Origin of the sequence: Massilia sp. BKSP1R2A-1 (genome assembly GCF_050586525.1) — a bacterium.
Classification (GTDB): Bacteria; Pseudomonadota; Gammaproteobacteria; order Burkholderiales; family Burkholderiaceae_D; genus Telluria.
On the sequence record NZ_JBOBRE010000005.1, the window covers coordinates 1 to 226,508 of the forward strand.

General features: G+C 67.9%; 194 protein-coding genes and 1 pseudogene (1 of these 195 running past the window's edge). 97 read left to right on the forward strand and 98 right to left on the reverse strand.

Features of this window, described 5'->3' with window-relative positions; translation table 11 throughout:
- Positions 1 to 75 precede the first annotated feature (75 nt).
- The 5 genes from ACQ7JA_RS09210 to ACQ7JA_RS09230 all read right to left on the reverse strand — a co-directional run bounded on the left by ACQ7JA_RS09210 (position 76) and on the right by ACQ7JA_RS09230 (position 4,682).
- Entirely contained in the window at positions 76 to 879 is an 804-nt protein-coding gene (locus ACQ7JA_RS09210; protein WP_430896841.1) for an SPFH domain-containing protein, read from the reverse strand.
- A 141-nt stretch (positions 880 to 1,020) separates the two neighbouring features.
- A complete protein-coding gene (locus ACQ7JA_RS09215; RefSeq protein WP_430896843.1) occupies positions 1,021 to 1,914 on the reverse strand; it encodes an alpha/beta fold hydrolase in 894 nt (297 codons plus the stop codon).
- 13 nt (positions 1,915 to 1,927) lie between these two features.
- Entirely contained in the window at positions 1,928 to 2,728 is an 801-nt protein-coding gene (locus ACQ7JA_RS09220) for a hypothetical protein (RefSeq protein ID WP_430896845.1), read from the reverse strand.
- 23 nt (positions 2,729 to 2,751) lie between these two features.
- Positions 2,752 to 3,465 (reverse strand): hypothetical protein, encoded by a 714-nt coding sequence (locus ACQ7JA_RS09225; RefSeq protein ID WP_430896847.1) that lies wholly within the window; start codon positions 3,463 to 3,465, stop codon positions 2,752 to 2,754.
- The gene (locus tag ACQ7JA_RS09230) at positions 3,465 to 4,682 is read right to left on the reverse strand and encodes an exo-alpha-sialidase (protein ID WP_430896849.1); all 1,218 of its coding nucleotides are present in this window, start codon (positions 4,680 to 4,682) and stop codon (positions 3,465 to 3,467) included. The genes ACQ7JA_RS09225 and ACQ7JA_RS09230 overlap by 1 nt, the downstream gene beginning before the upstream one ends.
- Positions 4,683 to 4,918: 236 nt before the next feature.
- Here ACQ7JA_RS09230 and ACQ7JA_RS09235 point away from each other — a divergent pair, with 236 nt between their 5' ends.
- Complete coding sequence (locus ACQ7JA_RS09235; RefSeq protein WP_430896851.1) at positions 4,919 to 6,019, forward strand: sensor histidine kinase; 1,101 nt, start codon at positions 4,919 to 4,921, stop codon at positions 6,017 to 6,019.
- Positions 6,016 to 6,807, forward strand: coding sequence for a LytR/AlgR family response regulator transcription factor (locus ACQ7JA_RS09240; RefSeq protein ID WP_430896853.1), 792 nt, complete (start codon positions 6,016 to 6,018; stop codon positions 6,805 to 6,807). Before ACQ7JA_RS09235 ends, ACQ7JA_RS09240 begins: the two co-directional genes overlap by 4 nt.
- A gap of 12 nt (positions 6,808 to 6,819) precedes the next feature.
- On the opposite strand, the gene ACQ7JA_RS09245 is transcribed toward ACQ7JA_RS09240, so the two are convergent.
- Together ACQ7JA_RS09245 and ACQ7JA_RS09250 are read right to left on the reverse strand one after the other, a co-directional pair.
- Positions 6,820 to 6,954, reverse strand: a complete 135-nt coding sequence (locus ACQ7JA_RS09245) for a hypothetical protein (protein ID WP_430896855.1) — start codon at positions 6,952 to 6,954, stop codon at positions 6,820 to 6,822.
- 43 nt (positions 6,955 to 6,997) lie between these two features.
- Positions 6,998 to 7,594 carry a cysteine hydrolase family protein gene (locus ACQ7JA_RS09250; RefSeq protein ID WP_430896857.1) on the reverse strand — a complete coding sequence of 199 codons (597 nt, stop codon included), beginning with the start codon at positions 7,592 to 7,594 and terminating at the stop codon, positions 6,998 to 7,000.
- 168 nt (positions 7,595 to 7,762) lie between these two features.
- Between ACQ7JA_RS09250 and ACQ7JA_RS09255 the strand changes: the two genes are divergently transcribed.
- The 7 genes from ACQ7JA_RS09255 (at position 7,763) to ACQ7JA_RS09285 (ending at position 18,292) form a co-directional block, all read left to right on the forward strand.
- A complete protein-coding gene (locus ACQ7JA_RS09255) occupies positions 7,763 to 8,563 on the forward strand; it encodes a ferritin-like domain-containing protein (RefSeq protein WP_430896859.1) in 801 nt (266 codons plus the stop codon).
- A 7-nt stretch (positions 8,564 to 8,570) separates the two neighbouring features.
- Entirely contained in the window at positions 8,571 to 10,976 is a 2,406-nt protein-coding gene (locus ACQ7JA_RS09260; RefSeq protein WP_430896861.1) for a DNA polymerase II, read from the forward strand.
- Positions 10,977 to 11,176: 200 nt separating this feature from the next.
- The gene (locus tag ACQ7JA_RS09265) at positions 11,177 to 13,483 is read left to right on the forward strand and encodes an ATP-binding protein (RefSeq protein WP_430896863.1); all 2,307 of its coding nucleotides are present in this window, start codon (positions 11,177 to 11,179) and stop codon (positions 13,481 to 13,483) included.
- 203 nt (positions 13,484 to 13,686) lie between these two features.
- On the forward strand, positions 13,687 to 14,205 hold the full coding sequence (locus ACQ7JA_RS09270; RefSeq protein ID WP_430896865.1) for a Csu type fimbrial protein: 519 nt from the start codon (positions 13,687 to 13,689) through the stop codon (positions 14,203 to 14,205).
- The gene (locus ACQ7JA_RS09275) at positions 14,205 to 14,945 is read left to right on the forward strand and encodes a fimbrial biogenesis chaperone (RefSeq protein WP_430896867.1); all 741 of its coding nucleotides are present in this window, start codon (positions 14,205 to 14,207) and stop codon (positions 14,943 to 14,945) included. The genes ACQ7JA_RS09270 and ACQ7JA_RS09275 overlap by 1 nt, the downstream gene beginning before the upstream one ends.
- 15 nt (positions 14,946 to 14,960) lie before the next feature.
- Complete coding sequence (locus tag ACQ7JA_RS09280) at positions 14,961 to 17,303, forward strand: fimbria/pilus outer membrane usher protein (RefSeq protein WP_430896869.1); 2,343 nt, start codon at positions 14,961 to 14,963, stop codon at positions 17,301 to 17,303.
- Complete coding sequence (locus ACQ7JA_RS09285) at positions 17,300 to 18,292, forward strand: Csu type fimbrial protein (protein WP_430896871.1); 993 nt, start codon at positions 17,300 to 17,302, stop codon at positions 18,290 to 18,292. Before ACQ7JA_RS09280 ends, ACQ7JA_RS09285 begins: the two co-directional genes overlap by 4 nt.
- Before the next feature lie 4 nt (positions 18,293 to 18,296).
- On the opposite strand, the gene ACQ7JA_RS09290 is transcribed toward ACQ7JA_RS09285, so the two are convergent.
- From ACQ7JA_RS09290 to ACQ7JA_RS09320, 7 genes are all read right to left on the reverse strand, one after another.
- Positions 18,297 to 18,560, reverse strand: coding sequence for a hypothetical protein (locus ACQ7JA_RS09290; protein ID WP_430896873.1), 264 nt, complete (start codon positions 18,558 to 18,560; stop codon positions 18,297 to 18,299).
- 298 nt (positions 18,561 to 18,858) lie between these two features.
- Positions 18,859 to 19,227, reverse strand: coding sequence for a response regulator (locus tag ACQ7JA_RS09295; RefSeq protein ID WP_430896875.1), 369 nt, complete (start codon positions 19,225 to 19,227; stop codon positions 18,859 to 18,861).
- The gene (locus ACQ7JA_RS09300; protein ID WP_430896877.1) at positions 19,224 to 20,798 is read right to left on the reverse strand and encodes an ATP-binding protein; all 1,575 of its coding nucleotides are present in this window, start codon (positions 20,796 to 20,798) and stop codon (positions 19,224 to 19,226) included. The genes ACQ7JA_RS09295 and ACQ7JA_RS09300 overlap by 4 nt, the downstream gene beginning before the upstream one ends.
- 9 nt (positions 20,799 to 20,807) lie before the next feature.
- Positions 20,808 to 21,443: a response regulator gene (locus ACQ7JA_RS09305; protein WP_430896879.1), complete on the reverse strand. Its 636-nt coding sequence runs from the start codon at positions 21,441 to 21,443 to the stop codon at positions 20,808 to 20,810.
- A gap of 152 nt (positions 21,444 to 21,595) precedes the next feature.
- Complete coding sequence (locus tag ACQ7JA_RS09310) at positions 21,596 to 23,098, reverse strand: tripartite tricarboxylate transporter permease (RefSeq protein WP_430896881.1); 1,503 nt, start codon at positions 23,096 to 23,098, stop codon at positions 21,596 to 21,598.
- Between the two features lie 3 nt (positions 23,099 to 23,101).
- The gene (locus ACQ7JA_RS09315; RefSeq protein ID WP_430896883.1) at positions 23,102 to 23,566 is read right to left on the reverse strand and encodes a tripartite tricarboxylate transporter TctB family protein; all 465 of its coding nucleotides are present in this window, start codon (positions 23,564 to 23,566) and stop codon (positions 23,102 to 23,104) included.
- An 85-nt stretch (positions 23,567 to 23,651) separates the two neighbouring features.
- Positions 23,652 to 24,629, reverse strand: a complete 978-nt coding sequence (locus tag ACQ7JA_RS09320) for a tripartite tricarboxylate transporter substrate binding protein BugD (protein WP_430896885.1) — start codon at positions 24,627 to 24,629, stop codon at positions 23,652 to 23,654.
- A 348-nt stretch (positions 24,630 to 24,977) separates the two neighbouring features.
- Here ACQ7JA_RS09320 and ACQ7JA_RS09325 point away from each other — a divergent pair, with 348 nt between their 5' ends.
- Together ACQ7JA_RS09325 and pbpC are read left to right on the forward strand one after the other, a co-directional pair.
- Positions 24,978 to 30,614 (forward strand): alpha-2-macroglobulin family protein, encoded by a 5,637-nt coding sequence (locus tag ACQ7JA_RS09325; protein ID WP_430896888.1) that lies wholly within the window; start codon positions 24,978 to 24,980, stop codon positions 30,612 to 30,614.
- Positions 30,614 to 32,689, forward strand: a complete 2,076-nt coding sequence (pbpC, locus tag ACQ7JA_RS09330) for a penicillin-binding protein 1C (protein ID WP_430896890.1) — start codon at positions 30,614 to 30,616, stop codon at positions 32,687 to 32,689. Before ACQ7JA_RS09325 ends, pbpC begins: the two co-directional genes overlap by 1 nt.
- A gap of 210 nt (positions 32,690 to 32,899) precedes the next feature.
- Here the strand turns inward: pbpC and ACQ7JA_RS09335 are convergent, their stop codons facing one another.
- The 3 genes from ACQ7JA_RS09335 to ACQ7JA_RS09345 are packed head-to-tail and all read right to left on the reverse strand — an operon-like array spanning position 32,900 to position 36,758.
- A complete protein-coding gene (locus ACQ7JA_RS09335; protein WP_430896892.1) occupies positions 32,900 to 35,221 on the reverse strand; it encodes a xanthine dehydrogenase family protein molybdopterin-binding subunit in 2,322 nt (773 codons plus the stop codon).
- Positions 35,218 to 36,228 (reverse strand): FAD binding domain-containing protein, encoded by a 1,011-nt coding sequence (locus ACQ7JA_RS09340; protein WP_430896894.1) that lies wholly within the window; start codon positions 36,226 to 36,228, stop codon positions 35,218 to 35,220. Before ACQ7JA_RS09340 ends, ACQ7JA_RS09335 begins: the two co-directional genes overlap by 4 nt.
- The gene (locus ACQ7JA_RS09345) at positions 36,225 to 36,758 is read right to left on the reverse strand and encodes a (2Fe-2S)-binding protein (RefSeq protein ID WP_430896896.1); all 534 of its coding nucleotides are present in this window, start codon (positions 36,756 to 36,758) and stop codon (positions 36,225 to 36,227) included. Before ACQ7JA_RS09345 ends, ACQ7JA_RS09340 begins: the two co-directional genes overlap by 4 nt.
- A gap of 222 nt (positions 36,759 to 36,980) precedes the next feature.
- On the opposite strand from ACQ7JA_RS09345, the gene ACQ7JA_RS09350 reads away from it, so the two are divergent.
- Positions 36,981 to 39,818 carry a M16 family metallopeptidase gene (locus ACQ7JA_RS09350; protein ID WP_430896898.1) on the forward strand — a complete coding sequence of 946 codons (2,838 nt, stop codon included), beginning with the start codon at positions 36,981 to 36,983 and terminating at the stop codon, positions 39,816 to 39,818.
- Between the two features lie 68 nt (positions 39,819 to 39,886).
- Here ACQ7JA_RS09350 and ACQ7JA_RS09355 read toward each other — a convergent pair whose 3' ends face one another.
- The 6 genes from ACQ7JA_RS09355 to ACQ7JA_RS09380 all read right to left on the reverse strand — a co-directional run bounded on the left by ACQ7JA_RS09355 (position 39,887) and on the right by ACQ7JA_RS09380 (position 45,897).
- Positions 39,887 to 40,675 (reverse strand): DUF2145 domain-containing protein, encoded by a 789-nt coding sequence (locus tag ACQ7JA_RS09355; protein ID WP_430896900.1) that lies wholly within the window; start codon positions 40,673 to 40,675, stop codon positions 39,887 to 39,889.
- Positions 40,675 to 41,070, reverse strand: coding sequence for a hypothetical protein (locus ACQ7JA_RS09360; RefSeq protein WP_430896902.1), 396 nt, complete (start codon positions 41,068 to 41,070; stop codon positions 40,675 to 40,677). The genes ACQ7JA_RS09355 and ACQ7JA_RS09360 overlap by 1 nt, the downstream gene beginning before the upstream one ends.
- A gap of 125 nt (positions 41,071 to 41,195) precedes the next feature.
- Positions 41,196 to 42,365 (reverse strand): diguanylate cyclase, encoded by a 1,170-nt coding sequence (locus tag ACQ7JA_RS09365; RefSeq protein ID WP_430896904.1) that lies wholly within the window; start codon positions 42,363 to 42,365, stop codon positions 41,196 to 41,198.
- 466 nt (positions 42,366 to 42,831) lie between these two features.
- A complete protein-coding gene (gene purU, locus ACQ7JA_RS09370; protein WP_430896906.1) occupies positions 42,832 to 43,725 on the reverse strand; it encodes a formyltetrahydrofolate deformylase in 894 nt (297 codons plus the stop codon).
- Positions 43,726 to 43,927: 202 nt separating this feature from the next.
- Positions 43,928 to 44,674: a LytR/AlgR family response regulator transcription factor gene (locus ACQ7JA_RS09375; protein WP_430896909.1), complete on the reverse strand. Its 747-nt coding sequence runs from the start codon at positions 44,672 to 44,674 to the stop codon at positions 43,928 to 43,930.
- Complete coding sequence (locus ACQ7JA_RS09380) at positions 44,671 to 45,897, reverse strand: sensor histidine kinase (protein ID WP_430896911.1); 1,227 nt, start codon at positions 45,895 to 45,897, stop codon at positions 44,671 to 44,673. The genes ACQ7JA_RS09375 and ACQ7JA_RS09380 overlap by 4 nt, the downstream gene beginning before the upstream one ends.
- A 186-nt stretch (positions 45,898 to 46,083) precedes the next feature.
- Here ACQ7JA_RS09380 and ACQ7JA_RS09385 point away from each other — a divergent pair, with 186 nt between their 5' ends.
- On the forward strand, positions 46,084 to 46,566 hold the full coding sequence (locus tag ACQ7JA_RS09385) for a GNAT family N-acetyltransferase (RefSeq protein ID WP_430896913.1): 483 nt from the start codon (positions 46,084 to 46,086) through the stop codon (positions 46,564 to 46,566).
- A 5-nt stretch (positions 46,567 to 46,571) separates the two neighbouring features.
- Here the strand turns inward: ACQ7JA_RS09385 and ACQ7JA_RS09390 are convergent, their stop codons facing one another.
- From ACQ7JA_RS09390 to ACQ7JA_RS09400, 3 genes are all read right to left on the reverse strand, one after another.
- A complete protein-coding gene (locus tag ACQ7JA_RS09390) occupies positions 46,572 to 47,030 on the reverse strand; it encodes a hypothetical protein (RefSeq protein WP_430896915.1) in 459 nt (152 codons plus the stop codon).
- An 89-nt stretch (positions 47,031 to 47,119) separates the two neighbouring features.
- Positions 47,120 to 49,015: a putative bifunctional diguanylate cyclase/phosphodiesterase gene (locus ACQ7JA_RS09395; protein ID WP_430896917.1), complete on the reverse strand. Its 1,896-nt coding sequence runs from the start codon at positions 49,013 to 49,015 to the stop codon at positions 47,120 to 47,122.
- A 111-nt stretch (positions 49,016 to 49,126) separates the two neighbouring features.
- On the reverse strand, positions 49,127 to 49,648 hold the full coding sequence (locus tag ACQ7JA_RS09400) for an ankyrin repeat domain-containing protein (protein ID WP_430896919.1): 522 nt from the start codon (positions 49,646 to 49,648) through the stop codon (positions 49,127 to 49,129).
- A gap of 235 nt (positions 49,649 to 49,883) precedes the next feature.
- On the opposite strand from ACQ7JA_RS09400, the gene ACQ7JA_RS09405 reads away from it, so the two are divergent.
- The 3 genes from ACQ7JA_RS09405 to ACQ7JA_RS09415 all read left to right on the forward strand — a co-directional run bounded on the left by ACQ7JA_RS09405 (position 49,884) and on the right by ACQ7JA_RS09415 (position 52,097).
- Positions 49,884 to 50,585: a pirin family protein gene (locus tag ACQ7JA_RS09405; RefSeq protein WP_430896921.1), complete on the forward strand. Its 702-nt coding sequence runs from the start codon at positions 49,884 to 49,886 to the stop codon at positions 50,583 to 50,585.
- Between the two features lie 61 nt (positions 50,586 to 50,646).
- Positions 50,647 to 51,030 carry an OsmC family protein gene (locus ACQ7JA_RS09410; protein ID WP_430896923.1) on the forward strand — a complete coding sequence of 128 codons (384 nt, stop codon included), beginning with the start codon at positions 50,647 to 50,649 and terminating at the stop codon, positions 51,028 to 51,030.
- A gap of 104 nt (positions 51,031 to 51,134) precedes the next feature.
- Positions 51,135 to 52,097, forward strand: coding sequence for a class I SAM-dependent methyltransferase (locus ACQ7JA_RS09415; RefSeq protein WP_430896925.1), 963 nt, complete (start codon positions 51,135 to 51,137; stop codon positions 52,095 to 52,097).
- Here ACQ7JA_RS09415 and ACQ7JA_RS09420 read toward each other — a convergent pair.
- Positions 52,076 to 53,026, reverse strand: a complete 951-nt coding sequence (locus ACQ7JA_RS09420) for a LysR substrate-binding domain-containing protein (RefSeq protein WP_430896927.1) — start codon at positions 53,024 to 53,026, stop codon at positions 52,076 to 52,078. The two genes, ACQ7JA_RS09415 and ACQ7JA_RS09420, sit on opposite strands and share 22 nt — an antisense overlap.
- A gap of 137 nt (positions 53,027 to 53,163) precedes the next feature.
- On the opposite strand from ACQ7JA_RS09420, the gene ACQ7JA_RS09425 reads away from it, so the two are divergent.
- Together ACQ7JA_RS09425 and ACQ7JA_RS09430 are read left to right on the forward strand one after the other, a co-directional pair.
- The gene (locus tag ACQ7JA_RS09425; protein ID WP_258829872.1) at positions 53,164 to 53,766 is read left to right on the forward strand and encodes a DedA family protein; all 603 of its coding nucleotides are present in this window, start codon (positions 53,164 to 53,166) and stop codon (positions 53,764 to 53,766) included.
- 113 nt (positions 53,767 to 53,879) lie between these two features.
- A complete protein-coding gene (locus tag ACQ7JA_RS09430) occupies positions 53,880 to 54,896 on the forward strand; it encodes a hypothetical protein (protein WP_430896929.1) in 1,017 nt (338 codons plus the stop codon).
- Between the two features lie 235 nt (positions 54,897 to 55,131).
- On the opposite strand, the gene ACQ7JA_RS09435 is transcribed toward ACQ7JA_RS09430, so the two are convergent.
- Entirely contained in the window at positions 55,132 to 55,377 is a 246-nt protein-coding gene (locus tag ACQ7JA_RS09435) for a hypothetical protein (protein WP_430896931.1), read from the reverse strand.
- Between the two features lie 147 nt (positions 55,378 to 55,524).
- Between ACQ7JA_RS09435 and ACQ7JA_RS09440 the strand changes: the two genes are divergently transcribed.
- Entirely contained in the window at positions 55,525 to 56,925 is a 1,401-nt protein-coding gene (locus ACQ7JA_RS09440) for a PLP-dependent aminotransferase family protein (protein ID WP_430896933.1), read from the forward strand.
- A 2-nt stretch (positions 56,926 to 56,927) separates the two neighbouring features.
- Here ACQ7JA_RS09440 and ACQ7JA_RS09445 read toward each other — a convergent pair whose 3' ends face one another.
- From ACQ7JA_RS09445 to ACQ7JA_RS09470, 6 genes are all read right to left on the reverse strand, one after another.
- Positions 56,928 to 57,845 (reverse strand): diguanylate cyclase domain-containing protein, encoded by a 918-nt coding sequence (locus ACQ7JA_RS09445; protein WP_430896935.1) that lies wholly within the window; start codon positions 57,843 to 57,845, stop codon positions 56,928 to 56,930.
- On the reverse strand, positions 57,842 to 61,384 hold the full coding sequence (locus ACQ7JA_RS09450) for a response regulator (RefSeq protein WP_430896937.1): 3,543 nt from the start codon (positions 61,382 to 61,384) through the stop codon (positions 57,842 to 57,844). Before ACQ7JA_RS09450 ends, ACQ7JA_RS09445 begins: the two co-directional genes overlap by 4 nt.
- Before the next feature lie 75 nt (positions 61,385 to 61,459).
- Positions 61,460 to 62,413, reverse strand: a complete 954-nt coding sequence (locus tag ACQ7JA_RS09455) for a diguanylate cyclase (RefSeq protein ID WP_430896939.1) — start codon at positions 62,411 to 62,413, stop codon at positions 61,460 to 61,462.
- Positions 62,410 to 65,883 carry a response regulator gene (locus tag ACQ7JA_RS09460; RefSeq protein WP_430896941.1) on the reverse strand — a complete coding sequence of 1,158 codons (3,474 nt, stop codon included), beginning with the start codon at positions 65,881 to 65,883 and terminating at the stop codon, positions 62,410 to 62,412. The genes ACQ7JA_RS09455 and ACQ7JA_RS09460 overlap by 4 nt, the downstream gene beginning before the upstream one ends.
- Positions 65,880 to 67,244, reverse strand: a complete 1,365-nt coding sequence (locus ACQ7JA_RS09465) for an oxygenase MpaB family protein (RefSeq protein WP_430896943.1) — start codon at positions 67,242 to 67,244, stop codon at positions 65,880 to 65,882. The genes ACQ7JA_RS09460 and ACQ7JA_RS09465 overlap by 4 nt, the downstream gene beginning before the upstream one ends.
- Before the next feature lie 39 nt (positions 67,245 to 67,283).
- Positions 67,284 to 69,530, reverse strand: coding sequence for a TonB-dependent receptor (locus ACQ7JA_RS09470; protein ID WP_430896945.1), 2,247 nt, complete (start codon positions 69,528 to 69,530; stop codon positions 67,284 to 67,286).
- Between the two features lie 352 nt (positions 69,531 to 69,882).
- On the opposite strand from ACQ7JA_RS09470, the gene ACQ7JA_RS09475 reads away from it, so the two are divergent.
- Complete coding sequence (locus tag ACQ7JA_RS09475; protein WP_430896947.1) at positions 69,883 to 71,679, forward strand: family 43 glycosylhydrolase; 1,797 nt, start codon at positions 69,883 to 69,885, stop codon at positions 71,677 to 71,679.
- Here the strand turns inward: ACQ7JA_RS09475 and ACQ7JA_RS09480 are convergent.
- Positions 71,602 to 72,609: a DMT family transporter gene (locus ACQ7JA_RS09480; RefSeq protein WP_430896949.1), complete on the reverse strand. Its 1,008-nt coding sequence runs from the start codon at positions 72,607 to 72,609 to the stop codon at positions 71,602 to 71,604. The genes ACQ7JA_RS09475 and ACQ7JA_RS09480 overlap by 78 nt on opposite strands.
- 148 nt (positions 72,610 to 72,757) lie before the next feature.
- Here ACQ7JA_RS09480 and ACQ7JA_RS09485 point away from each other — a divergent pair, with 148 nt between their 5' ends.
- From ACQ7JA_RS09485 to ACQ7JA_RS09515, 7 genes are all read left to right on the forward strand, one after another.
- Positions 72,758 to 74,053 (forward strand): extracellular solute-binding protein, encoded by a 1,296-nt coding sequence (locus tag ACQ7JA_RS09485; protein WP_430896951.1) that lies wholly within the window; start codon positions 72,758 to 72,760, stop codon positions 74,051 to 74,053.
- 30 nt (positions 74,054 to 74,083) lie between these two features.
- Positions 74,084 to 74,944 (forward strand): carbohydrate ABC transporter permease, encoded by an 861-nt coding sequence (locus ACQ7JA_RS09490; protein ID WP_430896953.1) that lies wholly within the window; start codon positions 74,084 to 74,086, stop codon positions 74,942 to 74,944.
- Positions 74,941 to 75,774, forward strand: coding sequence for a carbohydrate ABC transporter permease (locus ACQ7JA_RS09495; RefSeq protein ID WP_430896955.1), 834 nt, complete (start codon positions 74,941 to 74,943; stop codon positions 75,772 to 75,774). Before ACQ7JA_RS09490 ends, ACQ7JA_RS09495 begins: the two co-directional genes overlap by 4 nt.
- A 25-nt stretch (positions 75,775 to 75,799) precedes the next feature.
- Complete coding sequence (locus tag ACQ7JA_RS09500) at positions 75,800 to 76,915, forward strand: ABC transporter ATP-binding protein (RefSeq protein WP_430896957.1); 1,116 nt, start codon at positions 75,800 to 75,802, stop codon at positions 76,913 to 76,915.
- Between the two features lie 35 nt (positions 76,916 to 76,950).
- Positions 76,951 to 77,970, forward strand: a complete 1,020-nt coding sequence (locus tag ACQ7JA_RS09505; RefSeq protein WP_430896959.1) for a LacI family DNA-binding transcriptional regulator — start codon at positions 76,951 to 76,953, stop codon at positions 77,968 to 77,970.
- A gap of 156 nt (positions 77,971 to 78,126) precedes the next feature.
- Positions 78,127 to 80,952, forward strand: a complete 2,826-nt coding sequence (locus ACQ7JA_RS09510) for a TonB-dependent receptor (protein WP_430896961.1) — start codon at positions 78,127 to 78,129, stop codon at positions 80,950 to 80,952.
- 7 nt (positions 80,953 to 80,959) lie between these two features.
- Entirely contained in the window at positions 80,960 to 81,928 is a 969-nt protein-coding gene (locus tag ACQ7JA_RS09515) for a glycoside hydrolase family 43 protein (protein WP_430896963.1), read from the forward strand.
- Here the strand turns inward: ACQ7JA_RS09515 and ACQ7JA_RS09520 are convergent.
- The 3 genes from ACQ7JA_RS09520 to ACQ7JA_RS09530 all read right to left on the reverse strand — a co-directional run bounded on the left by ACQ7JA_RS09520 (position 81,920) and on the right by ACQ7JA_RS09530 (position 85,256).
- Positions 81,920 to 82,870, reverse strand: coding sequence for an alpha/beta hydrolase (locus ACQ7JA_RS09520; RefSeq protein ID WP_430896965.1), 951 nt, complete (start codon positions 82,868 to 82,870; stop codon positions 81,920 to 81,922). The genes ACQ7JA_RS09515 and ACQ7JA_RS09520 overlap by 9 nt on opposite strands.
- A gap of 3 nt (positions 82,871 to 82,873) precedes the next feature.
- A complete protein-coding gene (locus ACQ7JA_RS09525) occupies positions 82,874 to 83,821 on the reverse strand; it encodes a 2-hydroxyacid dehydrogenase (protein WP_430896967.1) in 948 nt (315 codons plus the stop codon).
- Positions 83,822 to 83,891: 70 nt separating this feature from the next.
- On the reverse strand, positions 83,892 to 85,256 hold the full coding sequence (locus ACQ7JA_RS09530) for a serine hydrolase domain-containing protein (RefSeq protein WP_430896969.1): 1,365 nt from the start codon (positions 85,254 to 85,256) through the stop codon (positions 83,892 to 83,894).
- Positions 85,257 to 85,341: 85 nt separating this feature from the next.
- Here ACQ7JA_RS09530 and ACQ7JA_RS09535 point away from each other — a divergent pair, with 85 nt between their 5' ends.
- Positions 85,342 to 86,319 carry a GlxA family transcriptional regulator gene (locus ACQ7JA_RS09535; protein WP_430896971.1) on the forward strand — a complete coding sequence of 326 codons (978 nt, stop codon included), beginning with the start codon at positions 85,342 to 85,344 and terminating at the stop codon, positions 86,317 to 86,319.
- Positions 86,320 to 86,342: 23 nt separating this feature from the next.
- Here ACQ7JA_RS09535 and ACQ7JA_RS09540 read toward each other — a convergent pair whose 3' ends face one another.
- From ACQ7JA_RS09540 to ACQ7JA_RS09550, 3 genes are all read right to left on the reverse strand, one after another.
- Positions 86,343 to 89,117 (reverse strand): EAL domain-containing protein, encoded by a 2,775-nt coding sequence (locus ACQ7JA_RS09540; protein WP_430896973.1) that lies wholly within the window; start codon positions 89,115 to 89,117, stop codon positions 86,343 to 86,345.
- Between the two features lie 113 nt (positions 89,118 to 89,230).
- On the reverse strand, positions 89,231 to 91,042 hold the full coding sequence (gene kefC / locus ACQ7JA_RS09545; RefSeq protein WP_430896975.1) for a glutathione-regulated potassium-efflux system protein KefC: 1,812 nt from the start codon (positions 91,040 to 91,042) through the stop codon (positions 89,231 to 89,233).
- Entirely contained in the window at positions 91,032 to 91,577 is a 546-nt protein-coding gene (locus tag ACQ7JA_RS09550) for an NAD(P)H-dependent oxidoreductase (protein WP_430896977.1), read from the reverse strand. Before ACQ7JA_RS09550 ends, kefC begins: the two co-directional genes overlap by 11 nt.
- A 145-nt stretch (positions 91,578 to 91,722) precedes the next feature.
- Between ACQ7JA_RS09550 and ACQ7JA_RS09555 the strand changes: the two genes are divergently transcribed.
- Positions 91,723 to 94,938 (forward strand): PAS domain S-box protein, encoded by a 3,216-nt coding sequence (locus ACQ7JA_RS09555; protein WP_430896979.1) that lies wholly within the window; start codon positions 91,723 to 91,725, stop codon positions 94,936 to 94,938.
- Positions 94,939 to 95,036: 98 nt separating this feature from the next.
- Positions 95,037 to 95,417: a hypothetical protein gene (locus ACQ7JA_RS09560; protein WP_430896981.1), complete on the forward strand. Its 381-nt coding sequence runs from the start codon at positions 95,037 to 95,039 to the stop codon at positions 95,415 to 95,417.
- Positions 95,418 to 95,454: 37 nt separating this feature from the next.
- On the opposite strand, the gene ACQ7JA_RS09565 is transcribed toward ACQ7JA_RS09560, so the two are convergent.
- From ACQ7JA_RS09565 to ACQ7JA_RS09580, 4 genes are read right to left on the reverse strand one after another with little or no spacing between them, the layout of a single operon-like run.
- Positions 95,455 to 95,982 carry a GNAT family N-acetyltransferase gene (locus ACQ7JA_RS09565; RefSeq protein ID WP_430896983.1) on the reverse strand — a complete coding sequence of 176 codons (528 nt, stop codon included), beginning with the start codon at positions 95,980 to 95,982 and terminating at the stop codon, positions 95,455 to 95,457.
- Positions 95,983 to 95,990: 8 nt separating this feature from the next.
- Positions 95,991 to 96,962: an alpha/beta fold hydrolase gene (locus tag ACQ7JA_RS09570; RefSeq protein WP_430896985.1), complete on the reverse strand. Its 972-nt coding sequence runs from the start codon at positions 96,960 to 96,962 to the stop codon at positions 95,991 to 95,993.
- Positions 96,959 to 97,768 (reverse strand): SDR family NAD(P)-dependent oxidoreductase, encoded by an 810-nt coding sequence (locus ACQ7JA_RS09575; RefSeq protein ID WP_430896987.1) that lies wholly within the window; start codon positions 97,766 to 97,768, stop codon positions 96,959 to 96,961. Before ACQ7JA_RS09575 ends, ACQ7JA_RS09570 begins: the two co-directional genes overlap by 4 nt.
- Positions 97,765 to 99,294: a flavin-containing monooxygenase gene (locus ACQ7JA_RS09580; protein WP_430896989.1), complete on the reverse strand. Its 1,530-nt coding sequence runs from the start codon at positions 99,292 to 99,294 to the stop codon at positions 97,765 to 97,767. The genes ACQ7JA_RS09575 and ACQ7JA_RS09580 overlap by 4 nt, the downstream gene beginning before the upstream one ends.
- An 82-nt stretch (positions 99,295 to 99,376) precedes the next feature.
- Between ACQ7JA_RS09580 and ACQ7JA_RS09585 the strand changes: the two genes are divergently transcribed.
- Complete coding sequence (locus ACQ7JA_RS09585) at positions 99,377 to 99,991, forward strand: TetR/AcrR family transcriptional regulator (RefSeq protein WP_430896991.1); 615 nt, start codon at positions 99,377 to 99,379, stop codon at positions 99,989 to 99,991.
- Positions 99,992 to 100,038: 47 nt separating this feature from the next.
- Here the strand turns inward: ACQ7JA_RS09585 and ACQ7JA_RS09590 are convergent, their stop codons facing one another.
- The 6 genes from ACQ7JA_RS09590 to ACQ7JA_RS09615 all read right to left on the reverse strand — a co-directional run bounded on the left by ACQ7JA_RS09590 (position 100,039) and on the right by ACQ7JA_RS09615 (position 106,986).
- Complete coding sequence (locus ACQ7JA_RS09590) at positions 100,039 to 100,545, reverse strand: outer membrane beta-barrel protein (protein WP_430896993.1); 507 nt, start codon at positions 100,543 to 100,545, stop codon at positions 100,039 to 100,041.
- Between the two features lie 181 nt (positions 100,546 to 100,726).
- The gene (locus ACQ7JA_RS09595; protein WP_430896995.1) at positions 100,727 to 101,215 is read right to left on the reverse strand and encodes an outer membrane beta-barrel protein; all 489 of its coding nucleotides are present in this window, start codon (positions 101,213 to 101,215) and stop codon (positions 100,727 to 100,729) included.
- Positions 101,216 to 101,937: 722 nt separating this feature from the next.
- Positions 101,938 to 103,341 (reverse strand): dihydrolipoyl dehydrogenase, encoded by a 1,404-nt coding sequence (gene lpdA / locus ACQ7JA_RS09600; RefSeq protein WP_430896997.1) that lies wholly within the window; start codon positions 103,339 to 103,341, stop codon positions 101,938 to 101,940.
- 6 nt (positions 103,342 to 103,347) lie between these two features.
- On the reverse strand, positions 103,348 to 104,700 hold the full coding sequence (locus tag ACQ7JA_RS09605) for a dihydrolipoamide acetyltransferase family protein (protein WP_430896999.1): 1,353 nt from the start codon (positions 104,698 to 104,700) through the stop codon (positions 103,348 to 103,350).
- A 4-nt stretch (positions 104,701 to 104,704) separates the two neighbouring features.
- Entirely contained in the window at positions 104,705 to 105,715 is a 1,011-nt protein-coding gene (locus ACQ7JA_RS09610; RefSeq protein WP_231060417.1) for an alpha-ketoacid dehydrogenase subunit beta, read from the reverse strand.
- 38 nt (positions 105,716 to 105,753) lie between these two features.
- Positions 105,754 to 106,986: a 3-methyl-2-oxobutanoate dehydrogenase (2-methylpropanoyl-transferring) subunit alpha gene (locus ACQ7JA_RS09615; protein WP_430897001.1), complete on the reverse strand. Its 1,233-nt coding sequence runs from the start codon at positions 106,984 to 106,986 to the stop codon at positions 105,754 to 105,756.
- Positions 106,987 to 107,204: 218 nt separating this feature from the next.
- On the opposite strand from ACQ7JA_RS09615, the gene ACQ7JA_RS09620 reads away from it, so the two are divergent.
- Positions 107,205 to 108,797 (forward strand): EAL domain-containing protein, encoded by a 1,593-nt coding sequence (locus tag ACQ7JA_RS09620; protein ID WP_430897003.1) that lies wholly within the window; start codon positions 107,205 to 107,207, stop codon positions 108,795 to 108,797.
- 12 nt (positions 108,798 to 108,809) lie between these two features.
- Here ACQ7JA_RS09620 and ACQ7JA_RS09625 read toward each other — a convergent pair whose 3' ends face one another.
- Both ACQ7JA_RS09625 and ACQ7JA_RS09630 read right to left on the reverse strand, forming a co-directional pair.
- A complete protein-coding gene (locus ACQ7JA_RS09625; protein WP_430897005.1) occupies positions 108,810 to 109,655 on the reverse strand; it encodes a PEP-CTERM sorting domain-containing protein in 846 nt (281 codons plus the stop codon).
- A gap of 175 nt (positions 109,656 to 109,830) precedes the next feature.
- Entirely contained in the window at positions 109,831 to 111,723 is a 1,893-nt protein-coding gene (locus ACQ7JA_RS09630) for a CocE/NonD family hydrolase (RefSeq protein ID WP_430897007.1), read from the reverse strand.
- A gap of 277 nt (positions 111,724 to 112,000) precedes the next feature.
- Here ACQ7JA_RS09630 and ACQ7JA_RS09635 point away from each other — a divergent pair, with 277 nt between their 5' ends.
- Positions 112,001 to 115,033: a sensor histidine kinase gene (locus tag ACQ7JA_RS09635; RefSeq protein ID WP_430897009.1), complete on the forward strand. Its 3,033-nt coding sequence runs from the start codon at positions 112,001 to 112,003 to the stop codon at positions 115,031 to 115,033.
- On the opposite strand, the gene ACQ7JA_RS09640 is transcribed toward ACQ7JA_RS09635, so the two are convergent.
- The 10 genes from ACQ7JA_RS09640 to hmgA all read right to left on the reverse strand — a co-directional run bounded on the left by ACQ7JA_RS09640 (position 114,962) and on the right by hmgA (position 126,780).
- Positions 114,962 to 116,344 (reverse strand): amino acid permease, encoded by a 1,383-nt coding sequence (locus ACQ7JA_RS09640; protein WP_430897011.1) that lies wholly within the window; start codon positions 116,342 to 116,344, stop codon positions 114,962 to 114,964. The two genes, ACQ7JA_RS09635 and ACQ7JA_RS09640, sit on opposite strands and share 72 nt — an antisense overlap.
- 403 nt (positions 116,345 to 116,747) lie before the next feature.
- Positions 116,748 to 117,890: a DUF3616 domain-containing protein gene (locus ACQ7JA_RS09645; protein WP_430897013.1), complete on the reverse strand. Its 1,143-nt coding sequence runs from the start codon at positions 117,888 to 117,890 to the stop codon at positions 116,748 to 116,750.
- 69 nt (positions 117,891 to 117,959) lie between these two features.
- Positions 117,960 to 118,679 carry an amidohydrolase family protein gene (locus ACQ7JA_RS09650; protein WP_430897014.1) on the reverse strand — a complete coding sequence of 240 codons (720 nt, stop codon included), beginning with the start codon at positions 118,677 to 118,679 and terminating at the stop codon, positions 117,960 to 117,962.
- A gap of 74 nt (positions 118,680 to 118,753) precedes the next feature.
- Complete coding sequence (locus ACQ7JA_RS09655) at positions 118,754 to 119,458, reverse strand: hypothetical protein (RefSeq protein WP_430897015.1); 705 nt, start codon at positions 119,456 to 119,458, stop codon at positions 118,754 to 118,756.
- A 128-nt stretch (positions 119,459 to 119,586) separates the two neighbouring features.
- A complete protein-coding gene (locus ACQ7JA_RS09660) occupies positions 119,587 to 119,997 on the reverse strand; it encodes a secondary thiamine-phosphate synthase enzyme YjbQ (RefSeq protein ID WP_430897017.1) in 411 nt (136 codons plus the stop codon).
- 10 nt (positions 119,998 to 120,007) lie between these two features.
- Positions 120,008 to 122,314 carry a putative bifunctional diguanylate cyclase/phosphodiesterase gene (locus ACQ7JA_RS09665; protein WP_430897019.1) on the reverse strand — a complete coding sequence of 769 codons (2,307 nt, stop codon included), beginning with the start codon at positions 122,312 to 122,314 and terminating at the stop codon, positions 120,008 to 120,010.
- A 136-nt stretch (positions 122,315 to 122,450) separates the two neighbouring features.
- On the reverse strand, positions 122,451 to 123,152 hold the full coding sequence (locus ACQ7JA_RS09670) for an MBL fold metallo-hydrolase (RefSeq protein ID WP_430897021.1): 702 nt from the start codon (positions 123,150 to 123,152) through the stop codon (positions 122,451 to 122,453).
- Between the two features lie 58 nt (positions 123,153 to 123,210).
- Complete coding sequence (locus ACQ7JA_RS09675) at positions 123,211 to 124,020, reverse strand: redoxin family protein (RefSeq protein ID WP_430897023.1); 810 nt, start codon at positions 124,018 to 124,020, stop codon at positions 123,211 to 123,213.
- Positions 124,021 to 124,031: 11 nt separating this feature from the next.
- Positions 124,032 to 125,357, reverse strand: a complete 1,326-nt coding sequence (locus ACQ7JA_RS09680) for a hemolysin family protein (protein ID WP_430897025.1) — start codon at positions 125,355 to 125,357, stop codon at positions 124,032 to 124,034.
- Positions 125,358 to 125,472: 115 nt separating this feature from the next.
- Positions 125,473 to 126,780, reverse strand: coding sequence for a homogentisate 1,2-dioxygenase (gene hmgA / locus ACQ7JA_RS09685; RefSeq protein ID WP_430897026.1), 1,308 nt, complete (start codon positions 126,778 to 126,780; stop codon positions 125,473 to 125,475).
- Between the two features lie 168 nt (positions 126,781 to 126,948).
- Between hmgA and ACQ7JA_RS09690 the strand changes: the two genes are divergently transcribed.
- From ACQ7JA_RS09690 to ACQ7JA_RS09705, 4 genes are all read left to right on the forward strand, one after another.
- Positions 126,949 to 127,854, forward strand: coding sequence for a LysR family transcriptional regulator (locus ACQ7JA_RS09690; protein ID WP_430897028.1), 906 nt, complete (start codon positions 126,949 to 126,951; stop codon positions 127,852 to 127,854).
- 60 nt (positions 127,855 to 127,914) lie between these two features.
- A complete protein-coding gene (gene hppD / locus ACQ7JA_RS09695) occupies positions 127,915 to 129,003 on the forward strand; it encodes a 4-hydroxyphenylpyruvate dioxygenase (RefSeq protein WP_430897029.1) in 1,089 nt (362 codons plus the stop codon).
- A gap of 134 nt (positions 129,004 to 129,137) precedes the next feature.
- Positions 129,138 to 129,491, forward strand: a complete 354-nt coding sequence (locus ACQ7JA_RS09700) for a CidA/LrgA family protein (RefSeq protein WP_430897030.1) — start codon at positions 129,138 to 129,140, stop codon at positions 129,489 to 129,491.
- Positions 129,484 to 130,221: an LrgB family protein gene (locus ACQ7JA_RS09705; RefSeq protein ID WP_430897031.1), complete on the forward strand. Its 738-nt coding sequence runs from the start codon at positions 129,484 to 129,486 to the stop codon at positions 130,219 to 130,221. Before ACQ7JA_RS09700 ends, ACQ7JA_RS09705 begins: the two co-directional genes overlap by 8 nt.
- 148 nt (positions 130,222 to 130,369) lie before the next feature.
- Here the strand turns inward: ACQ7JA_RS09705 and ACQ7JA_RS09710 are convergent, their stop codons facing one another.
- Complete coding sequence (locus tag ACQ7JA_RS09710; RefSeq protein ID WP_430897033.1) at positions 130,370 to 130,966, reverse strand: hemerythrin domain-containing protein; 597 nt, start codon at positions 130,964 to 130,966, stop codon at positions 130,370 to 130,372.
- Positions 130,967 to 131,300: 334 nt separating this feature from the next.
- On the opposite strand from ACQ7JA_RS09710, the gene ACQ7JA_RS09715 reads away from it, so the two are divergent.
- The 5 genes from ACQ7JA_RS09715 to ACQ7JA_RS09735 all read left to right on the forward strand — a co-directional run bounded on the left by ACQ7JA_RS09715 (position 131,301) and on the right by ACQ7JA_RS09735 (position 135,601).
- On the forward strand, positions 131,301 to 132,323 hold the full coding sequence (locus tag ACQ7JA_RS09715; protein WP_430897034.1) for a manganese catalase family protein: 1,023 nt from the start codon (positions 131,301 to 131,303) through the stop codon (positions 132,321 to 132,323).
- A 64-nt stretch (positions 132,324 to 132,387) separates the two neighbouring features.
- Entirely contained in the window at positions 132,388 to 133,311 is a 924-nt protein-coding gene (locus ACQ7JA_RS09720) for a ZIP family metal transporter (RefSeq protein ID WP_430897035.1), read from the forward strand.
- Between the two features lie 63 nt (positions 133,312 to 133,374).
- Complete coding sequence (locus ACQ7JA_RS09725; protein WP_430897036.1) at positions 133,375 to 133,965, forward strand: TetR/AcrR family transcriptional regulator; 591 nt, start codon at positions 133,375 to 133,377, stop codon at positions 133,963 to 133,965.
- Between the two features lie 115 nt (positions 133,966 to 134,080).
- A complete protein-coding gene (locus ACQ7JA_RS09730; RefSeq protein ID WP_430897038.1) occupies positions 134,081 to 134,782 on the forward strand; it encodes an SDR family oxidoreductase in 702 nt (233 codons plus the stop codon).
- A gap of 12 nt (positions 134,783 to 134,794) precedes the next feature.
- Entirely contained in the window at positions 134,795 to 135,601 is an 807-nt protein-coding gene (locus tag ACQ7JA_RS09735) for an alpha/beta fold hydrolase (RefSeq protein WP_430897040.1), read from the forward strand.
- An 83-nt stretch (positions 135,602 to 135,684) separates the two neighbouring features.
- Here the strand turns inward: ACQ7JA_RS09735 and ACQ7JA_RS09740 are convergent, their stop codons facing one another.
- Entirely contained in the window at positions 135,685 to 137,028 is a 1,344-nt protein-coding gene (locus tag ACQ7JA_RS09740; protein WP_430897041.1) for an MFS transporter, read from the reverse strand.
- Between the two features lie 170 nt (positions 137,029 to 137,198).
- Here ACQ7JA_RS09740 and cyoA point away from each other — a divergent pair, with 170 nt between their 5' ends.
- Genes cyoA through ACQ7JA_RS09785 form a run of 9 tightly spaced genes read left to right on the forward strand, consistent with a single transcriptional unit; the run spans position 137,199 to position 145,117 of the window.
- Positions 137,199 to 138,239, forward strand: coding sequence for a ubiquinol oxidase subunit II (cyoA, locus tag ACQ7JA_RS09745; RefSeq protein ID WP_430897043.1), 1,041 nt, complete (start codon positions 137,199 to 137,201; stop codon positions 138,237 to 138,239).
- A 2-nt stretch (positions 138,240 to 138,241) separates the two neighbouring features.
- Complete coding sequence (cyoB, locus tag ACQ7JA_RS09750; protein ID WP_430897045.1) at positions 138,242 to 140,245, forward strand: cytochrome o ubiquinol oxidase subunit I; 2,004 nt, start codon at positions 138,242 to 138,244, stop codon at positions 140,243 to 140,245.
- A 7-nt stretch (positions 140,246 to 140,252) separates the two neighbouring features.
- Positions 140,253 to 140,888, forward strand: a complete 636-nt coding sequence (gene cyoC / locus ACQ7JA_RS09755; protein WP_430897047.1) for a cytochrome o ubiquinol oxidase subunit III — start codon at positions 140,253 to 140,255, stop codon at positions 140,886 to 140,888.
- Complete coding sequence (cyoD, locus tag ACQ7JA_RS09760; protein ID WP_258830478.1) at positions 140,885 to 141,286, forward strand: cytochrome o ubiquinol oxidase subunit IV; 402 nt, start codon at positions 140,885 to 140,887, stop codon at positions 141,284 to 141,286. The genes cyoC and cyoD overlap by 4 nt, the downstream gene beginning before the upstream one ends.
- An 11-nt stretch (positions 141,287 to 141,297) precedes the next feature.
- Positions 141,298 to 142,101 (forward strand): SURF1 family protein, encoded by an 804-nt coding sequence (locus tag ACQ7JA_RS09765; RefSeq protein ID WP_430897049.1) that lies wholly within the window; start codon positions 141,298 to 141,300, stop codon positions 142,099 to 142,101.
- 12 nt (positions 142,102 to 142,113) lie between these two features.
- Positions 142,114 to 143,478, forward strand: coding sequence for an ATP-binding protein (locus ACQ7JA_RS09770; RefSeq protein ID WP_430897050.1), 1,365 nt, complete (start codon positions 142,114 to 142,116; stop codon positions 143,476 to 143,478).
- Positions 143,462 to 144,004 (forward strand): response regulator transcription factor, encoded by a 543-nt coding sequence (locus ACQ7JA_RS09775; protein ID WP_430897051.1) that lies wholly within the window; start codon positions 143,462 to 143,464, stop codon positions 144,002 to 144,004. Before ACQ7JA_RS09770 ends, ACQ7JA_RS09775 begins: the two co-directional genes overlap by 17 nt.
- 6 nt (positions 144,005 to 144,010) lie before the next feature.
- Positions 144,011 to 144,376, forward strand: coding sequence for a c-type cytochrome (locus ACQ7JA_RS09780; RefSeq protein ID WP_430897053.1), 366 nt, complete (start codon positions 144,011 to 144,013; stop codon positions 144,374 to 144,376).
- A gap of 3 nt (positions 144,377 to 144,379) precedes the next feature.
- Positions 144,380 to 145,117 carry an MOSC domain-containing protein gene (locus tag ACQ7JA_RS09785; RefSeq protein ID WP_430897054.1) on the forward strand — a complete coding sequence of 246 codons (738 nt, stop codon included), beginning with the start codon at positions 144,380 to 144,382 and terminating at the stop codon, positions 145,115 to 145,117.
- Between the two features lie 125 nt (positions 145,118 to 145,242).
- On the opposite strand, the gene ACQ7JA_RS09790 is transcribed toward ACQ7JA_RS09785, so the two are convergent.
- Positions 145,243 to 146,004 (reverse strand): ZIP family metal transporter, encoded by a 762-nt coding sequence (locus ACQ7JA_RS09790; RefSeq protein ID WP_430897055.1) that lies wholly within the window; start codon positions 146,002 to 146,004, stop codon positions 145,243 to 145,245.
- Between the two features lie 95 nt (positions 146,005 to 146,099).
- Here ACQ7JA_RS09790 and ACQ7JA_RS09795 point away from each other — a divergent pair, with 95 nt between their 5' ends.
- The 4 genes from ACQ7JA_RS09795 to ACQ7JA_RS09810 all read left to right on the forward strand — a co-directional run bounded on the left by ACQ7JA_RS09795 (position 146,100) and on the right by ACQ7JA_RS09810 (position 150,315).
- Complete coding sequence (locus tag ACQ7JA_RS09795) at positions 146,100 to 146,534, forward strand: acetyltransferase (RefSeq protein ID WP_430897056.1); 435 nt, start codon at positions 146,100 to 146,102, stop codon at positions 146,532 to 146,534.
- Between the two features lie 289 nt (positions 146,535 to 146,823).
- Positions 146,824 to 147,879, forward strand: coding sequence for a hypothetical protein (locus tag ACQ7JA_RS09800; RefSeq protein ID WP_430897057.1), 1,056 nt, complete (start codon positions 146,824 to 146,826; stop codon positions 147,877 to 147,879).
- A complete protein-coding gene (locus ACQ7JA_RS09805) occupies positions 147,872 to 149,116 on the forward strand; it encodes a cation:proton antiporter (RefSeq protein WP_430897058.1) in 1,245 nt (414 codons plus the stop codon). The genes ACQ7JA_RS09800 and ACQ7JA_RS09805 overlap by 8 nt, the downstream gene beginning before the upstream one ends.
- Positions 149,113 to 150,315 (forward strand): YbdK family carboxylate-amine ligase, encoded by a 1,203-nt coding sequence (locus ACQ7JA_RS09810; protein WP_430897059.1) that lies wholly within the window; start codon positions 149,113 to 149,115, stop codon positions 150,313 to 150,315. Before ACQ7JA_RS09805 ends, ACQ7JA_RS09810 begins: the two co-directional genes overlap by 4 nt.
- Here ACQ7JA_RS09810 and ACQ7JA_RS09815 read toward each other — a convergent pair.
- On the reverse strand, positions 150,312 to 150,812 hold the full coding sequence (locus ACQ7JA_RS09815) for a MarR family winged helix-turn-helix transcriptional regulator (RefSeq protein ID WP_430897060.1): 501 nt from the start codon (positions 150,810 to 150,812) through the stop codon (positions 150,312 to 150,314). The two genes, ACQ7JA_RS09810 and ACQ7JA_RS09815, sit on opposite strands and share 4 nt — an antisense overlap.
- A gap of 142 nt (positions 150,813 to 150,954) precedes the next feature.
- Here ACQ7JA_RS09815 and ACQ7JA_RS09820 point away from each other — a divergent pair, with 142 nt between their 5' ends.
- Complete coding sequence (locus ACQ7JA_RS09820) at positions 150,955 to 153,774, forward strand: bifunctional diguanylate cyclase/phosphodiesterase (protein WP_430897061.1); 2,820 nt, start codon at positions 150,955 to 150,957, stop codon at positions 153,772 to 153,774.
- 81 nt (positions 153,775 to 153,855) lie between these two features.
- Positions 153,856 to 156,348 carry a transglycosylase domain-containing protein gene (locus tag ACQ7JA_RS09825; protein WP_430897063.1) on the forward strand — a complete coding sequence of 831 codons (2,493 nt, stop codon included), beginning with the start codon at positions 153,856 to 153,858 and terminating at the stop codon, positions 156,346 to 156,348.
- On the opposite strand, the gene ACQ7JA_RS09830 is transcribed toward ACQ7JA_RS09825, so the two are convergent.
- Positions 156,341 to 156,886: a M23 family metallopeptidase gene (locus tag ACQ7JA_RS09830; RefSeq protein WP_430897065.1), complete on the reverse strand. Its 546-nt coding sequence runs from the start codon at positions 156,884 to 156,886 to the stop codon at positions 156,341 to 156,343. The genes ACQ7JA_RS09825 and ACQ7JA_RS09830 overlap by 8 nt on opposite strands.
- Positions 156,887 to 156,959: 73 nt before the next feature.
- A complete protein-coding gene (locus ACQ7JA_RS09835) occupies positions 156,960 to 158,816 on the reverse strand; it encodes a sensor histidine kinase (protein WP_430897067.1) in 1,857 nt (618 codons plus the stop codon).
- A gap of 161 nt (positions 158,817 to 158,977) precedes the next feature.
- On the opposite strand from ACQ7JA_RS09835, the gene ACQ7JA_RS09840 reads away from it, so the two are divergent.
- Positions 158,978 to 159,397, forward strand: a complete 420-nt coding sequence (locus tag ACQ7JA_RS09840; RefSeq protein ID WP_430897069.1) for a hypothetical protein — start codon at positions 158,978 to 158,980, stop codon at positions 159,395 to 159,397.
- 6 nt (positions 159,398 to 159,403) lie between these two features.
- Here the strand turns inward: ACQ7JA_RS09840 and ACQ7JA_RS09845 are convergent.
- From ACQ7JA_RS09845 to ACQ7JA_RS09855, 3 genes and pseudogenes are all read right to left on the reverse strand, one after another.
- Positions 159,404 to 159,970, reverse strand: a pseudogene (locus ACQ7JA_RS09845) (SDR family oxidoreductase); the annotation flags it as partial.
- Positions 159,971 to 160,042: 72 nt separating this feature from the next.
- A complete protein-coding gene (locus tag ACQ7JA_RS09850) occupies positions 160,043 to 161,233 on the reverse strand; it encodes a mechanosensitive ion channel family protein (RefSeq protein ID WP_430897071.1) in 1,191 nt (396 codons plus the stop codon).
- Positions 161,234 to 161,438: 205 nt separating this feature from the next.
- Entirely contained in the window at positions 161,439 to 161,618 is a 180-nt protein-coding gene (locus tag ACQ7JA_RS09855; protein ID WP_430897073.1) for a DUF3606 domain-containing protein, read from the reverse strand.
- Positions 161,619 to 161,804: 186 nt separating this feature from the next.
- Here ACQ7JA_RS09855 and ACQ7JA_RS09860 point away from each other — a divergent pair, with 186 nt between their 5' ends.
- Both ACQ7JA_RS09860 and ACQ7JA_RS09865 read left to right on the forward strand, forming a co-directional pair.
- Positions 161,805 to 162,122, forward strand: a complete 318-nt coding sequence (locus tag ACQ7JA_RS09860) for a thioredoxin family protein (protein WP_430897075.1) — start codon at positions 161,805 to 161,807, stop codon at positions 162,120 to 162,122.
- A complete protein-coding gene (locus ACQ7JA_RS09865; protein ID WP_430897077.1) occupies positions 162,119 to 163,417 on the forward strand; it encodes an MFS transporter in 1,299 nt (432 codons plus the stop codon). The genes ACQ7JA_RS09860 and ACQ7JA_RS09865 overlap by 4 nt, the downstream gene beginning before the upstream one ends.
- Positions 163,418 to 163,453: 36 nt before the next feature.
- Here ACQ7JA_RS09865 and ACQ7JA_RS09870 read toward each other — a convergent pair whose 3' ends face one another.
- Together ACQ7JA_RS09870 and ACQ7JA_RS09875 are read right to left on the reverse strand one after the other, a co-directional pair.
- Complete coding sequence (locus tag ACQ7JA_RS09870; RefSeq protein WP_430897079.1) at positions 163,454 to 164,257, reverse strand: DUF481 domain-containing protein; 804 nt, start codon at positions 164,255 to 164,257, stop codon at positions 163,454 to 163,456.
- 133 nt (positions 164,258 to 164,390) lie between these two features.
- Complete coding sequence (locus ACQ7JA_RS09875) at positions 164,391 to 165,683, reverse strand: NCS2 family permease (protein ID WP_430897081.1); 1,293 nt, start codon at positions 165,681 to 165,683, stop codon at positions 164,391 to 164,393.
- A gap of 140 nt (positions 165,684 to 165,823) precedes the next feature.
- Between ACQ7JA_RS09875 and ACQ7JA_RS09880 the strand changes: the two genes are divergently transcribed.
- Together ACQ7JA_RS09880 and ACQ7JA_RS09885 are read left to right on the forward strand one after the other, a co-directional pair.
- The gene (locus ACQ7JA_RS09880; protein ID WP_430897083.1) at positions 165,824 to 167,029 is read left to right on the forward strand and encodes a hypothetical protein; all 1,206 of its coding nucleotides are present in this window, start codon (positions 165,824 to 165,826) and stop codon (positions 167,027 to 167,029) included.
- Positions 167,030 to 167,431: 402 nt separating this feature from the next.
- Positions 167,432 to 168,577, forward strand: a complete 1,146-nt coding sequence (locus tag ACQ7JA_RS09885) for a glycosyltransferase (protein ID WP_430897085.1) — start codon at positions 167,432 to 167,434, stop codon at positions 168,575 to 168,577.
- Positions 168,578 to 168,665: 88 nt separating this feature from the next.
- On the opposite strand, the gene ACQ7JA_RS09890 is transcribed toward ACQ7JA_RS09885, so the two are convergent.
- Positions 168,666 to 169,745 (reverse strand): mechanosensitive ion channel family protein, encoded by a 1,080-nt coding sequence (locus ACQ7JA_RS09890; RefSeq protein WP_430897087.1) that lies wholly within the window; start codon positions 169,743 to 169,745, stop codon positions 168,666 to 168,668.
- A gap of 161 nt (positions 169,746 to 169,906) precedes the next feature.
- Here ACQ7JA_RS09890 and ACQ7JA_RS09895 point away from each other — a divergent pair, with 161 nt between their 5' ends.
- Positions 169,907 to 170,332 carry an NUDIX hydrolase gene (locus tag ACQ7JA_RS09895; RefSeq protein ID WP_430897089.1) on the forward strand — a complete coding sequence of 142 codons (426 nt, stop codon included), beginning with the start codon at positions 169,907 to 169,909 and terminating at the stop codon, positions 170,330 to 170,332.
- 12 nt (positions 170,333 to 170,344) lie between these two features.
- Here ACQ7JA_RS09895 and ACQ7JA_RS09900 read toward each other — a convergent pair whose 3' ends face one another.
- Positions 170,345 to 172,684, reverse strand: coding sequence for a hybrid sensor histidine kinase/response regulator (locus ACQ7JA_RS09900; protein WP_430897092.1), 2,340 nt, complete (start codon positions 172,682 to 172,684; stop codon positions 170,345 to 170,347).
- Between the two features lie 231 nt (positions 172,685 to 172,915).
- Here ACQ7JA_RS09900 and ACQ7JA_RS09905 point away from each other — a divergent pair, with 231 nt between their 5' ends.
- Complete coding sequence (locus ACQ7JA_RS09905) at positions 172,916 to 173,752, forward strand: phytanoyl-CoA dioxygenase family protein (RefSeq protein ID WP_430897094.1); 837 nt, start codon at positions 172,916 to 172,918, stop codon at positions 173,750 to 173,752.
- Between the two features lie 35 nt (positions 173,753 to 173,787).
- On the opposite strand, the gene ACQ7JA_RS09910 is transcribed toward ACQ7JA_RS09905, so the two are convergent.
- From ACQ7JA_RS09910 to ACQ7JA_RS09925, 4 genes are all read right to left on the reverse strand, one after another.
- Entirely contained in the window at positions 173,788 to 174,045 is a 258-nt protein-coding gene (locus ACQ7JA_RS09910; RefSeq protein ID WP_430897096.1) for a hypothetical protein, read from the reverse strand.
- A 66-nt stretch (positions 174,046 to 174,111) separates the two neighbouring features.
- Positions 174,112 to 174,381: a DUF5985 family protein gene (locus tag ACQ7JA_RS09915; protein WP_430897098.1), complete on the reverse strand. Its 270-nt coding sequence runs from the start codon at positions 174,379 to 174,381 to the stop codon at positions 174,112 to 174,114.
- Between the two features lie 4 nt (positions 174,382 to 174,385).
- Positions 174,386 to 174,643, reverse strand: a complete 258-nt coding sequence (locus ACQ7JA_RS09920; RefSeq protein WP_430897100.1) for a DUF5985 family protein — start codon at positions 174,641 to 174,643, stop codon at positions 174,386 to 174,388.
- Complete coding sequence (locus ACQ7JA_RS09925) at positions 174,644 to 175,036, reverse strand: hypothetical protein (RefSeq protein ID WP_430897102.1); 393 nt, start codon at positions 175,034 to 175,036, stop codon at positions 174,644 to 174,646.
- 183 nt (positions 175,037 to 175,219) lie between these two features.
- Here ACQ7JA_RS09925 and ACQ7JA_RS09930 point away from each other — a divergent pair, with 183 nt between their 5' ends.
- The 4 genes from ACQ7JA_RS09930 to ACQ7JA_RS09945 all read left to right on the forward strand — a co-directional run bounded on the left by ACQ7JA_RS09930 (position 175,220) and on the right by ACQ7JA_RS09945 (position 178,849).
- On the forward strand, positions 175,220 to 176,008 hold the full coding sequence (locus tag ACQ7JA_RS09930) for a DNA/RNA non-specific endonuclease (RefSeq protein WP_430897104.1): 789 nt from the start codon (positions 175,220 to 175,222) through the stop codon (positions 176,006 to 176,008).
- A gap of 15 nt (positions 176,009 to 176,023) precedes the next feature.
- Positions 176,024 to 176,284: a hypothetical protein gene (locus ACQ7JA_RS09935; RefSeq protein WP_430897106.1), complete on the forward strand. Its 261-nt coding sequence runs from the start codon at positions 176,024 to 176,026 to the stop codon at positions 176,282 to 176,284.
- A 62-nt stretch (positions 176,285 to 176,346) separates the two neighbouring features.
- Entirely contained in the window at positions 176,347 to 176,649 is a 303-nt protein-coding gene (locus ACQ7JA_RS09940; protein ID WP_430897108.1) for a hypothetical protein, read from the forward strand.
- Between the two features lie 178 nt (positions 176,650 to 176,827).
- Positions 176,828 to 178,849 carry a hypothetical protein gene (locus ACQ7JA_RS09945; protein ID WP_430897110.1) on the forward strand — a complete coding sequence of 674 codons (2,022 nt, stop codon included), beginning with the start codon at positions 176,828 to 176,830 and terminating at the stop codon, positions 178,847 to 178,849.
- A 75-nt stretch (positions 178,850 to 178,924) separates the two neighbouring features.
- Here the strand turns inward: ACQ7JA_RS09945 and ACQ7JA_RS09950 are convergent, their stop codons facing one another.
- The 3 genes from ACQ7JA_RS09950 to ACQ7JA_RS09960 form a co-directional block, all read right to left on the reverse strand.
- Positions 178,925 to 181,798: a M16 family metallopeptidase gene (locus tag ACQ7JA_RS09950; RefSeq protein ID WP_430897112.1), complete on the reverse strand. Its 2,874-nt coding sequence runs from the start codon at positions 181,796 to 181,798 to the stop codon at positions 178,925 to 178,927.
- A gap of 85 nt (positions 181,799 to 181,883) precedes the next feature.
- A complete protein-coding gene (locus ACQ7JA_RS09955; RefSeq protein ID WP_430897412.1) occupies positions 181,884 to 182,846 on the reverse strand; it encodes a sensor domain-containing diguanylate cyclase in 963 nt (320 codons plus the stop codon).
- A gap of 166 nt (positions 182,847 to 183,012) precedes the next feature.
- On the reverse strand, positions 183,013 to 183,948 hold the full coding sequence (locus ACQ7JA_RS09960) for a sensor histidine kinase (RefSeq protein ID WP_430897114.1): 936 nt from the start codon (positions 183,946 to 183,948) through the stop codon (positions 183,013 to 183,015).
- Between the two features lie 145 nt (positions 183,949 to 184,093).
- On the opposite strand from ACQ7JA_RS09960, the gene queE reads away from it, so the two are divergent.
- The 9 genes from queE (at position 184,094) to ACQ7JA_RS10005 (ending at position 191,753) form a co-directional block, all read left to right on the forward strand.
- Positions 184,094 to 184,729 carry a 7-carboxy-7-deazaguanine synthase gene (queE, locus tag ACQ7JA_RS09965; protein WP_430897116.1) on the forward strand — a complete coding sequence of 212 codons (636 nt, stop codon included), beginning with the start codon at positions 184,094 to 184,096 and terminating at the stop codon, positions 184,727 to 184,729.
- 13 nt (positions 184,730 to 184,742) lie between these two features.
- Positions 184,743 to 185,189: a 6-carboxytetrahydropterin synthase QueD gene (queD, locus tag ACQ7JA_RS09970; protein ID WP_258829925.1), complete on the forward strand. Its 447-nt coding sequence runs from the start codon at positions 184,743 to 184,745 to the stop codon at positions 185,187 to 185,189.
- Positions 185,182 to 185,718: a tRNA adenosine(34) deaminase TadA gene (tadA, locus tag ACQ7JA_RS09975; RefSeq protein WP_430897119.1), complete on the forward strand. Its 537-nt coding sequence runs from the start codon at positions 185,182 to 185,184 to the stop codon at positions 185,716 to 185,718. Before queD ends, tadA begins: the two co-directional genes overlap by 8 nt.
- A 118-nt stretch (positions 185,719 to 185,836) precedes the next feature.
- Positions 185,837 to 186,763 (forward strand): alpha/beta fold hydrolase, encoded by a 927-nt coding sequence (locus ACQ7JA_RS09980; RefSeq protein WP_430897121.1) that lies wholly within the window; start codon positions 185,837 to 185,839, stop codon positions 186,761 to 186,763.
- The gene (gene ldcA / locus ACQ7JA_RS09985; RefSeq protein WP_430897123.1) at positions 186,760 to 187,701 is read left to right on the forward strand and encodes a muramoyltetrapeptide carboxypeptidase; all 942 of its coding nucleotides are present in this window, start codon (positions 186,760 to 186,762) and stop codon (positions 187,699 to 187,701) included. The genes ACQ7JA_RS09980 and ldcA overlap by 4 nt, the downstream gene beginning before the upstream one ends.
- A 75-nt stretch (positions 187,702 to 187,776) precedes the next feature.
- Positions 187,777 to 189,378 (forward strand): ABC-F family ATPase, encoded by a 1,602-nt coding sequence (locus ACQ7JA_RS09990; protein WP_430897125.1) that lies wholly within the window; start codon positions 187,777 to 187,779, stop codon positions 189,376 to 189,378.
- A gap of 16 nt (positions 189,379 to 189,394) precedes the next feature.
- Positions 189,395 to 190,555 (forward strand): quinolinate synthase NadA, encoded by a 1,161-nt coding sequence (nadA, locus tag ACQ7JA_RS09995; RefSeq protein ID WP_430897127.1) that lies wholly within the window; start codon positions 189,395 to 189,397, stop codon positions 190,553 to 190,555.
- Positions 190,552 to 191,433: a carboxylating nicotinate-nucleotide diphosphorylase gene (gene nadC, locus ACQ7JA_RS10000; protein ID WP_430897129.1), complete on the forward strand. Its 882-nt coding sequence runs from the start codon at positions 190,552 to 190,554 to the stop codon at positions 191,431 to 191,433. Before nadA ends, nadC begins: the two co-directional genes overlap by 4 nt.
- Positions 191,430 to 191,753, forward strand: coding sequence for a hypothetical protein (locus ACQ7JA_RS10005; RefSeq protein WP_430897131.1), 324 nt, complete (start codon positions 191,430 to 191,432; stop codon positions 191,751 to 191,753). The genes nadC and ACQ7JA_RS10005 overlap by 4 nt, the downstream gene beginning before the upstream one ends.
- Positions 191,754 to 191,868: 115 nt before the next feature.
- Here the strand turns inward: ACQ7JA_RS10005 and ACQ7JA_RS10010 are convergent, their stop codons facing one another.
- The 4 genes from ACQ7JA_RS10010 to nadB are packed head-to-tail and all read right to left on the reverse strand — an operon-like array spanning position 191,869 to position 196,423.
- Positions 191,869 to 192,912 carry an alpha/beta fold hydrolase gene (locus ACQ7JA_RS10010; protein ID WP_430897133.1) on the reverse strand — a complete coding sequence of 348 codons (1,044 nt, stop codon included), beginning with the start codon at positions 192,910 to 192,912 and terminating at the stop codon, positions 191,869 to 191,871.
- On the reverse strand, positions 192,909 to 193,802 hold the full coding sequence (locus tag ACQ7JA_RS10015) for an NAD-dependent protein deacetylase (RefSeq protein ID WP_430897135.1): 894 nt from the start codon (positions 193,800 to 193,802) through the stop codon (positions 192,909 to 192,911). Before ACQ7JA_RS10015 ends, ACQ7JA_RS10010 begins: the two co-directional genes overlap by 4 nt.
- A 52-nt stretch (positions 193,803 to 193,854) precedes the next feature.
- On the reverse strand, positions 193,855 to 194,754 hold the full coding sequence (locus ACQ7JA_RS10020) for a DMT family transporter (RefSeq protein ID WP_430897137.1): 900 nt from the start codon (positions 194,752 to 194,754) through the stop codon (positions 193,855 to 193,857).
- A gap of 40 nt (positions 194,755 to 194,794) precedes the next feature.
- A complete protein-coding gene (nadB, locus tag ACQ7JA_RS10025) occupies positions 194,795 to 196,423 on the reverse strand; it encodes an L-aspartate oxidase (RefSeq protein WP_430897139.1) in 1,629 nt (542 codons plus the stop codon).
- A 159-nt stretch (positions 196,424 to 196,582) separates the two neighbouring features.
- On the opposite strand from nadB, the gene ACQ7JA_RS10030 reads away from it, so the two are divergent.
- Entirely contained in the window at positions 196,583 to 197,083 is a 501-nt protein-coding gene (locus tag ACQ7JA_RS10030) for a pyridoxamine 5'-phosphate oxidase family protein (protein ID WP_430897141.1), read from the forward strand.
- 3 nt (positions 197,084 to 197,086) lie between these two features.
- On the opposite strand, the gene ACQ7JA_RS10035 is transcribed toward ACQ7JA_RS10030, so the two are convergent.
- Positions 197,087 to 197,431, reverse strand: coding sequence for a hypothetical protein (locus tag ACQ7JA_RS10035; RefSeq protein WP_430897143.1), 345 nt, complete (start codon positions 197,429 to 197,431; stop codon positions 197,087 to 197,089).
- A gap of 74 nt (positions 197,432 to 197,505) precedes the next feature.
- Positions 197,506 to 197,949 carry a DUF411 domain-containing protein gene (locus tag ACQ7JA_RS10040; RefSeq protein ID WP_430897145.1) on the reverse strand — a complete coding sequence of 148 codons (444 nt, stop codon included), beginning with the start codon at positions 197,947 to 197,949 and terminating at the stop codon, positions 197,506 to 197,508.
- Positions 197,950 to 198,056: 107 nt separating this feature from the next.
- Here ACQ7JA_RS10040 and ACQ7JA_RS10045 point away from each other — a divergent pair, with 107 nt between their 5' ends.
- Entirely contained in the window at positions 198,057 to 199,223 is a 1,167-nt protein-coding gene (locus ACQ7JA_RS10045) for a tyrosine-type recombinase/integrase (RefSeq protein ID WP_430897147.1), read from the forward strand.
- A gap of 12 nt (positions 199,224 to 199,235) precedes the next feature.
- On the opposite strand, the gene ACQ7JA_RS10050 is transcribed toward ACQ7JA_RS10045, so the two are convergent.
- The gene (locus tag ACQ7JA_RS10050; RefSeq protein WP_258829911.1) at positions 199,236 to 199,514 is read right to left on the reverse strand and encodes a hypothetical protein; all 279 of its coding nucleotides are present in this window, start codon (positions 199,512 to 199,514) and stop codon (positions 199,236 to 199,238) included.
- 101 nt (positions 199,515 to 199,615) lie between these two features.
- Positions 199,616 to 201,151, reverse strand: coding sequence for a hypothetical protein (locus ACQ7JA_RS10055; RefSeq protein WP_430897149.1), 1,536 nt, complete (start codon positions 201,149 to 201,151; stop codon positions 199,616 to 199,618).
- A gap of 295 nt (positions 201,152 to 201,446) precedes the next feature.
- On the opposite strand from ACQ7JA_RS10055, the gene ACQ7JA_RS10060 reads away from it, so the two are divergent.
- From ACQ7JA_RS10060 to ACQ7JA_RS10070, 3 genes are all read left to right on the forward strand, one after another.
- Positions 201,447 to 202,349, forward strand: coding sequence for a protein phosphatase 2C domain-containing protein (locus ACQ7JA_RS10060; RefSeq protein WP_430897151.1), 903 nt, complete (start codon positions 201,447 to 201,449; stop codon positions 202,347 to 202,349).
- 318 nt (positions 202,350 to 202,667) lie between these two features.
- Positions 202,668 to 205,727 (forward strand): TonB-dependent receptor, encoded by a 3,060-nt coding sequence (locus ACQ7JA_RS10065; protein WP_430897153.1) that lies wholly within the window; start codon positions 202,668 to 202,670, stop codon positions 205,725 to 205,727.
- A gap of 59 nt (positions 205,728 to 205,786) precedes the next feature.
- Entirely contained in the window at positions 205,787 to 205,993 is a 207-nt protein-coding gene (locus ACQ7JA_RS10070; RefSeq protein WP_430897155.1) for a DNA-3-methyladenine glycosylase I, read from the forward strand.
- Positions 205,994 to 206,166: 173 nt separating this feature from the next.
- Here ACQ7JA_RS10070 and ACQ7JA_RS10075 read toward each other — a convergent pair whose 3' ends face one another.
- Entirely contained in the window at positions 206,167 to 207,750 is a 1,584-nt protein-coding gene (locus tag ACQ7JA_RS10075; protein ID WP_430897157.1) for a hypothetical protein, read from the reverse strand.
- A 226-nt stretch (positions 207,751 to 207,976) separates the two neighbouring features.
- Here ACQ7JA_RS10075 and ACQ7JA_RS10080 point away from each other — a divergent pair, with 226 nt between their 5' ends.
- The 8 genes from ACQ7JA_RS10080 to ACQ7JA_RS10115 all read left to right on the forward strand — a co-directional run bounded on the left by ACQ7JA_RS10080 (position 207,977) and on the right by ACQ7JA_RS10115 (position 214,568).
- Entirely contained in the window at positions 207,977 to 208,969 is a 993-nt protein-coding gene (locus ACQ7JA_RS10080) for a tyrosine-type recombinase/integrase (RefSeq protein ID WP_430897159.1), read from the forward strand.
- Between the two features lie 46 nt (positions 208,970 to 209,015).
- On the forward strand, positions 209,016 to 209,942 hold the full coding sequence (locus tag ACQ7JA_RS10085) for an ROK family protein (RefSeq protein ID WP_430897161.1): 927 nt from the start codon (positions 209,016 to 209,018) through the stop codon (positions 209,940 to 209,942).
- Complete coding sequence (locus ACQ7JA_RS10090; protein ID WP_430897163.1) at positions 209,935 to 210,666, forward strand: copper homeostasis protein CutC; 732 nt, start codon at positions 209,935 to 209,937, stop codon at positions 210,664 to 210,666. Before ACQ7JA_RS10085 ends, ACQ7JA_RS10090 begins: the two co-directional genes overlap by 8 nt.
- A gap of 90 nt (positions 210,667 to 210,756) precedes the next feature.
- Positions 210,757 to 211,416 (forward strand): amino acid ABC transporter permease, encoded by a 660-nt coding sequence (locus ACQ7JA_RS10095; RefSeq protein ID WP_430897165.1) that lies wholly within the window; start codon positions 210,757 to 210,759, stop codon positions 211,414 to 211,416.
- A complete protein-coding gene (locus ACQ7JA_RS10100) occupies positions 211,416 to 212,087 on the forward strand; it encodes an ABC transporter permease subunit (protein WP_430897167.1) in 672 nt (223 codons plus the stop codon). Before ACQ7JA_RS10095 ends, ACQ7JA_RS10100 begins: the two co-directional genes overlap by 1 nt.
- 1 nt (position 212,088) lies before the next feature.
- On the forward strand, positions 212,089 to 212,823 hold the full coding sequence (locus ACQ7JA_RS10105; RefSeq protein ID WP_430897169.1) for an amino acid ABC transporter ATP-binding protein: 735 nt from the start codon (positions 212,089 to 212,091) through the stop codon (positions 212,821 to 212,823).
- Between the two features lie 3 nt (positions 212,824 to 212,826).
- Entirely contained in the window at positions 212,827 to 213,753 is a 927-nt protein-coding gene (locus ACQ7JA_RS10110) for an isoaspartyl peptidase/L-asparaginase (RefSeq protein WP_430897171.1), read from the forward strand.
- Positions 213,750 to 214,568 carry a substrate-binding periplasmic protein gene (locus ACQ7JA_RS10115; protein WP_430897173.1) on the forward strand — a complete coding sequence of 273 codons (819 nt, stop codon included), beginning with the start codon at positions 213,750 to 213,752 and terminating at the stop codon, positions 214,566 to 214,568. The genes ACQ7JA_RS10110 and ACQ7JA_RS10115 overlap by 4 nt, the downstream gene beginning before the upstream one ends.
- A 91-nt stretch (positions 214,569 to 214,659) precedes the next feature.
- Here the strand turns inward: ACQ7JA_RS10115 and ACQ7JA_RS10120 are convergent, their stop codons facing one another.
- The gene (locus ACQ7JA_RS10120) at positions 214,660 to 215,088 is read right to left on the reverse strand and encodes a DoxX family protein (protein WP_430897175.1); all 429 of its coding nucleotides are present in this window, start codon (positions 215,086 to 215,088) and stop codon (positions 214,660 to 214,662) included.
- A 314-nt stretch (positions 215,089 to 215,402) separates the two neighbouring features.
- On the opposite strand from ACQ7JA_RS10120, the gene ACQ7JA_RS10125 reads away from it, so the two are divergent.
- Positions 215,403 to 216,575 carry a hypothetical protein gene (locus ACQ7JA_RS10125; protein WP_430897177.1) on the forward strand — a complete coding sequence of 391 codons (1,173 nt, stop codon included), beginning with the start codon at positions 215,403 to 215,405 and terminating at the stop codon, positions 216,573 to 216,575.
- 1 nt (position 216,576) lies between these two features.
- Here ACQ7JA_RS10125 and ACQ7JA_RS10130 read toward each other — a convergent pair whose 3' ends face one another.
- Complete coding sequence (locus tag ACQ7JA_RS10130; RefSeq protein ID WP_430897179.1) at positions 216,577 to 217,827, reverse strand: lipopolysaccharide biosynthesis protein; 1,251 nt, start codon at positions 217,825 to 217,827, stop codon at positions 216,577 to 216,579.
- Between the two features lie 488 nt (positions 217,828 to 218,315).
- On the opposite strand from ACQ7JA_RS10130, the gene ACQ7JA_RS10135 reads away from it, so the two are divergent.
- On the forward strand, positions 218,316 to 219,875 hold the full coding sequence (locus ACQ7JA_RS10135; protein WP_430897181.1) for a DUF4394 domain-containing protein: 1,560 nt from the start codon (positions 218,316 to 218,318) through the stop codon (positions 219,873 to 219,875).
- Between the two features lie 45 nt (positions 219,876 to 219,920).
- Here ACQ7JA_RS10135 and ACQ7JA_RS10140 read toward each other — a convergent pair whose 3' ends face one another.
- The 3 genes from ACQ7JA_RS10140 to ACQ7JA_RS10150 form a co-directional block, all read right to left on the reverse strand.
- The gene (locus ACQ7JA_RS10140) at positions 219,921 to 220,610 is read right to left on the reverse strand and encodes an anti-sigma factor (RefSeq protein WP_430897183.1); all 690 of its coding nucleotides are present in this window, start codon (positions 220,608 to 220,610) and stop codon (positions 219,921 to 219,923) included.
- An 11-nt stretch (positions 220,611 to 220,621) separates the two neighbouring features.
- Positions 220,622 to 221,179 carry a sigma-70 family RNA polymerase sigma factor gene (locus tag ACQ7JA_RS10145; protein WP_430897185.1) on the reverse strand — a complete coding sequence of 186 codons (558 nt, stop codon included), beginning with the start codon at positions 221,177 to 221,179 and terminating at the stop codon, positions 220,622 to 220,624.
- 101 nt (positions 221,180 to 221,280) lie between these two features.
- Positions 221,281 to 221,760: a YybH family protein gene (locus ACQ7JA_RS10150; protein ID WP_430897187.1), complete on the reverse strand. Its 480-nt coding sequence runs from the start codon at positions 221,758 to 221,760 to the stop codon at positions 221,281 to 221,283.
- A gap of 189 nt (positions 221,761 to 221,949) precedes the next feature.
- On the opposite strand from ACQ7JA_RS10150, the gene ACQ7JA_RS10155 reads away from it, so the two are divergent.
- The 4 genes from ACQ7JA_RS10155 (at position 221,950) to ACQ7JA_RS10170 (ending at position 225,969) form a co-directional block, all read left to right on the forward strand.
- A complete protein-coding gene (locus ACQ7JA_RS10155; protein ID WP_430897189.1) occupies positions 221,950 to 223,803 on the forward strand; it encodes an AI-2E family transporter in 1,854 nt (617 codons plus the stop codon).
- Positions 223,804 to 223,963: 160 nt separating this feature from the next.
- Positions 223,964 to 224,923, forward strand: a complete 960-nt coding sequence (locus ACQ7JA_RS10160) for a chemotaxis protein (protein WP_430897191.1) — start codon at positions 223,964 to 223,966, stop codon at positions 224,921 to 224,923.
- A gap of 225 nt (positions 224,924 to 225,148) precedes the next feature.
- Positions 225,149 to 225,346: a hypothetical protein gene (locus ACQ7JA_RS10165; RefSeq protein WP_258829600.1), complete on the forward strand. Its 198-nt coding sequence runs from the start codon at positions 225,149 to 225,151 to the stop codon at positions 225,344 to 225,346.
- 74 nt (positions 225,347 to 225,420) lie between these two features.
- Complete coding sequence (locus ACQ7JA_RS10170; RefSeq protein WP_430897193.1) at positions 225,421 to 225,969, forward strand: putative glycolipid-binding domain-containing protein; 549 nt, start codon at positions 225,421 to 225,423, stop codon at positions 225,967 to 225,969.
- Here ACQ7JA_RS10170 and ACQ7JA_RS10175 read toward each other — a convergent pair.
- Entirely contained in the window at positions 225,966 to 226,376 is a 411-nt protein-coding gene (locus ACQ7JA_RS10175) for a MarR family winged helix-turn-helix transcriptional regulator (protein WP_430897195.1), read from the reverse strand. The genes ACQ7JA_RS10170 and ACQ7JA_RS10175 overlap by 4 nt on opposite strands.
- A gap of 90 nt (positions 226,377 to 226,466) precedes the next feature.
- Here ACQ7JA_RS10175 and ACQ7JA_RS10180 point away from each other — a divergent pair, with 90 nt between their 5' ends.
- On the forward strand, positions 226,467 to 226,508 hold the start of the coding sequence (locus tag ACQ7JA_RS10180; protein ID WP_430897197.1) for a siderophore-interacting protein. 687 nt of this gene lie beyond the right edge of the window; 42 of the gene's 729 nt are visible here — the first part of the coding sequence; the start codon lies at positions 226,467 to 226,469; its stop codon lies beyond the right edge, outside the window.

A 226,508-nucleotide genomic window follows, 5' to 3' on the forward strand; every position in this document is an offset into this window, starting at 1 on the left:
ACAGCGGACACTCAGGTCGGCTCAGTTCACGACCTTATAGCGCTTGCAGCAAGAAGCGGGTTTTGTTAGTCAGGCTTACTTCGCGGTCACATTGACCATGCCTTTGAAGTCGTAAGGGATCACCACCGTCTGCACCTTGCCTTCAGCGATGCCCTCGGCGATCTTCATCTGCGCCTGGGCCTGCATATAGCTGATCGCGCCGGCGTTCGCATTCAGGGCCGCGATACGCTCGGCTTCCTTCTTCGCGATCTGGACCTCGACTTCCTTGGTCTTCTCTTCGTTCTTGGCGCGCACCAGGTTGTCTGCGCTGGCCTTGACCGCGTCGCTCGGCATCATGCTCCCAACGCGCACCTGCGAGATCACGATGCCGTTGAGCTTCTCGGCATTCAGGGTGGCGGCCATGATTTCCTGGATTTCCTGCTCGATCTGGGCGCGGTTGTCGTTCATGTTCAGCGCCTCGTACTTGCGGGCGGTCTTGTACACGGCATTGCGCGCGGTCTGGTAGATGTAGGCGTGCATCAGGTAGATGTCGCCGCTGTCGTCCACCGTGTGAAAGGAGCGGCTCTTGTTGATGTACAGGTCCGACACCGACGAGGGCGTGATGTTGTAGATCACGCTGATGTCGAAGTCCTTCATGGTCGAGTTGTCGGCGGCCAGCGGGGTCAGGTTCTGCACGTCCACGGTGACATCCTTGACCGGGAAGGTCAGGATCTTGCCGATGACGGTCTGGTTGAAGCTGCCGGCGACGCGCTCTTCGGCTTCGATGGTCTTGTCGAAATTCACGCGCAGGCCAACTTCGCCGGTGTCGACGATGGTGCAGCCGGTGGCGAGGGTGCCGACGGCGATGGCGACGGCAATGGCGAGGATGATCTTTTTCATTGATTTCTCTTCTAGTGGCTCGTTCAGGACAAGGCACGCCTGAGCGGGCGGCGTGCGTGCTGCACGATAGCATTTTTAGTAGAGAAAAAATCCACCCATTGTCACGGTCGTCGATACGGATCTGCGCCGTGTCAAGGTGGCTTAGCCCAGCAGGAAGGGAAGTGCTTGCGCCAGCAGTGCGTCCGGCGCTTCCTCGGCGATGTAGTGCCCGCAAGGGAGGGCCTCACCCTCGACCCGTGCCGCCAGCCGGCGCCACTCGCGCAGCGGATCGAAGCAGCGCCCCACCACGCCGTCCGCACCCCACAGCACCAGCAAGGGCGTGTCGAGCAGGCGCCCGGAATCCCGGTCGATCCGGTCGTGTTCCAGGTCGATGCCGGCCGCGGCCCGGTAGTCCTCGCAGATGCCGCGCGCCGTCCCCGGCAAGGCCAGGCAGCGCGTGTATTCCGCAAGGGCGCGCGGATCGAAAGGCGCCAGCCCCGCGCTCCTGCGTCCCATCACGTCGCGCACATAGGCTTGCGGGTCGGCCTCGATCAGGCGCTCCGGCAGCGGCGCCGGCTGGATCAGGAAGAACCAGTGCCAGTAGGCGCGCGCAAACATGTCGCCCGTCTGCTCGTACATGGCCAGGGTCGGCGCGATGTCGAGCAGCACGGCGCGTTCGATCGCGTGCGGGTGGTCGGCCAGCAGGCGGTGCGCGACCCGGGCGCCGCGGTCGTGCGCCATCACGGCGAACCGTTCGAAGCCCTGTGCCCGCATTACCGCCAGCATGTCGGCCGCCATGGTGCGCTTGCTGTAACTGGCGTGTTCCGCTTGGGCTTCCGGCTTGGACGAATCGCCATAGCCGCGCAGGTCGCAGGCCACCACGGTGAAGTGCCTGGCGAGGGTCGGCGCGACCTTGTGCCAGATGGCGTGTGTCTGCGGGTGGCCGTGCAGGAGCAGCAGGGGCGGCCCTTCGCCGCCGACGACGCCATGGATCGCGACCCCGCCGGCCACCTCGGTGGAGAACGATGTGAAGCCGGGGAAGAGGGAGTCAAGCATTGGGTGAATTGGCTTAGTCGCCCGACATCACGCCGGAAAGGTCGGCGCCCGCGCCCGCGCTCAGCAGCCAGCCCATGAACAGCATGAAGACCAGGAACATGCAGAACAGGGTAGTCAAACGCCCCGCCTCCGGCTCGCGGTCGAAGATCGGCTTGCGGCCATAGGACACGCCGACGAAGTAGGCGGCATAGACGGTGGCCAGGTAGTGCATGGCGCCGAACATCTCGCCCAGCTCGCCCTTGCGCGGGTGGTCGATCAGGACGTGCGACAGGGCGACCAGCACCAGGTAGGGAACCGAGGCCGACAGCGGCGGCAGGTAGAGGCCGAGCGACTCGACCCAGCGCTGCACGCCGGGTTTGGCGCGCGCCACCAGCGGCAGGATCAGGTTGTGGGTGATGCCGGCGACGAAGATGAGCTTGAGCAGCACGTTCTTGTGCAGGCTGCCCGAGCCGACCGCCAGGTTGTGCAGATTGGTCTCGCCCTGGCGGTTATTCTGCAGGAAGAATTCCGAGGACTGCACCTGCAGGATGCGCTGGAACCAGCTGATCTCTTCCAGCGCGGCCAGCGCGCACAGGGCGCTCAGGCCGCCGAGGGCCAGCAGTTCGAGGATCGAGGCGCCGCCCGCCTTGACGCGCTGGACGAAGGTATAGCCGAGCAGGCCGGCGATCGCGCTGAAGCAGAGGAACTGCGACCACTCGACGATGCCGTCCTCGACCAGCAGGCGCGACAGCTCCCTGGGGTCGCCCGACCAGAACACGGCCAGGGCCAGCACGAACACATTGATGGCGATCCCGGTGGCGATGGCAGGATGCATGAAGGACTTCTTGTGACTCAAAACTACTCCTTGATGGGTGAAAACGGTTCGGCACCGAGAGCGTGCAGGGCCGGTTCGGACGCCGTGACAGGCGCTTCCGGCTGAAGCAGACTGCGGCGGGCGCGGCGCAGGCGGCGCACTGCGGCGACCAGCAGGGTGCCCAGCGCCCAGGCCCACAAGAGCGGGTCGAGCACGGCATCCCACAGGTTCCCGGACGGCAGGCGCGCCAGCGAGAACAGGGCGCAGGCGCCGAGCAGGGCCGCGCCCTGTTCGCGCGCGCGGCCCGTGGCGATGGCGAAGGCGCAGCCGGCGGCCAGCAGCACCGCCACCAGCGGCGCGGCGTTCGGCCCGAAGCCGGCATAGTAGTAGCCGCGCGAGAGCAGGCCGAAGGCGTCGAGATACAGCACGGCGCCCACCAGAGCGATGAACGCGGCGGCGCGCAGCGGCAGCAGCGGTGCGTCCACCGTGGTGCCCCCGCGCCAGCGGCGCAGCAGGGCGCACACGGCCAGGCCGAGCAGCAGGCCGCTCGGGTACTGGAAGGCCAGGCTCAGGTGCCAGGCGCCGGACGCCTCGCCCGGCAGCGCCACCAGCACGCCGCAGGCCGCCACGATGGCGACCAGCACACGGCGCGGCAGGCGCCAGGCGCCCGGCCAGCTGCCCACGACCAGCGCGGCCAGCACCAGTGCCCAGGCCATGCGGCCGTACAGGAATTGCCAGGACAGTTCAGGCAGGATCATCAGATGCGCTCTCCAATGGTGACACGGTACCGGTGATGGGCGATCGCCTGGCGCTGGAAGGTATAGGTGACATGCAGCTCGCTGCCGACCAGCTGCATGGTCGGATACGAGAACTCGTCGCCGGCCGGGCCGCTGGCCACGTCGGCGATGGTGCGCCAGGTATGGCCGTCCTTCGAGAGCGACAGGCGCAGGGTGCTGCGCGAGGAGCCGCCCTTCACCGCGTCATTGTGCAGCATCAGGAAGTCGCCGTTGGCCAGGCGCAGCGCGGCCACCGAGGTGCTTTCGTTGTGCAGGCTGAGGGGCGGCAGGTCTTCCCAGTTGGCGCCGCCGTCGCGGCTGAGCGCATGCTGCACGCGGCGCTCGTCGCTGGCGTCGCGCATCCAGGCGCGCACCTCGGTGCGCGAGACCGGTACGATGGCCGGCTGCAAGGTGGTGGTGCGGGCGCCGATGCGGCCCACCCAGGTCGGATCGCCGTCGGCGTCGAAGGACATCAGCATCGGGTACTTGATGCCCAGTTCGAAGTACAGCGGCAGCCACCAGCCGCCATCGGTCAGGCCGACCGCCGAGGTGCGCACCAGGGTGCTGGTGTTGAACAGGGGCGAGGCCGGCAGCACGCGGCGCACCGAAAAGTGAATACCGTCGTTGGCGGCGGGCGCCGGCATGGCGCCGTGGCCCGGCTTCCCGGGCACGGGATCGTCGCTCGACACCATGTGCACCACGCGCGACGCGGCCCAGCCACCCAGGCCGGTGGCGACGACGAAGAGGTGGATGCGGCCGTCACGGCCGGTCCAGGCGACCGGATTGCCGATGCGGCGCACGCCGAAGCCGAGGGCCTTGCCGAGCGAATCGCGGCTCGCAACGATCCAGGGCTCGCCCCACTTGCCGTTGCTCCAGCGCGAAGCGTAGACCTTGACGTCCGGGCCGCTCTCGCGGCTGCCGGCCCACCAGAAGGCCACCATGCGGTCGCCCGGCAGCGTGGCCAGGGCGCTGGCGTGGGCGGACGGGGTATTCTTCGGCATCGGGACCAGCGAACGCGACAGCTCGGACAGGGTCAGTTCGCCCGGTACGAGGGCCTCGACCGAGGACGGGGCGGCGGCGGCGCGCGCGGCGCGGGCCCAGCGTCCGCCTTCGACAAGGGCGAGCGCCAGCACGATGGCCGCGCAGGCGAAGACGGTGCGGCGGCTGGCTGTGCCGCGAGCGGGCGGGGTACGCTGCATAAGCATCCTGGGCAGGACCCGGCGCGAACCCGGTCCGTCTTGAGCAAAGCCATTATCCTACAGGAAAGGTCATCAATTGGACACATTGAATATGCATCTGCGCCCAACTTTGCGACAGTTCACGCCCTGAGGAAGCCGCTTGACGGCGCCGCCGGGGGACCTCGTCGCAGCCGCCTTGCCCGCAAAATGGTGGCGGGGCAGAATGCCGGCTGTTGATACAAACACCACGCTCCCACATGATGCTTGCCGACCATCCTCCCTCGCACCCCGCCGCGCCGATCGCCCCCAGGGTGCTGCGCGACCTCGGCCCGGCAGCAGCGGTCAGTGCGCTCGCCGCCCTCGTCATCGTGTTGACGGTCGGCCTTCCGGAAACCCTGTACGAACAGCTGGTGTATTCGCTGTGCATCGGCGTGAGCGGCTTCGCCGTCGTCGATGCGGTGCGTCTGCGCTGGTATGCGGCTCCGACAGCGACCCGCCTGCGCTGGCCGGCGCTGGTCGGGCTGATGCTGGTGGTGGCGCCGGTCGCACACTTCTGCGGCATCCACGCCGGCGCCGTCGTGCTTGGCCACCGGCCGCCGCCGCTGGCCGAGTACCTGACGACGGGCCGGGTCAGCATGATCGTGTTCACCTTCATGGGGCTCATCGTCATGACCTTGCTGGTCGAGCACCGCGAGCGCATGGCGCGCGTCGAGCGCGAGAACAACGAGGCGCGGCTGCGCGCCGAGACCATCGAGCGCCAGGCGCTGCAGGCCAGGCTGCGCCTGCTGCAGGCACAGATCGAGCCGCACATGCTGTTCAATACCCTGGCCAACCTGCAGGGCCTGATCGCGCTCGACCCGGCCCGCGCCGACACCATGCTCGACCAGTTGATCCAGTACCTGCGCGCCACCCTGGGCGCCACCCGCGCCGACACCACCACGCTGGGCGAGGAATTCGCCGCGATGGAAGCCTATCTAGGACTGATGCAGGTGCGCATGGGCGAGCGCCTTGCCTACCGCCTCGCGCTGCCGCCGGAACTGCGCGGTGCGCGCCTGCCGCCCATGCTGCTGCAGCCGCTGGTGGAGAACGCCATCGTGCACGGGCTGGAACCGGCCATCGACGGCGGCGAAGTGCTGCTGAGCGCGGAAGCGCGCGATGGCCTGCTCGACATCAGGGTGTGCGACACCGGCATCGGCGTGGATACCGCCGGCAGTCGGCGCAAGGGCGGCGGGGTCGGCATGGACACCACCCGCGAGCGCCTGCGCGTCCTCTACGGCGAGCGCGCCGCCCTCATCCTCACGCCCGGACAGCCGAGCGGCACGCAGGTCCGGCTCACCCTTCCCATGGAGACCACATGAACATCCGCGCCCTGATTGCAGAAGACGAACCGATCCTCGCGGCGACCCTCGCGCGCATCCTCGGGAAGCTGTGGCCGGAACTCGAGATCGTCGGGACGGCCGTCAACGGCGTCGCCGCGGTGGAGCAGGCCCTCCGCCTGCGCCCGGACGTGCTGTTCCTGGACATCCGCATGCCGGGCCAGAGCGGGATCGAAGCGGCCGAGGAACTGGCCGAGCGCTGGGAAGGTCCGTCACCGTTCCCGCACGTGGTCTTCGTGACCGCCTACGACGACTATGCGGTGCAGGCCTTCGAACAGGCGGCGGCCGACTACGTGCTCAAGCCGGTGAACGAGACACGCCTGGCGCGCACCGTCGAGCGCCTGCAGGGATTGCTGGCGGAGCGGCGGCACGACGCCGATCCCCTGGCGCACCTGGTCGAACGCCTGCAGGCCTTGCTGCCGGCGGGCGCGGCGCCCGCGGACCAGCGGCTGGACTTCGTGCGCGCCGCCGTGGGCAATGTGGTGCGCATGATCCCGGTGCAGGATGTCGTCTATTTCCAGGCCGCCGACAAATACGTCAGCGTGGCGACCGCCGACAGCGAGGTCCTGATCCGCGTGCCGCTGCGCGAACTGCTGCCGCAGCTCGACCCGGCGCGTTTCCGGCAGGTCAACCGCAGCACCGTGGTCAACCTGGCATGCGTCGCCAGCGCCGCGCGCGATCACCTGGGCAAGCTGCAGCTGAACCTGCGCAACCGTCCGGAAAAGCCGCGCGTCAGTCCCGTCTACGCCCACCTGTTCCGGCAGATGTAAGACGGCGGGGCCTCAAGGCAGGCCGGCGCCGCGCACCGGCCAGCCGCGGGCCAGCCGCACCAGGGTGCCGAACATCAGGCGCGCCAGCCAGGCGAACAGAGCGATCACCCCGCCCACCAGCACCGGCAGCACGGCGCCGAAGGTCATGCCGAGCGCGAAGCCGAGCAGGCATTCGCGGCGGGTAATGGCGCTACGTCGTTTGCAGGATTGTTGCCAGCAGCTGCTTCGTGCTCGCGACCGTTGCGTATTCGCCCGCCATGTTCGACAGCGACATCGCATGCACCTCGCTCGCGCTGCGCGCCACGCCTGCGTAGTCGCTGCGCGCGAAGGTGAAGGTCGCATCCTCGACGGCCGTGACCGCGAAGCCGAGGTTGCCCGCGCTGCGCACGCTGCATTCGACCGAGATGTTGGTGCTGACCCCGACGACGACCAGCCGGTCGATCCCGCGCACCCGCAGCCAGCGTTCCAGCGTCGAGCTCACGAAGGCGTCCGGCACGTTCTTCTCGACCACGTGCTCGCCCGCGCGCGGGGCGAAGGCCGGCTGGAACAGTGCGCCCGGCTGGCCCGGCGCGAAGCCGGAGTCCGGCGAGCGCGAGATGTGGCGCACGTGGACGATGGGGGCGCCGCGGCCGCGCCACGCATCGAGCAGGGCCGCGATGTTCGCTTCGGCGCCAGGGTTGTTGCGTTGGACCGCATCAAGGCTGGCCATGCATTGCTGCATATCGATGAGGATCAGGGCGGGAGAGTCGGGCGTCACGGCGTGTCCATGGCAGATGGGAAGGTGCATGGTAGAGCACGGCGTCGGCCATTGGCAATGCGTTGCGAGGGGAATAGCCGCCGTCTTCCACCGGCCATCTGCCGGTGCGCGACGTTACCGCAGCACCGCGGCCGATGCCCACTCCTGCGGCATGCCTTTGGTACACTAGCGCCTTTGCTTCCTACCTTGATTGACGAGATGGCGAACCCGCCTGAACTTCGCGCATGCGCATTGCAGGCCCTGCTGGAAACCGATCCCGCCCGCAAGACCGCCGCCGTGGCCGCGCTGGCCGCGGCAGTGCGCAGCGGAGACTGGACGGTCGACCCCGCTGCCGGCCTGCAGGCGCCTGAGGGCATACCGGGCCGCCCGGCAAAACCCGAGCTGGTGCCGCCGCGCCTGGTCGGCCGCCGCTCCATGGCCACCGTGGAGGGGCGCGCCATGCTGGTGCACGCGCTGGCCCACATCGAATTCAATGCCATCAACCTGGCGCTCGACGCCCTGTGGCGCTTCCCCGGCATGCCGCTTGCGTACTATACGGACTGGCTGCGGGTGGCGAGCGAGGAAGCGCTGCACTTCACGATGCTGTGCGCCCACCTGGAGACGCTCGGCTACCGCTATGGCGATTTTCCCGGCCACGACAGCCTGTGGGAGATGGTCGAGAAGACCCGCGGCGACGTGCTGGCGCGCATGGCCCTGGTGCCGCGCACGCTCGAGGCGCGCGGGCTGGACGCGATTCCGCCGCTGCGCGCCAAGCTGGCGCAGGCCGGCGACCAGGCCGCCGCCGCCATCCTCGACGTGCTGCTGGTCGATGAAGTCGGTCATGTGGAGATCGGCAACCGCTGGTATGTCCAGCTGTGCGAGGAACGCGGCCTGGAACCGGTTTCCACCTATGCCGCGCTGACGGTCGAGTACAAGGCCCCGGTCCTGAAGGGGCCGTTCAACCTCGATGCGCGGCGCGAGGCGGGCTTCAGCGAAGCGGAGCTGGCGCGCTTCGCCTGAGCCGGCCATGAGCGACATCGTAGAAGACTCAAGGGAAGCGCGCGGCTTCCTGCTCACGCGCCACTGGCGCGATACGGACGCGGGTTGCGAAGTCGAATACTGGCTCGCCACCGACGATGGCCCGCGCTGCCTGCGGCTGCCGCCGCAGCCGGCGCTCGCCTTCATCCCGCTCGAACAGCGCGAGGCGGCCGAGCAGCTGCTGCACCAGGATGCGAAGGCGCGCGGGGGCTGGGAGCTGCGCGACCTGAACCTGCGCGACTTCCGCCACCGCCCCGTCGTGGGCCTGTACTGCCGCCACTATCGCCAGCTGCTGCGCTTCGAGAAGCGCCTGCGCGAGGCCGGCATCGACGTCTACGAGGCCGACGTCAAGCCCACCGAGCGCTACCTGATGGAGCGCTTCGTGACGGCGCCGGTCCTGTTCCAGGGGCGGCCCGACCCGGCGCACCCGGCGCTGCTGCAAGCGGCCCAGCTGCGCCCGGACGGCGACTACCGCCCCGTACTGCGCCTGGCCTCGCTCGACATCGAGACCAACCAGCATGGCGAGCTGTATTGCATCGGCCTGGAAGGCTGCGGCCAGCGCCAGGTGTATATGCTTGGCGCGCCCAACGGGGACATGCCGCCGGCGGGCGCCGACGACTTCGCGCTCGACTACTGCGCCAGCCGGGGCGAACTGCTCGACCGCCTCGAGGAGTGGGTCGCGCGCCACGATCCCGACGCCATCATCGGCTGGAACGTGATCCAGTTCGACCTGCGCATGCTAGTGCAGGCGGCCGAGCGCCAGGGCCGGCCGCTGCGCCTGGGCCGCGATGGCAGCGCCATCGAGACGCGCACCCACGGCCGCTCCGAACACTTTTTTGTGAATATCGCCGGCCGCCTCGTCATCGACGGGATCGAGTCGCTGCGCTCGGCCACCTGGAGCTTTCCGTCCTTCAGCCTGGAGTCGGTCGCGCAGACCCTGCTGGGCGAAGGCAAGGCGATCGACAATCCCTACAGCCGGATGGACGAGATCAACCGCATGTTCGCGGAAGACAAGCCGGCCCTGGCCTGGTACAACCTCAAGGACTGCCAACTCGTCACCCGCATCTTCGAGAAGACGGGGCTCATCCGCTTCCTGCTCGAACGCGCCAGCGTCACCGGGCTCGCGGTCGACCGCAGCGGCGGCTCGGTGGCGGCCTTCGAGCACCGCTACCTGCCGCTGATGCACCGCCAGGGCTTCGTTGCACCGAATATCGGCGACGTGCCGGCTGCCGACAGCCCTGGCGGCTTCGTGATGGATTCGCGTTCCGGCCTGTACGACTCGGTCGTGGTGCTCGATTATAAAAGCCTGTATCCCTCGATCATCCGCACCTTCCTGATCGACCCCGTGGGCCTGGTCGTGGGCCTCGAAGAGCCGGAACAGGAAACGGTGCCGGGTTTCCGTGGCGGGCGCTTCTCGCGCACCCGACACTGCCTGCCCGGCATCGTGCGCGCGGTGTGGGAGGGGCGCGACGCGGCCAAGCGCGAGAACAACGCGCCGCTCTCGCAGGCCCTGAAGATCATCATGAACGCTTTCTACGGCGTGCTGGGTACGACGGCCTGCCGCTTCTTCGACCCGCGCCTGGCCTCGTCGATCACCATGCGCGGCCACGAGATCATGCACCGCACCCGCGCGCTGATCGAGGAGCAGGGCTACCAGGTCATCTACGGCGACACCGATTCCACCTTCGTGTGGCTGGGGCGCGCCCACGAGGAAGACGCGGCGGAGGCGATCGGCCGCCGCCTGGTCGAGCAGGTCAACGCCTGGTGGCGCGCGCACCTGGCCGAGGAATACGGGATCGAGAGCGCGCTCGAGCTGGAATTCGACACCCACTACCGGCGCTTCCTGATGCCGACCGTGCGCGGCTCGGACGAGGGCAGCAAGAAGCGTTATGCGGGCCTGGTGCTGCTGCCGGACGGCAGCGAGGACGTGGTCTACAAGGGCCTGGAAACGGTGCGCACCGACTGGTCGCCGCTGGCGCAGCGCTTCCAGCAGGAGCTCTACCGGCGCATCTTCAAGGGGGAGGCATTCGAGGCCTGGGTGGCGGACTATGTGGCGGCCACCCTGCGCGGCGAACTCGATGAATTGCTGGTCTACCGCAAGCGCCTGCGCCGCCCGCTGGACGACTACGAACGCAATGTGCCGCCACACGTGCGCGCGGCGCGCATGGCCGACGCCTACCACGTGGGCCAGGGGCGCCAGCCGCAATACCGCAACGGCGGCTGGATCCGCTATGTGATGACGACGGCGGGGCCGGAACCGCTGGAACTGCGCCGCGCCGCCATCGACTACGAACACTACCTGAGCAAACAGCTGGAGCCGATCGCCGACGCGATCCTGCCCTTCCTGGGCGACAGCTTCGCGCGTCTTACCAGTCCGCAGCGAGACCTGTTCTAGTTCGCCCCGACGTCTTGTCCAGGTTCATCGGTGTTGCCGTCGGCTGCGACGACCCTGACGACGCGCGTACGGCATGCAATCCTCCGTCATGGCGCAGTGCAGCGAGCATGCGCTGCGCATAGAGTGGACAGGCAAGCGCCAAGCGCGGCCGTGCGTATTGTAGACTCCGCTAAACAGAAGAAACGAGAGACTACCCGTCCATGCCGACCGTTCAATCTGCGATCAGATCCCTCCTGCCCAGCGGGCTGTCGAGCTACATGGCGCTGGCCTCGTCAGTTCTGTCCATCGTCCTGACCGTCATCCTCGTCGCCCTGGTGCACCGACAGGCCACCGAGCACGTCAAGGAAAACATCGGGAACGGGCTCGGCGAACTGGCCCAGCAGACAGCCGACAAGCTCGACCGCGGCATGTTCGAGCGCTACCGCGAAGTCGGCCTGGTGGCCAAGCGCCTGGCCGAACTCGACCCGGTGCGCGAGGCGGCCCAGCGCCGGCGCATGCTTGACGACGCCGTGCGCAGCTACGGCTACTACAGCTGGCTGGGAATTGCCGGAGTCGACGGTACCGTGCAAGCCGCCGCGCGCGGCCTGCTGGAAGGTGCGAACGTGGCCCAGCGCCCCTGGTTCGGCAACGCCCTGAAGGGCATTTACGTCGGCGACGTTCACGAGGCGGTCAAGCTGGCCAAGCTGCTTCCCTCGGAGGACGGCCAGCCGCTGCGTTTCGTCGACGTGGCCTTCCCGGTCGCAGGCAACGCGGGCGGGCCGTCCGGCGTGCTCGGCGCCCATCTTTCCTGGCAATGGGCGCGCGACGTCGAGCGGTCGGTGATCCAGCCGATCCAGTCCGGCCGGCAGGTCCAGGCGCTGATCGTCAGCCGCGACGGCACCGTCTTGCTGGGACCACCGGAGCTGCTGGGCGATAAGCTGGAGCTGCGCAGCCTCGACCAGGCGAGGGGTGACAAGGGGGTCGGCTATCAGCTCGAGACCTGGCGCGACGGCAAGGACTACCTGGTCGGCTACAGCCAGACCCGCGGCTACGCCGACTATCCGGGCCTGGGCTGGGTGGTGCTGCTGCGCCAGGATGCGGACAACGCCTATGCGCCCGTACGCAAGCTGAGCCAGTATGCACTGTGGACCGGCGTCAGCCTCGCGGTGCTGTTCTCGCTGGCGGGCGGCCTGGTGGCCAACTGGATCACCCAGCCGATCAAGCAGCTGCAGCACGATGCCGACCGGATCCGCCAGGGCGAAGCCGCCGCCATCACCCCGGCGGGGCGGTCCTACGATGAAGTCCAGAGCCTGTCGGGCGCGCTGAACACCCTGCTGGACGACCTGCTGCGCCGCAGCCGCCAGCTCGAGACGCTCAACGAGACCCTGGAGCAGCGGGTCGACGAGCGCACCCGCGAACTGGCCGGCGCGCTGGCGACCGTCCAGCAGACCGCCCAGCGCATCCAGACGATCGTCGAGAGCGCCCAGGACGCCTTCATCGGCATCGACCGCTCGGGCGTGATCACCGACTGGAATTCCCAGGCCGAGCTGCTGCTCGGCTGGACCCGGGAGGAAGCCATCGGCCGTTCGCTCGGTGCGCTGGCGCTGCCGCGCCGCTACCAGGCCGGCTTCGAGCGCGCGCTGCAGGAATACCGCAACACCGGCATCGCGCGCGACCTCAGCGGGCGCATCGAGCGCATCGTGGTCGACCGCCATGGCAACGAGCTGCCGGTCGAGCTGTCGGTCGGCAGCGCGGGGCAGGGCGAGCGCGGCTTCTTCAGCGTCTTCATGCGCGACATCGCTCAACGCAAACGCGTCGACCAGATGAAGAACGAGCTGGTCGCCACCGTCTCGCACGAGCTGCGCACGCCGCTGACCTCGATGCGCGCCTCCCTTTCCCTGCTGCAGTCGGGCGCCGCCGGCCACCTCGACGACGAGGCCCAGGAACTGGTCGGCATCGCGCACCGTCACTGCGAACGCCTGGTGCGCCTGGTAAGCGACATGCTCGACATCGAGAAAGTTGCCTCCGGAAAGGTGGCGGTGCAGCCACAGCCCGAGCGCCTGCTGCCGGTGGTGCTCGACGCGCTCGCGGCGATCCGGGTCCAGGCGGCGGATGCGGGCGTGACCCTGGCGCCCTCCTGGACGCCGGAAGTGGAACAGCTCGTCGTCGAACTCGACCGCGACCGCATCACCCAGGTCCTGCTCAACCTGTTGTCGAACGCGGTGAAGTTCGCGCCCGGCGGCAGCAGCGTCGACGTCACCATCGCCGACGGCGGCGGGCAGGTGAGAATCGGCGTGGCGGACCGCGGACCCGGCATTCCGCCGGCGTTTCGCACCCGGGTGTTCCAGCGCTTCGCCCAGGCAGATCCGGAGGCCGACCAGAAGACCAGTACCGGTCTGGGCCTTGCGATCAGCCGCCAAATCGTCCTCGAACACGGCGGCCAGCTGCGCTTCGAGGACCGGCCGGGAGGCGGCACGGTGTTCCATATCGAGCTTCCGCTGCAACAGGCGACCCGGTCCGTCTCTTGAGCGGGGCGGCCGCGCGATCGACACCCCAATTCCCCATTCAGGGTCATGCTAACTGCATGATTTCGTCATATTGTTGTTCTCAGGCATCAGAAATCACGCGAAATCGGTAAAAACAGCAATACCGGCTTTACCGATTTTGCCGGATTATGCGATTATTTCGTTACGGCAATGCCGCCGGCTTTTTCGATAACAGGAGCTCAACAATGAAATCGCGTACCCGTCATTTCGCCGCCATCATCCTCGCTGCTACGGTCGCGCCCGGCTTGGCCGGCGCCGCCGTCTACAGCAATGGCGTGCCGAAGGCGGCTTCGTTCGACGTGACCATGCGCATCATTGCCGACTGCACGATCTCGGCCACCGGCATCGACTTCGGCCAGAACCAGGGCATCCTGAACCAGGCGGTCACCGGCAACTCGAACATCAATGTCACCTGCACCAATACGACTCCCTATAACATCGGCCTGAACGCCGGCACCGGCGCGGGCTCGACCGGGACCACCCGTTACATGAGCGGCACCGGGGCCAACACCGGCACCGTTCGCTTCAACCTGTACCAGACCTCGGGCGGTGGGCAGTGGGGCAATACCCAGGGCACCGACACCCTGGGCGGCACCGGCACCGGCAGCGCCCAGACCCTGACCGTGTATGGCGAAATCCCGGTTCAGGCCACCCCGGCCCCGGACGCCTACAAGTCGACCATTACCGCCACGGTCTACTTCTGATGAGCGACCGCGTCCGCCGTCCCGCCGCCCTCGCGCCCGTGCTGGCGATCCTGCTCTCCACCGGTGCGGCGCCTGGCGCGGTCCAGGCGGCCAACCTCCAGATCTCGCCGGTCTCGATCAGCTTCCGGGCGGCCCAGACGGCGGCCGGCGTCACCCTGCAGAACCTGGGCGAGCAGGCGCTGCACGGCCAGGTGAGGGTGTTCGTCTGGGACCAGAAGGATGGCGAGGACGTGCTCACGCCCGCCACCGACGTCGTGGCCAGTCCGCCGATCATGGAGGTCGCGCCGAACAGTACCCAGACCGTGCGCCTGGTGCGCCGCAACGGCGCGCCGCCAACCGGCGAGCAGACCTACCGCATCCTCATCGACGAGATTCCCCGCGGCGACGCGTCCGGGGGCGGCGTCGCCATCCGGCTGCAGTATTCGGTGCCGGTGTTCGTGCTGCCGCCGGACGACCGGGCCGCGCCGGTCCTGCGCTGGTCGCTGCGCCAGAAGGACGGCGCCTGGTTCCTGCAAGTGAGTAACGACGGCGCCCTGCATGCGCAGTTGGGCGCCACCACGCTGCGTGGCGCAGGCGGCAAGGAATTTCAGCTCAGCAAGGGATTGCTCGGCTACGCCCTGCCGGGCCGCAGCCGCGCCTGGCGCTTGCCGGCCGAGAGCGCGGCCCTGGTCCAGGGGGCGGTGTCCGTGCATACGACGGTGAACGCGCAAGCGGTCCAGGCGGCCGCCGTCCGCGAATAGACGTGCAGGGCAGGCATGAGATTGCACCGCAGGTCGCGCCGTGCGCGCTGGCTGGCGACGCCTCTGCTGGCGCTGGCGGCAACCGCGTTTGCGCAGGATGCTGCGCAAGAACTCTATTTGGAAGTCCGCATCGATGGCCGCCCGACCGGCGCGGTGCTGCCATTCCGGCGCCTGCCGGACGGCCGCCTGGTCGGCGATGCCGCATCCCTGCGCGAAGCGGGCCTGGACACGGCCCGGCTCGGCCTGCCGGCCTCGGGCAGCGTTGAGCTGGATGCCGTGCAAGGCCTGCGTTTCGCCTTCGATGCCGCCGCCCAGAGTGTCGACCTGCGCGTGGAAGACGCCCTGCGCGACCCCACCGTCCTGCGCCCGCGGCCCTTGCGGCAAGCGCAGCAGGGCAACGCCAGCCCCGGCCTGCTCCTCAACTACGACCTGTATGCGCGCTTCGGCGGGCAGCGCGGCCTGTCGGCCTTGAACGAAGTGCGCTGGTTCGGCGGCCATGGCGTGCTCACCAGCAGCGGCAACGCGGTCCTGTACGGCGGACAACGCCGCTACATCCGCTACGACACCTCCTGGACCCGCTCCGATCCGGCCACCCTGTCCACGCTGCAGGTGGGAGACTTCGTCACGCCATCCCTGAACTGGTCGCGTTCCTACCGCATGGCGGGCGTCGAATGGCGCAGGAATTTCGAACTGCGGCCGGACCTCCAGACCTATCCGGTGGCGGCGATCACGGGCTCGGCCGTGGTGCCCAGCAACGTCAGCCTGTACGTGAACGGGGTCCAGCAGATGGCGCGGGAGGTGCAGGGCGGCCCCTTCGTGGTCGACGGCGTTGGCGGCCTGAACGGCGCGGGCCAGGCCACGCTGGTGACCCGCGATGCGCTCGGCCGCAGCGTGTCGCGCTCGGTCCCGCTGTACGTCGATACCCGCCTGATGGCCGCCGGCCTGTCCGACTTCGCCGTCTCGGCCGGCGTGCTGCGGCGCGACTATGGCATGGAATCCTTCCGTTACGCTGGCACGCCCGTCGCCAGCGCCTCGCTGCGCCACGGCGTGAGCGAGGCCCTGACCGTCGAGGCCCATGCGGAAGCGGGACGCTCGCAGGCGACGCTCGGAACCGGCGCGCTGCTGCGCCTCGGCATGGCCGGCGTGGCGAGCGCCGCGCTTGCGGGCAGCGCCGGACGCCAGCGCGGCGCCCAGCTGCAGCTGGGCTACCAGTACGTCTCGCAGCACATCGCCATCGATTTGCAGGGTACGCGCGCAAGCGCCGGCTTCGGCGACCTGGGCAGCCTGGAGGGCCAGCCGGTCAGCCGCGCGAGCGACCGCGCCGCCCTGGCCTGGTCGCTGCCCGCGCTGGGAAGCCTGAGCGCGAGCTATATCCGCTACACGCTGCCGGCGACGGGCCGGGCGACCGATGCAAGTGGCGCGGCAGGCAGCGCGCGCCTGGCCTCGCTTGCCTGGTCGCGCGCGCTCGGCCTGGGGGCCTACCTGAGCGTCAGCGCCTACCGCGATCTGGACCGTCGCGAGGCGCGCGGCATGATGGCCTCGCTGAGCTTCGCGCTGGGCAGCCGGGTGTCGGCGAGCGCCAGCGGCGGACGCCAGAACGGGGCTGCCAGCCGGGTGGCCACGGTGACGCGTGCGCCGGATTTCGAAGGCGGCTTCGGGTGGAGCCTGCAGTCCGGCGGCAGCGGCGACCAGCGGTTCGAGCAGGGCCAGCTCCAGTATCTGGGCGCGCACGGCATGGTCAACGCCAGCGTGCTGCGCGCCGGCGGCGTACAGGCCGCCGGCGCCGGCTTGTCGGGCGCGCTGGTCGCGATGGATGGCGCGGTGGTGCCGGCGCGCCAGGTCGGCGCCGCTTTTGCCCTGGTCTCGACCGGCCAGCCGGGCGTGCCGGTATTGCAGGAGAACCGCCCGATCGGCGTGACCGATGCGAACGGACGCATCCTGCTGCCCAACCTGATTCCCTACGCCGCCAATCAGGTCTCGATCGACACCGCCGGCCTGCCGGCCGACATGCGGGTACGCAGCACCAGCATGCAAGTGGTGCCGCAAGCCCTGGCCGGGGTGCAGGCGCTGTTCGCCGTCGAACGCTACCGCGCTGCGACCGTGATCGTGCACGACGCCGCCGGCAAGCCGATCGCGCCGGGCGTGCGCGTCGCGGTCGCGGGCGGCATCGACACCGTCGCGGGATTCGACGGTGTGGTGTTCGTCGAGGGACTGAGCGGACGCACCCGCCTGCGCATCGGCGCCGGGCGCGACGCCTGCGAAGCGGCCTTCGACGATCCCACTCCCGGCAAGGCAGGCGACGCCTTGCCCCAGATCGGACCGGTTCGCTGCCTCCCCATCGAGGAAAACACACCATGACCCGCATGCTCCGCCTGCTTGCCCTGCTGTTCCTCCTGAGCAGCGCCGCCGTGGCGCGCGCCGACACCTGCGAGGCGAGCATGACCGACATCGACTTCGGCGCCGTCAATCCGGTCGCCGCAAGCGACGCCTATGCCAGCGGCACCCTGACCGTGACTTGCACCTGGACCCTGCTGAACCTGCAGCCCCCGCTACTCCTGCTGCCGGCGGTGACCGTATGCGTGGATCTCGGGGCCGGCAGCGGCGGCGGGGGCATCCCGCGCTACCTGGTCAACGGGGGGAGGCGCATGGGGTTCAATCTCTACACCGACACCAGCTATGCGAACGCCGCGATCTGGGGCGGCCCGGCGATTCCGGGGACGGCCGGCATCCCGGTCCAGTTCGCGGGCCTGCTCAAGCTCGGCTCGGTGTCGCGCTCCTTCCCGATCTACGCCAGGATCCCCGCCGCCGCGATGGCCGGCGTGGGCACGACGGGAGGCGCCAGCACGGTCTATGCAAGCAACTTCAGCGGAGCGGGGACGGTGTTCTATGCCTTCAGCGGCATCCAGACCCAACCCTGCACCGCCGGCGGCAGCACCACCTTTTCCTTCCAGGCGCGGGCCACGGTGGCGAACGATTGCATCATCAGCGCGGGGAAACTCGACTTCGGCAGCAACAGCATCCTCAGCGACACCCGGCGCGCGACGTCCTCGCTGAACGTGCAGTGCACCGCCAACAATCCCTACCAGATCGCGCTCAACGGCGGCCTGCACGGCAGCGTCGCCGGTCGCCGCATGAAGAACGCGGCGACCGGCGAGACGGTGGCGTACACGCTGTCGAGCACGCAGGACGGCCTGCCCTGGGGCGACGGCAGCGCCGGCACGGCAATCTACGGGGGCGTGGGGAGCGGGGCGGTGCAGGCGCTTCCCCTGTATGGCGCAGTGCCGGCGCAGCGTTCTCCGTCACCCGGCAACTACAGCGACACCGTGACGGCGACGCTGTACTTTTGAATTCCTAGAAAATAATCTGCCAGGCCTCACCCGACTGGGCGCTGCCGGCTGGCGCCTGCATGGCTGGCGCCGGTGCGGCTTGCGGCCGCACGACCTGGTAGCCGGTGCCCTGCGAGCACGCGACCTGCGGTGCGCCGGCGTCGGCCTGCACGGTGCAGGCGGCGCGGATCACGAACGTCACTTCCATCGTCGCAGACGACGAGCCGCCAGCCTGGACCCCGCCGCAAGCGCTTGCCAGCAGCAGAGCTGCCATCGCCAGTTTGTTCATCGACCGCTCCTTATCCGTGTGATGTTCGTCGTTGTCACATCATACAAGGGAGTTGCTTTGAATAAACTAGTCGCTGCTAGTAACGGTAAGCATGGTCTTTCCGGCAAGTAGTTGCACTGAGATTAAGTCAATGTTCGGTTTCACCGATTTGGCTGTACCCGGGGAGGGGATTCGGCAGAGCATCGAAGGCATCGCCGGCTGCCGTGGGCGCAGCGGTTTCGATTTTGCTGGAACGTCCAGCAACAAGAATCGCTAGAGGGTCCACTCTAAAGTGGAGGGGGTGGCGGGAATACGACAGTCAGGATGCCAGCAGGCGGCTGGCGGCGGCCAGAAGTCCTTCCGGACTGAAGGGCTTGACGATATAGTCGTCGGCGCCGGCCGCCAGCCCCGCCGCAATGTCGGATTGCTGCCCATTGGCGGACAACAGGATGATGCGCAGGCCGCTCGTGCCCGGGTCGGCGCGCAGGCGGCGACACAGCTCGATGCCGCTCTGGCCATGGCCGAGCCAGACGTCGAGCACCACCAGCTCGGGCCGGGCCGCGGCGATCACCGCCAGGGCCTGCTCGGCCGATTCGGCCTGGACTACTTCGCCGAGCTGGCGCAGGGTGAGACGGATCAGGAGGCGCAGGTCGGGCTGGTCGTCGACGACGAGGATGCGCTTGCTCATCGTGCGCCTTCCGCCGCGTCCTGTGTCGCCGGCAGCCATACGGTGACGGTGGTCCCGGCGCCGGGACGCGAGGCGACCTCGATCGCCGCGCCGTGGGCGCCGAGCACCTCGCGCACCAGGGTCAGGCCGAGGCCGTGTCCTTCCAGGTCGGGCCGCTCGCCGGCGCGGTAGAAAGCGTCGAACATGCGCGCCTGGTGGGCCGGCGCCATGCCGATGCCCTGGTCGCGGATCGCGAGCATGGCGCCGGCACGGCCTTCGCGGACGGCGGGCGCCATCGCCACGGTCACCGCGCTGCCCGGCTGGGAAAAGCGCAGGGCGTTGGCGAGCAGCTGCTCGAGTGCCTGCTGCAGGCGCTGCGGGTTGGCGAGGATCGGCGCCAGCGGCGCGTCGGCGCCGCGCACCGCGAGGTCGGCGGCGCGTTCCGGCGCCCGCGTGGCCGCCGCCGAGACCGAGGCGGCAACCAGCGCCGGCAAGGCAATGACGGCGCGCCGCTGTTCGTCCGGACCGCCGGCATCCAGGCGCGCCAGTTCGAGCATCTGGTTGATCAGGTCCACCAGGCGGGTCGACTGGGTGTGGATGATGCCGAGCAGCTCGCGCCCGGTGGCGGGATCGAAGTCGCGTTTCACCAGCAGTTCGGAAAAGCCCAGGATGCTGGCCATCGGCGTGCGCAGCTCGTGGGTCGCGGTGCGGAAGTAGGCGCGGCGCCGCTCCTCGGCGGCCTGGGCCGCTTCCAGGGCGGCGCGGCGCGCACTGACGTCGTGGATGGCGAGGACCAGGTGTGCCCGCCCATCGATCTCGAGGCGGCTGAGTGCGGCCTCGACCTGGCGCGGGCCGCCAGGGCCGGCGACGGTGCAGTCCAGCCGCAGCGGTCCGGCGCCCGGCTCAGGCTGCAGCCGCTCGGCCGGCACGCCCAGCAGTGCGGCCGCCGCTTGGCCGGACAGGGCAGCCGCATCCATGCCGAACAGGGCCTCGGCGGCCGGATTGCCCGCCACCACGGCGCCGGCTCCGTCGAGCAGCAGCACGCTGTCGGGCAGGTGCTCGAGCAGGGTGCGCAGGGCGGCCTCGCTGCTGCGCTGGCGGGCCTGCGCTTCCTGCAGCGCGGTGGCGGCGACTTCATTGGCGACCACGGCGGCGAGGTCGCGCAGCATCGCCCGGTCTTCCTCGGCGAATTCGCGCGCGACGGTGTCGACCAGGCAGAAGGTGCCGATGCAGGCGCCATTGACCGCGATCGGCATGCCGGCGTAAAAGCGCACCTGCGGAAAGCCCGTTACATGGGGACTGGCGGCGAAGCGCTCGTCGGCCCGGGCGTCGCACACGACCAGCATCCCGTCCTGCTGGACAGCGTGCAGGCAGAAGGACTTGTCCGAAGGCGTTTCGCTGAAGGGGAAGCCGACTTGCGACTTGAACCACAGGCGGTCGGCGTCCACCAGGCTCACGAACGCCATCGGTACGCCGAACAGCCGGGCGGCCATGCGGGTGATGCGGTCGAAGCGTTCCTCGGCGGCGGTATCGAGGATGTTCAGGTCGAGCAGCACCCGCAGGCGCCGCGCTTCATCGAGGGAAGTCGACATGCCGGGAGCTCAGGCGGCGGCCGGCGCCAGCGCTTCTTCGACGGCGCGGCGCAAGGCCGCGAACGGCGCCGGCTTGGGGAAGAAAGGAACGTCTTCCGGCAGGCCCATGGCTTGCACCGTGGGGCGATCGAGGCCGCTGACGACGATGATCGCCATGCCTGCGTAGGCCGGATCGCCGCGCAGGGTGCGGATCATGCGGAAGCCATCCATGCCCGGCATGGACAGGTCGCTGACCAAGATGTCGGGGCGTTGCTCGCCGATGCGGATCAGGGCTTCGAAGCCGTTGGCGGCCTTGACGATGTCGAGGTTCATGTCCCAGGTCGACATCTCGAGCTCGTACAGGCGCAGCAGCGAGGCTTCGTCGTCGACGATCAGAACCCGGCGGCGGCCGGCGGCGACGGGTTCGGACGCGGCGGGCGGCGCCGCCACTGCCGCGCGGCGCTGGTCCAGCAGCTTCTGGATCGAGGCCATGGTGATGCGGCGGTGCCCGCCGGCGGTCTTCCACGCCTGCAGGGCGCCGTTCTCGACCCACAACTGGATGGTCCGGTGCGATACACCGATGAGATCGGCAGCCTGGCGCGTGGAACAGAAGGCGCTGGGATCGTAAGGCGCCTCGGCGAGGGCGTGGTCATCGGTCGGTTTCATATTTACCGATTTTACTGTTTCAATGGCGGGAGTCAAGCGATTTCCATGAAGAAATAAGTGGAAACACTTAACGGCGCTGCGATGGCAGCGATCTCACCACAAATGGGGCAGGGAGGCGGGTGGCGCGGCCGATGTCGCGCCACCCGGGAGCCTTACTCTTCGTGGAATGCTTCTTCGCGCTTCTTGCGCAGCGACGGCAGCAGCACGACGATCAGGGCGATGGCGGCCATGGCCAGCATGGTGGCGCTGATCGGACGGGTGACGAAGACCATCGGGTCGCTGTGCGAGAGCAGCAGGGCGCGGCGCAGGTACTCTTCCATCATCGGTCCGATGATGTAACCGAGCAGCATCGGCGCCGGCTCCGCGCCCAGCTTGGCGCAGATGTAGCCGAACAGGCCGAACAGCGCCATCAGGTAGACGTCGAACTCGTTGTTGTTCAGGCTGAACACGCCGATCGCGCAGAACATCAGGATCGCCGGGAACAGGCGGTGGTAGGGCACCAGGATCATCTTGATCCACAGGCCGATCATCGGCAGGTTCAGCACGACGAGGAAGAGGTTACCGAACCACATCGAGACGATCAGGCCCCAGAACAGGGCCGGCTGCTCGGTCATCACGGCCGGACCGGGCTGGATGCCCTGGATGATCATCGCGCCGATCATCAGCGCCATCACCGGGTTCGACGGGATGCCGAGGGTGAGCATCGGGATGAAGGAGGTCTGGGCGCCGGCGTTGTTCGCCGCTTCCGGCGCCGCCACGCCTTCGATCGCGCCCTTGCCGAATTCCTTGGCGTTGGGCGAGATCTTCTTCTCGATCGAGTAGGATGCGAACGAGGCCAGCATGGCGCCGCCCCCCGGCAGGATGCCGAGGGCCGAGCCGAGCGCGGTGCCGCGCAGGACCGGTGCGACGATGCGCTTGAAGTCGTCCTTGGTCAGCATCAGGCCCTTGACCTTCTTCATCATCAGGCTGCGGTCCTCGTCGTGCTCGAGGTTGCGGATGATTTCGCCGATGCCGAACATGCCCATCGCGACGATCACGAAGTTGATGCCGTCGGCCAGTTCAGGCAGGTCGAAGGTGTAGCGCTGGGCGCCCGAGTTGACGTCGGTGCCGATCAGGCCGAGCAGCAGGCCCAGCAGCACCATGCCGATCGCGTTGAGCAGCGAACCACTGGCCAGCACGACCGAGGCCACCAGGCCCAGCACCATCAGCGAGAAGTATTCGGCCGGGCCGAACTTCAGGGCCAGGTCGGCCAGCGGCGGCGCGAACAGGGCCAGCAGGACGGTAGCGACGGTGCCGGCGAAGAACGAGCCGAGGGCCGCGGTCGCGAGGGCCTTGCCGGCCTGGCCGTTGCGCGCCATCCTGTAGCCATCCAGCGCCGTCACCACCGAGGATGACTCACCCGGCAGGTTGACGAGGATGGCGGTCGTGGAGCCGCCGTACTGCGCGCCGTAGTAGATGCCGGCCAGCATGATGAGGGCCGAGATCGGCGGCAGGCCGAAGGTGGCCGGCAGCAGCATCGCGATGGTCGCGATCGGGCCCAGGCCCGGCAGCACGCCGACGGCGGTGCCGACGAACACGCCGATCAGGCAGTAGAACAGGTTCTGGAGGGTGAAGGCCGTTTCGAGGCCCAGTCCGAGGTTGGCGAAGATTTCCATGGCTTAGCTCCCCGACAGCCAGGGTCCGACCAGGGGCATCGGCAGGCCGAGCACCTTGACGAACAGGATCGCCGCGAAGGCCGTCAGGCCGATCGCGATCAGGAGCGTCGGCAGCAGCTGAAACTTCTTGCTCGCCCAGGAGCTCAGCATGATCAGCACGAAGGCCGCCACGATCAGGCCGGCGCCGCGCATCAGGAAGCCGAACAGCAGCACCGCGGACAGAATGATGACGATGTCCTTGATGTGGAAGGTGCCCACGCTGTCGCCGTGTCCGATGAAGGAGCGCACCACGCCGATCAGGCCGACGAGGGCCAGCATCCAGCCGAGGGCGACGGGGAAGTAGGCCGGACCCATGCGGCCGGCAGTGCCCATTTCGAGCTCCCAGCCGAGATACACGGCGGCGAGCCCGAAGAACATGAAGATGATGCCGATCCAGAAATTCTTCGGATGGCGGACGATGGAAGTCAAGCGAACCCCTTGTTGCGGTTGGTATGTGAAGAAGCTGCGCGGGCCGTGAGGGCGCCGCGCAGCCGGTATGGCGCCGGGCGCAGGCTCAGTCTGCGTACTGGCCGGCCTTGGTGATGATCGGACCCCAGCGGTCGATTTCCGACTTCAGGTGGGCGCGCAGGGCTTCCGGACGTGCGCGGTTCTCGGCCACAGGCTCCGTGCCGAGGTCGGCGAAGCGCTGCTTGACGGTCGGGTCCTTGAGCGCCACGCGCAGGGCGTTCGAGAGCTGGTCGACGACCGGCTTCGGCGTGCCCTTCGGCGCGTACAGGCCGTGCCAGACGGCGACTTCGAAGCCCGGCAGGCCGGCTTCGCTCATGGTCGGCACGTTCGGCATCGAGGCCAGGCGGGCCTTGGTGGTGACGCCGTAGACCTTGACCTTGCCACCCTTGATCTGGCTGGTGGTATTGGTGGTCTGGTCGCACATGATGTCGACCTGGCCGCCCAGCATGTCGTTCATCGCCGGGCCCGTGCCCTTGTAGGGCACGGTGGTGAGGTCGGTGCCGATGGCGGTCTGGAACAGCATGCCGCACAGGTGCGAGGCCGAACCCAGGCCGGCGTTGGCGTAGGTGACCTTTTCCTTGTTGGCCTTCACGTAGGCCAGCAGCTCCTTGAAGTCCTTGGCCGGGAAGTTGGCGCGCGCGATCAGGGTCATGGGCACGTCGGTGACCAGGCCGATCGGCTCGAAGCTGTCGATGGCGTTGTAGCTCAGCTTGCGGTACAGGGCCGGGGCGGTCGAGTGGCCGATGTGGTGCAGGAAAATGGTGTAGCCGTCGGGCGCTGACTTGGCCACGCGGGCCGCGCCGATGGTGCCGCCGGCGCCGCCGACGTTCTCGACGATGATCTGCTGCTTGAGGGTGGCGCCCATGGACTGTGCGACCAGGCGCGCCACGGTGTCGGTCGGTCCGCCGGCCGCGAAGGGCACGACCATCGTGATGGTTTTCGTCGGATAGTTCTGCGCCTGGGCGCCGAAGGCGGCGCCCGCAAGGGCGATGGCTGCGACGGAGCGCAGGAAGGTGGTTTTCATCGGTGTCATCCTCTAACTCGTGTTGTACGACGGTTTTTTATAGAGCGACGCAGGGTCCGCATTGCCGGCCGCGACGAATTCCAGCCTGCTGCCAGGAGCGTGCATACGCAGGGCTCGTTGTACCAGCAAATAGTCAGTATTGCAACTACGTGGAAATGCGTATTGCATGCTTGCCAAGAATGATCTTGAACGGTTGACGGTGTCGTGCAGATGCAGCGTGCATGGGGTGGCGTCACAATATTGACAGGAAACCAATCGGCCGACACACTCGTCTTGCCTGTTGACTTAGGCCAAGCACGCGCCGTGCGCGCCGCCTTGGGTTGGCAGTTTTGTCCGCGAGGGGGCGAGATGCGTGTTCTGGAACGGTGGGCCCTGGGCCTGTGCTTGCTGGTGTGCGCCGCGACTGCGCCGGCGCAGGAGGCCGGAGTCGAAGACTTTACTCCGCAGGGCCAGGCGAAAGCGGTGCGCCAGGTGACGGCCCGCTTCGCCACGCCGATGACGGCATTCGGCGACCTGCGCGGACCAATGCCCTTCGAGGTCGACTGCAGCGCGCCCGGCGCCGGCCGCTGGGTCGACGCCCGTACCTGGAGCTACGACTTCGAACGCGACCTGCCGGGCGCCAGCAGCTGCCGGTTCACGGTGCGCGCCGGGCTGCGCGACCTGGCCGGCCAGCCCCTCGGGGGCAGGCAGGAGTTCGCCTTCGGCACCGGCGGCCCCGCCGTCCTGCGCGCCCAGCCGCGCGAAGGCGACAGCATCGACGAGCAGCAGGTCTTCCTGCTCGGCCTCGACGCGCCGGCCACGGCGGCGTCGGTCGTGCGCGAAGCCTGGTGCCGCGCGGACGGCATCGTTGAAAAGATCGGCGTGCGCATCCTCCAGGGCGAAGAGGCGGGGCCGCTGCTGGAAGCGCGGCGCGACTTCGTGAAACGCCACAAGGCCGTGATCGCCCTGCAGTGCCGGCGCACCCTGCCGGCCGGCGCCAGGGTCGCGCTGGTCTGGGGCAAGGGCATCGCCGCGCCCAACGGCATTGCCGTCGCCGAGGACCAGGAACTGGCCTATCGCGTGCGGCCCGACTTCACCTTGTCCATGCGCTGCGACCGGACCAATGCGCGCGCCGGCTGCATTCCCTTCCTGCCGGTGCGCGTCGAATTCAGCGCGCCGGTGGCGCTGGCCCAGTTGCGCGGCCTGGTGCTGCAGGAGTCCGGCGGCAAGCGCCACCTGCCGGAGTTCGACGAAGAGGCGAAGGGCGGTTTCGCGAGTTCGGTGCGCTTTGCGGGGCCTTTCGCGGAGCTGGCGACCTTGAGCCTGCGCCTGCCCGAGGGCTTGCGCGACGACGCGGGTCGCGCGCCGGAGGTGGCGAAGAAAAAGCTCAGCCTGAAGGTCGACCGCCAGCCGCCCCTGATCAAGTTCGCGGCGCCCTTCGGCATCATCGAGTCGAAGGGCGAGCGGCTGCTGCCCGTCACCGTGCGCAATGTGGAAGCGGCGATCGCCACCGCGGTAAGGAGCAGCGGCGCCAGCCTGCGGGTGGAGGGCGAGCAGGACGTGATGCGCTGGCTGGGCCGTCTGAATGCTCCGGGCAAGGACCCGTGGTACCAGTCGGATCAGTCGGGGGGCAGCCTCGATGTCTCCATCCTGAACCGCAAGGCCGAGGGCCAGGTCGAGCGTTTCGCGCTGCCGAAACCGAGCGGGCGCCGCGCCTTCGAGGTGATCGGCATCCCCCTGAAGAAGCCGGGCTTCTACGTGGTGGAGCTGGGCAGCCCCATGCTCGGCAAGGCCCTGAACGCGAAGCCGCGCACGGCCTACGTGCGCAGCGCCGCCCTGGTGACCAACCTGGCGGCCCACCTCAAGCGCGGCGCCGAGTCCTCGCTGGTATGGATCACCTCGCTGGACAAGGGCCGGCCGGTAGCCGGGGCCCAAGTGGCTGTGCGCGATTGCGCCGGGAAGGTCTTGTGGCGCGGCGAGACGGCTGCCGACGGCGTGGCCCGGATACGCCAGGAGCTGCCCCCGGCCGCCTGCGGCGAAAACCTCTTCGTCAGCGCCCGCAGCGGCGGCGACTTTACCTTCACCCTGTCGACCTGGCAGAAAGGCATCGAGCCCTGGCGCTTCCAGCTTCCCCAGGGAAGCCTCGACGACGACAGCCGCATCGTCGCCACCGTCTTCGACCGCACCCTGCTGCGCGCCGGCGAGACGGTGCACATGAAGCACTTCCTGCGCCGCAGGGTGGGAGAGGCCGGGCTCGCGCTGGTCTCCACGCGGGACAAGGCGCCCAAGCCCGGCTATGCCTGGCTGGGCGAGGAGACGGTGGAGCACACGCCGGTCCCAGGCAAGGCCTGGGTCGTCCACCAGGGCAGCGGCGACAAGATCGCGCTCCCCCTGGACTGGGATGCGGGCGGCCAGGCGCACGGCGAATGGAAGATTCCGGCCGAGGCCAGGCTGGGCAGCTACCAACTGGTGGTCGGCGGCCAGGTGGCGGGCGAATTCCGTGTCGAGCAGTTCCGCGTGCCGACCATGAAGGCCATCCTCAAGCCGCCCGCGACGCCCGCGGTGGCGCCGAAGCTTGTCACGATCGACGCCCAGGTCAACTACCTGAACGGCGGGCCGGCCGGGCTGGCGCCGGTCACCCTGCGCAGCGCGGTCGAGGAACGGGGCGTCGACTTCGACGGCTACGAGGGCTTCAGCTTCGGCGGCGCCGACGTGAAGGAAGGCGTCGAGCAGGGCCCGGAGAACCCCTTCGGCATGGAGGAGGTCGAGGCGGAGGCCGATGAGGAAGCGGTATCGGAAGGGATGCGCCATGGCGATGCGCCGCGCACGCAGAAACTGACGCTCGACGCCGGCGGCGCCGCGCGCATCGCCATTTCGGACCTGCCGGTGCTCGACCGGCCCCGCAGCCTGCTGGCGGAGCTGAGCTGGCAGGATGCGAACGGCGAAACCCTGAGCGCCTCCACGCGGGTGCCGCTGTGGCCTTCCGGCGTCGCGGTGGGGATCAAGACGGGCGACTGGATGAACCGCGAGCGCATCCGCTTCGAGGTCGTGGTGCTGAACGTGGATGGCAAGCCGGCGGCAGGCGTGGATGCGGCGGTCGACTTCTTCCAGCGCTCGACCAGTTCGCACCGCCGGCGCCTGGTCGGCGGCTTCTACGCCTATGAGTCGAGCACCGAGGTCAAGCGGCTCGAGGGCGCCTGCAGCGGGCGCACCGATGCGCGTGGCCTGCTGGCCTGCGATCTGCCGGCGCCCGGCCAGGGCAACATCATCCTGCGCGCCCGGGCGAGCGATGCGCAGGGACGCGTCTCGCTGGCGCGGCAGGACATCTGGGTGGCCGGCAAGCGCGACAACTGGTTCGACGTCTCCGACAACGACCGCATCGACCTGCTGCCGGCCAAGCCGCGCTTCGAGCCGGGCGAGGAGGCCCGCTTCCAGCTGCGCACGCCGTTCCGCGACGCGACCGTGCTCGTCACCGTCGAGCGCGAAGGCATCCTCGACAGCCATGTGCGCCGGGTGAGTGCGAGCGACCCGACGGTCACGATCCCGGTCAAGGCGAATTACGCGCCGAATGTCTTCGTGTCGGCCATGGTGGTGCGCGGCCGGGTGGCCGGAATCAAGCCGACGGCGCTGGTCGACCTGGGTAAACCCGCCTATAAACTCGGCATCGCGCCGATCAAGGTGGGCTGGGCGGCGCACGAGCTGCAGGTCGCGGTCCTGCCCGATCGCCAGGTGTACAAAGTGCGCGAGCGCGCCGCGGTCCGGGTCAAGGTGACGCGCGCGGACGGCAAGGCCTTGCCCGCGGGCGCGGAAGTGGCGCTGGCGGCGGTCGACACGGGCCTGCTTGAGCTGATGCCCAACGATTCCTGGAAGCTGCTCGATGCCATGATGCGGCCGCGCAGCCAGCAGGTGGAGACCTCGACCGCGCAGATGCAGGTGGTGGGCAAGCGCCACTTCGGCCGCAAGTCGGTGGCGCACGGCGGCGGCGGCGGACGCGGCGCCAGCCGCGAGCTGTTCGACACCCTGCTGCTGTGGAAGGGCAAGGTGGTGCTGGACGCGAACGGCGAGGCGGAGGTGGCGGTGCCGCTGAACGATTCCCTGACGGGTTTCCGCATCGTGGCGGTCGCCAGCGCGGGCGCGGGGCTGTTCGGCACCGGGGCCAGCGACATTCGCAGCACACAGGACCTGATGCTGCTTTCCGGCTTGCCGACGCTAGTGCGCGAGGGCGACAGGCTGCGCGCCGGATTCACCGTGCGCAATGCCTCGCAATCCGCGTTGGAGGTGCGCCTGGCCGCCCGCATGGCGGTCGACGCCGCCGCCGCGCTGGCCTTGCCGGCGCAAAACGTGACGCTGGCGCCGGGCGCCGCGCGGGAAGTGTTCTGGGACGTGACGGTCCCTGGCGCGCGCAGCCTGCGCTGGCAGATCGATGCGAGCGCCGGGGCGGCGAAGGACAGCCTGCGCGTCACGCAGTCGGTCGCCGAGGCGGTGCCGGTGCGCACCTTGCAAGCCACCCTGGTCCAGCTCGACGCGCCGAAGAGCATCACGGTACAGCGCCCGCAGGATGCGCTTCCGGGCAAGGGAGGCGTGCGCACCACGCTCAGCCCGCGGCTGGCCGGGAGCTTGCAGGGCGTACGCGACTACATGGCCCAGTACCCGTATTCCTGTTTCGAACAGCGGACCTCGAAAGCCGTGGCGCTGGGCGAGTCGGCGATGTGGGAGCAGGTGGCGGCGACCCTGCCGGCCCACCTCGACGGCGACGGCCTGCTGAAGTATTTCGCCAGCATGGGGCAGGGCGACGATGCCCTGACGGCCTATGTGCTGTCGGTGACGGCGGAAGCCGGCTACGCGATTCCGGATGAGCAGCGCGAGCGCATGGAGAGCGCCTTGCTCGCCTTCGTCGAAGGCCGCATCGTGCGCGGCAGCGGCCTGCGCACGGGCGAACTGGCGGTGCGCAAGCTCGCCGCCCTGGAAGCCCTGTCGCGGCGCCAGCCGGTGCGCGAGAACTGGCTGCAATCCTTCCGCATCGAGCCCGACCTGTGGCCGACCTCCGCCGTGATCGACTGGTACCTGATCCTGAGCCGGTCACCAACGCTGGCGCGCCACGATGCGCTGCTGGCGCAGGCCCAGGCCATCCTGCGCACCCGCCTGAACCTGCAGGGCACGGCCATGGGCTTCTCGACCGAACGCAGCGACGACTGGTGGTGGCTGATGGCCTCGCCGGACGTCAATGCCAACCGCCTGCTGCTGGCCATGCTCGACAACCCCCAGTGGCGGCCCGACATCGGCCGGCTGGCGCGCGGCGCCCTGGGCCGCCAGCAGCGCGGGCGCTGGAACACGACCCTGGCCAATGCCTGGGGCGTGCTCGCCATGCAGAAGTTCTCGCAGACCTTCGAGGCGACGCCGGTCAGCGGCAGGACCGTCGTCGAACTGGGCGGCAATCGCTGGAACGGCACCGTACCGTCGACGGTCCTGCAGGCCTGGCCGGGAGGCGCCGCGACGCTCGCGCTGCGCCACGAAGGCGCGGGCAAGCCCTGGGCGACGGTGCAGAGCCTGGCGGCCGTGCCGCTCAAGGCGCCGCTGGGCTCCGGCTACCAGATCCGCCGTACCGTGACGCCGGTCAGCCGGCAGGCGGCGGGCGCCTGGTCGCGCGGCGACGTGTATCGCGTGCGCCTCGACCTGGAGGCGCAGGCGGACATGAACTGGGTGGTGGTCGACGACCCGATCCCGGCCAGCGCCAGCATCCTCGGCACCGGCCTGGGCGGCGACTCGCAGGTCGCCACCGGCGGCGAGCGCCGCAGCGGCTGGGTCCAGCCCGACTTCGAGGAGCGCACGAGTGGCGCCTTCCGCGCCTATTACTCCTGGGTCCCGAAAGGCAAGTGGCGCATCGAATACACGGTCCGCCTGAACAACGACGGCCGCTTCAGCCTGCCGCCGACGCGGGTGGAGGCCATGTACAACCCCGAGATGTTCGGCGAGGCGCCGAACGCGCCGGTGGTCGTGGGCCGCTGATGCGCCGTGCTGTTGCCGTCCTGCTGCTCGCCCCGGCACTGGCCTGGGCCGCGATGCCCACGCCCGCCGAGGTGCGCGCGCTCTGGCGGCCATCGGACGCGCGCCTGCTGGACCGCCACGGCGTGCCGCTCGAGTCGGTGCGGGTCGACCTGCGGGCGCGCCGCGGCGGCTGGGTGCCCCTGGCCGACATCTCGCCGGCCCTCGGCGCGGCCGTATTGCAGGCGGAAGACCAGCGCTTCATGCAGCATGGCGGCATCGACCTGCGCGCCGCCGGCCAGGCCGCCTGGGACAATCTGTTTCGGGGACGGCCGCGCGGCGCCTCTACCATCACGATGCAGTTGGCCGGCCTGCTGGACCCCGGGCTGCGCGCGGCCAGGGACGGCCGCAGCTGGACACAGAAGTTCGACCAGGCGCTGGCCGCGCGCGAGCTCGAAGCGGGGTGGAGCAAGGCGCAGATCCTGGAAGCCTACCTGAACCTCGTCACCTTCCGCGGCGAGCTGCAGGGCGTGGGCGCGGCGTCGCATGCGCTGTTCGGCAAGGCGCCGTCCGGCCTGGACGTGGCCGAGTCGACGATCCTGGCGGCCCTGCTGCGTGCCCCGTCCGCCCGCCCGAAGCAGGTGGCGCAGCGCGCCTGCCAGCTGGCGGCGGAGCTGAAATCGGCCACCGGCTGTGCGGCCGTCGAATGGCGCGCGGCGGTGGCCCTGGCGCGCTCCGGCAACGCCGCCAAGCCCGGGGCGCCGCAGGCCTGGCGCGCGCTGCTGGGCGCGAGCGGCGCGAACGTGCGCACCACGCTGGATGCGGCGGTGCAGGGCGCGGCCGTGGATGCGCTGCGCCGCCACGTGCGCGAACTGGCCGCGCGCAATGTCGGCGACGGCGCCGTCGTCGTGATCGACAATGCGAGCGGCGAGCTGCTGGCCTGGGTGGCGAACCTGGGCGCCAGCGAGGTCGATGGCGTGCTGGCGCCGCGCCAGGCAGGTTCCACGCTGAAGCCCTTCCTCTACGAACTCGCCCTCGAGCGGCGCCTCCTGACCGCCGCGTCGCTGCTCGACGACAGCCCGCTCGACGTCGCGGTCGGCAGCGGCAGCTACGTGCCGCAGAACTACGACCGCGCCTACCGTGGCCATGCCAGCGTGCGCACCAGCCTGGCCAGCTCGCTCAACATTCCCGCCGTGCGCACCCTGCTGATGGTGGGCGAGGAGCGCTTCCACGGGCGTCTGCAGGCGCTCGGCCTGAGCACGCTCACCGAAGAGGCGGATTTCTACGGCCCTTCGCTGGCCCTGGGATCGGCAGACGTGACCCTGCTGGCGCTGGCCAATGCCTACCGGACGCTGGCCAACGGCGGCCGCTTCGGCCCGGTGACCCTGCGTCCTGTGGCAGCCAGGCCTTCGACGCGCGTGCTGGATCCGGCAGCAAGCTGGATCATCGGCGACATCCTGTCCGACCGCGGCGCGCGCAGCCCCACCTTCGGCCTGCGCAATGACCTCGCCACCGCCTACTGGAGCGCGGCCAAGACCGGCACCAGCAAGGACATGCGCGACAACTGGTGCGTCGGCTACAGCGACCGCTATACGGTCGGGGTCTGGGTCGGCAACTTCAATGGCCAGCCGATGTGGGATGTGTCGGGCGTCTCCGGCGCCGCGCCGGTCTGGCGCGACGTGATGGACTACCTGCACCGCGAGCGCCCCGGGAAGCAGACCGCGGCACCGGGTGGCCTGTCGAGGCGCAAGGTGAGCTTCGCGCCGGCCCACGAACCGGCGCGCGAGGAATGGTTCCTGAAGGGCACCGAGACGGCCCTCGTCGAAGCGGTGCCGGCGGCGCGGCGTTCGCCCCGGATCGTGTATCCGCCAGACGGCAGCATCCTGGCGGTCGATCCGGACATTCCCGCCAGCGTGGAACGCGTACTGTTCCGCGCCGAGGGCGTGCAGGCCCACCGCTGGCGCCTGGACGGCGCCGAACTCGGAATCGCCGCCGAGCCTTTGGCATGGCGCCCGCTGGCGGGCGAACACGAACTCCAGCTGGTGGACCCTGGCGGCAAGGCCGTGTCCACCAGCCGCTTCGAGGTGCGCGGCGACTAGACAGAGACTACTTCGCCTGCGGCGGCTCCCAGACCGCGATTTCACCGAAAAACCTGGGTGTCAGGTCTGACATTCAGACACGAGCTCAGCCGTTGTCGGCCGATACAGTCGAGCCCGTGTCCGTTTGTCAGACCTGACACCTGGGTGTTGTTTGTCAGACCTGACACCTGGGTGTTGATTTGTTTGTCAGATCTGACGCCGGTTTGCCGCTCACTTCGCCTGTGGCGGTTCCGCGACCGGGATCTCGCGATCGCCCAGTAGCACCTTGTCCGGCGTGATCGGCGTGCTGCGCAGGCGTTTTCCGGTCGCATGGAAGATCGCGTTGCTGACCGCCGCCGACACGCCCACGAGACCGATCTCGCCGACGCCCTTGGCGCCGAGCTGCTTGCTGACGATGCGGTCGTCCTCCTGGGCGAAGATCACGTCGATGTCGTGGATGTCCGCATTCACGGCCACGTGGTAGTCGGCGTAGTTGTGGTTCATGAAGCGGCCGAGCTTGTGGTCGGTGAAGCTCTCCTCGTGCAGGGCCTGGCTGATGCCCCAGACGACGGCGCCGCTGACCTGGCTGGCCGCCGTCTTGCCGCTGATGATGCGGCCGGCCGCCACCGCGCTGACCACGCGCGTCACCCGCACGATGCCGAGCTTCTCGTTCACGCGCACCTCGCAGAACACCGCCGAGTGCACCGCGCGGGTGAACTTGCGCTGCTTGAGCATCTGCGGGGTCATGAAGTACTTCTCTTCGATGCGGTCGACCCCTTTCGCCGCGAGCACCTCGGACAGGCGTAGCGACACGTCCGGCCGGTTACGCAGCTGCATGGCGCCGTCGGTGAACTCGATGTCCTTCGGCTTCGCCTTGGCCAGCGGCGAACCGGGCATGGCCCTGGCGATCTTGATGAGGGTTTTCTGCAGCTTCTCGCAGGCGCCGTGCACGCCGCCGCCCACCGTGGTCACGTGCGAGGAGCCGCCTTCGATCGGCGCCATCGGCAGGGTCGAGTCGCCCAGCTGGAAGGTGACTTTTTCCAGCGGCAGGCCCATGCACTCGGCGGCAATCATCGACATGACGGTATAGGTGCCGGTGCCGATGTCCGAGGCCGCGCTGCTCACCACCAGGCGCCCGTCCGCATGCAGCACCGCGCTGACGCGCGCCATCATCACCAGCGAGTCCCAGATGCCGGTCGCCATCCCCCAGCCGACCAGCTCCTCGCCCTCGACCATCGAGCGCGGCTCGAGCGGCCGCTTGTCCCAGCCAAAGCGGGCGGCGCCCTTGTCGTAGCACTGGTGCAGCTCCTTGGTCGAATAGGGCTTGTCGTCGAGCGGATTCACGCTCGCGTAATTCAGGCGGCGCAACTGCAGCGGATCGATCTTGAGCTTGTAGGCCAGTTCGTCCATCGCCACCTCCAGCGCATGCACGCCGTGGGCGGCGCCGGGAGCGCGCATGTCGATCGGCGAGTGGCGGTCGTGCGCCACCAGCTTGTAGCCCAGCTTGATGTTGTCGCAGGCGTAGAGCTGGCCGGACCAGTTGACCACCACCTCCACATAGTCTTCCAGGCGCGAGGTCTCGTGGATGGCTTCGTGCCTGATCGCCTGCAGCTTGCCGTCCTTGTCGGCGGCGAGCGAGACCTTCTGCCAGGTCTCGGGGCGGTGGCCGAAGCTGAACATCTGCTGGCGCGTGAGCACCACGCGCACCGAGCTTTTCAGCTGGAGCGCCGCCATCACGGCCAGGGTCAGCTGGTATTGGGGACGCAGGCCGGAACCGAAGGCGCCGCCCACGAAGGGATTGCGCACGGTGACCTTGTCCTTGGAGAGGCCGAAGGCGCGCGACACATACCAGCGGTTGTTCTGCGAGCTCTGGGTCTTGTCGTAGATGGTCAGGTGGCCGTCCTCGCCGCGGATGACGGTAGTGGCGAACATCTCCATCGGATTGTGGTGCTCGACCCCGTGATAGAACTGCGATTCGATCTTGATCGGGGCTTCTTCGAATGCCTTGTCGGCGTCGCCCTTGGAACTGGGCGGCGTGAAACCGGCCTTCATGGGGCGCGGCTTGTAGGCCTGGTCGAGGGTGGCCAGCAGGTCGGTCTCGTGCTTCTCCTCTTCGTAACTCACCTTCACCAGCTGGGCCGCGTAGCGCGCCGCCTCGAAAGTCTCGGCGACCACCAGGGCGACCGGCTGGCCGCTGTAGAAGATCCGGTCGCTGACCAGGGGCCGGAAGGGCGAACCGCCCGGCGCCGTCATGTCCTTGTAGGCCAGGTCCCAGGAGCGGATCTTCGGCCGGTTCAGGTGGGTCAGCACCTCGATCACACCGGGCGCCTTCAAGGCCTCGCCGGTATCGATGGCGGTGATGCGGCCCCTCGCGATGGTGCCACTCACCACCACGCCATAGCGCAGGCCGGGCGCCTGCTCTTCGGCGGCGTAGCGGGCGGCGCCGGTCACCTTGGCGCGGCCATCCACGCGCGAGACCGGCATGCCGCCCTTGACGCGGCCAGTGCCTTCGGGCGCGGTCGGCGTGCGCAGTTCTGGAATCAGGTCGGTCATCGTTGTTCTCCCCTTGCATAGTCGGTGCCGCGTGCCGCGGTGGTCAAGGCCTGGACGATGGCGTTGCGCGCCAGCGTGAGCTTGAAGTCGTTCTGGCCATAGCCCTGCGCGCCGCGCAGGAGGATGTCGGCGGCAGCGCCGAAGGCGTTTTCATCGGGCGACTTGCCAGTCAAAGCGCTTTCCGCCTCCTCGACGCGCCAGGGCTTGTGGGCCACCCCGCCCAGCGCGATGCGTGCCGCGCGGATCGTCTTGCCATCCATGTCGAGGGCAGCCGCGACCGAGACCAGGGCAAAGGCATAGGACAGGCGGTCGCGCACCTTGATATAGGCGGAGTGCGCCTTGAAGCGGTCGGCGTCGGGCAGGTCGATGTGGGTGATCAGTTCACCCGGCTCCAGGGTCGTGTCGATGTCGGGACGGTCGCCCGGCAGGCGGTGGAAATCGGCGATGGCGATGTCGCGCTCCCCCTTGGCCGAGCGCACGTGCACGACGGCGTCCAGGGCGCGCAGGGCCACGCACATGTCGGACGGGTGGGTGGCGATGCAGTGTTCGCTGGTGCCGAGGATGGCGAGCTGGCGGTTCAGGCCTTCCTTCGCAGGGCAGCCCGTGCCCGGTTCGCGCTTGTTGCAGGGCGTGCCGACATCGTAGAAGTAATGGCAGCGGGTGCGCTGCAGCAGGTTGCCGCCATTGCTGGCCATATTGCGCAGCTGGGGCGAGGCGGCGGCCAGCATGGCGGCGCTCAGCAGCGGATAGCGGCTGCGCACGGTCTCGTGGTAGGCGGTATCGGCATTGCGGGCCAGGGCGCCCAGGCGCAGGCCGCCATTCGGGCCGTCCTCGATACGGTCCAGGCCAAGGCCGTTGATGTCGACCAGCCGGCCGGGGCGCATGACCCCTCCCTTCATCAGGTCGATCAGGTTGGTGCCGCCGGCGATGGCACGGGCTTCGCCGCTGGCCAGCTGGCTGAGTGCGGCGTCGATGTCGCGCGCCTGGGTAAAGGTAAATGGATTCATGCGAGCACCGGTCCCGTGGTGAAGGGTTTCTCTCCCTCGCCGGCGCGCTTGCCGCCGTCGAGGCCCATCACCCGGACCACGGCCTCGGTGATCTGCGGATAGGCGCCGCAGCGGCAGATGTTGCCGCTCATGAGTTCGCGCACGTCGTCGATGCTCTTCGCTTCGCCCTCGGCGATCAGGCCGGCGGCCGAACACAGCTGGCCGGGGGTACAGTAGCCGCACTGGAAGGCGTCGCAGTCGATGAAGGCCTGCTGCAGCGGATGCAGCTGCTCGCCATCGGCCAGGCCCTCGACGGTGGTGACCTCGCGGCCGTCGTGCATGACGGCCAGGGTCAGGCAGGAGTTGACGCGCTTGCCATCCAGCAGGACGGTGCAGGCGCCGCACTGGCCGTGGTCGCAGCCCTTCTTGGTGCCGGTCAGTTCTGCGCGCTCGCGCAGCAGGTCGAGCAGCGTCACCCAGGACTGGACGGAGAATTCCCGGTCCTGTCCGTTGATGCGCAGCCGGAGGGGGTGTTCCTGGTGCAGGTCCATGGCTGTCCTTTCAGTGGCGAAGCTGCCACCTTAACCGGATGACAAGGGGACTTCGGTTAGTTCACACACGTACGTGCCGATCCGGCAGGCCGCTGGCCGATTGGTCTGTCGATATATGCATGGTGCTGGAAAGCACGTTGTAGCAAACAGGAAATTGCAATAACATCCAGAACCTTAAGGCGCGCCGCGCCGACCCTCCGTTCCTTGTAAGGACCTGATTGCATGAAGACTCTTCCCCCGGCCGTCTTGCTGGCCGCCTGCCTCGCGTCGACCTTTCCCACCGCGGCCCATGCCGCCAGGCCCGCCGAGGCGGCGGCGAAGGCCGGGCTCAAGGTGGAGTACCAGAAATTCACCCTGCCCAACGGCCTGGACGTGATCTTCCACATCGACCGCTCCGACCCCGTGGTCGCCGTCAACCTGACCGCCCACGTCGGTTCGGCGCGTGAAAAGGTGGGCCGCACCGGCTTCGCCCACCTGTTCGAGCACCTGCTGTTCCTGGAATCGGAAAACCTGGGCAAGGGCGGCCTCGACAAGATGACCGCCCGTATCGGCGGCTCGGGCGCCAACGGCTCGACCTCGCAGGACCGCACCAACTACCTGCAGACGGTGCCGAAGGACGCGCTGGAGAAGATGATCTGGGCCGAGGCGGACAAGCTCGGCTGGTTCATCAATACGGTCACCGAGCCGGTGCTGGCCAAGGAGAAGCAGGTCGTCAAGAACGAAAAGCGCCAGGGCGTCGACAACGCGCCCTACGGCCACACCCGCTACGTCATCAACAAGGCCCTGTATGCGGCGGACCATCCGTACAACTGGCAGGTGATCGGCTCGCTCGAAGACCTGCAGAACGCGACCCTGGACGACGTCAAGGAATTCTTCCGCCTGTGGTACGTGCCGAACAATGTGACGCTCGTGATCGCCGGCGACTTCGACCCGGCCCAGGCCCGCAAGTGGGTCGAGAAATACTTCTCCGAGATCAAGCGCGGCCAGGCCATCGCTCCGCTGGCCAAGCGCCCCGGCAAGCTGGTCCAGACCGTCAAGCTCGCCCACGAGGACAACTTCGCCAAGCTGCCCGAGCTGACCATGACCTGGCCGACGGTCGAGGACCTGCATCCGGATTCCTATGCCCTGGAGGTGCTGGCCGAGTACCTGTCCGAGACCAAGCGCGCGCCGTTCTACCAGGTGCTGGTCGAAGACGCCAAGCTGGCGCCAAGCGTCCAGATGGGCAACCAGACCGCCGAACTGGCCGGCCAGTTCATGCTGCGCGTGCGCGCCTTCGAGGGCAAGCCGCTGGACGACGTGGCCGGCGCGGTCGACAAGGCCTTTGCCAAGTTCGAGCGCGAGGGTATCTCCGAGCGCGACCTGAACCGCATCAAGGCCGGCCTCGAGACCCGCTTCTACAACGCGGTATCGAGCGTGCTGGGTAAATCGGCGCTGCTGGCCGAATACAATTACCTGACCGGCAATCCGGGCCGCATCGAGGAAGGCGTGCGCAAGACCCTGGCCGTCACCCCGGCCGACGTGCGCCGCGTCTACGACACTTACATCAAGGGCAAGCCCTTCGTGGCGACCAGCTTCGTCCCGCGCGGCAAGCTGGCGCTGGCCCTGAGCGGATCAAGCAAGGCCGACGTCGTCGAGGAGAAGGTGGTGCAGGGCGCCGAGAACGCCGTGGATCCGAGCCGGAACGCCGCGTACACCCGCACGCCGTCGAAGATCGACCGCAGCAAGGAGCCGCCTTACGGCGCCACCCCGGCGGTGAAAGTGCCGGCGGTCTGGGATGCGAAGCTGGCCAACGGCCTGCGCGTGGTCGGCATCGAGAACAGGGAAGTGCCGCTGGTGCAGTTCGACATCGCCATCGACGGCGGCCTGCTGCTCGACAATCCGGACAAGGTGGGCGTGGCCAACCTGGTGGCGCGCATGCTAACCCAGGGCACGGCGAAGAAGACGCCGGAAGAGCTGGAAGAAGCGATCCAGCAGCTGGGCGCGGCGATCAACGTGTCGGCGCGCACCGAGGACGTGCGCATCGGCGTCACGACCCTGGCCCGCAACTTCGACGCCACCCTGGACCTGGTCGAGGAGATCCTGCTGCAGCCGCGCTGGGACGAGAAGGAATTCGCGCTCATCAAGCAGAGCGTGCTGAGCCAGATCCGCCAGCAGGATGCCGACCCGAACGCGCTCGCCGCGATCAACTTCAACAAGCTGATCTACGCCAGCAGCGATCTCCGCTCGCGCAACATCCTCGGCACGGCCGCGACTGTGAACGCGATCACGATCGAGGACCTGAAAGCCTGGTATCGCGCGAACATGTCGCCATCGAGCGCGCGCATGCACGTGGTCGGCGCATTGCCGAAAGCATCGGTCACGCGCGCCCTGGCCGACCTGGGACGCGACTGGAAGGCCAAGCCGGTGAGCCTGCCGGCAGCGACGCCTGCAAGCATTGGTGCGGCCGGCAAGGTCTATTTCGTGGACGTGCCGGACGCGAAGCAGTCGGTGCTGCGCATCGGCTACCGCGCACTCGCCGCCACCGATGCGGATTACTACCCGGCGACGGTCGCCAACTACATCCTGGGCGGCGGTGGCTTCGCCTCGCGCCTGACCCAGCAGCTGCGCGAGGGCAAGGGCTACACCTACGGCATCAACTCGAGCTTCTCGGGCAGCCAGAGCGCCGGTCCGTTCACCATCGCCAGCGGCGTGCGCAGCAACGTGACCCTGGAGTCGACCCAGCTGGTCAGGCAGGTGCTGCAGGAGTACGGGCCGACCTTCTCGGCGGCCGACCTGGAGACGACGAAGAACTTCCTGGTCAAGAGCAACGCACGGGCCTTCGAGACGGCCACGGCGAAGCTGGGCATGCTCGACAACATCAGCAAGTACGGCTGGAGCGCGGGCTACGTCAAGGACCGCGAGGCCATCGTCAAGGCCATGACCCTGCCGCAGGTGCAGGCCCTGTCGCAGAAGTACCTCGATCCGTCGAAGATGGTCTGGCTGATCGTGGGCGATGCGAAGACCCAGCTGCCGCGCATGAAGGAACTGGGCTTCGGCGAGCCGGTCGTGATCGGCAAGTAAGGCACGGTGAGCGCATCACCCGCAGCGCGACGCGCCTGCGGGTGAAGTGCAGCCTGGGGGCCTGGCCCTCAGTCGACGATCCGCGTCTTCGTATCGGGATCGACCATGCGCATCAGGCGCAGCACCGCATCCGTCGAGACCGTATCGATTTGCCCCGCCATGCGGCGATCGAAAGGATGGTCGTCGAAGGCCACATTGGCGCGGAACATGCGGGCGCCCAGGCGCACGGCGGCCGGGATCTCGATCGTCGGCGGCTGGAAGCCGCGCGAGCGCAGCCAGGACTGGGCTTCGGCACGGGTCTCGACCTGGCCGCTCGGGGCCAGCGCCGCGGCGATGGTCTCCAGTACCCACTGGTTGGAATTCTGGTACTGCGTCGAATACACGTAGGACAACATGTTGTAGCGCGGCTCGTGCAGGCGCAGCGGGGTGCGCGTCGCGACCAGCCTGGCCAGCTTCGCCTGGGCGTCGGCGCCGGGAACCACCAGCTGGGCTTCGAGCCGGTACAGGTCGGTCAGGAAGAAGTTCCCCATGCCTTCGTTGTAGAGCCCCGACTCGGCGCTGCCGCAATCGTTCAGCGCGTGCACGACGGTCCAGCGGCCGGCCGGATGGTCGCGCACGACGATGCCCATGTGCGAGTAGCGCAGGCCGTACTTGCTCAGGTCCTGGCCGGCGCGCGAGACCAGGGCGACCTGGGCGCCGCTGGCGTCCAGCGCCGCCACCGTGCGCTGGGCCAGGTCCATCGACAGCACGATTTCGTGCGGCGCCAGGGGCTTGTTCTCGCAGGGCTGTCCGGCCTGCGCCAGCAACGGCGCGGCCAGCACGATGCCGGCCAGGCCGAGGGCGAGCGCGCGGCGCATCAGATGGCCTTCGATGAGTGCAGCAGGGCCTTGCCCGCTTCGTTCGGCAGGAAGGCGATGGCCTTGCCCGACAGGACCAGCACGTGGCCGGTGGACGCCGTCACGACCTCCAGCGTGGTGCCGGCCGCCAGCGACAGGGCGCCCGCCGCCTTGCCCGACAGGCGCACCGTCGCGCGGCTGCCGTCCGCCACGTTCTCCAGCACGACCTCCAGGCCGTCGGCGACGGTTTTCGCGCTGGCCACGACCACGCTGCCGGTGGCGGCCACGCTCAGGACCGAGCCTACCACCACGACGCCGGACAGGTTGGCGCTGGCCTGGGACGGGTTCGACTGGCCCGCGGCCTGGGAGGCCATGCAGGCGAGACCGAGAAGAGTGGCGATAACGATGCGTTTCATGGTGTTCTCCGTGTTGAAAGTGCTGGCATCATCGCCATGGACCGGCGTGCAGGCAAGCGAAGGCGGCGCGGTATCGATTCCTTGACGTCCCGGTATCGGCTGGCGATACCGGGGCGCGACCGGCTTCAGGCGGCCTTCGGCAGGGGCGCGGCCAGCAGCAGCGACTCGACGCGGTCGCGGCCGTTGCGCTTGGCCGTGTACATCAGCTTGTCGGCCGCGTCGATCAGTTCCGACAGCGGCGTGCCGCCATGCGCGCAGCTCGCCACCCCGAAGCTGACCGTGGTGTAGATCGCGTCGCCACCCGCCGGGTGCTGCACCGGCATGGCGGCGCAGCGCAGCCGCAGCCATTCGGCGAGCTGCACGCCCGCGGCCAGGCCCGTTCCGGGCAGGACTAGCAGGAATTCCTCGCCGCCGTAGCGGATCACGCTGTCGACGCCCTCGCGCGCCACCGCCTGCAAGAGCTTCGAAAAGGCCAGCAGGGCGGCATCCCCGGCGCCGTGGCCGTGGCTGTCGTTGATCCGCTTGAAGTGGTCGATGTCGCACAGGAGCACGCTCAGAGGCTGGCCCGCGTGGGCGCGCGCCTGCGCCGCGTCGAGCAGGACCTCATGGAGGTGGCGGCGGTTGTGGCAGCCGGTGAGCCAGTCGCGTTCGGCCGCGTCTTCCAGCACCAGACGCGCGCGGTATTCCTCGCGCGTGGCGTGCTGGTAGCGCCGCGCCGCCAGAACGCCGAAGGTGTTCACGAGCGCGAGCAGCATGCACATGGTGAGGAGGGCGGCAAAGTCCATGCCGGCGTAGGCCAGGGTCAGGCCGAGGAAGACGGCGGTGGCGGTGGCCGCGATTGCCAGCGCGGTCGCCAGGCGATTCGGAATGAACAGGTAGATCACCAGCAGCATGATGGCGAGCGACATCGCGTGCCAGTGGAACTCGCCGGGCCGGTGCAGCGCGATCACCATGAAGCATCCCAGCGCGACGGTCTCGGACACGGTCGCGGCCAGGCGGCACGCCTGGATGCCGGGCCGTCGGCGCCACACGACCCAGGCGCAGGACCCTGCACAGGCCGCGACCAGCAGGCGCGCCCCGAGCAACAGGGCGGTGTCCGCCACGATGCCGAGCGCCGCCACGTCGGTGGCGAAGAAGCACAGGAAATACAGGCTGCAGAACAGCAGGGTGAAAGCGAGCTGCCTGCGGGTGCGGGGCAGCTGGGCTTCCAGGTGGGCGGTTTCGAGGCGGCGGTCGGCGAATTCGGCGCGCAGGAGATCGATGGCGAGGTGGCCGGAAACAGGAGGGCGGGGCACGGAGCGATGGAAAAGAGTGAGGGAGCAGTCGTATTGTTCCATCAAGACCCATGTTGAAGGCTCACCAAATGTAACCCTAAGGGAACTTGAGCGACGCGGTTTGCGTGTCGACTCCATCGAGTTTCGTTAGCGGCCGCCGCAATCTCCCCTAGAGCAGGGAAATTGCCGATGCGGCGACCCCTGCGCTCGCCGGCCCGGCGGCCACGAGCGCGCCGGCCCCGTCGCCTCGCCCGGCACTGCCGTCACGCACCGCCGCGGCGAAGCCGGCGTCCGTGCGCAAACCGGCCGCCAGCGCGAAAGCCGCCGAGCAGGAGTGGGAAGAGTTCTGAGGCTCTCCTGAAGGCGGGGCGAGGGCGGACGCACACGACCGCGGCACGGACACGAGGAGCTGCTGGGGCGCAAGGGGCAATATGCCCGGCTCTGGTCGCCGCAGCAGCGGATGGATAGGGAGGCCGAGCGCTGAACCTCAGCTGCCGCGGAACACGATGGTCTTGTTCCCGTGCACGAAGACGCGGCGTTCGATGTGGAACTTCACCGCCGCGGCCAGCGCCATGCACTCGTTGTCGCGGCCCACGCGCACCAGCTGCTCGGGCTTGAAGTTGTGGTCGACGCGGGTGACCATCTGTTCGATGATCGGGCCTTCGTCCAGGTCCGGCGTCACGTAGTGGGCGGTGGCGCCGATCAGCTTCACACCGCGCTCGAAGGCCTGGTGGTAGGGCTTGGCGCCCTTGAAACCGGGCAGGAAGGAGTGGTGGATGTTGATGCAGCGGCCGGCGAGGCGGCGCGCCAGCTCGTCCGAGAGGATCTGCATGTAGCGCGCCAGGATCACCAGCTCGGCGCGGGTCTCTTCGACCACCTCGAGCAGGCGCGCTTCCTGCTGGGCCTTGTTCTCTTTCGTCACCGGCAGGAAGATGAAGCGGATGCCCTCGCGCTCGACCATGGGACGCAGGTCGAGGTGGTTCGAGACGACGGCCGTGATCGACATGTTCAGTTCGCCGTTGCGGCGCCGGTAGAGCAGGTCGTCGAGGCAGTGGTCGTCCTTCGAGACCATGAGGACGGTCCTGACCGGTTCGGCCGAGTCGTGGATCTTCCACTGCATGTCCAGGCGGGTGGCGACGCCGCTGCCGAACTGTTCATGGATGTCCTCGATCGATGGGGACCCTGCCTGGCGGCGGAACACGGCGCGCATGAAGAAGCGCTCGGTGGAGTCGTCGTCGAACTGCTCCAGCGCGCAGATATAGCAGTCGCGCTCGGCAAGGAAGGTGGCCACGGCGGCGACGATGCCGATGCCGGCGCGGCAGGCGGCATTGAGGATGTATTCGGGGGTGTGCGGGGGCCTGGCGGATTCAATCGGGGTCATGCGGTCGTCCTGTCTGTAGGTGGGACGCCTGCGCATTCGCGCGGGGAGCCGTGGCTGGAACGGCGGATGGCCGGATGCCGCTGGCGCCGCCGTGCAAGCCTTGTGGACAAAGCAGACGTTGTCATACAGTCATCTTGGCGGATGCGGGCGGCGCCGTCAAGCCGCGCACGATGAAGAGTCGGGACGCAGCCTTCCACGGCCGTCAATCCCGGAACAGGTAGGTAAAGGTGCGGCTGACCGGGAGCTTTTCCTCGCAGCCGCGCAGCAGCACCTGCATGCGCTCGGCGTCGATGCGCTCGACCGCGGCGATTGCGCCGACATTCACCAGGGTGCCGCGGTGGATCTGCCAGAAGCGGTCGCGGTCGAGGCCGCCCAGCAGGTCCTTCAGCGGGGTACGCACCAGCGCTTCCGAGTCCGGCAGCACCACGCGGGTGTACTTGGTGTCGGACTGGAAGAACAGCACCTCGTCCACGTCGATCAGGCGGATCTGGCGGCCGACCGTCGCTTTGAGCCATTTCAACTTTTCGCTGCGGGCGCCGGGCAGGTTCGTCTTCAGGTGCCGCAGCAGGTCGCCGAGGTCGGCAGGCGACTGGCTCAGCTTGGCGCGGATCCGGGCCAGGGCGCGCTCGAGGCGGTCGGCCTGCACGGGTTTGAGCAGGTAGTCCACGGCCCCGGCGTCGAAGGCGTCAACGGCATACTGGTCGTAGGCGGTGACGAAGACCACGTGGGCGCCGTCGCCGATGCGTTCGGCCACTTCGAGACCGGACAGGCCGGGCATGCGGATGTCGAGGAAGACCACCTCGGGCTCGTGTTCCAGGTAGCCGTCCCAGGCGTCGTTGCCGTTCTCGGCTTCCAGCACGATGCGCGCTTCCGGCCAGCTTGCGGACAGCATGCCCACCAGGCGCTCGCGCATCAGCGGTTCGTCTTCGGCGATCAGGACGGTCGTCATGCGGCCTCCTGCCAGGTCGCGCGCGTGAATGGCACCACGACTTCCGCGACCACGCCGGGGTCGGCATCGTACAGCGCCAGCACGGCGCCGTCGCCGTAGGCCAGCGCCACGCGACGCCGCACGTTGTCGAGGCCGGCCCCATCGCCCGGCGTGGCGCTCATGCCCACGCCGGTGTCGCGCACGCGGATCACTGTCCGGGAATCTTCTTCGAGCGCGCTGACCAGGATGGCGCCGCCGCGCAGCGAGGGCTCGATGCCGTGTTTGATCGCGTTCTCCACCAGGGTCAGCACCAGCATGCTCGGCACCTGCAGCGGCGCCAGGGCGTCGGGCAGGTCGAGCGAGAAGTCCAGGCGCTTGCCCATGCGCGCCTGCATCACGCGCAGGTAGGCGGCGATGGTGGCGAATTCGTTCGCGAGGGTGACCTGGTCGCGCCGCATATCGCTGAAGCTGGCGCGCAGGAAGTCGATCAGGTCGCCGGTGAGCGCCGCAGCCCGGGGCGCGCCGTCGGCCGCCAACTGCTGCACCGCGCCGAGGGTATTGAAGAGGAAGTGGGGCTCGATCTGGGCGCGCAGCATGCGCAGCTTCGATTCGCTCAGTTCGCGCGCAAGGCGTTCGGCCTCGGCATCGCGCTGCAGCTTGCGCGTCAGTATGTCCTGTTTGCGGCGACGGATGCGGCCGACGATCAGAACGGGCGCAACGCCCGCGGCGCATCCGATCGCCGCCGACAAGAACATGCGCGGCAGGCGCTCGAGTACTTCCGAGATCGGCGCGGCCTGGAGCAGCACGCTCACCAGGGCGCTGGCAAGGCCGCCTACCAGGATACCTGCGACGGAGTACACAACCACGCGGCGTCTGGTGGCGACCACGTAGCTCATGTTGAACCAGGCCGTGACGGCGCCCAGCAGCAGGGTGAAACCGATGAGGTTGGCGACCCCGATTGCGCCGACCCAGTTGAACTTGTCGACCAGAAGGTGGAGCAGCACGCCGATCAGGGAGAATCCCGCGGCGAATGCGGCGAGGGTCAGCCACAGCCGCCGTCCCTGGTAGACCTCGCAGAACGCACGCATCTCGTGTCGTTCGGTCGGCGTCATCGACATCAGCTTGCACACCAGATAGCGGCGCGGACTGAAGCGCCACCGCGCTTCCAGCAGCGCTGGCTTGTCCTGCACGGCAAGCCGTTCACGCTCCACGTCGTCGTACCAATCGATCAGCCTGCGCCACATACATCCTCCAGCTCATTAATATAAAGCAATAAGGACAGTGTAGGGAAGGCGCGGGACGCCGCAAACCGCCAGGCGACGAACGACGAAAGTGCGCGACGAATGACGGCGGCAGGCCGCTCCATGCTACGATGGCGGACTTTTGCCCGTCGTTTCATGCAGCACGAATCACATTGCGAACTTCGCCCCATGCGGCCGGCCGATCTCGAGGCGGTATTGCGTGTGCAGGCCGCCTGCTACCCCGAGTCGATGCAGGAGCCGCGCGAGGTGGTCCTGGCGCGCATGCGTGCAGCGCCCGGCAGCTGCGCCGTCGCAGTCGATGCCGAAGGCGTGTGCGGCTACCTGTTTGCCTATCCGAGCCGGCTGGGTGTGGTGACGCCGCTGGATGCGCCGTTTGAACCGGCGCTTGACGCGGACACGCTCTACCTGCATGACCTGGCGGTCGCGCCGCGCGCCCATGGGCGTGGCCTCGCACGCAGGCTGGTGGCGCATCTCCTTGAACACGGCCGTGCGCTCGGCCTCGCCGCGTCGAGCCTGGTGTCGGTACAGGACACGGCGGCCTTCTGGTCTTCGCTCGGTTTCCAGGAAACCGGGATCGACTGCCCCCGGTCTCGCGCGGCCCTGGCCGGCTATCCGGGAACGGCCCGCTACATGCGCCGCGCGCTGGACTAAATCCCTTACTTGACCCGGCTGACCCGGGCGGTATTGTTGCTGCCTTCGACTTGCAGGTAGAAGGCGCCGAGCATGCCGCGCTCGATGCTGACCTTCGGGTTCCGGGCAGCCGACAGCGCCACCGCGCTGCCGTCGACCACGCGCCAGACCTGACCGTTGGCCAGTGTGATCTGGGTGCCGGGGCCCCAGCCGTCGAAGCGGCCTTCGATGGTGCTGGTGACCGACTTCGCTTCTTCCTTGCGTTTCGCCGGCGCCGTCACCGCCGGGCCCAGGCCGAATGCCTCTTCCTTGCTGCGCGCCACGGGCGCCGACGCCGGCTGCGCCTTCACGTCGATCGCGTCATAGCAGGCCAGCCGGGCAGGGCCGTCCGTCAGGGTGCGGCACTTCAGGATCGCATCGCTGGCATGCGCGGGGATGGCCAGCATTGCGCCGGACATGAGCAGGGTGAGCGGCAAGAAGTTCATATTGTCTCGACAAGGTTGCAGAGGCGCTAATTATATTTTGCTTATGCAAGCGCACGATTCGAGCAAGCAAAAATGTGTACCCATGCGCCTCAGGCCGCGGACGCCTGAGCATTGGCGCGGATGAACTCGGTGCAGGCCGCGGCGGATAGCGGCTTCGAGTAATAGTAGCCCTGCAGCTGGTCGCAATCGGCCTTGCGCAGGGCCGCGACCTGTTCCGCTGTCTCGCCGCCCTCTGCGATCACGGCCAGGCGCAGGCGGTGGGCCATGGCCACGATGGCCTGCACGATGGCGGCCGACTCGGCGCTGTGGCCCATGTCCTGCACGAAGGACTTGTCGATCTTGAGCTTGTCGAGCGGCAGGCGCTTGAGGTAGCCGAAGCTCGAGTAGCCGGTGCCGAAATCGTCGATGCTCATGGTTACGCCGAGCTCGCCCAGGCCGCGCATCACGACCACGCTGCGCTCCGGGTCGGCCATCGACACGCTTTCGGTCAGCTCCAGTTCCAGCAGTTCCGGCGGCACGCCAGATTCCTCCAGCAGGGCCGTGACCGAGGCGACCACGTCCGACTGCAGGAACTGGCGCGCCGACAGGTTGACCGCCACCGGCACCACGTCCAGGCCTGCGGCCCGCCACGCGCCCAGCTGAACGACGGCAGTGCGCAGCACCCAGTCGCTGATCGGGATGATCAAGCCGGTCTCCTCGGCGATGGGAATGAACTCGTCGGGTGGTATTACGCCGAATTCCGGATGGCGCCAGCGCACCAGGGCTTCGAAGCCGGCCAGGCGGCCGCTCCTCAGGTCGACCTTGGGCTGGTACTCGACGAACAGCTCGTCCTGGGCCAGCGCCCGCCGCAGGTGACTTTCCAGCGTCAGGCGGCGGCTCGACTCGGTGCGCAGGGAAGCGGAGTAGGGCTGGATCTCCCCGCGTCCCTGTTTCTTGGCGTAGCGCATCGCCGTCACCGCGTTGTTGAGCAGGGCGTCGGCGTCGATCCCATCCCCAGGCATCAGCGCGGTGCCGATGCTGAAGGTGAGGGCGATCTCGCCGCCCGGCGCGGGAATGGCGCGATTGGCCACCGCCATGATCCGCTCCAGGGCCCGTTCCGGCTCCGGATGGTCGCTCCTGGCATGCAGCAGGATCAGGAATTCGTCGCTGCCCGAGCGCGCCAGCAGGTCGCCCTCGCGCAGCAGGGCCTGGACGCTCCTGGCGATGTTCACCAGGATGTCGTCGGCGACCCGGTGGCCGAGCAGCTCGTTGAAGCGCTTGAAGCGGTCGATGTTCAGGCATGCCACCAGGGCCGGCCTTCCGTGTTCGCGGCAGCGTGCGATGCTGGCTGCGATCGCGCGCAGCATTTCCTGGCGATTGGGGAGGCCGGTGAGCACGTCGTGCGACACCAGCCATTCGAGCTCGCCGGTCAGGGGGCTGCCGACGGGACTGTCCGGCGCGCCGTGCCGCGCGCGTTCCTCGCGCAAGTCCGCGCTCAATGACTGGGCCGCCAGCGCCAGCTGGCGCGAATACATGAGCTGCTCCACGGTGTGCGCAAGATCGCGCAGCGCGTCGAGGTCGCCAGGATCGAGTTCGCGCGGGCGCCGGTCGACTACGCACAGGGTGCCGATCTTCATCCGGTCGAGAGAATACAGTTGGACGCCGGCATAGAAACGCACGTGCGGGTCACCGGTGACAGCCGGGTTATCGACGAAGCGGGCGTCCCTGGCGGCGTCGGGCACGACCATGGGCTCGTCGCGCAGGATCGCGTGAGCGCAAAAGGAAATCTCGCGCGAAGTCTCGCATGCATCCAGGCCGACCCGGGACTTGAACCACTGGCGGTCGCGGTCCACGAGAGAGATCAAGGCGATTGGAACATCGAACAGGCGCGCGGCAGTGCGCGTGATCCTGTCGAAGGACTCTTCCGGCGCGCTGCCTAGAAGCCTGGTGGCGTGCAGCGCAGCGAGGCGCTGTGCTTCATCGGTCGGGATGCGAGGTCGCTGCATGCTTGCCTTCCATAATGGAACGCCTTGCGTTCCGTACATGTATTACGCCAGAACTGGAAATAGTTTGCAATGTTGCCTTGAGTAAACGCACTGCGATTCCATGCTCGCAGCTTACGACGGTGCCTTCGACAACAGGGCGGCGGTGTCGGCGGCGCCCATGCGCATGGCGGCGGACAGCGGACTCAGGCCGTCCGCGTCGCGCAGTTCCGGGTCGGCGCCGCGCTCGAGCAGGAGCCTGGCAATGTCTACGCGGTTGAACATGGCGGCGAACATGAGGGCCGTCTTGCCGTTCGGTCCGGCGCTGTCGGGCAGGGCGCCGCCATCCAGCAGCACCGTCGCCACCGCGACGTCGCCCTTGAAGGCGGCGCCGAGCAGGGGTGTCTGGCCGGCGTCGTTCATGAGTTCCGGGTCGGCGCCGTGCGCCAGCAGGATGCGCGCCGTGTCGGCATGGCCGTGGTAGCTGGCCAGCATCAGCAGGCTGTCGCCGCGCTCGTTGCGCAGGTTCGGCGGCAGGCCCTGGGCCAGCAGTTCGGCGATATGGGGGGTGTCGCCGCTGCGGGCGCTCTGGAATACGCGGCGGACGAAGTCCAGGGTGGCTTCGTCGAGCTGGCTGGCGTGGCTCGCTTGCTGCATCGCTGGCTCCATTGGGTTCGGATTGGACGATTAGACCATGCCCGCGGCGATGCACGGCGCACGCGGGATGCCGGAGCGGGTGTTCGAAAACTTCGATGATAGGGCGGGAAACTATCCGTTTTTCAATCGCTGCGGCGGCGCGCATAATGGCTCCATCGCATCGGAGAACAGCAAGGCGCCAGACGCCGGCGGCAATCGAGGGCTTCGATGATCCATCATAGAAAAGGAGAGCACCATGTTGAACGTACGTAAAGCAAACGAACGCGGCGCCGCAAGCTTCGGCTGGCTCAAATCCCAGCACAGCTTTTCGTTCGGCCACTATCACGACCCGAAGCACATGGGGTTCGGCCCGCTGCGCGTGATCAATGAAGACCGGGTCTCACCGGGCCGCGGCTTCGATTCGCACGGCCACCGCAATATGGAGATCATCTCCTACGTGCTGGAAGGTGCGCTGGAACACAAGGACAGCATGGGCAACGGTTCGGTGCTGCGCTACGGCGACGTGCAGCGCATGAGCGCGGGCAGCGGTGTGGTGCACAGCGAGTACAACCACTCGAACGAAGAAGGCGTGCACTTCCTGCAGATCTGGATCGAGCCGAACACCATGAACGAAGCGCCAGGCTACGAGGAAAAGCACTTCGACGCCGCCTCGAAACAGGGCCGGCTGCGCCTGATCGCCTCGAACGACGGCCGCGAAGGCTCGGTCTCGATGCGCCAGGATGCGTCGATCTACGCCGCGATCGTGAACGGCGACGATGCGCTGACCCACGAGCTGGCGGCGGGACGCCAGGCCTACGTCCACGTGATCCGCGGCAGCGCTCTGGTGAACGGCGTGCAGCTGGCCGGCGGCGACGCCCTGAAGGTGACCGGCGAGGAAGCCGTGCGCCTGGAAAAGGCGGAAGCGGCCGAGATCCTGGTTTTCGACCTGCCGCAGTAAGATCGAGTCCATTGAAGAAAACCGGCGCGGGCTCTCCCGCGCCGCCAACAGGGAGAAGAATATGGAAGTGACCGTCCACAAGGGCAATGGCCCACTGCAGCAGGTCCTGAACATCGGCAAGCACCAGCTCCTGAGCGACGCCCCGGCGAGCTTCGGCGGCGAGGAAACGGGCCCGGAACCGCACGACCTGCTGGCGGCCGCGCTGGCGGCTTGCACCGCGCTGACGGTCACCATGTATGCGCGCCGCAAGGGCATGCAGCTGGACGACGTCCGCGCCCGCATCGAGCACGGCCAGAAGGACGGCGCCTACGTTTTCCAGCGCCACATCGAGTTTGTCGGACAGCTCGATGCCGACGAACGTGCGCGCCTGCTCGACATCGCCAACAAGTGCCCGGTGCACAAGACGCTGTCCGGCACGATCCGGATCGAGACTACGGCGGACTGACCTGCGCACGCTTGCCCACGGACGAGCGTGGGGAGCGCGTTTGGCATACCATCGGCCTCGCAAGAACGATGATTGTCAACGACTCCGACGCCCGGGAGGCCGGCATGCCTGAATCGTCCGCTTCAACTGCACCCCTGGCAGCCCCGGTGCTGCGGCGCCGCGAGCACTGCCCCGGCTGCCATCGGGGCAGCACCCGCACCCTGCACAAGGAGCCGCTCGACAGTCCCGGCATCAGCCGCTACATGCGCGAGCACTATGAGCGCCGGGTCGAGCGCGATTTCTCCGGTTACGACTACGAGCTGGCCCAGTGCGAGCACTGCGGCCTCGCTTACCAGGCCCAGGTGCCGACCGAGGAATTGCTCCAGGAAATCTACGACCGCTGGCTGCCCGCCACCGAGCGCGAGGCGGTGGCTTCAAGCTGGGGCCTGGACGATTACCGCTACCTGGCCGGGCAGGTCGAGTTCATGCTCGACCATTTCCACATGCGCCCCAGCAGCGTCCGGGCCCTGGACTTCGGCTTCGGCTGGGCCGAATGGGCCAGGATGGCCGGCGCCTTCGGCGTGAACGTGTGCGGGGCCGAGCTGTCGCAGGTGCGGATCGACTATGCGAGGTCGGTCGGCATCCCGGTCGTCGATGCCAGCCGGCTGCCCGATGGCGAATTTCACTTCATCAATACCGAGCAGGTCTTCGAGCACCTGCTCGAGCCCGGCGAAATGCTGCAGCGCCTGGGACGTGCCCTGAAGCCTGGCGGCTTGATCAAGGTGAGCGTGCCGAACTCCGAAAAGTCGATCCGCAAACTGGTCGGCAGCGGAGATTTCTCGCGCCTGGACGACGGCGACATCATGGCCATCGCACCCTTCGAGCACATCAACGCCTTCACCCATGCGTCCCTGAGCGCGCTGGGCCGTGAAGCCGGCCTGCGGCCGCTGCGGCCCTCGCTGCGCAAGCTCTACAACAGCAGCTCGGGCTGGATGGAGCCGAAGTCGGCGCTCAAGACCCTGGCGCGCCCGATCTACCGTCACCTCTATCCGAAGAGCACCTTCGTCTACTTCGCGCGGCCCGGCTGACTGCCGTCGGCCTCGTGGCAGTGGCGCGCCATCATGCGCTCGAAGGGCGCGTGCTCGCGCACGCGCTTGAGCCACCATGCCAGCGCCGCGCCTTCCTCGCCGCTGCGCCAGGCGAGGTAGAAGGTCTCGGCCGGCTTCGGTTCGACCACCTCCTTCTCGACCAGCAGGCCGGCAGCGATGGCGGGACGCGCCCAGGCTTCCGGCAGGAAGCCGAAGCCGATGCCGCGCAGCTGGAAGGTGTACTTGGTCTCCATGTCCGGCACCGCCAGCATGTCCTGGCCGAACAGCAGGCCCACGGTGCGCGGCCCCAGCTGGCGCGCCGAGTCCGATACGGCCACGGCGCGGTAGGGCAAGAGGTCGGCCTTGTCGAGGGGACGGTCGATGGCCGCCAGCGGATGCGTGGGCGCCACCGCGAACACGAAGCTGCTGCTGCCGATGGGTTCGGCCGTGTAGCCGCCGCCCGAGGGGCCTTCGCCGGCGGCGCCGACGAGGAGGTCGACGCGGCGGTCGAGCAGGGCGTCCCAGGTGCCCGACAGCACTTCGCGCACCAGGCGCAGCCGGGTCTGGTCGGCCACATCGTAGAAGGCGGCGATGTCTTCCTGCAGGCCGCTGGGAGCGAGCATCGAATCCATGCCGATCGCGATCTCGGTTTCCCAGCCGGAGGCGACGCGCCGCACCCGCGACTCGAGGTCGCCGGCGGCCTTCAGGAGGTAGCGGCCTTCCTTCAGCAGTTCCTTGCCGGCCTCGGTGAGCGCCACGCGCGGGCCGAAGCGGTCGAACAGGCGCACGCCCAGGTCTTCCTCGAGCTTGGACACGGTGTAGGAGATCGTGGAGGGGACGCGGAACAACTCCTTGGCCGCGCCCGCGAAGGAACCCTTGCGGGCGATGGTGTCGACGATCTCGAGTGCGTCCAGGCTCAGTTTCAGCAATTGCTTTCCTCCATGACAATCCCGCATGGTAGCGAAAACCCGCCGCGCCCGCCATCCCCGGGGCAGCTTCAGGCGGGCGCGGCCGATGTTAGCAAGATGGTATCGTCATCCCCACTTCAGACAGCGAGCGCATTGCCATGTTCAAGTTCATCACCGACTTCCTCGAATCCAGCGGCTACCTGGGCGTGTTCGTCCTGATGGCCGTAGAAAACATCTTCCCGCCAATCCCGTCCGAGCTGATCATGCCTTTCGCCGGCTTCGTCGTCGCGCGCGGCGACCTGAACCTGGCCGGGGTCCTGATCGCGGGCACGGCCGGCTCGATCGCGGGCGCCTTGCCCTGGTACTACGGCGCGAAAATCTACGGCAAGGAGCGCCTGAAGAAGTTCGCCGACCGCCACGCGCGATGGATGACGGTCACCGCCGAAGACATCGACAAGGCGATCTCGGCCTTCGACCGCCACGGCCGTTCGGTGGTGCTGTTCGGGCGCCTGATCCCGGCGATCCGCACCCTGATCTCGGTACCGGCCGGCCTGGCCTGCATGTCGCTGGGCCAGTTCCTGCTGTACTCGACGATCGGCTCGCTGGCCTGGACCGGCGCGCTGACCGGGGCCGGCTTCGTGCTCGAGAGTAATTTCGAGCAGGTGGGCAAGTATGTCGATCCGGTCTCGAAAGGCATCTTTGGGATCTTGCTGGCCTGGTATATCTACCGCGTGATCACGCACCGTCCGGCCAAGGCTTGAGGCGGGCGGCGCTGTCGGATGTGGCGCCCCCGCCGCACCGCAGCACGCACGAGCGCTGCGTTTGGGCTACACTCGGCCTGTTAGAAAGCAGGTCCCAGCCCATGAAGAAGCAGTTGTTGGAAGACTTCGGCGACAGCCAGTCCAGCATGTCGCCGCTACCCGTGCGCCGTCGCGCGCCCGCTGCCATACCGGCGCCGGCGCCGCCCGCGGACCATCAGACACGCGCCCGCGCAGGGGTGTGGCGCAGCCGTGGGCCGGCAGCGCAGCCCGCGTCTCCCGAGCCGCCGCAGCCCCGCGCCGTCCCGGCGCCGCCTCCCCCGAACCCCGTGCCGCCGCCAGGCAGGCCCGAGCCATCGCTCGGCGTCCCGCCGGAAGTCGCCTCGTTCTCGAGCCGCCAGCCGGATTGGACCGTCCCCCTGGAAGCCGACACCATGCCCTGGACCGAGCGCTGGGGCCGCAAGGCGCTCGGCTGGAGTGTGGCCCTGGCCGGCATTGTCGCCGTGGCCGGGACCGCCGCCTGGATGGTGCGCGAAACGAAGGTGGAATCGACCCTGGCGATCGTTGCAGACCACAGCCCCGCGCCGGTAGCGGCGGCGCCGATGGCGGTTCCCGCCGCGCAGGCTGCGCCGGAAGAACCGCCGCCGCTCAAGCTGCTGCCGCCTGAGGCGCCCGCCTCCGCCGCCGCTTCGGAGGCGCCGGTCTCCGAGCCGCCGGTTGAGGCAGCGCTCGCGGCGGTAGCGGCCGCAGCACCTGCAGTTGCCGCGCTCCCCGAGAGGGCAGAAGCCGCGCCGCCGCCCCCTGTGAAGAAAAAGGCGGCGGCGAAGCCGAGGCCCGAGCGCCGGGTCGCTGCCGCTCCCGCGAAGCGCGACAAGCCCGCCGTCAAGAAGGCGGCAAAGCCGAAGGCGCCCTCGGAGCGGGTGCTGGCGCGCGCCCTGGCCGACGCCCAGCGCAGCCGCCAGGAAAGCCTGGCGCGCCCGGCGACGCCACAGGATCCGGGTCCTTCACAGCCGGCCGCCACCGGCGCCCTGGCCGAAACCCTGCGGATGTGCCGTGCCGCGGGCTACCATGCCACTGCCTGCATCAAGCGCGGCTGCGAGGCCACCCGCTTCGGCCTGGTCTGCCGCGGTTAGTCCCGCGCGTCCCTGCGCCCACCAAAGTTTTCAGATGCCCCAACCCGAAGACCAAGCCCGGTGTCAGGTCTGACATTTGGACACGAGCTCAGCCTTTACTGTTCATCTACTGTAGAGGCCGTGTCTGAATGTCAGACCTGACACCGAGGTTCGTGTTTGCAATGCTGGCCAAGTTCCATGGGGCATCACATTGATGCATTGATTACAGCTGCGGCAGGCCTGCCGGGCTGATTCATCATGGGAGCCTCAGGTCCAGGCCGAGCTTCGTGGCAAAGACGTAGGTGAGGAGTCCCAGGCCCACGAGCAGGAGCACGAAGACGGCCGCCACCACGCCTGTCGCGCGCAGCACCGCGCGCTTCTCCTGCTTCTTGTCCTCGTGCTTCTTCCCCTGATCGTAATGCCACTTGATGGCGAAGAACATGCCGATGCTTAAGGCAACAATCTTGAACGTGAAAAAAACTATGGGGAACCAGTCCGTCATTTCGGGTATTTCCAGTAGTTACTGTCTTTTGTGAGGAGCAGCGCCGCGTAACGCTGCCCAGGCTGTTCCACGATATCGTGCTTGTATGGTTTTGTTTCAGGATCTGAGGCATTCTACTCAAAAGCAATTTCCATACATTGAGACAAAATGTCCCAGTTAAGAACCATACAAGATGAGAGTTTGCCACACTGGATGCCGCGATTGGCCAGGCAGGGCGGGCCGCGTTTTTTGCAGATTGCGGATGCCCTGCAGGCGGCCGTGACGGACGGTTCCCTGAAGCCGGGCGACCGCCTGCCTCCGCAGCGCCAGCTGGCGGCGCGGCTGGACGTCGACCTGACGACGATCACGCGCGCCTACGACGAAGCCAGGCGCCGCAATCTGCTGGAGGGCCGCGGCGCGCGCGGCACCTATGTCGCGGCGCCGAAGGTCGAACTGACCGCGGTCCTCGACCTGAGCATGAATACGCCGCCACCGCCGGATGGCGTGGACTTCGACGACATGCTCAAGCAAGGCCTGTCCCAGGTACTGATGCGGGCAGACAACGAGTTGTTGATGACCTACCACCTGGGCGGCGGAAGCGACGCCGACCGCCAGGCCGGCGCGAAGTGGCTCGCACCGATGTTCGGACACCTGGATTCCGGGCAGCTGGTGGTCTGTCCCGGCGCGCAGGCGGCGCTCGCCGCATTGATCCTTGCGCTGACGGAGCCCGGCGATGTAATCCTGGCCGAGCCGACGACCTATCCCGGCGTGCGCGCGGCGGCGACCCAGTTCGGCCGGCGCATCGTCGCCGTGGAAGCGGACAGGCACGGCATGCTGCCTGCGATGCTCGAGGAAGCGTGCCGCCTGCACAAACCCGGGCTGGTCTACCTCAATCCGACCTTGCAGAACCCGACCGCGATCACCATGCCCGAACGCCGGCGCAAGCAGCTCGCCGGCATCGCGAAGCGCTGCAATGTGCGCATCGTCGAAGACGATCCCTACTGGCTCCTGGCCGATGCGCCGCCACCACCCATTGCCAGCTTCGCCCCGGAACAGGTGGTCTACATCTCGACCCTGTCGAAATGCCTGACGCCCGGCCTGCGCGTCGCCTTCGTGCTCCTGCGCGATCCGCAGGAACGCGAACGTTTCCTGGTCGCGCTCAGGTCATTTGCCCTGATGGCTGCACCCTTGAGCGCCGCATTGGCCACGCAGTGGATCCACGACGGCTCGGCGGACGGCTTGCTGGCGGGCGTCCGCAAGGAGGCGCGCCTGCGCCACCGGATGGCGCGGGACATCCTGGCGGGGCGCTACAGCGGCCGCGGGGACGGCCTGCACGTCTGGCTCGAGTTGCCGGGATACTGGAACTCCGCGCAGCTTGCGCGCGCGGCCGACAGCGAGGGCATCGCGGTCACGCCGGCGGAGGCGTTCGCCACCGGTAACGGGTCCTTGAATGCGGTCCGGATCTCCCTGGGCAGCATCAAGGACCGTGGGCGCCTGCAGGCGGGTCTGCAACGACTGTCTCATCTGCTTGCACGGCGGCCCGAGTCGTTCAGCGCTGCTGTCGTTTAACACTATCCGGCCGGCGTGCGCCAGATAATGCGATTTCGACCGCCGTGCTTGGCGCGATACAGGTGGGTGTCGGCCGCCTCGAAGAGTTCGGCCGACTGCTCGCGCGCTCCGGGCGCCAGGGTGGCGCCGCCGATGCTCACCGTCAGCACCGGCGCCACGGTGGACGTCTCGTGGGGAATGGCCAGCCGCGCCAGCTCCTCGCGGATGCCTTCCACGACGGACTGCGCTTCCCCGGCGTCGGTTTCCGGCATCAGGAGCACCAGCTCTTCGCCGCCGTAGCGGGCCGCCAGGTCGCCCGGCCTGCGCATGCCGGTCGCCGCCAGGCGGGCCACGGCGCGCAGCGCGCGGTCGCCGGCAGGGTGGCCGTAGCGGTCGTTGTACTGCTTGAAGGCGTCGACGTCGAGCAGGGCCAGCGACAGGGGGCGGCCGCTGCGCCGGGCGCGCTGCCATTCGAGTTCGTAGATTTCGTCGAAGCGGCGCCGGTTGGCCAGTTCGGTCAGGCCGTCCACGTTCGCGAGCCGCTCCAGCATCCTGCGCTGGCGCACCACCTGCAGGTGCAGGGCCACGCGCGCCATCACCACGGTCTGGTTGAAGGGCTTGACGATGTAGTCGGCCGCGCCCATCTTGAGGCCGGCCGCTTCGTCCTCGGGCCGGTCCAGTCCCGAGATGAAGATCACCGAGATGTGGGCGAGCTGCGGATCGGCGCGCAGGCGCCGCAGCACCTCGTAGCCGTCCATGTCGGGCATCATCACGTCGAGCAGGATCAGGTCGGGCTGGTGGCGGGCGGCGCGTTCCAGCGCCTGGGCGCCGTTCCTGGCCAGCAGCACCGTGTACTCGGGCTTGAGCAGTTCGCCCAGCACCTCGCGGTTGACGGCGTCGTCGTCGGCGATCAGGACCTTCTGTGCTTCCGCGATCTTCATGCGCGCACCTCCTGGCCGAGCGCCAGCCGCTCGCGCAGGGCGGCCAGCGGGCCGAGCGCCGCCCTGTACTCGATGTCGCCCACTGCGCGCCGCACGGCGCACAGGAGCTCGTCGCAGGCGCGCGCGGACGGGTCGCGATGGGCGCCGGCGGCGAGCAGGCTTTCCAGATCGGCCAGGGCATCCTCGGCGCGCGCATCGTCGCCGCGCAGGAAGTGATCCAGGCGCGCGATGACCGCTGCGACCCCGGCCGGGTCGGCCTGCCCGGGAAGGACGCTCGACGCCATGCGCCGCAGCCCCGCCAGCACCGTATCGAGGGATGCGACCACCGCCGCGACATCCACCCCGACCCGTTCCAGCCGGCCTTCGCGCAGGCCCAGCTCCAGGCGCGCGGCGGCGCCGGTCAGCTCGTAGGCGCCGACATAGGCCGCGCTCGACTTGAGATTGTGCGCCAGGGTCTGCAGGCGCGCATGGTCGCCCGCAGCCAGCGCCTCGCGCAGCTGGCGCGGGGCCGGCGCGTATTCGCGCACGAAGCTGCCGGCGCGCTTCTGCAGCCGGTTGCGCTGGCCGTCGACGTTCTCGAGCGCCGCATGCCAGTCGATGCCCGGCACCGCCGGCAGCGGCGCCTGGGCGGCGGCATCGTCGCCGCTCCCGAACTGCGGCGCCGTGGCCGGCGCGGCGGCGGCCGGCGGCAGCGGACGGCCCGCCAGGCGCGCCGGGTCGATCCACTTGAGCAGGGTGCAGAACAGCAGGTCGGGATCGATCGGCTTGGTCACGTGGTCGTTCATGCCCGCCTGGCGGCTCAGCGCCCGGTCGCTGGGCAGGGCGTGCGCCGTCATCGCGACGACCGGCAGGGTGCGCAGGCGCCGGTCGTTGCGGATTTCGCGGGTGGCGGACAAGCCGTCCATCTCCGGCATCTGGATGTCCATCAGCACCAGGTCATAGTCGCGCGCCAGGGCCATGCGCACCGCCTCCCGGCCGTTGAAGGCGACGTCGACCTGCACGCGCGCGGCGGCCATGAAGTCCAGGGCCACTTCGCGGTTGTTGGCATTGTCCTCGACCAGCAGGATGCGGGCGCCGTCCAGGCGCGGCAGTTCGCCGACCACGGCCGGATAGGCCGCAGGTCCCTCGACGCCGGCAGCCTGCGGGTGCAAGGCCTGCAGCAGGCTGTGATAGAGCAGGGCCGGGCCGACCGGCTTGTGGAGGAACGCGTCGACCGGCAGGTCTCGCTGTTCCTCCATGATGGTGTCGCGGCTGCAGGCGGAGATCATCAGGATGGCGGGCAGGGTGGCCGGGCTGGCGCTTCCCTGCGCCTGCGCGCGCCGGCGCATGCGGCGGATGGTCTCGACCCCGTCCAGGCCCGCCATCAGGTAGTCCATCAGGACCAGCTGGTAAGGCTCGCCATTCTCTTCGGCGCGCGCCAGCAGGTCCAGGCATTCCTCGCCCGAGGCCGCGGTGTCGGCGCGCAGGCCGAGGGCGCCGAGCATTTCGGCCAGGGCCAGGCGCGCGCTGGCGCTGTCGTCGACCACCAGGGCGCGCATGTCTTCGAGCTGGGCCTTGAGCAGCGCGCCGCTGACCAGGATGCCGGGCTGCCCGTGCGCCACGCCGAGCGGCACCGTGAAGCTGAAGCGGCTGCCCACGCCCGGCGTGCTGGCCACCGCGATCTCGCCGCCCATCAGCTCGACGAGCTGGCGCGAGATCGACAGGCCCAGGCCGGTGCCGCCGTACTTGCGGGTGGTCGAGCTGTCGGCCTGGGTGAAGGACTGGAACAGGCGGGCGATCTGCTCCTGCCTCATCCCGATGCCGGTGTCGCTGACGGAAAACGCCAGCACCACGCGGTCCTGCACCGTCTTGCGCAGTTCGACCGCCACCACGATCTCGCCGCGTTCGGTGAACTTGACGGCGTTGCCGGTCAGGTTGATCAGGACCTGGCCGAGCCGCAGCGGGTCGCCCACCAGGGCTGGCGGCACGCCGGGACCGACGCGGAACACCAGCTCGATGCCCTTGGCCTCGCTCTTCACGTCGAGCAGGCTCGATAGCTGGCCGAGCAGCTCGTCGAGCTGGAAGGGGACCGACTCGAGCGCCAGCTTGCCCGCTTCGATGCGGGAAAAATCGAGGATGTCGTTGATGATGCCCATCAGGTGCTCGCTCGCCCCGAGGATCTTGCCGAGGTAGTTGCGCTGGGCCGGCGATGGTTCGCGCGTCAATGCCAGGCGGCTCATGCCGATGATGGCGTTCATCGGGGTGCGTATCTCGTGGCTCATATTGGCCAGGAATTCCGACTTCATGCGGGTGCTGGCCTCGGCCTGCAGCATCGCGGTCTGCATGGCCTTGGTGCGCAGGCCGAGGATGCGCATGAAGACCAGCATGTCGAAGGTGCTGCCGAAGACCAGGGCGTGCATGGTCCAGAAGTTCGCCGGCAGCTTGCCGTTGATGAGCTGGGCCGTCACCAGCGCGCAGACGAAGGCGACCGCCCAGCCGAGCAGGAAGTAGGTCCCGACCACGTCGCCGGCGCGCGCGCGGCGCCAGGCGCCGGGCAGGCCGAGCAGCATCGGCAGGATGCCCAGGGTGCCGACGATCAGCACCAGCTTCGCGTGGCCGATCACGCCGGTGCCGAAGCCCAGCGCCGTGAGCAGGCACAGGGCGGCCAGGGTCTTCATCATGATGCTGAAGATGCGGTCCCGGCCCGGGCGCGCCAGCGACTGTTCGACGAACAGGTAGGCGCCGCAGGAGGCGACGATCGAGGCGATGCCGGCGCCGTGCTCGAGCAGCCAGGCATTGCCCGGCCAGAGGTACTGGCCGGCGGTGCCGAACCAGGCCGCCGAGTAGACCGTCACGCCCGCCGCCAGCAGGGCGTATTTTCCGAACAGCGGCTCGCGGAGGCTGAGCCACTGGCCGATCGCGTACAGGAAGAGGGTGATTCGCAGGCCCAGCAGCAAGCCCTGGATGATCTGTTCCTGCAGGGCGACGGGGAGTACGGCGCGCGGCTGCATGAAGCTGATCGGCAGGATCTTGGGGCCGACCGAGCGTACCCGCAACAGCACCGTGTAGGTCTGCCCCGGAGCCAGCCGCAATACGACACCGGGCACCCGGCTGCGCAGGTCGTCGCCGCTCGCCTGTTGCATGCGGCCCAGGCGAGCCACCTGGCGCAGGCCCGCGCTGGAGTCCAGGTGGACGTCGACTTCATCCAGCAGGGCGAAATCGATCTGCATCACCCAGCCGCCGGGAGCGTCGGGCGCGACCGTGATCGGGATGCGCACCCAGGTGGTGCCCGGCTGCATGCCGAGGGTCGCATAGGCGGTGCGGGGCCGCTCGAACTCCCCGGCGCGCGCGATGACGCCGGCCGCATCGAGACGGCTGTCCGGATCGCGCAGGATGGTCACGCCGGGCCAGGCCTCGACCACCGGGGCCGATCGCGTCAGCTCTAGCTGCGCCGCCTGCGCAAAGGCGAAGGCCGGCAGCACGATGGCGACCAGCGCCGCCATACGGAACAGGAACGCGCACAAGGCGCCGCGGCGGAAGGGAATCTGGTTGAACATCATGGTGTCGATCGTATGGGGCCGAGCGATTCTAGCCGTGACGCGGTATCGCCCGCGCCCGCTCGCCCGATGCGGGAATCAGGGTGCGGCGGAGTAGGGGATGGCGTCGGGTTGGTCGAGATCGGCGTCGCGCCAGGAGACGCGGTTGCGGCCGGTCTGCTTGGCGCGATACAGCTGGGCGTCGGCAGCCTCGAACAGCGCCGCCAGCGATTCCTGGCTGCCCGGCTCCAGGGTGGCGCCGCCCACGCTGGCCGTCAAGACGGGCGCCACGCCGGAAGCCTCGTGTGCGATGGCGAGCGCCGCCACGGCGTCCACCAGCTGCGAGAGCACCTGGCCGGCCTCCAGGGCGCCGGTCTCCGGCAGCAGCAGGACCAGTTCCTCGCCGCCGTAGCGCGCCGCCAGGTCGCTTGGCCTGCGCATGGCGCCGGCTGCGGCCCGGGCCACCGAGCGCAGCGCGCGGTCGCCGGCCGGGTGGCCGTAGCGGTCGTTGTACTGCTTGAAGGCGTCGATGTCGAGCAGGGCCAGCGAGAGCGCGCGCCTGCCGCGCCGCGCACGCTGCCATTCGAGGGCATAGACTTCGTCGAAGCGGCGCCGGTTGGCCAGTTCCGTCAGGCCGTCGATGTTCGCCAGGCGCTCGAGCATCCTGCGCTGGCGCACCACCTGCAGGTGCAGGGCCACGCGCGCCATCACCACGGTCTGGTTGAAGGGCTTGACGATGTAGTCCGCGGCGCCCATCTTGAGGCCGCTGGCTTCGTCTTCGGGACGGTCCAGGCCGGAAATGAAGATGACCGCGATGTGTTCCAGCTGCGGATCGGCGCGCAGGCGCCGCAATACCTCGTAGCCGTCCATGTCGGGCATCATCACGTCGAGCAGGATCAGGTCGGGCTGGTGGCGCGCGGCGCGCTCCAGGGTCTGGGCGCCGTTCTTCGCGAGCAGCACCGTGTACTCGGGCTTGAGCAGCTCGCCCAGCACCTCGCGGTTGACCGCGTCGTCGTCCGCCACCAGCACCTTCTGCATTTCCACGCCGTTCACGCCGCGCCCTCCACGTCGAGCGCCAGGGTGGCGGCGAGCCGCTCCAGCGGCGCCAGTGCGGCCTGGTATTCGATGTCCGCTACCGCGCCGCGCACTTCGGCCAGCACCGGCGCATGCTCGCCGCCGCCCAGCAGCGCTTCGAGTTCGGCCAGCGCATCCTCGGCCCTGGCGTCGTCGCGCCGCAGGAATCCGTCCAGGCGCGCCACCAGTTCGGCCACCGCGCGCGGCTCGAGCTGGCGCGGCCGGGCCGCGTCGGCCAGCTGGGACAGGGCCGCCAGCACGTTCTCGGCCGCCGTCACCAGGGCCGGCACCTGGGCCGCCAGGTGCGCCGCCTGGCCGTTGCGCAGGTCCTGTTCGAGGCGGTGGGCCGCCGCCGACAGCTCGAAGGCGCCCACGTAGGCAGCGCTCGACTTGAGGTTGTGGGCCAGCGATTGCAGGCGCGGATGGTCGCCGCCGCCCAGGGCTTCGCGCAGGATGCGCGGTGCCTGTGCATACTCGCGGACAAAACTGCTGGCGCGTTTCTCCAGGCGGTGGCGCTGGCCGTCGACCTTGTCGAGGGCCAGGCGCCAGTCGAGGCCCGGCACGGCGGGCAGGTCCGGCCGGTCGTCGCTGCCCGCGACGGAGGGCACCTTCTCTGGCTTGCCCCGGGGCGGCAAGGGGCGTCCCGCCAGGCGGGCCGGGTCGATCCACTTGAGCAGGGTGCAGAACAGCAGGTCCGGGTCGATCGGCTTGGTGACATGGTCGACCATGCCCGCTTCCAGGCTCATGGCGCGGTCGCTCGGCAGCGCGTGCGCCGTCATCGCCACGATCGGCAGGCTGCGCATGCGTGGATCCTTGCGGATTTCGCGGGTGGCGTCGAGGCCGTCGCGTTCCGGCATCTGGATGTCCATCAGCACCAGGTCATAGTCGCCCGCCAATGCCATGCGCACCGCCTCCACGCCGTTGAAGGCGACGTCGACCTGCATGCGGGCCGCGGCCATGAAGTCCAGGGCCACTTCGCGGTTGTTGGCATTGTCTTCGGCCAGCAGGATGCGCGCGCCGTCCAGGCGCGGGATGTCGGCCGGCGACGGGAGGCCGGGGGCGGCGGCGCCCGCATCCAGCAGGCCGAGCTGGGGATGCAGGGCCTGCAGCATGCTGTGGTAGAGCAGGGCCGGCCCGACCGGCTTGTGGAGGAAAGCGTCGACCGGCAGTTCGCCCTCCTGTTCGAGGACGGTGTCGCGGGTGCACACCGAGACCATCAGGATCGCCGGCGGAGCGTCGCCGCCTACCGTCCGATGGATGCGGCGGATGGTCTCGACGCCGTCCAGCCCCGGCATCAGATAGTCCATCAGGACGATGTCGAAGGGCGCGCCGTCGCCGCGGGCGCCGGCCAGCGCGGCCAGGCATTCCTCGCCCGAGGCAACGGTGTCGGCGCGCACGCCGATCCCCTCCAGCATCTCGGCCAGGGCCGCGCGGGCGGTGGCGCTGTCGTCCACCACGAGTGCGCGGACGTCGCGCAGGGTCGCCTGGCGCAACACCCCGGTGTCCTCGGGGGCGGCGCCGAGGGGCACCGTGAAGGCGAAGCGGCTGCCTGCGCCCGGGGTGCTGGTGGCGGCGATACGGCCTCCCATGAGTTCCACCAGCTGGCGCGAGATCGACAGGCCGAGGCCGGTGCCGCCGTATTTGCGGGTGGTCGAGCTGTCGGCCTGGCTGAAGGACTGGAACAGGCGGCCCAGCTGTTCGGCGTTCATGCCGATGCCGGTGTCGGACACCGAGAATTCGAGCGTCACGCGGCCGTCGGCATTGCCGACGCATTCGACCGAGACCACGATTTCGCCCTGATCGGTGAATTTGACGGCGTTGCCGGTCAGGTTGACCAGCACCTGGCCCAGGCGCAGCGGGTCGCCCACCAGGCGCTGCGGCACGCCCGCCCCGACGCGATAGACCAGCTCGACGCCCTTGGCATCGCTCTTGACGCTGGTAACGGTCGCCAGGTGGTCCAGCATCTCGTTGAGGTCGAAGGGGACGGACTCGATCGACAGCTTCCCGGCCTCCATCTTCGACTGGTCGAGGATGTCGTTGACCAGGCCTAGCAGGTGTTCGCCCGCACCCAGGATCTTGCCCAGGTAGTTGCGCAGCCGCGGCGGCGCGTCGCCCATCAGGGCCAGCCGGCTCATGCCGATGATGGCGTTCATCGGGGTGCGGATCTCGTGGCTCATATTGGCCAGGAATTCCGACTTCATGCGCGCTTCGGCTTCGGCGCGCAGCATCGCCACCTGCACGGCCTTGCCGCGCAGGTTCAGGATGCGCAGGAACAGGAGCATGTCGATGGTCACGCCCAGCTGCAGCGAATGCATGGTCCAGAAATTGGCCGGGACCTTGCCGATGGCCAGCAGCGACTGTGTGAACGCGCCCATTACGCTGAACACCCAGCTGAGCAGGAAGTAGGTGCCGATCGGGTCGCCTTCGCGGACGCGGCGCCAGGCGCCCGGCAGGCCGAGCAGCATCGGCGCGCTGGCCACGGTCATCGTGAACACGATCAGGATGCGGTGGTCGAGCAGGCCCAGGCACCACAGCAGGCCGGCGCCCGCGCAGAGGCCGGCGCCGGTCTTCATCACGAGGCTGAAACGCCGGTCCCGGCCGGGACGGGCCAGCACCTCCTCGACGAAGAGGTAGGCGCCGGTCGCCGCGATCATGGAGGACAGGCCCATCACGTGGCGGCTGAACCAGACCTCGCCGCGCCACAGGAACTGCTCGCCGACGCCGAACCAGACCATGCCGTACAGGGTCAGGCCGCCGACGTACATGGCGTACTTGACGTAGATGATTTCGCGGATGCTGATCCACTGGCCGAGGCTGTAGGCCAGCAGGCAGGCCGCGATCCCAAGCAGCAGGCCCTGGATCATCTGCTCGCGCAGCGAGGCCTGGTGGAAGGCGTCCGGCTGCATGAAGCTGACCGGAGCGATGCGAGGACCCTTGGCGTCGACCCGCACCAGCAGGGTGTAGTCGGCGCCGGGTTTCAGCTTGAGCGCCGCGGCCGGCACCCGCCCCTTGAGGGCGCCGTGTTCCTCCAGGCGCCGCCCGCTGCTGGCCAGCTTGCGCGGCTGCCCGTCTTCCACCAGGTAGAACTCGACGTAGTCGAGGATGGCGTAGTCGATTTCCACCACCCAGTCGCCCGGCGCGTCGGGCGCGACGCGTAGCGGGATGCGCATCCAGTGCGGGTCCTGGACCAGCTTGAGCACGCCGTGGGCCAGCCCGGGCGCCTCGTAGCGCCCATCGGCAGCCAGGGCGCCCCGGGCGTCGAGCTGAGCGCCTTCGTCGAGCAGGACGGTGAGCGCCGGCCAGGCATCGACCTTCGCAGCGTCACGCCCGAGGACCAGCGGCGCCGGCGCGGCCTGCGCGCCCTGCGCAGCCAGCAGGAGGAGGAACAGCGCCGCGCACAGCAGGCGCAGCGCGGCGTGAAGGGAAGTCGGGCGCGTGGAGGCGGTCATGCGCGTGGCGTCCCCGTTTCCCCGGCCAGGCGGGCTTCGATGCGCTGGACCCAGCGCGGCGCCTTCGGATCGACCCGCCAGGCATCGGTCGTCTCGGCCACCTGGCCGAGCAGGGCAGCGGGCAGGCGCAGCGGGCGGGTCTGGTCCATCAGGAAGCGGGTCACGAGGCGGTAGCCGGCGGCGCGGGTGAACATGCGGGTGATCGAAAAGCCGGGGAAGAACACGCGCACGCCGGTGTCGAACAGGCGGATCAGGGCGAAGCCGCCGGCGAACAGCATGCGCGAGGGGAGCGGCACGGGCTTGTCCAGGTTCAGGTCGTCGCTGGCGTCCTTCCCGCAAAGGAAGCGCGTCAGCAGGGTCGGGAAAGGCTTGAGGAGGCGCAGCGGAATCTCGTTCTCCATCGCGCGCATCAGGCTGGCCGCCAGCGCCGGGCGCGGATCCGGCCGGCGCAGTTTCGCGCGTCCGCGCGCCTGCATCTCGTCGAAGCGCGCCTGCGCCTCGTCCATGGTCCAGGCCATCAGCGGGCGCTCGATGCCAAGCAGGTGGCCGAGCACGTTCCAGGCGTGCAGATAGGCTTCTTCGTCCTGGGGAGACAGGCCCAGGCCGAGCCGGCGCAGGCCGCGCAGGAAAACGAAGTTGAAGGTCAGGAGGGTGTAGGCGAGTTCTTCCTGGTTGCAGGGCAGGCCGTCGCGGGCGCTGTCCCAGCCGTGCGCGTACAGCACGTGGTAGATGCCGCCGCCGCTCGGGGCAATCGCAGGCAGGCTGGGCGCGGCGGCCAGCAGGCCGGGGTCCTGCGGCGGCGCGCCGCGCAGGATCAGGTGGCGGATGGTGGCGTGGATCAGGCGCACCTTGAGGGCCTGCGCGACACCGCCCCCCTCTGGCGTGCACAGGCCGCCGCGCATCATGACCGGGAAGATCATGGCGGCGGTGGAGCGGATCCGGTAGTCGGTATGCTGTTCCAGCTGGCCGGCCGCCTGCAGCACGCTCGACAGGTCGGGCAGTACGTAGCACTCCGGCAGGCTGGCGCAGAACAGCAGGGTGCAGGAGAGCATGCTCATGTCCATGAACACGGTCTCCGCGCGGGCGATCTTCACCGGGTCGGCCCAGTCGGGCAAGGCAGGGCAGGCAGACAGGTAATCCTGCAGGGCGGCGCCGATGCGCGGGTCGGTATCCGGCCCCGGCGTCCAGTTGCGCAGGCCGCCGTTGCTCTCCCAGCGGACGATTTCGCGGTTGATGGCGGCGACCCGGTCGGCCATTGCGTGGGCGGACTGCGCGCCGTCGAGCATGCGGGCGACGGCGTCGTCGGCCGGCGGGTCGGCCCGCATCGCGGGGGAGATCGGGTGGACAGCGTCGCGCTTCATGCAGCCTCCTACAGTCTTGCCGGTTGTGGTCGGGGATCCTTAGAAACGGACGTCCAGGCGCAGGTCGGCCGTGCGCGGTGCGGTCGGCGTGGTCATGCCGAAGCTGTCGACGATCGACGGCCGCACCTTGTCCTCGATATTGCGCACCCGCGCCAGCACGCTCCAGCGCGCGCCATCCGGTTGCCAGGACAGGGTGGCGTCGGTACTCGTGTACGAGGGCACGCGGTAGACCAGCAGCTGGCTCGGCACCGAGATCGTCGTTTCGCCGCTGGCGCGCGTGAACACGCCGCCCGTGAGCTGGCCGCCGGCGACGGGCAGGCGGTGCTGGTAGCCGAGGGTGTAGACGTGGCTTGGCGCCCGGTCGAGCTTGCGGCCGGCCCAGGAGACGGCCGGGGTGGCCATGTAGCTGACGTAGCGCGCATCCAGCAGGGTCACGCCGTAGTTCAGGCGCCCGCCCGCGCCCACGCGCAGCTCGCCGTCGACTTCCACGCCGCGCGAACGCGCCTGGCCGGCATTGGTGGTGAGCAGGCGCGGCGCACCGGCGACGATGGCGTTGCCGGTCAGCTGGAGGTTGGTGTAGTCGTAGTGGAAGACGGCGGCGTTGACCGTCAGGCGCCCGTCCAGCAGGCGCGACTTCAGGCCGCCTTCCCAGGCGCGCAGTTCTTCCGGCTGGTAGTAGAGGAAGTCGGGCGCGACGGCGACCGCGGCCGGGCAGGGGATGCCGAGCGCGGTGGTGCCGGCGATGCAGCCGTCGTTGAAGGCGCCGGCCTTGTAGCCGGTGGCCAGGCTCAGGTAGGCCAGGGTGTGCGCGGCCACGTCGCCTTCCAGGCCCAGGCGCCAGGTGGTGCGCGCGGTGGACATGTCGGCCGCGTTCAGCAGGCGGCGGTCGGTGGCGGGATTGAACACGGGGCCCTGCTGGAAATCGGTCGAGCCGACCCGCCATTTGTGGTCGAGGGTGCGGCGCGCGCCCGCGGTCAGGCGCAGGTCGCCGCGCATGCGCCAGGTCAGCTGGCCGAAGGCGGCGCGGCTGCGCGCATTGGTCACCAGCGGGAAGGAATAGTAGGGCGGCAGGCCGACCGCGCGCAGGCCCTCGAAGGCATAGCTGGTGTCCGATTCTTCCGCGAAGTGGTACAGGCCGGCCTGGGCGCTGACCGGGCCACTGCCATTGGTGGCGATGCGCAGCTCGTGCGAATCCTGGGTGTTGGCGCCGTCGTAGTTGTTGATCACGCCGAGCGCGATCGGCGGCGCGAGCGAGATCCGGTAATAGTAGTTGTTGACCATCTGCTGGTCGAGTTCGCGGCGCGAGCCGAGGTAGTAGACGGTGGCGGGGCCCAGGTTCCAGCTCAGGTCCGCGCTGAATCCGCGCGCGCGGCGCTCCTGCGCTCCCTGCCTCGGCGCGATGTTCACCGGCCGGAAGCCCATGGTCAGGCGCTCGTCGGTCGAGCCGGGGCGCCACTGCGGCTTGCCGCTGGAGACGCCGGTATAGAAGTTGGTGTCAGGGACGATGCGGTCATTGTTGTCGCTGACTTCGCTGTGGTCGTAGCGCAGCAGCAGGGACGCATCGCGGCCGATCGCCAGTTTCGCCGAGAGGCGCGCATCGCGGTCGTCGCGGTCCATGCCGGGCCTGAAGGCGCTACCCTGGCCGTTCTTCAGGAAGGGATCCTGACGGCGGGTGCTGACGGCGGCGCGCAGGGCCAGCGCGTCGTTCACGGGGACGTTGACCACGCCCTCGGCCTTGCGGTTGCCGTAGCTGCCGGCTTCCACCGCCACGCGGCCTTCGAGCTGGCGCGTGGGCGCGTTCGAGATCACGTTGACCAGGCCGGCCGTGGTGTTGCGGCCGTACAGGGTGCCCTGGGGACCGCGCAGCACTTCGATGCGGTCGACGTCGAGGAAGTTGGCAGTCTGGCCGGCCGGGCGCGCGATGTAGACGCCGTCCAGCATGAAGGCGGCCGAGGGGTCGCCCTTGTCGGTGGTGTCGTTGTTGCTGATGCCGCGGATGGTCACGCGCAGGCCGGAGAAGGCCTGGTCGATCTGCACATTCGGCAGGCGTGCGCCGAGCGCGGCGGGGTTGTCCAGGCCCATCTCGCGTAGCTGCTCGCCGCTCACGACGCTCATGGCGACCGGAGTGCGCGAGGCCAGCGAGGCGGTGCGCTGGGCGGTGACGACGACTTCGGGAACGGCGTTGTCCTGCTTGTTTTCTTCCTGCGCGTGCACGATGTTCATGCACAGACCCGATACTGCGACGGCCAGCAGCGTTTGCGCCGGACGGACCTGCTTTGCTTTCATGTAAAACAACTCCCTGGTTTCGTTTTTGTTGCATGCCCCATAAGGGGCGGCATCCGATTTATTTTTTTTGGGGCAATGTTGATTGCGCGTGGGATGCGAGAGCGGGAAGTCTAGCAGGTAGTGATCAAAGGAAATAGCATTATGAAATAAATGAACGCAAATACGACTTTGCTACAACGCCTCCCTTGACAATCTGGTCGATTCGTCAACGCGACGGCGCCGGTCGCTCTGCAAGGGTGGCAGCACCAGATGACGGGATCATGAACGCTCACGTGCGCCACGACGGCCGGGTTTGACTTACTTTTCGGACAATAAGATGCGCCGCGACTGGGGGCGCCGACAAGGAGACCGCATGTCCCGTTCTTCACGATCCTGCCTGGCCGCGGCGCTGCTGGCCACCGCTGCCGCCAACGCTTCGGCGAAAGAGCCGAGCTACACCAATCCGCTGCCGCTGCGCCTGGCCGACGGCAGTCTGGCGGAGAGCTGCGCCGACCCCTCGATGCTGCGCGACCGCACCACGACGCCGACCGTCTGGTACATGTACTGCACCATGGACCCGGTGAGCTACAGGGAGCGCGAGGGCAAGGGATGGAAGTTCCGCATGATGCCGGTCTACCGCTCGGTCGACCTGGTCAACTGGTACTTCGTGCGCGACGCCTTCGACAAGCGCCCCGCGGGCCTGGCCGGTCCCAAGGCGGGCCTGTGGGCGCCGGAGCCTGTCTACCAGAACGGCAGCTACTACCTTTACTTCACCGTCACCGACGTGGCCGACGCCCATAGTCCCGAGAAGGGATGCGAGGCCGACAGCGCCATCGCGGTCGCCACCAGCGCCTCGCCCTCCGGCCCCTGGACGCCGGCCCGGGACCTGGTGGTGGCGCCGCGCCGCGCGGGCCCGGGCTGCAACTTCCAGTGGACCTTCGACCCCGACCTCATCGAGGACGGCCAGGGCGACCGCTTCCTCTACTACGGCAGCTATGGCGGCGGCATCTACGTGCAGCGCCTGTCGCGCGACGGCCTGAAGGTCGAGGGCGACGCCGTGCGCATCGCGGCCGCCAACCGCTACGAGGGCGCGGAAGTGGTGCGCCACGGGGACTACTGGTACCTGTTCGCCTCCAGCACCGACTGCTGCCGCGGACCGCTGACCGGCTACGCCCTCTACGTCGGCCGCGCGCGCAGCCCGGAAGGGCCATTCCTCGATCGCCAGGGCAACGACATGGCGGCAAGCCGGGTCGGCGGCACGCCGGTGCTGCAGCAGAACGGCAACCGCTGGATCGGGGCCGGCCACAACACCGTGTTCCAGGACCCGGCCGGCCAGTGGTGGACCTTCTACCACGCCGTTGACCGCGACAAGGGCTACTTCAGCGTCGCGGACAAGCTGACCCGCCGTCCGCTGCTGCTGGACCGCATCGACTGGGTTGAGGGCTGGCCGGTCGTCAACCGCGACCAGGGGCCGTCCGACACGCCGCAGCCGCGGCCGGCCATCAAGCCGGGACCGCTGCAGGCGGCGCCGGCGATCGCGAACAAGGCGCCCGCCGCCACGCCCATCTGGACCGATCGCTTCGAGGGCGACAGGCTGGACCCGCGCTGGGCCTGGATACGGCCGCAGGCGGCGGGCAGCTGGGCCGGCGGCCAGCCGGGCCTGCGCATGGCGACCCAGCAGACCGACCTGCATGAAGACACCGACAGCGCCGCGGTGCTGGCGACCCCGCTGCCGCCCGGGGACCTGCGCATCGAAGCGCGCCTGCGCCTGGACGCGCCGCTCGACTGCTGCGCCAGCCCGGTGCAGGCCGGCCTGGTCATCATGCGCGACGACGACAACTACCTGAAGCTGGTGGAGCTGGCCCACAACGGGCTGCGCCAGGTCGAATTCGGCAAGGAGCTCGCCCCGGTCGGCAAGGGCTATCCGCGCTACGGCAACACGGTGGTGGGCACGCCGGGCGAATGGACCTGGCTCAGGATCGACATCCGCCGCGACGGCAAAGAGGAGCGCTACACCGCCTGGTCGAGCCAGGACGGCAAGGACTGGGTGCGCGGCGGCACCTGGACCCACACACTCGGCGGCGCGGCGAAACTAGGCCTGGTGGCGATGGGCGGCGCCGGGCACGCCGTCACCTTCAGCCAGCTCGGCCTCATGCGCCTCGGGCGATAGGGAGGAGGCGGGAGCATCGTCCGCGTGGGCGCGCACCGACCAGGCGACGCCCGCCACCAGCAGGCCGATTGCCGCCAGTTCGAGGGGGCGCGGCCCCATGCCGCGGTAAATGAAACCGTAGAGCAGCGCGAACAGGGTCTCGAACAGGATCAGCTGGCCGGACAGCGTCACCGGCACGCGGCGGCTGGCCACGTTCCACAGCTGGTTGCCGATCATCGAGGCGCCCAGCGCGACCACGATGTTGCAGCCCCAGAAGAGCAGCCAGTCGCGCGACGGCGAGGGCCGCCACGCGGCGCCCGCGCCCCAGGCGCCCAGGCCGATCAGCAGGGCGATGACGCCGGTGGCAAGGCCGTACAGGGCCGACCACTGGGCGCTGGAAAACTGCGGATTGCGCTTCAGGAAGCGCGCATTGTCGAGGGCGTACCAGCCCCAGCACAGCAGCGCGCCCGCCGCGGCCAGCACGCCCAGTCCGATCGCAGTAAAGGACGCACCCGGCCCGGCATGGGCAAAGGTGTCGATATTGATGCAGGCGATGCCGGCCGCCACCAGCAGCAGGGGCAGGGCGAGGCGGCGCAGCGGCACGGCGCCGTGGTCGTTGCGGCCCAGCAGGGTCACGAGCACCGGCAGCATGCCGATGATGAGCGAGGTCGGCGCCACGCCCGCATACTTCACGCCGACCGCCAGCAGCATGTAATACACGATGTTTCCGGCCAGGGCGTGGCGCAGCAGGGCGGCGTAGTCGCCTGGCGCCAGGGTCGAGAGCAGCAGCTTCAGGCGCGGCAGCAGCAGGCCGAGGGCGAAGGCCCCGTAGGCCACATAGCGGCCCACGGCCATCTCCAGTGGAGAAAAAGCCGCCAGCAGCTCGGGTACCACGAACACCATGCCCCACAGGGCGCCGGCCAGCAGGCCGCACAGCACACCGATCCACATACACCGCACCGCTTCCAAAACGACGATTCTACCGCGCGGCAGGCAATCCGGCCGGCCCCGGCCAAGGCCGGTTCAGCAGGACGGCCCCGGATAATAATTATTTGCTAGTATTAATTCATAAGATTCCAACACCGGCCAGGAGACAGGATTGACCCCATTGGCGTTGCGCCTCGCCGGCGCGGTGCTCGCGGCGCTCTTATCGGCGCCGATGACCGCGCACGCGCAGGTCGAAGTCCGCATGTGGACGCTGCTCAGCGGCGGCGACGGCGCGCGCATGTCCGATCTGGTGCAGCGCTTCAATGCCAGCCAGCGCGATGTGCGGGTGGTCAGCACCACGCTGAAGTGGGGCGAACCCTTCTACACCAAGCTGATCACGTCCTCGGTCGTGGGCGCCGGGCCGGACATCGCCACCGTGCACCTGTCGCGCATGACCAACCTGGCCGGCGGCGGCGTGCTGCGCCCGATCGCGCCGCACGAGCTGCAGGACGCGGGCCTGGCGCCGGGCGACTTCTATCCGCGCCAGTGGCAGAAATCCCAGCACGCCGGCAAGACCTACGCGATCCCGGTCGACCTGCACCCGCTGGTCCTGTACTACAACAAGACCCTGGCGGGCAGGGCCGGCCTGCTCGACGCAGCCGGCGCGCTCAAGCCCATCCAGGGCTTCGATGCGCTCACCGATGCCTTCCGCGCCGTGCGCCAGGCCACCGGCCGGCCCGGCATGACGATGGAGAGCAGCCAGAGTTCCTATGCCATCTGGCGCCTGTGGATCACCATGCTGGCCCAGCGCAACGCGCCCCTGATCGAGAACGGGCGCTTTGCCTATGGCCCGGCCGGGGTCGATTCGCTGGCGCGCATCAGCAGCTGGTTCAAGGCCGGCTATGCCCAGCCGGGCCTGGATTACGCGGCGTCGACCAGCCAGTTCATGGGCGGGAATGCCGGCTTCATGATCAACGGCGTGTGGGAGGTCCCGGAAATGGTGCGCGCAACGGGGCAGGGCACCCTCGGCTTCGAGTACGGCATCGTGCCGCTGCCGCGCATGTTCGGCAACGACAGCGTCTGGGCCGATTCCCACGCCTTTGCGATTCCGGCCAACGAGGGCCGACCGATGTCGCAGCAGAAGGCGCGCGCCGTGATGCGCTTCATCGCCTTCGTCAGCAGGAACTCCCTGGGCTGGGCCCAGGGCGGCCACGTGCTGGCCTACCGGCCGGTGGCCGAATCGCCGGAGGCCCGCGCCCTGCAGCCGAACCGCGCCTACGCCGAGGTGCCGCGCCACGTGATCTACGACCCGGACGCCTGGTATATGGGCGCGGCGGGTCCGCTGGAGGCGATGGCCTCGAAATACCTGCCGGCGGCGCTGTCGTCCCAGCTGGCGCCGGGCCAGGCCCTGCGCATGTTCGAAACCGAGGCCGCGCGCCTGATCCGCAAGCGCCCGCCGCGCTACTGAGGCCAGTCCATGCCTGCCAACCGACCAACCGTGAAACGAGGCGACACGCTGCCGGCAGCCCTGCTGCTGGCGCCGTTCGCCGTCACCTTCGTCCTGTTCTTTTTCCTGCCGGCGCTCGACACCTTCTACATGAGCCTGACGGAGAGCAGCCTGACCCGCACCAATGCCTTCGTCGGCCTGGACAACTACTTCGCCCTGGTGCGCGACCCGTCCTTCTGGGCCGCGGTCGGCAACACCTTCTACTTCGCCCTGCTCACCGTGGTGCCGCTGACGGTGCTGGGGCTGGTGATGGCCCTGCTGGTCAACCACTTCACCCGCGCCAGCAGCTGGCTGCAGGGCGCTTTCTTCCTGCCCTTCGTGCTGCCGATCTCGGTGATGACCCTGATCGCCGACTGGATGCTGCAGCCGTCTTCGGGCGTGGTGAACTACGTGCTCGGCATGCAGCGCGCCTGGTTCGCCGACCTGACCTGGGCCATGCCGATGGTGGCGATCGGCACCATCTGGTGGACGGTCGGCTTCAACATGCTGATGTTCCTAGCCGGCCTGCGCAACATCCCGGCCGAGCTCTATGAAGCGGCGGCGCTGGACGGCGCGCGCGGTTTCACCCTGTTCCGCACGATCACCTGGCCGGCCCTCCGCCCGGTGGCCGGCATGGCCCTGGTGCTGCAGCTGATCGCCTCGATGAAGATCTTCGGCCAGACCTATATCATGACCACGGGCGGCCCCTTCAACACCACCCGCGTGACGCTGCACTATATGTACGAAACCGCCTTCACCCAGAGCGACGCCGGCTATGCGGCGGCGATCGCCATGGCGTTTGTCGCGATCGTGATCGCGCTGTCGCTGGCCCAGGCGGCCTTCGCGGGCTGGCTGTCGCGGAGGGATGCATGAACAAACGGGCAGGTTTCGGCTGGACCGTCGCCGGCGCGCTTGCGGCCCTGCTGCTCGCCGCGATGTGGGTCGCGCCCCTGCTGTGGGCGATGAGCACGGCCCTGCGTCCCGAGCACGAAACGGTGTCCGCCGTCTTCCACTGGCTGCCCCAGGACTGGACCCTGGCGGCGTTCACCAAGGTGCTCGCCGCCGGCAACGTGGGACGCTGGCTGTTCAACAGCGCCCTGGTCGCCTTCCTCGTCACCGTCGTGACCATGGCCCTGAGCCTGATGGCGGCCTATGCCTTCTCCCAGCTGCGCTTCCGCGGCCGCACCCTGGTGTTCGCCATCACCATGCTGGCCTTCCTGGTGCCTTTCGAGGCGCTGCTGGTGCCGCTGTTCCGGATGATGAACCAGCTCGGCCTGATCAACAGCTATGCCGGCATCGTCCTGCCCCAGGTGGTGGCGCCCGTGGTCATCTACGTGTTCAAGCAGTTCTTCGACGCGATTCCCGCGGACTTCCGCGAGGCGGCCGTCATGGACGGCGCCGGGCCCTCGCGCATCCTGTGGAGCGTCTACCTGCCGGTGTCCGGCAACATCGTCTGGGCGATGGCCATCGTTACCTTCATCGGCGCATGGAATAACTTCCTGTGGCCCTTCATCATCGTGACGTCCAACGACATGATGACGATTCCCCTCGGCCTGACCCAGACCTACGACGCCTTCGGGGTGCGCTATGCCCAGCTGATGGCGGCGGCGCTGGTCGGCGCGCTGCCGGTGGCGCTGGCCTATGTCGTGTTCCAGCGCCGCGTGACCCACGGCTTCCTGGCCGCGACCGGACTGAAAGGATGATTCGTTTGAACCTCGCGGAGACCCCATGGCATCTGTGCGCCTGACAGGCATCACCAAGCAGTACGAGGACAACCCCGTCCTCAAGGGCATCGACCTCGACATCGCGGACGGCGAGTTCGTCGTGCTGGTCGGCCCTTCCGGCTGCGGCAAGTCGACCCTGCTGCGCATCGTCGCGGGCCTGGAAGAGGTCAGTTCCGGCACGGTGGAGATCGGCGGCGCGGTGTGCAACGACGTCGAGCCGGCGCGCCGCGGTATCGCCATGGTCTTCCAGAGCTATGCGCTTTACCCGCACATGACGGTGGCCGAGAACATGGGCTTCGCCCTCAAGCTGGCCGGCGTGCCGCGCGCGGAAATCGCCGGGCGGGTGGGGCGCGCCGCCGAGATCCTGCAGATCGGCCACCTGCTCGAGCGGCGGCCCAAGGCCTTGTCGGGCGGCCAGCGCCAGCGCGTCGCGATCGGCCGCGCAATCGTGCGCAAACCCCAGGTCTTCCTGTTCGACGAGCCGCTGTCGAACCTGGACGCCGCGCTGCGCGGCCAGACCCGGGTGGAACTGGCGCGCCTGCACCACGACCTGCAGGCCACCATGATCTACGTGACCCACGACCAGGTCGAGGCCATGACCCTGGGCCAGAAGATCGTGGTGCTCAACGGCGGCCGCATCGAGCAGGCCGGCACCCCGGTGGCCCTGTACGAGCGGCCCGTCAACACCTTCGTGGCGGGCTTCCTCGGCTCGCCGCGCATGAACTTCCTGCCGGGCGCGCTGGCGGGCGAGCAGGACGTCGTCGCCCACGTGCGCCTGGCCGGCGGCGTGCATGTGGACGTCGCGGCCGACGCCTCGCGCGCCGCGCCCGGCGGCCCGGTGACGCTGGGCGTGCGGCCCGAGCACCTGCGCCTGCTCGGCGACCGGGAGCCGGGCGGCATTCCCGCGACGGTCGCCCTGGTCGAATACCTGGGCGACGCGGCCATCGTGCATGCGCGCGCCGAGGGCGTGCCGGAGATGATCGCGGTGAAGTGCCGTACCGAGGGGGCCGCCGCCGGCCCCGCGGCGGGGGCAAGCGTGCGCCTTGGCTTCGATCCTGCCTACGGCCACCTGTTCGACGGGGACGGCGCCGCGATGCCGCGCGTGCCGCCGGCGCAGTGAGCGCCCCAGGCGTCGGCCGCCCGCGGCGGCCAACCATGACCGACATCGCCAAGCTGGCCGGGGTGTCGCAGTCGACCGTTTCCCTGGTCATCAACCAGATGAGCGGGGCAAAGGTCTCCGCCGAGACCCGCAAGCGCGTGCTGCGCATCGCCCGCGAGATCGGCTATCCGGTGGAGCGCCACGGCCACGGCATGGAAGGCGCCCAGCAGCGCAACCTGATCGTCTACCTCACCGACGAACTCTCGACCAGCCCGCACGCGATGCTGACCATCGACGGCGCGCGCGACGCGGCCTGGGAGCACGATTGCCTGCTGAGCGTCTTCGCGACCCGCAGCGACCCGGAATACGAGAACGCCGTGCTGGGACGGGTGCTTGGCAATCCGGCCCTGCTGGGCGTCGTGTACGCCACCATCTTCACGCGCGCGGTCACGGTGCCGGCGCTGCTGGCCACTGTACCCACGGTGCTGCTCAACTGCCACCAGAAAGAGCGCCGCGACCGCCTGTATTCCTCGGTGGTGCCGAGCGAAGTGCTGGGCGGTTTTGCCGCCACCATGCATCTGCTGGAGCTCGGGCACCGGCGCGTCGGCCTCGTCAACGGCGAGGGCTGGATCGAGGCGGTGGCCGAGCGATTGAAGGGCTACCGCCAGGCCCTGTCCACGCGCGACATTCCGTTCGATCCGCAACTGGTGCGCGAGGGCGACTGGCAGGTCAGCAGCGGCCATGAGCACGCGCGGGCGCTGTTGCGGCTGCCGGACCCGCCCACGGCCCTGTTCTGCGCCAACGACCTGATGGCGGTGGGCGCACTGGAGGCCGTTCGTGAGCTCGGCCTGTCGGTGCCGGCCGAGGTGTCCGTGGTCGGCTACGACGACCAGGACATCGCCCGCTATACCCAGCCACCGCTGAGCACGGTGTTGTTGCCGAACTACGAAATGGGGCGCTGGGCGGCGGAAAGTTTGGTCGCCCAGGTCAACGGCGGGGTGGTCCGGCGCACCAGCATGAAGATGGATTGCCCTCTGGTGGAGCGCGATTCCGTGGCCGCGCCACGCGGTTTTTGACCCCGTTTCGCACTGTCCTCGAGTGCGCCACCACGGCGCGATTTCAGATAGCGTTTGTCATATTGGTCATAAATTATGACTAATACAAATTCCAATATCGGCAGGCCCGGCCATACAGCGGTCGCAGGCCCGACTACAGCTTTCAGGAGACACTCGATGACGACCTTGACAGTCCGGCCGGTCTGCGCCGCAGCCATGTTGCTGTGCGCCCATATCGGCTTCGCCGCCGCACAAAACGCAGCCCCGCAACCCGACCGGCAGTCCCAGCCCAGCGCCGAGGATGCGGCGCGCGCCGCCGCGGGTCCGGAAGCCCGGGCCGCGCCGGCGCCCGCGGGCGGGGCCGTGGCCACCGTGCAGGTGACGGGCCTCCGCAGCAGCATCCGCTCCGCCGAGCAGATCAAGCGCGACGCCGAGCAGGTGGTGGATTCGATCAACGCCGACGACATCGGCAAGTTCCCCGACCGCGCCGCCGGCGACGCCCTGCAGCGCATCGCCGGCGTCCAGGTGGGGCGCGACCGCGGCGAGACCAGCTCCGTGATCATCCGCGGCCTGCCCGACGTCGCCACCACCATCGACGGCAACGAGATCTTCACCGGCACCGGCCGCCGCCTGTCCTACCAGGACCTGCCGGTCCAGTCGATCGCGGGCCTGGACGTCTACAAGTCGGCCACCGCCAACCAGTTCGAGGGCGGCATCGCCGGCAACGTGAACGTGCGCCTGCGCGCGCCCTTCGACTTCAAGGGCTACACCGTCACCGGCTTCCTGGAGAACCGCCGCAGCTACGTCGAAGGCAGTGAAGCGACGAAGGAGAAGAACAACCCGGGCGGCGGCCTCCTGATGAGCAACCGCTGGAACACCGGCAAGGGCGAGATGGGCTTCCTCGTGGACGTCGCCTACAACAAGGAACACTGGGCCTTCCCGGTGCAGTGGGTCGACCGTCCCGACCGGATCTTCTCGGTCAGCCCGGACGGCACGGCGACGCGCCTGAACGACAACCAGCCGATCGCGCCGCTCAACCCCGGCGACCGCCTCGGCGAACTGCCGAACATCGGTGGCATCTACAACGCGGGCGACCGCGAGCGCGGCAGCATCCACGCCGCCTTCCAGTGGAAGGTGAACCCGAACACCGAATTCACCACCCAGTACCTGGGCACCAGCTATCGCGGCAAGAGCCAGGTCAACTACATCCTCAACATCGCCACCTGGACCCCGCGCCTGAGCAACGTGGTGCTGGCCCCGGACGGCGACTACTGCAACACGCCGAACGGCAGCATCTGCCCGATCCAGTCGGCCTACGCCCAGGCCGCGCAATTCGATGGCCCCTATGACTGGGACCCGTACACGGCCACCAGCACCTGGGGCGTCAAGGAGCGCACCGACACCCACTTCCTGAATTTCGGCCTGAAGTACCGCGAAGGCCCGCTGACGGTCGACAGCAACCTGGCGTTCACGCGCTCGGACTTCATCAACGACACCGTCATCGTCGACCAGCAGATTCCAGGCGCGAGCGCCCACGTCTACACCTATGGACGCGACGGCCACGGCGGCTACAACACCGTCACCACCCCGACCAGCAGCAATCCGCTGCGCGACCCGAACCAGTTCGTCCTGCGCGGCATGGCGCAGAACTGGGGCGAATCGCGCGGCGAGCAGGCGCAGTTCCGCACCGACGCCGTGTATCGCCTGGGTGGCGACGGATTCATCACCGCCTTTACTGGCGGCATCCGCCTGTCGGACCGCGACGTCAGCTACCACAGCGCCGAACGCGCCAGCGACCTGCCGCGCGGCTCGGTGCGCCCCTCGCCGGTCGCCGCCTTCGGGCCGGAGTTCCAGACGCTGGTGCCGGGCCTGGACCGCCTGGGCGGCCCGTGGATGACGCCCTCGCGCGACTTCCTGATCTACCAGGCCGACCGGGTGCGCGCCTTCTACGGCCAGCCGGCCGGCCGCGTGCCGGATGACCCGATGCGCCTGTTCGAACAGAGCGAACGCACCTTCACCCTGCACCTGGGCGCGCGCTGGAAGGCGGCGCTCGGCAACGTCGGCATGACCGGCAATATCGGCGGCCGCCTGGTGAAGGTTGACCGCAAGCTCGAAGGCAACCAGCGCGTGGGCGATGTCGTCACGCCGATCAGCGAAGACAGCGACGAGACCAACTTCCTGCCGAACGTGTCGGCGGTGGTCAACTGGACCGATCGCATCCAGTCGCACCTGAGCGTCGGCAAGACCATCACCCGGCCGGAGTTCTCGCAGCTGAACCCGGCCCTTTCCCTGATCCCGCCGACCGTCAACGCGCCCGGCACCGGCGCCGCGGGCAATCCGCAGCTGTCGCCGACCGAGTCGATCAACAGCGACGCCACGCTCGAGTACTACTTCCAGAACAACGGCTTCGCCCAGATCGCGCTGTTCCACCGCGACATCGACGGCTATCTGCAGAATTTCGAGCAGCAGGAGACGATCAACGGCGTCAACTACCGCGTGACCCGTCCGCAGAATTCCGGCAAGGGCAAGCTGAAAGGGGCCGAGTTCGGGATCCAGAAGTTCTTCGACTTCCTGCCGGGCGCCTGGAGCGGCCTGGGCGCCCAGTTCAACTACACCTGGATCGACGGCGAGAACCAGACCCGTACCGCGCTCAACAGCGGCGAATACACGACCACGGAACTGGTCGGGGTCGCACGCCAGAGCTACAACGTCACGCTCCTGTATGAACGCGACCGCTGGACCGGCCGCCTGGCCGCCACCCGCCGCGGCAAGTACGTCGAGCAGATCGCCGAGCCGCGCTTCGGCCAGAACCGCTACGTCAAGGCCGCGACCTACGTCGACCTGAGCGTCGGCTACGCGCTGACCCCGCAGCTGTCGCTGAACTTCGACGCGATCAACCTGACCAAGGAACGCTACGAAAGCTACCTGGGCGACCCGATCCGCCCGCGCGACATCCGCTACAACCCGACCACCTACGGCATCAGCCTGCGCTACCAGATGTGAGGAAGCGATGCAGAAGACTTACTGCAATCCGGTCTACCCGGAGATCATGGCCGACCCCTTCGTGCTCAAGCACGAGGGGCGGTATTTCGCCTACGGCACCGCGCCGGACGGGCCGGGAGGCGGGCGCTTCCCGATCCTGGTGTCGAACGACCTGGTCGACTGGCGCCCGGCCGGCTACGCGCTGATGGAGCCGGGGCTCGATCACTTCTGGGCGCCCGAGGTGGCGTACAGCGAGGGCAAGTTCTGGCTGTATTACTCGCGCGGCGACGTGGAGGGCAAGCACCACAAGCTGCGGGTGGCCGTGGCCGACAATCCGGTGGGGCCCTTCAAGGATTGCGGCGTACTGCTGGTGCCCGACCAGCCGTTCTCGATCGACGCCCATCCTTTCCGCGACCTCGATGGCCAGTGGTATCTCTACTACTGCGTCGACTTCCTGGAGTGCGAGGACGACCACCGGATCGGCACCGGCATCGTGGTCGACCGCCTGCTGGCGATGGACCGGCTGGCGGGCGAGCCGCGCACGGTGGCGCGTCCGCATGCGGACTGGCACCTGTTCAAGATGCAGCGGGCCATGTATGACGCGGTCTACGACTGGCATACCGTGGAGGGCGCCTCCGTGCTGGTCCATGGCGGCAAGTATTACTGCTTCTACAGCGGCGGCGCCTGGGAGAAGGAGAACTATGGGGTCAGCTACGTGGTGGCCGACCATCCGCTCGGGCCGTTCACGCGCCCGGAAGGCAGCGAGGAAGCGCTCCTGATGCGGTCGAGAGCGCCGAACGTCATCGGTCCCGGGCACAACTCCTTCACCACCTCGCCCGACGGCAGCCAGGACTGGATCGTCTACCACGCCTGGGACACGGCCATGACCGGGCGGCGCATGTGCATCGACCGGCTCGTGTGGCAGGGCGGCCGGCCCACCACCGGCGGGCCGACCTTCACGCGCCAGCCGGCCCCGGCGGGCCTGGATCTACCGTAGCCGCGCCGAGATCCAGGCGCGCGTATGGGCACAGGCGGCGCGCCCCATCGCCACCGGAAAATGGATGATGCCGTGCGGGGCGTCGGGCAGGAAGTTCAGCTCGACGTCGGCGGCGCCGGCCCAGCGCTGCGCCATCCGCAGCGTGTCGTCGCGCAGCGGGTCGCATCCGCCCGTATACATGAGCGCCGGCGGCATGCCGGAGAGGTCGCCGAACAACGGTGACAGCGGCGCACGCCGACGCCCGGCGTCGTCCATGTCAGGCGTCAGGAGACGTAGCGCCGGCAGCATGGCGGGGCCGTCCAGGACCAGGGTGTCGCGGCCGGCCTGGCGCACGCTGTCGCTGCCCGCCATGTCGTAGACGCCGTAGTAGAGCACCGTCCCGACGATGCGCCGGAACAGCGCCGGCCACCCCTTCAGGCGCAGCAGGGTGGCGGCGGCGAGCTGGCCGCCCGCCGATTCGCCCACAACGATCACCGGCAATTCCTTCGTGCCGGGCACGCCGCCGCCAAGCAGCCAGCGCGCCGCGAGCAGGCACTCGTCCATCATCGCTCCGATCGAGGCGCGCGGGGCGAGGCTGTAGTCGACCGATACCACGGCGACACCGCATTCGCGCGCCATGGGGCCATTGAAGGCGTCGTTCATCGCCGCATTCCCGATCACCCAGCCGCCGCCGTGGATGTCCAGCACCACGCCGCGCGGCGCGCCCGCTGGCAGCAGGACGCGCAGCCGGACCTGCAGTTCCTTCTCGCGCACGGTGTGGCGCTCTACCCGCAGTCCGGTTCGCCGCAGCCGGCGGTCCGCCCCGAGCTGCGACAGGCGCAGGAGGGCCTGGCCGATCATGGGCACGAAGCGGTTCCGGTAGCGAAAGCGCGGCGCGCGCGCCAGCTTGCGGTTGAAGCGGCGCAGATCGTCCAGCATGGCCGCGCCGACATGCATCGGCATGGGTCAGCCGACCGGGGTCAGGGCGGGCCGGCCCGCAAAATGCTCGTCGAGGTTGCCGACCGCGAGCCTGGCCATGGCGCGGCGGGTCTCCACCGTGAAGCTGCCGACGTGGGGCGTCAGCACCACATTGTCCATGCCGCGCAGCGCCGCGGGCACGCGCGGTTCGTCCTCGAAGACGTCGAGCGCCGCCGCGCCCAGGCGGCCGGTGGCGAGGGCCTCGACCAGGGCGGCCTCGTCGACCACCGAGCCGCGCGCGATGTTCACGAGGGTTCCGTCGGGGCCGAGTGCATCCAGCACCGCCGCATCCACGGCATGCCGGGTGGCCGCGCCGCCGGGCGCGCACAGGACCAGGAAGTCGCTGACGGTGGCCAGTTCGCGCAGCGAATCGCAGCGCAGCCGGGGCTCGGGACCCGCGCTGCGCTGGAAGTAGCGGATCTCCATGCCGAAGGCGCGCAGGCGGCTTGCCAGCGCCTGGCCGATGCGTCCGTAGCCGTAGATGCCGGCGACCCTGCCGCGCAGGCTGCGCGCAGGCTGCAGCGGACGCTTGTCTTCCCAGTGGCCGGCGCGCACGTAGCGGTCCAGCAGCGGCAGGCGGCGCGAGACGGTCAGCAGCAGCGAGGCAGCGAGGTCGGCCACGTCCTCGGTCAGCACGTCGGGTGTGTTGGTGACGACGATGCCGCTCGCCGCCATGGCCTCGAGATCGACGGCGTCCACGCCGACCCCGTGGACCGAGACGATCTCCAGGCTCGGATACACCGCGGCGCCGGCCGCATCCAGGCCGACGGTGCCGGTGGTCAGCACGGCGCGGATGCGCGGGGCGATCTCGCGCTCGAATGCCGCGCGTTCTTCAGGCGCCATGCGCGCCGGGAAGTGGCAGGCGTAGTGTCCATCCAGTGCGCGCAGGACTTCCTCGGTCCACACGCTGCCCAATACCGCAATCTCGGGTTTCATCAATCGAATTCATCCATGCCGAAAACCTCATCCTACATCGTTTCGGCGGACGGTCTGTATGGACGGCGGTCTATTCGAGACCGATGCCAAGCGATTCGATCGTACCGTCGAGTGCGCGCTTTACCGTGACGAGCATCGGCACGTCGCGGTAGAGGAAGCGGTAGCGCGACTTCTGCGTGCTGCCTTCATCGCTGCGCTCGAGCAGCTCGACGGCGCCGAGCGGGCCGGCATTCGCGATCTCGTCCGCCACGATGCCGATCCAGCGGGGTGTGAAGCGTTCGGCCTCCCTGGCGGACAGCTTCGCCGGCGCCTGCCTCGCAGCCAGGCGCGCCATGGCCTCGCGGGCCTGGGCGCCGAGCAGCGGTTCGCGGTCAGGGATGGCTTTGGCGCGCACCGGCGCCAGCGTCGGGACGTAATGGCCCGCCACCATGTCGCCGATCCTGCCGACACGCGCAATGGCGCTGTTGGCAAGCACGATCACCGTCAGGTCGTCGTCGACGTAGCGCGTGATCAGCGCCTTGAAGCCTTGCCAGGCGCCGCCGTGCAGGATGGTGCGGCGCCCGTTCTGCTCGCCCACGAACCAGCCGTAGCCATACGGCGAGGTGCTGCCGTCCGCCAGGCGCGGCGGCGTCCAGCTGGCGGCGCGCAGTTTCGCGTCCAGGACGCGGTCGCCTCGCAAGGCCTGGTCCCACAAGGCCAGGTCACGTGCGGTCAGGTAGAGGGCGCCGTCCGCCGTGGTGTTCAGGCTGGGCGACACCCAGGACTGGTTGCGCAGCCTGCCGTCCGACCATTCGTAGCCCGCCGCCCGGTGCGGCACGATCTCCGCCTCGCTGATCACGCGCGCGCCCATGCCCAGCGGGGCGAAGATGCGCTCGCGAAGCTGTTCGCTCCAGTGCTTGCCGCCGGCCCGCGTGGCGATGAAGCCGAGCAGGTGGTAGCCCGTATTGCTGTAGCTGAAGCGCTCGCCCGGCGCGAACAGCAGCGGCAGGGAAGCCTCGACGGCGATCAGTTCCGCGTCCGTGTAATCCTTGCGCAGGTCGATCTTTTGGTAGGGCTCGCCCAGTCCGCCGGTATGCGTGAGCAGGTGGCGGATCGTGATGCCGTTCCAGGCTGCCGGCGCCTGAGGCAGGTGGCGCGAGACGGGGTCGTCGAGGCCCAGTTTGCCGTCCTCGGCCAGCAGCAGGATGAGGGCGGCGGTGAAGGTCTTGCCCACCGATCCCGACTGGAACACCGTCGCAGGCGTCACTTTCGCGCCATGTTCGACGTTGGCCAGGCCGTAGCCGCGCTCGCGGACGATCCGGCCATCCTTGAGGACGACGACGGCCATGCCGGGCACGTGGCGGCGCGCCATCTCGCGCTCGATGGCCTGGTCGAGTCGGTCGGCACGGGCCGGGCAGCACGGGAGCAGGACGAGAAGGGAGAGCAGGAGACGCATGCGGATCGATCCAAAGCAGGGGGAGCGCCAGTGTAGCCGGCCATGCATTGACAGGACTGCCATCGACCGTTGAATATCTGCCACCATGACACACGCCGCCACCCAGATCGACGTCTGGATCCTCGTCTTTCCGAACTTCCTCCTGCTGGATGCCACCGGCCCCGCCCAGGTCTTCGCCAGCGCGAACGACGAAGCCGTCGACGCAGGGCTGGCGCCTCCCTATCGCGTACGCATCGCCGCCCCCGGTGGCGGGTCAGTCGCCTCGTCGTCCGGCGTGAGTCTGCTGGCGGAGGAACTGCCGGCGGCAGGGCTCGATTGGGCCACGCTCATCGTTTCGGGCGGCAGGGTGCGCGACCTGCCGTCCGCATCGAGCCCGGTACTGGACTGGGTGCGCGGGGCCAGCAGGCAGGTGGCGCGCTGCTGCGCCGTCTGCACCGGCGCCTTCGTGCTGGCCCGCGCCGGCCTGCTGGACGGGCGGCGCGTCGTCACGCACTGGCAGGACGTGGAGGCGCTGCGGGCCGAACATCCCGCCCTGCAGGTCCTCGACGATGCGATCCACGTCCGCGACGACAAGTTCCGCACTTCGGCCGGCATCAGCGCCGGCATGGACCTGGCCCTGAGCCTGGTGGAGGAAGACCTGGGGCGGCAGCGCGCGCTGGCCGTGGCCCGGCGCCTGGTGATGTTCCTGAAGCGTCCCGGCGGCCAGCGGCAGTTCAGCGCCGAGCTGCTGGCGCAGTCGCAGGACGACGGGGTGCATGCGCGGCTGGCGGCATGGCTGCGGCCGCGCCTGCGCCAGGAAGTGCGGGTCGAGGAGATGGCCGAAGCCTGCGCGCTGTCGGTGCGAACCCTGCACCGGCGCCTGCGCGAGGAGGCCGACCTGACGCCGGCCCGGCTGCTCGGGCGCCTCAGGATGGAAAGCGCCTGCCGCATGCTCGAGCGGCCCGGGGTGAGCGTCAAGCAGGCGGCGCGCGACTGTGGTTACGGCAGCGAATACAATCTGCGGCGCGCCTTCGCGGCGCAGCTGGGCGTATTGCCGAGCGAGTACCAGGAGCGGTTCGCGTAGGGTGCTCGGCGAATCCGACCACCCTAGCTGAAGATCGAGCGGAGTGTATCGAGCGGCATCGGCCGCGCCAGCAGGTAGCCCTGGGCCTGGTCGCAGCGCGCGTCCCGCAGCAGCTGGAGCACCTCGTCGGTCTCGACGCCCTCGGCCACCACCGCCATATTGAGCGCGTGGGCGAGATCGACGAAGGCCTTGACGAAGTCGGAAGTGGTCACGTTGCCGTCCTTCTGCAGCACGAAGGAGCGGTCGAGCTTCAGCACGTCGATCGGGAAGCGGCGCAGGTAGGCCAGGCCGGAGTAGCCAGTGCCGAAATCGTCCACCGCCAGAGCGACGCCGATGCGCTTGAGTTCGCGCAGCATCGAGGCGGTATCCTCGATGTCCTCGATCAGGGTGCTTTCGGTCAGCTCGAGTTCCAGGCAATCCGGCGCCAAGCCGGTCTGCGCCAGCACCTCGCGCACCTCGTCGACGAAGCCGGCGCTGGCCAGCTGGCGCGCCGACACGTTTACCGACACCACCATCTTGCGCCCGAATTCCTCCATCAGCGCGCGCGTGCGCAGGCAGGCTTCCTGCAGCACCCAGCGGCCGATCGGGACGATCATGCCGGTTTCCTCGGCGATCGCGATGAACTGCTGCGGCGGGACGCGGCCACGCTCCGGGTGGTTCCACCGGATCAGCGCTTCCATGCCTACCGGCGCCATGGTCTCGAGATCGATGCGCGGCTGGTAATGCAGTTCGAACTCGGCGCGTGCGAGCGCCGGGCGCAGCGACACCTCGAGCGCCATGCGCGCCCGGGCCGCGACCGTCATCTCCGGCTCGAAGAAGCGGTAGCGGTTGCGGCCGGCGTTCTTGGCGCGGTACATGGCCGTATCGGCGGTCTGGAACAGGGTTTCGCGCGTGTTTGCGTCGTGGGGGAACATGCTGATGCCGATCGAGGCGCCGACGACGACGTCGATGCCGCCCACCGTCACCGGCGCGGTCAGCACGTCGAGCAGCTTGGCGGCGATGCGCTCGGCGGCTGGCCGCCCGCTGGCGCAGTCGGCGGCCACCACGAATTCGTCGCCTCCCAGGCGGGCGACGAAGTCGAGCGGGCGCAGCACGCGGCGCAGGCGGCTCGCCACTTCGCACAGCAGCACGTCGCCCATCTCGTGGCCGAAGGAGTCGTTGACTTCCTTGAAACGGTCCAGGTCGAGGAACATCACCGCCACCGAGCTGCCCGGGCGGCAGGCGTCCAGCATCTGCTGCACGCGCTCGCCCAGCAGGGCGCGGTTGGGCAGCCCGGTCAGGGTGTCGTGGGTGGCCAGCTCCTGCAGGCGGCGCTCGGCCGCCTTGCGGTCCGTGATGTCGGTCATCAGGCCGGTGAGCGAGACGGTGCGGCCGTCCGCGCCGCGCTTGATGCTGCCGTTGAACAGCACGTGGATGTGGTAGCCAAGGCGGTGGCGCAGCACCGCCTCCACGCCCTGGACGGCCGACTCGCCCTCCGCGCCGTCCCGCAGGATGGTCCAGGGGAAGGAAAGGAACAGCGCGTCCAGCCGGATGCCCAGCAGCTCTTCGCGCGCATGGCCGGACAGCGCGCACAGGGCGGGGTTCACGTCCAGCAGGGAGCCGTCGCGGTCGGCCAGAAGGTAGCCGCTCGGGGTCAGCTCGATGACTTCGCGGAAGCGCTGCTCGCTCTCGCGCAGCTGGCGCTCGGCCTGTTCGCGATCGCTCAGGTCGCGGATCACGGCCAGGAAGAATTCCTCGCCCTCGTCGTCGAAGCGCGAGATCTGCACTTCGGCCGGGAAGGTGCTGCCATCCTTGCAGCGCTTTTCCATGCGCAGCAGCTGGGCGTGACCGGCGCGCAGGCCGGCCAGCAGGTCGGTCGCACCAAGCAGCCCGAAGTTCACATCGGTCGCGCGCATGCCCAGGAATTCATCGTGCGTGTAGCCGAAACGCGCACAGGCCCGGTCGTTCACCGACACGATGCCCAGCTCGCCGTCGACGATCATGACGCTGTCGCCGGCCTGGTGGAACAGCTTGCGAAAGCGCTGCTCGCTTTTCTTCAAGGCCTGGTCGGCCGCGCGCCTGGCGGTGATCTCGTGGAAGTAGACCGAGATGCCGTCGCCGTGCGGATAGACGCGCACTTCCAGCCAGACCTGGCGCGGCTCCCAGAATTCCTCGAAGGTCGCGGCTTCGCGGCATTCCATCGCCTCCCGGTAGCGCAGCAGCGCGGGTGAATGCAGCAGGTCGGGCGCCACCTCCAGCAGCAGCCTGCCGATGGCGGCGGATACCTCGACGCCGACGAAGTCGCCCGCCTTGCGATTGGCGTAGGTGAGGCGCCAGTCGCGGTCGATGGCGAAGAAGGCGTCGCCGATACTGTCCAGCATGCCGTTCAGCGCCGCTTCGGAACGCTCCAGCGCCTGCCTGGCCTGCATGTGGGCGGAGACGTCGCGCGCGGTGATGAAGATGCGCTGATGGACCTCGGACCAGCGCGCCGCGACCGACATCAGGATCACCCGGCCATCCTTGCGCCGCACGTGCAGCGGGATGTCGGGACGTTCCGGATGCTCCTGCTGCATGCTGAGGTGGATGCTGCGCGCCTCCGCATGCTGATCCGGGTGGACCAGCGCGTCGTAACGCCTGCCGGCCAGCTCGGCCGGCTCATAGCCGAGCAGCGCGCGGGCGGCGGCGTTCACGCGCAGAATCGTGCCGTGCATGTCGACCACGGCCATCAGGTCGAGCGCATTGTCGATCAGGGCGGCGTTTTCGTCGGCGAGCAGGTGCTGCCCACTGGATGTGCTGGAAGAGAAGTCGAGATTGGTCACGGAAGTGGCGGCGGGGCGCTGAGGTGGGTGCGGGCGCAAGCCGGCCCGGCGCCGCAAGTATACCGATTTCCGTACGGCAACTGAACGCTACGACGCGAATTTACGACACTTGTCTAGACATCTTTCCGCAACTCGCCCGCCTCGTCCTCGTCCCGCATGGCGACGAAGTCGCGTTCGAACATCGCGTGCAGCTCTTCACGCGCGCGCCGCGCCATCGAGACATACTGTTCGCGGTCCTTGTAATAAGGATAAACCTCGAGCACGCTCTTGAGATTGTGTTCACGGAAGCGCATCGCCGCCTGGCGCGCAAGGTAGGCGCCGAAGCCCAGTTCTTCCATCGCGCGCCGGCCCAGCATCAGGGCCGAATCGAAGGTTTCGCGCTCGATCACGGTCACGCCCAGGTCCATCAGCTCGTAATAGTGGGTGACGTTGCGGGCCCGCGCCAGGATGGTCAGGCCGGGGAACTCGGCGCGCACTGCGGCCGCCAGTTTCAGGCTGTCCTCGATGCCGTCGACCGCCAGCACCAGGGCGCGCGCCCGCGCGGCGCCGGCGGCATGCAGCAGGTCGGTACGGGTCGCGTCGCCGTAGAAGACCTTGAAGCCGAACTGGCGCAGCGTGTCGACGTTGTCCGGGTCGTGGTCGAGCATGGTGAGCGGCACCTGGTTGGCGTGCAGCAGGCGGCCCACGATCTGGCCGAAGCGCCCGAAGCCGGCGATGATCACGTGGCCGGCGTTCTCCTCGATGGTGTCGGCGGCGCGCTGGCGGCGACCCTGCCAGCGCGGTTCCAGCACCCGGTCGTAGAGGATCAGGAGCAGGGGCGTGGCCACCATCGACAGCGCCACCACGACCACCAGCAGGGAGCTCGTCGCCGGGTCGAACACGCGCGCCGCGGCGGCCGCGCCGAACACCACGAAGGCGAATTCGCCGCCTTGCGAGAGCAGGAAGGCGAACAGCACGCGCTGGCGCCCAGCGATGCCGAAGCTGCGCGCGAGCAGCCACAGGACCAGCAGCTTGACGGCAAGGAAGCCGGCGGCGATGAGGAGGATGCGCAGCGGCTCGGCCAGGAAGACGCCGAAGTCGACCGACATGCCGACCGCGATGAAGAACAGGCCGAGCAGCAGGCCCTTGAAGGGTTCGAGGTCGGTTTCCAGCGCGTGCCGGTATTCCGAGTCCGCCAGCAGCACGCCCGCCATGAAGGCGCCCAGGGCCATCGACATGCCGGCGTAGGCCATCAGGAGCGAGATCGAGATGACCAGCAGCAGGGCAAAGGCGGTGAAGATCTCGCGCATGCTGGTGCGCGCGATGAAGCGCAGCACGGGCCGCACCAGGAAGCGCCCGGCCACCACCAGGCCGGCGATGACGGCGGCGGCCTTGAGCGCCGCCAGCCAGCCCCCGCCCGCATGGCTGTCCGCCATCCCGAGCAGCGGCACCAGGGCGATCATCGGGATCGCGGCGATGTCCTGGAACAGCAGGATGGAAAAGCCGGCCTGGCCGGCCGGCGTCGGGATCAGGTTGCGCTCCTGCATGGTGGTGAGCGCGATCGCGGTCGAGGACAGCGACAGGCCGAGGGCGGCGATCAGGGCCGCTTTCCAGTCGACGCCCAGCAGGACGGCGACCAGCGCGAGTGGAATGGTGACCCCGGCCACCTGGGCGCTGCCCCAGCCGAAGATCGAGCGGCGCAGCGACCACAGGCGCTGCGGCTCGAGCTCCAGGCCGATCACGAACAGCAGCAGCACGACCCCGAACTCGGAAAAGTGCAGGATGGTCTCGACTTCGCGAATCAGGCCGAGGCCCCAGGGGCCGATGGCGATCCCGGCCAGCAGGTAGCCGAGCACGGCACCCAGGCCCAGGCGCTTGGCGATCGGCACCGCGACGACGGCGGCCGCCAGGTAGACCAGGGCATTGACGAGGACATCATGTTCCATGGGCGCCTCCGGCGCTGGCGAGCAGTGCGCGCAGCGCTTCCGCATGGCGCTCGGCGGCGCCCTCGTCGGGGTGGTCGGCGCCGTAGAACACGTGCGGCGCCAGCCAGCGCATGCCGCAGGCGAGCGCGGTCTGCTGCAGCGGCACGAGGAAATCCTCGAGGGGGCGGCCGTGCGCGCCGCCCGGGCCGTAATCGCTCAGCCGGCTGTTGCAGGCGACCGCGGCGAAGGCGGACTTGCCGGCCAGGCGCCCGTCCGGCCGCGCCCACTCGGGCTTCAGGACGGTGTCGAGCCACTCCTTGAGCAGGGCCGGCATCGCATACCAGGCCAGCTGGAACACGAAGACCACCAGCGGCGCATCGAGCAGCAGGGCGCGCTCGCGGCGCACGTCGATGTACAGGTCCGGGTAGAGCTGGTAGAGGTCCTGTACCTGCACGCCGGGCAGGCCGGCGGCGGCCTCGGCCACCCGGCGGCTGATGCGCGAGCGGTGCAGGGAAGGGTCGGCGAAGACGACGAGGGCGCGGAGTTCGGGATGCATGGCGGTGTTGTCGAAAGTGTCAGGGATTGTACCTTGCAATATTGAAACGGTTGTGCCTTCGGCGCGTACGTACCGTCACATTCTTGTGTCAGGATTGGCATCGAGATATTACAATTGCTCCTTTCACAAAAAACAGACATCCAGCATGGCGCAAGATGCAGCGGCAGTACCCCGGTCCTTCGCCCAGGGCGGCGGCGAACTCGGCAAGATCATCGACGAACACGACTGGAGCGCCACCAGTCTCGGTCCCATCGCCGGCTGGCCGCCGGTCCTGCGCAACACGGTCGAGCTGATCCTGCGCTCGCCGGTGCCGATGGTGACGATGTGGGGCGCGGACGGGATCATGATCTACAACGACGGCTATGCCCTGATCGCGGCCGAGCGTCATCCGGCGCAACTGGGCGTGCCGGTGCGCGCGAGCTGGCCCGAGGAGGCCGACTTCAACGACAACGTGATGCGCGTCGTGCTGGCCGGCGGCACGCTGTCCTACCGCGACGCCGAGTTCAAGCTGCGGCGTCACGACGTGCCCGAGCAGGTCTGGCTGAACCTCGACTATTCGCCCATCGTGGACGAGCGCGGCGCCATCGCCGGCGTGCTGGCGCTGCTTACGGAAACCACCGACAAGGTGCGCGCCGAGCGCTACCTGGCCGGCGAACAGGACCGCCTGCGCGCCATGTTCGCCCAGGCCCCGGGCTTCATGGCCATGCTGGTCGGCCCTGAGCACCGTTTCGAACAGGTCAACCAGGCCTACCTGGGCCTGGTCGAACGCGAGCATCTGCATGGGCGCACGGTGCGCGACGCGCTGCCGGAAGTCGCATCGCAGGGATTCCTGGAGCTGCTCGACGCCGTGTATGCCGGCGGCCGTCCGCACATTGGCGAGTCGACGCCCATCTGGCTCAGGGGCGCCGATGGCGACAGCCATCTGCACTACCTGGACTTCGTGTACCAGCCGGTGCGGGCCGAAGACGGCGCCGTGATCGGCATCTTCGTGCAGGGCAGCGACGTCACCGAGCGGGTGCTGGCCGAGCGCGCCCTGCGCGAGAGCGAGGCGCGCTTTCGCACCTTCGCCCAGGCCATGCCGAACCAGGTCTGGGCGGCCGACGCGAGCGGGCGCCTGAACTGGTTCAACGAGACCATCTACCGCTACAGCGGCTACGACCATGCGGCGCTGGCGGAAGACGGCTGGGGCCGCATGATCCACCCGGGCGACCTGCAGGCCATCCGCGCGCGCTGGAGCGAATCGGTCGCCACCGGCGCCCAGTTCGAGTTCGAGGTGCGACTGCGCCGCGCCGACGGCGCCTACCGCTGGCACCTGAACCGCGCCGTGCCCCTGCGCGGCGACAACGGCGAGGTGATCGGCTGGGTCGGCACCAATACCGACATCGAAGAACAGAAGACCATCGCCCAGCGCTATGCGGCGCTGAACGAAGACCTGCAGGGCCAGGTGGCGCTGCGTACCGCCGAGCGCGACCGCATGTGGCGCCTGTCCAAGGACATCCTCCTCGTCTGCCGCTTCGACGGCCGGGTCGAGGCGGCCAGCCCCTCCTTCGGCGCGCTGCTGGGCTGGTCCGATGCGGAGATCGTCGGCCGCAACTTCATGGAGCTGGTACACCACGAAGACCGCGCCGCCACCATCGCCCAGATGGCCGCGCTCGGCCAGGGCGGCTACGTCAACAAGTTCGAGAACCGCTACCGCCGCAAGGACGGCAGCTGGTGCCTGCTGTCCTGGACGGCCGCGCCGGACGAAGGCTTCGTGCACGCGATCGGGCGCGACATCACTGCCGAGCGCGAGCAGCAGGAGGCGATCCGCCGCACCGAGCTGGCCCTGCAGCAGTCGCAGAAGATGGAAACGATCGGCAAGCTGACCGGCGGCGTGGCCCACGACTTCAACAACCTCCTGCAGATCATCTCGGGCAACCTGCAGCTGCTGCAGATGGCGAATGGCAATGCCGACTCACGCGCCGACCGCGTGCGCTGGATCGAGAGCGCCCGCTCCGCGGTCGAGAAGGGCGCCAAGCTGGCCAGCTACCTGCTGGCCTTCGGCCGCCGCCAGCCGCTCGAACCGAAGGTGATCAAGGTCGGCCGGCTGCTGGCGAACATGGAAGACATGCTGCGCCGCGCGCTGGGCGAGGAGATCGAGATCGAGATGGTGATTTCCGGCGGTCTGTGGAACACGGCGGTGGACGTCGGCCAGGTCGAGAACGCGGTGCTGAACCTGGCGATCAATGCGCGCGACGCCATGGAAGGCAGCGGCCGCATGACCATCGAGGCCACCAATGCGGTGCTGGACGAGATGTACTGCCGCGGCCACGGCGACGTGATGCCGGGCCAGTACGTGATGCTGGCCGTGACCGACACCGGCTCGGGCATGGCGCCGGAAGTCGCCGCCCGCGCCTTCGAACCCTTCTTCTCGACCAAGGAAGAAGGCAAGGGTACGGGCCTGGGGCTGTCGATGGTCTACGGTTTCGTGAAGCAGTCGGGCGGCCACGTGAAGATCTACAGCGAGGTCGGCCAGGGCACCACGGTCAAGATCTACCTGCCGCGCAGCACCGCGGCCGAGGAGCCGATCGGCCCGGCCCAGCAGCAGGGCGCCGTCGGCGGCAGCGAGACCATCCTGGTTGCCGAGGACGACGAGGCGGTGCGCGCCACCGTGGTCGAGATGCTGACCCAGCTCGGCTACCGGGTGCTGAAGGCGTCGGACGCGGCGAGCGCGCTGGCCGTGATCGAGAGCGGAGCGCCGATCGACGTGCTGTTCACCGACGTCGTCATGCCGGGCACGCTGCGCAGTCCGGAGCTGGCCCGCATCGCGCGCGAGCGCCTGCCCAATCTGGCGGTGCTGTTCACCTCGGGCTATACGGAGAACGCCATCGTCCACGGCGGGCGGCTCGACCCGGGCGTGGAACTGCTCGGCAAGCCTTATACCCGCGAACGCCTGGCGCGCCGGATTCGCCAGGTGCTGGCGAAGCAGAAAGCCGTTCCGGAAGCGCAGGAGGCGCCAGCCGCTGCGCCCGAGGCCGGCGGCCTTTCCATCGTGCTGGTGGAAGACGAAGCGGCGATCCGCGCGAACACCGCGGCCCTGCTCGAGCACCTCGGGCACCAGGTGCGCGCGGCCGGGGACGCCGAAAGCGCGCTGCCCATGGTCACGCATGGGACCGACATCCTGATCACCGATGTGCAGCTGCCCGGCATGTCGGGCGACGCGCTCGCGGCCCAGGCGCGCAGCAAGCTTCCTGGCATCCGGATCGTGTTTGCGACCGGCAATGGCGAAGTGGCGAACTGGCCGGACGCCGTGGTGCTGCGCAAGCCCTACGACCTGCAGAGCCTGGTAAGGGCGCTCGGCCGGGAGCCGGTCGCCGGCTGAGGCGGCCTCCTACACGGCCCGCTGGCCTGCGCCTATTCGTGCGCGGCGCCGGCGGGTCTATCATGGCCTTTTGGATACCCAGTCAAACAGGAGGCCATATGTCGATGCAAGCCGAAGGGAAGGACGCCAAGGGACGCAACTACCACCAGACCACGAAGGACGGCACCGGCAGCGCCGCCAGCGTCGGGACGGGCGGCACCGGGGATATCGGAGCGATGGGCAGCGAAGCCAGCCGGCAGTCCGCCAGCCGGACCGATGACCTGCTCGCCGGCAACACGACCCACGAGGAAGCCGACCAGGCTTTCCAGGGAGGCAGCGACAAGGGGCAGATCCAGACGGGCATGGAAGGCATCGCCGGCGGGAAAGGCAACCGCCAGTCCGGCCAGCAGGGCGCCAACCGACAGGGCGCCGACCTGCAGGATCCGGCCGAGACCGACCCTACCCAGTACGACCAGGGCAGCGCCGACCGCGAACGCTGAGCCCGGGTAGAGGACCAGCCCCTGGCGGCGCGGGATGCTAGCGCCGCAGCCGGTACAGCACGTGGCGTGACAGCCGGTGTTCCAGCGGCAGGGCCGGGTGCGCGAAGCCGCCCCCGGTGTCTTCAACCATGCCCAGCTTTTCCATCACCGCCCGCGAACGCAGGTTTTCCGGCACGGTAAAGGAGACGATTTCGTCCAGTTCCAGTTCGTCGAAGCCATAGGCCAGGCAGGCGCGCGCCGCCTCGCCGGCGAGCCCTTTGCCCCAGTACGCGGGGGCCAGGCGCCAGCCGATGTCGGCGCAGGGCGCGAAGGGGAGCAGGCTGTCCGCGTCATGGCGCTTCAGGCCGACGAAGCCGGCCAGCTGCCCCTCGGTCTCGAGCGCGAAATAGCAGGCGCGGGTGCGTGCGAACAGCGCCTGTTGAGCGGTGACGAAGGCCTCCACCTGCTCCATGCTCATGGGGCCGGGCAGGAACTCGATGACGCGCGGATCCTGGTTCATCGCGTAAAAGGCAGGCGCGTCCTCAGGGCGCCAGCAACGCAGGACCAGGCGGGATGTGCGGATCACTTCCATGTTCACGCCGCCGTGGCCCGGCGCGCCGCTACGGCCTCTTCGATGAAGCGGGCGGTGCGCGCGGCCTGGGTCACCGGCAGCATGTGGCCGCCGTCGACCAGATCGAGCCGGCAGCCGGCCACCTTGTCGGCCAGCGCCTGGCCGTTCACCTGCCAGTCGAGGATGCGGTCGCCCCGGCCGAAGAGCACGTGCACCGGGATGCCCAGCGCGGCCAGTTCGCCGTAGCGCTGCGCCAGGCGCGGCATGTGCTCGCGCAGGGCCAGCAGGTCGCCTGCGCTGGCAAGGAACTGGCTCGGCCGCAGGCTGAGCAGGCCGCCGCCGCGGGTGGCGAAATCGCGTGCCGGCTGTTCCGGCGCGAAGACCTGGCGCAGTACGCGCTTGCTCCCGAGGATGCCGGCCGGGACGGCAAGGGTCCAGGCGAACAGGGTGCGCAGCCAGGCGCTTTCGATGGCCAGTGCGCGGAAGGCCGGCGGCACGCTGCCATCCGTGTGGGTCAGCGGCGCGATCAGGGCCAGGGCGCCGACCTTGCCGGGATGTTCGAGGGCCAGCGTGAGCGCGGCCGCGCCGCCGAGGGAATGGCCGACGACGGTCGGCCGCCCCAGGTTCAAGCGGTCGATCAGCGCCGCGATGGCGCGCGCCTGGGTCGAGAGGTCGGCGGGAACGCCATCCGGCCGCGAGGAGTAGCCCGAGCCGGGACGGTCGATGGTGACGACACGGTGGCGCCGCGACAGCTCGCGCACGGGGCCGTAATTGAAATGCGCCATCTGGCCGTTCAGGCCGTGGATCAGCAGCAGCGCCGGGCCTTCGCCCTCGTCGCGCACGTGCAGGCGCACCCCGTCCGCTTCGACGAACAGGCCCGTGGGCGGCAGGGCGCTTTCGATGCGCCGTGCGGTGCGTGTGCTGAACTGGTAGAGCAGCACAAGGAGCAGCGCCAGGGCGCCGCTTGCGTACAGCAGGGTGGAAGCCAGGTTCATCGTCCCGTTGCTTTCTTCAGGAGTTTCCAGTAATGGATGGGGCTCAGGCGTTCGAGCAGGGCCACGATTCTTGCGTCGCTGCCCACGAGGATGCGGGCCCGGCGACGCTCGATGCCGCGCACGACGATCTCGCCGGCCCGCTCCGGCGGCATGCGCAGCAGGCGCTCGGCGATCGCCCTCCCGCGTTCGATCTCGTGCCGGGGTGCGTCTTTCGGCGCCCGCGCATTCCTCGCGATCGCCGTCGCAACGCCGCCCGGATGCACCACGCTCACGCCGACCGTCGTGCCTTCGAGTTCATGGCGCAGCGCATTGCTGAAACCGCGCACGGCGAACTTGCTGGCCGAGTAGGCGCTCTGGCCCGGCGGCGAGATGATGCCATAGATGCTGGAGACGTTCACGATCCTGGCGTCGTCGCTCTCGCGCAGGTGCGGCAGGAATGCGCGGGTCATGCGCACCACGCCATGGAAGTTGATCTCCATGAGCCAGTCGAAATCCTCGGGAAGGATCTGCTCGAAGCTGCCGCCCAGGGCCACGCCGGCATTGTTGATCACGAGGTCGACGCGCCCATGGACCGCGTCGACAAGGCCGGGGAAAGCCGCGACGGCCGCGCGGTTGGCGACGTCGAGCACGTGGTGGGTGGCGCGCACGCCGAGCCGGCGCGCTTCTCCGGCCACTTTCTCGACGGCGGCGCCGTCGATGTCGGCCAGGGCCAGATGGCAGCCGCGCCGCGCCAGGCAAAAGGCGGTGGCGCGGCCGATGCCGCCGCCGGCCCCGGTGAGCACCGCGACACGATTCGCGAGCTTCATGTCGGGGGCCTTTCCTGCGAGGCGGCAGCCGCGCTTGCGCGCGGCGCCAGGCGCAGCACGCCGTCCTCGATGCGCCCGAAGCGGATGGTGAACAGGTCGCGCAGGTAGTTCTGGTAGACCTGCCAGGGTTGATGGGCGCCCTGCTTGGGCAGCAGGTGGCGGGCCCGCTCGACGTAGCCGGAACTGAAGTCGAGGAAGGGCGCTTCCGGCACGCCGGGGTCGCGCGGGGCGAGCGCCACCGCCTGGCCGCGCGCGTCCATGTGGCGCAGGAGGCGGCACACCCATTCGGCGGTGAGGTCGGCCTTCAAGGTCCAGGACGCGTTGGTGTAGCCGAAGGCGAGGGCGCAGTTCGGCACGTCGCTCAGCATCATGCCCTTGTAGGACATGGCCCGGCTCGGATCGACCGCGCGGCCGTCGACCACGAGGGCGGCGCCGCCGAAGAGCTGCAAGGTGAGGCCGGTGGCCATCACCACCAGGTCGGCTTCCAGCGCGCGGCCTGACTGCAGCAGGATGCCCTTGTCCGTGAAGCGCGCGATGTGGTCCGTCACCACCGACGCCTTGCCCTTGCGGACGGCGCTGAACAGGTCGCCGTCGGGCACGACGCAGACGCGCTGGTCCCAGGGTTTGTAAGCGGGCGTGAAGTGTTCGGCGGCCGCCTCCTTCGAACCCAGCTGGTGGGCGGCCATCTCGACGATCTTCTTCTTGACCAGTTCCGGCTTGCTGCGCGCGAGCCAGTAGAGGAACATGCTTTCGCCTATCACGCGCCAGCGCGTGAGGAACCAGGCCAGGGATTCGGGGAAGAGGGCGCGCATGCGTTCGGCGAAGCGGTAGCGTGCGGGCCGCGCGACCACATAGCTGGGGGAACGCTGCAGCATGGTGACGTGTTGCGCCCGTTCGCCCATGGCCGGCACCAGCGTCACGGCGGTCGCCCCGCTGCCGATCACGACCACCCGCCGGCCAGTGTAGTCGAGGTCCTCGGGCCAGAACTGGGGCTGCACGATGCGGCCCCTGAAGGCCTCTTCGCCCTCGAAGCGCGGGCGGTAGGCCTCGTCGTAGCTGTAGTAGCCGCTGCACAGGTAGAGGAAGCGGGCGCGGATGCTGCGGGTGGAACCGTCCCGCAAGCGCGCCTCGACCGTCCACATGGCGTCGCGGCTGCACCAGCTGGCGCCCGTCACCTTGTGGCCGTAGCGGATATGGGCGTCGACGCCGTTTTCCAGCGCCGTCTCGCGGACATAGGCGCGGATGGCCGGACCGTCGGCGATGGCCCTGGCCTGGCGCCAGGGACGGAAACCATAGCCGAGGGTGTACATGTCGGAATCGGAGCGGATGCCGGGATAGCGGAACAGGTCCCAGGTGCCGCCCATGGCCTCGCGCGCTTCCAGGATCGCGTAGTGCTTGCCGGGACAGCGGCGCTGCAGGGTGGCGGCCGCGCCGATGCCGGACAGGCCGGCGCCGACGATCAGGACATCGAGCACAGGATCGGCGCCGCGATCGGCATGGTCTCCGGCGGACGCGGTAAGGGGCATGGAGTCTCCACTGTCTTGTTCGTTATCTTGACACTCTACATTGTCAGAATTCGTGAGGCAAGTTTCTGTGTAGAATGTCGTCATGAAAGCCGAGCTCCCCCCGACCCGGTCCTACCGGGGATTGTCCCAGGACGAGCGGCGCGCCGAACGCCGCGCGCGCCTGATCGCCGCCGCCATCGCCGTCTACGGCGAACGCGGCTACCACCAGGCGACCGTGAAAGCCGTGTGCGAGGCCGCGGGCCTCACCGAGCGCTACTTCTACGAATCCTTCGCCAACAGCGAAGCGCTCCTGATCGATTCCTTCAATGCGGTAACGTATTCTGTGCTGGGCGAGATCACCCAGGCCGCCAGGGAAGCGGGACGGGCGCGCACGGCCCGCTCGCGCGCCATGCTGCATGCCTACTTCGCGGCCCTGCAGCGCGAGCCGCAATCGGCGCGCGTGTTCCTGGTCGAGATCCGCGGTGTCAGCCGCGCGGTGGACCAGGCCTTCGACACGGCGCTGCGCGCCATCGGCAAGGAAGTCGCCCGCATCGTCGCGCCGCCCGGCGCGGCCGATGACGAACTGCTGCAGGCCGGCGTGGTGGGCGGGGTGATCCACATCGCGCTGCGCTGGATCGAGGATGGCTACCAGCCGGACATCGAGTCCGCGGTGGACACGGCGCTCAAGCTCGGTACGGTGCTGGCTTCGCGCAAGTAAAAAAAACCCGGTGCGAGCCGGGTTTTTTCTTTTCTGCCCCGAAGGAATCAGAACTGGTAGGAGACGCCGACGCTCAGGTTGGTCACGTCGCTGCCCGGACGCTGCAGTTCGAGGCGGGTCGAGATCCGCGGGGTGATCGCGTAGGCCACGCCGATGCCGGCCACGGTGCCCGAATCGTGGGCCTTGCCGCTGCCGTAGCCGCGGACATTGGCTTCGGCTTCCAGGCGGTTGTAGCCGACGCGGCCCAGCAGGCTGAAGCCGGCGCCCAGCGGCAGCGTGCCGACCAGGGACAGCGAGGCTGCCTTGAATTCCACTTCGCTGTACAGGCCGTAGGCGACCATGTCGAACTCGCCCATGCGGCGGTAGCCGGCTTCGATCGCGAGGTTCTGGTGGACGTTGTAGCCGACGAATGCCCCGGCGCTGCTGCTGCGGCCCGAGACGTCGTCCATCTTGGTGGTGCCGACGTCGACGCCTGCGTACAGGGTGCCCGGCTGGGCGGCGAATGCGGAAGACGCGGCCAGCAGGGCTGCGGCGGCTGCAATGTGCTTGATCATATGAATGCCTTTTTTACGTTTTTATGCCTGCGCTGATTCGCAGGGGGGCGGATTATTGCACGTTGTCAACAAAACCGCAAATTCGGCGCAAATGGCTCGCTTGCATATTTTGTTCGGCCTTTCCCGATGTTATGCTTAATACATAAAGCAATAGATGGGAAAGGCCGAGTTCCTTCAAAACTTAGAACTGGTAGGCGACGCCTGCGCTCAGGTTGCGAATGCCGCTGCCGGTCTTCTGGAACTCCACGCGGCCCGAGACCTTCGGGGTGAAGGCGTAGCCGACGCCGGCGCCGATCACGGCGCGGGTGGTGGTGTTGCTGTCCTTGAAGTCGCCGTAGCGGACCTTGCCTTCCACCGCGCTCACGCCCAGGCGGCCGAAGACGCTGAAGCTTTCGCCGACCGGCATGCTGGCGATACCCGACACGGTCCAGGCGTCGCCGCTGGCCTTGTAGCCATAGGATTCGTCTTCGCCCAGGCGGCGGTAGCCGGCTTCGACCGCAAAGTTCTTGGTCACGTTGTAGCCGGCGAAGGCGCCGTAGCTGGTTTCCTTTTGCCCGTCGATGCGGGTCTTGCCGAGGTCCGCACCGGCGTAGAAGGTATTGGCGTCCGCGGCGAAGGCGGCGGTGGAAGCGGCGAGCAGGGCAGCAGCGGCTGCGATTTTCTTGAACATATTTTTACCTTTGGTCTCTAGGGTGTTGGGGTTAATTCCCGAACACGCGTGGATTATTGCATGTGGGATAGATTTTGCACCAGAGACCAATCTCTGAATATTGTTTGGAGATGTAACAAGGTATGCATAGGACCTTTGCCGATTAAAGCAATCTGGCATATGGATGCATATAGACCGGCCCAAAAAAAGGGCTGTGGTCGCGATTGCTAGGTGAACCAAATCGCGTTGTCCAAGTCACACGCATCGTCGAGTTAACTCATCCTGGAGTAACGATGCAAAGCCTGCGCTTCGACGAATTGTTCGCCTGCCTGTCCGTGGCGCCATTGTCCAAAGCCGCTATCTGGCGAACTATTCAGGCTGGCAGCGATTATTGGATGCGCAAGCGTTGCGTACATCAGCCCATTGGCTAAGTAATGCGGTACGACAAGGTAAGTAAAGGTAGCTGCACAAGCGCAATCAACGCGAACACAGCCCAGAAAAAAGCCGCCCCGAGGGTAATCCCGTTCAGTTAGCGTAGCGTAGGGCGGACGGCTTCGCCGTCCGCGCGTTCAAACAGTGCATGAACAGCATGCGTCGCATCCATTCAACTGGGAGGTGAACGCGCGGACGTTCGTAATTCCGGGCATTGCCCGCAATTACCCCGTCCACCCTACAACAGCTTCCACTTCGCTTAACTGAACGGCATTACCGCCTCGAGGGCGGCTTCGCTGTCCGGAGACGGGTCAGATGTGCAGTGCGTGTCCCAGCGCGCGCAGGGCGGCTTCCTGCACCGCCTCGCCCAGGGTCGGATGGGCGTGGATGGTGGCGCCGATGTCTTCCAGCTGGGCGCCCAGCTCGATCGACTGGGTGAAGCCGGCCGCCAGTTCCGACACGGCGCCGCCGACGGCCTGCCAGCCGATGATGCGGTGGTCGCTCTTCCTCGCCACCACGCGCACGAAGCCATCGGTGCTGTCGATGGTCATGGCGCGGCCGTTGGCGCTGAAGGGGAAGCTGGCCGTGATGATCTCGACGCCTGCCTTGTCGGCGTCCTGCGGCGACATGCCGACCACCACGATCTCGGGATCGGTGAAGCACACCGCGGGGATGGCGGCCGGCGCGAAGTGGCGGCGCTTGCCGGAGACGATCTCCGCCACCATCTCGCCCTGCGCCATCGCGCGGTGGGCCAGCATCGGTTCGCCCGTGAGGTCGCCGATGGCCCAGACATTGCGCATCGAGGTCCGGCACGCGTCGTCGACCTTGACCGCGCGCCCGTTCATGTCGAGCATCAGGTTTTCCAGGCCCCAGCCGGTCGTGCGCGGCTTGCGGCCGACGGCGACCAGCACGCGGTCCGCTTCCAGCAGCGCCTCCACGCCGGAGGCATCGCGCACGCGCACGCGTCCTTCCTCGTCGAGCCCCTGCACCGAGGTCGCCAGGCGCACTTCCACGCCCAGGCGGCCAAGGGCGGCCGCCACCGGTTTCACGAGGTCGGCGTCATACGCCGGCAGGATCCGGTCCGCCGCTTCCACGACCGTCACCTGGCTGCCCAGCTTGCGATAGGCCGTGCCCAGCTCGAGGCCGATGTAGCCGGCGCCGACCACGACCAGGCGCTGCGGGATCTCGCGGGGCGACAGGGCCTCGGTCGAGGAGATCACGCGGTCGCCAAACGGCATGAAGGGCAGTTCGACCGCTTCGGAACCGCTGGCCAGCAGCATGTGCTCGCAGCGGATGCGCACCGTGGCTTCCTCCGATCCCTCGGGCCTTACCTCGACGGTCTTGCCGTCCAGGATGGTCGCCCAGCCGTTCACCAGCTTGACGCCGTTCTTCTTGAGCAGGGCGCCGACGCCGCCGGTCAGCTTCTTGACGATGCCGTCCTTCCAGGCCACCGTCCGTTCGATGTCGATGCGCGGCTCCGCGCTCGTGATACCCAGCGGCGAAGTCTCGGCCGCGTAGCTGCGCGCCTTGCAGAATTCCTCGGCCGCGTGGATCAGCGCCTTCGAGGGAATGCAGCCGATGTTCAGGCAGGTGCCGCCGGGCGCGGCGCCTTCGACCAGCACGGTCGGCACGCCCAGCTGTCCGGCGCGGATGCCGGCCACGTAGCCGCCCGGTCCGCCGCCGACGATGAGCAGGGTGGTGTTGATGGTCTCCATGCGCATTTACTCCACGAAAATGGTCGCCGGGGCTTCGAGGTAGCCGCGGATCGCCTGGATGAACTTCGCAGCCACCTGGCCGTCGATGACGCGGTGGTCGAAGGAGGACGACAGGTTCATCATCTTGCGCGCCACCATGGCGCCGTCCCTGATCACCGGACGGTCGACGATGCGGTTGGTGCCGATGATGGCCACTTCCGGACGGTTGATGACCGGCGTGGTCACGATGCCGCCCAGCGGGCCCAGGCTGGTGATGGTGATGGTCGATCCCGTCAGCTCGTCGCGCGTGGCCTTGCCGCTGCGTGCGGCGTCGGCCAGGCGCGCGACTTCCGCGGCGGCGGCCCACGGGTCGAGCGATTCGGCGTGGCGCACCACCGGCACCATCAGGCCGGCGTCGGTCTGGGCGGCGATGCCCAGGTGGACCGGGTCGTACTGCGTGAGCAGGTTGTTGTCGTCGTCGTAGCGCGCGTTCATCATCGGGTAGGCGCGCAGCGACAGCACCACCGCGCGCATCAGCAGCGGCAGGAAGGTCAGCTTGCCGCGCTCGGCGCCATATCTGGCGTTGAGCTGGGCGCGCAGGGCTTCCAGTTCGGTGACGTCGATCTCTTCGACATAGGTGAAGTGCGGGATGTTGCGCTTGGCTTCCTGCATCTTCTCCGCGATCTTGCGGCGCAGGCCGATCACCGGCGCGGCATGTTCGCCTTCCAGTTTGGCGTAGCGCTTGTCGGCGCCGCCAGCCTGGCCCCCGCCGCGGCGGCCGGACACGTGGGCGTCCAGGTCGGCGTGGGTGATGCGGCCTGCCGGGCCGGAGCCGTGCACGAACTGCAGCTCGATCCCGAGGTCCCAGGCACGGTGGCGCACGGCCGGCGCAGCCAGCGGTTTTTCACCTTCGCCGCGCATCAGGGTAGGCGCATGCTGGGGAGCCCGCGATACGGGCGCCGGCGCAGGCTTGGCCGGCGCTTTCGGGGGCGCCGACACCGCGGCCTGGGCCGCCGAGCCAACTTCGGCTGCCGCCACGGCTTCGAGTTGCGGATCGCCGACTTCCTCGGCCGGGGCGGTCGCGGCAGCGGATTTGACCGGCTCCTGCTTCGCCTTCTCGCCCGAGAAATTACCGGCGCCTTCCACTTCGAGGCGGATCAGTTCCGCGCCCACGGCCAGCGACTGGCCGACAGCGCCGCCCAGGGAAGTGATGACGCCCGCCACCGGCGAGGGAATCTCGACGGTCGCCTTGTCGGTCATGACATCGGCCAGCACCTGGTCTTCCTTGACCGTGTCGCCCGGCTGCACGTGCCAGGCCACCACTTCGACTTCGGCGATGCCTTCGCCGAGGTCCGGCATTTTAATGACGTGAATGCCCATTCTCTCAACCCTCCATCGCACGTTTCAGGGCCGCGCCGACACGGTCCGGCCCCGGGAAGTAAGCCCATTCCTGCGCATGCGGATACGGGGTGTCCCAGCCGGTGACGCGCTCGATCGGCGCCTCCAGCTGGTAGAAGCAGTGTTCCTGCACGAGGGCCGCGAGCTCGGCGCCGAAGCCGCTGGTGCGGGTGGCTTCGTGCACGATCACGCAGCGGCCGGTCTTCTTGACCGAGTTGACGATGGTCTCGAGGTCGAGCGGCCAGATGCTGCGCAGGTCGATGACTTCCGCGTCGACGCCGCTCTCGCGTGCCGCCGCTTCCGAGACCCACACCATGGTGCCGTAGGCCAGCACGGTGACGTCATTGCCCGGGCGGACGATGGCGGCCTTGTCCAGGTCGACCTTGTAGTACCCGGTCGGGACGTTGCCCAGCGCATGGCCGGACCAGGGCACGACCGGACGGTCGTGGTGGCCGTCGAAGGGGCCGTTGTACAGGCGTTTCGGCTCCAGGAAGATCACCGGGTCGTCGTTCTCGATCGAGGCGATCAGCAGGCCCTTGGCGTCGTAGGGATTGGACGGCATCACGGTGCGCAGGCCGCAGACGTGGGTGAAGAAGGCTTCCGGGCTCTGGCTGTGGGTCTGGCCGCCGTAGATGCCGCCGCCGCAGGGCATGCGGATCACCATCGAGGAGGTGAACTCGCCGGCCGAGCGGTAGCGCAGGCGCGCCGCTTCCGACACGATCTGGTCGGTCGCCGGATAAAAATAGTCGGCGAACTGGATCTCGACCACGGGCCGCAGGCCATAGGCCGCCATGCCGACGGCCGTGCCGACGATGCCGCCTTCCGAGATCGGCGCGTCGAACACGCGCGACTTGCCATACTTGGCCTGCAGGCCGTCGGTGACGCGGAACACGCCCCCGAAGAAGCCCACGTCCTGGCCGAACACCACGACGTTGCCGTCGCGTTCCATCATCACGTCCATCGCCGAGCGCAGCGCCTGGATCATGGTCATCGGCATGGTCGCCGTGTCCTTGGTTTGATCGTCACGTGCCATGCTCATACTCCCAGTTCCTGTCGCTGCCGGCGCAGGTGCTCCGGCATGTCTTTATAGACGTCCTCGAACATCGTCGCGGCGCTCGGGGCGCGCTCGTCGCCCAGGATGCCGTAGGATTCGGCCTCCTTCTGGGCCGCGAGGATCTCGGCCTCGAGTTCGGCCTGGACCTGCTCGTGCTCTTCGTCCGACCACCAGCCATTCTTCGTCAGGTGCTGGCGCAGGCGCACGATCGGGTCGCCCAGCGGGAAGTGCTGGAAGTCGTCGGCCGGGCGGTAGCGCGAAGGATCGTCCGAGGTCGAGTGCGGGCCGGCGCGGTAGGTGACCCATTCGATCAGGGTCGGGCCCAGGTTGGAGCGGGCGCGTTCGGCGGCCCAGCGCGAGGCGGAGAGCACAGCCAGGAAGTCGTTGCCGTCCACGCGCAACGAAGCGATGCCGCTGCCGATGCCACGGGTGGCGAAGGTGACGCTTTCGCCGCCGGCGATGGCCTGGAAGGTCGAGATCGCCCACTGGTTGTTCACCACGTTCATGATCACCGGCGCGCGGTAGACGTGGGCGAAGGTCAGCGCCGTGGAGAAATCGGATTCGGCGGTGGCGCCGTCGCCGATCCAGGCGGCGGCGATCTTGGTGTCACCCTTGATGGCCGAGGCCATGGCCCAGCCCACGGCTTGCGGATACTGGGTGGCGAGGTTGCCGGAAATGGTGAAGAAGCCGGCGCGGCGCACCGAGTACATGACCGGCAGCTGGCGGCCCTTGAGCGGATCGCGCTCGTTGGACAGCAGCTGGCAGATCATCTCGACCAGCGGCACCTGCTTGGCGAACAACAGGCTCTGCTGCCGGTAGGTCGGGAAGTGCATGTCGCCGTCTTCCAGGGCCAGGGCCTGGGCGGTGCCGATGGCTTCCTCGCCGAGCGACAGCATGTAGAACGACATCTTCTTCTGGCGCTGGGCGATCACCATGCGCGCGTCAAAAATGCGGGTTTTCATCATGGTGCGCAGGCCGAAGCGCAGTAATTCAGGATCGGCTTGCGGCGCCCAGGGGCCGACGGCATCGCCGTTCTCGTCCAGGACGCGGATCAGGCCGGTCGCGATGTCGCTCGTATCGAGCGGCGCCACGTCGACGGGCGGACGCCGGACGGAACCGGCGGGACTCAACTGCAGGTACGAAAAATCGGTCTTGCATCCCGGGCGGCCGGTAGGCTCCGGTACATGCAGCGACAGAGGATTACTCTGACTCATAAACGCTACCCCTTTGTAAGGTGAATTGCGGCAAGTATTATGAGACCAAGGACGCGTCGCACGAAGGGATTGCGCAAGTATTTTCATATTGCTATGCAGCATACGCTCCCTGGAACACATTCCGGATTCGGCTGTCATGCATGCCGTTTGCCGGGCGCCTCCCACCTCGGTAGTATGGAGGCGAGCAGTTTCATCTTCATGCCGATCCGCATACGTCCATGAAAAAAACCGTCGCCGTTTTCCTCACCATGCTGGTGGCAATGCTCGGGATCGGCCTGCCGATCTGGTTCGCCATCGAGGAATCGCAACGCCAGGCCTACAAGGCGGAAAGCGCCCATGCCCTCGGCTATGCGCGCGATGTGGTGATGCGCGCCGACGAGATGGGCCGGCAGGCCTTCGACGGCTTCGTGCGGCTGAGGCCGCACGCCGGGTCGCCTTGCAGCATGGCAGCCATCGACCTGATGCGGGAGATCGACCTCGGCTCCACCTATCTCCAGGCCGTCGGATATGTCGAGAACGACCGCATGCTGTGTTCGTCGATCGGCGGGTCGACCAGCGTGCTCGAACTGGGTCCGCCAACCTTCCCGACCGACAGGGGAGTGATTATCCGAACGGGCGTGCGCTTTCCTTTTGCGCCGCAGCAGAGTTTTCTTGTCCTCCAGTCCGGTAACTACGCCGCGATCCTGCATAACCAGTTACCGGTGGACACGGCCAAGAGCGAGCCGGATGTCTTGCTGGCCGTCGTTCCCCTGGACTTCGGCCGGCCGGTCAGTATGCGCGGCCACATCGATGCCGACTGGGTGGCGCGCCTGGGTGGCAGGCGCGAGGCGGTGTTCGAGGATGACGACCACGTCGTCGCCGTCGTGCGCTCGCCGATGTTCCGGATCGTCGGCATTGCGGCGGTGCCGGCCCACTACCTGACCGGCCGCTCGAAGGACGTGGCCGCGCGCCTGGTGCCGGCCGGCCTGGTCGCCGGCATCGCACTGACCTGCGCCATCGTCTACCTGGCGCGCCAGCAGATGTCGCTGCCTGTCGCCGTGCGGAACGCGCTCCGGCGCAGGGAATTTTTCCTCGAGTACCAGCCCATCGTCGACCTGCGCAGCGGCCGCTGGACTGGCGTCGAGGCCCTGGTGCGCTGGCGCCGCCCGACCGGCGAAATCGTCATGCCCGACCTGTTCATCCCGCTCGCCGAGCAGAACGGCCTGATCGTCAAGCTGACCGCCTTGGTGCTCGAGCGCGTGTGCGCCGACACCGGCGCCTTCCTGCGCGCCAATCCATCCTTCCACGTCGGCATCAACGTGGCGCCGGCCGACTTCCACACCGGCGGCTTTCTCGAACGCCTGCAGCGTACGCTGCAGCAAATGGGCGCCCAGCCGGCCAACCTGATGCTCGAGGTGACGGAACGCGGGCTGCTCGACCCGATGGTGGCGCGCGAGACCACCGGCGCCTTGCGCCGCCACGGTTTCCTGCTGGCGATCGACGACTTCGGCACCGGCTACTCGAGCTTGTCCTATCTCGAGTCGCTGGAGCTCGACTACCTGAAGATCGACCGCAGCTTCATCGAGGCGATCGGCACCGGCGCGCCGACCAGCCAGGTGGTGGGGCACATCATCAGCATGGCCAGGGACCTGGGCCTGCGCACGATCGCGGAAGGGGTCGAAAGCCAGGCGCAGGCCGACTACCTGCGCCGGCAGGGGGTGCAGTACGGGCAGGGCTGGCTGTTCGGCCGGCCCATGCCGTTCTGGGAGATCGTGCGCCACCTGGAAGCCCAGGCGGCGCAGGAGGCTGGCCCGGTGCGCGCGGCCGGATGAGGCGTTGCGCGATCAGCGCGCGCGGCGACGGCGCGCGGCCAAGCCGGCTGCGCCGATTGCGAGCAGGCCAAAGGTGGCCGGTTCCGGAACATCATTCGCCGCGAGCTCGAAGTTGGTGGAGCTGCTCACGCCGCCGATATTCCAGGAGAGGTTGTCGACCGCGCCGCTGAAGGGACCCCAGCCGCTGCCGACCCCCGAGCTGAAGCCGACGATGGTGGCGGTGCGCGGCAAGAAGGCCTGCCAGTCGGCGAGGCTGCTGTCGTAGGCGTAACCGCCGTTCGGATCGGCGCCCAGCCCAAAACCCCAGACCTTGGTGTTCCCATCGATCAGCTCGCTCACCCATTGGTCGACCGGGGCGACCAGCCTGCCGTTGTAGATTCCCTCGAATACCAGCCCGCCGCGATCGTTGGTCATCAGATTGCCGTCCAGGTCGATCAGTACGCGCATGGAGGGGTGCTGGCCGGCGTTATTCGCGCTCGTACCGTCGCGATACCAGTCGTAGGACATCGACACCAGGCTGGAGAACGCGCCGAGCGACTGCGTGGCGTAATAGTTGCCGCCCACATTGACCGCGCCCGCCAGGTATTCGATATCCGCCTTGCCGTCGTCCGGCGCACTGAAGGCCACCGATCCGTTGCCCGAGCGCGGGTGGCTGCCGTCGATCCCGACGGTGCCGCCTTTGCGCACATTGTTGTAGTACCAGCCGCTGGCGCCGACTGCCTGGCCCTGGTTGGCGCCGGTCGGATTGGAGAAGGCGTCGCCGCCCGGATTGTTCGGATTGACGACGCCGGCGTGGGCGGCGGGTGCGGCGAGCAGGGCGACGACGGACAATGCGGCGGCTTGGCGGATCGTGATCATGGATGGCTCCCTTGTCTGTTTTGGATGGTGAAATGTTCAAGCGCTTATGCAGGAGCAATAAACATTCCAAGACGCGCGATGCGTATGGAATCAAGGGCTTGGGCCGAAAGAGCGGAGGTGGGAATGGCCGGGCTGTCAGGTTTTCCGACAGCCCGGCAGTGACACGCGCAAGGTGTCAGCGCACCACGGGCAGCTCGATATAGCTCTGGTTGGCGCTGTCGTGGTGCAGGGCGTTATCCGCCACCACGCCCGTCTTCTCGCTCTCGTTCTGCCCGCCGGTGTTCAGGTTGCGGACGAATTTCGGGAAGTTCGAAGAGGTGACTTCGACGCGGATCCGGTGGCCGGCGCCGAACTCGATCGCGGTGGCGATCGGGGTCGGGCGGATCGTCACCACTTCACCGGCCTTGAGCATCTCCGGCTTGTCGAAGCCGTTGCGGTAGCGGGCGCGGAAGATGGTGTCGCCGATGATCCAGGCGGTGCCGTCGGGCGCGACGTCGACCAGCTTCACGGCGAAGTCGGTGTCTTTCGCATTCGACGAGACCTTCAGCACGGCGTCCACGAAGCCGGCCACGCTGACAGGCTTCGGCAGCGGGTCGCTGGTGTAGACCAGCACGTCGTTGCGCGCTTCGACACCGCGCTGGTCGAACGCGCCCGGGATCACGATGCCGCCATTGCAGCAGTCGCCGCCGCCGACGGTCTGCACCGGGTTCATCGGATCGTAGCGGTAGCGGTCGGCCGCTTCGTTCGCGCCCGGCGCCTCGGACGACAGGCGGCCGTCGCCGTACAGGGAATTGGCGCGGCCAGCCGAGCGCAGGTAGAGGCGCATCGGCTTGGCGTCCTGCGGCGGCCAGGTGCCGGCGCTCTGCCATTTGTTGGCGCCCATCTCGAAGTAGCGCACGCGCGGCGTGGTCGACGGGAAGGCCTTGGTGTCGCCCTTGAGCCAGCGGTCGAACCAGCCGTAGACCGCGCCGTCGACGTCGAAGCTGGTGTCGCCCATGGAACGCTCGCCGACCGTCGTGTTCGGCCCCAGGCGGGCGAACTGGCAGTGCGGAATCGGCGCCACCACGGCGTACTGGTTGGCGCTGGCCTCCTTGTCGGTGCCCGCCGCACGGGCGTGGTTGAACAGTTCCAGGTTCGGGCCGATCGAGACGTCGTACCAGCTGTTGAACCACAGGGCCGGGACGCCCCAGCCCATGCCTTCATGGTAGAGGCCGCCCTTGTTCCAGGCCGGGTCCGCCGGGCTGCGCTTGATCAGCTCTTCAAAGGTGCCGGCCGGCTCGCCGAGCGAGCTCAGGAGCTGGTCGACGGGCAGGTGCTTGATCTGCTTGTTCCAGTCGACCTTGGGCTTGCCCGGGTCGAGGTCGTTGTAGGCTTCGATGCGAGCGCGCATTTTCTCATCGGCGATCGCCGGCAGCTGGGCGCGCAGGGGATTGTCGACGCCGTACAGCCAGACGAAGAAGAGGTTGCGCGGCACGCCGCCGGTGTACCAGTTGCCCTGCTCCTGGAAGCGGCCCACCTTGCCGATGCCGGCGCCGGAGGCCATCGGCACCATGGCGGCGTGGGCCGGGTGGTTCAGGCCGGCCAGGGCGAGTTGCCATTCGGCCGAGGACGAGCAGCCCAGGGTGCCGACCTTGCCGTTCGACCAGGCCTGCTCGGCGATCCAGCTCAGGGTGTCGTAGCCGTCGGTCTGCGGATTGCCGAGGATTTCCCATTTGCCTTCCGAGAAATAGCGGCCGCGTTCGTTCTGCACGATGAAGACGTAGCCGCGCTTGACCGACTCCAGCGCGTAGCGCATCGTCGAGCCTTTCAGCTTGCCCTCGTTATAGGGTGTCTTCCAGAGGATGACGGGGAGCTTTCCGCTCGCATTCTTCGGCATGTAGATGTCGGTCGACAGCGACACGCCATCGCGCATGCGCACCATCACGGACTGGCGCGACGTCGCGATCTGGCCGATTGCGCGGTCCTGGGCTTCCGGGCTGTATCTGGTGTAATCCTGGGCGATGGCGCCTGGCGCGATGCTGGAGGTCAGCAACGCAACGGCGACGAGACTGGCGGTGATTTTCTTCAAGTGTGCTCCCCTTTCTACCCTGCGTGATGAAGGACCGGTCATGGGCCGGCTGCGTTTCTTGCATTCTGGATACTTTAACAACTGTCGAGGCAGACGGCCAGCACACGATGCGAAAACGTTTCCCACCCGATGGCACAGGCCGGTAAACGATGTTTATTTGCGTCTTTACAACGTCGGCCTGGCCGAATGGCAGGGGCGCCAGCCTTGCGCCGTGCCTCGGGTGCGTTGCAGCATCCCGTGCTGGACGGCGCCATGGCGGCGTATGACAATCCTGTTTATGAGGCAATTTTTCCTGAACCTGCGGTGCCGCATCCTGCCGGCGCTGTTGTGGACCGCCGCGTCCGGCGCGCTGGCGCTCGACCCTTCCGCGCCCTTGGATGGCTATCGTCACGAACGCTGGGGTGAACTCGAAGGCGCACCGCGTTTCGTGGACACACTGGCACAGACCGAGGACGGCTGGCTCTGGGTAGCGTCTCGCCAAAGCGGACTGTACCGATTCGACGGCGTGCGCTTCCATCCCTATGTCGCGCGCGACGGCAGCCGCCTGCCGGATACGGCGATCAGCGTGCTGCGTCCGGGACCCGACGGGACGCTCTGGATCGGACACGGCCGCGGCGGCGTCACCCTGCTGCGCGATGGCCGCTACCGGCAACTGCTCGCGGCGTCCACCAGTGGCAGTGTGTTCGCGATCAGTCTTGGCAGCGACGGCGCGGCCTGGATCGCCGGCTGGGGTGGCCTGTTTCGCAGCGTCGGGGAGCGGGTCGAACGGATCGGCCCCGAGCAGGGCTACGGCGGCGCGCGCGCCGAGCACGTCCTGGCTGACCGCGCCGGGAGGGTATGGGCGGTCGACGGCGCCTCGATCTACCTGCGCGCATCGGGTGAGCAGCGGTTCCGACGCGTGCGCGATGCCGGCGCCGACGCCATGCTGCTCGAAGCGCGCGACGGGAGTGTCTGGCTGGTCATCGACAAGCGATTCGAACGGGTCGCCCCGCCCACGGCCGCCACGATCGGGCCCGCATCCGGCCGCAGCAGCAGCTTCCAATCGCTTTTCGATGCACATGGCAATCTTTGGTCAGGCAACTGCCCGGTAGGCTTGTGCGTGCTGCGTCCGGCAGCCTGGCGCGCAGGATCACGCTTCACGCCGGTCGGCGCGGCCGAGAAGCTCGACCAGCCCTGGCAGATGACGAGTCTTACGGTACTGTCCTTGATGGAAGACCGCGACGGCAGCATTTGGATCGGCACCCCTGCCGGCCTCGAACGGCTGCGCGACCAGGCCGTACGCATGGATGCCGCCTGGTATGACCGTGGCATCGCGGTGCCCGCACTGCACCCGGACGGCAGCCTCTACGTGGTGCAGGTCAGCAGGTACGAAGGGGCCGCCGGCCTGATGCGCATCGAGAACGGGAGAGCGGTCGCACTGCCCAATTCCCTCGGTGCGCGCGCGCTCGACGGGGCACCCGACGGCAGCCTGGTAATCGCCGGAGACCGGGGCATCGAGCGCCACCGTCCGGGCCAGGTGGAACGCATTCCTCTCCCGGCGGCCGTGAGCGGGGCCGGTCCATCGGGGCGCATCAAGGCGGTAACGGCGGGGGCGCGCGATGTGTGGCTGTGGACGGGCCACCTCGGCCTGTGGCACTACCGGGACGGCAGCTGGTCCAGCTCGGCCGAGGCCAGGGACAGGCAGGCGGGCGCGATGGCCTACGACGCGGCGGGGCGCAGCTACCACGGCTATCGCGGCGACCGCCTGCGCATCGTCGATGGGCGGGCAAGCCGCGAGTTCGGCCCGGGAGACGGTGTCGACGTCGGCGGGGTCGAGTACATCGACCCTGGCGCGCCGCTGTTGATCGCGGGCCCGCGTGGCGTGCAGGTGCTGGTGGATGGACGCTTCCGGCATCTGCGCTTCGCACCGGGGCAGGCGCTGGGCGCGGTGAGCGGGATCGCGGTGGACCGGACCGGTGTCCGCTGGCTGAACGCCGAACGGGGAATTTTCCGGGTCGAGCCCGCCGACTGGGCGCGTTCCATGGCGGATCCCGCGGTGGCGGTGCATGGCACGCTGTTCGACGCGCTCGATGGCTACACCGGCGGCGCCGCCACGACCCTGGTCGGCCGCACCGCGCTCGCGGGCCCGGACGGAACACTGTGGTTCGCCGGCGAACGCGGCCTGGCTTCGATCGACCCGCGGGGGACGGGCGGAAGGCCGCCCACCCCCGACGTCGACATCCTGTCGCTCGGCGCCGGCCAGCGCCGCTACGCCGCGCACGGACGGATCGCGCTCGAGGAGGGCACCGAAGACATCCAGATCGAGTATGCGAGCCCCAGCCTGCGCATGCCGCAGCGGGTGCGCTTCCGCTACCGCCTTGTCGAGAACGGCGCCTGGGTCGACGCCGGCCCGCGCCGCACCGCCTTCTTCCAGCGCCTGCGTCCTGGCGAGCATGTGTTCGAGGTCCAGGCCTTCAACGAGCGCGGCGTGCCCAGCCGCATCAGTACCTTGCGCTTCGATATCGCGCCCCACATGACGCAGACCTGGTGGTTCAAGGCCGGCGCCGTGCTGGCGGGAGTGCTGCTCGCCATCTTCCTGTACCGCCTGCGCATGCGGCAGCTGGCGGCCCGTATCGAAGACCGTTTCCTGGCGCGCGTGCGTGAACGGGAATCGATCGCCCGCACCTTGCACGACACCTTCCTGCAAAGCGTGCAGGGCATGTTGCTCAGCATGCAGGCGGCCACGGTGAAGCTGTCCGCCGACAACCCGCTGCGCACCGAGCTCGATCGCCTGATCGGCAGCGCGCGCGGCGTCCTGGCCGAGGGCCGTGACGAGATCCAGGGACTACGCGAAAACTTCGGCAATGCCGCGACCTTCTGGCAGGCCCTGATGCGCGACCTGGACGCCGCCGTCCCCGGTGGCAGCCTGCAGCGCATCGAGGTGGTCGAGCCGGACCTCCTGGAGCAGCTGGGCACGGTGGCGCTCTCGCGCGACCTCTACGCGATCCTGCGCGAGGCCATCATCAATGCGCTGCAACACACGGGCGGCAAGATCCGGCTGGACGCTACGCCCGACGGAAGGCAGCTCGTGCTCTCGGTGCGCGATACGGGAACCGGCCTGGGTCGGCACGCGCACGGGAAGCCCGGACACTTTGGCCTGCAAGGCATGCGCGAGCGCGCCGAGCAGATCGGCGCGAAACTGCGTATCCGCAGCGACGACGCCGGCACGACTGTCAGCATCGCCCTGCCGGCGACGCGATCACGCCGACAACGTCGTGGCGACAGCTCCCTTGCGCATGCGGATGCGGTAGGCCAGGCCAAGCACGACTAGCCAGGCCGGGATCATCCAGACCGACAGGCGCAGACCGGGCGTCAGGTACATCACCACGATGATGCCGGCCAGGAAGGCCAGGCAGAGGTAGTTGGTCAGGGGGAAGAAGGGGCTGCGGAAGGCGGTCGTCTCGCCGCTGGCCGCCTTCTGGCGGCGGAAGCGCAGGTGGCTCCAGCAGATCATGCCCCAGTTGATGACCAGGGCCGCAACCGCCAGGCCCATCAGCATGCCGAAGGCTTCCCTTGGCAGGAAGTAGTTGATGCAGATGCAGATGCCGGTGGCGACCGCCGAGACGCCCAGGGCCGCCAGCGGCACGCCGCGCCGCGACAACTTCAGGAGGGCGCGCGGGGCGTTGCCCTGTTCTGCCAGGCCGAAGAGCATGCGGCTGTTGGCGTAGACGCAGCCGTTGTAGACCGACAGGGCGGCGGTCAGCACCACCAGGTTGAGGACGTTGGCGACCGCATTGCTGTCCAACGCGGCGAAGATCAGCACGAAGGGGCTGCCGCCGAGGGCGACCTTGGACCAGGGATAGAGCATCAGCAGCACGGCCAGCGCGCCGACGTAGAAGATGGCGATGCGCCAGATGGCCTGGTTGATGGCGCGCGGGATGGTGCGGCCCGGATTGTCGGCCTCGGCGGCGGTGATGCCGATCATTTCCAGCCCCCCGAAGGAGAACATGATGACGGCCATCGACAGTGCGAGCCCGGCGAAGCCGTTGGGGAAGAAGCCGCCATGCTGCCACAGGTTGGCCACGCCCGCCTGCGGGCCGGCGGTGTCGCTGATCAGGAGATAGAGGCCGAACACGATCATGCCGACCACGGCGGCCACCTTGATGATCGAGAACCAGAATTCGAGTTCGCCGAAGGCCTTCACGTTGAGCAGGCTGAGGGCGTTGACGAGCATGAAGAAGGCCAGCGCCGAAACCCAGGTCGGCACCTCGGGGAACCAGTATTGGACGTAGATGCCGAGGGCCGACAGTTCGGCCATGCTGACGAGGATGTACATGACCCAGTAGTTCCAGCCGGAGGCGAAACCGGCCATCGGGCTGCCGTATTTGCTCGCGAAATAGCCGAAGGAACCGGCGACCGGTTCGTCGACGATCATCTCGCCCATCTGGCGCATGATGAGGAAAGCGACCAGGCCGGCGATCGCGTAGCCGAGAAGAGCCGAGGGGCCGGCTTGCTGGATGGTCTGGGCCACGCCCAGGAACAGGCCGGTGCCGATCGCGCCGCCGAGGGCGATCAGCTGGATGTGGCGGTTCTTCAGTCCGCGCTTGAGTTCGTGCGCGGGGGCGTGCTGCGGGTTGTCCATCGTCGGCCTTAAGGAAAAGGTTGCCTTAAAGCCAGCGATTCTACTGCATGGAACTGGGCCGTGGACGGCGACCGCGGGATTATTCGCGGCCGCCGTGCAGGGGTGGGGCTCAGAACCCGCGCCAGTTGCGGCTGGTGGCCGGGCGGCGGGCGTACTTGCCGCCGAACTTCTTCCAGAGCAGGCCGGCAATGGCCATCATGATCATCTTGCGCATCGTTTTCTCCTATCGTGGGAAGGTAGTGGTTTTCCCAGCTTAGCAAGATCCGCGCACGTGTGGCGCAGCACTGGTCGGTCCGGCCCGAGAAGGCGAGCGGCATCGTCCCAGGATAGAGGCGCTGCTGCTCGAACCCGTGGGCAAAGGATTGCCCACCCTACGACATCCCGGCAGTTCCCAAACAAACTGTCACCGTCCCTTGCCCTTGCGCGGGATCGTGTAGACGTCCGCCACCAGGGTACTGTCCCCGATCTGGCGGCCAGGCGAGGCCGAATCATGTACCACCAGCAGCTCGGTCTCCTTGCCGTCCCTGCCCGGGAACAGGCTCATGCCTTCCGGATGGTCGACGCCCTGGCCGAAGGGCAGCTCGAGCACGGTGTCGAGTTCGTGCACGTGCAGGACACATTCGCTGGTCGGCGCCGTGCCGCCGCGCCAGCGCAGCACGCGCACCGGGCCGTCCAGGTCCATGGTCGGTCCGGCCAGCACCAGTACGTCCTTGCCCTGCACGCACAAATCGCGGATGCCGAGGCCGTGCAGGTCGAGGAAGTGCTTGCGGTAGAGTTGCCCGTCCTTGTCCAGCGGCGCCAGGCGCAGCCGGCCTTGCTCGTCATCTTCCACCAGCGCGACCTCGATCACCAGCGCCCAGCCGCGCAGCACCGGCCCGCGCAGGCCCAGCAGCAGGTGTTCGCCGGCCACCGCCAGGCCTTCGATGTCGAAGCCGTTGTCCTTGCCGGGGATGGCCAGAAAAGGGCCGAGGTGGGGATCCTCGCGCAGCAGGCTGGTGAGCTCGTTGCCGTGCTCGTCGCCGCGCAGCATGGCGGCGCGGCGCAGCTTGTTCTTGCCCGTGTGCTCGCGCACGAGCGTGTAGGCGCCGTCCTCTTCGACGATGGGAATGCGTCCCAGCAGGTAGCGGTTGCCGTCGGCGCTCACGGTCGCCAGGCGCTTCTGCGCCTTGCGCACGCCGTCGCCGTCCTTGGGCTGGCGGCGGCGCAGGCTGTGCGAACCCGCGATCCACAGGTACTTGCCGTCGCAGGCCAGGCCCTCGATGTCGGCCTCGTTGATGTCTTCCCGCGTTGCGCCGTGGGGCGGCAGCGGCAGGGGCAGGTAGTCGTGCAGGGCGTACTGGCGGTGTTCGCGCGCGAAACTGCTCTGGCCGGTGCTGTCGGCCTCGCACAGGGTCAGGCGCTCGATGCTGACCGACTCGTCGTTGGCAAGCCAGATGGTGCGACCCATGCGCAGGGCCACCGAGAGGCCGTCGCGCAGTTCCTTGCCGGGGCTGAGGTCATCGCGTTCGGGATGGAATTCCAGCAGGACGATGTTGGATGGATGCATGGCGCGCACGTCGGATCGTGGGGACGGCTCAACGATATCACGGCCACGCGACGCCCGGCTTACTGCAGCTTATTGGAGATACGGCGCGACCTTGCCTGCGATGCGCCCGAACTCGTCCGGGCTCAGGGGCAGGGCGCGGAAGGCGGCCCAGGCCTCATGCGGCTTCATATTGCCCGGCGCGGCCGCATCGGACCCGTAGAGGATCTTGTCGACGCCGGCCATGCGGATCCGGGCCACCATTTCGCGAGCGTGTTCGGGCGAGATGTCCGGGGTGGCGATCGAGGCCGCGTCGAAGTAGAGATTGCGGGTGTTCGGGTCCCTGCGCGCCGCCGCTTCGGCGAACACGCGCATCACCTCATTGGCCGGCGGGTCTTCGTAGCCAGGCCCGGCGCCCGCGAAGTGGGCGACCTGCACCAGGATATCGGGCGCCTGCGGCATCAGCTGGGTGAGGAAGGCGCGTGCCTGCGCCTCGCCGTAGGGGCGCTCGAGGCCGATGTTGGCGCGCAGGTGGATGGCGATGGCCATGCGGTGGCGGTTGGCGGCGCGGAAGACTTCCTGCAGGCGCTTGACGTGCTCGGGATTCTCCAGCTGGACGTCCGAATTCCCGAAGTGCATCTTGATTCCGTGGCGCAGTCCGGGGTGGGCGGCGCAGCGCTCCAGTTCCTTCGGTGCGTAGTCCTTGAGCGGATTGAAGCCGCAGAGGGCGCGCAGGCGGCCGGGATATTTGGCGGCCTGGGCCGCGGTCCAGTCGTTCTCACCCTGGACCTTTGCGTACTCGTCCTCCACCACGCGCAATCGTTTGGACGTGGATCAGCCTAGAGGGAGAGGCGTCTCTTGTCCACGACAATCGGATGCATATGGCGTCAGGCGGCCGGGCGCAGCAGATCGCTCGTCAGGCGCGCCGCGTACCAGCAGTCGAACATGCGCTTGAAGGCGTCGAAGACCTGGTTGACGAGGAAGATCGCGGTGGTGCGCTCGTCCGCGCAGGGCTGGTAGCCGGCCAGCGTTGCGCCGAGGCGCTCGCTGGCGCGCCGCCTGCCCACGCGGTGGTGGAACTGGCCGAAGTAGTGCAGGCGCTCGACCAGGCCGAGTTCGTCCACCAGCGCAACCATCGGCTCGTTGAAGCAGTTGAAGGTCGCGTCCAGCGCCTCGATCAGGACCATGCGGTAGAAGGGCGTGCGCCAGGTCTTGGCCAGGTGGATCGCGTGGTACACGGCCTCGCGGGTGGCGTGGTTCTCGAGCGACCAGACGTCGGTGAGGGCCTGGGCCGCCGGCAGCTGCAGCAGGCGCCGTCCGTGGTCGATGGCGTCCAGGTCTTCCAGGTACCAGAGCCAATGGAAACCGTCCTCGTCGCAGTGGCGGTGCACGCTCAGCTGCAGGGGCGACTTGTCGCTGTTGTCGCGCAGCGCGGCCAGGATGTCCTTGAAGCCCATCGTGAAGAACATCATGGCGGGGATGAAGGACAGGCGCTGATGCGGGTCGACGCTGCGGTCGGCCATGAAGCTGCACAGGGCGGACTGGCGCAGGCGGGCGCTGCGCAGGTCCAGGATGTCGTCGAGGAAGTCCATGGGCGGGGATCCTTTGTTGCCAGAGATTCGGTAGCCGATGTGCTGCTCCCCGCGGGTGCAGCGTGACGGCTTGGTCGCAGTGTATGCAAAGGGGGCGGGCCGGTCTTCCCCCACGCCGGGGGGAAGCCTCAGAGGACCGTGACGACGACCCGGCGCTGGTGGGGGCTGGTGCGGTGCTCGTAGAGGTAGATGCCCTGCCAGGTGCCGAGCAGGAGGCGGCCGTCCCGCACCGGCACGGTGACGGCGGAGCCGGTGAGCATGTTGCGCACGTGGGCCGCCATGTCGTCCGGGCCTTCCGCGTCGTGGCGGTAGGCGGGATCGCCGTCGGGCGCGAGGCGGGCCAGGATGGTGTCGAGGTCGCGGCGCACGTCGGCGTCGGCGTTTTCCGTGATGATCAGCGAGCAGCTGGTGTGCTGCACGAAGACGTGGGCCAGGCCTGCGCCGTTGCCGGCCTGGCGCACGGCGTCGGCGACATCCTGCGTGATGTCGCGCGTGCCGCGGCCGCGGGTGGAAAATGCGAGGATGGATTGGTGCGCCATGCCCGGGAGCTTAGCAGCGTCTAGCCGGCGTGTCCGGCTGGGCCAGGCGTGCGAGCAGGTCCTCGAGCGGAGCCGGGCGCGCGAACAGGTAGCCCTGCATGCAGGGGCTGCCGTGCTCGGCCAGGTAGCTGGCCTGCTGGCTCGTTTCGATGCCCTCGGCCACCACGCGCAGGCCCAGGTGGTCGGCCATGGCCAGGATCGACTGCACGATGGCGGTGCCGTTGACGTCGTTCGGGGTGTCGCGGATGAAGCTCTTGTCGATCTTGAGCTCGTACAGCGGCATCTTGCGCAGGTAGGCCAGGTTCGAGTAGCCGGTGCCGAAGTCGTCGATCGAGAAGCGGATGCCCATGGCGCTCAGCTCGTGCATGCGCGCGATGGTGGCGTCGAGGTCGGATACCAGCAGCCCCTCGGTGACTTCGAAGATCATCTGGTCGGCCGGCGCCCCGGTCTCCCGCAGTATCGCGCGCACGCGCTCGACGAAATCGGGCTGGCGGAACTGCAGCGGGCTGACGTTGACCGAGAGCGGCATCGGATGGCCGGCGGCGCTGAGCCTCAGCCAGGCTTCGCAGGCCTGGCGCAGCACCCAGTCGCCCAGCTGCACGATCAGGCCGCTGCTCTCGGCGATCGGGATGAACACGTCCGGCGGCACCAGCACGCCGTCGTCGCGGCGCCAGCGCAGCAGCAGCTCGGCGCCCACCGGGCGGTGCTCCCGGTCGACCTGCAGCTGCAAGTGGACCGCGACCTCGCGCCGCTCGAGAGCCAGGGCCAGGTCGCGCTCGAGCGTCAGCTTGCGTTCGGCGTCGGCCAGCATATTGTTCTCGAACAGGGCGACGCCGTTGCGCCCGCCTGCCTTGGCCTGGTACATGGCGGTATCGGCTTCGCGCAGCAGGTCGTGGCCGGTCTGGCCCGGGCGCAGCGGCAGGGCCACGCCGATGCTGCCGGTGGAGCGGTAGACGTGGTCGTCGATCGAGACTTCCTCGCCCAGGGTGGCCAGCACCTTCTCGGCCACCCCGAAGGCCGTGCGGCTGGCGGCGTCGGGTTCGTGGCCGAGGTCGTTCAGCAGGACCACGAATTCGTCGCCGCCGAGGCGCGCCACGGTATCGCCCTTGCGCACCACCGCCAGCAGGCGCGCGGCCGCGTGCTTGAGCAGGGCGTCGCCGGTGGCGTGGCCGCGCGCGTCGTTGACGTTCTTGAAGTTGTCGAGGTCGATGAACAGCACCGCGCCCAGCATGCCGCCGGCATCGCGGGCCGCGACCATGGCGTCCAGGCGCTCGGTCAGCAGGCGCCGGTTGGGCAGGCCGGTGAGCACGTCGTAGAAGGCCAGGCGGTGGATCGCCCTGGCGGAGTTGCGGCGCTCGGTGATGTCGCGGCCGACCGCCACCCAGTGGGTATTGCGCCCGCCCTCGCTGGCGAATGGGACGAGTTCCATCTCGACCCAGTAGGGTTCGCCGTCCTTGGTGTAGTTGACGATCTCCGCGGTCACCGGCTCGTTGTTGTATACCGCCGCGAGGATGCGCGCGATCTCGTCGGGATCGGTGTCCGGGCCGTGCAGCAGGCGCATGCTGCGGCCGATGATTTCTTCGCGCGCGTAGCCGGTGCGGCGCACGAACGCGTCGTTGGCGAAGATGATCGGCTGTTCGGCGCCCGGCACGTCGACGGCGCGCGCGATCAGCACCATGTCGTTCAGGCGGGCCACCGCGGCAGCGGTCAGGCGCAGCTCGGCGTTCAGCTCATGCAGCTTGTCCTGCTTGGCCTCCAGCGACTCTGCGAAGCCCTGCATCTCGAGAAACGTCTGCGACAGGCCCTTGAGCAGGGTACCGCAGGTGACGGTGATGACGGCGCCCACGCACAGGTAGTTGATGGTCACGGCCACGGCCGCCAGCATGTGCTGCTCGCCGAGGCCCAGTACGACCAGTCTCGCCTGGCCGGTGACGCCCAGGCCGAAGATGCTCAGGGCGGTCAGCACCAGGATGACCAGGGCCTGGCGGGTGCCGAGCAGGATCACCGCCATCACGGGCGGCCCGATGAGGTAGATCTGGCTGATCGATCCGACCGTGAGCAGCAGGCCGATCCCGACCACATAGAGCACCGCGAGGAAGTTCCAGACTCGCAGGGGATAGGGCAGGCGGTCGCACCACCAGATCGCGAAGATCCAGGCCAGCGCGACCACGTCGAGCACGGCCAGCGCCCAGATGCCGTCGGCGAGCGCGAACAGGGAGCTGGGGATGGCCGTGACCGTCCCCAGCAGCAAGGTGGTCGACATCAGCCCGGAAAAGATGCGGATGCGCCAGTGTGCAATATCGTAGAACTGTTTCATGCGGCTGCCTTGTACGCATGCTTGAAACGTTTCTTTTGCGCACTAGAAATTAATAAAGCGCAATATTCTAGCGTAATGACGTGCGTTTGTCATGCGAGCCGCATGAACCAGGAATGACGGGCCCGCACCAGGCAGCTTACACGCTATGGGCCAGACCGAGGTTTCGATTGGCCGGGACCGCCACGTCGATGAGCTTCGGGCGCGGCAGGTTCAGGGCCGCCATCAGGGCGACGAAGTCGGCGCGCGAACGGTTCGCCAGGCGCGCGTTGTGGCGGCGCTCCCAGCCGATGCTCGAGACCGACTGGCCCTTGTAGTCGTGGCCCGGCCAGACCCGGGTGGCGTCGTCGAGCACGAAGAGCTTGCGCATCACGCTGTCGTGGAGCGCCTCCGCGCTGCCGCCCTGGAAGTCGGTGCGGCCGCAGCCGTTCACCAGCAGGGTGTCGCCCGTGAACAGGTTGCCGCGCCAGAGGTAGCACATGCTGCCGGCGGTGTGGCCGGGGGTGTGGATCACGGCGATGTGCTCGCGCGCACCGAAAGGGATCACGTCGCCGTCTTCCAGCTGGACTTCGGCCGGCGGGATCCCGCAGCCGCTCGGCACGCAGGCCTTGGCGCCGGTGATTGCGCGCAGCTTGCCGGCCGAGGTGACGTGGTCGGCATGGGCGTGGGTCTCGAGCACGTGGGTCAGGCGCAGGCCGAGGCGCTCGAGGTGGGACAGGTCGCGCTCCAGGTTGTGGTCGACCGGGTCGATGATCACGGCGTCACGACTGTCTGGGGCGGTCAGGATATAGGTGTAGGTGGACGACTCGGCGTCGAACAGCTGGATGGGATTGATCTGCATGGGGGCTCTCCGGGCAATCGCGACGTTGTACCACAGGCGTGCCCGTTGCGGAAGAGCCCTAAGGTTGCCGGAGGCTTGCCAGCTTCTCGCGCAGCGTCGCTTCGGACAGCTCGCCCGTGTGGCGGGCGCGCAGGACTGCGTTGGCGTCGTAGAACAGGGTGGCCGGGTAGCCGGGCGAGGAGGTGCGGGCGGCCAGGCGCGCGGCCGGGTCGAGCACGACGTTTTCCATGCGCAGTCCCTGGGCCGCCAGGAAGCCGGCGACCGCCGCGGCGGATTCGCCCTGGTTGACGAAGACGAAGGCGATGTCGGGATGGGCGCGCTGCGCCGCCGCCAGGGCCGGCATCTCGCGCCGGCAGGGCGGGCACCAGGTGGCCCAGAGGTTGACGACCATCGGCTTGCCGGCCAGGCTGCGCAGGGGAATCTCGCTGCCGTCCAGGCGGCGCACGGTCAGGTCCGGGAGCGGCGCGGCGCCCGGCGCCAGGGCCTGGGCGGCGAGCGCCCCGCCCAGCCAGACGGCGCCGCCCGTCATCAGGCTGGCCAGCAGCGGTCGGCGCAGCGGCGCATGGCGGCGGATGATCTCGGCGGCCACCACGCAGGCCACCATCAGGCCGACCGGGCGGTCGAAGCCGCCGTCGCGGATGTCGAGGGCCGTCCAGGGCCTGGCGAGGAAGAGGTCGTGGTGGCGCAGCACGAAGACGGCGCGGGCGGCGACGAAGCCGGCCGCGATCACGGTCCAGACGGCGCCCGCCGCATCGATTCCGCGGCGCCGGCGGTACAGGCCCGCCAGGCCGGTCGCGGCAACGATGGCCGCCAGTGCGAGCAGGGTAGGAATGGAGAAGACAAATGGTCCGAGTTTGATGGCGTCCATGTCAGGGTGGGTTACGGATTACTGCCTGGTTCCGGGTTTTCGGCCGACGACACCAGGATGCGGTCGATCCGGTTGCCGTCCATGTCCATGATCTCGAAGCGGAAGCCCTGCCATTCGACGGACTCGGAGGCCCTGGGGATGTAGCCGAGCTGGTAGAGCAGGAAGCCGGCCAGGGTGTGGTAGGCGCCTTCGTCCTCGCCGGGGAAGGCGATGCCGCTTGCGAGCAGGTCGCGGAAGCGGTCCAGCGAGACGCCGCCGTCGAGCAGCCAGCTGCCGTCCTGGCGCTGCACCGCGTCGGGATCGTGCTCCTCGCCGATCACGGTGACGTCGCCGACCAGGGCGCTCATCACGTCGCTCAGGGTCACCATGCCCTGGATGTCGCCGTATTCGTCGACGATCAGGGCCAGCTCGGCGCGGTTCTTCTTGAACATCTCGAGCAGGGCCATGGCGCTCACGGTCTCGGGCACGTAGAGCAGCTCCTGCACGGCGCCGTCGATGTCGATGGCGTCGATGGCGCCGGTGCGCGCGGCCTGGCCGAACAGGTCGCGCACCAGCACGTAGCCGAGGATGTGGGAGCGGTCGCCCCGGCATACCGGGAACCGGCTGTAGGCGTTGTTCGCGATGATCCCGAGGTTGGCCGAGCGGTCGTCTTCGAGGTCGAGGATCACCAGGTCCACGCGCGGCGTCATCAGGGATTTCAGGTGCTGGTCGTCCAGGCGCAGGGCGCGCGAGACGATGTCGTATTCGGTCTTCTCGAAAACGCCGGTGTTGGCGCCTTCCTTGATCATGCCGGTGATGTCTTCCTCGGTCGGGGCTTCCTCCTTGGCCTGGTGGATGCCGAGCACGCGCACGATCGCATTCGTCGACAGCGACAGCAGCTTGACGAAGGGCGCCATGATCTTCGAGAGGATGCGCAGGGGCGGCGCGATCAGGGTGGCCATCGCTTCCGGATAGGCCATGGCGATGCGCTTGGGGACCAGTTCGCCGAAGATGATGGAGGCGACGGTGATCGACACCACGACGACCCCCAGCGCCGCTTCGCGCGCATAGGGACCGATCACGGGCATGGTTTCCAGGTGCGGTGTGAGGTGGCTGACCAGGGAGGCTTCGCCGAAGGCGCCGTTGAAGATGCCGATCAGGGTGATCCCGACCTGCACGGTGGAGAGGAAGTGGCTGGGATCGTCGGCGAGCTTGAGCGCGGTGCGCGCGCCGCGGCTGCCTTCCTCGGCGCGCCGTTCGAGGCGCATGCGCTTGGCCGACACCAGCGCCAGCTCGCTCATGGCGAACACTCCGTTCAGGAGAATCAGGACGGAGATGATCAATATGTCGGTCAGCACTTAGGCGGGGCCTCCTTCGGACACACCGGGCCGGGACCGGGCACGCCCATGGCGGCGTACGGCGCATCATCGCATGCCGGAGGCTCCCGCCGCCGCACAAATGTAGGGAATGCGCTCAGGGTACCAGGCGGAAATTCTTCTGGACGCCCGCCCAGCACTGCTGGTAGTCGGCCTGGCGCTGCGGCGAAGCCAGTGCGTACGGGGTCGGCACGATCACGTGGCGGGTCTCGAACATGAAGGCCATGGTGTCGGCGACCTTGTGCGGCCTGGTGGTGTCCGAGGCGCTCGCCTTGTCGAAGGTCGCCGCGTCCGGGCCGTGGCCGCTCATGCAGTTGTGCAGGCTGGCGCCGCCGGGATTGAAGCCGTCGGCCTTGGCGTCGTAGGCGCCGTGGATCAGGCCCATGAATTCGCTGGCCACGTTGCGGTGGAACCAGGGCGGGCGGAAGGTGTCCTCGCCGACCAGCCAGCGTGGCGGGAAGATCACGAAGTCCAGGGTATCCACGCCCGGGGTGTCGCTGGGCGCCTGCAGCACCAGGAAGATCGAAGGGTCCGGGTGGTCGTAGCTGATCGAGCCGATGGTGTTGAAGTGGCGCAGGTCGTATTTATAGGGCGCGTAGTTGCCGTGCCAGGCCACCACGTCGAGCGGCGAATGGCCGATCGATGCGCGCCACAGGCCGCCGCAGAACTTGGCGACCAGTTCGAAGTCGCCCTCGATGTCTTCATAGCGGGCGACGGGCGTGAGGAAGTCGCGCGGATTGGCCAGGCCGTTCGAGCCGATCGGGCCCATGTCGGGCAGCTGCAGGAGGGCGCCGAAGTTCTCGCAGATGTAGCCGCGCGCCTCGCCGTCGGGCAGGGACACCTGGAAGCGCACGCCGCGCGGGATCACGGCGATTTCCTGCGGCTCCACTTCGAGCAGGCCCAGTTCGGTGGCGATCGCCACGCGGCCCAGCTGGGGAACCACCAGCAGCTCGCCGTCGGCGCTGTAGAAGTAGCGTCCCTGCATGTCCCTGTTGGCGGCATACAGGTGGATCGCGCAGCCGGTCATCGATTCGGGCGAACCGTTGCCGGCCATGGTCACCCAGCCGTCGATGAAGTCGGTCGGCGCCACGGGCATGGGCAGCGGGCTCCAGCGCAGCTGATCGGGCGGAGCCGGCGTGTCGAAACGGCTGACGATGCGGCCGGCATCGATGGCCTGGAAGCTGCCGTGCATGGCGGCCGGACGGATGCGGTAGAGCCAGGAGCGGCGGTTGTGGCTGCGCGGGGCGGTAAAGGCGGTGCCGGAGATCTGCTCGGCGTACAGGCCGTAGGCCACGCGCTGCGGCGAGTTGCGGTGCCGGGGCAGGGCGCCGGGCAGGGCTTCGGTGGCAAACTCGTTGCCGAATCCGCTCATGTAGGCCGATGGTTCGCCATGGTGCTGGCTCATGCTTCTTTTCTCCTGGCTGGGTACGCGATATCGAATGGCGCCACTCTAGAAGAAAACACCATGTTTTACGAGATGAATAGAAAAATGTAGACTATTCAGCACCTAAATATTGCTGTTCGCGCGCCGGCCGCACGCCCACAATGCAGCCGCGACGGACATGAATGATCCATGATAGAGCCGCACACCATCGACCTGAACCTGCTGTCGGTATTCCAGGAAGTCTACCGGGAGCGCCAGATCTCCTCGGCCGCCAAGCGGCTCGGACTATCCCAGTCGGCGGTGAGCAATGCGCTGGCGCGGCTGCGGCGCGCCTTCGGGGACGAGCTGTTCGTGAGGACGGCAAGCGGCATGCAGCCGACGCCCCTGGCGACGCAGATGGCCGAGCCGATCGGCGTGGCGATGGCCCAGGTGGCCCTGGCGCTGAACCAGCGCAGCCGCTTCGACCCGGCCAGCAGCCACCGGCGCTTCGTGCTGGCGATGACGGACGTAGGCGAGATCTATTTCATGCCGGCGCTGATCGAGCGCTGCCGGTTGCTCGCGCCGCTGGTGGAAATCAGCTCGGTGCGCGCCGGGGCGGTGAATGTGAAGGAAAAGATGGAAGGCGGCCGGGTGGACCTGGCGATCGGCCCCTTCGAGGACATCTCGGAGGCGCTGTACCAGCGGCAGCTGTTCCGCCAGCCCTATGTGACGATGTTCCGCAAGGGGCATCCGCTCGGACGGGGCAAGGTGGACCTGGCGCGCTTCGTGACGGCCGAGCACATGCTGGTCGATTCGCACGACAGCCCCTACGAGCGCATCAACGGCCTGCTCGCGCGCGCCGGGATCGGGCCGAACGTGCGCTTCCGGGTGCCGCATTTCACCGCGGTGCCGTATATGGTGGCCACGAGCGACCTGGTGGTGACGGTGCCGCAGAAGCTGGCCGAGCGCGCGGCGCTGCCCTTCGGCCTGGAGTGGATCGCGCCGCCCCTGGAGCTGCCGCCGCTGCAGACGAATGTGTTCTGGCACCGGCGCTACAACCAGGATCCGGGCAACCAGTGGTTGCGCGGCCTGCTGGCGGAAGTGTTCGCAGAGTAAAGAATTTAGATGGCCATGGAGACTGGCCGATGACCAACGACACGAGACAAGGAAGAGAAAATGGCAGACCTGTTTGAGAACCCCATGGGCTTGATGGGCTTCGAGTTCGTCGAATTTGCTTCGCCGACCCCGGGCGTGCTGGAGCCGGTGTTCGAGGCCCTGGGCTTCACCAAGGTGGCCGTGCACCGCTCGAAGGCCGTGAGCCTGTACCGCCAGGGCGGCATCAACTTCATCATCAACAACGAGCCGAAGAGCTACGCCGCCTACTTCGCGGCCGAACACGGCCCTGCGGCCTGCGGCATGGCTTTCCGCGTCAAGGATTCGCACAAGGCCTATGCGCGTGCGCTGGAGCTGGGCGCCCAGGCGGTCGAGATCCCGACCGGCCCGATGGAACTGCGCCTGCCGGCCATCAAGGGCATTGGCGGCGCGCCGCTCTACCTGATCGACCGCTTCGAAGAGGGCAAGTCGATCTATGACATCGACTTCGAATTCATCGACGGCGTCGACCGCCACCCGCCGGGACACGGCCTCCAGATCATCGACCACCTGACCCACAACGTCTACCGCGGCCGCATGGCCTTCTGGGCCGGCTTCTACGAGAAGCTGTTCAACTTCCGCGAGATCCGCTACTTCGACATCAAGGGCGAGTACACCGGCCTGACCTCGAAGGCCATGACGGCGCCGGACGGCATGATCCGCATCCCGCTGAACGAAGAGGGCAAGGCCGGCGGCGGCCAGATCGAGGAATTCCTCATGCAGTTCAACGGCGAAGGCATCCAGCACATCGCCCTGCTGACGGACGACCTGATCAAGACCGTCGACGGCCTGCGCGCGGCCGGCGTGCCCTTGATGACGGCGCCGCCGGAAACGTATTACGAGATGCTCGACGAACGCATCCCGGGCCATGGCCAGGACGTCGCGGCCCTCAAGACGCGCGGCCTGCTGCTCGACGGCGCCGTTACCGACGGCAAGGCGCGCCTGCTGGTGCAGATCTTCGGCGTCCCCCAGCTGGGACCCGTGTTCTTCGAATTCATCCAGCGCAAGGGCGACGACGGATTCGGCGAAGGCAACTTCAAGGCCCTGTTCGAGTCGATCGAGCGCGATCAACTGAAGCGCGGCGCGATCGCAGGCGCGACGGTGGAGGCGTAAGCCTGCGGTTGACAAGCAGATTGGGTTCCGGCACAGGCCGGAACCCACGTTCACAGCATCGACCCAACTTTACCGCGGCGCACCCCGCCCGCCCGCTTTTGCTATCCTGAGCGCTTTTCGCCAACAAAAGCCTCATGCTCGCCGCCTTCACCATCCTCCTGCTGTTCCAGTGCCTCGGCGAGGGCATTGTCTTCCTCCTGCACCTGCCGTTGCCCGGTCCGGTCGCCGGCATGCTGCTGCTGATGGCCGCCCTGGTGATCTGGCCTTCACTGCAGCAGCGTATCGAGGAGGCGGCCAATACCCTGCTTTCCCATTTGTCGCTGCTGTTCGTGCCGGCCGGCGCCGGCATCGTCGCGACTGCCGGCAGCGGCAGCGGCCACTGGCTGGCCATCGGGGTGTCGGTCGTGGCCAGCACCGTGCTGGCGATGGCGGTGACGGGCCTGATCCTGCGCGGCATCGGCAAGGAGGAAGGGCAGCGCGATGCCTGAATTCGCCGGCCTCTCGCAGTTCTGGGTCTACCTGTCGGCCTCGCCGCTGCTGGGCCTCACCCTGACCCTGTGCGCCTACATCGCGGCCCAGCGTGTGCACGTCTTCTTCAAGGGATCGACGCTGGCCAATCCGGTGGCCATCGCCGTTGGCCTGATCGCCCTCGTCCTGTGGCTTTCCGGGATGTCCTACCAGCGCTACTTCGCCGGGGCTCAGTTTGTCCATTTCCTGCTCGGGCCGGCGACGGTCGCTCTGGCCGTGCCCCTGGTACGCCAGCTGCCGCGGCTGCGGCGCGCCTTCCTGCCGCTGGCCTTCGCGCTGCTGCTCGGCTGCGTCACGGCCATTGTCGCGGCGGTGGCGGTCGCGCTGCTGCTGGGCGCCACGCCGGAACTGGCGGCGACCTTGGGCCCGAAGTCGGCCACCTCGCCGATCGCCATGGCCGTCTCCGAACGCCTGGGTGGCATCCCAGCCTTCACGGCGGCCCTCGTGATCGGCACCGGCATCTTCGGCGCCGTGGTCGGGCGCCATGTGTTCAATCTGCTGGGCGTGAAGGCGCCGGCCGCGCGCGGTTTCGCGATGGGCCTGGCCGCGCACGGCATCGGCACCGCGCGCGCCTTCCAGGTCAGCCCGGAGTCGGGCGCCTTCGCGGCGCTGGCGATGGGCCTGAACGGGGCGATGACGGCGGTGCTGGCACCGTGGCTGGTGCCGTTGGTGATTGATTGGTTCGCTTAGCCGCTCTGGTCGGCATGCGGTCCTGTAGGGTGGGCGGGTTTTCCGCCCACGCGTTCAGACAGTGCGTGAAAAGCCTGTGCGTTTGTTCACGCGTCAGTTGAACGCGTGGGCGCGGGAGCGCCCACCCTACGTGTGATGCGCCGGGTTCTTAGGCCGGGTTGGACTTCCAAGTCTTCTTCGGACCGAAGGCCTTGGCCGCGAACACCGCGCCGGCCAGGCCGACCAGCACCGCGGTCGCGCTGCCGCCGAAGCCGACCGCATGTTCCTTGGCCAGCTTGCCGGCTTTCGGGCCGACCAGCTGCAGGCGGCGCTTGTTCATCTGCGCGCCCAGTTCGGACAGGGCGTCCTTGCTCAGCTTTGCCTCGGCCTGCGGCAGGAGGGTGGTTTCCTCGTCCGCCACGTGGTGCATCACGTCGCGCATCAGTTCCATCACCAGCTTGTCGTGGCGCGGATCGCTGCCGCTGGTGCGGCGCAGTTCGGCGATCAGGCGGCGCATCTCGTCGTGCTCCGGCTCGGCCTTGTGCATGAAGGGCTCGCCGGAATCGCGCTGGCGCATCACCGGATAGAAGATTTCTTCCTCGAGCGTGGCGTGGATCTCCAGCGCATCGCAGATGGTGTCGGCCAGCGCCTTCTTGACGCGCGGCGGCTTGTCCTTCTCGTACTGGTGGAAGGTCACCATCACGTGCGAGTGGTCGAAGCGAATCATATTGGTGATCGTCGGGCTCAGCTTACTCAGATTAAACATCGTTACCCCCTTTATGGTCATATGACCAACATGGTAGTGCCGCGCGGCTCGACTTTACTGTAGGAGCGCGTGCCGTACCCATGTCGGCACGGACCCCATGCAGTGGCCCGCGCACCCCTGCACGCTTATCGACATTTTGTTAGGAAATGTTTATCGGTTCCAACATTTCCATCAAGTTCATTAATTGTCGACCTAGTCCTACAAGGGTACGCGCGAACACCTGATGCCGACTGCCGGGTCGAAGGACGAACATGGGACATGCGTGCTGCCGGCCACTGCCGCAGCCACCCACGGCGCTTCGCAGCGCCCTTACTCAAATATCGGAGGGACGTTCATGTTTGCTCATAACAAACGCCTGCAGTACACGGTCCGCGTCAGCGAGCCGAATCCGGCACTGGCGAACCTGATGCTGGAACAGTTCGGCGGTCCGCAAGGCGAGCTCGCCGCCGCCATGCGCTACTTCACCCAGGCCGTATCGGAAGACGATCCGGGCCGCAAGGACATGCTGTTCGACATCGCCACCGAAGAGCTGAGCCACCTGGAGGTGATCGGCCACATCGTGGCGATGCTGAACAAGGGCGCCAAGGGCCGCCTGGCGGAAGCAGTGGACAGCGAGGCCGACATGTTCAAGGCGATCACCGGCCCGGGCAACGACAGCCACATCACCCAGGTGCTGTACGGCGCCGGCACCCCGCTGACCAACTCGGCCGGCGTGCCCTGGACCGCGGCCTATATCGACTCGATCACCGAGCCGACCGCCGACCTGCGCTCGAACATCGCCGCCGAGGCGCGCGCCAAGATCATCTACGAGCGCCTGATCGCGCTGACCGACGACCCGGGCGTGAAGGAGGCGTTGGGCTTCCTGATGACGCGCGAAGTGGCGCACCAGAAGTCCTTCGAGAAGGCGCTGTACGCGATCGAGCCGAACTTCCCGGCAGGCAAGATGCCGGCCGACCCGCGTTTCGCCAGCGTTTACTACAACATGTCGCAGGGCCCGGGCGAGATGCGCGGTCCCTGGAACCAGGGCGCCGACTGGGACTTCGTCACCGACCGCGAGAAGCAGCAGGCGGTCGACGGCGGCTCCGGCGAAGCGGAAGTGGCCCTGCCGAGCGGCGACATCGACATCCTCAAGCAGATGGCGATGCGCACCATGTCCGACCCGATGTCTTCGCCGCGCACCGGCGCCGAACTGGGTATGAGCATGCAATCGGCTGGCGGTGGTACGATGGCAGGGCAGTCGGGTAATGCCATGGGCAGCCCCGAGGTCGCTTCGAAGGGCGGCAAGCTCGACGACACCGGCACCGCCAAGCCGAGCGACAAGGGTGCCGCCAAGGGCATGAAGGCAATGAAGAAGTAAGCACGCGCCGCGCGGCGATGGCGAGCCCGCCATCGCAAAGGCGCGGTAATTCTTTGGGTATTGCATGGATTCTCACCTGGACAAACCGCAGGACAACCGTCTCTTCGCGCTGCGCTCCCTGCTGCGCCTGCTGACCTTCCGCCGCGTCGTCGGCCTCCTCATCTGCAGCGTGGGCAGCATCCTTCTGCTCGGCAGCCTGGCCGAACAGATCATGAACGCCGACCCCAAGATGCACCGCGCCCTGCTGGGCGGCGCAACGGCCGCGGCGGCAACCGCGCTGGGCACCTTGCCGGTCCTGTTCGCACAGAATTTCTCGAAGCGCACCTACGACTGCTTCCTCGGCTTCGGCGCCGGCGTGATGCTGGGCGCCACCGCCTTTTCGCTCGTGATCCCGGCGCTCAACGCCGCCAAGGCGGCGGGGGCGGGCAACTGGGAGGCCAGCCTGCTGGCGGGCGCCGGCATCATGGCCGGGGCCATGGCCATCCTGCTGCTGGGCCGGGCCGTGCGCGCCGAAGGCATTCTCGACTCCGGCGTGGATGGCGTGTCGCTGAGGCGCGCCTGGATCTTCGTCTGGGCAGTGGCCCTGCACAATGTACCGGAAGGGCTGGCCATCGGTGTCGCCCATGCCGGCATCGACCTCGAGAAGGCGAATTCGCTGACCACCGGAATCTCGATCCAGGATGTGCCGGAAGGCCTCGTTGTCGCGCTCGCCCTGCGCACGGTGGGCTACGGACGCCTGACGTCGGTCGGCCTCGGTATCGCTTCGGGCCTGGCCGAGCCGGTTGCGGCCGCCTTCGGCGTGGCCCTGATCGGCATCGCGGCGGGGCTGCTGCCGATCGCCCTGGCAGCGGCGGGCGGCGCCATGCTCTTCGTGATCGTCAACGATGTGATTCCCGAGTCGCGCCAGAGCGGCAACGGCACCTGGGCCAGCATTGCGCTCCTGATCGGCTTCATCCTGATGACGGTGCTCGATACGGCCCTGTCGTAAAGGCGCTTGACATGCGAAATATGATGGGCGTAATATGACGTTCATCATATTTTGGGTGTCGTCATGAGTACCTCTGCCAAGTCCAGCAAGCGCGAACAGTCCCACCACCGCATCGTCGAAGCCGCCAGCCGCGCGGTGCGCCGCCACGGCTATGCCGGGGTCGGCGTGGCCGAGGTCATGAAGGAGGCCGGCCTGACTCATGGCGGCTTCTATGCCCACTTCGATTCCCGCGAAGCCTTGCTGGTGGAGGCCATCGAGCACGCGGGCGCCATCAGCAGCGCGCTGCTGGACGAGCGCATCGCCGCCCGTAGCCGCGAAACCGGCGATCCCCTGGGGGCCCTGATCGAACTGTATCTCTCGGACGAGCACCTGGCACATACCGAACACGGTTGTGTCGTCGGCGCGCTGGCCAGCGAAATCCCGCGCCAGCAGGAAATGGTGCGCGAAGCGTCCGTCCAGCGCGTCGACCGCCTGGTGCGCCGCGTGGCCCTGGCGCTGCCGGACGATGCGGCGCCCGGCCTGGCGAGCGTCATTGCCGGCGCGCTGATCGGCAATCTGCAGCTGGCCCGGATCCAGGGCGACAATCCCGAGGGCAGGGCGGTGCTGGCGGCGGCGCGTGAAACGCTCGTGGCCCTGTTCGCCAACAAATCCTGATTCATCCGGGCCGGCGCCGCCGGCTTTTTTGGATTCTCAAATATGACGACCATCATATGATAGGCGTCATAAATTCGGCGGCATCGCCGTCATATCAACGCTGAAAGGATTCACAATGAAAGTCCAGAACGCAACCGTCCTGATTACCGGCGCCAACCGTGGCCTCGGCGCGGAATTTGCCCGCCAGGCGCTCACCCGCGGCGCCCGCAAGGTCTACGCCGCCGCGCGCGACCCGTCCACGGTTTCGCTTCCCGGCCTGGTTCCGGTACGGCTGGACGTGACCGATGCGGCGCAGGCCGCCGCCCTGGCCGCGGAACTCGGCGACGTCGACCTGGTGATCAACAATGCCGGCGTGGCCAATACCGGCAGCGTCCTTGACGCCGAGGGCCTGGATTCGCTGCGCTGGATGCTGGAAACCAATGTCTTCGGCCTGCTGAACGTGAGTCGCGGTTTCGCGCCGGTGCTGGCGCGCCATGGCGGCGGGGCGATCGTGAACGTGCTGTCGGTGGCGAGCTGGGTCAGTAATCCGGTGCTGGCCAATTATGGCGTCACCAAGGCCGCTGCCTGGAGCGCGACCAATGCCCTGCGCGACGCCGTGCGCGCCCAGGGCACCCAGGTGCTGGGCGTGCACGTGGGCCTGATCGACACCGACCTGACGCGCGGCTTCGATGCGCCGAAGCTGACCACGGACATGGTCGTGGAGCGCGTGTTCGCGGCGCTCGAGGCCGGCGACAGCGAGGTGCTGGTCGATGACCTGACGCGTGCGGTCAAGCGCGGGCTGTCGGCCGAGCCGGGCATCTATACCCTGGCGCGCTGAGCGGAGGCGGCCATGCCTGATGCTGCCGTGACCGCGAGTCCAGTCCTCGAGCAAGTGCTCGCCCGCATGACGCGGCCGCGCCGCCAGCCCCTGGACGAGGAGGGCAGGCTGCTGCTGCGCGAAGGCGTGCGCCACGAGGTATGGCACGATGGCCGCATGCTGGTGGTCCACACCTTCGGCGACGCGCGCCCCGATCCGGAAAGCGGCGCGCTCCGCCGGCGTGCGCTGCTCGTGCACGGCTGGGAAAGCCGCGCGGCGGGCTGGCATGTGCTGGTGCGCCGGCTGGTGGCCGAGGGCTGGCACGTGACCGCCTTCGACGCGCCGGCGCATGGGGAGTCGGCCGGTGAGGCGACCGATGTGGTCGCGATGGGCAGGGCCTTGCTGGCCGTCGGTGAATGGCTGGGCCCAGTCGACGCCGTGGTCGCGCATTCGCTGGGCTCGCCGGCATCCCTCCATGCCTTCGCCCACGGCCTGCGCACCGGTTCAAGCGTGTGCCTTGCCGGTCCGTCGTCCCTGGTCCGGGCGCTGGACCGCACGGCCTGCGCCGTGAGGCTCGACGGCGCCAGCCTGCGCGCGCGCTTCGAGGCGTTGACCGGACTGGATGCGGCAGATATGGAACTGGAGCGCCTGGCCGCGGGCATGCGCCATCCGGCCCTGCTATTGCACGACCCGCTGGATCCGGAAGTGCACTGGTCGGAATCGGCGGCACTGGCCAAGGCCTGGGATGGGGCCCAGCTGGAAGCGGCCAACGGCGTGGGGCACCGAAAGATAGTCGGCGACAGTGCGGTGGTGGAGCGCATCGTCAGGTTTCTGGCGTAGGGTGGTCGGGGAACCCGGCCACCCGACGAAAAACGCCCCGGAGCTTGCGCTGCGGGGCGTTTTCTTCGTTTGAGCCGACCGGATCAGTCGCGAATCTCCAGCGCGCGGTTCAGGCTCAGCGCCGCCAGCGAACCCACCGCGCCCGAGAGCAGGTAGAGGCTCACATAGCCCAGGCCGAAGTGGGCCGACAGGCCGAGGGCGACCAGCGGGGCGAAGGCGGCGCCGACCAGCCAGGCCAGGTCCGAGGTCAGGGCCGCGCCGGTGTAGCGGTAGCTCTGCTTGAAGTTGGCGGTCACGGCGCCGGCAGCCTGGCCGTACGACAGGCCCAGCAGGGCAAAGCCGATCAGGATGAAGGTGTTCTGGCCGGTGACGCCGCCATCCATCAGGGTCGGCACGAACAGCGAGAACAGGCCGATCAGGGCCGCCAGCGTGCCGAGGGTGGTGCGGCGGCCGACTTTATCGGCGATGTAGCCGGAAGCCAGGATCGCCAGCACGGCCAGGCCCGCCCCCCACATCTGGATGTGCAGGAATTCGTCCATCGGGCGGGTATCGTAGAGCTGGATCCAGGACAGCGGGAACACCGTCACCAGGTGGAACAGGGCGTAGCTGGCCAGGGCGGCGAGTGCGCCGATGGCGATGTTGCTGCCCTGGTTCTTGACCAGTTCGCCGACCGGGGCCGGATCGAGTTCGTGGGCGTCCAGCAGGCGCGAATACTCGCTGGTCGAGACCAGGCGCAGGCGCGCGAACAGGGCGACCACGTTGATCGCGAAGGCGCAGAAGAAGGGGAAGCGCCAGCCCCAGACCAGGAAGTCGTCCTGCGACAGGTTGCTGAGCAGGTAGGCGAACAGGCCGGCCGCGATCAGGAAGCCGATCGGCGCCGCCAGCTGGCCCAGCATCGCGTACCAGCCGCGCTTGTTTTCAGGCGCGGACAGCGCCAGCAGCGAGGGCAGGCCGTCCCAGGAACCGCCCTGGGCGATGCCCTGGCCGATGCGCATCAGGGCCAGGATCACGATCGCGGCCTCGCCGATCCGGCTGTAGGTCGGCAGGAAGGCGATCACGCAGGTGCAGGTGCCCATCAGGAAGAGGGCGATGGTGAGCTTGATTTCCCGGCTGAAACGCGTCTGCAGCCACATGAAAATCACGGTGCCGAGGGGGCGCGCGATGAATGCGAACGAAAAAACGGTAAATGAGTATAGTGTCGCTTCGAGCCGGTCAGCCCACGGGAAAAATACCGCGGGAAAGACCAGTACCGAGGCGATGGCATAGACGAAGAATTCGAAATATTCCGAAGCGCGGCCGATGACCACGCCGACGGCTATTTCACCCGGATGGATTTCACCATCCCGGGCATTGATGTTACGGGCCCCACTGGTTGGGTGGGTGATGGGAGCGGCACCTGCGCCGCCGTACGTCGTCGTGCTTTGCATATCTTCGTCTCCTGGGTTGCCCGGCCTGCGCAGCACCTCCGGGGCATTGCTTGTAGTGCAATGCTGTAATTGCAATATAGCAAGGGTGGGACAAAGTGTCCAATGGTTGCCGTAGGCCGTTGGCGTTACAGTAGCATGTTCTTATTCCCATGTAACGTTAGATACCTAGCATGATTCCTAAAATTGTCCGCCGCGGACTCCCATTACTCCCGCTTGCAGCGCTCGCTGGCTGCAACACGGTGGTGATGAATCCCACCGGCGATATTGCAAAACAGCAGGCGGATCTGATCACGATCTCGGTTCTGCTGATGTTGATCATCATCGTCCCGGTGATGATCCTGACCGTCCTGTTCGCATGGCGCTATCGCAAGAACGCCAACGCGAAATACGAGCCGGACTGGGACCACTCGACCAAGCTCGAGCTGGTGATCTGGGGCGCACCGCTCCTGATCATCATCGTCCTCGGCCTGATCACGTGGGTCTCGACCCACAAGCTGGACCCTTACCGTCCGCTCGACCGCATCGACGAGAACCGTCCGATCCCGGCGTCGACCAAGCCCCTCGAGGTGCAGGTCGTGGCGCTGGACTGGAAGTGGCTGTTCATCTATCCGGAGCAGGGCATCGCTTCGGTGAACGAACTGGTCACCCCGGTCGACGTCCCGGTCCGCTTCAAGATCACGTCCTCGACCGTGATGAACACCTTCTACATCCCGACGCTGGCCGGCATGATCTACGCGATGCCGGGCATGGAGACGACCCTGAACGCCGTGCTGAACAAGCCGGGCGACTACAAGGGCCTGTCCGCCAACTTCAGCGGCGAAGGCTTCTCGCACATGCACTTCGCCTACAAGGGCATGAGCGCGGGCGAGTTCGACGCCTGGGTCCAGAAGATGAAGACCAATCCGGGCGTGCTGAACCGCGCCGACTACCTGAGCCTGGAAAAGCCGTCCGTGCGCGAGCCGGTGCGCTTCTACGGTTCGGTGGAGCCGGCCCTGTTCAACCGCATCCTGAACCGTTGCGTGGCTGAAGGCAGCGTCTGCATGAACCAGCAGATGGCGGACGACCACAAGCGCAACCAGATGGCCGCCGAGATCCGCAAGCTGCAGAAGAACCCGGCTGCCCAGGTCGCCAACGCGGAGCTGGAAATGTGCGTGACCCCGGAAGGCCAGGCCGCGAGCCCGGTCACTCCCAATAATATTGTGAAGAAGTAATCATGCAAGACTCATTCGACTTGACGAAGCTTATCTTCGGTCGGCTCAGCTGGGATGCGATTCCCTTCCACGAGCCGATCCTGATCGCGACCTTCGCCGGCGTCATCGTGGGTGGCCTGGGCCTGGTGGCCCTGATCACCTACTTCCGCCAGTGGGGCATGTTGTGGAACAACTGGTTCACCAGTATCGACCACAAGAAAATCGGTATCATGTACATGATCCTGGGCATCATCATGTTCCTGCGCGGCTTTGCCGACGCCCTGATGATGCGCGCGCAGCAGGCCTTCGCCTTCGGCTCCAACCACGGCTTCCTGCCGCCTGACCACTACGACCAGATCTTCACCGCCCACGGCGTGATCATGATCTTCTTCGTGGCCATGCCTTTCGTGACCGGCCTGATGAACTACGTGGTGCCGCTGCAGATCGGCGCGCGCGACGTTGCCTTCCCGTTCCTGAACAACTTCTCGTTCTGGATGACCACCATGGGCGCGGTGCTCGTGATGGCTTCGCTGTTCGTGGGTGAATTCGCACGCACCGGCTGGCTGGCCTATCCGCCGCTGTCGGGCATCCTGGCCAGTCCAGGGGTCGGCGTCGACTACTACATCTGGTCCCTGCAGATCGCGGGTGTCGGTACCTTGCTGTCAGGCGTCAACCTGATCGTCACCATCGTCAAGATGCGCGCACCGGGCATGGGCCTGATGAAGATGCCTGTCTTCGTCTGGACCTCGCTGTGCACCAACATCCTGATCGTGATTACCTTCCCGATCCTGACCGCCGTGCTGGCCATGCTGGGCATGGACCGCCTGTTCGACACCGCCTTCTTCACGAACGACCGTGGCGGCAATGCCATGATGTACGTGAACCTGATCTGGATCTGGGGCCACCCGGAGGTGTACATCCTGATCCTGCCGGCCTTCGGCATCTTCTCGGAAGTCGTCTCGACCTTCTGCGGCAAGCGCCTGTTCGGCTATACCTCCATGGTCTATGCGACCTGCGTCATCATGGTCCTGTCCTACCTGGTCTGGCTGCACCACTTCTTCACCATGGGCAGCGGCGCGAGCGTGAACTCCTTCTTCGGCATCACGACGATGATCATCTCGATCCCGACCGGCGCGAAGATCTTCAACTGGCTGTTCACGATGTACCGCGGCCGTATCCGCTTCGAACTGCCGATGATGTGGACCGTGTCGTTCATGCTGACCTTCGTCATCGGCGGCATGACCGGCGTCATGCTGGCGATTCCGGCGGCCGACTTCGTGCTGCACAACTCGCTGTTCCTGATCGCCCACTTCCACAACGTCATCATCGGCGGCGTGGTGTTCGGTCTTTTCGCGGGCTTCAACTACTGGGCGCCGAAGATGTTCGGCGTGAAGCTGAACCAGTTCTGGGGCAAGGTCTCGTTCTGGCTGTGGTCGATCGGCTTCTGGGTCGCCTTCACCCCGCCGTACATCCTCGGCTTCATGGGCTATACCCGCCGCATGAGCCACTTCGAAGACCAGTCGGTGCAATGGCTGTTCCAGATCTCGCTGGCCGGCACCCTGATGATCGCCGGCGGTATCGGTGCGCTGCTGCTGCAATGCTTCTTCACCTGGAAAGACCGCGCCAAGCTGCGCGACGTCACCGGTGACCCGTGGGATGGCCGTACGCTGGAGTGGGCGACTTCGTCCCCGCCGCCGGACTACAACTTCGCCTTCACCCCGGTGGTGCACGACAACGACACCTTCGCCGACATGAAGAAGAACGGCTACCAGCGTCCGCTGAAGGACTTCGTGGCGATCCACATGCCCAAGAACACCTGGGCCGGTTTCGTCATCTCGGCACTGTCGGCCGTGGTGGGCTTCGGCATCATCTGGCACATGTGGCTGCTGGTCGCCGTGTCCTTCGTCGCCATGATGGCCGCGATCATTGTCCACACGTTCAACTACAAGCGCGATTTCTACATCCCGGCGGAAGAAGTGGCCCGCACCGAGGAAGCGCATACCCGTCTGCTGAAGAGCTACGTCTGAAACAACCATGGCAAATAATCCAACCATTCCCGGCGGCCTGACCGCCGAAGAGGTGACCGCGCGCTACCTGGTGCGCGAGCACCATCCGGAACAGGGCACCCTGCTCGGTTTCTGGATCTACCTGATGAGCGACTGCCTCATCTTCGCGTCCCTGTTCGCCACCTATGCGGTGCTGGGCCGTAACTACGCCGGCGGTCCGACCGGCGCCGAACTGTTCGACCTGACGCTGATCGCCATTAACACCGGCTTCCTGCTGCTCTCGTCGATCACCTTCGGTTTCGCGATGGTGTCGGCGCAGGCCAAGAAGCTCGGCGCGACCCTGGGCTGGATGGGCGTCACCGGCCTGCTGGGCGTGGCCTTCCTGTCCCTGGAAATCTACGAGTTCCTGCACCTGATCCATGAAGGCGCGGGCCCGAGCCGCAGCGGCTTCCTGACCGCGTTCTTCGCGCTGGTCGGCACCCACGGCCTGCACGTGCTGTTCGGCGCGATCTGGCTGGTGACCCTGATGGTGCAGCTGTCGAAACACGGCTTGACCACCGAAAACTTCCGTCGCCTGCAGTGCCTGTCGCTGTTCTGGCACTTCCTGGACGTCGTCTGGATCGGCGTGTTTACCTTTGTCTACCTGATGGGAGTGCTGCCATGAGCGATCACATCCACCACCACGAACACGATCACGACGGCCACACCAGCTTCGTCACCCACTACAGCATCAAGGACTACGCGATCGGCTTCGTGCTGTCGCTGATCCTGACCGCGATCCCGTTCTGGCTCGTCATGGGCCACGTACTGCCGCCGGAAACGACGAAGTACGTGATCATGGGCTTCGCCGCCGTCCAGTTCGTCGTGCAGATGATCTACTTCCTGCACATGAACTCGAAGTCGGAAGGCGGCTGGAACATGATGGCGCTGCTCCTGACCGTCGTCCTGCTGGTCATCGTGCTGGCCGGCTCGATCTGGGTCATGGCGCACATGAACGCCAACATGATGCCGGCCATGGGTGGCGCAAGCGACACCACCCACGGCATGCACGACATGCAGTAACAAAGTAGTCGATGCAGCACCAGCGCGACCAGCAAGCAGGGCCCACCTCCCATCCGCCACGCAGCAATCTTGCGCGGCGGGTGTTCGGCGTGGTGCTCCTGCTGCTGGTCGCGCTTTTTCTTGCTCTCGGCACCTGGCAGGTCGTGCGCCTGCAGTGGAAGCGGGACCTGATCGCGCGGGTCGACGCGCGCGTGCATGCGGACCCCGTCGCCGCCCCCGAGGCAGCGCGCTGGGCGCAGGTCACCAAGGACTCCGACGAATACCGGCGCGTGCGCGTGGCCGGGCATTACCTCTACGAATTCACCACCCCCGTCCAGGCGCTGTCCGAGCTGGGCGCGGGTTTCTGGCTGCTGACGCCGTTCTGCACGGAGCAGGGCCATATCGTTTTCATCAACCGCGGCTTCATTCCTGCCTCGGAAAACAAGCAGGGCGCCTATCCCGCCCGCCGCGCCGGCGCCAATCCCTGCGCCACGCCGGGCGACAGGGTGGCAGTGACCGGCCTGCTGCGCATCAACGAGCCGCAGGGCGGTTTCCTGCGCGAGAACGACCCGGCCGGCAACCGCTGGTACTCGCGCGACGTCGTGAAACTGGCTGCCGCGCGCGGCTTGCAGGATGTCGCGCCGTACTTTATCGACGCCGGCAAGGGCCAGGACCCGCGAGGCGCGCCCGAGCGCGCCGTCGGCGGCCTGACCGTCATCTCCTTCACCAACAACCATCTCGTTTATGCGCTCACCTGGTTTGCCCTGGCCCTGATGGCCGGCGCCGCCTGGTGGTGGGTCAGCCGTCATGGCGGTACAATCCGCGACGACGACTGAACGCATAGACCGATGATCCAGAACCCCCTCGAATTCTTCGCCAAGGCGGCCCGCAGCTCGCCCCAGGCGGCAGCGGCGAACGTCGAGTTTGCTGCCGGCCACAAGAACATGCTGCAGCTGATCGAGCTGCGCTGGATCGCCGTCATCGGCCAGATCACGACGATCGCGGCCGCCATCCTGATCTTCCGCATCGAGCTGCCGCTGGTGCACATGCTGCAGGTGCTGGCCTGCCTGATCGCCTTCAACGTCGCCAGCCACATGCGCTGGCACGAACGCCGGCCGGTCTCGAACGGCGAGATGTTTATGGCCCTGCTGGTCGACGTCGCCAGCCTCACCGTGCTGCTCTACCTGTCGGGCGGCATCACCAATCCCTTCGCCTTCCTCTACCTGCTGCAGGTGATCCTGTCGGCGGTGCTGCTGGAAGTGCTGTGGACCTGGGTCATCGTCCTGATCACGACCTTCTGCCTGGCGGGCCTGGCCATGTACGCCCAGCCGCTCGCGCTGCCTTTCGACCATGCGCGCGGCATCTCGAGCCTCTACATCCAGGGCCTGCTGGTCTGCTTCGCGCTGGACGCGGCCCTGCTGGTGATGTTCATCTCGCGCATTTCCGACACCCTGCGCGACAAGGCGTCCCAGCTCGCGCTGCTGCGCCAGCAGGCGGTCGAGGAAGAGCACATCGTGCGCATGGGCCTGCTGGCCTCGGGCGCCGCCCACGAGCTGGGCACGCCCCTCGCGACGGTGTCCGTGATCCTGGGCGACTGGAAGCGCATGCCGCAGTTCCGCGCCGACCCTGGGCTTCTCGAAGACCTGAACGAAATGCAGACCCAGCTCCAGCGCTGCAAGAGCATCGTCAGCGGCATCCTGCTGTCGGCCGGCGAAGCGCGCGGCGAGTCGGCGGTGCGCACCACCGTGCGCAGCTTCCTCGACGGACTGGTCGCGAGCTGGCGCGCGAGCCGGCCGGTGGCCGGCTTCCAGTACAATAACCGGGTACTGGAGGACGTGCCGGTCGCGTCGGACTCGGCCCTGAAGCAGACCATCGACAACCTGCTCGACAATGCGCTGGAGGCCTCGCCGGAGTGGGTCGGGCTGGACGTGCGCAAGGAGGATGGCGTGCTGCACGTCGTCGTCACCGACCGCGGCCCCGGCTTCCCGGCGGCCATGCTGGGCCAGATTGGCAAGCCCTACCAGTCCACCAAGGCCGATCCGGGCCATGGCCTGGGCCTGTTCCTGGCCGTGAACGTCGCGCGCAAGCTCGGCGGCGCGGTGACGGCGGCCAACCGGCCGGAAGGCGGGGCGCAGGTGCGCCTGAGTCTGCCGCTGTCGAGTATCGCTATTGAAGAAGAACGGAAAGAGGCAAGCATTGACCGAAAGCCCTGAGCGCCTGCTGCTCATCATCGAAGACGACGAAGCCTTCGCCCGCACCCTCAGCCGCTCCTTCGAACGGCGCGGCTACCGCGTGCTGGTGGCCTCCGGCCACGACGAGGCGGGCGCGCTGCTGGAACAGCATTCGCCGGGCTACGCCGTGGTCGACCTCAAGCTCAAGGGGAACAGTTCCGGCCTGGCATGCGTCCAGCTGCTGCACGAGCACGACCCCGACATGCTGATCGTCGTGCTGACCGGCTTCGCCAGCATCGCCACCGCGGTCGAGGCGATCAAGCTGGGCGCGGTGCAGTACCTGGCCAAGCCCTCGAATACCGACGACATCGAGGCCGCCTTCGGCCACGTGGCCGGCAATACCGAGGTCGAACTCACTGCCCGCTCGACCTCGATCAAGACCCTCGAGTGGGAGCGCATCCACGCCGTGCTGGCCGAAACCGACTTCAACATCTCGGAAGCGGCGCGCCGCCTGGGCCTGCACCGGCGCACGCTGGCGCGCAAGCTCGAGAAACAGCGGGTGAAGTAGGGGATCATGCGCTATCTGCTCCTGCTGCTTGCCTGTCTGTCCGCCGCGCCGGCATGGGGCGCCGATCCGCTCGCCGCCGGTCGTACCGCCTTCCAGCGCTGCGCCAACTGCCACCAGGTCGGGCCCGGCGCGCGCAGTAGCTTCGGGCCCCAGCTCAACGGCATCGTCGGCCGCCGCGCGGGCGCCGCGCCGGATTTCGCCTATTCCCCGGCCATGAAGAAGGCCGGCTTCGTCTGGGACGAGAAGCGCCTGGCCGCGTTTCTCCGCGACCCGGACGCCGTCGTCCCGGGCAACAAGATGCGTTTCTGGGGCCTGCGCAGCGAGCGGCAGATCGCCGACCTGCTGGCCTACCTGCGCGCGGCCAAGGGCTGATCCTTGGCGCCGCCGACAGGGAAGGTGGTCGCCATCGCGCTGCGCGCCGCGCAGGCGCCGGCTCCCACGCGGGTCCAAAGCGCGACGGCTGTCGCAGGCCTCGGCCTGCAGGACGACCGGCACGCCGATCCACGCTCGCCGCGCCAGCTGCTGCTCGCAGGCGGCAGCGCCTACGAGGCGCTCGGGCTGCCGCCGCACGCGCTGCGCGAAAACCTGCTCCTCGATCTCGATACCGCGGACCTCGTGTCCGGCATGCTGCTGCGTGTCGGCCTTGACGTGATCCTGCGCCTGACTTTTCAGTGCGAAGCCTGCGGCGCGCTCACGGCGCGGGTGGGAGCGTCCTCGCGCTCGCTGCGGCAGCGGCGCGGCATGCTGGCGCGCGTGGAGAGCGGCGGCGAGATCCGGATTGGCGACCCAGTCACCATCCTCGATGCGCGCAGCCGCTTCCTTCCCGATGACTGGCACGAACGCATCGCCATGGTCCTCGACGCCGTCCCGCCGGGAATGGTGATCTCGTACGCCGACCTGGCGCGCGTGGCGGGCGTCCAGGCCAGCTATTGCCGCGCCTTCCCGCGCGTGCTGCCAAAGCTGGGGCCAGACCGCGCCACGCGCGCCGTACCAGCCCGCTCATCCGACCCGGCGCCGCGCTGGGACGGCGCCGGCTTCTTCGGCTCGCCTCCGAACCCGCAGGAGGCGCGGCCGCCACGCATTCGATCAGTTCTAACCCAGGGTGTCACATAACCCAGGGTGTCATAACCCAGGGTGTCAGGTCTGACATTGAGACACGAGCTCAACAGTTCGTACCATTACAGATGGGTTCGTGTCCGAATGTCAGACCTGACACCGAGGTTTTGTTCGTACTTGGCCTAGCCGCCGAGCTTGCTGAGCGCGTAGGCGGACAGGAATCCCGTTACGACGATCAGTCCCGCGAAGTCGTGGGTCTCCTCGAAGGCTTCGGGAATCATCGTATCGACCAGCATCGCCAGCACGCCGCCGGCCGCGACGGCCGTGGTGGCGGCCACGATTTCGGGCGGGAAGTGGCGAAATACCGCGAAGCCGAGCAGGGCGGCGATGCCGGATGCGACGACGATGCCGCCCCAGATGCCGAAGATGTAGCGCGCCGAACGCCCGGCCTGCTTCATGCCGGCGGCGCTCGACAGGCCTTCCGGTATGTTCGACAGAAAAATCGCCGCCACGGCCACCATGCTCACGCCCTGGCCGCCCAGCATCGACAGGCCGATCACGATCGATTCCGGAATGCCGTCCAGCAGGGCCCCGATCGCGATCGCCGCGCCGCTGTTACCGTTATCGCTGGCGCTCGGCTGGCGGCCGGAGCGCTTGCGGTGCTTCGCGCCGTGGTGCGACAGCTTCCAGTTGGCCAGGGTATAGACGCTGGCGCCGCCCAGGAAGCCGATTGCCGTCGAGGCGAACCCGCCGGTGTGGAAAGCGTGTTCCATCAGTTCGAAGGAGAGGGCGGAGATCAGGACGCCGCTGCCGAAGGCCATGATCGCCGCGATCAGCCGCTGCGGCACGTTCAGCCGATAGCCGATGAAGGCGCCGAGCAGCAGGGCGCCGCCCGCGACCAGCCCCCAGAAACCCGCCTGCAGCCACAAGGGCACGCCATCCATCCAGCCTCCATCGTATCGTCCATTGAGCGCATCATAACGCGACAACAACAAATTAATCCGGCACAATTGCCGGTTTCATAAGTTACGGAGGCCAGATGCCCATCATTCGCCCATCCAGGCCGGCAGACGCCGCCGTTCTCGCGGACATCTGGCGCGCCAGCGTGCGCGCCACCCACGACTTCCTCAGCGAAGCGCATTTCACCGACATCGAGGCGCTGGTCGCGCACCAGTACCTGCCGCACGCGCCGCTGTGGGTCATCGAGGTCGACGGCAGCCCGGCCGGCTTCATGGGCTTGACCGGCGCCCACGTCGACGCGCTGTTCATCGACCCGCGCCGCCGCGCCCAGGGACTGGGCCGCAGCATGATCGCGCACGCCGCCCGGCTCGAAGGGAAGCTGACGGTCGACGTCAACGAACAGAATCCGCAGGCGGTCGGCTTCTACGCGCGCATGGGGTTCCGCCAGACCGGACGCAGCCCGCAGGACGATGCGGGCCGGCCTTATCCCTTGCTGCACATGCGGCAGGACTGAACGCTGGCCGTGCAATAAATTTCCTTCACGCATAAATACATTCGGACAAATTTTCTTGCATCCGTTACATTTATCAGTCATCATAGACGGGTGACGCCGGTCCGCCAGGATCGTGTGTCCGATCAGCGATGAGGCGGTTCAAGCCGTTTCTTTTTGTCCCCCGCATCACGCCGGGGGATTTTTTCGGTGCCGCGGCCCTGCCTGCCGCGGATGGCGCGACCCGCGCCTGCCGGCCCACCGCACAGGCCGAGGCTGACCAACGCTTCGCCTGGGCGCCACCGGAGGACCCATGAGCGACACGCTTTCCCCCAGATTCCCCCTCAGACGATTGCCAGTTGCCGCCTTGTGCGCCGGCCTGCTGGCCAGCATCGCCGTTGCACCACATGCCGCCGCGGCGCGCAAGCCGGCCACGCCGCCGCTCGCGGACTTCGCCGAACTGAGCGGCTCCCATCCGGCCAGCTGCAGCGGCCCCATCGATCCCGCCCTCGGCCGCCTCGGCGAACCGACGAACCGGCGCTGCGCCTGGAGCCAGCGCGTCGAGATGCTCTACTGGGAAACCGTCCCCGACGCGGGCAATGCCTGCCTGCCGGCCCCTGGCCTGGCCTGGCACCGCCTCGGCAGCGGCATGCGCGCCCCGATCACGCCCTGGAGCAACGCCTGGACCGCGCAGGGCGTGCTGTCCCAGCAGGGCGGCGTGGAGCAGGCCGGTGCACTGTGGCGCCGCGAGGACGGCCAGTGGTCGGCCGTGCTGTGGCGCTGGCTGCCCTCCGAGAAAGCCGACACGCGCACCTGGCAGCTCGGGCACTGGAAGGACGTGGTGCAAGCCGTGCGCGTGGTTGCCGCCGGCGCCAAGGCGCCGCCGTCGTCGCCACTGCTGGTTGCCTGGGAAGACGCCGCGCGCGGCAAGCCGCGCCTGCGCGAAGCGGACGCCGCGCGCTGGATCTCCGACGGCGCCTGCCTCAGCCTGCAGACTGCCGGCATCGGCCAGGCGCGCCTGCACCTGCCGCATTCGCGCGACGACGTGCGCCAGGAACAGCGCAGCGCCATGCAGGTGCAGCTCGCGCGCCGCTACCCGAACGCCGACTGGCTGCAATCCTTCTCCCTGGTGGAGCCGGCGACGCCGGGCGCACGCAGCGGATCGAAATTCACCGCGGTGTGGCGCGAAGGCGCCGTGCTTCACGGGCAGCTCTGGATCACGCTGCCGGGCGAGGGCGGCATCGTGCGGGCGCGTATCTCGAGCGCCTTGCCGGCCGCCCGCAGCGACGAGCCGGCGAAAGAACGCGCCGCGCTCCTCCAGCGCGAACTCACCGCGCTGGCCCACGCATGGGAGGTGCGCCATGAATGACGACTTGAATACCCCGCTGTGGCTGCTCTCGCCGCTGGCGGTGCTGGGCGGCGGCCTGATGCTGGCCCTCGTGATCGGCCTGACCCTGCAGCGCTTCAAGGTGCCCAAGCTCTACGGCGCGGTGCTGGCCGGCCTGCTGCTCGGCTCCACTGGCGGGGGCCTGATCGACCGGGCCCTGCTGACCCAGTTCCAGGAACTGCTCAACGCGGCGGCCGCCCTGGTGCTGTTCGAGGTCGGACGCAAGATGGACCTGGCCTGGCTGCTCAAGAGCGGCCGCCAGGGCGGCAGCCTGCTGCTGGCCACGCTGGCGCGCTGGGTCGCGGTGGCGGTCACCTTGCGCCTGCTCGGCCTGCAATGGGGCGCGGCCATCTTCATCGCCTCGATCCTGATCGCGGTGAACCCGGTCATCGTCAGCTCGATGGTGGCCGACGAGAACGCGAGCGGCACCAGCACCTTCGCCACGGCGAACATGGTCGGCCTGAGTTCCCTGGTCGCGCTGCTGGTGCTGGCCGTGACCATGGCCTGGACCCGCAGCCACGGCATCGACGCCAGCGGCGACTTCGGGGGCGAACTGATGCGCCAGGGCGGCAAGCTGGTGCTGGGCGCGGCGATCGCCCTGCTGTCCTATGGACTGTATGCGGCGGCTACCCGCCTGTGCAGGGTGCCGGCGCGCATGCGACCCGGCATGCTGCTGGCCGCGCTCCTGATCGACCTGGGACTGTGCTCGGTGTCGGCCGCGAGCGCGCTGCTCTCGCTGCTGCTGATGGGCGTCCTGCTGCGCAATGCGGAGAAACGCGACAACGTCTTCCAGGCCCAGCTGCAGACGGCCCAGGACATCGGCTACGTGCTGCTGTTCCTGATGTCGGCCGCACTGGTCGACCTGGGCGAACTGGCGAAGGGCTGGACCCTGGGCGCGGCGCTGCTCGTGTTCGCCGTACGCACCGCCGTTACCCGGGTGGCGCTCATCCCGGCCAGCGCCTGGGACCGCCGCAAGAAGCATGCGATGGCCCTGTCGATGTGCTCCCTGGTGAGCTATGGCGGCCTGGTGGTCGACAACACCCTGAACGCCTACACGGGCCTGGACCCCGCATCCACCGAACTGATGGGCGCACTGCTGGCCCTGAACGTGCTGCTGGCGCCCGGCCTCACCTGGCTCGGCCTGCGCCTGGCGGGCGAAACCTACCAATCCGGCAGCCTCGACACGGCGCCGCTGGAAAAGATCAAGGAGGCCGCATGAACGAGACCCTGAACATGGACGCCGCCGCGGCGCAGGCCCAGGCGGTGAGCGGCAAGGGCCCGGCCTTCCTGCCGGACTTCAAGACCTCGACCGTGGGCACCATGGGCATCGAGCTCGAGCTCATGGTGCTGGACCGGCTGACCTACGACCTGTTCCCGGCCGCGCCCGACATCCTGCGCCTGCTCGACAAGCACGACAAGCCCTGGGTCCACACGCCCGAGATCACGACCTCGATGCTCGAGGTGGCGACCTCGATCCTGCAATCCTTCGGCGAGGCGCGCGAGCAGCTCGAGCACATCCGCTCCACGGTGCAGCGCGCCGCCTTCGAAGTCGGCGCGGCGATCTCGGGCGGCGGCGCCCATCCTTTCCAGCGCTGGAACGAGCAGCGCATCTATCCGAAGGAACGCTACTTCGAATCCGAGCGCAAGTACGGCTACCTCGCCAAGCTGTTCACGGTGTTCGGCATGCACGTGCACATCGGCGCCGGCAGCGCCGACGAGGCGGTGCGCCTGTGCGCCTGGCTGACCCAGCGCGCGCCGCTGTTCATCGCGCTGTCGAGCAATTCGCCGTGCTGGCAGGGCGAGGTCTCGGGCTTTTGCAGCTCGCGCAGCAATGTGGTCGGGGCCTTCCCGATGAGCGGCATCCAGCCGGCCGAGCTGCGCAGCTGGCAGGACTTCCGCGACTATTTCGGTCGGCTTGCCGGCTTCGGCATCGTCAACAGCATCAAGGATTTCTACTGGGACGTGCGGCCCAAGCCGGAGTACGGCACCATCGAGCTGCGTGTGCTCGATACGCCGCTGAAGCCCGTGTACGCGGCCGCGCTGGCGTGCTACGCGCGCGAACTCTGCCTCGAATTCGCCAGCCAGCCGGGCCGCTGGCCGTCCAACGGCAGCCGCGAGCTCTACACCTGGAACCGCTTCAATGCCGCGCGCGACGGGGTCGACGGAAGCTGGATCGATCCCGAGACCGGCGTCGCACTGCCGGTGGCCGAGGTGATCCGCGCCGACCTGGAACGGCTGGCAAGCCGCTCGCTCGATCCGGACTTTGCCCAGGCGCGGGTGGTGATCGAAGACCTCATGAAGGAGGGCGGCCAGGCCGGGCTCTTGAGGCGCCACCTGGCCGCCGGCGGCGGCATGAACGACCTGGCCCGCATGGCAAGCGAGGTCTTCGAGGCCGGCGAAGGACTGGGCAGGGCTTAAAGCTGGGCCAGCGGCACCTTGGCCGCCTCGTCGTCCGCCGCCAGCTCGGCGATGAGGCGGCCGAGGTCCTGTTCGAGGCGCAGCAGGGTGGCTTCGTCGAGACTGGCCAGGGCGTCGGGCAGCACGCCGGCGAAGGGCATGGGCGCGCTGCGCAGCACGGCTGCGCCCTCGGGCAGGACCCGCAGCGCGACGGCACGGCGGTCGGCGCTTTCGCGGCTGGCGGTGACGAAACCGCGCTCGACCAGGGCGCGCACCAGGTTGCTGGCGGTCGACTGGTGGATGTCGAGCTCGCGCGCCAGGCCGGTGGCGCCGATGCCGGGCTGGCGTTCGATCACGGACAGCGCCCATAGCTGGGCGCCACCCAGGCCGGCTTCGCGTTCGACCTGGCGGAAATGGGTTTTGACGGCGTTGAAGACGACGCGGAACTGGCGCAGCACGCGCATCGGCGCGGCGCTGTCGCCGGAGGCGAGCTGGTTTTCGGGGAGGATATCGGGCATCCGCGCATCATAGCCGAAATCCGTCCCACCGCCAGCCCGGAACCGCGCCTGTCCTGGTTTCGGCGCACCGCTACGGTGCAGGAGGCGGACCCTTCCTTTGCGCAGCCGAAACGTGGCGCGGCGCCAGGCGAGTTTTGCTAGCATGGGTCGCATGAATCGGCTGCTGGCAACTCCGCTCTTGCGGCGCCGGCACATGGTGTCGCGCGCCGCCGTGGCAACCTTCCTGGCCGGGCTTGCGCTGACTGCTGTCCTGTCCGGCGTGGCGCGACAGCTGGAGGCGGACCGGGCACGCGCCGACTTCGAGCAGCGCGCCGCCGTGCGCACCGCCGCCGTCTCGCGCGCATTCACCGACGCGGTCACCGACCTGCGTGCGCTCAACCTGCTGTTCACCGCAAACCGCGGCGATGTCTCGCGCGAGACCTTCGACGCTTTCGCGCAGCCGCTGGCGGCGCGCAACGGCTACCTGCGCGCGCTCGAATTCCAGCGCTTCGTCGACGACAGCGAGCGCGCCGCCTTCGAAGCGGCCCGTGCGCGCGACTGGCCCGGCTTCGCCATCCGCGAGCGTGGCCCTGCCGGGCTGGTCGCGGCCGCGCGCCGGCCGCGCTACCTCGTCAACGACTACGTGGTGCCGATCTTCAGCAATGCCCAGATCTACGGCTACGACGCCTGGTCCAATCCCGACCAGCGTCAGTATATGCAGCGCGCCATCGACAGCGGCCAGCCCACCGCCAGCCCGGTGCTGCGCCTGGTGCAGGGCGACGGAGCCCTGCGCGGCATGCTGGTGGCGATGCCGGTCTACCGCAGCGGCACCGACCTTTCCAGCGTGGCCGCAAGGCGCGCGGCAGCGCACGGCAGCACCACCGTGGTCATCGATGCGGCGCTGCTGGTCGGCGGCAGCCTGGGCGCGGCGCGCCTGCTGGCGATGGGCGACTACGCGCTGACCCTCTACGGGTACACCCGGGACGGCCAGCGGGTGCCGGTGTTCCACCACGAAGGGAAGCCGGAGCCGGTCACGCGGCTGGAGCGCCTGCTCGGCGGGGGACCGGACACCATCACGCGCGGCTTCGAGGTGGCCGGGACGCGCTGGGAGTTCGCTACGGCGCGCCTGGCGCGCCGTCTGGACAGCCAGAGCGGATCGCTGTCCATCCTGGTCTCGGGGATCCTGCTCAGCCTCGCCGCCGGCTGGCTGGTGCACCTGCGCAGCGTGCGCACCCGCCGCATCGAGTCCCTGGTCGACCGCCGCACGGCGGACCTGGCCATCACGGCCGGCGAGCTGCGCCTGTACCGGCGCGCCATCGAGTCGGCCGCCAATCCCATCCTCCTGATCAGCGCAACCCGGAATGGCTACCCGATCGAATACGCCAACCCGGCGTGCGAGCGCATCCTCGGCCATGGCCCGGGCGAGCTGCTCGGCCTGCCGATTGGGGAGCTGGCGCGCTCGCCCGGCGACGAGGCCGGCCTGGTGGAGCTGCGCCAGGCCCTGCAGGAACGGCGCAAGGGCCATGCCCTGGTGCGCCAGGCCACGCGCGACGGACGCGAGCTGGTAAGCGAGGTCTATATCGCCCCGGTCAACGACGAAGCCGGCAGCACCACCCACTTCGTCGTCACCACCTATGACGTCACGGTGGCCAAGCGCTACGAGGCGGAACTTGCGCACCGCGCCAAGTACGACAGCCTGACCGGGCTGGCCAACCGCGCGCTGCTGTCGGACCGGATCGAACGCGCCATCGCGGTGGCGAACGGCACGCCGGTGTGGACGGTCGCGCTCGATATCGACCATTTCAAGCTGGTCAACGACACCATGGGACGCGGCCTCGGCGACGAGGCCCTGCGCGCCATCGCTGCCCGCATCGCGGGCGCCATCCGCCAGGCCGACACGGCGGCGCGCGCGGGTGGCGACGATTTCATGCTGGTGCTGTGCGGCTGCGGCGACGAAGGCCAGGCGGCGGCCCAGGTGCAGGCCGTCCGCGACGCCATCGCCGAACCCCTGAAGATCGACGGCCACTTCCTGGTGTTCGGCTCCAGCGCCGGTGTGGCCGGCTATCCGAACGACGGGGGCGACCCGGAAACCCTGGTCAAGCATGCCGAGGTGGCCATGTACCGCGCCAAGGAGACCGGGCGAAACGCAGTGCAGTTCTACGCGCCCCACATGAATGCCCACGCCACCGACCGCCTGGCCCTCGAAGGCGCCCTGCGCGGCGCCCTGCGCGAGCAGCAGTTCGAACTCCACTTCCAGCCCCAGGTCGACCTCCACAGCGGAAGGGTGGTCGGCACCGAGGCCCTGCTCCGCTGGCGCCATCCCCATTTCGGCACGGTGCTGCCTGACCGCTTCATCGCCCTGGCCGAGGAAACCGGCCTGATCGTGCCGATCGGCGCCTGGGCCTTGCGCTCGGCCTGCGTGCAGAACCGTGAATGGCAATGCTCGGGCCTCGGCCAGCTGCGGATCGCCGTCAACCTGTCGGCGCGCCAGTTCGCCGAGCCCGGCCTGGTCCGGACGGTGCGCGAGGTGCTCGAAGAAACCGGCCTGGCGCCGGAGTCGCTCGAGATCGAGCTGACCGAGAGCATGATGATGATCGACGTGGAGTCCGCCATCGAGACCATGCGCTTCCTGAAGGCGATGGGAGTCAAGCTCTCGATCGACGATTTCGGCACCGGCTATTCCAGCCTGGCCTACCTGAAGCGCTTCCCGGTCGACGTGCTCAAGATCGACCAGTCCTTTGTCCGCGACATCGTCGGCAGCCGCGACGGCGCGGCGATGGTCGACGCCATCATCTCCCTGGCGCACAGCCTGCGCATGCACGTGATCGCCGAAGGCGTCGAGACCCTGGAGCAGCTCGACTACCTGCGCGACTGCGGCTGCGACGAGGTGCAGGGCTACCTCTTTGCCCGCCCGGAACCCAGGGAGACGGTCGAGCCGCTGCTGCGCCGGAGCAGGGTGGAACCCATCCCGTTGCACGCCTGAGCCCAGCCCGCCCGTGCGGCCGGGGCCGGTCGGCTATACTGATCACATACGCAAGACAAACAGCAGCAAGGACTTTTCAGAGTGGATCAGAAGACCAACCCGCACGACCCGAACCAGGAACAGCACAGCGCCGGTGGCCGCGCCCGGCGCATCCTCGGCAGCGCCGGCGAACGCGCCCGCAGCGTCTTTTCCCTGGCCGGCGCCAGGGCGTTCGCCCGACTGAGCGGCCGTTCCCGCATCGAGCAGGCCCTGCTCGTCGGCCTGTGGCTGCTGGCGGCCGGCCTGATGGCCTTCTTCCTCTACCTGGTGGCCCTGATTCCGCTCACGCCCGGCATCAGCGACCTGCACCAGGCGCGCACCGCGCGCCCGAGCGTGATCCTGTCCGCCGACGGCAAGGAGCTCGGCACGTTCGAGAAGGGCCTGCAGGAGCGCGTCAAGCTGTCGCAGATTTCGCCGCACGTGATCAAGGCCCTGGTCTCGACCGAGGACCACCGTTTCTACGACCACCACGGGGTCGATTTCCGGCGCGTGGCCGGAGCCCTGGTCGCCACCGCCAGGGGCGATGCCCAGGGCGGCTCGACCATCACCCAGCAGCTGGCGCGCAATATGTTCCCCGAGGAGATCGGCCGGGCGCGCAGCATCAACCGCAAGATGAAGGAACTGATCACCGCGATCAAGATCGAGAACACCTACAGCAAGACCGAGATCCTCGAAGCCTACCTGAACACGGTGCCTTTCCTGTACAACGCCTACGGCATCGAGATGGCGGCCCGGACCTATTTCGGCAAGCCGGCCCTGAAGCTCGACGTGCTGGAATCCGCCACCCTGGTCGGCATGCTCAAGGGTACCCACTACTACAATCCCGTTACCAGCCCGGAACGCGCCAGGGCGCGCCGCAACGTGGTGCTGGGCCAGATGGCCAAGCACGGCGCCTTCACCCAGGCGCGCTACGAGGCGCTCGCCAAGCGTCCGCTGCGCACCCGCTTCGCGCGCCTGAACGACAGGAGCGGCAAGGACGACCATTTCACGGCCTACGTGCGCAAGTGGCTGCTCGAGTGGGCCGAAGAGAACGACTACGACCTCGCCCTCGACGGCCTGGTCGTGCACACCACCCTCGACCTCGAACTGCAGGACGCCGCCCGGCGCGCCGTCGAACGCCAGGCCAACACCCTGCAGGCGATCGCCGACGTCGAATGGGCATGGCCGAGCATGCCGCGCTCGACCTCCACCGGCATGTACACGTCCATGCGCGACGACGTCGATCCCTTCGCCTATTACTGGAGCTCGCACGGGCGCGAACTGGACGCCTTCGTGCGCGAATCCGCCAGCTATCGCCGCGCGGTCGAGGATGGGGAAGCGCCCGAGGATGCCCTCAAGCGCCTGAAGCGCGACCGCGGTTTCATGGCCGAGCTGAAGGAAGCCAAGGCGCGCCTGGAAGCCGGCTTCGTGGCCATGGACCCGTCCACCGGCGAAGTGCGCGCCTGGATCGGCAGCCGCAGCTTCGAGCGCGACCAGTTCGACCACGTGGCCCAGGCGGCGCGCCAGCCCGGTTCGACCTTCAAGCCCATCGTCTACGCCGCGGCGCTCGAGCGCGGGATTCCGCCGGACCGGACCTACCGCGACGCCGTCCGGGACATCCGCGTCGGCGATGGACGCGGCAAGGCCTGGCGCCCCACCGATATGTCGGGCAATACCGGCGCCATGATGACCATGCGCGACGGCCTGGTGCTGTCCAAGAACACCATCACCGCCCAGGTAATGCAGGAAGTGGGCCTGAGCCCAATCGTGCGCCTGGCCCAAGGGATGGGCATCCGCGAGAGCAAGCTCGAATCCGTGCCCTCGCTGGCCCTGGGCACCAGCCCCGTGACCCTGCTGGAAATGGTGAGCACCTACAGCACCATCGCCGCCCTCGGCGAATACCGCAAACCCGTGTTCGTGCGCCGCATCACCGACCGCGAGGGCAAGGTCATCGCCGACTTCGCCCCAGGCGCGCCCGAGCGTGCGCTGTCCCAGGACGCTTCCATCGCCCTGATCGACATGCTGCGCGGGGTCGTCAACCGCGGCACCGGCGGCGGCGTGCGCTATCGTTTCGGGGTGTATGGGGACGTGGCCGGCAAGACCGGCACCACGCAGAACAATACCGACGGCTGGTTCATTTTGATGCACCCGCAGCTGGTGGCGGGCGCCTGGGTCGGCTTCAACGACAACCGCGTGACGATGCGCTCGAGCTACTGGGGGCAGGGCGGCCACAATGCGCTGCTGCTGGTCGGCGACTTCATGCGCACCGCGCTGGAAGCCGGCAAGCTCGATCCGAACGCGCTGCTGCCGGGCGGACGTCCGCCGGCGCCGCGCCAGATCGTGGAACCGCAGGAAGAAATCGAGGAACTGCCGGGCGAACTCGATATGGAAGGCCAGGCGCCGGAGGACGAGATGGAGGTGCCGGATCCGGATCCGGCGCTGGACATCCAGCCAGCGCCGCCACAGACGCAGCCGATCCAGCCGGTCCAGCCTGCGCCCTTGCCGGAACCTGCGCCGGTCGATCCGCCGCCGCAGGGCGAAAACCCGATCATCTAGCCGCGGTGACGCCCGGCGGCAGGTCGGCGCGCAGCAGGGGGTAGGGGTTGACCGGCCCGCCGACACCGTACACGCCGTAGTGCAGGTGCGGCGGCGTACCGGCCGCGTTGCCGGTGTTGCCGACATACCCCAATACCCGGCCCTGCTCGATGCGCATGCCGGGCGCCACGTCCGAATACCGGTCCAGGTGGGCGTAGTAGTGCCGCTGGCCGCCCGGCCCCAGCACCCAGACGACCAGGCCGCCCAGCCGGTTGGTGCCGACCCGCAGCACGATGCCCTCGGTGCTCGACAGCACCGCGGTGCCGCGCCTGGCGAAGATATCGATGCCCTCGTGCTTGCGGCCCTCGCTGCGCGCCGCGTGCCAGGTGTCGCGCAATCCCTTCGGCCTGACCCCGCTCACGGGCATCGCCAGGCTGGACGGCGCCGGCATCGCCGTCAGGCGCATCGCGTACACGGCATGCCTGAGCCATGGGCCGAGCAGGCCCCAGGCGGCGATCAGGAGGACGGCGATGAGCAGGCTGCGCAGAAATATTCGCATGGCGGCGTTCCGTTCAGGAGGAATACCGCACAGGTATGGGCGCCGGGCCGGATTGGAAGCGCCGGTTGCGCAATCAGGCCGGGTCGAGCGTGGGACGCTGGGTGGCGGCCTGGCCGCCTGCGCCGTCCTCCGGTGCGCCGCCGGCGCGCAGCGGGAAGCCGACCGTGAAGGTGCAGCCCTTGCCGTGGCCGTCGCTGTGTACCGACACCTTGCCGCCGTGCAGGGCGGTGAGTTCCTTGACCAGGGCCAGCCCCAGGCCCAGGCCGCCCTGGGCGCGGTCGATGCTGGTCGGTCCCTGCACCAGCACGTCGAAGATCACGGGCAGCAGCTCGGGCGCGATGCCCACGCCGGTGTCGCGCACCTCGACCTGCACCACCTTGCCTTGCACGCGGCAGCGTACCGCGATGCTGCCGCCCGCGGGGGTGTACTTGATGGCGTTGTGCAGCAGGTTGTCGACCACCTGCTCGAGGCGGGTGCGGTCGCCGTCGACCCAGGCCGGGCCCAGGTCCACCTCCCAGTGGTGGCTGCCCTTGTCGACCAGGCGTTTCGCTTCGACGCAGGCGCGCAGCACCTCGCCCAGGTCGACCGGCGCCTGCTGCAGCACGATCTTGCCCGAGAGGATGCGCTGCACGTCGAGCAGGTCGTCGACGATGCGGGTCAGGTGGCGCATCTGGCGGCGGCTGATGTCGCGCGCATTCGCGGCCAGTTCCGGCTTCAGGTTCGGCATTTCCAGCACGCTCATCGCACCCGAGATCGCCGCCAGCGGATTGCGCAGCTCGTGCCCGAGCATGGCGAGGAAGCCGTCCTTGGCGCGGCTCTGGGCTTCGGCGACCCGGCGCGCCCGCTGTTCGCTCAGCAGCAGCTGCTCGCGCTCGTGCTGCAAGGCCTGGCGCGCGGCGCTCTCGCGGTTCAAGGCCTGGCTGGTGAAATGCAGGCCGTCGAGCAGGGCGTCGACTTCGTCCACCCGGGTCGGACGCGGCCGCGCGACCGCTCCGCGCGCCAGCGAATTGGCGACGCTGCCGGCCTGTTGCAGGGCAGCGGACAGCTTGTTACCCAGGAAAACGGCGACGAAGATGGCCAGGCCCATCAGCACGATCAGGGCCATGGTCGCGTACAGGGCGGCGGTGCGCGCCGCCGATTCGATTTCCGCCACCGGCACGCCGATCACGATGGTCCAGCCCGAGACGGCGGAGCGGGTGTAGATGCCGTAGACCTCGACGCCCTCGTGGGTGGTGTGGCGCAGGACGCCGCTGCCCGCGGCCTGGGCGGCCACCCGCATCTCTGGATGCATGGGTTTGCCGGCGCTGTGCGGGCCGCCCTTGTTGCGGGCGATCGTCACGCCATTGCCGTCGAAGATGCCGACCAGCCAGGTCGGCTCCAGGGCGCTGTTGGCGAACGCGCGCTCGAAATAGCGGGCGTCGAAGATCTGGCTGACCACGTAGCGCTTGTCGTTGTTGGGCGGGGAAGGAACATCCACCGAAACCACGGCGCGGCCGGAGGTCGGCCCCTGAAAGTAACCCGACACCCGGGTGCGCCCGCTGCGCAGCACCTCGGCGGCGTACCGGCGGTTGGTGCCGGGCAGCTGGGTGCCGAGGGGCTTGAGGGTGTTGAAGACCGGACGGGTGTCTTCGTCGACAAGGACGGTCCACCTGTTGCCGGCCTCGCCGTTCAGACGCTTCGCGAGGCGGTACACACGGCCAACATTCTGGTCGCCCAGGCTTTCCGAATTGGCGATGGTGCGCAGCAGGGCCTCGGCCACCGCGATCTCCCGGTCCACCACCAGGGCGGTGGCGCGCGCAGTTTCCTGCACCCGCCGGATGCGCGATTCGCGCTCCCAGTCCAGCAGCATGGACACCCCGATCCAGAACGCCAGGACGACGGGGATCAAGATGGCGGCGGCCATCAGGAACAGGTAGGTGCGGGTCTTCATGGACGCTTCCCGGAGCGGCGGGTCTGGTAGTGGACAATGTGACGTTCAGTTGTCGCAGCTTAACAGAACCATTGTCTTTAAGGAACTGTTTTGCCGTGCCGCGGGGCTCGCCTGCCAGCCGCCGTCGCGCGCCTTGCGCTCCGCGGCGCCATCCCCCCCCCATGCCCAGCTGCTGGGAGGCGGCATGCGCGGGGGGCCTCGGCGGATCGGTGGGCGGCATGATCGGCGGCGCGGGCAATGCCGGCCGCCTCGGATCGATGGACGCGATGGGCAGCCTGCGCCACGCGGGCCGTCTCGATGCCGCTGCCGGCCGCCGTGCGATCGACGCGGCCGGCAGCGCGGCCGGCGAGGCAAGCGGCGGCGCACAGCGCGCCCGTCGCGCTGCGGGCGACTTCGCGCCACAACACCAGTCTGCCCCATTGGCGCGTGCGGAAGGGCAGGCGGGCCTCGGCATCGAGGGCACCCTGCAGGGCTCCGCCTCCCTCATGGGCGAGGCGCGTGGCGGCGCGTCCGGCTCCCTCAGCCTGGGCATGTCGGCTGGCGCCGACGCTCGTGCGTCCGGCGCTTCGCAGGCGCGCTGAGGCCCGCTAGAGGATCGGCACGCCGCCCGTCACGGCGATCCGCGCCCCCGAGATGTAGCTGGCTTCGCTCGAGGCCAGCATCACGTAGACGGGCGCGACCTCGGCCGACTGGCCGGCCCGCTTCATCGGCACCTGCCGGCCGAAGCTGGCCACCTCGTCGGACGGCATGGTCGAGGGACTCAGCGGCGTCCGGATCGGTCCCGGCGCCACCGAGTTGACCCGGATGCCCTTGTCGGCCAGCAGCTGGGCCAGGCCCGCCGTGAAGTTCGCGATCGCGCCCTTGGTCGTCGCATAGGCGAGCAGGGTGGGCTTGGGCTTGTGCGAATTGATCGAGATGGTGTTGATGATCGAGGACCCCGGCTGCATGTGCTTCACCGCAGCCTTACCGATATGGAACATGGCCGTGATGTTCACCTGGAAGGTGTAGTCCCACTCCTCGTCGGGTACCTCTTCCAGCGAATCGTGGCTCATCTGGAAGGCCGCGCTGTTGACCAGCACGTCGATGCGGCCGAATTCCCGGACGGCGCGGTCGACGATGGCGCGGCAGTGCGCCGGGTCGGCCAGTTCGCCCGGCCTTCGGGGTGAGGTGCGCTTCGGTGCCGGGCGGCGTCTGCTGCTGTGCCGGCTGGTTCATCTCTCTTCCCTTCAGTGTTTGAGGACGCGGGAGCCGGCGTCCCCGGTGTCGTCGTCGCCCGCCGTGTCGGATGCGCCGTCCACGTACTCGTTGGCGGCCGCCTTTTCCTCACCGCGCACGTCGGCCCGCGTATCCGGCGCTTCCTGCAGCAGCACGTGCTGCGGCCGCGGCGCCATCGAGATGCCGAGGTCGGCGAACATCTGCATCGCTTCCAGGTTGATGAGCTGCTGAGTATCCATGTAGAGGTCGTAGTTCGCGTCGAGCATGGTGTAGACAATCTCGTACTCGATCCAGTTCTGGTCGACCGTCTTCAGGTGGGCGCGGTCGAAACGCACCTTGTCGCGGCGCTTGATGATCTCGCCCAGCATCGCCGGCACTTTCGCGGCCAGCTGCGGCGGTGTCGAGGGACTGGCGCGCAGCGCGAACTGGATGCGGCGCGTCGTCATGCGGCGGAAGTTGTAGACCGTGTTGCGCAAGAGTTCCGCGTTGGCGACCACGATCTGCTCGCCGCCCAGGGCGCGCAGGCGGGTGGTCTTCAGGCCCACGTGCTCGACGGTGCCGGCATAGTCCTTGGCCGAGATGTAGTCGCCGACCTCGAAGGGCTTGTCGACGGCGATCGCCATCGAGGCGAACAGGTCGCCCAGGATGTTCTGCACCGCCAGCGCGATGGCGACGCCGCCGATGCCGAGGCTGGCGACAAAGGTGGTCACGTTGATGCCGAGGTTGGACAGCATGGCCAGCACGAACACCACCCAGACGGTGGTCTGCAGCAGCCAGATCACGACCGTGTGCGCGACCGTCACCTGCTGGTCGACCGCGCCGTGGTTGTGCGCCAGGAAGTAGCGGCGCGAGCCGATCTTCACGGCGCGGTGCAGGAACATGGCGATCTGGATGCCGAGCGTGAAGAACCACAGGTGGCCGAGGCGCGTGTTCCAGGGTTCGGGCAGGTCGAGCACCGACAGGCCGATGAGGATGGCGGTGGCGACGATGGCCAGGGCGCCGGTATGGGCCAGGGTCTTGCTGAGCACCTGGGCCACGGTGCCGTGCTGGCGGTCGGTGCTCAGGGCTCCGAGGCGCTTGCGCAGCAGAATCAGGGCCCCGTGCATCAGGATGTAGCTGACGACGGCGGCGCCGAGGGCGAACAGGGCGTTCGGCAGCGTGACGTTCAGGGAACGGAAAAACTCGACGAAATGAAAATTCAAACCGGGTTCCTTTGCGGCTAGACCGGCGCCGGCCGCGCTGGCTGGACTGGCAGGGGGAGGCAGGGAAGGCGCGGCATGCGGCGCAGAATGCGGGAGCGCCCGACACGGCGCTGCCCGGCGCGGGCCGGTATCGTGCGAACCCAGCCGGCGGGGGAGAAGCGCGACGGCGGCGAGCGCCGTCAGGGCAGGGTGTGTCCCCCTGTCCTCAGTGGCGCTTCAGGTGTTCGCGCACGGCCTCGGCGCTGGAGCCGACCTGCTTGACGGCGCGCTCGAGTTCTTCCTTGCTCACGCCCAGCGCCTCGGTCCAGTGGCGCACTTCCCAGTCTTCGCTCATATTGATGCGGGCACGGTCCTGGGTGCCGCGGTTTTGCAGATTGTCGGACATGGTGGCCTCCTTGTAACGGGTTTGACCAGACTATGCCCGCGCCCCCGGGCGTAGTCCGTTAGCCATTTCACCTTGCGGCGGCATTTCCCGCTCCGGGTATCCAGTCAGTGATCCTCCAATCTGCTCTGGCTCGCCGCCAGGTTTTTGAGGTAACCTTGCCATATCGGCAAATGGAGGAGCATCCGCATGACCTACGAAACCGCCCAGCCCGAACGCAGCGCGATCGACGCGCTGCCGGGCATCGTCGTCCTCGATTTCGGCGCCAACTGGTGCGGCTACTGCCGCGCCGCCGAGCCGCTCATCAACGAGGGCCTGGCCGGCGGGCAGGCCCTCAAGCACATCAAGGTCGAGGATGGCCCGGGCCGCCCGCTCGGCCGGTCCTTCCGGATCAAGCTGTGGCCGACCGTCGTCGTCCTGAAGGATGGCCAGGAAGTGGCGCGCGTGGTGCGTCCGGTCTCGAGCGACGAGGTGCGCGTGGCGCTGGCCCAGGCGGGCGGCGCATGAAGGAAGCGGTACCCGTCCAGCCGGCCAACAAGCCGCGCACCGTCCTGTTCGCGAGCCTGATCGGCACCACCATCGAGTTCTACGACTTTTACATCTACGCCACCGCCGCGGTGCTGGTCTTTCCGCGGCTGTTCTTCCCGGCCGCCGACCCGGCGGCCGCCACCCTGCAGTCGCTGGCGACCTTCGCCATCGCCTTCTTCGCCCGCCCCGTCGGCTCGGCCGTATTCGGCCACTTCGGCGACCGCATCGGGCGCAAAGCAACCCTGGTCGCGGCCCTGCTCACCATGGGCATCTCGACCATCCTGATCGGCCTGCTGCCGACCTACGCCACGATCGGCACCGCCGCGCCGCTGCTGCTGGCCCTGTGCCGCTTCGGCCAGGGCCTCGGACTGGGCGGGGAATGGGGCGGGGCGGTGCTGCTGGCCACCGAAAATGCGCCGCCGGAGAAGCGCGCCTGGTACGGCATGTTCCCGCAGCTGGGAGCGCCGCTCGGCTTTTTCCTCTCGGGCGGCACCTTCCTGCTGCTCGGCCAGCTGATGGCGGACGAGGAGTTCTTCGCCTGGGGCTGGCGCATTCCTTTCCTCGCCAGCGCACTGCTGGTCGTGGTCGGGCTCTACGTGCGCCTGAAGATCACCGAGACGCCGGACTTCCAGAAGGTCCTCGACCGGGGCGAGCGGGTCAAGGTGCCGGCCCTCACGGTGCTGCGCGAACACCGGCGCGAACTGGTGCTGGGCACCCTGGTGGCGCTGGCGACCTTCGTGGTCTTCTACCTGATGACGGTGTTTGCGCTGAGCTGGGGAACGAGCAAGCTTGGCTTTTCGCGCCAGACCTTCCTGACCCTGCAGCTGGTCGCGGTGGTGTTCTTCGGGCTCACGATTCCGCCCTCGGCCATCCTGGCCGACCGCTATGGCCGGCGCACGGCGATGATCCTGGTGAGCGCGGCGATCGCCGTCTTCGGCCTGCTGTTCGGGCCCCTGTTCGGCGCCGGCACGCTGGCGGCCGCCGCCGTCTTCATGATCGCGGGAATGTGCCTGGTCGGCTTCACCTACGGCCCCCTCGGAACCCTGCTGGCCGAGATGTTCCCGCCGGAAGTGCGCTACACGGGCGCTTCGCTGACCTTCAACCTCGCCGGCATCCTGGGTGCCTCGCTGGCGCCGTACATCGCGACCTGGCTGGCGACGAACTACGGCCTGGCTTCGGTCGGCTGGTACCTGAGCGCGGCCGCGATCCTGAGCCTGCTGGCCCTATTGCTGGTCGGGAAAAGGGGAGCCGCCAGGCCGGCGGCGGTGCACTGAGCGGAAGGCGCGGCCAGCCGGCCGCGCCACGGCGCATCAGAAGGAATACACCATCGTCAGCGAGGTCTGGGTATCGGTGTTCTTCTTGCCCGGCGTGACACTGCTGTCGTTGCGGGCGCTGAAACCGGCCTTCATCTGCATGGTCGAGTTGATCTTGGTGCTGAGCGAGGTCTCGGCCACCGAGTGGGTGTTGGAGGTGCCTTTTTCCACGCTGACCGTCTGGGCGAAGAAGGCCGAGGGGCTCACGCGCCAGCGGAACTGGGCCGCGCCGCGCACCGTCACGCCGCTTTCGTCCTCGCCCGTGTCGCGCTCGCCCTGGAAGTAGCCCGGGCCGATCTCGACGTCCAGCGTCTTGTCCGGCGCGCTCAGCAGCTGGCGGCCGTGGCCGATCGACAGCGAGGAATAGCGGGTATAGGCGCCGAAGCGGTCGTTCACGTGGGAGCCGAGGACGAAGGCGCGCCGGCCGGCGCCGAGCAGCTTGTAGGAAGCCTTGGCCGAGGCGGCGAAACGCTCGGCGGACTTGTTGCGCTCCTTGTTGCCTTCCTCGTCTTCGTACTCGTCTTCCTTGAAGAAGCCGCTGACGACGAATTCATGGCTCCATGTCGCGGTCTCGTGGCGGGCGTCGATCTTGCCCGTGATCGAGGTGCCCGTGGTGTTGCCGGAGGTCGCGATCGCGCCCAGTTCGGCCGAGGTGAACCAGCCGCCTTCGGGGATTTTCGGCAGCGCCACCTTGAGCGGGCCATGCACGTCGATGATCTGGGGGAGGTCGTCGTCGGCATGCGCCACGCCGTGCATGGCGACGAGCGCCAGCGCCAGCAGGGATAGAGTTGTCTTTTGCATCGGATTGCCCACCTTGGTATTCGCAAGATCGGCGACATTGTATCCCAAAGGCAGCGCGAAGCGATTCTTTGGGACACAATCAGGGCCTGTTTAATGCTGTTTTACGCAAGCGGCATGTTCATGCCGCCCTGGCTCAGGTGCCGACGTAAACGATCTTGAAAGTGAACAGGGCCGCGATCACCCACACCACCGGCGCCACCTCGCGCGCGCGGCCCGTGAGCAGCTTGAGCGCGGCATAGGTGATGAAGCCGAAGGCGATGCCTTCGGCGATCGAGAAGGTGAAGGGCATGCCGAGCGCCGTGACGGCGGCCGGGATGCTTTCGGTGGAGTCGCTCCATTCGACGTCGCCCAGGTCGCTCAGCATCAGGCAGGCGACGAACAGCAGGGCCGGGGCGGTGGCGTAGGCCGGCACGACGCCGGCCAGCGGCGCGATGAAGAGGCAGGCCAGGAACAGCGCCGCGACCGCCAGGGCGGTGAGGCCGGTGCGTCCGCCGGCCTGCACGCCCGAGGCGCTTTCCAGGTAGGCGGTGGTGCTCGAGGTGCCCAGCAGGCTGCCGGCGACGATGGCGCCGCTGTCGGCCAGCAGGGCCTTGTTCATCCGTTCCATCTTGCCCTCGACCAGCAGGCCGGCGCGGCGCGCCACGCCCATCAGGGTGCCGGTGGCGTCGAACAGCTCGACCAGGAAGAACACCAGCACCACGTTCAGGATGCCGGCGGACAGGGCCCCCGCGATGTCGAGCTGGAACAGGGTCGGATCGATGCTCGGCGGCGCCGAGAAGATGCCCTTGTAGGTGTTCCCGCCGAAGAAGAAGGACAGCACGGTCACCAGCACGATGCCGATCAGGATCGCGCCCCTCACCTTCAGGCGGTCGAGGGCGACGATGGCCAGGAAGCCGACCACGGCCATGATCGCCTGGGGCTGGTGCAGGTCGCCGGCCTTGACCAGGGTCGCCTCGCTGGCCACCACGATGCCCGCGTTCTTCAGGGCGATCAGGGCCAGGAACATGCCCAGGCCGACCGTGATCGCCACCCGCATCGAGCGCGGGATCCCGTTCACGATGGCGCCGCGCAGTCCCACCAGGGTCACCACGATAAACAGGCAGCCGGAGATGAACACGGCGCCGAGCGCCGCCTGCCAGGAAATCCCCATGCCGAGCACCACGGCGTAGGCAAAATAGGCGTTCAGCCCCATGCCGGGGGCCATCGCGATGGGATAGTTGGCGTACAGGCCCATCACGGCGGTGCCGAGCGCCGCCACGATGCAGGTGGCGACGAACACCGACTCCCTGGGCATGCCGGCGTCGCCGAGGATGGAAGGATTGACGAAGATGATGTATACCATCGTCAGGAAAGTGGTCAGGCCGGCCAGCAGTTCGGTGCGGACGTTGGTTCCGCTTTCGCTGAGTTTGAAGAGTTTTTCGAGCATTGCGCTGCGCTCCGTAGTTATTTTGGCTGAAGCATAACATCTGCGGCTGCCCCATCGGGGGCGCGCGGCCATTCTTTCCGGGAGCCCGGCGTGCTGCCGATGCGCTAACATGGCGATTCCACTATCACCGAATCATCGCCATGCCGAAAAACAAACGTCCGCTGCCCCGCACCTCCAACAACCCGCGCGAGCCGGACACCGCCAGCCAGGCCCAGGAATTGACCGACCTGGCCCTTGCCATCGCCGAGCGCGAGGACGAGCCGGGCTTCGGGACCGATGACGAGCGCGAGCAAGAACTGCTGGGCGCGGTGAGGAAGCTGCTGCGCAAGAAGCGCGACGAAGCCCTGTACGAGGCGATCGAGACCGCCCGCTTCACCGATCCGGAAGCCTGCCGACTGCTGCGCGGACGCATCGAGGAGGAGGCCGCCACGCTGCGGGTGCGCCGCGACGAGGCGGAGTACGAGATCGATGCCTTCCTGATTCCGCTTTTCGTGCGCAGCCCGGGCGGCCTGGTGGCTGAGGAAACTTTCCAGGACCCCGAGGCCTTCGAGGCGCTCTCGGCAAGCTTCCACGCCGGCGGCCTGGAAGGCTCAAGCGGCAAGGTGGTGCTGATCCAGCACGCCTACGACCTGGCCGAGGTCGACCACATCGCCTTCTCGACCCTGCAGGAGATGCTGCGCGAAGCCGCCAATTCCCTGCTGGAGAAGAAGCTGCAGCCGGCGCCGGCCATCGAGGCCAGCATCCGCGGCTGGACCGGCGAGCGCTTCGCGCCCGACGATGCGGCTGTCGAGCTGCGCTTCCTGCTGGGCTTCTCGCTCAAGCGCACCGACGATTCCTTCTATGCCATCCCCAGCGACGAGGCGGGGTCCGACGCCTGGTATGCGGCGCGCGAGGAACGCTACCGGGCCTGGACCTTCCAGGTGGCGCCGCTGCTGCGCCGCTGCCTGGCCACCGACCCCGAGCGCGTGCACGTCGACTTCCTCTACCAGGACCTGTTCTACGGCGCCAAGGAGCAGGGCGTGTCCGAGCTGTCCACCCTCTCGACCCTGTCGGAAGTCGCGCGCACGCTGTCGGCCAAGGAGCTCGAAGCCGGCCAGGTGCACGCTGCGGTGGCGCCGATCGACGCCGGGGAGCACATCGTGCTGCGGATCAACCTGTACGCGCTCGACGGCGGCCGTCCCTGGGGCAGCGTCGAGACCGCCGTCGACCTGGCTGCCGACCTGTCGGTCGAGGTCGACAACCTGTGCGACGCGCTGCTGGCGCTCGGCCTGGAAGGCGTGTCGATCGCAAGCGGCTTCAGCGAAGACGGCCACGCGGAGGGCGCCGAACCCTACGAGGCACGCTGACGCCCGCGCAAGGGCTCTGCGCAGTGCCGGTGTTGCCTGTCGAGGGCGGTACAAACCACGCGGATCCGGCGTAGTGGATTTTCCTGTATCGATGTAGGACGCGCCTTACACAAACCTGCTCATCCATACGGTCTCCTCTATGACAAGGTCGGGACGGAGGAGAGTCTGCAATTTCCCATTCGCAACATTGCAATGCATAAATGAAAATATTGGGAAATTTGCATGTTACGATTCCAGAATCCGGCGTGCGCCACGCGTCGTCGGGCACTGGCTTCGAGAGAGAAATTGCCAGGCTTTGCCAACAAAATAGCGCCCCGAAGGCGAAAGGAACTGAATATGCCGACCTTGATCGTGTTTTGCCACCTGCGTTGGGACTTTGTCTTCCAGCGTCCCCAACATCTGATGACGCGTTTGGCGGAACACTACCAAATCCTGTTTGTCGAGGAGCCGGTGTATAGCGAAGGACAGGCATACCTGAAGAAGACGGCGGTTGCGCCGAACATCACGGTTTGCCAGCCGCATACCGCCATTCACGCACATGGCTTCCACGACGACCAGATCCCGACCCTGCAGACCCTGCTGGCCGACCTCGTCCCGGGCGGCGAGCAGCCGGTGGTCTGGTTCTACACCCCGATGGCCCTGCCGCTGCTGCAAGGCCTGCACCCGTCCAAGATCGTCTACGACTGCATGGACGAACTGGCGATGTTCAAGAACGCGCCGAAGCAGCTGCTGCAGCGCGAAAGCGCGCTGCTGAACATGGCGGACGTCGTCTTCACCGGCGGCCCGAGTCTCTACCAGTCCAAGCGCGACCGCCACGCCAACGCCCACTGCTTCTCGAGCAGCGTCGACGCCAAGCACTTCCGCCAGGCCCAGGACCGCGAGATCTCGCACCCGGACCAGGCCCACATCCCGCATCCGCGCCTGGGCTTCTACGGCGTGATCGACGAACGCTTCGACGTGGACCTGGTATCGAGCATGGCCGACGCCCACCCGGAATGGAGCATCGTGCTGGTCGGCCCGGTCGTGAAGATCGACCCGGCGACCCTGCCGAAGCAGCCGAACGTGCATTACATGGGCCAGCGCACCTACGACGAGCTGCCGAAGTTCCTGGCCGGCTGGGACGTCTGCCTGCTGCCGTTCGCCATGAACGACTCGACCAAGTTCATCTCGCCGACCAAGGTGCTGGAATACATGGCCGCCGAACTGCCGTCGGTCTCGACCCCGATCACCGACGTGGTCGTGCCCTACGGCGACGTAGTGGCGATCGCCGACACGCCGGACACCTATATCGCCGCCTGCGAGCGCATGCTGGCCCTGGGCGAGGACGAGAAGCTGGCCCTGGCCAAGCGCATGCGCGAAATCGTCGCGGGCACCTCCTGGGACCGCACCGCCACCCGCATGCACGAGCTGATCTCCAGCGCCGTCCCGGGCAACAAGGCCCAGCGTCTCCTGACCCCGGCCCAGCCGGAAGAGATGGAAGCGGGCGTGGCGAACGCCGACCTCTCCACGGTGAAGACCGCTCAGGTGCGCGTCGCGAAGTCCGCGTAAGCATCGCCTGCATCCGGCCTGCATCGCGGGCCGCCCCGGTTTGAACGATGCTGAAGGCCGGCCACGGTATGCCCCGTGGCCGGCCTTTTCAATGCCGCAGCGGCGAAGCGCCGGCGCCGGGCGCGTGCCAGCCGCCCGCCGGATCCTTCGGGTCCGCGACCCGCACGATCGACAGGGGATGGGCGAACTGGATGCCTTCGCGCTGGAAGGCGCGGTAAACCTGCAGCAGGATGTCCTGCTGCGCATCCATGTGCAGGATGTAGTCGGGGCTCTTGAAGTGGTAGACGACCTCAAAGTCGAGCGACCAGTCGCCGTAGCGGAAGAAGTGGGCGCGCTCGAAGTCGACGTCGCTGCGCGCCGTGACGATCTCGCGGATCATGGCGGGTATCGCGGTGATCTGCGATTCTGCGGTGCCGTAGGCCACGCGCAGGACGAAGGCCACCCGGCGCGACAGCATGCGCTTGTGGTTGTGGATGCGGCTCCTCAGCAGCTCGCCGTTGGAGAACACGATCTGTTCGCCGCCCAGGCCGCGCAGCCGGGTGGTTTTCAGGCCGATGTATTCGACCGCGCCGAGGGCATCGCCCACGATGATGAAGTCGCCGACCTCGAAGGGCTTGTCGAGCATGATCGAGAGCGAGGCAAACAGGTCGCCGAGGATGTTCTGGGTGGCCAGGGCCACCGCGATGCCGCCGACACCGAGGCTGGCGACCAGCGCGGTGATATTGAAGCCGAAGTTATCCAGCATCATCAGGAAGGCCACGGTCCATACCACCAGCCGCATCATGAAGAACAGGATGGTGCTGGAGGCCTTGCGCGCCCCGTCACCGGGCGTGGCGAGCAACTGGGCGCGCCAGCCGCGCAGGCCGGTGTCGCCCCAGATCGCCAGCTGCAGCAGGAGCGACCCGACGGCGATGCGCGAGATCACGAGGCGCCAGCTGTCCGGCATGACGAGCAAGATGCTGCCGAGATGGACCCCGATCGCCAGCAGGAAGACGAGGTAGGTCTTGCGCAGCATGCGCACGGCGAGGTCGTCGACCCGGGTCACGGTGCGGCGCGAGAGGTCGCCCAGGCGCCGCAGCATGACGGCCCGGATGAAGTAGAGCGCGGCGGTCGAACCGAGGCAGACGCCCACGGCCATCAGCCAGTTTTCCAGATCGTTGTTATTCAACAAGAACTCCATCCGCCGCTCCCGGTTCGAAACATAGCAAAGGGACAGTGTGCGGGGTCGGGCGCGGGCGGCGCGCACAATTGATGGCGCGCGGGCGGTGTGTTGACATGCGGCGGCGGGCGCCGATACAGTAGCCCATCGAGTATGCGAGGCGGTCCGGCATGGCGAAGCACAGCATTTCCTGCGGTACCCTGGTGGTCAATCCAAGGCGCGAGCTGCTGCTCGGCCACGTCACACACACGCCGAAGTGGGATATCCCGAAGGGCATCCGCGACCCGGGCGAGACCGAGCTCGAAGCGGCCATGCGCGAGTTGGTGGAGGAGGCGGGGCTGGTGTTCGACGCCGGCGCCTTTCGCGAGCTCGGTCCCTTCGCCTACCGGCGCGACAAGAGCCTGCACCTCTTCCTCGTCGAGGTGGAGGATGAAGCGTGCAGCCTGGAACAGCTTTGCTGCACCAGCACCTTCCCCCACCATGTGACGGGTGCGGCCACGCCCGAGATGGACGGCTACCGCTGGGCCGCGCGCACGGAGCTGCGCGCCCTGTGCTGGCCGCGCATGGCCGAGGTGCTGCTCGGGATCGCCTGGTAGCGGCGCGCCGCGCTACAGGCCGGCCAGCACGGCGTCGATCGCCTCCGCGGTGGCCGGCTTGGTCAGGTGGCGGTCGAAGCCCGCCTGCGCGGTGCGCGCACGGTCGGCTTCGCCGCCCCAGCCGGTGAGGGCCACCAGGCGTACGTCCGCATTCCTGGGGTCGCGCCGGATGGCGGCGGCCACCTCGTAGCCCGACATGCCCGGCATGCCGAGGTCCAGGAAGACTACGTGTGGCTGGAAGGAGGCCAGCATGCGCAGCGCCTGGTGGCCGTCGTTGGCGACCGGCGCGCTGTGGCCCGCGTGGCCGAGCAGGGCAGCCAGGGTCTCGGCGGCGTCGCGGTTGTCGTCGACCACCAGCACGCGCAGGCCCTGGCGCACCGGCGCCGCGGGCGCAGTCCCTGTGACGGGCCCGGAGAGGGTCGGCGTCGCGTCGGATGCCAGCGGCAGGCGCACCGTGAACACGCTGCCGGCATTCGTGCCCGCGCTGGATGCCGTGACGCTGCCGCCATGCAGCTCGACCAGGCTGCGCACCAGCGACAGGCCGATGCCCAGGCCGCCGGAGGCCTGCTGGCGGCTCTCGCCGACCTGGGTGAACATCCTGAACACATCGTCGAGGGAAGCCGGGTCGATGCCGATGCCGTTGTCGGACACCGCGACCACCGCGTCCCTGCCGTCGCGCTCTGCGGCCAGCACGATGTTTCCGCCGCGCGGGGTATAGCGCGCCGCGTTGTTGAGCAGGTTCGAGACCACCTGGGTCATGCGGGTCAGGTCGGCGTCGACGATCAGCGGCTCCTGGGGCCGGCGCACGTCGAGCTGATGGCGGGCCGCCTCGATCAGCGGCATGCTGGTTTCGACCGCGGCGCTCAGGACCGCGGCCAGGTCGATGCGTTCGCGCCGCAGCTCGATCTGGCCGCGGGTGATGCGGGCCACGTCGAGCAGGTCGTCGACCAGGTTGACCAGGTGGCCCAGCTGCCTTTCCATGATGTCGTACACGCGCGCCACCGCGGCGGCGTCGCCGGGCGCCCGGCGGATGAACTGCAGGCCGCTCCTGATCGGCGCCAGCGGATTGCGCAGCTCGTGGGCGAGGGTCGCGAGGAATTCGGTCTTCTGGCGGTTTGCCTCGGCCAGGTCGTCGGCCATCTTGCGCAGCGCATTCTCGCCGAGCCGGCGTTCGGTGACGTCGTTGAACACGACCGCCACCCGGTGCTGCTCGGCCGGTCCGATGCGCGCGGCATAGACGTCATACCAGCGTCCCAGCTCGCGCGCCTCGTTCTCGAAGCGCGTCGCCTCGCCGGTGGCGGCGACGCGCCCGTAGATCTCGAACCAGTGGCGTTCGTGGCCCGGCGCCAGCTGGCGCATGGTGCGGCCGACCGCGTCGTTCAGGTCGGTCTGCTTGACGAAAGCCGGATTGGCCTCCAGGAAGCGGTAGTCGCAGGGCTGGCCGTTACTGTCGTACAGCATCTCGATCACGCATACGCCTTCGTCGATCGAGTCGAACAGGGTGCGATAGCGCTCCTCGCTCAGGCGCAGCTGCTGCTCCACCTCGAACTGGCGCGTCGCATCGATGACCACGCCAAGCAGGCGGCTCGCCGCGCCATGCGCGTCGTGTTCTACCTGGCCGCGCGCGATCACCCAGCGCCAGCCGCCTTCGAGACGGCGCACACGGAAGGTGGCGTCGTAGAGGCCACCGCGCGCCAGGGCCTGCGCCAGCGCGGCGCGGGTCGGCGCCACGTCGTCGGGGTGGAAGGCGGAGAAATAGGCGCCCACAGGCGCGCCTTCCCGCAGCGCCGGGTCGATCCCGAACATGCTCGCCATGCGGGCGTCGCCGCTCACGCGGTCGGCGCGCACGTCCCAGTTCCAGACCCCGAGTTCGGCCGCGTCGATGATGGCTTCCAGGCGCGAGCGGGTGTCGACCAGGGCCGATTCGGCCCGGCCGCGCTGCACCATGGCCTCGAAGGCCTCGATGTAGAAGCGCGCCTTGGCGCGCAGGATCACGGGGGAAAGCGGTTCGGTGAGCACGGCGATGGCGCCGGCCTCGTACAGGGGTTCGAAGGAAAAACCAGCCTGCTCGGGCAGGGCCAGGGCCACCACCGGGGTATGGGTGGAGCGGCGGTTGCCGCGCACCTGGCGGATGGTGTCGGCGAGGGCTTCGGGATCGCCAGGATAGCCGATCAGGACCAGCGCGAAATCCTGTTCGCGCACCAGCGTGAGCGCCTCGCCTGGTGAGCGGGCCCGCACGACAGCCTCTCCCATGACCGCCATTACCTGCAGGACCGCGGGGTCGCTGTCCGGCCGGCCGCATACCAGCAGCACGCTGGCGCGCTGGGGAGAGGTCGTGGAAGGGGCGCTCACAGCGACGACCCTGGGGCGGCGCGCTGCACGCGCCGGCTGGATGGATTCATCTTGATCGGGTGCTGTTGTGACAATTCGTCAATGTACGGGGGTGTGGCGGTGCTGTCAACGGCTTGGTAAGGGCGGGGCCTGCCGTGCTCGCGCCACCCCCGGGAGAATGCCGCTAATATTGGCCCGGCCTGCGCGGCGCCCATCCACACCATGGCCGCGCTGCTTTACCGGAGGAGAAAGATGGAAGCACAACACAAGGTCGCCGGCTTCGAGATCGCCGACATCATGCGCGGCCTCTACGGCGACGGCATCATCGGCCTGCGCGGCGCCTTCAGCCGCGAATTCATCCAGGACCTGCGCGCCGACATCGACCAGCTGTTCATCGAAGCGCAGGCGCGCCCCGGCGGGGCGCTCAACCGCGGTCCGAACCGTTTCTACGTCGAGGTCCATCCGGAGCGCCTGCGCGGATTCGCCGCGATCGCCGCCCATCCCTGGGTGGTGGCGGTGTGCAGCGCGGTGCTCGGCCCCGAGTATCGGCTGGTCGAGGTCGGCTTCGACGTGCCCGGGCCCGGCGCCATGCACCAGCCCTGGCATCGTGACTTCGCCTCACCGCCGGAAACGGTGCAGGGGCGGCGCCTGAGCTCACTCGCATTCAACCTCACCACCGTCGACGTCACCGAGGAGATGGGTCCATTCGAGATCGCGCCCGGCACGCAATGGGACCTGTACGGGGGCGACCCGATGTTCCCCGACCAGTCGCTGTGGCCGCGCTACGAGGCGCTGGCCCAGCGCAAGCTGCCGCAGATGGGCGACATCTCGGCGCGCTCGGCGCTGACCATCCACCGCGGCACCGCCAACCGCTCGAGCGTGTCGCGCCCGGTGCTGGTGGTCGGCGCCGATGCGCCGGACGCGACCAATGCGATCAAGCACGACCTGCAGATGTCGCGCGCCTATTACGACAGCCTGCCTGACGGCGTGCGCAAGCACCTCAGCTGCCGGGTGGTGGACGAGCTCGAGCCCATCTACCAGGCCCATACCATCGAAGGGCTCAAGATGGGTGTGACGATGGGAGGATGACATGAAGCGGGCCGCCGCGCGGCGGCCCGCAGGCCTTACGGTTTCGGCGGGACGGGTTGCGATGGGATGGGCGACTTGAGCGCTTCCGGCAGCGAATCGGCGATGCCGTTCTCCGGCACCTGGCCGACGCGCCGGGCTTCGTCGGAATGCTGGTCGAGGCTGACTTCCTCGGCCACGTCGAAGCGGCCGTCTTCCGCGCCGCCTTCGCCCGGCAGCAGGTTATCGGAACGCTGTTTCTCGCCGCCACCGGCGACCGGGGCGGTCTGGTCTTTCTGTTGATTGCCTTGGTCCATGCTGTCCTCCTGTTGACGGTTTTTCATGGTCCCATTATCGCCCCCGCCCGCCGGGCCGGGCGCACGCTAGTCGCGCCGGTCTTTCTGCGGCAGGTTCTTTTCCAGGATCGCCCACAGGATCAGCCCGTAGGCCAGGAGGCGGATCAGGTAGTGCAGGGGCGAATCCTCGCCGGCTTCGTTCAGCGCCCCCGAATAGATACGATGCAGACCCTCTATGAAGAAAGACAGGGCGAAGTAGAGGAAGAAGCGGTCGCCGGTGTTGCGCCAGAAGCGCAGGAAGAACAGGGCGATGGTCACCGAGGCCATCGAGATCGCGCCATACATCATCTGGGTCATCGTCTCACTCCTTCTCGTAGATCAGTCCGTAGAGCAGCAGCAGGCAGGCCACCAGGGCGCTGATCAGGCGCAGCGGCATGAAATCGACGTTCGGAAACACGATCTTGTCGAAGATCAGGAATAGATTGTTGAATGTCATGACCGCAAAGCAGAGGCCGCTCCAGAACAGGAGGCGGTGGCGGGTGCGGCGGTAGCTGGCCAGCAGCAGCCAGGTAGCGGCCAGCGAGGTCAGCATGCATAAGGTATAGATGAGTTCGCCCATTTAGGCATCCTTTCGGAGGCGGAACGCGTCGGCGAACTGCTGCGCCTTCCGGTCGAGAGAAGAATGGATCAGGTTGGTGACGTCCACCAGGTGGCGCGCATACAGCTCGGCCAGGCCGTCGATGCGCTCGCGCAGCGTGCCCGAGGCCGGCGCGTAGCAGTAGCAGTGTTCGTCCGGGGAGGGGCAGGGGGCGGCCATGCCGGCACGGCACAGCTCGTCCAGCAGGCCTTGCGCGGTACGCTCGGCGATATAGAGCCGGCCGGCCAGCATCGTCCCTGACCAGCGCTGGTCGGCGGTGGCGCGCAGCAGGAGCAGCGCCTCGAGGAAGGGTACCGATGGCACGCTCGTCAGGATAAAACGGCGCAGCTCTTCGGGAATCGGCGGACGGTTCATTCGTACCGAATGTAATTTCCCAAAAGGAATCTTTTGTTGAGAAAGCCGCAATTTTAATTGAATTCTGGATGGAAAGGATTTTCAATCGTGCGCGCATGATCCATCACTGAGCAATAGCTGAGCTTGACGCCGATCAAATGGGCTCGGCTACAATGTGCCTGTTTGTAATCACCCGCGAGTTTCATGCTGCAATCCCTCCTGGCCCGCCTCGGCGCGGCCACCGTCCTGCTGGCGGCAACCGTCCTCGGGGGTAGCGCCCAGGCCGCCGACTGCCCGGTCCACTACCTCGACGGGCGCGCGCCCGAGATCCGCAATCCCAAGCTGGCCACCGCCACCCGCGAACTGTGCTACGGCGTGTTCGGCGTCATGCATTCCGGCGTGACCCGCACGCCGCTGTGGTCGGCCGAATACCTGCGCGCCGACAATCTCGAAGCGGCACAAGGACTGGACCGCGACAACGCCTTCCACGCGGAGCCGCGCCTGCCGCGTTCGCAGCGCGCCGAACTGTCCGACTATGCGCGCAGCGGCCTCGATCGCGGTCACCTGGCGCCGAACGGCGACATGCCCGACCGCCGCGCCCAGCGCGAAAGCTTTTCGCTGGCGAACATGGTGCCCCAGGACCGCGACCACAACCGCCACATCTGGGCCCCGATCGAGGGCGCGGTGCGCAAGATGGCGAAGAAGGAGGGGTCGCTCTACGTGATCACCGGCCCGGCCTTCCTCGGCACCAGCCTGCGCAAGGTCGGCAACGTGCTCGTGCCCACCCACCTGTACAAGGTGGTGTACAGTCCGCGCCAGAAGGCAGCCGCGGCCTGGTTCGTGGAGAACCGCGCCGATGCGAAAATCGACGTGATCCCGGTCGCCGAACTCGAACGCATCGTCGGCATCGAGCTGCTGCCTTCGCTCACGCGCCAGCAAAAGGAGCGCATGCTGGCGCTGCCGAAGATCCGCCAGCCCAAGCGCCGGCACTGATACAGAAGGAATGCCATGCCATCGAAGAAGAAATCCTTCACTCCCTATGCCAACGAGGCGGACGTGCTCGAAGTGGGCAAGCTGATGCTGGAGAACCGCGTGGACCGCATCACCATCTCGGGCGACGTCGACCTGACCCTCGACAAGGCAGGCCTCGCGCATGCGCGCCGCCTGCACGAAGTGCTGGGCGCCGTGGTCGCCGCGCTCGAGTCGCGGGAGCTGCCGGACCAGCTGCCGCCGCCCGAGGTCAAGACCGTCGACAACCCTTTCGCCTGATCAAGGATGCGCAGCCGGTTCCGGGACTCGGGTAGGCTTCCCTTCTGTAAAGGGAGGGACGGATGAGCGACAGGACCGACACGACGACAGAACGGGATGGGCACGATCCATCCTGGCGCGAACATTTCGAGACCCACTACGGCGCGTCGGGCGCCGGCTATGACGACTATGCGCCCGCCTACCGGCACGGCTCGCAGGCCGCCGGCGACAGCCGGTACGAGGGGCGCCACTGGGACGAGGTCGAGCCGGCGCTGCGCGGCAGCTGGGAAGCGCGCGGCGGCGCATCGGCCTGGGACCGGATGAAAGCGGCTGTCCGGCACGGCTGGGAGCGTATCGTCAGGGGCGAAAGCGGCCTGACCTATTAGTGCAGCCACAAGTGGAGCATGGAATGCGGCGGCGCCCCAGGGCGCCGTTTTGCATGGCTGGGTCAGGCGCGCGCTTGCCCGATTGGGATTGATGTAATCTCAACTCGTGCGACACAGGCCCCGCCGCTTGACGCCAAAGGGTGCTGTGTGCAATCACATCTACCACGGAGGAATGACAATGCAACACACTCTCGTAGCCGTGTTCGACAACCGGACCGACGCACAGAATGCAATGAACGAGTTGATGTCTTCGGGCTTCTCTCGTAACGAAGTCAAGCTCTCCAATGCCGACCCGACCGGCATGACCGACAGCATCAGCGGCCGCAGCGACGACCTCGCCGCCAGCCGCAGCGACAGCGACACTTATGCGGATGGCACCGGCATCGGCATCGGTGAGTCCATCAAGAATTTCTTTTCGGACCTGTTTGGCGCCGACAACAGCGAGCATGCCAGCCGCTACGAGGGCGCCGTCACCCGCGGCCACCACGTGCTGACCGTGCGCGCGGATTCGCTGCCCGAAGTCGAGCGCGCCGCCGACATCGTCGAGCGCTACGGCCCGACCGACATCGACGAGCAGGCCTCCGGGCCCGGCATCGGCGGTCTCGGCGCCACTGGCGCCATGTCCGGATCGATGCGCGCGAGCGGTGCGGGCGGCATGCAGCAGTCCGCGCAGATGTCCGCGCAATCCGCCGCCAGTTCGGCCACGGGTTCCAGCGTCGGCTCAAGCTCTGGTGCTGCCAGCCAGCAACTCGACAACCCGGGCGACCGCAAGATCTTCCAGCAGCAGTCGCTGAACCAGGCCGAACCGATGGGCACCACCTACCAGGAGCCGCAGGGCCAGAGCGGCCTGAGCGCGACCGGCGGCACCTCGCTGCAGGGCTCGACCCTGCAGGAAAACTCGGTGCAGGCTTCCTCGCTGGAAGGGATCCAGAACGACCGCGGCATCCGCCGCTCGAGCGGACAGGGCGGCACCCTGCAGGGTTCCTCGCTCGAAGGCTCGGCCTACCAGGGCGGCGCCACCGGATCGCTGCAGCGCGACAGCGCAAGCTCCCCCTTCAGCGAGGTGCATCGCGGCCGTTCGCGCATCTACTCGCGCAGCCATAGCGGCCTCGACATCGGCAGCAACTTCTTCGGCGACGATGACGATGCCTACCGCAACCACTTCCTCGCCAACTACGACGGCGACGACTACGAGACGGTCAAGCCGGCCTATGCCTACGGTTCCGAGATGGCCAGGAGCGACAAGTACCGCGGCCGCCGGTGGGACGAGGTCGAGAACGACCTGCGCAGCGACTGGAGCACCCGCAACGGCGCCGCCGCGGGCGACACCTGGGAGCGCATGAAGGCCGCCGTGCGCCGCGGCTGGGACCGCATCACCAGCGACGATGACGACACCATCTACCGCAGCCACTTCAGCAGCACCTATGGCAGCTCGGGCGCCGCCTACGACGACTACAAGCCGGCCTACAGCTACGGTTCGGAAAGCGCGCGCAGCGACAAGTACCGCGGCCGCAAGTGGGACGAGGTGGAAACCGACCTGCGCAGCGACTGGGACACCCGCTACGGCAGCACCGGCTCGACCTGGGAAAAGATGAAGGCCGCCGTACGCCGCGGCTGGGATCGCATGACCCTGGACGATGACGACGACAACTACTACCGCAGCCATTACGACACCCACCTGGCAAGCTCCGGGGTCGACTATGACAGCGCGAAGCCGGCCTACAGCTACGGTTCCGAGATGCGCAAGAGCGCGCTGTATCGTGACCGCCCGTGGGACGACATCGAGGGTGACCTGCGCAAGGGTTGGGATTCGCGCATCGACACCACCGCCGGCGGCAGCACCACCGGCAGCGTGACCGGCGACGCCGGCGCGGCCGTGGGCGGCGCCTGGGACCGCATGAAAACGGCCGTGCGCCACGGCTGGAACAAGATGACGGACGACGACGATGCGGCCTACCGCTCGCACTGGAACGCCACCTACAGCACCGCGACCGACGGCGGGACCTACGACGAGTACAAGCCGGCCTATTCCTACGGTTCGGAAATGGCGCTCAGCGAGAAGTACCGTGGCCGCCAGTGGACCGAGGTGGAGCATGACCTGCGTACCGACTGGGACAGCCGCTACGCCGGCGGCGGGCAGTCGACCTGGGAGAAGATGAAGGCGGCGGTGCGCCAGGGCTGGGACCGCATGACCTCCTGATGCGGGCAGCTGCCGCATGAAGAAAATCGGCGCCCGCGGGCGCCGATTTTCGTGGTCCATACGGTGCGCCGATGCTTACTCGGCGAACACCTGGGCCGCCGGGGTGATGCGCACCGCCTCCGGCCGGATGCCGAGCTTCATGCTGCCGATCTTCTGGTCTTCATCCAGCAGGGCCTGCGGCTTCTTCGCGTCATACGCGATCGGCGAGAAGGCATCCGACACCAGCTTTTCCTTGAGTCCCGCCGCATCCCTGGTGATGACCACCACCGACAGCTTCTTCGACGACAGGTGCTTCCCGATCGCCGCGTTCACGTCCGCCACCGTCAGCTTCGACAAGCCGTCGCGCATCATGCGCGTGAATTCCGGCGTGCCATACCACTGCGCATCGAGCGCGTAGCCGAGCTGCTGGTCCTGGGTCGCCGTCATGACGAACACGTTCTTCATCAGGTAGGCGCGGGTGGTCTCGAAGTCGTCCTGCGTCAAGCCATTGGCCACCAGCTTGTCCAGCTCGAACAGGGCGGCGCGCAGGGCGAAGTGGCCGTTCTGCGGGGCGACCGGGCGGATCCAGACCTCGAAGAGCTGCGCCTTGCGGCCCAGGTTCGGGTTCGGGAAGAACTGGAACATCCCGCGCGGGAAGGCTTCGATGTAGGCATAGTCGCCGTAGTTCAGGCCGCGCTCCTCGCGGATGCGCTGGTAGAGGCGGGCGCTGGAGGCGCGGTGCTCGCCCAGCCAGGTCTTGACCAGCCACAGGGCCGGGAAGTCCGGGTGCGAGCGGGTGACTTCCAGCGGCAGGCCAAAGGAAATCGCGGTCGCACGGGTGTTCTTCTCGATGATTTCGACGTCGATCCCACCGGGCATGCGGCCGCGGATGCCTGGCGTGGCCGCCAGGCCCGCGCCGCCCGGCAGCCGCGCCAGCGCGGTCTTGAGCGAAGCGACCATGGCGTCGGAGACGTCGCCCGAGATGCCGACCCGCACCGCACCCTGCGTATACGCCTGACGGTAGAAGGCCTTCACGTCGTCCAGGGTGATCGCCTCGATGCCCTTCACGGTGCCCAGCACCGGATGCGCATACGGGGTGCCGGCAAAGACATTGGACTGCAGGCGTTCCTTGCCGAACTCCTCTTCGTTATTGTCCTTCAGGTCCAGCACCAGGGCATTCTTCTGGGCGTCCTTCAGGCGGCGGAAGTCTTCCTCGCGGAAGCCCGGATCGACCAGCAGCGGCAGGGCGATGCCCAGGTACTGGTCCCAGTTGTCCTTGTGGGTCGAACCGGTGAAGGTGGTCATTTCCTTGTCGGTCTGCTCGCCGAAGCTGCCGGCCAGCGGGAACAGGGCCTTGGTCACCTCGTCGATCTTGCGCTCGCGCGAGCCGCTCGCGGCCACCATGGCGGCGGTAAGCGCAGCCAGGCCTTCCTTGCCTTTCGGGTCATGCGCGGAACCGGCCGCGAACAGCAGCTTGAAGCGGATCTGCGGCAGCGTGGACTTCTGCACCAGCACGTCGAATGTCGCGTCGCCGGCCTTCGGCGCGAAATCCGCCAGCTTGGGCAAGTTCTTGACCTCAGCCGGCAGCGCCTCGTGCGAGAGCGTGTTCACGACCATGGCGTCGTCGACCAGGTATTTGCGGGCCGCCGCCTGCAGGTCGGCGGGCGTGAGGCTGTCGACCACGCGGTAGTAGCGGTTCAGGGTGCCGTAGGAGCGCTCGAAGTGGACGTAGGACGCCAGGGTGGAGGCGATGGCCTCGGTATTGTCGAGCGAGCGGATCAGGCCGTACTTGTTCGCCGACTTCGCGTCCGCCAGCGTGCCGGCGCTCACGGGTTCGTCGCGCAGTTTCGCCACGGTCTGCAGGATGGCGTCACGCACATAGAGCGCATCCGCCGGCTTCTTGACGCGCGCGCCGATCGTGGCCAGGGTCGGGTCGACCCGGTTCGGCACGAAGTCGAACAGCTGGTCGACCTTCTGCTCGTCCTGCACCAGGCGCTTGTACAGGGACGAGGTGCGGCCAAAGGACAGCGAGAGCAGCATCGACAGCGCCGCCTGGTCCTTTCGGGTGTCCGAGAAGGCCGGGGCGCGGAAGGCCACGGTGACCAGGGGCAGGGTCGGGGTCTGCCAGGCGACGTGGCGGTATTGCGCGCCTTTGGCCGGCGGTTCGACCGGCACATTGCTCCTGAAGCTGCCGCGCTTCCAGCCGCCCCAGTATTTCTCGACCATGGCGATGGCCTTGCCCGGGTCGACATCGCCGGCGATGATCACGGCGGTGCGCTCCGGACGGTACCAGCGCTCAAAAAAGACCTTCGAGTACTCAAACTGGTTGGGCATGTCCTCGATGTCCTTCAGGAAGCCCATCGTGGTGTGGCGGTAGGTGTGGGTGCTGAAGGCCGCTTCGCGCTGCACCTCGAACAGCTTCTGCATCGGGTTCGCGCTGTTCTTGTTGTATTCGCCCAGCACCGCGCGCGACTCGGTCTTGAAGGCCTCGACCGGATACGACAGGTGCTGGAAGCGGTCGGCCTCCACCTTCAGGACGGTTTCCAGGTCTTCCCTGGCGAAGGTGGTGTAGTAGTTGGTGAGGTCGTCGCTGGTGTAGGCGTTCTGGCGCGCGCCGGCCTTCGTGATGATTTCCTGGTACTTCTCCGGCGGGTAGGAAGGCGTCCCGCGGAACATCATGTGTTCGAAGAAGTGGGCGAAGCCCGACTTGCCCGGCTCGACCTCGTTGCGCGAACCGGTCTGCACCGGGATGTGGACCGAGACCAGGTTCGGGAAGCCGGTCGGCACGACGATGACCTTCAGGCCGTTCGGCAGGGTTTTCTCGGTGGCCTTGAAGGGCAGCACATCGCCGCCGGTGGCGGCGGCGGCTTTCGGCGCGGGCGTCGGCGCGGCCATCGTGGGCGAGGCGAAGGCCAGCAGGGCCGGGACGATCGTCGCGAGGGCGGTCCGCGACAGGATGGGTGAAGACACGTTCTCTCCTTTTAGGAATAATTCTGTCCGCGCAGGATAGATTATCCGACAAGGAAAGAACAGTTCAATCAGGTATGCATACGAGTCACGCCGCTTCACTCAGGGGCAGGCTGATGCGGTTGCGGCCGAGGTGCTTGGCGCGGTACAGGGCGGCGTCGGCGGTGGCGACCAGCTGGCTCGCATTGTTGTCGGGACCGGCGATCGCGGTGGCGGCGCCGATCGACACCGTCACGTGGCGGGTCGGCGCGGTGGACGGCAGTTGCAGCTGTTCGACCCGGCAGCGGATGCGCTCGGCGACGATGGCCGCCCCCTTGAGCGACTGGTTCGGCAGGATCACCGCGAATTCCTCGCCGCCGTAGCGGGCGACCAGGTCGTTGGCGCGCATCTCGCTGGCCACGGCGCGGGCGATGCGTTTGAGGCATTCGTCGCCGCCCAGGTGGCCGTTGGCATCGTTATAGGCCTTGAAATTGTCGACGTCGACCATGAGCAGGGACAGCGGCTGCTGCTGGCGCAGGGCGCGCGCCCATTCCGCATGCAGGGTGTCGTCGAAGCAGCGCCGGTTGGCCAGGCCCGTCAGGCCGTCGCGGGTGGCGAGCTGCTCCAGCGCCACCTGGGCCATCTTTTCGTCGGTCAGGTCGCGCAGCGTCTCGACCACCGCGGAGAGGCCGCCTCCGGCATCGTAGATCGGCGTCGCTTCGGCCGCCAGGTAGCGGCGCCGGCCGGCGCGCGGCATGTCGAACCAGCTTTCGATGCACAGGCCGGAACCCGAACCGGGCGGGACGCTGCGCGGCAGGATCTGGCGCACGTCGTCGGTGCGGTTCTGCAGGACCAGGTCGGCGAGGGTGGGGCGGCGGTGCTCGTAGAAGCTGCGCCAATGGTCGGCGGTGCCCAGGATTTCAATGGCCGGCACGCCGGTAAGCTGCTCGCAGGCGCGGTTCCAGATCATGACGCGGGCCTCGCGGTCGAGCACGAAGACGGGGATCGACAGCGATTCCATCAGCTGCCCGACGAAGGCCCCATCGCTGATGAGGGCGTTCGGGGAGGGCATGCCGCTCGCGGCGCTATGGCTTGCTGTCTTGAACATGGTCGTCCTCTGCATTCCGGTCCGGCCGCCGAATTGGCTGCCAACAGGACAGGATTCTGCTACCGTGCAGGAACGAACTTATTGATTTTAAGCAATTCTTCTTTCCGGCGTCGGATGCCGGCCAAGTGCCCTAGGCGGGGGCGGGTTCGGGCCGGGTCGGCATCGACACCCTCACCACGGCGCCGCCATGCTTTCCCGCCGAGAGACGCACGGTGCCGCCGTAGGCCGCGGCGCGCTCCTGCATGCCCTCCAGGCCGCAGCCCTGGCGCAGCGGCTGGGCCAGGCCGACGCCGTCGTCCTCGACCGTCAGGGTGAGTTCGCGCGCGCTTTCGACCAGGGTGACGCGCACGCAGCTGGCCTGGGCGTGGCAGGCCACGTTCGACAGCGATTCCTGCAGGGCGCGGAACAGCACGGCGTCCAGTTTGCGGTCGCGGGGGCCGCCCTGGTCCTGCTCGGCGCCGAGGTCGAGGCGATAGTCGAGTCCGTGCAGGCGGGCGAACTCGGCCAGGTGGCGCTCGGCCGCCTGGCGCAGGGTGAGGCCGGGTGCGATCGGACGCATGCCGGACACGATGGCGCGCACCGAGCGGATCGCCGTATCGAGGTTGGCGATCGCCACGCCCAGGCGCTCGAAGGCGGCGGGAGAGGCGCCGCGCGAGGCCAGCTGCTGCAGCGAAAGCTCGGCCCGCAGCGAGAGCAGGCGGTGGCCCAGCTCGTCGTGCAGCTCGCGCGCGATACGGCTGCGCTCGGCATCGCGCACGCCTTCCTGCTGGCGCACCAGGCGGCACAACACCTCGTGGCTGCCGGCCAGGGCATCCTCGACCTCGGCATGCGCGCACCGTTCCGCCTCCAGCTGCTGCTTGAGTGAGCGGCCGCGCTCTTCCGCCGCATGGCTGCGCCGCTGCATCAGGAACGCCGTCCCGATCGCGGCCAGCGTCAGCACGGTGGCGGCCGCCAGCTCCGGCGCTGCCCCACGCAGGGGCAGGGGCAAGGGCAGGGCCGCATGCGCCGGCAGGGTGACGCACAGCAGGGCGGCGCTGCGGGCTAGGAATGAGCTGTATTTGTTCATGGCGTCCTTCTTACTGGCGTTAGGAACATTCTGTATGAAGGTACACCTATGTCCTACAGGGAATGTTGCTCATCCTCAACGCATGGCCGCGGCACCACGAGCAGCCCGGGCCACGCTATAATGAAAGGTTGACGAGAGGTTTACCGTGACTTACAGCATCAAAGAGATCTTCTATACCCTGCAGGGCGAAGGCGCCCATGCGGGGCGCCCGGCCGTGTTCTGCCGCTTTTCCGGCTGCAATCTGTGGACCGGCAGGGAAAGCGACCGCGCCACTGCCGTCTGCACCTTCTGCGACACCGATTTCGTCGGCACCGACGGCGAGCGCGGCGGCAAGTTCCGCGATGCCGACAGCCTCGCGCGCGAGATCGACAGCCTCTGGCCCGAGACCCACGCCGCCAGCAAGTACGTCGTCTTCACCGGCGGCGAACCGCTGCTGCAGCTCGACGCCGCACTGATCGCAGCGATGCATGCGCACGGCTTCACGATCGCCATCGAGACCAACGGCACCCTGCCGGTGCCGGAAGGCGTGGACTGGATCTGCGTCAGCCCGAAGATGGGCTCCCAGCTGGTGGTCGCGAAGGGCAACGAGATCAAGGTCGTGATTCCCCAGCTGGGCCAGGACCTGTCCGCCTACGAGCACCTCGACTTCGAGCACTTCTACGTGCAGCCGATGGACGGGCCGCTGGCCGCCCGGAACACCCGCCTGGCGATCGAAACCTGCCGTCGCAACCCGAAATGGAAGCTCAGCCTCCAGACCCACAAACTGCTTCAGATTCCCTGACGATCCACCACCGATGCTCACCATTACCCGCAAGCTGGAATTCGATGCCGGCCACCGCATTCCCGACCACAAGAGCCAGTGCCGCAACCTGCACGGCCACCGCTACACCCTTGAAATCACGCTGACCGGCGACGTCATCGATGCTGAAGGAAATTCCGACAACGGCATGATCATGGACTTCTCGGACGTGAAGACCCTGGCCAAGGAACATCTGATCGACGTGTGGGACCACGCCTTCCTGGTCTACGAAAAGGATGACAAGGTGCGTGAATTCCTGGCCTCGCTGCCCGGTCACAAGACCGTCGTCATCGACTGCATCCCCACGGTCGAGAACCTGGCGCGCGTCGCCTTCGGCATCCTGAAGACCGTGTTCACCGACCGCTTCGGCACCGGCCTGCGCTTGCACAAGCTGGTACTGCACGAAACCCCGAACTGCTGGGCCGAAATCACCGATGCCTGAAGATCTGGTCCAGACCGAGCGCGAGGGCGCCCCGTCGCCCGAACAGCGCTTCATGGCGCTTGCCCTGGAGCAGGCGCGCCTGGCCTGGCTTGAAGGCGAAGTGCCGGTGGGCGCCGTGGTCGTCAAGGACGGCGAAGTGATCGCCACCGGCTACAACCGCCCGATCGGCCGCCACGACCCGACCGCCCACGCGGAAATAACGGCCCTGCGCGCGGCCGCCGAAAAGCTCGGCAATTACCGGCTGCCCGGTTGCGAGCTCTACGTCACCCTGGAACCCTGCATCATGTGCTCGGGGGCCATGATGCATGCCCGCCTGGCGCGGGTCGTCTATGCGGCCACCGACCCCAAGACCGGTGCCTGCGGCTCGGTCGTCAACCTGTTCGAGGAAGACCGGCTCAACCACCACACCGGCGTGCTCGGGGGCGTGATGGCCGAGGAGGCAAGCGGCCTGCTCAAGGCCTTCTTCGCCGAGCGCCGCGCGGCGGCGCGCAAGCTTCCCGGTCCGGACACCGCGGCGCCGACGGCCTGATTCCCGACGGGGCGCGCGCCTGAGCGCCCCGCCCCCGGCGAAAGTGGTATGCTGGTTTCGCGCCGCGTCTGCGGCCGTGTGAACCATGTCGTCCGAACCGCGGTAGTCCACTCGATTTATGCCTACGCTGAACGCCAACGGAATCCGCATCGCCTTCGACACCGCGGGCGACCCCAAGTCCGTACCGCTGTTGCTGGTGCACGGCCTCGGCATGCAACTCACGGCCTGGCCCGAGGAATTCGTCGAGGGCCTGGTCGATCTCGGCTTTTACGTGATTCGCTTCGACAACCGCGACTGCGGCCTGTCGACCAAGTTCGAACAGGCGGGCATTCCCAACCTGGGCCTGGCCTGGATCAAATCCAAACTCGGCTGGCCGCTGCGCGCCGCCTACCGGCTCGATGACATGGCCGAGGACGCGATCGGCGTCCTGTCCGCCCTCGGCGTGGCGCGTGCCCACGTGGTCGGCGTCTCGATGGGCGGCATGATCGCCCAGATCCTGGCCGCCCGTTACCCGCAGCGCATCCTCAGCCTGACCTCGATCATGTCGAGCTCCTGCCGGCGCGGCCTGCCCGGGCCCGAGAAGAAAGTGCGCAAGCTGTTGAGCCGGCGCCCCCTCGATCCCGCCAATGTCGAGAGCATCATCGATCAGGGGGTCGAGGTGCTGCGCGCCATCGGCAGCCCGGCCTATCCGACACCGGAGCGGGTGCTGCGCACGCGGGTTGCCCGTTCCGTGCGTCGCGGTTATTGCCCATCCGGCGTGGCGCGCCAGATGATGGCGATCGCGGCCTCGGGCGACCGCTGCGCGCTCCTGCGCACCATTACCGCGCCCGCCCTCGTCATCCACGGCGCCGCCGACCCGCTGGTGCCGCTCGCCTGCGGCGAAGACACCGCCAGCCGCATTCCGGGCGCCAGGCTCGAGGTCATCGAGGGCATGGGGCACGACCTGCCGCCCCAGCTGGCCGAACGCCTGCTCGCCTTGATCGACGCCCATGCCAGGGGTAAGATGTTGCCAGACTCAACACCCAGGCTCTTCGTCAAACAGTGATCACCCAACAAATCGGTATTGCCATCGTGGCCCCGGCCGGCCAGGCGCTCGACCCGGCTGCCATCGACCGCGCCGTCGGCCGCCTCGAAGCCCAGGGCTGCCTGGTCCGCAACTACTACGACCACAACGCCATCCACCAGCGCTTCGGCGGCACCGATGCCGGGCGCCTGGCCCAGCTGAACGCGGCGGTTGCCGACCCCGACGTCCAGATCGTCATGGCGCTGCGCGGCGGCTACGGCGTCACGCGCCTGCTGCCGCAGGTCGATTTCGAGGCGATCGCCGCCAGCGGCAAGCTGCTGGTCGGCTTCTCCGACATCACCGCCCTGCACATGGGGCTGTTCCATCGTACCGGCGCGCTCAGCTATGCCGGACCGATGCTGGCTGGCGACTTCGGCGCCCGTGAACCGGTGCAATTTACGCTGGATAATTTCTGGAACTGCCTCGCAGGGCCGACACACACCATCACGGAGTGCGCTCCCGGCAACCCGCGCGTGCAGGAGGGGGGCAGGGTCTGGGGCGGCAACCTGGCGATGGTGGTCTCGCTGCTGGGTACGCCGTACTTCCCGTGCATCGACGGCGGGATCCTCTACCTGGAAGACATCGCCGAACATCCCTACCGGGTCGAGCGCCTGCTGCTGCAGCTGCACCAGGCCGGCGTGCTCGAACGCCAGCGCGCCGTCATCCTGGGCGATTTCTCCGGTTACACCCTCGGCGTGAACGACAACGGCTATGACTTCGAGGCCATGGTGGACCACCTGCGCGAGACCCTGCGCGTGCGGGTGCTGACCGGCCTCACCTTCGGCCACGGACCAAAGCGGGTCACCATCCCCTTCGGCGCCCAGGGACGGCTGGAATCGGACGGGGAGGGATTCACCCTGCTGCTGTCCGATTACCCGACCTTGCGCCGGGCGAATGCTGCCGTCGAGCGCTGCGCCTGAGCCGCTGTCCCGCCATCCTGCCCACAGTGGTAAAATGCGCGGTTATTCCAACATCCACGCTTTAGGGTTTACACAGTGCTCAGTACAGCCAATATCACGATGCAATTCGGCGCCAAGCCGCTGTTCGAGAACATTTCCGTCAAGTTCGGTGAAGGCAACCGTTACGGCCTGATCGGCGCCAACGGCTGCGGCAAGTCGACCTTCATGAAGATCCTCGGCGGCGACCTGGAACCGTCGGCCGGCAACGTCAGCCTCGACCCGGGCGAGCGCCTGGGTAAGCTCCGCCAGGACCAGTTCGCGTATGAGGACGTGCGCGTGCTCGACGTCGTCATGATGGGCCACACCGAGCTGTGGAACGCCATCTCCGAGCGCGACGCGATCTACGCGAACCCGGACGCGACCGACGAAGACTACATGAAAGCCGCCGAGCTGGAGGGCAAGGTCGCCGAATACGACGGCTACTCGGCCGAAGCGCGCGCCGGCGAACTGCTGCTGGGCCTGGACATCGCGAGCGAGCTGCACCAGGGCCCGATGAGCGCCGTGGCGCCGGGCTGGAAACTGCGCGTGCTGCTGGCCCAGGCCCTGTTCTCGAATCCGGACATCCTGCTGCTCGACGAACCGACCAACAACCTGGACATCAACACGATCCGCTGGCTGGAAGACATCCTCAACCAGCGCAACTCGACGATGATCATCATCTCGCACGATCGTCACTTCCTGAACCAGGTCTGCACCCACGTGGCCGACATGGACTACGGCACCCTGAAGGTCTACCCGGGCAACTACGACGACTACATGCTGGCCTCGACCCAGGCGCGCAACCAGCAGCTGGCCAACAATGCCAAGGCCAAGGAAAAGGTCGCCGAACTGCAGGACTTCGTGCGCCGCTTCTCGGCCAACAAATCGAAGGCCCGCCAGGCGACTTCGCGCGCCAAGCAGATCGACAAGATCAAGATCGAGGAATTCAAGCCGTCCTCGCGCGCCTATCCCTTCGTCCGCTTCGAAGGCGAGAAGAAGCTGCACCGCCTGGCGGTGGAGACCGAGGGCCTGTCGAAAGCCTACGACCGCCAGCTGTTCAAGAACTTCTCGATCATGGTCGAGGCGGGCGAGCGCATCGCGATCATCGGCGCCAACGGCGCCGGCAAGACCACGCTGCTGCGCTGCATCGGCGGCCAGGAGATCACGGGTCTCGACGCCGACCAGGGCCGCGTGAAGTGGGCCGAGAACGCGAACGTCGGCTACATGCCGCAGGATCCGACCGAGGAATTCGCGAGCGGAGAGAACCTGACCGACTGGATGGGCCGCTGGACCCAGGAAGGCGACGACGACCAGGCCGTGCGCTCGATCCTCGGCCGCCTGCTGTTCGGCGGCGACGAAGTCAAGAAGTCGGTCAAGGTGCTGTCGGGCGGCGAGAAGGGCCGCATGATGTACGGCAAGCTGATGCTGGGCCGTCACAATGTGCTGCTGCTCGACGAACCGACCAACCACATGGACATGGAATCGATCGAGTCGCTCAACATCGCCCTCGACAAGTACGCCGGCACCATGATCTTCGTGTCGCACGACCGCGAGTTCGTGTCCTCCCTGGCGACCCGCATCCTCGAGATCCGCGAGAACGAGATCGTCGACTTCCAGGGTAACTACGAAGAGTACCTGAAGAGCCAGGGTATCGACTGATTTTGTAGACTCCGCAATGATCACCGCACCCATCAAAACCTACGAATACGACCGTCCCCAGGTCGGCGAAGCCTGCACCATCAACCCCGCCACCGCCGAAGCCTGGGCACGCGTGCCCGCCACGCCGACGGCCGCCGAAAAAGTCGAACTCAAGGAACGCATCAAGCGCCTGCTCAAGGAGCGCAATGCCGTGCTGGTCGCCCACTACTACGTGGACGGCGAGCTGCAGGACCTGGCCGAGGAAACCGGCGGCTGCGTCTCGGATTCCCTGGAAATGGCGCGCTTCGGCCGTGACCACCCGGCCCAGACCCTGGTCGTGGCCGGCGTGCGCTTCATGGGCGAATCGGCCAAGATCCTGAGCCCGGAAAAGACCATCCTGATGCCGGACCTGGACGCGACCTGCTCGCTGGACCTGGGCTGCCCGGCCGACGAATTCGCCGCCTTCTGCGACCAGCACCCGGACCGCACCGTGGTCGTCTACGCCAACACCAGCGCCGCCGTGAAGGCGCGCGCCGACTGGATGGTGACCTCGTCGATCGGCCTGGACATCGTCAAGCACCTGCACGAGCAGGGCAAGAAGATCCTGTGGGCCCCGGACCGCCACCTCGGCTCCTACATCCAGAAGCAGACCGGCGCCGACATGCTGCTGTGGCAGGGCTCCTGCCTGGTGCACGACGAATTCAAGGGCATCGAGCTCGACCTGCTGAAGGCCGAATACCCGGACGCGAAGGTGCTGGTGCACCCGGAGTCCCCGAGCAACGTCGTGGCCCAGGCCGACGTGGTCGGCTCGACCACCCAGCTGATCAACGCGGCCGTGAACCTGCCGGCCACCACCTTCATCGTCGCCACCGACAACGGCATCCTGCACAAGATGCGCGCCGCGGCCCCGGGCAAGCACTTCATCGAAGCGCCGACCGCCGGCAACAGCGCCACCTGCAAGAGCTGCGCCCACTGCCCGTGGATGGCCATGAACGGCCTGAAGAACCTGGCCGACGCATTGGAAAACAGCGTGGAAACCGGCGCCAACGAAGTCCACGTCGACCCCGAGATCGGCCGCCAGGCCAAGCGCGCGATCGACCGCATGCTCGATTTTGCCGCCGCCAAGAAGGCGCAAGCACTGCCGAGCGGCGCGCTCGAGCAGAACACGACGCTGTTCAATGGAGTAGGCCCCGCATGACGACCCTGCGCAATCCCCACGCTATCGACAACTTCGACGAGAAGCTGCAGTCGGCTTTCGAAGCCAACATCCTCGCCGCGCTGCTGGAAGACGTCGGCACCGGCGACCTCACCGGCATGCTGGTCCCGAACGATACCCGTGTGAACGCCCGCGTCATCGTGCGCGAACAGGCCGTCCTGTGCGGCGCGCCCTGGTTCGAAGGCGTGATGCTGGCGGTCGACCCGGACATCGAGATCGACTGGCAGTATGCCGAAGGCGATGTCATGACCGCCGATTCCGTCGTCTGCACCATCGTTGCGAATCCCCGTTCGCTGCTGACGGCCGAGCGCGCGGCACTGAACTTCATGCAGCTGCTCTCGGGCGTGGCAACCAGCACCCGCAAGTACGTCGACGTCATCCAGGGTACCCAGGCGGCCATCCTCGACACCCGCAAGACCATCCCGGGCCTGCGCCAGGCGCAGAAGTACGCGGTGCGCGTCGGCGGCGGCAAGAACCAGCGCATGGCGCTGTACGACGGCATCCTGATCAAGGAAAACCACATCGCAGCGGCCGGCGGCGTCACCAAAGCCCTGCAGGCGGCCGAGGCGCTGGATTCGGGCGCGCCGGTGCAGATCGAAGTCGAGACCATCGCCCAGCTCGAGGAAGCGCTGGCCGCCGGCGTCAAGTCGGTCCTGCTCGACAACTTCAATCTCGACATGATGCGTGAAGCCGTCCGCGTCAACGCGGGCCGCGCGCTGCTCGAAGCCTCGGGCGGCATCAACATGGACACGGTGCGCGCGATCGCCGAAACGGGCGTCGACCGCATCTCGATCGGCAGCCTGACCAAGGACGTGCGCGCAACCGACTATTCGCTGCGCATCACGGGAGCGGCGGCATGATGGACTGGAACCGGGTCCGTATCGCCACGGGCGCGCGCATCCTGTGGCTGCTCTTCGGGCTGGTGCTCGGCCTGCCGACGCTGTCCAACGGCCTGCAGACCAACAACACGGCCGACCTGTGCTTCGGCATCGGCATGGTGCTGGTCGGCGTGCGCGGCTTCCTGCGGCCGGTCATGTTCGGCAAGGCCATGCGCATGGAACTCGACCCGCGCACGTCCCAGGTGTCGATCGGCACGCCGATGCTGCACGGCGGCCTGTCGCTGGTGATCTTCGTCGCGCTGACCGCCGGGATCGTGATCAAGTACGTGATCAAGGGCTAAACCCCTGCAGGGTGGGCGATCCTTCGCCCACGCGTTCAGCTCCGGCGTGCGCTGCTACCATGCGTCCGGGAGTTGAACGCGCGGTCGGCGAAGCCGACCACCCTACGACATTCTTTCAGACGCCGCTTTCGCTGGCCCTCGCCAGCGCCTCCGCTTCCGGGGTGCGCGGGTGCAGCGGCTCTCCCACCTGGCTGGCGATCTCGTCGATCGCCGCCATCACCTTGTCCGGATGTGCGTAGTGCGTCATGTGCCCGACACCCGGCGCGAGCTCGAGCCGGCTGTTCGGAAGACGCTCGTGCAGCCGCTCCGAGTTGTGCCCGCAGTCGACGATCTTGTCCTGCGTCCCGGCCAGGATCACCACAGGCACCTTCAGTTCCGCATACCGTCTCGACAGCGAGATCGCCGCCGGCACCATGAGCGCGCTTTCCGCCGCGCTGGCGCGCAACTGCTTCGGCCGCAGGGCCATCCAGACCGGGAAGCGGTCGAAACGCTCGTCCACGCGACGCGGAGAGAATACCTTCTTCGTCAATCCCGGCCACATCAGGCGAGAGATCAGGGGCGAGACGGTGTAGCGCATCACATCGCCGATCACCGGCACGGCCGGCGGCGAGATCGCCACGGCGTCGAGCCGCGCGCTCGGATAGTAGTAACCCGACAGCAGTACGAGGCCGCGCACGACGTCCGGCTGCTGCAGGCCCATGGCCAGTGCGACCATCGTGCCCCAGGAATGGCCGAGCACGATGGCCGATTCGACCCCGATCTGCTCCAGCGCCTTGTGCAGCAGCGCGGCCTGCTTGTCCGGCGTCCAGATCGTCGTGCGGGGACGGTCGCTATAGCCGAAGCCGGGCCGGTCGAAGGCGATCACGCGGTAATGCCCGGCCGCCTGGTCGAGCAGGCCGCTGCTCACGAAATCCTCGGTATAGACCCCGTTGCCGTGCAGGAGCACGAGCACCGGTCCGCTGCCGCGTTCGAGGTAGTGCAGGCGCACGCCATCCACCTCGACGAACTTGCCCTGCGGCGGATGCTCGTGTTCCGCCTGGCGGGTCTTCGCACGGACATAGAAGAATGAAGCCGCCAGGCCGAGGCCGGCGAGGAGTGCGCCCGCCTTCAGGCCGGGCGACGCGGTGGATATGGCGGTCGAGGTGCTGCGCTTGCTCACAAAATCCCCCTGTGGTCGAGTTGAATGTGCGACTCCTCCGGCTCCTCCGCGTGGAGCAGGCCGGCGACCCGCGGCAGCAGCCGCTCGGCCGACTCTTCTATTTTGAGTGCGATCATGTCGTCGGCACGGGTGCGGCCCAGGTTGACCGCCGCGATCGGCTTTCCCTTCTCGGCCGCCATGCGGCAGAAGCGGAAGCCCGAATACACCATCAGCGACGAGCCCACCACCAGCAGGGCGTCGGCCGCTTCCATGCGCGCCAGCGCCGCGGCCGTGCGCGCCGGCGGGATGCCGTCTCCAAAGAATACGACATCCGGCGAGAGCGCGCCGCCGCATTGGATACAGCTGGGCAGGTGAAAGTCGACGATCGCGTCCGGCTCGATCGCCGCGTCGCCATCGGGCAAGGGCGCCGCCAGGGCATTGGCCAGTTCGGGATTGGCTTCCTCCAGCAGGGTCTGGATGAAGGCGCGGGGGAAGCGCTCCTTGCAGTGCATGCAGACCACGCCGTGTACGTTTCCGTGCAACTCCAGCACATCCTGGCTGCCGGCCGCCTGGTGCAAGCCGTCCACGTTCTGGGTCAGGAGATGGGCGAAGCGGCCATGTTTCCCCAGGGCCGCCAGGGCACGGTGCCCGGCGTTGGGCGCAGCGCCGGCCATGATCGGATAGCCGACCATGCTGCGCGCCCAATAGCGCCGCTGGATGTCCACCGAACGCCGGAACTCCGGCCCCTGGATGGGCGCCCGGCCGCGCCGGGTTCCGTCCCGGTCACGGTAGTCCGGAATTCCCGACGCCGTCGACAGGCCCGCCCCGGTCAGCACCAGCGCATGTGGATGCTGCTCGAGGAAGACCGCCAATGCCTGCGCCGGGTCCTGGTATGTCGCTTGTGTTTCCATTTGCCGGGATCGTATCATCGCCGGCCCGGGGCCGACACACGCTTCGAATCGCCTAGCGCGCGGAAACGGCGATGCCGCCGACGATCATGCCGAAGGCCAGCACGTGGTAGAGATGCGGCGCCTCGCCCAGGAAGGCGGACGACAGCAGCGCGGTGAACAGGGGCGTGAGGTTGATGAAGAAGGCGCCGCTGCTGGGGCCCGCGCGCTGCACGCCGGCGCCCCAGCAGCGCATGGCCAGGATGGCCGGGCCGATGGCGACGTACAGCAGGGCTGCCCCCAGCGACCAGCTCCAGTCGATATGGACGTCGCGCAGCGCCCATTCGCCGCCGGCCAGCACGCTCGACCACAGCACGCCGTAGCCCACCTGGGCCAGCAGGAAGGCCGCCCAGTCGGCCCGCAGGCCGGGCACGTCCTTCTGCTGCATCAGCATCCAGCTGTAGAAGGACCAGGCAATCGTCGCCAGGATCATGTAGAGGTCGCCGACTACCAGGCGCAGGCCGAGCAGCTGGTGCACGTCGCCGCGGCACAGCACCACCAGCACCCCGAGGATGGACAGCAGCGCGCCGACGATCTGCTTGCGCTTGACGGGAACCCCATAGAACAGGCGCCCGACCAGCAGCATCCATACGGGCACACCGGAGGCGACCAGGGTCACGTTGATGGGCGTCGAGCTTTGCAGGGCCAGGTATTGCAGCGAATTGTAGAGACCCACGCTCAGCAGGCCGAGCATGGCGTAGCGCCGCCAGTTGGCGAGCACGCCGCTGCCTTCCCTGAACATGGCGCGTCCGAGCGGCACCAGCACGGCGAGCGCGATCACCCAGCGGATCAGGTTGAGCGTCATCGGCGGCACCGCGTCGCGCACCAGCCGGCCGACGATGGCGTTGCCGGCCCAGAGCACGGGCGGAACGGTCAGCAGGAAGACGGTGGATGGGGTGAGGGCGGGGCGGTTCATTGCGGAACGGCCGGCCCGGTGAGGGGCCGGCATCGGGGAATCAGCGGCGTTCCGGCGTCAGGACGCTCGGCAGCGCCTTGGGCAGCGTATCGGGGAAGTCGCGCGAATAATGCAGGCCGCGGCTCTCGTGGCGCGACAGGGCGCTGTTCACGATCAGGGACGCGACTTCGACCAGGTTGCGCAGTTCCAGCAGGTCGGGCGTGATGCGGAAGTTGCGATAGTACTCGTCGATCTCTTCCTTGAGCAGCTTGATGCGGTGCTGGGCGCGCTCGAGGCGCTTGGTGGTGCGCACGATGCCGACGTAGTTCCACATGAAGCGGCGCAGCTCGTCCCAGTTGTGGGCGATGACGACCTCTTCGTCGGCATTGGTGACGCGGCTCTCGTCCCAGGGCGGCAGCAAGGGGTTCTCGATCTTCGGCGCGGCCGCGATCTGGTGGGCGCAGGCGCGGCCGATCACGACACATTCCAGCAGCGAATTGCTGGCCAGGCGGTTGGCGCCGTGCAGGCCCGTGCAGGCCGTTTCGCCGACGGCGTACAGTCCCGGGATGTCGGTGCGGCCCGTCAGGTCGGTGACGATGCCGCCGCAGGTGAAGTGCACGGCCGGCACCACGGGGATCGGCTGCTGCGTGATGTCGATGCCCAGCTCCAGGCAGCGCGCATGGATGGTCGGGAAGTGCTCCTTCAGGAATTCCGGGTCCTGGTGGCTGATGTCGAGGTGGACGTAGTCCAGGCCGCGCTTCTTCATCTCGAAGTCGATGGCGCGGGCGACCACGTCGCGCGGGGCCAGTTCGCCGCGCTCGTCGTGGGCCAGCATGAAGCGCGTGCCGGCGGCCGGGCCGGCTTCCGGCGGGAGCTTCAACAGGCCGCCTTCGCCGCGGATCGCTTCGGTGATCAGGAAGGATTTCGCATACGGGTGGTAGAGGCAGGTCGGGTGGAACTGGATGAACTCCATGTTCGACACCCGGCAGCCGGCGCGCCAGGCCATGGCGATGCCGTCGCCGGTGGCGGTGTCGGGGTTCGTCGTGTACAGGTACACCTTGCCGGCGCCGCCGGTGGCGAGCACGGTGTGCTCGGCCTCGAAGGTGAGCACCTTGCCGTTGCGTTCGTCCTGCACGTACAGGCCGTAGCAGCGCGGCTGGCCCACCATGTGCGGGGCGCCGCCATGCACGGCCTTGCCGGTGAGCTTGTCGGACGTGATGACGTCGATCGCGCAGTGGTGTTCGAACAGGGTGATGTTCGGGTGCGCGCGCACCTTCTGTTCCAGCGTGACCTGCACTGCGTGGCCGGTGGCGTCGGCGGCGTGGATGATGCGGCGCTGGCTGTGGCCGCCCTCGCGGGTCAGGTGAAAGCCCAGCTCAGCCGAGGCGTCGCGGGTAAACGGCACGCCCTGTTCGATCAGCCATTCGATCGCCGCGCGGCCGTTCTCGACGATGTAGCGGGTGGCCGCCTCATCGCACAGGCCGGCGCCCGCGACCAGGGTGTCGGCGATGTGCTGGTCGTGGCTGTCACCGGAATCGAGCACCGCGGCGATGCCGCCCTGGGCCCAGTTGCTCGCGCCGTCGAGCAGCTCGCGTTTCGAGATGATCGCAACCGTGCGCGTCTGCGCCAGGTGCAGGGCCACCGACAGGCCGGCCAGACCGCTGCCGACAATAGCGACGTCAAATTTCATGTGCATGTCAATTTTGTACAGAGGCATCACTATAGCCGATGTTGCCCTTGCCCGCCGGGGAAGCCCCCAGGGACAGAGCCTGGTCAATGTACGGCGGCGCACCGACGTGCATGGTGTGCGGCTGCACCATCGGTGCTTGACTCAACAACGAGGAAAGCCATGTCCAGCACCTACAACCGCGACCACGCCGCCGCCTTATCCGACAAGATCGGCTCGATGCGCTTCGCCATGTTCACCACCCGTGACGCCAACGGCCACCTGGTCAGCCAGCCGATGACCAACCAGCAGGTCGACCAGGAGGGCGGCCTGTGGTTCTACACCAGCAGCACCACCGGGCTGTGGGAAAACATCGCCCACGAGCCTGAGGTCAACGTCAGCTTCGCCGACAGCGACGACAGCACCTATGTGTCGGTGAGCGGCCAGGCCGAGCGCGTGGTTGACCGCAACCAGATCAAGGCCCTGTGGAACCCCATGGTGCAGGCCTGGTTCCCGGCCGGCCCGGAAGACGAGCACGTGGTCCTGGTGCGGGTGATGCCGCACGCCGCCGAGTACTGGGATTCGAACGACAGCAAGATGGTGCGGCTGTTCGCGATGGCGAAAGCGGCCGTCACCGGCTCGACCCCGGATGTCGACGCCGAGCACGGCACCATCCGCATGTAAGTCTTAGCGCGGCGGCGGCAGGTCGGACGCATCCTGGTTGCCGCCGGTCTCCGGCGTGCCGAGCCCCGTGCCCGTCCGGGCGTTCGGGTCGGCCTGGTTGGGACGCGTGTCCTGCGGGCCGCGCCCGGCATGGGTCATGGCGCTGTCCGGCGCTTCCGCATGCGCTCGACCCGGGGCCCCGCTCGGCGCATTCGTCGTTTCGCCGGCCTGGTTGCGGGTGAGGCCGTCGCCGCCGCTGCCGCCGGTTTCCTGCTGGGTTTCGCGGGTCGGGCTCGCGCCTTCCTGGCCGCTGGTGACGCCGCCCACGCCGAGCGTCGTCGACGGGTCGTTCTGGTTCGGGTTGTTCATGAAGCCTCCTGAAGTTCGCTTCCCCCGATTATCGGGCAGCGGCGCACATTGGCGCGCGCGCCTCGGCCGGGTGCTCAGCGCACCTGCCGGTACACCTCGGCCTTGCCGCCTTCTTTCACGAGCAGCACGTCGTAGGGATCGCTGCGCGGGCCCTCCATCCCCGGGGAGCCCATCGGCATGCCCGGCACCGCCAGGCCGCGCGCCTGCGGTTTTTCCGCCAGCAGGCGCTTGATGTCGCTCGCAGGGACGTGACCCTCGACGGCGTAGCCGCCCACGCGGGCCGTATGGCAGGAACCGTAGTCGGCCGGGATGCCGAATTTGGTCCGGTAGTCGGCCGTATTTGCGACGTCCTGCGCCTTGACCTTGAAGCCGTTCGCTTCCAGGTGCTTGATCCACTGCTTGCAGCAGCCGCAGGTGGCGGTCTTGTAGACCTCGATCACCGGGTTGGCGGCGCCGGCGGCGAAGGGCAGGCCGAGCAGGCAGGCGAGGGCGAAGCGGGAAAGCAGTTGTCGGGACATGGTGGCTCCAGAGAGGAAGGTCGTATGCGGCGCCACTATAGCGCGAAGCGCTTGGTAAGAGGCAAATCGGACTGCTATACTGTACAAAAACACAGTAGCGCGAATCCATGCCGACCTTCCTTCCCATCGACCTCGACCCGCCCGCCAGGGATGAAGGCGGCGACCGTGCCGCTGCCAGCGTGCGCGGCGCCGGCGTCTACCGGCCGATCGGCGACGAGCCGGTCACGAGCGCGCAGAGCGACGCGGAACTCGCGCGCGAGTACATCGGCCAAGGCGAACTCAGTCCGCGCTCGATGGCCAACACCCAGAAGGAGCTGTACCGCTTCCTGACCTGGTGCCGCGAGGAGGCGAAGAAGACCTTCCAGCAGCTGACGCTGGCCGACCTGCACGCCTACAGGGAATTCATCCGCAATCCGCCGCCCGACTGGATCTGCGCCACCAAGTGGCCGCGCAACGATCCGCGCTACCGGCCGTTCTCGGGGCCGCTGTCGGACGCGAGCCGGCGCCAGGCCATGATCGCCGTGAAGGGCCTGCTCGGCTACGCGGAACAGACCGGCTACCTGCGCCGCAACCTGGCGCGCCTGGTGCGCAACGTCCGTGCGCCGCACACCAGCCGCATCACGCGCTACCTGACGCCGCAAGCCATCGGGTACGCCATCGAGGCGGTGTCGAAGCGGGCGGCCGACACGCCGGCGGCGGTCCGCCGGCGCGAGCGCGACCGGTTCCTCCTGATCGCATTCGCCCAGACCGGTGCGCGCCTGAACGAAATCGTCGGCGCGCACATGGGCGCCATCTACAGCGAGGGCGACGGCCGCTGGTGGCTGGACGTGATCGGCAAGGGCGCCAAACCGCGCCGCCTGCCGGTACCGCCCGGCATGCTGGACGCCTTCCGCAGCTATCGCCAGGCCTTCGGCCTGCTGCCGCAAAGCAGCCGCGCCGACCGCACCCCGCTGGTGCTCTCGAGCCGCAGGGAGGAGCAGGTAGCCATCACGGACGAAGCGGCATCCGAAGCGCTGAAGGCGGTGTTCATGGCGGCGGCCGACCACGCCGCAAGCCTCGGCGATGGCGACAGCGCCGCCAGCCTGCGCCAGGCCTCGACCCACTGGCTACGCCACAGCATGCTGACCAACCACGCCAACAGCGGGGTCCAGCTCAAGACCCTGCAGGACACGGCCGGCCACGCGAACATCGCCACCACCGCGGCCTACCTGCACAAGCGCGATCACGAACGGCACGACGAAATCGTCGGCTCGGGCGCCGGCCTGCTGCCCTGACGCGGGCCCGATTCAGATCGGCAGTTCGGAGTTGCCGCCGTCCGAGCCGCCGAAGTTCTGTAGGTCGTCCAGCGACAGGCGGCGCTCGTTCAGGGCGGCGACGATGGCCTGGAGCTGCTCCGGGTCCGGATGCAGGTAGACGATGCGCTGCTCCAGCTCATTGTCCCAGTACTTCGTGTAGGGCACGTCGGTCTCGGCCATCACCTTCGCGTCGAAGCTGCCATCCATCATTTCGCCGACCAGCATGACCCTGGTCGTGTCCGGAGTCGTGTTCTTTACGGTAATGCCCATGCTCATCCTTTCGAGTGATCAGTTCGCATGTGCATTTTTACCCCCAGCGGGCCGCGCGCGCAAACGGCCGGTCGCCAGCCGTGCGCGCCCTTGGCAGCGGCTCAGGGCGCCTTCGACGAGACCGGCGTGCCGACTGCGCAGACCGGCGCACCGGCGATGTAGCGCCAACCGAGCGGATGGACGTGCGCGTCGCCCGGCGCCACCCGTCCGCCCGGTCCGCACAGCGCCGCATGCGCCGCCGCGCTGTCCACGTTGAACAGGATCTTCTTCGGATGGCGCAGGTCCGGATAGGCCACGACCCGGTCCGGATGCATGGAGCCATCCTGTCCCGTGATCCGCTCGAAGAAGATCTCCGGTTCGGGTTCGTAGAGGGCAGGGAAGTGGTGCAGCACGAAGAGCGGCACCCGGCCGAGCTTTTCGTGGTGATAGCTGCGCGCATACTTGACCATGCCCGCCTGGACCAGCAGCATGGCCAGCAGCAGCGCGAGCGGCCAGCGCGGCACGCGCTGCATCCAGCCGAGCGCCAGGTAGAGCAGGGGCATCGCGCCCCAGAAGGCATAGCGCATCACGCCCGAGGCGCCCGAGTTCCAGTTGACGGTCGACAGCGAGGGAATCGCCAGCGCGAGGCTGAACAGCAGGGCGAGCAGGGTGTGCGGCAGCCAGCGCCGTCTGCCAGGGGCGAAGAGCTGGACCAGGACCAGCAGCATCACCACCGGGAAGGCCACGATCATGCCCTGGTTGAGGTCGAAGTAGAAGGAGACCAGGCGCGTGGGCGTGATGAAGGGCGGGTAGGTCGACAGCACCGCGATGATGCTCGGCACACCCCACACATGATAGTTATACGCAGCCGGCAGCGCAGCCAGGCCCGCCTGCAGGATCGAGGCGAACACGGTGTGGCGCGTGAGGACACGGCGGATCGCCGCCGGCCAGGCGAGACCTTCGTCGGCGCGGACATAGGCGATGCGGATCAGGGGTGCGAACACCGAGAAGAACACCAGCGGCGGATTCTGCATCGCCGCGACACCGGCCAGCACGGCGGCGACATAGGGGCGGCCCAGGATCGTGTAGACCAGCGCGGCCAGCAGCGCGCTGGCGGTCATGAATTCGGGACTGCACCAGTTCGAATACAGCAGGCCGCCGGACAGGAGGAACAGCAGGGTGGCGAACACCGTGCGCCTGACCGAGCGGCTGAAGCGGTACAGGGCCAGCACCAGGATCGTCAGCGCCGCCATGTTCACGAACTGGAAGGCCTTGAAGGGCGGGGCGCCTAGGCCATCCAGGATCTTGAAGGGGATCACCGCCAGTGCGGAATAGGCGAGGAAGTGGATCGCGTAATGCCCGCCGCGCTCGCTGCCCACGAAGCCGGGGAAGGGCCATTTGTCGCCACGCGCCATGCCGGCGCGCAGCTGGCGGTGGATTTCGACGAAGCCGATCTCGGGGGAAAGACGTTCGGAGACCGTGATGTCTTCAGGGCGGATGTCCGGGCTCGCATGGTTGGCGAGGGCGATCGTCATCAGGGCATACTCCTGGAAGTCGCCGCTCTTGGAAGGCCGGGTGAGGGCGAGGGCGGCGAACCAGAGGAAGACGAGGAAGAGGGCAAGTCGCCCATGGGGCGTGGCAGGGAGAAAGCGCTGCATGCGATGACGAGGACGCCGCCGCAGGGGAGCGGGCCGCGCGGCCCGCGCGCCCGGCGCGAGCGTCGCATCCGATCCTTTCGGTAATGGGGGAACGGTCGAGATTCTATCTTGCCAACTGGGCAAGTGAAAGAAGACTTAATGCATAGCATGTTCCATCCATAAATATCGCCGAGATAGAATACGAGTACCATTTTTCACTCGACATTAGCATATATAATGTCGAGTTCGTCCATTGTGCGCCGATAGGTATGATGGTCCAGTCGACGCTTCTTCCGTATAACTGCGGCACCATGACATGAACATGCATCTCGAAGCGGTATCCTCAGGGGCTCGCCCAGCCCGGAACGAGGACCTGGCGATCGCCACCGAATCGCGTCACGGACACGAACTGCTTGTGATCGACGGCGCCACGTCGGTGGCCGATCGTGACTACATCGATCCGGTCCGCGGCGACGTTTGCTGGTTCGTCCGCCAGTTTGCCTCCGCTTTGGAATCTGTCATGCACGAAGGACTTTCCCAGCACGACGCCGTCCGCAAGGCCATCGAGCCCGTGTACGCACGATTCCAGGAGCTGGGCGGAGAGCGCGACGTCCCCGATTACGCGTGGCCGATCGCCGCACTTTCCTGGGTGCGGGCGCGCGAGACGGGCGACGGCCACCGGCTGGCGCTGTACTCCCTTGGCGACTGCACGATCCTGATGCGCACCCCCGATGGCGCTGTACGCGACCTCGATCCTTTCGTGAACCCGCAGGAAGCGATCGTGCGCACCGAAGTCGCCCGGCTCAAGGCGGAAGGCGTCCAGGATCCGGCCACCCGTTTCTCCCGGCTCCTGCCCATGCTGCGCGCGCGCCGTGTCCTGCAGAATACGGCGCCGAACAGCAATTCCCTGTGCCTGCGCCCGAACGGCGCCTTCGGCGCCCGTACCGCAACGGTCGATGCTCCCGCAGGCTCGGCCATCCTCGTCATGAGCGACGGCTTCTACCGGCTGGTCGATACCTATGGCCTCCATACTCCGGGCAGTCTGTTCAGCCTGTGCATGGAGGACGGCCTGCAGGCAGCACTCGCGCAGCTGCGCAACCATGAAACCGCGACGCGCGCCACGGCGGCTGTGGTGAAAGCAGCCGATGACGCTTCGGCCGTGCTTTGGCATCCGGCCAGGCGTGCCCAGCCCTGCCATTCGGGAGAGGCAGGAGCGTGATCCGCGCGACTCGTTGTGATCTAACAACAATCTTAAGTAAGAGGCGACGCGGCTGTATAGAACGTCAATATCTCAAATTCATCGAATTCGCGCTCAATTAGCCGGCATCTTCTCCTTTTTGCCAAACATACATATGATTAATGTCCATTTGTACGAATATTTTGGCATGTTTGTTCTCTGTGAACTGATTCGTGGATGATATTTACAAATAGAATCATCCAGTCCTCTTTCTCCGGCACGGCCACGACGCCACGTCAGGCGAGAGGATTCAGCCTGCCGCCAACAAGGCGGCAGATCACAAAGAATAGGAGAGACTACATGGCAGTGAAAACAAAACTGGCCCGCTCGCTCGCCCTGGCATTCGGTGCTACCGCACTGACGCTTGGAATGAGTTCGACGGTACTGGCGCAATCGAATACCACCGGTAACGTCTACGGCGCCGTCGAAAGCCCCGCAGGCGCAACGGTCGTCATCGAGAACCTCGACACCAAGCTGCGCCGCACCGCGACGGTCGAAAGCAACGGCCGCTATCTGGCGACTTCGCTGCCGCCGGGCCGCTACTCGGTCCAGCTGGTGCGCAACGGCACCGTGGTGCAGACCCGCGAAGTCGAGGTGCTGATCGGCCAGGGCGCCGAAGCGGTTTTCACCACCCAGCAGGTGCAGGTCGTCGGCCGCCGCCGCGTGATCGACGTGAGCAACACCAATAACGGCGCCGTCTTCACCTCGCAGCAGCTGCAGAACCTGCCGATCGCGCGCAACGTCGAGTCGATCATCCTGATCGCACCGAATACGACCCAGGGCGACAGCCGCTACCCGAACGGCGCCAACAGTTTCGGCGGCGGCGCGGTTTCGGAAAACTCCTATTACGTGAACGGTTTCCCGGTCACCAACCCGCTGACCCAGCTCGGCTACATGGAGCTCCCCTACGGCGCAATTGGCCAGGCGCAGATCCTGACCGGCGGCTTCGGCGCGGAGTTCGGCCGCTCCGTCGGCGGCGTGGCCAACATCACCACCAAGAGCGGCACCAATCGCTGGGAAGTGGGCGGCATCGCCCAGTGGGAGCCGAAGAACCTGGCCGCCAGCCAGGTCGACATCTACTACCCGAAGGTCGGCGCCCCGAATACGGTCGCGACCGACGGCACCCTGTACCGCCGCCGCTCCGGCAACGAGACCGACCGCAAGCTGCTCGGCTTCAACGTCGGCGGCCCGCTGATCCAGGACAAGCTGTTCTTCTTCGGCTCGCTGGAACAGACCCGCACCGAGTTTTCCGGCACCAATGCCATCAACGGCCTGCGCCTGAACACCGCGTCGAACATCCGTGGCTGGGAGGATTCGGAGACCGACACCACCCGCTACCTGGTGAAGCTGGACTGGAACATCAACGACAACCACCGCCTCGAGTACACCGGCTTCGGCGACACGTCGAAGAAGGACAAGTACCTGTCCGGCTACAACTACACGACCGGCGCGCGCAACGGCGTCACCGGCGCCAGCGAACACTACAAGAACTTCTCCGGCGAAACCCCGGTCGGCGGTATCGTCAACATCCTGAAGTACACCGGCAATATCACCGACGACCTGACCGTGACCGCCCTGTACGGCCGCTCGAAGACCAAGCACGAGAACACCTACGGCAGCTACGCGGGCGTGAACCCGAACGTCTACCAGGTGACCTACACGTCCACCGGCAAGGTGCCCGGCCTGCCGGATCCAAGCCCCAACCCCATCAGCGGCAACGTTCCGATCACGGGCGGCGAAGATACGGTCGAGAGCGCGCGCCTGGACCTGGAATACAAGCTGGGCAACCACACGATCCGCGCCGGTATCGACGAGAACCGCCTGAGCTCCGAGGACGCAGGCGTGTACCGCGCCGGCGGCGGCCTGTGGGCCTATGCGCGCAGTGCGCAGTCGCCGACTACGCCGATCGCACTGCAGAACGTGGTGGTCGCCCCGGCCAGCGGCGGCGGCTACGGCCTGCAGGGCTACTACGTGACCGAGACCAAGTTCACCTCGATCACCGACGCCTATTCCGACCAGTCCGCGCAGTACATCGAAGACCGCTGGCAGGTCACCAAGGACCTGCTGCTGACCATCGGCGTGCGTAACGAGCAGTTCGAGAACCGCAACGGCGAGAAGCAGAAGTTCATGGACATCAAGGACCAGATCGCCCCGCGCTTCTCGGCGTCCTGGGACGTCAATGGCGACTCGACCCTGAAGGTATTCGGTACGGCCGGCCGCTACTTCGTGCAGGTGCCGACCAATATCTCGGTGCGCGGCGCTTCGCGCTCGCTGTTCACCAGCCAGGCCTTCACCTACACGGGCATCGACCCGGTCACCGGCGCTCCGCAAGGTCTGGTGCCGCTGGTGCCGGCGCCGTTCTCGACCAATAACGAGTACTTCCAGGCCAAGCACCCGAGCACCGTCGCTGCCCAGGACCTGGAGCCGACCTACCAGGACGAGATCACGCTGGGATTCGAGCGCGCGCTCACGCCGGACATCACCTTTGGCGCCCGCGCAACCTACCGCACCCTGCGTTCGACCATCGACGACATGTGCGACAACCGTCCTTTCCTGGCCTGGCTCGCGCGTAATCCGAACGTGAACACCTCGAAGTGGACCGGCTTCGGCTGTGCCGCCTTCAACCCGGGCGAGGACAACACCTTCCTGGTCGACTTCGCCAACACCGGCACCAACCTGACCGAAGTGAAGCTCACCGCAGCCGAGCTCGGCTTCGATGAGGCGAAGCGTACCTACAAGGCGATCGACCTGTTCGTCGAGCACCCGTTCCGCAATGGCTGGTACGGCCGCGTGAACTATACCTGGTCGAAGAACTACGGCAACACGGAAGGGCAGACCCAGTCGGATATCGGCCAGCTGGACGTGTCGCACACCGTGAGCTGGGACAAGCCTGAGCTGATGCGCGGCAAGTACGGCCCGCTGCCGAACGACCGCACCCACCAGCTGAAGGCCTTCGGCTTCTACCAGTTCACGCCAGAATGGATGGTCGGCGGCAACCTGCTGGCGCAATCCGGCCGTCCGAAGAACTGCCTGGGCGCCGACCCGACCGTGCCGGCCGCGCACAGCTACGGTTCCTACTACGACACCTGCTTCGGCCGTCCGGCCCCGCGTGGTTCGGAAGGGCGCCTGCCGTGGACCACGCGCCTGGACCTGAACCTGGCCTACATGCCGTCCTACGTGAAAGGCATGGCAGTGAGGCTGGACGTGTTCAACGTCATGAACCGCCAGACGGTCCAGTCGATTTCGGAGCAGCTGAACCAGAACTCGACCCAGACCCGCCTGGACAGCTACCACCGTGTCCTGTCGACCCAGACGCCGCGCTATGCGCGCTTCACGGTCGAGTACAACCACAAGTTCTGATCCCGAGCGCGCTTGTAGCGCATGAAACCGCGGGCGATGCCCGCGGTTTTTTTCAGTGGATGGCGCCGCAAACGGCATCAACGGCCGAGGAGTTGATCGCCCTGGCCAAGGATCTGAAGCGGCGCGGGTGGAAGTTCGTCGGGCCGACCACCGTGTATGCCTTCATGCAGGCGATGGGGCTGGTCAACGACCATGTGGTGGAATGCGTGGTGGCGGAAGATGTCCGGCAGGCCAGGGCCGGTTTCCGTGTGCCGGTGACTGTATGAAGCGCTTGAAGCCCTTGCGCCTGTGACCGCTGGAGTTGGCGCAAGGAGGGCCCGACGTGGAGCTCCTCACGGAGGTCATTTAACATAATATAGATTATGCGCACTTCAGCTCGGAGTGCTCAGAGTCGCGTTTTGGCCGGTTGCGCCCCGGTTCCTCCATGCACTGATGCCAGCTAATGCACCTCTTGGGGATCCGCATACAGTGCGCGCTCAAACACCAGCATGCCGCGACGGTAAGCAAATCGAACTCCCGATCGTGGATTCGTCATGAATAGCGCACCGGTTTTCCACGCACGCGGATCCTGCCGTCCGCGGGTGTACGCCGCCATCAGTTCTTCGCCGGCGAAGCGGATCAACTCCGGCTCGACGCTGTCCATAAAGAACACTTCGTCGAACAAAAACTCCGTATGGACCGGCTGCTCGAAGCCGAGATGCTCGCCCCATTTCCGCGCGACCTCCAGACCTGCGAGCACCTTGTCGCAGTCGCGGCCCATCTTGCGAAGCGCCTCCGGCCCTATGTCGAGATCGATGTCGAACGGTTCCGGAAACAGTTCAGAAATGGAATTCATCCCCGCGCCATGGGTCAGGCGACTGAGGTATCCGACGGGCTCCCAGCCGGCAGCGATCCTGGCCAGCAAGCCGTGGTAGCCATGAAACTTGTCCCGATCGAACGGCGACCGCAGGTACGGCGTGCGCAGCGGCTTCGCCCTGAGCCGGCTCTTGATCGAGTGCGTGCCATGCTTGATCTCCACTGTAAGACGCCAGTCGAAGGCGCTGACGTCGTCGAAGCTGTGCAGCGACTCGATGCCGACCACTTCGCCCTCTTCGTGCGAATAGCTCAACCTGCAGCGGATATCGGCTCTTTGCCATATTCCGCCCGCGAGAATCTGGCCGCTGACCGGGTCTCTCGCGCCGAGGAGCACTTCGCTGATGCTGGTCAAACCGGTCATGGCAGGGCTGTACCCGCCCTCTCCCTCGAGCCATGCCCTGGCGATCTCAATTGCGCGCCTACGTTCCCGTTCATACTGGCTCGCCACCGCGCCTCCAGTTGGCCGTTCGACGATCCATGCAGGATCCTCGGGCACGCTCGCCGGCCGCGCGAGCGAAGACACCGCGCTGACGATTGGCTTGAGGGAAAAACCGGCGGGCAGCCTTGGCGGCAGGCTGTCCACGTGGCGGTCGAGGAGCGCCATTTTCTGGATGGCGCGCGACATGAAGGCATCGACCATGGCTTGCGTATCAATCCCGGCGATCAAGTCGACTTCCGTCCCCGCGGCGTTCTCCCATACGCACTCGTTCCAGTCCCGAACGCCGCATTCCCGCACATAGAAGCCGATCCAGCCGTTCTGCCGCTCGAGCTCATGCGCAAGCTCCCGGACGGCTTTCATGCGCAAGAGATGTTCCGCCGAGTACCGGTCCTGAAAATCGTCTACTTCCCTGCCATGCGTCGCGCACATCCACATGCCGTTCGAACGGTGCCTGATCTCCTCGAACGTGCGGCCGCCTTGTCCTCTCGGACCGCCCGCGCGGGCCGAATAGACGTGGGCGGCCACGCTGATCCCCCTGACGACGGCTTCGCCGTCGCGATCCTCCGTCACGCCCTCGGTCAGGCAGAGGCAGGTGCGGAAACAGCAGCGGCCGCCGGCAGCCTTGTACAAAATTTCCCGCGTCGCAGGGGTAAAGTTAATCCGGCGCTTTCCGATCTCAACACCCGAGTTCATGTCCGTCAGCGTGTAGTTGCCAATAGGTAACAGCATGGCGAAAATCGTTAGCCTTGGCAAGCGTATGCCAGGCCTGGTCAAAGGTGGTGCCCGCTCTGTCGGCGCCCTCCCTCGTACCTGGCCTTCCCCCTGGTAGCTTGTGTGCCGGGCGTGTTCGTTTCCGGAGTTCGTGACGTTTCCATGTTTGGCGTTGTTTTGAGCGAACCGTGGGTTAGTTACTTTTTATGTTAGCGTAGTGCTTTCGCCGACCCGACTGCTCGCCATGCACACCCTGAAAAGCTGGAATGCCGACCCGGTCAAGGCATTCAAGGAGTTTGTCTTCACCGAAGCGTTCGCCGAGACCGGGCGGCGCGCCCGTGCCGATGGAACACTCAGGGTGCTGTCCGAACAATCGGCGAAGATCTACGTCTTCATGTTCAACAAGGTCGCCGGATGGATCCAGGAGCAAGGTCTCACCTTCTCCACCACCGGCGAAGCCGACCTGCTGCGCTTCATCGGCCGCACCGAGAACAACAAGCCGGTCCTGAACAGCAAGATCGCCTACCGCTACCTGCGCCTGCTGGAGCGCTGCTACGAGCACCTCGCGGTGGCCCCGAATCCGGCGACGCAGGCCATCCTCCACATCGACCGCGCCCACATCAAGAAGGACGAAGCCGGACGCAGCCTGTCGGAAGATCAGCTGGAGCGCTTCTTCAACGCCCTGCCCGCCGACCCGCCACGGCGCCGCCGCAGCACGCCCTTCGACGGCTGGAAGCGGCGGCGCGACCGCGCCATGCAGGTCGTGATCGCACTCGCCGGCCTGCGGGTGTCCGAAGCCGTCGGCCTGCTCGTGGCCGAAGTCGGCCGCCAGGCGGCCCTCGACGGATCGATCGAGCTCACCATCACGCCGAGCGAGAAGCACGACACCAGCCATGAACACACGGTCACCCTCCCTCGCGAAGGCGTCGACGAACTGCGCCCCTGGCTGGAGGAGCGCGAAGCGATGGGCATCCCGGGCCAGTTCGTCTTTCCCGCCAACCTTGCCGGCAATCGCCTGACGCGAAAGACTGTCTACGTCCAGATGCGCGCGACCTTCGAACGTGCCGGCCTGGACCTGGAGCGCTCGGGCGGACGCACCCTGCGCAACACCTTCGCGAAACGGCAGCTCGACGCGGGCACGAAACCGGAGGAGCTCAAGGACGTCCTCGGGCTCGCGCTCGAACGCTCCGCGGCCGACTACAAGCTGACCCGCGTGAAGCCGGATCCGACCGAGTGAGGGCGATTCTCGGCCCGCTGGCCTTTCGACGAGACTTGCCGGTATCATGCGCACCATGATTACCTGTTTCGATATTGGCGGCAGCGCCATCAAATGCGCGGTCGCCTCGAGCGACGGCCAGATCGGGTCTTTGGCGCGCGTACCGACGCCCGCCCACGACTTCGACGCCTTCACGGCCGCCATGCGCACCCTGATCGCTGCCGGCGGGCCTTCGCGCGGCGTCGCCATCTCGATCGCGGGCGTGATCGATCCGGCGAGTGGCCGCATCAAGTGCGCCAATATTCCCTGCATCGACGGCCGCACCCTGTCGGCCGACCTGGCCGCAGCCTTCGGCCTGCCGGTCTGGATCATCAACGACGCCGACAGCTTCGCCCTCGCCGAAGCCCAGGCGGGCGCGGGACGCGGCCATGCGAACGTCTTCGGCCTGATCCTCGGAACGGGCGTCGGCGGTGGCCTGGTCTACGGCGGGCGGCTGGTCGGCGGGCCTGGCGGTTTCGCCGGCGAATGGGGCCACGGCCCGGTGGCTGCACAATTCGCCGGCAGCCCGCCGCAGGCGATTCCACGCTTCCCCTGCGGCTGCGGCCAGACCGGCTGCATCGACACCGTCGGCGGCGCGCGCGGCCTCGAGCGGCTGCACCAGCACCTGCACCAGCAGCAGCTGGACAGCCGCGCCATCATCGATGCCTGGCAGGCCGGCGATGTCCGCGCCGGCCGCACCATCGACTGCTTCGTCGACCTGCTCAGCGGTCCGCTGGCCATGCTGGTCAACACCGTCGGCGCCTCGATCCTGCCGGTGGGCGGCGGCCTGGCCAACAGCGCGGCCCTGATCGCGCGCCTCGACGGGGCGGTACGCGCCGGCATCCTGCGCAAGACCGATGCGCCCATCATCGTTCCCGGCCAGTCCGGCGCGGAACCGGGACTGATCGGCGCAGCCTGGCTGGGCCTCGACAAGGTAGGTGGCGCGCATGCCTGAACCGATCGTGCTGGAGGTGTGCATCGACAGCGTCCAGGGCCTGGCCGCGGCGATCGAGGGCGGCGCCGACCGCATCGAATTGTGCAGCGCGCTGGAAATCGGCGGCCTGACGCCGAGCGCCGGCCTGCTGCGCGCAGCCACGAACAGCCCGGTGCCGGTCGTGGCCATGATCCGGCCGCGCGGCGGGGATTTCTGCTTCGACGAGATCGAGGCCCGGCTGATGCTTGAGGAGATCGACGCCGTCGCAGCCGCGGGTCTGCAAGGCGTGGTGCTCGGCGCATCCCTGCAGGACGGCCGGCTGGACCTGCGGCTGCTCGAGCGCCTGGTGCGCCGGGCCGCGGACCAGGGGCTGCGCTGCACGCTGCACCGGGCCATCGACCTGTGCCCGGACCTTGGCGAGGCGTCGCGCCAGGCCGTTGACCTTGGCTTCGAGCGCATCCTCACGTCCGGCGGCGCACGCAGCGCGCCGGATGGCCTGGACGGCCTGCGCCGCTGTTTCGATGCCGCCGCCGGCCGCATCGCGATCATGCCCGGCGCAGGAATCGGCGCAGACAATGTGCACCTGCTGCGCGGCCAGTTGCCGCTGACCGACGTCCACGCATCCTGCTCCGAACCCGTACCGGAAGCCTCACCGGAGGTAAGGGCTTTCGGATTCGATACGGGCGGGCGCCGCCGGACCAGCCGCACGAAAGTCGCGGCGCTGAAAGCTAAACTGCAGGCTTGAACCCGTCGCGCTCTTGATATCCCCGGCAGCGTGTGTGAGACTTGCCCGGTTTGCACTGAAACCGGTTTCGATCCAGTCGGAGTACGCTGTTTGCCGTTCGACCTCACCACGCTTGAACCCTATCTCGGCGACCTCGCGCTCGGCGCCCGCCTGACCGCCCTCGCCTGCGCGCTGGCCCTGGCCGGCGGCCTGCTGCTTGGCGTCGTCGCGGCCCTGATGCGCACCGCAAGCGCGCCGCTGGCCCGGCGCGTGGCCGAGGCCTACGTCGACGTCTTCCGCAACGTTCCCTTCATCGTCCAGCTGTTCTTCCTGTTCTACGGCCTGCCCGAGATCGGCGTCGAACTGAGCGCCTTCGCCACCGGCGTGCTGGCGCTGTCGCTGGCGGGCGGCGCGTTTACCTCCGACGTGATCCGCTCCGGCATCCTGTCCGTCGAGCCGGGCGTGCTGGAGGCGGCCCAGGTCAGCGGCCTGTCGCGCCTGGCCATCTACCGCCGCATCGTCCTGCCCATCGCCTTGCGCACCTCGGTCCGCCCGCTCGGAGCGGTGTTCGTCAACCTGATCCTGACCTCGTCCATCCTGTCGGCGATCACCATCAACGAACTGACCGGCACCGCGAAGATCGTGGCCTCGGATACCTTCCAGCCCTTTGAGGTCTACCTGCTGCTGCTCGTGATGTATGCGGCGATGACCTGGCTCGTGTCGCTCGCGAGCGGGGCGCTGCACCGGCGCCTGAACCGGAACCTCGCCTGATGCGGTTCACGGATTTCACCCACCACGACCTGCTCCTGCTGCTGCAGGGACTGGGCGTCTCGGTCGCGCTGTTCGTCGCGACGGCCGTCATCGGGCTGCTGCTTGGCCTCTCATGGGCGATGCTGCGCTATTACCGCACCCCGCTGCTGGCGCCACTGGCCGCGCTGCTCGCCGAACTGCTCAAGAATTCGCCGGTGCTGGTGCAGCTCTTCCTCGTCTTCTTCGGCCTGCCGGTGCTGCTGCAGACCGACCTGACGCCGGTGGAGGCGGCCCTGATCACCCTGTCCGGCAACACGGCGGCCTTCGTCTACGTGATCGCCGTCTCCGCCATCGAATCGGTCGGCCGCGAGCAGCTGGAGACGGCGCGCGTCTTTGGCCTCACTCGCTGGCAGATACTGCGCCGCGTCGTGGCGCCGCAGGCGGCGGCCTTTGGCTTCGGCCCGCTGACGGGCCTCCTGGTCAACCAGCTGCAGGTAACGTCGCTGATCTCGGTGATCGGCGTCGTCGACCTGACCAAGGTGGGCGCGATCCTGAATGTCCGCACGCTCAAGCCCTTCATCGTCTGGACGGTGATCGGCCTGCTGTACTACCTGATGGCTCGCCTGATCGCCTCGAGCTGCGCCCGGTGGGAAGCGCGCCTGCGCGCGCATAATCAATGGAAGGGTTTGTAAGATGATCGAGATCGCAGGCGTGATCAAGCGCTTCGGCGCCAGCACGGTCCTCGACGGCATCGACCTGCGCATCGCGCCGGGCGAAGTGGTGTCCATCCTCGGGGCCAGCGGTTCCGGCAAGTCGACGCTGATCCGCTGCATCAACGGGCTGGAAAAGCTCGATGGCGGTGCGATCTCTGTCGACGGCCACAGCGTCGACGATCCAAAAGGCTTGCAGCACGCGCGCCGCAGCTGCGGCACGGTGTTCCAGCTGTTTAACCTGTACCCGCACATGACGGCGCTGCAGAACGTCACGCTGGCCCCGATCGAGGTATTGAAGGTGCCACGCCGCCAGGCGGAAGAGGAAGGGCGCGAGCTGCTCGCCGCCGTGGGCCTGCTCGAGCGCGCGGACGCCTGGCCCGCCCAGCTTTCCGGCGGACAGCGCCAGCGCGTCGGCATCTGCCGCGCCCTGGCGATGAGGCCGCGCTACCTGCTGCTGGACGAAGTCACCAGCGCGCTCGATCCGGAAATGACGGCCGAAGTGCTGGCCATCCTCGGCAAGCTGGCGCGCAGCGGGACCACCATGCTCTTCGTCACTCACGAGATCGAATTCGCGCGGCACATCTCGAACCGCATCGTGTTCCTGGACGGGGGGCGCCTGCTGGCCGACCTGCCGGCCGCGCACTTCTTCGCCCAGGACGGCGGCATGGCGCAGCCGCGCATCGCCCAATTTTTGTCCAAAATGAGTAAATCGTAAATCATGAGAATGCTGCTTGCGAACGCCGAGGCCTGGCCCGGCTTCGAGACCACGGTCGATCTGTTGAGGCGGGACGGCGCCGGCATCGACGCCATGGTTGCCGGGATCGCGAAGGTCGAACGTGAAGCGAAGGTGCGCAGTGTCGGCTACGGCGGCTGGCCGAACATGCTGGGCGAGATGGAATTCGACGCCGGCGTCATGGACGGCACGACGCGCGACGTCGGCGCGGTCGGTGCGGTCCCTGCCACCCTGCCCGTCTCCGCCCTGGCGCACGAGGTCATGAAGCATCTGCCGCACGTGATGCTGACCGGCGCAGGCGCGCGCCGCTTCGCCACCGAGCGCGGCTTCGCTCTGGATGAGGTGCTGCACCCGGACAGCAAGCGCGTGTGGTGGGAAAAGCTGGAGAGAGAGATGTCGCCGGAACAGCGCGCGGCCTTCCCCGACATTCCCCTGGCGCCGCTCAGCAACACCATCACCGACCCGGAACGCGTGCGCGACACCACGGTCTTCCTGGGCCGCGACGTCGGGGAGAACATCGGCGTGGTGACCTCGACTTCCGGCTGGGCCTGGAAGTATCCGGGGCGCCTCGGCGACTCGCCGATCCCCGGCGCCGGCTTCTACGCGGACAGCCGCTATGGCGCCGCCGCCTGCACCCATACGGGAGAGATGACCATGCGCTGCGGGACGTCGCGCAGCATCGTGCTGGCGATGCGGCTCGGCTACTGCCTGGCGGACGCCATCAAGCTGGCGGTCGAGGAGCTTTCCGAGCTGAAGTCCGGCTTCCTGGCCGGCGTCGTGATCCACGCCATGGACGCAAAGGGCAATCACCAGGTCGTCAACTACCGCTGCGACGAAGAGATCCGCTACTGGTACTGGGACGAGGGCATGGCCGCGCCGGAGCTGCGCGTGGCCGGCAAGGCCACATCATGAAAGGATCGACTATGCAGCATCGCTTCACCCGCTTCACACGCTTCGCCGCCGCGGCGGCCTTGCTGCTGCTCGCGGCCTCCGCACAGGCCGGCCGCATCGAAGAGATCAAGGCGCGTGGATACGTGCGCATCGGCGTCTCCCTGGGCGGCGAGCCGGTAGGATTTCGCAACGCCGGCAATGAACCTAGCGGCTACGACGTCGACGTCGCCAGGCAGCTGGCCGCGAAGCTCGGCGTGCCGGTACGCTTCTCCGACGTGTCCAGCGACGCGCGCATCTCGATGCTGATGTCGAAACAGCTCGACCTGGTGGTGGCGAACGTCTCGATCACGCCCCAGCGCGCACGCGTGGTGGACTTTTCGATTCCCTACAACCAGGCGGGCCTGCGCGTGATCGCCCAGAAGAGCGCGAAGGTCAGGACATTGGCGGACCTGAACGGCAAGCGCGTCGTGGTCGGCCGCGGCACCACGGCGGACGCCTTCCTGAAGAAATCGGCCCCGCAGGCGGTGGTCGTCTACACCGACAACTTCGCGCCGGACGGCGTCCTGCTGCTGCGGCAGAAGCGGGTCGATGCCGGCATCGAGGATTCCTCGCTGCTCGACTATCTCGCCAGCAAGAACGCCCAGCTCGAGACCCTGCCCACGATGTATGGCAACACGCCGATCGGCATCGCGATGGCCAAGGGCGATCCGGCCCTGCTCGCATTCGTGAACGGCTTCGTTGCGGACTACATCAAATCGGGCGCCTACGCGGACAACTACCGGAAGTGGTGGGGCGCCAGGGCCGTGCCGCCGGTACTGACGCCACAGGCGCGGTAAGCTCGACCTCCCGGGACCGTTCGAGGACGCGCACGATCTGCGCCGCGCATCTGCCTGGATCCAGGCCAGCAGGCGGCCGAACAGCGCCAGGTCAGTTCCAGCGCCCCGCGGCGCCGCCGACACTGTACCTGCCGGCGCCCAGCAGGGCCACGGCGAGCGCGCCACCCAGGTACATGCCCTGGAGCTCGAGCGCCCATCCGCCCGTCTGGTTCAGCGAAAAGAATTCACCGGTATGCACCAGCAGCAGGGCCACGACCATATTGATCGCCACGACCAGCGCGGCCAGCCGGGTGTAGACGCCGAACAGGATCATCAGCGGAGCGATCACCTCGCCGACATAGACCAGGTAGCCGAATGCGCCCGGGAGGCCGGCCTTCTCCAGCATGCCGCTGATGAAGCCGACGCCTCCGATCAGCTTGGACACGCCGTGGAAGAGCAGCATGAGCGCGAGGATCACACGCAGAAGCAATTTCCCTTGGTCTTCACGCTGGTGCACGGACAAGGGTGTGGTGGTTTCCATCGTCGATCTCCTTCAAAGGTGCAGCCGCTCCAGCATACTCTCTTGTCCGGAATCCCGGCGCATTGCCGACTAGCCCGAGGAAACACGGGTGCGTTCTCGCGCTCACTCATCTACCTGGCCGCGACCGCCGCTCCTGTGCAGGCTCAAGCCAGCCAGGCCTTCGCTGGCTAGAATCGATCTGCATCACGCTGAAATCAGCGCGTTGCCTGTTGTAGAACAGTATCTGGCGATTGCGTGGAGAGAACGGCGCATCAGTTTTCGTGGAAGACATCCATTCCCCGGCGAGCCGCCGGCAATGCACCGCGAGGCCTACCATGAGCGAACGATTCCTCACCTTCCTGCTGCTGGCGCGCTGGAGCAGCGCAGTGCTGGCCCTGATGTACCACGCCAGGTTCCTCGCCTTCATCCACTACGACGCCGTCGAGGACAAGAACATCCTGCTGACCGCCTTCTATTTCCTGACCGGGCTCGGCCACGAATCCTACGCGGTATTCTTCATCCTCGACGGCATCCTCGCCGGTCTCATCCTGCACAGGCAGCGGGCCGCGCCGGCGGCCGACGGCGCCAGCCTGGGCCGGCACGCCCTTGCGCTCTACCGCCTGATGCTGCCGGGCCTGGTGCTGGGCGCTGTCTTCGACCACACGGGTGTGCGCCTGTTCTCCGGCACCGGCGTGTACACGGACTTCCCGGAATTCAGCACGCTCGCACTCGGCTACGCGCCCCTGCTCGGGAACGTCTTCATGCTCCAGCCTGTCGTCGTCCCCAACTTCGGCGGCAACAGCATGTTGTACCTGCTGTCCTACCTGTTCTGGTCCCTGGTGCTGCTGGTGCTGTTCCTGCGCGCCGCCGGCCTGCCCCCAGTCTGGCGCCGTCTCGCACGGGTCGCCCTGCTGGCTGCGGTCATGCTGGTGGCGCCCTACAGATTCCTGATCTGGGGCGCGATCTGGCTGGCCGGCGTCGGGCTGGTGAACCTTGCCGAAACGCGGACCTGGCGTCCGCCACTCCTGCCCGCGCTGCTGCTGTGCGGGGCGACGCTGCTGCTGTCCCGGGCGCTGGGGCCGGCCACGCGCGGCATGGAGCCGCTGCTGCGCGACTGGGTGATCCAGCTCGGCTTCCTGGGTGCGGGCCTCGGCTTCGCCGCCATCGCCTGGTCGCTCTACCCGAAGCGGCAGGCGTGGCAGCGCGACAGCCCGGCGTATCCGGCCGTGCGGGAAGCTGGCACCTGGGCGGCCCAGGCAGCCTCGTTCACCTTTTTCTTCCACTTCCCGGTGATCATGCTGCTCGCGGCGATGGGCGACGCGCGCCTGGGCCAGCCGCTGATGCAGCAGCCGACGCTGTCCGCCTGCCTGTGGTTCGCCGTCCTGGCCCTGGCACCGGTGCTGCTCGCGCTATGCCTCACTGCCGCGCAGGCGGCGCTGCTGCGTACGCTGGCCGGCCTCGCCCAGGCCATGGCGGCCAGAAGGGAGCGGCGCGGGACGCTACCATGAACTAGGCGGGCACAGGACCGTTGCGCGCGCACATGTGCGACATGTAGAGGTAGATCAGGTAGAGCATGGAACGCACGACCGCGTAGGCGAACAGCGAGCCGTGCAGCGACAGGGGCGCCACGAACACCGTCAGCGTCGCGAGGAAGAGCGCGACCTGCCAGAACAGCTCCATGCGCTGTTTGCCGGCCACGAAAAAAACATAGCTCAGCGGACTGGCCACGAAATTCAGGAAACACAGTGGCGCGAGAATGCGCGCCAGGTCGCCGGCCGCGCGCCAGTCGTCGCCGAAGAGCCAGGCGAACAGTGCGGGCGAGAACAGCAGCAGCACCAGCGTCGGCGGCAGGGCCAGCAGCACCAGGGCCTTGAAGGTGCTGCGATACACGGCCACGCAATTTCCCACGGATTCGAACTCGCTGACGGCCTGGCGTTTGAACACTTCCAGGATGGAGGTGGCGATCAGCGCGGTGGGCGCGGCCAGCACCCGCTGGGTCAGTGCGAACAGGCCCGCCGCCAGCGCCCCGTGGTGGATGCCGATCATGAACAGCGGCAGTTGCCCGACCATGGTGTTCAGCAGGCTCGAGGGCAGCGAATAGCGCCAGAAGGCCTGGTGCTTGCGGAGATAATCGCGCTGGGCGCGGTCGAGGAAGAAGCGCAGGCGCGGCCTGGGCGGCGACAGCAGCAGGCGTCCCGCCAGCAGCCTGGCGCATAGCCCGATCAATTGTCCAGCCAGCAGGGCAACGCCGTCGACGCCGGCATACAGCAGCGCAAGCTGGCTGACGGCGATGGTGCCGGCCTGAAGCAGCTTGATCCTGGCCGCCGTGCCGAACCGGCGGTGCGAGGCCGCATAGGCGAGCGTGGTCTGGATGTTTGCGCTGATCCAGGTTGCCAGGCCAACCGCCGCCATCGCCGGCCAGGACACCATCTTCAGCGACGGCAGCCCGAGCGCGCAGGCGCACAGCGAGCCCAGCGTGAGCGTGACCGCAAGCAGGGTCGCGACATAGGCGACGACGCCGAAACACAGGCGCTGCTGCTGCCGCCCGTGGTCGATCACCATGGCGTTCTCCACGCGCAGGGTGGCGACGATCGAGGTCACGGCGATCACGCCGAGCCAGACGCTGAAGCTGCCCATCTCGGCCGGGGTGCACAGGCGAGTCAGCAAGGGCGCGGCCAGCAGGGTCAGCGCCTGCGCGCCCGTCGCGCCGGTGATGACGGTAGCGACATTTCTCCAGAATTCAGGCCGCGGCATGCTCATAGGGGCGACGTCAGAGTGGCTCAGCTTGCCGATCGTACCGTGGGCCTCTCAAACACGTTTCATCCACGGCAAAGGGTCCATGTAAATCCGCGTAAAGACGAGCGTTGAGCGAAAGAAATAGTTGCCCGAAGTGAGAGACGCCTGTGCACACGTGGAACGCCATGTCACGGCGCTTTCGATGCTAGCGCGCAGAGATAAAGCATGCTTTGCGTCTTATCGATCAGGTAGCACAAATTCCCGCTCGCCATTTGCGCGGTCGCCTGGACAAAAAAGATCACGGGGCCTGCATCCAAACGCGGGCCTGTTGCGTAGTAAGGGTGTCAACACCTTCCGGCTGCGCGAGCTGGAAGCGACATTCTGGCAAGTGCCAGCGACACTCTCATCGAAAGGACAAGAACATGAAACGACACCTGAGTTCCCGCATCTTGCTTGCAGCTGCACTGGCGACGGCACTGGCTGCGTGCGGAAGCGACGACGATCACCCGACGATGCCAGCGGATCCCCCGCCGGCGCCCCTGCCGCCCGCGATGACACCCGGGGACCTGTTTGTCCTGACTGCGAGCAACCGGATCGTCAGCGTCAACCGTGATGTTCCCGGTACAGTCCGCACTTCCGTCGCCATTACCGGGATGCAGGCCGCGGAGAACCTGGTCGGCATCGACTTCCGTCCGGCGGATGGCATGTTGTACGGTGTCGGCACGACCGGCCGCATCTACACGATCGACACGAACACGGGCGCGGCCACCCTCAAGTCACGCCTCGCCGCGGACAGCGCCGACACCAGCGCTCCCTTCGCTGCGCTCGCCGGGACGGACTTTGCGGTTGACTTCAATCCTGTCGCCGACCGGCTGCGCATCGTGAGCAACACTGGCCAGAACCTGCGCATCAATGTCGATACGGGCGCCACCACGACCGACGGCGACATCAACGGCGGTGCTGCGAATGGGACCGTCACGTCGGCCGCCTATACCAACTCCTTCGCCGGCACCGCGAGCACGACGCTCTACGTCATCGATTCCGCGAGCGACATCCTCTACATCCAGAACCCGCCGAACAATGGCACGCTCGCCAGTCCCGTCGTCCTCGGCGCGGATGCCGGCGCCATGAACGGTTTCGACATCGATGCGCGCAGCAATATGGGATATGCAGCCATGCATGTGGGCGGGGTGCGCAACCTCTACTCGGTGAACCTGTCCGCCACCGCCATGCCCCTTACCGCCATCGGCCCCCTCGGCGTTACCGAGGACATCCGCGGCATCGCGCTGCGCAGTCCGGCCGCGCCATCCGTCCTCGCACTGACCGACACCGGCCGCCTGGTCTCCTTCAAGGCCGCCACGCCGGGCACCATCGACAGCAACCTTGCGGTGACCGGCCTGACAGGCGGCGAAACGCTGCTCGGGATCGACTTCCGGCCGAAGGACGGCCTGCTGTACGGGATCACCTCGGCCGGCCGGATCGTGACCATCGATACGGCCACCGGCGCCGCGACCGCGAAGGCCACGCTGACGGCCGACCCCGCAGACACCACCCTGCCCTACACGGCGATTGCCGGCACCGCCTTCGCCGTCGATTTCAATCCGGTCGCCGACCGCTTGCGCGTGATCGGCAACCAGGGGCAGAGCCTGCGCATCAATGTCGACAGCGGCGCCGCCACCACCGACGGGGCGATCAATCGCGGCGGCGCCGCCCCGGCCGTGACGGCGGCCGCGTATACCAACAGCTATGCGGGAACGACCAGCACGGCGCTCTACGACATCGATACCGCGAGCGCGAGCCTGGCGCTGCAGAATCCGCCGAACGACGGCACGCTGGCCAATATCGGTCCGCTTGGGCTGACCGTGGGCGGCGACCTCGGATTCGACATCGCGGGCGGCGCCAACGGCCTGGTGCTGGCGGCCTTGCGCGGCATGGCGGACGGGCCTTCGACCCTGTACCGCATCGACCTGGCGACCGGCGCCGCGACACTGGCCAATGGCGCGGCCAATCCGGCCCTGTCCGCCATCGGCGGCAATCTCGGCGTGCGCGACATCGCGATTTCGCTGAAGTAAGCAGCGGGCCGGCAGGAGCTGGCCGGCAAACGCCGGCCAGCTTCCTCACATCCTCACCGCCCGGCCGATGTACAGGATCGGACCGGTCGGCCGGCCCGTCGGCGAGCCGGTTCCCGGCTCGAGCGTGATTTCGAACAGCTGGTTGGGCTGCAGCGGCGGCAGGCCGCGCAGGGGCACGTCCACGGCCTTGCCGGGTTCGACCAGGCCCAGCGACACCGGCCCGGACCAGCCGTCGGCCTTGGTCCAGAGCTGCAGCGCACGCGCCGTGGGGACTGTGGTCGGGCGCAGCGGCAGCAGCCGCAGGTTTCCGGCGTCCTTCGCCTCGAGCACCCAACCCGGCGCCATATTGTCCGGCGCCGCCAGCACGACCATGTAGCGCGGCCCTGGCACACCCGGCGCAAGCGGTCCGATGGCGACGGCCAGCAGCGCCAGCGCGAAGCCGGCCGCCGCCAGCCCGCGCCACAGGCCCAGCCGGTTCCACCACGGAAGGCCGGCGGCGCCGGTTTGTCTGGCCGGCGCCAGCGAAGCCGCGATGCGCGGCCAGAGTTGCGCGGAAGGCTCGACCGGCTCGGCCAGCTGGACGAGTGGCAGCAGCCGCGCTTCCCATCCAGCAACCGCCTCGCGCAGCGCCGGATCGCCCGCCATCCTGGCTTGCAGGGCGCGGCGCTCGTCCAGCGGCAAGGTCCCGAGTACATACTCCGCCGCCAGGTCCTCCGGATCGTCCATTGCGTTCATCCCCTGTCCGCTCATCCCATGCACTCCCGGAGTGCGTTCATGCCGCGCTTGATCCAGGCCTTCACGGTCCCGAGCGGCGAGTGCAGGCGCTCGGCGATCTCGCTGTGCGAGCAGCCATCGACATAGGCATACAGGATGCTGGCGCGTTTCGAGGCGTCCAGCCCGACCAGGCAATCGCGCAGGCGTCCGAGGTCCTCGCCGAGAACGAAGGCTTCCTCCGGACCGGCGCCCGGCTCCTGGGCCAGCCCATCCAGCACATCGTCCCCGACGGCGACTTCGCGCTCGCCGCTGCGCACCAGGCTCAGCGCCTGGTTCCGCACGATGCTGTAGACCCAGCCGCGGCCGGCGCCGCGCGCCGGATCGAAACTGTGCGCGCGCGTCCAGATGTTCAGGAAGGCGTCGTGCAGCACGTCTTCGGCGATCTGGCGGTGGCGGACGATGCGCAGGGCGACGCCCAGCAGGCGCCGGCTATCCTGGTCGTAGATGCGGCGCAGCGCGCCATGGTCGCCCCGCGCACAGGCGGCAAGCGCGGCGTCGTAGTCGAACGCCGGAGGCGCGGCCGTGGTCATGTGATCGGATCGATGAGCATCCGCGTATGGTAGAGCAAACCGGGGTCCGCCCGCCGCCCCGGCCAAAAAATAATTGCTGGCCTGTTCCGGTTCAGGCCGGCTTACCCGGCGGCCGGCTTCGGCGCCGGCCGCGGAGCGCCCGGAGGCGGGCCCATGCGCTGGTTGGCATTCTCGATATCGGCCGCGATCAGCCAGCGCCCGTCGATGCGGCGCAGCACCAGCACGAACTTGCCGAAGTCGCCAGTCTGGCCGGCCGGACCGTAGGCGCCGACTATATAGGCCAGCTCGCCTGACGCCCGGTAGTCGATGGCGCGCAGGGCGGTCGGCATGCCGCCGCCATGGGAATACGCCTTGCGGATGCTGTCGGCGCCGCGCGCCGCCGGCTGGCCGCTGGGCAGGGCGAAGCCATCCGGCGCGAACAGCGCCGCGAGAGCGCCGGCATCGTTGGCGGCCCAGGCGCGCTCGTAGTCGCGCAGCAGGCGTTCGACTTCCGGCGGCACCGCCACCGAGGGCAGGGTCTGGGCAAGGGCGGGAAAGGCCAGCAGGCCGGCCAGGAGCGGCGCCAGCAGGAGTCTGCGCATACGGAAAGGTCCTCGTCGTGTTGGAAACAGGCCGATTCTAGTGGGCATTGAGGTCCGCGACTACCAAAAGTCGATATGCATGGCGCATTTCGCGGTCGCGCCGCCCCCCGACCTCCCGCCGCACTTGGCGAATGCCGCGTTTTGCTTTATACATAGTCGTTTTGTCCTGACGCCGGCCTACCTTACCGCATGAATGTCCCGCTTCCTTCCCTGCGCCTTTCCGCCAACAGCGTGGTCAGCGCCACCTGCGTCATCGGCCTGCTGTATTTCGGCCGCGACGTGCTGGAACCCCTGGCCCTGGCGCTCATCCTGAGCCTGGTGCTGGCGCCGCTGGTGCGCAGCATGACGCGGGTGGGCCTGGCGCGCATGCCGGCGGTGCTGCTTTCGGTCGCCCTGGTCGCCACCTGCGTGGTCGGCATCGGCGCGGTGCTGGCCAGCCAGCTGGTCACGATCACGCGCGACCTGCCCCAGTACCGGGCCGCGATCAAGGCCAAGGTGGTCAAGGTGCGCGACATGGTCGAGCGCCCCCTGACCCGGATCGAAGCGGAGCTGACGGCGGTGGCGCCGCCGGGCACGGTGGAACCAAGCCGCACCCGCCGCGGCGCGCTGGCGGCCGCGAACCAGCCGGTGCCGGTCGAGGTCCGGGTGCCGCGCACCATGAAGGACACGCTGGGGCGCGCCATCGCCCTGGTCTGGGGGCCGGTGGGCGAAGCCGGCGTGGTGCTGATCCTGCTGGTCTTCATCCTGCTGGAGCAGGGTTCCCTGCGCGACCGCCTGGTGCGGCTCGCGGGCCAGGCCGAGGTCAGCCGCACCATCCGCACCCTCGGCGACGCCGCCCAGGGCGTGTCGCGCTTCTTCTTTTCGCAGTTCATCGTGAACGCCACCTTCGGCATCGTGATCGGTCTGTCGCTGTGGCTGGCCGGGGTTCCCCACGCCGTGCTGTGGGGCGTGCTGAGCGGGGTGCTGCGCTTCGTGCCCTATCTGGGCGTGCTGCTGGCCGGCGCCATCATCGCCGTGTTCGTCGCCGCGATCGACCCGGGCTGGACCCTGGCCCTGACCTGCATGGCGATCTTCCTCGCTTTCGAACTGCTGCTGGCGAACTTCATCGAACCGAAGGTCTATGGCCACAGCTCCGGCCTGTCGCCGCTGGCGGTGATCGTCTCGGCCCTGTTCTGGGGCGTGCTCTGGGGTCCGGTGGGACTGCTCCTCTCGACCCCGCTGACCCTGTGCCTGGTGGTCGCCGGGCGCCACGTGCGCGCCCTGGCCCCGATCACCATCCTGCTGGGCGACGCGCCGAACATGACCGACGCCGAACGCTTCCACCAGCGCGTGCTGGCGGGCGAGGCCGAGGAACTCGGCAAAGATGCGCAGGCCTATGTGCGGCGCTACAGCTTCGCGCGCTATTGCGACCACGTGCTGCTGCCGGGCCTGCGCATGGCGGTCTCGGACCTGGGCGCCGGCCTGATCGACAAGGCCCAGCAGGAACGCATGCGCGCGGTGATCGCCAACATCGCCGAGACCGTGTCCTCGGCCTCGGACCGGCGCGCGCGCATGCGCCGCAAGCCGGTGCCGCTGCTGGACGCCAATATCGGCGCCCACCTGCGCCAGATGCGCGAGGCGCGCTTCGGCCGCTGGCAGGGCTCGCTCGACGTGCCGGCCGGCTCCATCGTGCTGTGCGCCGGCCTGCCGTCCGAGCGCGACGAATTCCTCACCGAGCTTCTGGTGCGGGCCCTGCGCGAAGGCGACGTGGACGCGCGCAGCATCATCGCAGGCGGGCCGCAGGAGCGGCCGGAAGGCACCGGCCCGGACCTGGTGTCGACCATCTTCATCACCTACCCGCGCCAGGACAACCTCGAGGAGTGGCGCACGGCGGTGGCAGGCCTGCGCGCCGACCTGCCGGAGGCCCTGCTGGTGACGGTGCTGCTGCCCTACGACGAGCAGCTGCCCAAGCGGGCTTTGGTCGAGCCGCATGTCGACATGATCCTGCGCTCCTTCGAAGAAGGCCTTGCCTTCGTCGCGCCGGACCGTCCGGCGGCCGCCTGAGCCCATCGAAATGGTCGAAATGGCAAGAAACTGTGAGAATTCGTTGTTTTTGCGTTTTGCCGCTGCCGAAAATTTGCCGAACTTGAGGCGGTCTTTACGTTTTCCTGAATTTCGCACGTAAAATGCTTTCCTATCGGCACTATCACTACCATGGTGGAATATGAAATCGGTTCAACAAGAAGTCGACGAGCGTAGCAACCTCACTGGCACCAACAAATTCGAGCTCCTGCTGTTCCGCCTCGGCGGCGATGAAAACGGCGAGCGCAACGAACTGTTCGGCATCAACGTGTTCAAGATCCGCGAGATCGTCGCGATGCCCGAGATTACCGCCGTGGCCGGCTCCATGCCCCACGTGCTGGGCGTGGTCAACCTGCGCGGCCAGATCATCCAGGTGCTCGACCTGCCGGCGATCGCCGGCGTCAAGCCGAAAACCGGGCTGAACATCATGCTGGTGACGGAATTCGCCCGCACCACCCAGGCCTTTGCGGTCGAGAGCGTCGAAGAGATCGTGCGCCTGGACTGGAGCCAGGTGATGTCGGCCGAGCGCACTGCCGCCAGCGGCATGGTCACCAGCATTGCCCGCCTGCCGGAAGTCGACGGCGAGCCGGGCCGCCTGGCCCAGGTGCTCGACGTCGAGACCATCCTGCGCGACATGAACCCGGATTCCGGTCCCGAGATCAACCAGCAGACCGTCGGCGCCAAGATCCACATCAAGCCGGGGTCGGTCATCCTGGCGGCGGACGACTCCGTGGTCGCACGCGCCCTGATCGAAGACGGCCTGAATGCGATGGGCCTGCCCTTCGTCATGACCAAGAGCGGCAAGGAATGCTGGGACCAGCTCAACAGCATCGCGCATGCGGCCGAAGCCGAAGGCAAGACCGTGCACGACAAGGTCGCCCTGGTGCTGACCGACCTCGAGATGCCGGAGATGGACGGTTTCACCCTGACCCGCAACATCAAGAAGACCGGCCGCTTCAGCGGCATCCCGGTGGTGATCCACTCCTCGCTCTCGGGCACCACCAACGAGGAACACGTCAAGAACGTCCAGGCCGACGCCTACGTCGCCAAGTTCTCGGCCGAAGACCTCGCCGGCACGCTGCGCCGCCTGCTGCGCCAGTAATCCTCCCCTGCGCGGACGCCGTCAGGCGTCCGCCTGTCAACGCCTTCGCGGCATCTCCCGTTCTGTTGTAACAATCGCTAACACAATCAACGGTGCGCGTGCCTTCGATCATGTAATATTGACAACAAGTCGGTATGCGTCATCGGGGTGCCGGCCAGGCGGAGGGGTTCCCTCTGCCGCCTGTATAATGGCCGGAGCCGCCGTGGCGCCGGCAGAGAGCGAGCCATGCCGCAACGACGACGAGACGACGAGACCGCAGTAACTGCCGAGTACGCTTTCTTTCTGGCGGAAACCCGGGGCCTGCGCTTTGCGCTCGACTACCTCGACAACTGCCACATCCCGCGCGACATCCTGCTGCGCGCGGTCGAAGCGCCCGAGCGCCGCCGGCGCATCGAGCGGCGCCGCTATCCCCGCAACGACTGATCTGCCGGCCTGACTGAAGCGCGCGGCGCGGCCGCGCCTGATCATGCTACCCTGTGCCGCCAGGAGGACAAGGCATGGAGCGCATCTACCGTTTCGCCCCGGTCGACGGCGGCGGACTCGAACACCTGAGCCTGCAATGGCGCGACGATGTGATCGTGGCCGAATCCGTCATCGTCGGCGACCGTGACGGCCGCTACGGATGCAGCTACCGGATCTGCTGCGACAGCAACTGGCATGTACGCTCGGTCGAGGCGGTCGTGACCGGTGGCGGCTCCTGCGTGCTCACCAGCGACGGCCAGGGCGAGTGGCGCGACGGCGACGGCCGCTTTCTTCCCGCGCTTGCCGGCTGCATCGACGTCGACATCTCGGCCACGCCCTTCACCAATACTTTGCCGATCCGCCGCCTGGGCGCGCGCCTGGCCGAACGCACCGGCATCACGGTTGCCTACATCAAGGTTCCCGAGCTCCGCCCGCGGCCGATGGACCAGGCCTATACCCGGCTGCCTGACGGCCGCTACCTCTACGAAAGCGTGGGAGGCGGCTTCCAGGCGGCCCTGTCGGTCGACGCCGATGGCGTGGCGCTCGACTATCCCGGACTGTTCCGGCGCATCCCCTCGGCCTAAGCCTGGTCCTGTTCGGCGCGCAGCCGGGCTTCGACCTTGGCCAGCAGTCCCGCCAGCTGGCCGCGCTCTTCGCGGTCCAGGTCCGCCAGCGCGCGGGCGGCGAGTTGCTGGCCATGGCGGTGCATGTCGGCGCAGACGGTCTCGCCCTGGGGGCTCAGGAACAGGCGCGTGCTGCGCCGGTCCAGTTCGTCCTGCCGGGCTTCGAGCAAGCCCTTGTCGCGCAGGCCCTGCACCAGCCGGGTCACCTGCGCCTTGTCGCGGCCGGAATGCTGGACCAGGTCGCGCTGGGTGGCGCCGGGGCGGCGCGCAACATAGCCGAGCACCTTGCTCTCCATGTGGCTGATCTCGCCCACCCCACCGAACTGGCGCGAGCGGTACAGGTGCATGATCGTGTGGATGGCTTCCATCACCTCGCCTTCACCGGACGGCAAAAAACGGTTGACCTTATCAACTTCTTTTTCCATAATGGATGACATTATCAACTAAATCGAGCCGCCATGGAACAGCAGAACCGCCGTAGCGTACAACGCGTGCGCCAT

Coding starts and splice junctions, on each gene's coding strand:
- ACQ7JA_RS09210 (WP_430896841.1), bottom strand. CDS start 879: ATGAAAAAGATCATCCTCGCCATTGCCGTCGCCATCGCCGTCGGCACC.
- ACQ7JA_RS09215 (WP_430896843.1), bottom strand. CDS start 1,914: ATGCTTGACTCCCTCTTCCCCGGCTTCACATCGTTCTCCACCGAGGTG.
- ACQ7JA_RS09220 (WP_430896845.1), bottom strand. CDS start 2,728: ATGCATCCTGCCATCGCCACCGGGATCGCCATCAATGTGTTCGTGCTG.
- ACQ7JA_RS09225 (WP_430896847.1), bottom strand. CDS start 3,465: ATGATCCTGCCTGAACTGTCCTGGCAATTCCTGTACGGCCGCATGGCC.
- ACQ7JA_RS09230 (WP_430896849.1), bottom strand. CDS start 4,682: ATGCAGCGTACCCCGCCCGCTCGCGGCACAGCCAGCCGCCGCACCGTC.
- ACQ7JA_RS09235 (WP_430896851.1), top strand. CDS start 4,919: ATGATGCTTGCCGACCATCCTCCCTCGCACCCCGCCGCGCCGATCGCC.
- ACQ7JA_RS09240 (WP_430896853.1), top strand. CDS start 6,016: ATGAACATCCGCGCCCTGATTGCAGAAGACGAACCGATCCTCGCGGCG.
- ACQ7JA_RS09245 (WP_430896855.1), bottom strand. CDS start 6,954: ATGACCTTCGGCGCCGTGCTGCCGGTGCTGGTGGGCGGGGTGATCGCT.
- ACQ7JA_RS09250 (WP_430896857.1), bottom strand. CDS start 7,594: ATGCACCTTCCCATCTGCCATGGACACGCCGTGACGCCCGACTCTCCC.
- ACQ7JA_RS09255 (WP_430896859.1), top strand. CDS start 7,763: ATGGCGAACCCGCCTGAACTTCGCGCATGCGCATTGCAGGCCCTGCTG.
- ACQ7JA_RS09260 (WP_430896861.1), top strand. CDS start 8,571: ATGAGCGACATCGTAGAAGACTCAAGGGAAGCGCGCGGCTTCCTGCTC.
- ACQ7JA_RS09265 (WP_430896863.1), top strand. CDS start 11,177: ATGCCGACCGTTCAATCTGCGATCAGATCCCTCCTGCCCAGCGGGCTG.
- ACQ7JA_RS09270 (WP_430896865.1), top strand. CDS start 13,687: ATGAAATCGCGTACCCGTCATTTCGCCGCCATCATCCTCGCTGCTACG.
- ACQ7JA_RS09275 (WP_430896867.1), top strand. CDS start 14,205: ATGAGCGACCGCGTCCGCCGTCCCGCCGCCCTCGCGCCCGTGCTGGCG.
- ACQ7JA_RS09280 (WP_430896869.1), top strand. CDS start 14,961: ATGAGATTGCACCGCAGGTCGCGCCGTGCGCGCTGGCTGGCGACGCCT.
- ACQ7JA_RS09285 (WP_430896871.1), top strand. CDS start 17,300: ATGACCCGCATGCTCCGCCTGCTTGCCCTGCTGTTCCTCCTGAGCAGC.
- ACQ7JA_RS09290 (WP_430896873.1), bottom strand. CDS start 18,560: ATGAACAAACTGGCGATGGCAGCTCTGCTGCTGGCAAGCGCTTGCGGC.
- ACQ7JA_RS09295 (WP_430896875.1), bottom strand. CDS start 19,227: ATGAGCAAGCGCATCCTCGTCGTCGACGACCAGCCCGACCTGCGCCTC.
- ACQ7JA_RS09300 (WP_430896877.1), bottom strand. CDS start 20,798: ATGTCGACTTCCCTCGATGAAGCGCGGCGCCTGCGGGTGCTGCTCGAC.
- ACQ7JA_RS09305 (WP_430896879.1), bottom strand. CDS start 21,443: ATGAAACCGACCGATGACCACGCCCTCGCCGAGGCGCCTTACGATCCC.
- ACQ7JA_RS09310 (WP_430896881.1), bottom strand. CDS start 23,098: ATGGAAATCTTCGCCAACCTCGGACTGGGCCTCGAAACGGCCTTCACC.
- ACQ7JA_RS09320 (WP_430896885.1), bottom strand. CDS start 24,629: ATGAAAACCACCTTCCTGCGCTCCGTCGCAGCCATCGCCCTTGCGGGC.
- ACQ7JA_RS09325 (WP_430896888.1), top strand. CDS start 24,978: ATGCGTGTTCTGGAACGGTGGGCCCTGGGCCTGTGCTTGCTGGTGTGC.
- pbpC (WP_430896890.1), top strand. CDS start 30,614: ATGCGCCGTGCTGTTGCCGTCCTGCTGCTCGCCCCGGCACTGGCCTGG.
- ACQ7JA_RS09335 (WP_430896892.1), bottom strand. CDS start 35,221: ATGACCGACCTGATTCCAGAACTGCGCACGCCGACCGCGCCCGAAGGC.
- ACQ7JA_RS09340 (WP_430896894.1), bottom strand. CDS start 36,228: ATGAATCCATTTACCTTTACCCAGGCGCGCGACATCGACGCCGCACTC.
- ACQ7JA_RS09345 (WP_430896896.1), bottom strand. CDS start 36,758: ATGGACCTGCACCAGGAACACCCCCTCCGGCTGCGCATCAACGGACAG.
- ACQ7JA_RS09350 (WP_430896898.1), top strand. CDS start 36,981: ATGAAGACTCTTCCCCCGGCCGTCTTGCTGGCCGCCTGCCTCGCGTCG.
- ACQ7JA_RS09355 (WP_430896900.1), bottom strand. CDS start 40,675: ATGCGCCGCGCGCTCGCCCTCGGCCTGGCCGGCATCGTGCTGGCCGCG.
- ACQ7JA_RS09360 (WP_430896902.1), bottom strand. CDS start 41,070: ATGAAACGCATCGTTATCGCCACTCTTCTCGGTCTCGCCTGCATGGCC.
- purU (WP_430896906.1), bottom strand. CDS start 43,725: ATGACCCCGATTGAATCCGCCAGGCCCCCGCACACCCCCGAATACATC.
- ACQ7JA_RS09375 (WP_430896909.1), bottom strand. CDS start 44,674: ATGACGACCGTCCTGATCGCCGAAGACGAACCGCTGATGCGCGAGCGC.
- ACQ7JA_RS09380 (WP_430896911.1), bottom strand. CDS start 45,897: ATGTGGCGCAGGCTGATCGATTGGTACGACGACGTGGAGCGTGAACGG.
- ACQ7JA_RS09385 (WP_430896913.1), top strand. CDS start 46,084: ATGCGGCCGGCCGATCTCGAGGCGGTATTGCGTGTGCAGGCCGCCTGC.
- ACQ7JA_RS09390 (WP_430896915.1), bottom strand. CDS start 47,030: ATGAACTTCTTGCCGCTCACCCTGCTCATGTCCGGCGCAATGCTGGCC.
- ACQ7JA_RS09395 (WP_430896917.1), bottom strand. CDS start 49,015: ATGCAGCGACCTCGCATCCCGACCGATGAAGCACAGCGCCTCGCTGCG.
- ACQ7JA_RS09400 (WP_430896919.1), bottom strand. CDS start 49,648: ATGCAGCAAGCGAGCCACGCCAGCCAGCTCGACGAAGCCACCCTGGAC.
- ACQ7JA_RS09405 (WP_430896921.1), top strand. CDS start 49,884: ATGTTGAACGTACGTAAAGCAAACGAACGCGGCGCCGCAAGCTTCGGC.
- ACQ7JA_RS09410 (WP_430896923.1), top strand. CDS start 50,647: ATGGAAGTGACCGTCCACAAGGGCAATGGCCCACTGCAGCAGGTCCTG.
- ACQ7JA_RS09415 (WP_430896925.1), top strand. CDS start 51,135: ATGCCTGAATCGTCCGCTTCAACTGCACCCCTGGCAGCCCCGGTGCTG.
- ACQ7JA_RS09425 (WP_258829872.1), top strand. CDS start 53,164: ATGTTCAAGTTCATCACCGACTTCCTCGAATCCAGCGGCTACCTGGGC.
- ACQ7JA_RS09435 (WP_430896931.1), bottom strand. CDS start 55,377: ATGACGGACTGGTTCCCCATAGTTTTTTTCACGTTCAAGATTGTTGCC.
- ACQ7JA_RS09440 (WP_430896933.1), top strand. CDS start 55,525: ATGTCCCAGTTAAGAACCATACAAGATGAGAGTTTGCCACACTGGATG.
- ACQ7JA_RS09445 (WP_430896935.1), bottom strand. CDS start 57,845: ATGAAGATCGCGGAAGCACAGAAGGTCCTGATCGCCGACGACGACGCC.
- ACQ7JA_RS09450 (WP_430896937.1), bottom strand. CDS start 61,384: ATGATGTTCAACCAGATTCCCTTCCGCCGCGGCGCCTTGTGCGCGTTC.
- ACQ7JA_RS09460 (WP_430896941.1), bottom strand. CDS start 65,883: ATGACCGCCTCCACGCGCCCGACTTCCCTTCACGCCGCGCTGCGCCTG.
- ACQ7JA_RS09465 (WP_430896943.1), bottom strand. CDS start 67,244: ATGAAGCGCGACGCTGTCCACCCGATCTCCCCCGCGATGCGGGCCGAC.
- ACQ7JA_RS09470 (WP_430896945.1), bottom strand. CDS start 69,530: ATGAAAGCAAAGCAGGTCCGTCCGGCGCAAACGCTGCTGGCCGTCGCA.
- ACQ7JA_RS09475 (WP_430896947.1), top strand. CDS start 69,883: ATGTCCCGTTCTTCACGATCCTGCCTGGCCGCGGCGCTGCTGGCCACC.
- ACQ7JA_RS09480 (WP_430896949.1), bottom strand. CDS start 72,609: ATGTGGATCGGTGTGCTGTGCGGCCTGCTGGCCGGCGCCCTGTGGGGC.
- ACQ7JA_RS09495 (WP_430896955.1), top strand. CDS start 74,941: ATGAACAAACGGGCAGGTTTCGGCTGGACCGTCGCCGGCGCGCTTGCG.
- ACQ7JA_RS09500 (WP_430896957.1), top strand. CDS start 75,800: ATGGCATCTGTGCGCCTGACAGGCATCACCAAGCAGTACGAGGACAAC.
- ACQ7JA_RS09505 (WP_430896959.1), top strand. CDS start 76,951: ATGACCGACATCGCCAAGCTGGCCGGGGTGTCGCAGTCGACCGTTTCC.
- ACQ7JA_RS09510 (WP_430896961.1), top strand. CDS start 78,127: ATGACGACCTTGACAGTCCGGCCGGTCTGCGCCGCAGCCATGTTGCTG.
- ACQ7JA_RS09515 (WP_430896963.1), top strand. CDS start 80,960: ATGCAGAAGACTTACTGCAATCCGGTCTACCCGGAGATCATGGCCGAC.
- ACQ7JA_RS09520 (WP_430896965.1), bottom strand. CDS start 82,870: ATGCCGATGCATGTCGGCGCGGCCATGCTGGACGATCTGCGCCGCTTC.
- ACQ7JA_RS09525 (WP_430896967.1), bottom strand. CDS start 83,821: ATGAAACCCGAGATTGCGGTATTGGGCAGCGTGTGGACCGAGGAAGTC.
- ACQ7JA_RS09530 (WP_430896969.1), bottom strand. CDS start 85,256: ATGCGTCTCCTGCTCTCCCTTCTCGTCCTGCTCCCGTGCTGCCCGGCC.
- ACQ7JA_RS09535 (WP_430896971.1), top strand. CDS start 85,342: ATGACACACGCCGCCACCCAGATCGACGTCTGGATCCTCGTCTTTCCG.
- kefC (WP_430896975.1), bottom strand. CDS start 91,042: ATGGAACATGATGTCCTCGTCAATGCCCTGGTCTACCTGGCGGCCGCC.
- ACQ7JA_RS09550 (WP_430896977.1), bottom strand. CDS start 91,577: ATGCATCCCGAACTCCGCGCCCTCGTCGTCTTCGCCGACCCTTCCCTG.
- ACQ7JA_RS09555 (WP_430896979.1), top strand. CDS start 91,723: ATGGCGCAAGATGCAGCGGCAGTACCCCGGTCCTTCGCCCAGGGCGGC.
- ACQ7JA_RS09560 (WP_430896981.1), top strand. CDS start 95,037: ATGTCGATGCAAGCCGAAGGGAAGGACGCCAAGGGACGCAACTACCAC.
- ACQ7JA_RS09570 (WP_430896985.1), bottom strand. CDS start 96,962: ATGAACCTGGCTTCCACCCTGCTGTACGCAAGCGGCGCCCTGGCGCTG.
- ACQ7JA_RS09575 (WP_430896987.1), bottom strand. CDS start 97,768: ATGAAGCTCGCGAATCGTGTCGCGGTGCTCACCGGGGCCGGCGGCGGC.
- ACQ7JA_RS09580 (WP_430896989.1), bottom strand. CDS start 99,294: ATGCCCCTTACCGCGTCCGCCGGAGACCATGCCGATCGCGGCGCCGAT.
- ACQ7JA_RS09585 (WP_430896991.1), top strand. CDS start 99,377: ATGAAAGCCGAGCTCCCCCCGACCCGGTCCTACCGGGGATTGTCCCAG.
- ACQ7JA_RS09590 (WP_430896993.1), bottom strand. CDS start 100,545: ATGATCAAGCACATTGCAGCCGCCGCAGCCCTGCTGGCCGCGTCTTCC.
- ACQ7JA_RS09595 (WP_430896995.1), bottom strand. CDS start 101,215: ATGTTCAAGAAAATCGCAGCCGCTGCTGCCCTGCTCGCCGCTTCCACC.
- lpdA (WP_430896997.1), bottom strand. CDS start 103,341: ATGGAGACCATCAACACCACCCTGCTCATCGTCGGCGGCGGACCGGGC.
- ACQ7JA_RS09605 (WP_430896999.1), bottom strand. CDS start 104,700: ATGGGCATTCACGTCATTAAAATGCCGGACCTCGGCGAAGGCATCGCC.
- ACQ7JA_RS09610 (WP_231060417.1), bottom strand. CDS start 105,715: ATGCCGATGACCATGATCCAGGCGCTGCGCTCGGCGATGGACGTGATG.
- ACQ7JA_RS09615 (WP_430897001.1), bottom strand. CDS start 106,986: ATGAGTCAGAGTAATCCTCTGTCGCTGCATGTACCGGAGCCTACCGGC.
- ACQ7JA_RS09620 (WP_430897003.1), top strand. CDS start 107,205: ATGAAAAAAACCGTCGCCGTTTTCCTCACCATGCTGGTGGCAATGCTC.
- ACQ7JA_RS09625 (WP_430897005.1), bottom strand. CDS start 109,655: ATGATCACGATCCGCCAAGCCGCCGCATTGTCCGTCGTCGCCCTGCTC.
- ACQ7JA_RS09635 (WP_430897009.1), top strand. CDS start 112,001: ATGAGGCAATTTTTCCTGAACCTGCGGTGCCGCATCCTGCCGGCGCTG.
- ACQ7JA_RS09640 (WP_430897011.1), bottom strand. CDS start 116,344: ATGGACAACCCGCAGCACGCCCCCGCGCACGAACTCAAGCGCGGACTG.
- ACQ7JA_RS09645 (WP_430897013.1), bottom strand. CDS start 117,890: ATGCATCCATCCAACATCGTCCTGCTGGAATTCCATCCCGAACGCGAT.
- ACQ7JA_RS09655 (WP_430897015.1), bottom strand. CDS start 119,458: ATGGACTTCCTCGACGACATCCTGGACCTGCGCAGCGCCCGCCTGCGC.
- ACQ7JA_RS09660 (WP_430897017.1), bottom strand. CDS start 119,997: ATGGCGCACCAATCCATCCTCGCATTTTCCACCCGCGGCCGCGGCACG.
- ACQ7JA_RS09665 (WP_430897019.1), bottom strand. CDS start 122,314: ATGAAACAGTTCTACGATATTGCACACTGGCGCATCCGCATCTTTTCC.
- ACQ7JA_RS09670 (WP_430897021.1), bottom strand. CDS start 123,152: ATGCAGATCAATCCCATCCAGCTGTTCGACGCCGAGTCGTCCACCTAC.
- ACQ7JA_RS09675 (WP_430897023.1), bottom strand. CDS start 124,020: ATGGACGCCATCAAACTCGGACCATTTGTCTTCTCCATTCCTACCCTG.
- hmgA (WP_430897026.1), bottom strand. CDS start 126,780: ATGAGCCAGCACCATGGCGAACCATCGGCCTACATGAGCGGATTCGGC.
- ACQ7JA_RS09690 (WP_430897028.1), top strand. CDS start 126,949: ATGATAGAGCCGCACACCATCGACCTGAACCTGCTGTCGGTATTCCAG.
- hppD (WP_430897029.1), top strand. CDS start 127,915: ATGGCAGACCTGTTTGAGAACCCCATGGGCTTGATGGGCTTCGAGTTC.
- ACQ7JA_RS09700 (WP_430897030.1), top strand. CDS start 129,138: ATGCTCGCCGCCTTCACCATCCTCCTGCTGTTCCAGTGCCTCGGCGAG.
- ACQ7JA_RS09705 (WP_430897031.1), top strand. CDS start 129,484: ATGCCTGAATTCGCCGGCCTCTCGCAGTTCTGGGTCTACCTGTCGGCC.
- ACQ7JA_RS09710 (WP_430897033.1), bottom strand. CDS start 130,966: ATGTTTAATCTGAGTAAGCTGAGCCCGACGATCACCAATATGATTCGC.
- ACQ7JA_RS09715 (WP_430897034.1), top strand. CDS start 131,301: ATGTTTGCTCATAACAAACGCCTGCAGTACACGGTCCGCGTCAGCGAG.
- ACQ7JA_RS09720 (WP_430897035.1), top strand. CDS start 132,388: ATGGATTCTCACCTGGACAAACCGCAGGACAACCGTCTCTTCGCGCTG.
- ACQ7JA_RS09725 (WP_430897036.1), top strand. CDS start 133,375: ATGAGTACCTCTGCCAAGTCCAGCAAGCGCGAACAGTCCCACCACCGC.
- ACQ7JA_RS09730 (WP_430897038.1), top strand. CDS start 134,081: ATGAAAGTCCAGAACGCAACCGTCCTGATTACCGGCGCCAACCGTGGC.
- ACQ7JA_RS09735 (WP_430897040.1), top strand. CDS start 134,795: ATGCCTGATGCTGCCGTGACCGCGAGTCCAGTCCTCGAGCAAGTGCTC.
- ACQ7JA_RS09740 (WP_430897041.1), bottom strand. CDS start 137,028: ATGCAAAGCACGACGACGTACGGCGGCGCAGGTGCCGCTCCCATCACC.
- cyoA (WP_430897043.1), top strand. CDS start 137,199: ATGATTCCTAAAATTGTCCGCCGCGGACTCCCATTACTCCCGCTTGCA.
- cyoB (WP_430897045.1), top strand. CDS start 138,242: ATGCAAGACTCATTCGACTTGACGAAGCTTATCTTCGGTCGGCTCAGC.
- cyoC (WP_430897047.1), top strand. CDS start 140,253: ATGGCAAATAATCCAACCATTCCCGGCGGCCTGACCGCCGAAGAGGTG.
- cyoD (WP_258830478.1), top strand. CDS start 140,885: ATGAGCGATCACATCCACCACCACGAACACGATCACGACGGCCACACC.
- ACQ7JA_RS09765 (WP_430897049.1), top strand. CDS start 141,298: ATGCAGCACCAGCGCGACCAGCAAGCAGGGCCCACCTCCCATCCGCCA.
- ACQ7JA_RS09770 (WP_430897050.1), top strand. CDS start 142,114: ATGATCCAGAACCCCCTCGAATTCTTCGCCAAGGCGGCCCGCAGCTCG.
- ACQ7JA_RS09780 (WP_430897053.1), top strand. CDS start 144,011: ATGCGCTATCTGCTCCTGCTGCTTGCCTGTCTGTCCGCCGCGCCGGCA.
- ACQ7JA_RS09790 (WP_430897055.1), bottom strand. CDS start 146,004: ATGGATGGCGTGCCCTTGTGGCTGCAGGCGGGTTTCTGGGGGCTGGTC.
- ACQ7JA_RS09795 (WP_430897056.1), top strand. CDS start 146,100: ATGCCCATCATTCGCCCATCCAGGCCGGCAGACGCCGCCGTTCTCGCG.
- ACQ7JA_RS09800 (WP_430897057.1), top strand. CDS start 146,824: ATGAGCGACACGCTTTCCCCCAGATTCCCCCTCAGACGATTGCCAGTT.
- ACQ7JA_RS09805 (WP_430897058.1), top strand. CDS start 147,872: ATGAATGACGACTTGAATACCCCGCTGTGGCTGCTCTCGCCGCTGGCG.
- ACQ7JA_RS09810 (WP_430897059.1), top strand. CDS start 149,113: ATGAACGAGACCCTGAACATGGACGCCGCCGCGGCGCAGGCCCAGGCG.
- ACQ7JA_RS09815 (WP_430897060.1), bottom strand. CDS start 150,812: ATGCCCGATATCCTCCCCGAAAACCAGCTCGCCTCCGGCGACAGCGCC.
- ACQ7JA_RS09820 (WP_430897061.1), top strand. CDS start 150,955: ATGGGTCGCATGAATCGGCTGCTGGCAACTCCGCTCTTGCGGCGCCGG.
- ACQ7JA_RS09830 (WP_430897065.1), bottom strand. CDS start 156,886: ATGCGAATATTTCTGCGCAGCCTGCTCATCGCCGTCCTCCTGATCGCC.
- ACQ7JA_RS09835 (WP_430897067.1), bottom strand. CDS start 158,816: ATGAAGACCCGCACCTACCTGTTCCTGATGGCCGCCGCCATCTTGATC.
- ACQ7JA_RS09840 (WP_430897069.1), top strand. CDS start 158,978: ATGCCCAGCTGCTGGGAGGCGGCATGCGCGGGGGGCCTCGGCGGATCG.
- ACQ7JA_RS09855 (WP_430897073.1), bottom strand. CDS start 161,618: ATGTCCGACAATCTGCAAAACCGCGGCACCCAGGACCGTGCCCGCATC.
- ACQ7JA_RS09860 (WP_430897075.1), top strand. CDS start 161,805: ATGACCTACGAAACCGCCCAGCCCGAACGCAGCGCGATCGACGCGCTG.
- ACQ7JA_RS09865 (WP_430897077.1), top strand. CDS start 162,119: ATGAAGGAAGCGGTACCCGTCCAGCCGGCCAACAAGCCGCGCACCGTC.
- ACQ7JA_RS09870 (WP_430897079.1), bottom strand. CDS start 164,257: ATGCAAAAGACAACTCTATCCCTGCTGGCGCTGGCGCTCGTCGCCATG.
- ACQ7JA_RS09875 (WP_430897081.1), bottom strand. CDS start 165,683: ATGCTCGAAAAACTCTTCAAACTCAGCGAAAGCGGAACCAACGTCCGC.
- ACQ7JA_RS09880 (WP_430897083.1), top strand. CDS start 165,824: ATGCCGAAAAACAAACGTCCGCTGCCCCGCACCTCCAACAACCCGCGC.
- ACQ7JA_RS09885 (WP_430897085.1), top strand. CDS start 167,432: ATGACGCGTTTGGCGGAACACTACCAAATCCTGTTTGTCGAGGAGCCG.
- ACQ7JA_RS09895 (WP_430897089.1), top strand. CDS start 169,907: ATGGCGAAGCACAGCATTTCCTGCGGTACCCTGGTGGTCAATCCAAGG.
- ACQ7JA_RS09905 (WP_430897094.1), top strand. CDS start 172,916: ATGGAAGCACAACACAAGGTCGCCGGCTTCGAGATCGCCGACATCATG.
- ACQ7JA_RS09910 (WP_430897096.1), bottom strand. CDS start 174,045: ATGGACCAAGGCAATCAACAGAAAGACCAGACCGCCCCGGTCGCCGGT.
- ACQ7JA_RS09915 (WP_430897098.1), bottom strand. CDS start 174,381: ATGACCCAGATGATGTATGGCGCGATCTCGATGGCCTCGGTGACCATC.
- ACQ7JA_RS09920 (WP_430897100.1), bottom strand. CDS start 174,643: ATGGGCGAACTCATCTATACCTTATGCATGCTGACCTCGCTGGCCGCT.
- ACQ7JA_RS09925 (WP_430897102.1), bottom strand. CDS start 175,036: ATGAACCGTCCGCCGATTCCCGAAGAGCTGCGCCGTTTTATCCTGACG.
- ACQ7JA_RS09930 (WP_430897104.1), top strand. CDS start 175,220: ATGCTGCAATCCCTCCTGGCCCGCCTCGGCGCGGCCACCGTCCTGCTG.
- ACQ7JA_RS09935 (WP_430897106.1), top strand. CDS start 176,024: ATGCCATCGAAGAAGAAATCCTTCACTCCCTATGCCAACGAGGCGGAC.
- ACQ7JA_RS09940 (WP_430897108.1), top strand. CDS start 176,347: ATGAGCGACAGGACCGACACGACGACAGAACGGGATGGGCACGATCCA.
- ACQ7JA_RS09945 (WP_430897110.1), top strand. CDS start 176,828: ATGCAACACACTCTCGTAGCCGTGTTCGACAACCGGACCGACGCACAG.
- ACQ7JA_RS09955 (WP_430897412.1), bottom strand. CDS start 182,846: ATGCCCTCCCCGAACGCCCTCATCAGCGATGGGGCCTTCGTCGGGCAG.
- ACQ7JA_RS09960 (WP_430897114.1), bottom strand. CDS start 183,948: ATGAACAAATACAGCTCATTCCTAGCCCGCAGCGCCGCCCTGCTGTGC.
- queD (WP_258829925.1), top strand. CDS start 184,743: ATGCTCACCATTACCCGCAAGCTGGAATTCGATGCCGGCCACCGCATT.
- tadA (WP_430897119.1), top strand. CDS start 185,182: ATGCCTGAAGATCTGGTCCAGACCGAGCGCGAGGGCGCCCCGTCGCCC.
- ACQ7JA_RS09980 (WP_430897121.1), top strand. CDS start 185,837: ATGCCTACGCTGAACGCCAACGGAATCCGCATCGCCTTCGACACCGCG.
- nadA (WP_430897127.1), top strand. CDS start 189,395: ATGATCACCGCACCCATCAAAACCTACGAATACGACCGTCCCCAGGTC.
- nadC (WP_430897129.1), top strand. CDS start 190,552: ATGACGACCCTGCGCAATCCCCACGCTATCGACAACTTCGACGAGAAG.
- ACQ7JA_RS10005 (WP_430897131.1), top strand. CDS start 191,430: ATGATGGACTGGAACCGGGTCCGTATCGCCACGGGCGCGCGCATCCTG.
- ACQ7JA_RS10015 (WP_430897135.1), bottom strand. CDS start 193,802: ATGGAAACACAAGCGACATACCAGGACCCGGCGCAGGCATTGGCGGTC.
- ACQ7JA_RS10020 (WP_430897137.1), bottom strand. CDS start 194,754: ATGAACCGCCCCGCCCTCACCCCATCCACCGTCTTCCTGCTGACCGTT.
- nadB (WP_430897139.1), bottom strand. CDS start 196,423: ATGAAATTTGACGTCGCTATTGTCGGCAGCGGTCTGGCCGGCCTGTCG.
- ACQ7JA_RS10030 (WP_430897141.1), top strand. CDS start 196,583: ATGTCCAGCACCTACAACCGCGACCACGCCGCCGCCTTATCCGACAAG.
- ACQ7JA_RS10035 (WP_430897143.1), bottom strand. CDS start 197,431: ATGAACAACCCGAACCAGAACGACCCGTCGACGACGCTCGGCGTGGGC.
- ACQ7JA_RS10040 (WP_430897145.1), bottom strand. CDS start 197,949: ATGTCCCGACAACTGCTTTCCCGCTTCGCCCTCGCCTGCCTGCTCGGC.
- ACQ7JA_RS10045 (WP_430897147.1), top strand. CDS start 198,057: ATGCCGACCTTCCTTCCCATCGACCTCGACCCGCCCGCCAGGGATGAA.
- ACQ7JA_RS10050 (WP_258829911.1), bottom strand. CDS start 199,514: ATGGGCATTACCGTAAAGAACACGACTCCGGACACGACCAGGGTCATG.
- ACQ7JA_RS10055 (WP_430897149.1), bottom strand. CDS start 201,151: ATGCAGCGCTTTCTCCCTGCCACGCCCCATGGGCGACTTGCCCTCTTC.
- ACQ7JA_RS10060 (WP_430897151.1), top strand. CDS start 201,447: ATGAACATGCATCTCGAAGCGGTATCCTCAGGGGCTCGCCCAGCCCGG.
- ACQ7JA_RS10065 (WP_430897153.1), top strand. CDS start 202,668: ATGGCAGTGAAAACAAAACTGGCCCGCTCGCTCGCCCTGGCATTCGGT.
- ACQ7JA_RS10070 (WP_430897155.1), top strand. CDS start 205,787: ATGGCGCCGCAAACGGCATCAACGGCCGAGGAGTTGATCGCCCTGGCC.
- ACQ7JA_RS10075 (WP_430897157.1), bottom strand. CDS start 207,750: ATGCTGTTACCTATTGGCAACTACACGCTGACGGACATGAACTCGGGT.
- ACQ7JA_RS10080 (WP_430897159.1), top strand. CDS start 207,977: ATGCACACCCTGAAAAGCTGGAATGCCGACCCGGTCAAGGCATTCAAG.
- ACQ7JA_RS10085 (WP_430897161.1), top strand. CDS start 209,016: ATGCGCACCATGATTACCTGTTTCGATATTGGCGGCAGCGCCATCAAA.
- ACQ7JA_RS10090 (WP_430897163.1), top strand. CDS start 209,935: ATGCCTGAACCGATCGTGCTGGAGGTGTGCATCGACAGCGTCCAGGGC.
- ACQ7JA_RS10100 (WP_430897167.1), top strand. CDS start 211,416: ATGCGGTTCACGGATTTCACCCACCACGACCTGCTCCTGCTGCTGCAG.
- ACQ7JA_RS10105 (WP_430897169.1), top strand. CDS start 212,089: ATGATCGAGATCGCAGGCGTGATCAAGCGCTTCGGCGCCAGCACGGTC.
- ACQ7JA_RS10110 (WP_430897171.1), top strand. CDS start 212,827: ATGAGAATGCTGCTTGCGAACGCCGAGGCCTGGCCCGGCTTCGAGACC.
- ACQ7JA_RS10115 (WP_430897173.1), top strand. CDS start 213,750: ATGAAAGGATCGACTATGCAGCATCGCTTCACCCGCTTCACACGCTTC.
- ACQ7JA_RS10120 (WP_430897175.1), bottom strand. CDS start 215,088: ATGGAAACCACCACACCCTTGTCCGTGCACCAGCGTGAAGACCAAGGG.
- ACQ7JA_RS10125 (WP_430897177.1), top strand. CDS start 215,403: ATGAGCGAACGATTCCTCACCTTCCTGCTGCTGGCGCGCTGGAGCAGC.
- ACQ7JA_RS10130 (WP_430897179.1), bottom strand. CDS start 217,827: ATGAGCATGCCGCGGCCTGAATTCTGGAGAAATGTCGCTACCGTCATC.
- ACQ7JA_RS10135 (WP_430897181.1), top strand. CDS start 218,316: ATGCCAGCGGATCCCCCGCCGGCGCCCCTGCCGCCCGCGATGACACCC.
- ACQ7JA_RS10140 (WP_430897183.1), bottom strand. CDS start 220,610: ATGAACGCAATGGACGATCCGGAGGACCTGGCGGCGGAGTATGTACTC.
- ACQ7JA_RS10145 (WP_430897185.1), bottom strand. CDS start 221,179: ATGACCACGGCCGCGCCTCCGGCGTTCGACTACGACGCCGCGCTTGCC.
- ACQ7JA_RS10150 (WP_430897187.1), bottom strand. CDS start 221,760: ATGCGCAGACTCCTGCTGGCGCCGCTCCTGGCCGGCCTGCTGGCCTTT.
- ACQ7JA_RS10155 (WP_430897189.1), top strand. CDS start 221,950: ATGAATGTCCCGCTTCCTTCCCTGCGCCTTTCCGCCAACAGCGTGGTC.
- ACQ7JA_RS10160 (WP_430897191.1), top strand. CDS start 223,964: ATGAAATCGGTTCAACAAGAAGTCGACGAGCGTAGCAACCTCACTGGC.
- ACQ7JA_RS10165 (WP_258829600.1), top strand. CDS start 225,149: ATGCCGCAACGACGACGAGACGACGAGACCGCAGTAACTGCCGAGTAC.
- ACQ7JA_RS10170 (WP_430897193.1), top strand. CDS start 225,421: ATGGAGCGCATCTACCGTTTCGCCCCGGTCGACGGCGGCGGACTCGAA.
- ACQ7JA_RS10175 (WP_430897195.1), bottom strand. CDS start 226,376: ATGGAAGCCATCCACACGATCATGCACCTGTACCGCTCGCGCCAGTTC.